Origin of the sequence: Dactylosporangium sp. NPDC000244, assembly GCF_040300725.1 — a bacterium.
Classification (GTDB): domain Bacteria; phylum Actinomycetota; class Actinomycetes; order Mycobacteriales; family Micromonosporaceae; genus Dactylosporangium.
The window spans coordinates 3330-230576 of record NZ_JBEPEH010000015.1; the positions used below are offsets into that span (position 1 = coordinate 3330).

At 73.3% G+C, this 227247-nt stretch carries 204 protein-coding genes and 4 pseudogenes (1 of these 208 cut by a window edge); 126 read left to right on the forward strand and 82 right to left on the reverse strand.

Features of this window, described 5'->3' with window-relative positions:
- Nucleotides 1–235 precede the first annotated feature (235 nt).
- Complete coding sequence (locus ABT369_RS21870) at nucleotides 236–697, reverse strand: peroxiredoxin (protein ID WP_350614384.1); 462 nt, start codon at nucleotides 695–697, stop codon at nucleotides 236–238.
- A gap of 91 nt (nucleotides 698–788) precedes the next feature.
- Here ABT369_RS21870 and ABT369_RS21875 point away from each other — a divergent pair, with 91 nt between their 5' ends.
- Both ABT369_RS21875 and ABT369_RS21880 read left to right on the forward strand, forming a co-directional pair.
- On the forward strand, nucleotides 789–1709 hold the full coding sequence (locus ABT369_RS21875) for a phosphotransferase family protein (RefSeq protein WP_350614386.1): 921 nt from the start codon (nucleotides 789–791) through the stop codon (nucleotides 1707–1709).
- A gap of 783 nt (nucleotides 1710–2492) precedes the next feature.
- Entirely contained in the window at nucleotides 2493–2702 is a 210-nt protein-coding gene (locus ABT369_RS21880) for a hypothetical protein (RefSeq protein ID WP_350614388.1), read from the forward strand.
- Between the two features lie 241 nt (nucleotides 2703–2943).
- Here the strand turns inward: ABT369_RS21880 and ABT369_RS21885 are convergent, their stop codons facing one another.
- Nucleotides 2944–3762 (reverse strand): hypothetical protein, encoded by an 819-nt coding sequence (locus ABT369_RS21885; protein ID WP_350614389.1) that lies wholly within the window; start codon nucleotides 3760–3762, stop codon nucleotides 2944–2946.
- A gap of 5 nt (nucleotides 3763–3767) precedes the next feature.
- Nucleotides 3768–4253 (reverse strand): sigma-70 family RNA polymerase sigma factor, encoded by a 486-nt coding sequence (locus ABT369_RS21890; RefSeq protein WP_350614390.1) that lies wholly within the window; start codon nucleotides 4251–4253, stop codon nucleotides 3768–3770.
- A 328-nt stretch (nucleotides 4254–4581) separates the two neighbouring features.
- Here ABT369_RS21890 and ABT369_RS21895 point away from each other — a divergent pair, with 328 nt between their 5' ends.
- Complete coding sequence (locus tag ABT369_RS21895; protein WP_350614392.1) at nucleotides 4582–4827, forward strand: hypothetical protein; 246 nt, start codon at nucleotides 4582–4584, stop codon at nucleotides 4825–4827.
- Between the two features lie 13 nt (nucleotides 4828–4840).
- On the opposite strand, the gene ABT369_RS21900 is transcribed toward ABT369_RS21895, so the two are convergent.
- Both ABT369_RS21900 and ABT369_RS21905 read right to left on the reverse strand, forming a co-directional pair.
- On the reverse strand, nucleotides 4841–6253 hold the full coding sequence (locus ABT369_RS21900; protein ID WP_350614393.1) for a class I adenylate-forming enzyme family protein: 1413 nt from the start codon (nucleotides 6251–6253) through the stop codon (nucleotides 4841–4843).
- A complete protein-coding gene (locus ABT369_RS21905; RefSeq protein WP_350614394.1) occupies nucleotides 6250–7341 on the reverse strand; it encodes a zinc-dependent alcohol dehydrogenase in 1092 nt (363 codons plus the stop codon). Before ABT369_RS21905 ends, ABT369_RS21900 begins: the two co-directional genes overlap by 4 nt.
- A 288-nt stretch (nucleotides 7342–7629) precedes the next feature.
- On the opposite strand from ABT369_RS21905, the gene ABT369_RS21910 reads away from it, so the two are divergent.
- The 9 genes from ABT369_RS21910 to ABT369_RS21950 all read left to right on the forward strand — a co-directional run bounded on the left by ABT369_RS21910 (nucleotide 7630) and on the right by ABT369_RS21950 (nucleotide 17491).
- Nucleotides 7630–8181 (forward strand): 2-oxoacid:acceptor oxidoreductase family protein, encoded by a 552-nt coding sequence (locus ABT369_RS21910; protein WP_350614395.1) that lies wholly within the window; start codon nucleotides 7630–7632, stop codon nucleotides 8179–8181.
- Nucleotides 8178–9239, forward strand: a complete 1062-nt coding sequence (locus ABT369_RS21915; protein ID WP_350614397.1) for a hypothetical protein — start codon at nucleotides 8178–8180, stop codon at nucleotides 9237–9239. Before ABT369_RS21910 ends, ABT369_RS21915 begins: the two co-directional genes overlap by 4 nt.
- The gene (locus tag ABT369_RS21920) at nucleotides 9236–10006 is read left to right on the forward strand and encodes a thiamine pyrophosphate-dependent enzyme (protein WP_350614398.1); all 771 of its coding nucleotides are present in this window, start codon (nucleotides 9236–9238) and stop codon (nucleotides 10004–10006) included. The genes ABT369_RS21915 and ABT369_RS21920 overlap by 4 nt, the downstream gene beginning before the upstream one ends.
- Entirely contained in the window at nucleotides 10003–10722 is a 720-nt protein-coding gene (locus ABT369_RS21925) for a GntR family transcriptional regulator (RefSeq protein ID WP_350614399.1), read from the forward strand. Before ABT369_RS21920 ends, ABT369_RS21925 begins: the two co-directional genes overlap by 4 nt.
- Entirely contained in the window at nucleotides 10719–10943 is a 225-nt protein-coding gene (locus ABT369_RS21930) for a 4Fe-4S dicluster domain-containing protein (RefSeq protein WP_350614400.1), read from the forward strand. Before ABT369_RS21925 ends, ABT369_RS21930 begins: the two co-directional genes overlap by 4 nt.
- Nucleotides 10944–11010: 67 nt before the next feature.
- On the forward strand, nucleotides 11011–13836 hold the full coding sequence (locus tag ABT369_RS21935; RefSeq protein WP_350614402.1) for an FAD-binding and (Fe-S)-binding domain-containing protein: 2826 nt from the start codon (nucleotides 11011–11013) through the stop codon (nucleotides 13834–13836).
- 32 nt (nucleotides 13837–13868) lie between these two features.
- Nucleotides 13869–14243, forward strand: a complete 375-nt coding sequence (locus tag ABT369_RS21940) for a GntR family transcriptional regulator (RefSeq protein WP_350614404.1) — start codon at nucleotides 13869–13871, stop codon at nucleotides 14241–14243.
- Entirely contained in the window at nucleotides 14230–15564 is a 1335-nt protein-coding gene (locus ABT369_RS21945) for an ATP-binding cassette domain-containing protein (protein ID WP_350614406.1), read from the forward strand. Before ABT369_RS21940 ends, ABT369_RS21945 begins: the two co-directional genes overlap by 14 nt.
- Nucleotides 15565–15628: 64 nt before the next feature.
- Nucleotides 15629–17491, forward strand: a complete 1863-nt coding sequence (locus tag ABT369_RS21950) for an Hsp70 family protein (RefSeq protein ID WP_350614408.1) — start codon at nucleotides 15629–15631, stop codon at nucleotides 17489–17491.
- A gap of 107 nt (nucleotides 17492–17598) precedes the next feature.
- On the opposite strand, the gene ABT369_RS21955 is transcribed toward ABT369_RS21950, so the two are convergent.
- Genes ABT369_RS21955 through ABT369_RS21970 form a run of 4 tightly spaced genes read right to left on the reverse strand, consistent with a single transcriptional unit; the run spans nucleotide 17599 to nucleotide 21689 of the window.
- Nucleotides 17599–18414: a carbohydrate ABC transporter permease gene (locus ABT369_RS21955; RefSeq protein WP_350614409.1), complete on the reverse strand. Its 816-nt coding sequence runs from the start codon at nucleotides 18412–18414 to the stop codon at nucleotides 17599–17601.
- Complete coding sequence (locus ABT369_RS21960) at nucleotides 18414–19463, reverse strand: carbohydrate ABC transporter permease (protein ID WP_350614410.1); 1050 nt, start codon at nucleotides 19461–19463, stop codon at nucleotides 18414–18416. Before ABT369_RS21960 ends, ABT369_RS21955 begins: the two co-directional genes overlap by 1 nt.
- Nucleotides 19463–20683, reverse strand: coding sequence for a sugar ABC transporter substrate-binding protein (locus ABT369_RS21965; protein WP_350614411.1), 1221 nt, complete (start codon nucleotides 20681–20683; stop codon nucleotides 19463–19465). The genes ABT369_RS21960 and ABT369_RS21965 overlap by 1 nt, the downstream gene beginning before the upstream one ends.
- Nucleotides 20684–20702: 19 nt before the next feature.
- Entirely contained in the window at nucleotides 20703–21689 is a 987-nt protein-coding gene (locus ABT369_RS21970; RefSeq protein WP_350614412.1) for a LacI family DNA-binding transcriptional regulator, read from the reverse strand.
- A gap of 129 nt (nucleotides 21690–21818) precedes the next feature.
- Between ABT369_RS21970 and ABT369_RS21975 the strand changes: the two genes are divergently transcribed.
- Entirely contained in the window at nucleotides 21819–23774 is a 1956-nt protein-coding gene (locus ABT369_RS21975; protein ID WP_350614413.1) for a glycogen debranching N-terminal domain-containing protein, read from the forward strand.
- On the opposite strand, the gene ABT369_RS21980 is transcribed toward ABT369_RS21975, so the two are convergent.
- Nucleotides 23738–24502 carry an alpha/beta fold hydrolase gene (locus ABT369_RS21980; protein WP_350614415.1) on the reverse strand — a complete coding sequence of 255 codons (765 nt, stop codon included), beginning with the start codon at nucleotides 24500–24502 and terminating at the stop codon, nucleotides 23738–23740. The two genes, ABT369_RS21975 and ABT369_RS21980, sit on opposite strands and share 37 nt — an antisense overlap.
- Nucleotides 24503–24577: 75 nt before the next feature.
- Between ABT369_RS21980 and ABT369_RS21985 the strand changes: the two genes are divergently transcribed.
- From ABT369_RS21985 to ABT369_RS22025, 9 genes are all read left to right on the forward strand, one after another.
- Nucleotides 24578–26077: a long-chain-fatty-acid--CoA ligase gene (locus ABT369_RS21985; protein ID WP_350614416.1), complete on the forward strand. Its 1500-nt coding sequence runs from the start codon at nucleotides 24578–24580 to the stop codon at nucleotides 26075–26077.
- A gap of 9 nt (nucleotides 26078–26086) precedes the next feature.
- Nucleotides 26087–26617, forward strand: coding sequence for a peptide deformylase (gene def / locus ABT369_RS21990; protein WP_350614417.1), 531 nt, complete (start codon nucleotides 26087–26089; stop codon nucleotides 26615–26617).
- A gap of 62 nt (nucleotides 26618–26679) precedes the next feature.
- Complete coding sequence (locus ABT369_RS21995) at nucleotides 26680–26994, forward strand: hypothetical protein (RefSeq protein WP_350614418.1); 315 nt, start codon at nucleotides 26680–26682, stop codon at nucleotides 26992–26994.
- Nucleotides 26995–27015: 21 nt separating this feature from the next.
- On the forward strand, nucleotides 27016–27405 hold the full coding sequence (locus ABT369_RS22000; protein ID WP_350614419.1) for an MmcQ/YjbR family DNA-binding protein: 390 nt from the start codon (nucleotides 27016–27018) through the stop codon (nucleotides 27403–27405).
- Between the two features lie 51 nt (nucleotides 27406–27456).
- Nucleotides 27457–27963, forward strand: a complete 507-nt coding sequence (locus tag ABT369_RS22005) for a DUF1360 domain-containing protein (protein WP_350614421.1) — start codon at nucleotides 27457–27459, stop codon at nucleotides 27961–27963.
- A gap of 107 nt (nucleotides 27964–28070) precedes the next feature.
- The gene (locus tag ABT369_RS22010) at nucleotides 28071–28199 is read left to right on the forward strand and encodes a hypothetical protein (protein WP_350614422.1); all 129 of its coding nucleotides are present in this window, start codon (nucleotides 28071–28073) and stop codon (nucleotides 28197–28199) included.
- A gap of 9 nt (nucleotides 28200–28208) precedes the next feature.
- Nucleotides 28209–28565, forward strand: a complete 357-nt coding sequence (locus ABT369_RS22015) for a VOC family protein (protein ID WP_350614423.1) — start codon at nucleotides 28209–28211, stop codon at nucleotides 28563–28565.
- Nucleotides 28566–28634: 69 nt separating this feature from the next.
- Nucleotides 28635–30191 (forward strand): discoidin domain-containing protein, encoded by a 1557-nt coding sequence (locus ABT369_RS22020; RefSeq protein ID WP_350614425.1) that lies wholly within the window; start codon nucleotides 28635–28637, stop codon nucleotides 30189–30191.
- Between the two features lie 47 nt (nucleotides 30192–30238).
- Nucleotides 30239–31081 (forward strand): hypothetical protein, encoded by an 843-nt coding sequence (locus tag ABT369_RS22025; RefSeq protein WP_350614427.1) that lies wholly within the window; start codon nucleotides 30239–30241, stop codon nucleotides 31079–31081.
- Between the two features lie 8 nt (nucleotides 31082–31089).
- On the opposite strand, the gene ABT369_RS22030 is transcribed toward ABT369_RS22025, so the two are convergent.
- Complete coding sequence (locus ABT369_RS22030; RefSeq protein ID WP_350614428.1) at nucleotides 31090–32481, reverse strand: serine hydrolase; 1392 nt, start codon at nucleotides 32479–32481, stop codon at nucleotides 31090–31092.
- A 158-nt stretch (nucleotides 32482–32639) separates the two neighbouring features.
- On the opposite strand from ABT369_RS22030, the gene ABT369_RS22035 reads away from it, so the two are divergent.
- On the forward strand, nucleotides 32640–33569 hold the full coding sequence (locus ABT369_RS22035; RefSeq protein WP_350614430.1) for a GbsR/MarR family transcriptional regulator: 930 nt from the start codon (nucleotides 32640–32642) through the stop codon (nucleotides 33567–33569).
- A 15-nt stretch (nucleotides 33570–33584) separates the two neighbouring features.
- Here ABT369_RS22035 and ABT369_RS22040 read toward each other — a convergent pair whose 3' ends face one another.
- Nucleotides 33585–34529: a helix-turn-helix transcriptional regulator gene (locus ABT369_RS22040; RefSeq protein WP_350614432.1), complete on the reverse strand. Its 945-nt coding sequence runs from the start codon at nucleotides 34527–34529 to the stop codon at nucleotides 33585–33587.
- Nucleotides 34530–34531: 2 nt separating this feature from the next.
- Nucleotides 34532–35476, reverse strand: a complete 945-nt coding sequence (locus ABT369_RS22045; RefSeq protein ID WP_350614434.1) for an AraC family transcriptional regulator — start codon at nucleotides 35474–35476, stop codon at nucleotides 34532–34534.
- Nucleotides 35477–35819: 343 nt separating this feature from the next.
- On the opposite strand from ABT369_RS22045, the gene ABT369_RS22050 reads away from it, so the two are divergent.
- A complete protein-coding gene (locus ABT369_RS22050; RefSeq protein ID WP_350614435.1) occupies nucleotides 35820–36179 on the forward strand; it encodes an STAS domain-containing protein in 360 nt (119 codons plus the stop codon).
- 114 nt (nucleotides 36180–36293) lie between these two features.
- Nucleotides 36294–37508: an MFS transporter gene (locus ABT369_RS22055; protein ID WP_350614437.1), complete on the forward strand. Its 1215-nt coding sequence runs from the start codon at nucleotides 36294–36296 to the stop codon at nucleotides 37506–37508.
- Nucleotides 37509–37640: 132 nt separating this feature from the next.
- Here the strand turns inward: ABT369_RS22055 and ABT369_RS22060 are convergent, their stop codons facing one another.
- Nucleotides 37641–38357 (reverse strand): VOC family protein, encoded by a 717-nt coding sequence (locus ABT369_RS22060; protein WP_350614438.1) that lies wholly within the window; start codon nucleotides 38355–38357, stop codon nucleotides 37641–37643.
- Between the two features lie 102 nt (nucleotides 38358–38459).
- On the opposite strand from ABT369_RS22060, the gene ABT369_RS58000 reads away from it, so the two are divergent.
- The 6 genes from ABT369_RS58000 to crcB all read left to right on the forward strand — a co-directional run bounded on the left by ABT369_RS58000 (nucleotide 38460) and on the right by crcB (nucleotide 43540).
- Nucleotides 38460–40025 (forward strand): magnesium transporter CorA family protein, encoded by a 1566-nt coding sequence (locus ABT369_RS58000; RefSeq protein ID WP_502891803.1) that lies wholly within the window; start codon nucleotides 38460–38462, stop codon nucleotides 40023–40025.
- An 11-nt stretch (nucleotides 40026–40036) separates the two neighbouring features.
- The gene (locus tag ABT369_RS22075; protein ID WP_350614439.1) at nucleotides 40037–40333 is read left to right on the forward strand and encodes a DUF6403 family protein; all 297 of its coding nucleotides are present in this window, start codon (nucleotides 40037–40039) and stop codon (nucleotides 40331–40333) included.
- Nucleotides 40326–41690 carry a hypothetical protein gene (locus tag ABT369_RS22080; RefSeq protein ID WP_350614440.1) on the forward strand — a complete coding sequence of 455 codons (1365 nt, stop codon included), beginning with the start codon at nucleotides 40326–40328 and terminating at the stop codon, nucleotides 41688–41690. Before ABT369_RS22075 ends, ABT369_RS22080 begins: the two co-directional genes overlap by 8 nt.
- An 8-nt stretch (nucleotides 41691–41698) precedes the next feature.
- Nucleotides 41699–42568 (forward strand): hypothetical protein, encoded by an 870-nt coding sequence (locus tag ABT369_RS22085; protein ID WP_350614441.1) that lies wholly within the window; start codon nucleotides 41699–41701, stop codon nucleotides 42566–42568.
- A gap of 151 nt (nucleotides 42569–42719) precedes the next feature.
- The gene (locus tag ABT369_RS22090) at nucleotides 42720–43184 is read left to right on the forward strand and encodes a fluoride efflux transporter FluC (RefSeq protein WP_350614443.1); all 465 of its coding nucleotides are present in this window, start codon (nucleotides 42720–42722) and stop codon (nucleotides 43182–43184) included.
- A complete protein-coding gene (gene crcB, locus ABT369_RS22095) occupies nucleotides 43181–43540 on the forward strand; it encodes a fluoride efflux transporter CrcB (RefSeq protein WP_350614445.1) in 360 nt (119 codons plus the stop codon). The genes ABT369_RS22090 and crcB overlap by 4 nt, the downstream gene beginning before the upstream one ends.
- On the opposite strand, the gene ABT369_RS22100 is transcribed toward crcB, so the two are convergent.
- A complete protein-coding gene (locus ABT369_RS22100) occupies nucleotides 43533–43982 on the reverse strand; it encodes a GNAT family N-acetyltransferase (RefSeq protein WP_350614447.1) in 450 nt (149 codons plus the stop codon). The two genes, crcB and ABT369_RS22100, sit on opposite strands and share 8 nt — an antisense overlap.
- Nucleotides 43983–44082: 100 nt before the next feature.
- Here ABT369_RS22100 and ABT369_RS22105 point away from each other — a divergent pair, with 100 nt between their 5' ends.
- From ABT369_RS22105 to ABT369_RS22115, 3 genes are all read left to right on the forward strand, one after another.
- A complete protein-coding gene (locus ABT369_RS22105; protein WP_350614448.1) occupies nucleotides 44083–44427 on the forward strand; it encodes a PadR family transcriptional regulator in 345 nt (114 codons plus the stop codon).
- Nucleotides 44424–45311 carry a hypothetical protein gene (locus ABT369_RS22110; protein WP_350614450.1) on the forward strand — a complete coding sequence of 296 codons (888 nt, stop codon included), beginning with the start codon at nucleotides 44424–44426 and terminating at the stop codon, nucleotides 45309–45311. The genes ABT369_RS22105 and ABT369_RS22110 overlap by 4 nt, the downstream gene beginning before the upstream one ends.
- 69 nt (nucleotides 45312–45380) lie before the next feature.
- Nucleotides 45381–46352: a glycoside hydrolase family 113 protein gene (locus ABT369_RS22115; protein ID WP_350614452.1), complete on the forward strand. Its 972-nt coding sequence runs from the start codon at nucleotides 45381–45383 to the stop codon at nucleotides 46350–46352.
- Nucleotides 46353–46388: 36 nt separating this feature from the next.
- Here the strand turns inward: ABT369_RS22115 and ABT369_RS22120 are convergent, their stop codons facing one another.
- The gene (locus tag ABT369_RS22120; protein WP_350614454.1) at nucleotides 46389–46949 is read right to left on the reverse strand and encodes a hypothetical protein; all 561 of its coding nucleotides are present in this window, start codon (nucleotides 46947–46949) and stop codon (nucleotides 46389–46391) included.
- Nucleotides 46950–47120: 171 nt separating this feature from the next.
- Between ABT369_RS22120 and gltX the strand changes: the two genes are divergently transcribed.
- From gltX to ABT369_RS22145, 5 genes are all read left to right on the forward strand, one after another.
- Entirely contained in the window at nucleotides 47121–48569 is a 1449-nt protein-coding gene (gltX, locus tag ABT369_RS22125; RefSeq protein ID WP_350614455.1) for a glutamate--tRNA ligase, read from the forward strand.
- A 31-nt stretch (nucleotides 48570–48600) separates the two neighbouring features.
- On the forward strand, nucleotides 48601–49842 hold the full coding sequence (locus tag ABT369_RS22130; protein WP_502891804.1) for a cupin domain-containing protein: 1242 nt from the start codon (nucleotides 48601–48603) through the stop codon (nucleotides 49840–49842).
- Between the two features lie 242 nt (nucleotides 49843–50084).
- Nucleotides 50085–50879 (forward strand): MEDS domain-containing protein, encoded by a 795-nt coding sequence (locus ABT369_RS22135; RefSeq protein WP_350614458.1) that lies wholly within the window; start codon nucleotides 50085–50087, stop codon nucleotides 50877–50879.
- Nucleotides 50876–51796, forward strand: a complete 921-nt coding sequence (locus tag ABT369_RS22140) for an anti-sigma factor RsbA family regulatory protein (protein ID WP_350614459.1) — start codon at nucleotides 50876–50878, stop codon at nucleotides 51794–51796. The genes ABT369_RS22135 and ABT369_RS22140 overlap by 4 nt, the downstream gene beginning before the upstream one ends.
- Complete coding sequence (locus tag ABT369_RS22145) at nucleotides 51793–51942, forward strand: hypothetical protein (protein ID WP_350614461.1); 150 nt, start codon at nucleotides 51793–51795, stop codon at nucleotides 51940–51942. The genes ABT369_RS22140 and ABT369_RS22145 overlap by 4 nt, the downstream gene beginning before the upstream one ends.
- A 4-nt stretch (nucleotides 51943–51946) precedes the next feature.
- On the opposite strand, the gene ABT369_RS22150 is transcribed toward ABT369_RS22145, so the two are convergent.
- Nucleotides 51947–52909 carry an aldo/keto reductase gene (locus ABT369_RS22150; RefSeq protein ID WP_350614463.1) on the reverse strand — a complete coding sequence of 321 codons (963 nt, stop codon included), beginning with the start codon at nucleotides 52907–52909 and terminating at the stop codon, nucleotides 51947–51949.
- Between the two features lie 94 nt (nucleotides 52910–53003).
- On the opposite strand from ABT369_RS22150, the gene ABT369_RS22155 reads away from it, so the two are divergent.
- Nucleotides 53004–53591 (forward strand): TetR family transcriptional regulator, encoded by a 588-nt coding sequence (locus tag ABT369_RS22155; protein ID WP_350614464.1) that lies wholly within the window; start codon nucleotides 53004–53006, stop codon nucleotides 53589–53591.
- Here the strand turns inward: ABT369_RS22155 and ABT369_RS22160 are convergent.
- Together ABT369_RS22160 and ABT369_RS22165 are read right to left on the reverse strand one after the other, a co-directional pair.
- Nucleotides 53550–53921, reverse strand: coding sequence for a glycosyltransferase (locus ABT369_RS22160; RefSeq protein ID WP_350614465.1), 372 nt, complete (start codon nucleotides 53919–53921; stop codon nucleotides 53550–53552). The two genes, ABT369_RS22155 and ABT369_RS22160, sit on opposite strands and share 42 nt — an antisense overlap.
- A gap of 33 nt (nucleotides 53922–53954) precedes the next feature.
- Nucleotides 53955–54545 carry a YdcF family protein gene (locus ABT369_RS22165; RefSeq protein ID WP_350614467.1) on the reverse strand — a complete coding sequence of 197 codons (591 nt, stop codon included), beginning with the start codon at nucleotides 54543–54545 and terminating at the stop codon, nucleotides 53955–53957.
- 35 nt (nucleotides 54546–54580) lie between these two features.
- Here ABT369_RS22165 and ABT369_RS22170 point away from each other — a divergent pair, with 35 nt between their 5' ends.
- The 5 genes from ABT369_RS22170 to ABT369_RS22190 all read left to right on the forward strand — a co-directional run bounded on the left by ABT369_RS22170 (nucleotide 54581) and on the right by ABT369_RS22190 (nucleotide 60028).
- The gene (locus ABT369_RS22170; protein WP_350614469.1) at nucleotides 54581–55387 is read left to right on the forward strand and encodes an endonuclease/exonuclease/phosphatase family protein; all 807 of its coding nucleotides are present in this window, start codon (nucleotides 54581–54583) and stop codon (nucleotides 55385–55387) included.
- Nucleotides 55388–55451: 64 nt separating this feature from the next.
- Nucleotides 55452–56687 carry an SLC13 family permease gene (locus ABT369_RS22175; protein WP_502891805.1) on the forward strand — a complete coding sequence of 412 codons (1236 nt, stop codon included), beginning with the start codon at nucleotides 55452–55454 and terminating at the stop codon, nucleotides 56685–56687.
- A 266-nt stretch (nucleotides 56688–56953) separates the two neighbouring features.
- Nucleotides 56954–57505, forward strand: coding sequence for a universal stress protein (locus ABT369_RS22180; protein ID WP_350614471.1), 552 nt, complete (start codon nucleotides 56954–56956; stop codon nucleotides 57503–57505).
- Nucleotides 57506–58085: 580 nt separating this feature from the next.
- On the forward strand, nucleotides 58086–59186 hold the full coding sequence (locus ABT369_RS22185) for a winged helix DNA-binding domain-containing protein (RefSeq protein WP_350614473.1): 1101 nt from the start codon (nucleotides 58086–58088) through the stop codon (nucleotides 59184–59186).
- Entirely contained in the window at nucleotides 59183–60028 is an 846-nt protein-coding gene (locus ABT369_RS22190) for a hypothetical protein (RefSeq protein WP_350614475.1), read from the forward strand. The genes ABT369_RS22185 and ABT369_RS22190 overlap by 4 nt, the downstream gene beginning before the upstream one ends.
- 4 nt (nucleotides 60029–60032) lie before the next feature.
- On the opposite strand, the gene ABT369_RS22195 is transcribed toward ABT369_RS22190, so the two are convergent.
- Entirely contained in the window at nucleotides 60033–60434 is a 402-nt protein-coding gene (locus ABT369_RS22195; RefSeq protein ID WP_350614477.1) for a GNAT family N-acetyltransferase, read from the reverse strand.
- Between the two features lie 14 nt (nucleotides 60435–60448).
- Entirely contained in the window at nucleotides 60449–60988 is a 540-nt protein-coding gene (locus tag ABT369_RS22200) for a TetR/AcrR family transcriptional regulator (RefSeq protein ID WP_350614479.1), read from the reverse strand.
- A gap of 59 nt (nucleotides 60989–61047) precedes the next feature.
- On the opposite strand from ABT369_RS22200, the gene ABT369_RS22205 reads away from it, so the two are divergent.
- A complete protein-coding gene (locus ABT369_RS22205; protein ID WP_350614481.1) occupies nucleotides 61048–61401 on the forward strand; it encodes a hypothetical protein in 354 nt (117 codons plus the stop codon).
- Here ABT369_RS22205 and ABT369_RS22210 read toward each other — a convergent pair.
- Both ABT369_RS22210 and ABT369_RS22215 read right to left on the reverse strand, forming a co-directional pair.
- Entirely contained in the window at nucleotides 61373–63181 is a 1809-nt protein-coding gene (locus tag ABT369_RS22210) for an ABC transporter ATP-binding protein (RefSeq protein ID WP_350614482.1), read from the reverse strand. The two genes, ABT369_RS22205 and ABT369_RS22210, sit on opposite strands and share 29 nt — an antisense overlap.
- A 254-nt stretch (nucleotides 63182–63435) precedes the next feature.
- Entirely contained in the window at nucleotides 63436–66372 is a 2937-nt protein-coding gene (locus ABT369_RS22215; protein ID WP_350614483.1) for a glycosyl hydrolase, read from the reverse strand.
- A gap of 221 nt (nucleotides 66373–66593) precedes the next feature.
- On the opposite strand from ABT369_RS22215, the gene ABT369_RS22220 reads away from it, so the two are divergent.
- Genes ABT369_RS22220 through ABT369_RS22230 form a run of 3 tightly spaced genes read left to right on the forward strand, consistent with a single transcriptional unit; the run spans nucleotide 66594 to nucleotide 69298 of the window.
- Complete coding sequence (locus ABT369_RS22220) at nucleotides 66594–67226, forward strand: fasciclin domain-containing protein (RefSeq protein WP_350614485.1); 633 nt, start codon at nucleotides 66594–66596, stop codon at nucleotides 67224–67226.
- Nucleotides 67226–68722, forward strand: a complete 1497-nt coding sequence (locus tag ABT369_RS22225) for a molybdopterin-dependent oxidoreductase (protein WP_350614487.1) — start codon at nucleotides 67226–67228, stop codon at nucleotides 68720–68722. Before ABT369_RS22220 ends, ABT369_RS22225 begins: the two co-directional genes overlap by 1 nt.
- A gap of 24 nt (nucleotides 68723–68746) precedes the next feature.
- Entirely contained in the window at nucleotides 68747–69298 is a 552-nt protein-coding gene (locus tag ABT369_RS22230; protein ID WP_350614489.1) for a GNAT family N-acetyltransferase, read from the forward strand.
- Here the strand turns inward: ABT369_RS22230 and ABT369_RS22235 are convergent.
- A complete protein-coding gene (locus tag ABT369_RS22235) occupies nucleotides 69260–71356 on the reverse strand; it encodes an MMPL family transporter (RefSeq protein WP_350614490.1) in 2097 nt (698 codons plus the stop codon). The genes ABT369_RS22230 and ABT369_RS22235 overlap by 39 nt on opposite strands.
- 110 nt (nucleotides 71357–71466) lie before the next feature.
- Entirely contained in the window at nucleotides 71467–72099 is a 633-nt protein-coding gene (locus tag ABT369_RS22240; protein ID WP_350614492.1) for a DJ-1/PfpI family protein, read from the reverse strand.
- Between the two features lie 82 nt (nucleotides 72100–72181).
- On the opposite strand from ABT369_RS22240, the gene ABT369_RS22245 reads away from it, so the two are divergent.
- From ABT369_RS22245 to ABT369_RS22285, 9 genes are all read left to right on the forward strand, one after another.
- Nucleotides 72182–73096 (forward strand): GlxA family transcriptional regulator, encoded by a 915-nt coding sequence (locus tag ABT369_RS22245; RefSeq protein WP_350614494.1) that lies wholly within the window; start codon nucleotides 72182–72184, stop codon nucleotides 73094–73096.
- Nucleotides 73097–73191: 95 nt separating this feature from the next.
- Nucleotides 73192–73953 (forward strand): ribonuclease H family protein, encoded by a 762-nt coding sequence (locus ABT369_RS22250; protein ID WP_350614496.1) that lies wholly within the window; start codon nucleotides 73192–73194, stop codon nucleotides 73951–73953.
- The gene (locus ABT369_RS22255; protein ID WP_350614497.1) at nucleotides 73953–74495 is read left to right on the forward strand and encodes a DUF6886 family protein; all 543 of its coding nucleotides are present in this window, start codon (nucleotides 73953–73955) and stop codon (nucleotides 74493–74495) included. The genes ABT369_RS22250 and ABT369_RS22255 overlap by 1 nt, the downstream gene beginning before the upstream one ends.
- A 381-nt stretch (nucleotides 74496–74876) precedes the next feature.
- On the forward strand, nucleotides 74877–75839 hold the full coding sequence (locus ABT369_RS22260; RefSeq protein WP_350614499.1) for a PhzF family phenazine biosynthesis protein: 963 nt from the start codon (nucleotides 74877–74879) through the stop codon (nucleotides 75837–75839).
- A 160-nt stretch (nucleotides 75840–75999) separates the two neighbouring features.
- Entirely contained in the window at nucleotides 76000–77781 is a 1782-nt protein-coding gene (locus ABT369_RS22265) for a right-handed parallel beta-helix repeat-containing protein (RefSeq protein WP_350614500.1), read from the forward strand.
- 61 nt (nucleotides 77782–77842) lie between these two features.
- Nucleotides 77843–79516, forward strand: a complete 1674-nt coding sequence (locus tag ABT369_RS22270) for an alpha-keto acid decarboxylase family protein (RefSeq protein ID WP_350614502.1) — start codon at nucleotides 77843–77845, stop codon at nucleotides 79514–79516.
- Nucleotides 79517–79573: 57 nt separating this feature from the next.
- A complete protein-coding gene (locus tag ABT369_RS22275; RefSeq protein ID WP_350614504.1) occupies nucleotides 79574–80830 on the forward strand; it encodes an Nramp family divalent metal transporter in 1257 nt (418 codons plus the stop codon).
- Between the two features lie 7 nt (nucleotides 80831–80837).
- Complete coding sequence (locus ABT369_RS22280; protein ID WP_350614505.1) at nucleotides 80838–81050, forward strand: hypothetical protein; 213 nt, start codon at nucleotides 80838–80840, stop codon at nucleotides 81048–81050.
- The gene (locus ABT369_RS22285; protein WP_350614506.1) at nucleotides 81047–82186 is read left to right on the forward strand and encodes an oxalate decarboxylase family bicupin; all 1140 of its coding nucleotides are present in this window, start codon (nucleotides 81047–81049) and stop codon (nucleotides 82184–82186) included. The genes ABT369_RS22280 and ABT369_RS22285 overlap by 4 nt, the downstream gene beginning before the upstream one ends.
- A gap of 5 nt (nucleotides 82187–82191) precedes the next feature.
- Here the strand turns inward: ABT369_RS22285 and ABT369_RS22290 are convergent, their stop codons facing one another.
- Both ABT369_RS22290 and ABT369_RS22295 read right to left on the reverse strand, forming a co-directional pair.
- Nucleotides 82192–82719: a hypothetical protein gene (locus tag ABT369_RS22290; protein ID WP_350614507.1), complete on the reverse strand. Its 528-nt coding sequence runs from the start codon at nucleotides 82717–82719 to the stop codon at nucleotides 82192–82194.
- A gap of 163 nt (nucleotides 82720–82882) precedes the next feature.
- Nucleotides 82883–83725, reverse strand: coding sequence for a LysR family transcriptional regulator (locus ABT369_RS22295; RefSeq protein WP_350614509.1), 843 nt, complete (start codon nucleotides 83723–83725; stop codon nucleotides 82883–82885).
- An 80-nt stretch (nucleotides 83726–83805) separates the two neighbouring features.
- Here ABT369_RS22295 and ABT369_RS22300 point away from each other — a divergent pair, with 80 nt between their 5' ends.
- Nucleotides 83806–84771, forward strand: a complete 966-nt coding sequence (locus tag ABT369_RS22300) for an ABC transporter substrate-binding protein (protein WP_350614511.1) — start codon at nucleotides 83806–83808, stop codon at nucleotides 84769–84771.
- Nucleotides 84772–84778: 7 nt separating this feature from the next.
- Here ABT369_RS22300 and ABT369_RS22305 read toward each other — a convergent pair whose 3' ends face one another.
- Genes ABT369_RS22305 through ABT369_RS22320 form a run of 4 tightly spaced genes read right to left on the reverse strand, consistent with a single transcriptional unit; the run spans nucleotide 84779 to nucleotide 88928 of the window.
- A complete protein-coding gene (locus ABT369_RS22305; RefSeq protein WP_350614512.1) occupies nucleotides 84779–86056 on the reverse strand; it encodes a lipopolysaccharide biosynthesis protein in 1278 nt (425 codons plus the stop codon).
- A gap of 35 nt (nucleotides 86057–86091) precedes the next feature.
- Complete coding sequence (locus ABT369_RS22310; RefSeq protein WP_350614514.1) at nucleotides 86092–86883, reverse strand: FadR/GntR family transcriptional regulator; 792 nt, start codon at nucleotides 86881–86883, stop codon at nucleotides 86092–86094.
- Between the two features lie 10 nt (nucleotides 86884–86893).
- Complete coding sequence (locus ABT369_RS22315) at nucleotides 86894–88144, reverse strand: amidohydrolase family protein (RefSeq protein ID WP_350614515.1); 1251 nt, start codon at nucleotides 88142–88144, stop codon at nucleotides 86894–86896.
- 10 nt (nucleotides 88145–88154) lie between these two features.
- A complete protein-coding gene (locus tag ABT369_RS22320; protein ID WP_350614517.1) occupies nucleotides 88155–88928 on the reverse strand; it encodes a class II aldolase/adducin family protein in 774 nt (257 codons plus the stop codon).
- A gap of 177 nt (nucleotides 88929–89105) precedes the next feature.
- Between ABT369_RS22320 and ABT369_RS22325 the strand changes: the two genes are divergently transcribed.
- Nucleotides 89106–89453 carry a DoxX family protein gene (locus ABT369_RS22325; protein ID WP_350614519.1) on the forward strand — a complete coding sequence of 116 codons (348 nt, stop codon included), beginning with the start codon at nucleotides 89106–89108 and terminating at the stop codon, nucleotides 89451–89453.
- A 62-nt stretch (nucleotides 89454–89515) separates the two neighbouring features.
- Here the strand turns inward: ABT369_RS22325 and ABT369_RS22330 are convergent, their stop codons facing one another.
- Genes ABT369_RS22330 through ABT369_RS22345 form a run of 4 tightly spaced genes read right to left on the reverse strand, consistent with a single transcriptional unit; the run spans nucleotide 89516 to nucleotide 91988 of the window.
- On the reverse strand, nucleotides 89516–90520 hold the full coding sequence (locus ABT369_RS22330; protein ID WP_350614764.1) for a sporulation protein: 1005 nt from the start codon (nucleotides 90518–90520) through the stop codon (nucleotides 89516–89518).
- Between the two features lie 11 nt (nucleotides 90521–90531).
- Nucleotides 90532–90804 (reverse strand): hypothetical protein, encoded by a 273-nt coding sequence (locus ABT369_RS22335; protein WP_350614520.1) that lies wholly within the window; start codon nucleotides 90802–90804, stop codon nucleotides 90532–90534.
- Nucleotides 90791–91510 carry a histidine phosphatase family protein gene (locus ABT369_RS22340; protein WP_350614522.1) on the reverse strand — a complete coding sequence of 240 codons (720 nt, stop codon included), beginning with the start codon at nucleotides 91508–91510 and terminating at the stop codon, nucleotides 90791–90793. The genes ABT369_RS22335 and ABT369_RS22340 overlap by 14 nt, the downstream gene beginning before the upstream one ends.
- 25 nt (nucleotides 91511–91535) lie before the next feature.
- Nucleotides 91536–91988, reverse strand: coding sequence for a hypothetical protein (locus ABT369_RS22345; RefSeq protein WP_350614524.1), 453 nt, complete (start codon nucleotides 91986–91988; stop codon nucleotides 91536–91538).
- Here ABT369_RS22345 and ABT369_RS22350 point away from each other — a divergent pair.
- The 4 genes and pseudogenes from ABT369_RS22350 to ABT369_RS22365 all read left to right on the forward strand — a co-directional run bounded on the left by ABT369_RS22350 (nucleotide 91987) and on the right by ABT369_RS22365 (nucleotide 97483).
- Nucleotides 91987–92763 carry a protein kinase family protein gene (locus ABT369_RS22350; RefSeq protein ID WP_350614525.1) on the forward strand — a complete coding sequence of 259 codons (777 nt, stop codon included), beginning with the start codon at nucleotides 91987–91989 and terminating at the stop codon, nucleotides 92761–92763. The two genes, ABT369_RS22345 and ABT369_RS22350, sit on opposite strands and share 2 nt — an antisense overlap.
- Before the next feature lie 39 nt (nucleotides 92764–92802).
- A complete protein-coding gene (locus ABT369_RS22355; protein WP_350614527.1) occupies nucleotides 92803–95064 on the forward strand; it encodes a putative bifunctional diguanylate cyclase/phosphodiesterase in 2262 nt (753 codons plus the stop codon).
- Between the two features lie 135 nt (nucleotides 95065–95199).
- Nucleotides 95200–96585 carry a glycosyl hydrolase gene (locus ABT369_RS22360; RefSeq protein ID WP_350614529.1) on the forward strand — a complete coding sequence of 462 codons (1386 nt, stop codon included), beginning with the start codon at nucleotides 95200–95202 and terminating at the stop codon, nucleotides 96583–96585.
- Between the two features lie 172 nt (nucleotides 96586–96757).
- Nucleotides 96758–97483, forward strand: a pseudogene (locus tag ABT369_RS22365) (SDR family NAD(P)-dependent oxidoreductase).
- On the opposite strand, the gene ABT369_RS22370 reads toward ABT369_RS22365, so the two are convergent.
- The 6 genes from ABT369_RS22370 to ABT369_RS22395 form a co-directional block, all read right to left on the reverse strand.
- Nucleotides 97455–98501 carry a LacI family DNA-binding transcriptional regulator gene (locus ABT369_RS22370; protein WP_350614531.1) on the reverse strand — a complete coding sequence of 349 codons (1047 nt, stop codon included), beginning with the start codon at nucleotides 98499–98501 and terminating at the stop codon, nucleotides 97455–97457. The pseudogene ABT369_RS22365 and the gene ABT369_RS22370 overlap by 29 nt on opposite strands.
- 19 nt (nucleotides 98502–98520) lie before the next feature.
- Nucleotides 98521–99546: a LacI family DNA-binding transcriptional regulator gene (locus tag ABT369_RS22375; RefSeq protein ID WP_350614533.1), complete on the reverse strand. Its 1026-nt coding sequence runs from the start codon at nucleotides 99544–99546 to the stop codon at nucleotides 98521–98523.
- A gap of 16 nt (nucleotides 99547–99562) precedes the next feature.
- Nucleotides 99563–100378, reverse strand: coding sequence for a carbohydrate ABC transporter permease (locus ABT369_RS22380; RefSeq protein WP_350614535.1), 816 nt, complete (start codon nucleotides 100376–100378; stop codon nucleotides 99563–99565).
- Entirely contained in the window at nucleotides 100375–101232 is an 858-nt protein-coding gene (locus tag ABT369_RS22385; RefSeq protein WP_350614536.1) for a carbohydrate ABC transporter permease, read from the reverse strand. Before ABT369_RS22385 ends, ABT369_RS22380 begins: the two co-directional genes overlap by 4 nt.
- A gap of 53 nt (nucleotides 101233–101285) precedes the next feature.
- A complete protein-coding gene (locus ABT369_RS22390) occupies nucleotides 101286–102599 on the reverse strand; it encodes an ABC transporter substrate-binding protein (protein WP_350614538.1) in 1314 nt (437 codons plus the stop codon).
- Nucleotides 102600–102860: 261 nt separating this feature from the next.
- The gene (locus ABT369_RS22395) at nucleotides 102861–103883 is read right to left on the reverse strand and encodes a LacI family DNA-binding transcriptional regulator (RefSeq protein WP_350614539.1); all 1023 of its coding nucleotides are present in this window, start codon (nucleotides 103881–103883) and stop codon (nucleotides 102861–102863) included.
- 171 nt (nucleotides 103884–104054) lie between these two features.
- Between ABT369_RS22395 and ABT369_RS22400 the strand changes: the two genes are divergently transcribed.
- From ABT369_RS22400 to ABT369_RS22410, 3 genes are all read left to right on the forward strand, one after another.
- On the forward strand, nucleotides 104055–106448 hold the full coding sequence (locus ABT369_RS22400; protein WP_350614540.1) for a glycoside hydrolase family 2 protein: 2394 nt from the start codon (nucleotides 104055–104057) through the stop codon (nucleotides 106446–106448).
- Nucleotides 106449–106603: 155 nt separating this feature from the next.
- Complete coding sequence (locus tag ABT369_RS22405; protein ID WP_350614541.1) at nucleotides 106604–107527, forward strand: ROK family protein; 924 nt, start codon at nucleotides 106604–106606, stop codon at nucleotides 107525–107527.
- A gap of 21 nt (nucleotides 107528–107548) precedes the next feature.
- Entirely contained in the window at nucleotides 107549–108976 is a 1428-nt protein-coding gene (locus ABT369_RS22410) for a glycosyl hydrolase (protein WP_350614542.1), read from the forward strand.
- A gap of 58 nt (nucleotides 108977–109034) precedes the next feature.
- On the opposite strand, the gene ABT369_RS22415 is transcribed toward ABT369_RS22410, so the two are convergent.
- Together ABT369_RS22415 and ABT369_RS22420 are read right to left on the reverse strand one after the other, a co-directional pair.
- Nucleotides 109035–110315 carry a pectate lyase family protein gene (locus ABT369_RS22415; protein ID WP_350614543.1) on the reverse strand — a complete coding sequence of 427 codons (1281 nt, stop codon included), beginning with the start codon at nucleotides 110313–110315 and terminating at the stop codon, nucleotides 109035–109037.
- Between the two features lie 108 nt (nucleotides 110316–110423).
- Nucleotides 110424–111344 (reverse strand): NHL repeat-containing protein, encoded by a 921-nt coding sequence (locus ABT369_RS22420; RefSeq protein WP_350614544.1) that lies wholly within the window; start codon nucleotides 111342–111344, stop codon nucleotides 110424–110426.
- Nucleotides 111345–111586: 242 nt separating this feature from the next.
- On the opposite strand from ABT369_RS22420, the pseudogene ABT369_RS22425 reads away from it, so the two are divergent.
- Nucleotides 111587–111931, forward strand: a pseudogene (locus tag ABT369_RS22425) (sensor histidine kinase); the annotation flags it as partial.
- Nucleotides 111932–112057: 126 nt separating this feature from the next.
- Nucleotides 112058–114016 (forward strand): putative bifunctional diguanylate cyclase/phosphodiesterase, encoded by a 1959-nt coding sequence (locus tag ABT369_RS22430; protein WP_350614545.1) that lies wholly within the window; start codon nucleotides 112058–112060, stop codon nucleotides 114014–114016.
- Here ABT369_RS22430 and ABT369_RS22435 read toward each other — a convergent pair.
- Nucleotides 114013–115320 carry a hypothetical protein gene (locus ABT369_RS22435; protein WP_350614546.1) on the reverse strand — a complete coding sequence of 436 codons (1308 nt, stop codon included), beginning with the start codon at nucleotides 115318–115320 and terminating at the stop codon, nucleotides 114013–114015. The genes ABT369_RS22430 and ABT369_RS22435 overlap by 4 nt on opposite strands.
- A 28-nt stretch (nucleotides 115321–115348) precedes the next feature.
- Between ABT369_RS22435 and ABT369_RS22440 the strand changes: the two genes are divergently transcribed.
- From ABT369_RS22440 to ABT369_RS22455, 4 genes are all read left to right on the forward strand, one after another.
- On the forward strand, nucleotides 115349–115561 hold the full coding sequence (locus ABT369_RS22440; protein WP_350614778.1) for a hypothetical protein: 213 nt from the start codon (nucleotides 115349–115351) through the stop codon (nucleotides 115559–115561).
- Complete coding sequence (locus ABT369_RS22445) at nucleotides 115458–116159, forward strand: phosphotransferase (protein ID WP_350614547.1); 702 nt, start codon at nucleotides 115458–115460, stop codon at nucleotides 116157–116159. Before ABT369_RS22440 ends, ABT369_RS22445 begins: the two co-directional genes overlap by 104 nt.
- Before the next feature lie 10 nt (nucleotides 116160–116169).
- Nucleotides 116170–117003, forward strand: coding sequence for a TIGR03619 family F420-dependent LLM class oxidoreductase (locus tag ABT369_RS22450; RefSeq protein WP_350614549.1), 834 nt, complete (start codon nucleotides 116170–116172; stop codon nucleotides 117001–117003).
- Nucleotides 117004–117082: 79 nt separating this feature from the next.
- Nucleotides 117083–117505 carry a TIGR03668 family PPOX class F420-dependent oxidoreductase gene (locus ABT369_RS22455; protein ID WP_350614551.1) on the forward strand — a complete coding sequence of 141 codons (423 nt, stop codon included), beginning with the start codon at nucleotides 117083–117085 and terminating at the stop codon, nucleotides 117503–117505.
- Here the strand turns inward: ABT369_RS22455 and ABT369_RS22460 are convergent.
- Nucleotides 117465–117980, reverse strand: a complete 516-nt coding sequence (locus tag ABT369_RS22460) for an ATP-binding protein (RefSeq protein WP_350614553.1) — start codon at nucleotides 117978–117980, stop codon at nucleotides 117465–117467. The genes ABT369_RS22455 and ABT369_RS22460 overlap by 41 nt on opposite strands.
- A 245-nt stretch (nucleotides 117981–118225) precedes the next feature.
- On the opposite strand from ABT369_RS22460, the gene ABT369_RS22465 reads away from it, so the two are divergent.
- The 3 genes from ABT369_RS22465 to ABT369_RS22475 are packed head-to-tail and all read left to right on the forward strand — an operon-like array spanning nucleotide 118226 to nucleotide 120201.
- Nucleotides 118226–118498 (forward strand): hypothetical protein, encoded by a 273-nt coding sequence (locus tag ABT369_RS22465; RefSeq protein WP_350614554.1) that lies wholly within the window; start codon nucleotides 118226–118228, stop codon nucleotides 118496–118498.
- A gap of 10 nt (nucleotides 118499–118508) precedes the next feature.
- Complete coding sequence (locus ABT369_RS22470) at nucleotides 118509–119276, forward strand: dienelactone hydrolase family protein (protein ID WP_350614556.1); 768 nt, start codon at nucleotides 118509–118511, stop codon at nucleotides 119274–119276.
- Complete coding sequence (locus ABT369_RS22475) at nucleotides 119266–120201, forward strand: cation diffusion facilitator family transporter (protein WP_350614557.1); 936 nt, start codon at nucleotides 119266–119268, stop codon at nucleotides 120199–120201. Before ABT369_RS22470 ends, ABT369_RS22475 begins: the two co-directional genes overlap by 11 nt.
- Here ABT369_RS22475 and ABT369_RS22480 read toward each other — a convergent pair.
- The gene (locus tag ABT369_RS22480; RefSeq protein WP_350614559.1) at nucleotides 120198–121454 is read right to left on the reverse strand and encodes a PKD domain containing protein; all 1257 of its coding nucleotides are present in this window, start codon (nucleotides 121452–121454) and stop codon (nucleotides 120198–120200) included. The two genes, ABT369_RS22475 and ABT369_RS22480, sit on opposite strands and share 4 nt — an antisense overlap.
- A gap of 252 nt (nucleotides 121455–121706) precedes the next feature.
- On the opposite strand from ABT369_RS22480, the gene ABT369_RS22485 reads away from it, so the two are divergent.
- Entirely contained in the window at nucleotides 121707–123155 is a 1449-nt protein-coding gene (locus ABT369_RS22485) for an MFS transporter (RefSeq protein ID WP_350614560.1), read from the forward strand.
- 32 nt (nucleotides 123156–123187) lie between these two features.
- Here the strand turns inward: ABT369_RS22485 and ABT369_RS22490 are convergent, their stop codons facing one another.
- From ABT369_RS22490 to ABT369_RS22500, 3 genes are all read right to left on the reverse strand, one after another.
- A complete protein-coding gene (locus ABT369_RS22490; RefSeq protein ID WP_350614561.1) occupies nucleotides 123188–123859 on the reverse strand; it encodes a hypothetical protein in 672 nt (223 codons plus the stop codon).
- A 50-nt stretch (nucleotides 123860–123909) separates the two neighbouring features.
- Nucleotides 123910–125217, reverse strand: a complete 1308-nt coding sequence (locus ABT369_RS22495) for a condensation domain-containing protein (protein WP_350614562.1) — start codon at nucleotides 125215–125217, stop codon at nucleotides 123910–123912.
- Between the two features lie 186 nt (nucleotides 125218–125403).
- A complete protein-coding gene (locus tag ABT369_RS22500; RefSeq protein ID WP_350614564.1) occupies nucleotides 125404–126411 on the reverse strand; it encodes a polysaccharide deacetylase family protein in 1008 nt (335 codons plus the stop codon).
- A gap of 64 nt (nucleotides 126412–126475) precedes the next feature.
- Here ABT369_RS22500 and ABT369_RS22505 point away from each other — a divergent pair, with 64 nt between their 5' ends.
- Both ABT369_RS22505 and ABT369_RS22510 read left to right on the forward strand, forming a co-directional pair.
- Complete coding sequence (locus ABT369_RS22505) at nucleotides 126476–126643, forward strand: hypothetical protein (RefSeq protein WP_350614566.1); 168 nt, start codon at nucleotides 126476–126478, stop codon at nucleotides 126641–126643.
- 11 nt (nucleotides 126644–126654) lie between these two features.
- Nucleotides 126655–127680, forward strand: coding sequence for a LacI family DNA-binding transcriptional regulator (locus ABT369_RS22510; protein WP_350614567.1), 1026 nt, complete (start codon nucleotides 126655–126657; stop codon nucleotides 127678–127680).
- Between the two features lie 85 nt (nucleotides 127681–127765).
- On the opposite strand, the gene ABT369_RS22515 is transcribed toward ABT369_RS22510, so the two are convergent.
- The 3 genes from ABT369_RS22515 to ABT369_RS22525 form a co-directional block, all read right to left on the reverse strand.
- Entirely contained in the window at nucleotides 127766–130246 is a 2481-nt protein-coding gene (locus ABT369_RS22515; RefSeq protein WP_350614568.1) for an FtsX-like permease family protein, read from the reverse strand.
- Between the two features lie 2 nt (nucleotides 130247–130248).
- Nucleotides 130249–131013 carry an ABC transporter ATP-binding protein gene (locus ABT369_RS22520; protein WP_350614570.1) on the reverse strand — a complete coding sequence of 255 codons (765 nt, stop codon included), beginning with the start codon at nucleotides 131011–131013 and terminating at the stop codon, nucleotides 130249–130251.
- A gap of 147 nt (nucleotides 131014–131160) precedes the next feature.
- Complete coding sequence (locus ABT369_RS22525; RefSeq protein ID WP_350614571.1) at nucleotides 131161–131979, reverse strand: GH25 family lysozyme; 819 nt, start codon at nucleotides 131977–131979, stop codon at nucleotides 131161–131163.
- 321 nt (nucleotides 131980–132300) lie between these two features.
- Here ABT369_RS22525 and ABT369_RS22530 point away from each other — a divergent pair, with 321 nt between their 5' ends.
- From ABT369_RS22530 to ABT369_RS22545, 4 genes are all read left to right on the forward strand, one after another.
- Nucleotides 132301–134439: a sigma-70 family RNA polymerase sigma factor gene (locus tag ABT369_RS22530; RefSeq protein WP_350614573.1), complete on the forward strand. Its 2139-nt coding sequence runs from the start codon at nucleotides 132301–132303 to the stop codon at nucleotides 134437–134439.
- 123 nt (nucleotides 134440–134562) lie between these two features.
- On the forward strand, nucleotides 134563–136044 hold the full coding sequence (locus tag ABT369_RS22535) for a pectinesterase family protein (RefSeq protein WP_350614574.1): 1482 nt from the start codon (nucleotides 134563–134565) through the stop codon (nucleotides 136042–136044).
- Nucleotides 136041–137519 (forward strand): RICIN domain-containing protein, encoded by a 1479-nt coding sequence (locus ABT369_RS22540; RefSeq protein ID WP_350614576.1) that lies wholly within the window; start codon nucleotides 136041–136043, stop codon nucleotides 137517–137519. The genes ABT369_RS22535 and ABT369_RS22540 overlap by 4 nt, the downstream gene beginning before the upstream one ends.
- 10 nt (nucleotides 137520–137529) lie before the next feature.
- Complete coding sequence (locus ABT369_RS22545) at nucleotides 137530–139857, forward strand: rhamnogalacturonan lyase family protein (RefSeq protein ID WP_350614765.1); 2328 nt, start codon at nucleotides 137530–137532, stop codon at nucleotides 139855–139857.
- Between the two features lies 1 nt (nucleotide 139858).
- Here the strand turns inward: ABT369_RS22545 and ABT369_RS22550 are convergent, their stop codons facing one another.
- Nucleotides 139859–140509, reverse strand: a complete 651-nt coding sequence (locus ABT369_RS22550) for a LysR family transcriptional regulator substrate-binding protein (protein ID WP_350614577.1) — start codon at nucleotides 140507–140509, stop codon at nucleotides 139859–139861.
- A gap of 23 nt (nucleotides 140510–140532) precedes the next feature.
- Here ABT369_RS22550 and ABT369_RS22555 point away from each other — a divergent pair, with 23 nt between their 5' ends.
- Nucleotides 140533–140898 carry a DUF5997 family protein gene (locus ABT369_RS22555; protein WP_350614578.1) on the forward strand — a complete coding sequence of 122 codons (366 nt, stop codon included), beginning with the start codon at nucleotides 140533–140535 and terminating at the stop codon, nucleotides 140896–140898.
- A gap of 64 nt (nucleotides 140899–140962) precedes the next feature.
- On the opposite strand, the gene ABT369_RS22560 is transcribed toward ABT369_RS22555, so the two are convergent.
- Nucleotides 140963–144583, reverse strand: coding sequence for a LamG domain-containing protein (locus ABT369_RS22560; RefSeq protein WP_350614580.1), 3621 nt, complete (start codon nucleotides 144581–144583; stop codon nucleotides 140963–140965).
- Nucleotides 144584–144912: 329 nt separating this feature from the next.
- Here ABT369_RS22560 and ABT369_RS22565 point away from each other — a divergent pair, with 329 nt between their 5' ends.
- A complete protein-coding gene (locus ABT369_RS22565; RefSeq protein ID WP_350614582.1) occupies nucleotides 144913–151173 on the forward strand; it encodes an RHS repeat-associated core domain-containing protein in 6261 nt (2086 codons plus the stop codon).
- Between the two features lie 6 nt (nucleotides 151174–151179).
- Nucleotides 151180–151674, forward strand: coding sequence for a hypothetical protein (locus tag ABT369_RS22570; protein ID WP_350614584.1), 495 nt, complete (start codon nucleotides 151180–151182; stop codon nucleotides 151672–151674).
- Between the two features lie 19 nt (nucleotides 151675–151693).
- Here ABT369_RS22570 and ABT369_RS22575 read toward each other — a convergent pair whose 3' ends face one another.
- Nucleotides 151694–152119: an SRPBCC family protein gene (locus ABT369_RS22575; protein WP_350614586.1), complete on the reverse strand. Its 426-nt coding sequence runs from the start codon at nucleotides 152117–152119 to the stop codon at nucleotides 151694–151696.
- A 51-nt stretch (nucleotides 152120–152170) separates the two neighbouring features.
- Here ABT369_RS22575 and ABT369_RS22580 point away from each other — a divergent pair, with 51 nt between their 5' ends.
- From ABT369_RS22580 to ABT369_RS22590, 3 genes are all read left to right on the forward strand, one after another.
- Nucleotides 152171–152665, forward strand: coding sequence for a MarR family winged helix-turn-helix transcriptional regulator (locus ABT369_RS22580; protein WP_350614588.1), 495 nt, complete (start codon nucleotides 152171–152173; stop codon nucleotides 152663–152665).
- A gap of 78 nt (nucleotides 152666–152743) precedes the next feature.
- Nucleotides 152744–152923 (forward strand): hypothetical protein, encoded by a 180-nt coding sequence (locus tag ABT369_RS22585; protein ID WP_350614590.1) that lies wholly within the window; start codon nucleotides 152744–152746, stop codon nucleotides 152921–152923.
- A gap of 75 nt (nucleotides 152924–152998) precedes the next feature.
- Nucleotides 152999–153430 carry a GNAT family N-acetyltransferase gene (locus ABT369_RS22590; protein WP_350614592.1) on the forward strand — a complete coding sequence of 144 codons (432 nt, stop codon included), beginning with the start codon at nucleotides 152999–153001 and terminating at the stop codon, nucleotides 153428–153430.
- Here the strand turns inward: ABT369_RS22590 and ABT369_RS22595 are convergent.
- Nucleotides 153403–154404 (reverse strand): LacI family DNA-binding transcriptional regulator, encoded by a 1002-nt coding sequence (locus ABT369_RS22595; protein ID WP_350614766.1) that lies wholly within the window; start codon nucleotides 154402–154404, stop codon nucleotides 153403–153405. The two genes, ABT369_RS22590 and ABT369_RS22595, sit on opposite strands and share 28 nt — an antisense overlap.
- Before the next feature lie 212 nt (nucleotides 154405–154616).
- On the opposite strand from ABT369_RS22595, the gene ABT369_RS22600 reads away from it, so the two are divergent.
- The 6 genes from ABT369_RS22600 (at nucleotide 154617) to ABT369_RS22625 (ending at nucleotide 160571) form a co-directional block, all read left to right on the forward strand.
- Nucleotides 154617–155483: a carbohydrate ABC transporter permease gene (locus tag ABT369_RS22600; protein ID WP_350614594.1), complete on the forward strand. Its 867-nt coding sequence runs from the start codon at nucleotides 154617–154619 to the stop codon at nucleotides 155481–155483.
- A complete protein-coding gene (locus ABT369_RS22605) occupies nucleotides 155483–156328 on the forward strand; it encodes a carbohydrate ABC transporter permease (RefSeq protein WP_350614596.1) in 846 nt (281 codons plus the stop codon). The genes ABT369_RS22600 and ABT369_RS22605 overlap by 1 nt, the downstream gene beginning before the upstream one ends.
- Nucleotides 156329–156357: 29 nt before the next feature.
- Nucleotides 156358–157677: an ABC transporter substrate-binding protein gene (locus tag ABT369_RS22610; RefSeq protein WP_350614598.1), complete on the forward strand. Its 1320-nt coding sequence runs from the start codon at nucleotides 156358–156360 to the stop codon at nucleotides 157675–157677.
- A 12-nt stretch (nucleotides 157678–157689) separates the two neighbouring features.
- On the forward strand, nucleotides 157690–159690 hold the full coding sequence (locus ABT369_RS22615; RefSeq protein ID WP_350614600.1) for a beta-galactosidase: 2001 nt from the start codon (nucleotides 157690–157692) through the stop codon (nucleotides 159688–159690).
- Between the two features lie 67 nt (nucleotides 159691–159757).
- On the forward strand, nucleotides 159758–160084 hold the full coding sequence (locus ABT369_RS22620) for a hypothetical protein (protein WP_350614602.1): 327 nt from the start codon (nucleotides 159758–159760) through the stop codon (nucleotides 160082–160084).
- 16 nt (nucleotides 160085–160100) lie between these two features.
- The gene (locus ABT369_RS22625) at nucleotides 160101–160571 is read left to right on the forward strand and encodes a hypothetical protein (RefSeq protein WP_350614603.1); all 471 of its coding nucleotides are present in this window, start codon (nucleotides 160101–160103) and stop codon (nucleotides 160569–160571) included.
- A gap of 10 nt (nucleotides 160572–160581) precedes the next feature.
- Here ABT369_RS22625 and ABT369_RS22630 read toward each other — a convergent pair whose 3' ends face one another.
- The gene (locus tag ABT369_RS22630; protein ID WP_350614604.1) at nucleotides 160582–162756 is read right to left on the reverse strand and encodes a DEAD/DEAH box helicase; all 2175 of its coding nucleotides are present in this window, start codon (nucleotides 162754–162756) and stop codon (nucleotides 160582–160584) included.
- A gap of 62 nt (nucleotides 162757–162818) precedes the next feature.
- Nucleotides 162819–163826, reverse strand: coding sequence for an EamA family transporter (locus ABT369_RS22635; RefSeq protein WP_350614606.1), 1008 nt, complete (start codon nucleotides 163824–163826; stop codon nucleotides 162819–162821).
- A 39-nt stretch (nucleotides 163827–163865) separates the two neighbouring features.
- On the opposite strand from ABT369_RS22635, the gene ABT369_RS22640 reads away from it, so the two are divergent.
- A complete protein-coding gene (locus tag ABT369_RS22640) occupies nucleotides 163866–164408 on the forward strand; it encodes a CGNR zinc finger domain-containing protein (protein ID WP_350614768.1) in 543 nt (180 codons plus the stop codon).
- A gap of 62 nt (nucleotides 164409–164470) precedes the next feature.
- Here the strand turns inward: ABT369_RS22640 and ABT369_RS22645 are convergent, their stop codons facing one another.
- Nucleotides 164471–168109 (reverse strand): golvesin C-terminal-like domain-containing protein, encoded by a 3639-nt coding sequence (locus ABT369_RS22645; RefSeq protein ID WP_350614608.1) that lies wholly within the window; start codon nucleotides 168107–168109, stop codon nucleotides 164471–164473.
- A gap of 94 nt (nucleotides 168110–168203) precedes the next feature.
- On the opposite strand from ABT369_RS22645, the gene ABT369_RS22650 reads away from it, so the two are divergent.
- Nucleotides 168204–169151: a LacI family DNA-binding transcriptional regulator gene (locus tag ABT369_RS22650; protein WP_350614610.1), complete on the forward strand. Its 948-nt coding sequence runs from the start codon at nucleotides 168204–168206 to the stop codon at nucleotides 169149–169151.
- On the opposite strand, the gene ABT369_RS22655 is transcribed toward ABT369_RS22650, so the two are convergent.
- Nucleotides 169137–169700 carry a TetR/AcrR family transcriptional regulator gene (locus tag ABT369_RS22655; protein ID WP_350614612.1) on the reverse strand — a complete coding sequence of 188 codons (564 nt, stop codon included), beginning with the start codon at nucleotides 169698–169700 and terminating at the stop codon, nucleotides 169137–169139. The two genes, ABT369_RS22650 and ABT369_RS22655, sit on opposite strands and share 15 nt — an antisense overlap.
- A gap of 98 nt (nucleotides 169701–169798) precedes the next feature.
- On the opposite strand from ABT369_RS22655, the gene ABT369_RS22660 reads away from it, so the two are divergent.
- From ABT369_RS22660 to ABT369_RS22670, 3 genes are all read left to right on the forward strand, one after another.
- The gene (locus tag ABT369_RS22660; RefSeq protein ID WP_350614614.1) at nucleotides 169799–170614 is read left to right on the forward strand and encodes an alpha/beta hydrolase family protein; all 816 of its coding nucleotides are present in this window, start codon (nucleotides 169799–169801) and stop codon (nucleotides 170612–170614) included.
- 156 nt (nucleotides 170615–170770) lie between these two features.
- A complete protein-coding gene (locus ABT369_RS22665) occupies nucleotides 170771–171307 on the forward strand; it encodes a SigE family RNA polymerase sigma factor (RefSeq protein WP_350614616.1) in 537 nt (178 codons plus the stop codon).
- Nucleotides 171304–172476 carry a hypothetical protein gene (locus ABT369_RS22670; RefSeq protein WP_350614618.1) on the forward strand — a complete coding sequence of 391 codons (1173 nt, stop codon included), beginning with the start codon at nucleotides 171304–171306 and terminating at the stop codon, nucleotides 172474–172476. The genes ABT369_RS22665 and ABT369_RS22670 overlap by 4 nt, the downstream gene beginning before the upstream one ends.
- Nucleotides 172477–172546: 70 nt before the next feature.
- On the opposite strand, the gene ABT369_RS22675 is transcribed toward ABT369_RS22670, so the two are convergent.
- Genes ABT369_RS22675 through ABT369_RS22685 form a run of 3 tightly spaced genes read right to left on the reverse strand, consistent with a single transcriptional unit; the run spans nucleotide 172547 to nucleotide 175715 of the window.
- Complete coding sequence (locus ABT369_RS22675; protein WP_350614620.1) at nucleotides 172547–173602, reverse strand: CapA family protein; 1056 nt, start codon at nucleotides 173600–173602, stop codon at nucleotides 172547–172549.
- Nucleotides 173599–175008: a HAMP domain-containing sensor histidine kinase gene (locus ABT369_RS22680; RefSeq protein WP_350614622.1), complete on the reverse strand. Its 1410-nt coding sequence runs from the start codon at nucleotides 175006–175008 to the stop codon at nucleotides 173599–173601. Before ABT369_RS22680 ends, ABT369_RS22675 begins: the two co-directional genes overlap by 4 nt.
- Nucleotides 175005–175715: a response regulator transcription factor gene (locus ABT369_RS22685; RefSeq protein ID WP_502891806.1), complete on the reverse strand. Its 711-nt coding sequence runs from the start codon at nucleotides 175713–175715 to the stop codon at nucleotides 175005–175007. The genes ABT369_RS22680 and ABT369_RS22685 overlap by 4 nt, the downstream gene beginning before the upstream one ends.
- A 388-nt stretch (nucleotides 175716–176103) precedes the next feature.
- On the opposite strand from ABT369_RS22685, the gene ABT369_RS22690 reads away from it, so the two are divergent.
- Nucleotides 176104–176484 (forward strand): hypothetical protein, encoded by a 381-nt coding sequence (locus tag ABT369_RS22690; RefSeq protein WP_350614626.1) that lies wholly within the window; start codon nucleotides 176104–176106, stop codon nucleotides 176482–176484.
- A 1304-nt stretch (nucleotides 176485–177788) separates the two neighbouring features.
- Here ABT369_RS22690 and ABT369_RS22695 read toward each other — a convergent pair.
- Genes ABT369_RS22695 through ABT369_RS22710 form a run of 4 tightly spaced genes read right to left on the reverse strand, consistent with a single transcriptional unit; the run spans nucleotide 177789 to nucleotide 182764 of the window.
- The gene (locus ABT369_RS22695) at nucleotides 177789–179888 is read right to left on the reverse strand and encodes a fibronectin type III domain-containing protein (RefSeq protein WP_350614628.1); all 2100 of its coding nucleotides are present in this window, start codon (nucleotides 179886–179888) and stop codon (nucleotides 177789–177791) included.
- Nucleotides 179889–179902: 14 nt separating this feature from the next.
- Nucleotides 179903–180391: a hypothetical protein gene (locus tag ABT369_RS22700; RefSeq protein ID WP_350614630.1), complete on the reverse strand. Its 489-nt coding sequence runs from the start codon at nucleotides 180389–180391 to the stop codon at nucleotides 179903–179905.
- Between the two features lie 49 nt (nucleotides 180392–180440).
- Nucleotides 180441–182111 carry a sensor histidine kinase gene (locus ABT369_RS22705; protein ID WP_350614770.1) on the reverse strand — a complete coding sequence of 557 codons (1671 nt, stop codon included), beginning with the start codon at nucleotides 182109–182111 and terminating at the stop codon, nucleotides 180441–180443.
- A gap of 14 nt (nucleotides 182112–182125) precedes the next feature.
- Nucleotides 182126–182764: a response regulator gene (locus ABT369_RS22710; protein ID WP_350614632.1), complete on the reverse strand. Its 639-nt coding sequence runs from the start codon at nucleotides 182762–182764 to the stop codon at nucleotides 182126–182128.
- Between the two features lie 84 nt (nucleotides 182765–182848).
- Between ABT369_RS22710 and ABT369_RS22715 the strand changes: the two genes are divergently transcribed.
- The 11 genes from ABT369_RS22715 to ABT369_RS22765 all read left to right on the forward strand — a co-directional run bounded on the left by ABT369_RS22715 (nucleotide 182849) and on the right by ABT369_RS22765 (nucleotide 197346).
- The gene (locus tag ABT369_RS22715; protein WP_350614634.1) at nucleotides 182849–183571 is read left to right on the forward strand and encodes a sigma 54 modulation/S30EA ribosomal C-terminal domain-containing protein; all 723 of its coding nucleotides are present in this window, start codon (nucleotides 182849–182851) and stop codon (nucleotides 183569–183571) included.
- Nucleotides 183572–183616: 45 nt separating this feature from the next.
- Nucleotides 183617–185011 (forward strand): cytochrome ubiquinol oxidase subunit I, encoded by a 1395-nt coding sequence (locus tag ABT369_RS22720; RefSeq protein ID WP_350614636.1) that lies wholly within the window; start codon nucleotides 183617–183619, stop codon nucleotides 185009–185011.
- Nucleotides 185012–185032: 21 nt separating this feature from the next.
- Nucleotides 185033–186037, forward strand: coding sequence for a cytochrome d ubiquinol oxidase subunit II (cydB, locus tag ABT369_RS22725; RefSeq protein WP_350614638.1), 1005 nt, complete (start codon nucleotides 185033–185035; stop codon nucleotides 186035–186037).
- Entirely contained in the window at nucleotides 186037–187671 is a 1635-nt protein-coding gene (gene cydD / locus ABT369_RS22730; protein WP_350614640.1) for a thiol reductant ABC exporter subunit CydD, read from the forward strand. The genes cydB and cydD overlap by 1 nt, the downstream gene beginning before the upstream one ends.
- A complete protein-coding gene (cydC, locus tag ABT369_RS22735; protein WP_350614642.1) occupies nucleotides 187668–189395 on the forward strand; it encodes a thiol reductant ABC exporter subunit CydC in 1728 nt (575 codons plus the stop codon). The genes cydD and cydC overlap by 4 nt, the downstream gene beginning before the upstream one ends.
- Nucleotides 189396–189481: 86 nt before the next feature.
- Nucleotides 189482–189904, forward strand: coding sequence for a pyridoxamine 5'-phosphate oxidase family protein (locus ABT369_RS22740; RefSeq protein WP_350614644.1), 423 nt, complete (start codon nucleotides 189482–189484; stop codon nucleotides 189902–189904).
- Nucleotides 189905–190020: 116 nt separating this feature from the next.
- Nucleotides 190021–191199: a nitroreductase family protein gene (locus ABT369_RS22745; protein WP_350614646.1), complete on the forward strand. Its 1179-nt coding sequence runs from the start codon at nucleotides 190021–190023 to the stop codon at nucleotides 191197–191199.
- A 360-nt stretch (nucleotides 191200–191559) separates the two neighbouring features.
- A complete protein-coding gene (locus ABT369_RS22750) occupies nucleotides 191560–192042 on the forward strand; it encodes a hypothetical protein (protein WP_350614648.1) in 483 nt (160 codons plus the stop codon).
- Nucleotides 192043–192332: 290 nt separating this feature from the next.
- Nucleotides 192333–193094 (forward strand): hypothetical protein, encoded by a 762-nt coding sequence (locus ABT369_RS22755; RefSeq protein ID WP_350614650.1) that lies wholly within the window; start codon nucleotides 192333–192335, stop codon nucleotides 193092–193094.
- 241 nt (nucleotides 193095–193335) lie between these two features.
- The gene (locus ABT369_RS22760; protein ID WP_350614652.1) at nucleotides 193336–194685 is read left to right on the forward strand and encodes a sensor histidine kinase; all 1350 of its coding nucleotides are present in this window, start codon (nucleotides 193336–193338) and stop codon (nucleotides 194683–194685) included.
- 39 nt (nucleotides 194686–194724) lie between these two features.
- Nucleotides 194725–197346 (forward strand): ATP-binding protein, encoded by a 2622-nt coding sequence (locus ABT369_RS22765; RefSeq protein ID WP_350614654.1) that lies wholly within the window; start codon nucleotides 194725–194727, stop codon nucleotides 197344–197346.
- Here the strand turns inward: ABT369_RS22765 and ABT369_RS22770 are convergent.
- The gene (locus ABT369_RS22770) at nucleotides 197343–198020 is read right to left on the reverse strand and encodes a DUF6518 family protein (RefSeq protein WP_350614657.1); all 678 of its coding nucleotides are present in this window, start codon (nucleotides 198018–198020) and stop codon (nucleotides 197343–197345) included. The genes ABT369_RS22765 and ABT369_RS22770 overlap by 4 nt on opposite strands.
- 166 nt (nucleotides 198021–198186) lie before the next feature.
- Between ABT369_RS22770 and ABT369_RS22775 the strand changes: the two genes are divergently transcribed.
- The 6 genes from ABT369_RS22775 (at nucleotide 198187) to ABT369_RS22800 (ending at nucleotide 207317) form a co-directional block, all read left to right on the forward strand.
- Complete coding sequence (locus tag ABT369_RS22775) at nucleotides 198187–199425, forward strand: MFS transporter (protein ID WP_350614659.1); 1239 nt, start codon at nucleotides 198187–198189, stop codon at nucleotides 199423–199425.
- An 88-nt stretch (nucleotides 199426–199513) separates the two neighbouring features.
- Nucleotides 199514–203179, forward strand: coding sequence for a nitrate reductase subunit alpha (locus tag ABT369_RS22780; protein WP_502891807.1), 3666 nt, complete (start codon nucleotides 199514–199516; stop codon nucleotides 203177–203179).
- Between the two features lies 1 nt (nucleotide 203180).
- Complete coding sequence (gene narH, locus ABT369_RS22785; protein ID WP_350614661.1) at nucleotides 203181–204836, forward strand: nitrate reductase subunit beta; 1656 nt, start codon at nucleotides 203181–203183, stop codon at nucleotides 204834–204836.
- Entirely contained in the window at nucleotides 204833–205420 is a 588-nt protein-coding gene (gene narJ, locus ABT369_RS22790) for a nitrate reductase molybdenum cofactor assembly chaperone (RefSeq protein ID WP_350614663.1), read from the forward strand. Before narH ends, narJ begins: the two co-directional genes overlap by 4 nt.
- Entirely contained in the window at nucleotides 205417–206136 is a 720-nt protein-coding gene (narI, locus tag ABT369_RS22795) for a respiratory nitrate reductase subunit gamma (protein ID WP_350614665.1), read from the forward strand. Before narJ ends, narI begins: the two co-directional genes overlap by 4 nt.
- Nucleotides 206133–207317, forward strand: coding sequence for a molybdopterin molybdotransferase MoeA (locus ABT369_RS22800; RefSeq protein ID WP_350614667.1), 1185 nt, complete (start codon nucleotides 206133–206135; stop codon nucleotides 207315–207317). The genes narI and ABT369_RS22800 overlap by 4 nt, the downstream gene beginning before the upstream one ends.
- An 83-nt stretch (nucleotides 207318–207400) precedes the next feature.
- On the opposite strand, the pseudogene ABT369_RS22805 reads toward ABT369_RS22800, so the two are convergent.
- Nucleotides 207401–208009 (reverse strand): annotated as a pseudogene (locus tag ABT369_RS22805) (Lrp/AsnC family transcriptional regulator); the annotation flags it as partial.
- Between the two features lie 51 nt (nucleotides 208010–208060).
- Between ABT369_RS22805 and ABT369_RS22810 the strand changes: the two are divergent.
- Nucleotides 208061–208888 (forward strand): SDR family oxidoreductase, encoded by an 828-nt coding sequence (locus ABT369_RS22810; protein WP_350614669.1) that lies wholly within the window; start codon nucleotides 208061–208063, stop codon nucleotides 208886–208888.
- Nucleotides 208889–208901: 13 nt separating this feature from the next.
- On the opposite strand, the gene ABT369_RS22815 is transcribed toward ABT369_RS22810, so the two are convergent.
- Entirely contained in the window at nucleotides 208902–209474 is a 573-nt protein-coding gene (locus ABT369_RS22815) for a hypothetical protein (RefSeq protein WP_350614671.1), read from the reverse strand.
- A 20-nt stretch (nucleotides 209475–209494) separates the two neighbouring features.
- On the reverse strand, nucleotides 209495–210268 hold the full coding sequence (locus ABT369_RS22820; RefSeq protein WP_350614673.1) for a class I SAM-dependent methyltransferase: 774 nt from the start codon (nucleotides 210266–210268) through the stop codon (nucleotides 209495–209497).
- A gap of 53 nt (nucleotides 210269–210321) precedes the next feature.
- Between ABT369_RS22820 and ABT369_RS22825 the strand changes: the two genes are divergently transcribed.
- Entirely contained in the window at nucleotides 210322–211272 is a 951-nt protein-coding gene (locus ABT369_RS22825) for a hypothetical protein (protein WP_350614675.1), read from the forward strand.
- Nucleotides 211273–211275: 3 nt separating this feature from the next.
- Here the strand turns inward: ABT369_RS22825 and ABT369_RS22830 are convergent, their stop codons facing one another.
- Nucleotides 211276–212178, reverse strand: coding sequence for an EamA family transporter (locus ABT369_RS22830; RefSeq protein ID WP_350614677.1), 903 nt, complete (start codon nucleotides 212176–212178; stop codon nucleotides 211276–211278).
- 70 nt (nucleotides 212179–212248) lie between these two features.
- Between ABT369_RS22830 and ABT369_RS22835 the strand changes: the two genes are divergently transcribed.
- From ABT369_RS22835 to ABT369_RS22845, 3 genes are all read left to right on the forward strand, one after another.
- Nucleotides 212249–213103: a LysR family transcriptional regulator gene (locus tag ABT369_RS22835; RefSeq protein ID WP_350614679.1), complete on the forward strand. Its 855-nt coding sequence runs from the start codon at nucleotides 212249–212251 to the stop codon at nucleotides 213101–213103.
- A 30-nt stretch (nucleotides 213104–213133) separates the two neighbouring features.
- Nucleotides 213134–213736, forward strand: a complete 603-nt coding sequence (locus tag ABT369_RS22840) for an FhaA domain-containing protein (protein ID WP_350614681.1) — start codon at nucleotides 213134–213136, stop codon at nucleotides 213734–213736.
- 82 nt (nucleotides 213737–213818) lie between these two features.
- Nucleotides 213819–216866: an NACHT domain-containing protein gene (locus tag ABT369_RS22845; RefSeq protein ID WP_350614684.1), complete on the forward strand. Its 3048-nt coding sequence runs from the start codon at nucleotides 213819–213821 to the stop codon at nucleotides 216864–216866.
- On the opposite strand, the gene ABT369_RS22850 is transcribed toward ABT369_RS22845, so the two are convergent.
- Genes ABT369_RS22850 through ABT369_RS22870 form a run of 5 tightly spaced genes read right to left on the reverse strand, consistent with a single transcriptional unit; the run spans nucleotide 216840 to nucleotide 220923 of the window.
- The gene (locus tag ABT369_RS22850) at nucleotides 216840–217796 is read right to left on the reverse strand and encodes a quinone oxidoreductase family protein (RefSeq protein WP_350614686.1); all 957 of its coding nucleotides are present in this window, start codon (nucleotides 217794–217796) and stop codon (nucleotides 216840–216842) included. The two genes, ABT369_RS22845 and ABT369_RS22850, sit on opposite strands and share 27 nt — an antisense overlap.
- A gap of 1 nt (nucleotide 217797) precedes the next feature.
- Complete coding sequence (locus ABT369_RS22855) at nucleotides 217798–218160, reverse strand: hypothetical protein (protein WP_350614688.1); 363 nt, start codon at nucleotides 218158–218160, stop codon at nucleotides 217798–217800.
- Nucleotides 218157–219020: a DODA-type extradiol aromatic ring-opening family dioxygenase gene (locus tag ABT369_RS22860; protein WP_350614690.1), complete on the reverse strand. Its 864-nt coding sequence runs from the start codon at nucleotides 219018–219020 to the stop codon at nucleotides 218157–218159. The genes ABT369_RS22855 and ABT369_RS22860 overlap by 4 nt, the downstream gene beginning before the upstream one ends.
- A 14-nt stretch (nucleotides 219021–219034) precedes the next feature.
- Nucleotides 219035–219817: a citryl-CoA lyase gene (locus ABT369_RS22865; protein WP_350614692.1), complete on the reverse strand. Its 783-nt coding sequence runs from the start codon at nucleotides 219815–219817 to the stop codon at nucleotides 219035–219037.
- Nucleotides 219802–220923: a CaiB/BaiF CoA transferase family protein gene (locus tag ABT369_RS22870; protein ID WP_350614694.1), complete on the reverse strand. Its 1122-nt coding sequence runs from the start codon at nucleotides 220921–220923 to the stop codon at nucleotides 219802–219804. Before ABT369_RS22870 ends, ABT369_RS22865 begins: the two co-directional genes overlap by 16 nt.
- A gap of 127 nt (nucleotides 220924–221050) precedes the next feature.
- Here ABT369_RS22870 and ABT369_RS22875 point away from each other — a divergent pair, with 127 nt between their 5' ends.
- A complete protein-coding gene (locus tag ABT369_RS22875; protein ID WP_350614696.1) occupies nucleotides 221051–222475 on the forward strand; it encodes an amidohydrolase family protein in 1425 nt (474 codons plus the stop codon).
- A 12-nt stretch (nucleotides 222476–222487) separates the two neighbouring features.
- Nucleotides 222488–223291, forward strand: coding sequence for an IclR family transcriptional regulator domain-containing protein (locus tag ABT369_RS22880; protein WP_350614698.1), 804 nt, complete (start codon nucleotides 222488–222490; stop codon nucleotides 223289–223291).
- Here ABT369_RS22880 and ABT369_RS22885 read toward each other — a convergent pair.
- From ABT369_RS22885 to ABT369_RS22900, 4 genes and pseudogenes are all read right to left on the reverse strand, one after another.
- Nucleotides 223275–224099 carry a ribokinase gene (locus ABT369_RS22885; RefSeq protein ID WP_350614700.1) on the reverse strand — a complete coding sequence of 275 codons (825 nt, stop codon included), beginning with the start codon at nucleotides 224097–224099 and terminating at the stop codon, nucleotides 223275–223277. The two genes, ABT369_RS22880 and ABT369_RS22885, sit on opposite strands and share 17 nt — an antisense overlap.
- Before the next feature lie 148 nt (nucleotides 224100–224247).
- Nucleotides 224248–224502: pseudogene (locus tag ABT369_RS22890) on the reverse strand (inositol monophosphatase family protein); the annotation flags it as partial.
- Between the two features lie 40 nt (nucleotides 224503–224542).
- Complete coding sequence (locus ABT369_RS22895) at nucleotides 224543–224980, reverse strand: VOC family protein (protein WP_350614773.1); 438 nt, start codon at nucleotides 224978–224980, stop codon at nucleotides 224543–224545.
- 81 nt (nucleotides 224981–225061) lie between these two features.
- Nucleotides 225062–226435, reverse strand: a complete 1374-nt coding sequence (locus ABT369_RS22900) for a dihydrolipoyl dehydrogenase family protein (protein WP_350614702.1) — start codon at nucleotides 226433–226435, stop codon at nucleotides 225062–225064.
- A gap of 113 nt (nucleotides 226436–226548) precedes the next feature.
- Here ABT369_RS22900 and ABT369_RS22905 point away from each other — a divergent pair, with 113 nt between their 5' ends.
- On the forward strand, nucleotides 226549–226881 hold the full coding sequence (locus ABT369_RS22905) for a GlsB/YeaQ/YmgE family stress response membrane protein (RefSeq protein ID WP_350614704.1): 333 nt from the start codon (nucleotides 226549–226551) through the stop codon (nucleotides 226879–226881).
- 2 nt (nucleotides 226882–226883) lie between these two features.
- Here ABT369_RS22905 and ABT369_RS22910 read toward each other — a convergent pair whose 3' ends face one another.
- A protein-coding gene (locus ABT369_RS22910) for a methyl-accepting chemotaxis protein (RefSeq protein WP_350614706.1) crosses the window boundary here: on the reverse strand, nucleotides 226884–227247 show its final stretch. It continues 1163 nt past the right edge of the window; 364 of the gene's 1527 nt are visible here — the last part of the coding sequence; its start codon lies beyond the right edge, outside the window; its stop codon occupies nucleotides 226884–226886.

The window sequence follows — 227247 nt, forward strand, 5'->3', positions numbered from 1 at the left end:
GAAGGTGGCCAAGGCGCAGCTACGCGCCCGCCTCCGCGGACCGCAACCGGCCGCGTAGCGTCGCGGCTCCGGCGGGAAGGTGGCCAAGGCGCAGCTGCGCGCCCGCCTCCGCGGACCGCAACCGGCCGCGTAGCGTCAGCCGCCGTGACCGACGGCGGAGGGTGAGGCCACGGGAGTAACGGTCCGCACCACGACGGACATCGCGGTAGCTCGCTGCTGCTGTTGCTTTTTGCTGTTACTGCGAGCGGGCCTGGAGCGCCTCGAGGGCCTTGTCGGCGTGGACGTCCATGCGAATCTCGCTCTTGACGACGGCGAGCACGCGGCGGTCGGTGTCGATGACGAACGTCGCGCGCTTCGTCGGGATGAGGCCGCCGCCCAGCCCGCGCTTCACGCCGAACTGCTCGCGGACGGTGCCCACGGGGTCGGACAGCAGCGGGTAGCCGAGGCTGTGCTTGGTCGCGAACTCGGCCTGCTTCGCGACCTCGTCGCCGCTGATGCCGACCGGCTGCCCGCCGGCCTCACGCAGCTCGCCGGCCATGTCGCGGAAGTGGCAGGCCTCGCGGGTGCAGCCGGCGGTGAGCGCGGCAGGGTAGAAGAACAGGACGACCGGGCCACCCTCCAGCAGCGTGCTGAGCCTGCGCGGGGTGCCGGTCTCATCGGGCAGTTCGAAGTCCTCGACCACGTCGCCGACCTGCATTGGGGCTCCTTCCCGGGAACGTCTCGCGGTCAATCCTGCCCCGCGACCCGGCGCCGGCGATGAGCGGGGTGACGGCGCCTAGGATGACGCGGTGACGATCGGACTCGATGCGGTGCGCGCGGCGCTGCTGGAGGCCTGCCCGGGCCTCGGAGTCGGCGACATCCGGCCGCTGGACGCCGGCTACACCAGCCGCCAGTGGGTCGCCGACACCGACGAGGGCCCGCTGCTGGCCAAGACCCCGATCCGCAACCCCGACCCCGCACACCTGCGCCGCCTCATCGCCGCGACCCGCCGCGCCGCCGACGGGGGTGTGCCGGTGGTACGTTTCCGGGCCCTGCTGCCACACTCGGCGGACGTGGGCGGCCCGCTGCTCGTGCAGGAGTACCAGGACGGCACCCCCGCCGACGGCGCCTGGTCCACCATGGACGCCGCCGCCCGCCTCGCGTTCGCCACCGACCTCGGCACCGTGGTAGGCCAAATCCACGCCTGCACCGGCCCCTGGTTCGGCGACGTGCTCGGCCGCTCCCAACGCCCGGACGCGCGCACGTTCCTGCACACTCGGGTCGGCGAGCAGCTGTCCAGGGCCCCGGGCGTACTGTCGCCGGAGCTGATCGACCGCGCGGGCGCGGCGCTGCACCGGGCCATCGACGACGTACCACCCGACGCCCCGCCGTCCCTGGTCCACGGCGACCTGTGGCGCCCGAACCTGCTCCTGCGCGCCGGTCGCATCACGTGCGTCCTGGACTTCGAGCACGGGCGCTGGGCCGACCGGTTCCTCGACTTCGGCAAGCTGGACGAGCACATCTTCGCGACCTGGCCGGAGGGCCGCGAAGCGTTCCTGACCGCGTACGACGCGGTGCTCCCGCTCCCGGACGACTGGCAAACTCGGGTCCGGCTGGGCAACGCCATCCACGCCTTGTCGACGGCGGTATATTTCGCGCGCTGGAACCCGGAGTTCGTGCCGGAGTACGTTGCGTCATTGTCCGCGTGGCTGGACGGCGAGGAATCGTAGTTCGCCGGGTCCGTGCCGTGGCTTGCCGGGACGTTCGCAGTGAACCCGGTCGTCGTCGCGCTCGCCGACATCACCGCCGGGGCTTGGACGAGTCGGGTCCGCGGCGGCCGGGAACCGTGCCACTTCGGCGGGCGGCGCCGTTGCCGGCCGGCGCCGGGCAGCGCGTCACACTCCCACACCCGTGACTTCGCCAGCGACGTGACGCAGCTTCGAGTCGCCTCCGCGGAAACGCACTCACAGATTCGCCCGTCACCAGCAAGGCGTATTCTTCCCTGGGATTGTTCAGCTTCGGGCGAAAGCGGCGCGCCGGATTTGGCGCCAACGCGGGCATCGCTTTTCTTTGCGGGCTGATTGGTTAGGCTGGACGGTGGCTCTGTCGGGGTGATTGCCGGCGGCGTAGGCGCTGGTGATTCGAGGTCGAAGCCGGCACTCCCGTCCTCGTGCTCAAGGACAGCGGGGTGGGGGTCGCCGCCGTCGGCGATGCCGACACCGGGCGCTGGCTCTGCTGGCCCGTGGATGCGGCGCAGCTTCTCCGCATGCCGCCTCGTCAAACCCCAGTCACGCCGCCGCTGCTGTTCCTTCCGGAATTCGTCCTTCCCTGGCCACCAATTCCTCGCCTTCGTCCGATCCTGCATGGCAGCCAATTCCCGCGAGCTGAACAACCGCATCTGCCCCACGCAATGAATTATTCCAGCATTCGACCGCAACTGCGATTCTCGACCCCGCAGTAGCGCACATGGTGAACATTCCGCTGCAGGCGCCGAGGGAGGGGTCCTTCTCAAGGTGCACCTACGCCGAGAACGCGACCCGAAGCTCAAGGTCAGGAAGCTCGAAGACGCGAAGCGGCGGGGCATCGCGTTGATTTGCGAGGCATGCGGCTTCGGCTTCCACGCGACCTGCGGAGCCCGTGGCCTCGACTACATCGAATGCCACGACCGGGCACCGCTGGGTATCGACGGCAAGACCCGTGCACGCCTGGTCGATCTGGCCTGATCTGCTCCAGCTGCCACCGTATGATCCATCGCACGCCCGATTGGATGACGGTAGAGCCGCTATCGTCGCTCGTTGAGAGCAATCGTGCGGCGACCGGCGCACCTGCGCCCCTCCCGCCGGCACGCCGGTACAGCTTCGGCGAGCGCATTCGCGCTCCGAAGCCCGCTGCCCTTTCACCCCCGGTGCTGCCCACGCGGCTCCGGGTGGCGGTTGGCGCTGCGGCGCCGTGCGTGGCGGCAGGTCAGCGGGTTGCGGCGGCCTGGCGGACGGCGTCGAGGGGCAGGGCGCGGAAGCCGTACTGGGCCGAGCGCGCGAATGAGTTGGATCCTGGGACTTCGGCCAGTGGTCCGGTGAATGGGCGTGTTTCGACGCCGTCGATGAGCCAGCACCCGGCGCTGGTGAGGATGACCTGCTGATCGACGACCGGTGCGATGCGCAGGTACGGTCCGAGCTTCGAGGCGTGGGGCAGGGTGGGCCAGTACACGCCGATGAGCGCGCCGTCGGGGGCCCACAGGGATCCTGTGGCATTCGACGGGATGGGAATCCCGGACGGTCCGACGTCGGTCGGCACCCATCCGGTCGCGTGTTCCGCGACGACCGGCCCGGCGAGGGTCTCAACATGGTCGATGGTCATCTCGGCCAGTCCTGCCGGGCCTGTCGGGTCGTCGCCGCGGCGACCGGTCAGGGTGCCGTGCGCCAGGATCAGCGAGGCGCCCGCGGTGCGAACCTGGTGTATCAGCGCCGGGAGCGTCAAGCTGACGCAGGCGCTCGCGGCGTAGACCGTGTCCGAGGTGGTGGCGGTCGGGTTTGGCACTGCCGTCGCGCCGGTCCGGCCCGCATCGGACGCGGCCGGTGCCGCGCGGGTGTCATCGGCCGGATCCTGGTCGACAGACCATGCCACGGCGGCGACCCCCACGGCGACGGCCACGCAGACTGCCGTGCCGGCCAGTAGGAACCGTCGCCGACGTCGTGCGTGACGCTTGGTGGTCATGCGGTTCTGGACAGCTTCCGGGTCGGGTGTGTGGCGCAGCAGTTCGTCGCGCAGCTCGTCGAGGTCCATGGTCATCAGCTCCGTTCGGCGGGTGCGGTCATCCGCAATGTCGCCCTGGCGCGGGAGAGGTGGGATCGGACCGTGCCGGTTGAGCAGCGCAGCGTCTGGGCGATCTCGTCGTCGGTCTGGTCCAGCAGATACCGCAGGACGACGGCTGCCCGCTGCTGGGCCGGGAGTGCGGTCAGAAGCTGGGCGACGAAGTCACGCCGGGCGACGACGTCGCTGACGTCGGGTTCGGCCCGGTCGAGCAGTGACGGGTCGCCGACCGGCTGGGTGCGCCGCCGTGCCGCCCGGCGTCGATCGGAGAGGAATGTGGTCACCACGACCCGGCGTACGTACGCGAGTGGCCGTTGCGTGCCGGAGATCCGTGCCCATTTTGCGGAGACGGTCAGCAGCGCGTCGGCGAGGATGTCCTCGCCGAGGTCCCGGTCGCCGGTCAGCGCACCGGCGAAGCGGGTCAGGCCCGGCAGCTCCGCCACCAGGAACTCTTCGAATGTCAACCGTGTGCCTCTCCGTGGTCGGGCCTACCTGTCCAACGTCACGAGGCTCGCGAAATGTTGAAGGCCGGCGGCGGACTCGCTTCGTCCGCCACCGGCCGCGGGGTTGCTCAGGTGACCAGGGTTGCTCCCGGCGTCGCGTTGATGATGGTCCGCATGGCGGTGAACAGGATGTAGGAGCTGCATAGGCCCCCGACGGCATGGGAACCGCAGTCACGCAAGAAGGGGCTCGGTCTCGCCCGCCAATCCGTACCAGAACGGCTATCCGGGCCTGCGCACCGAGTGCGCGGGCGGCGAGGTCGAGGGCAGGCTCCTGCCCGATATCTACACCGTGGGCGCCGTCGCCGGCAGCGGCACGCAGATCCCGAACGGCCGGGTCAGCGTGACCATGGTGTTCGACCTGTACGAAAGCGACCACTGCTTCAACGATGACCTGGACGGCCGGGTCTACGGCGGGTACAACTGGGTCCGCCCCGGCCAGCCGCAGAGCGGCACCGTCTACGTCCCGATGCAGTACGAGAGCGGCGACGACAGCGTGACGTTCGCCTACCTCATCGAGGTGACCAAGGTCGGCTGAAACCGCCGCTGCGTCAGTCGCCCTCGACCAGCTTGCGCAGGCGGGTGCGCTGGATCTGGCCGGTCGCCGGGGTGCGGGGGATGGCGTCCACGACGTGGACCCGGCGCGGCTGCTTGAACGACGCCAGGCGGCCGGCGACATGGGCGCGGACCTCGGCGACCGTGGGCGGCTCGGCGCCGGGCGGCACGACGAGCACCGCGCAGACCACCTCGCCCCAGCGCGGGTCTGGAACGCCGACGACGGCCAGGTCCAGTGTGCCCGGCAGGTCGCGCAGCGCGTGCTCGACCTCGGCCGGGCCGACCGACTCGCCGCCGGTGCGGATCACCTCGCGGGTGCGGCCGGTCAGATAGAGGTACCCGTCGGCGTCGAGGCGGCCGACGTCGCCGGAGCGGTACACGCCGCCGTCGAGAGGGTCGGCGCCGAGGTAGCCGTTCATGAGCGCCGGGCCGCTCGTGCACACCTCGGCGTCCGCGTCCAGCCACAGGGCGTTCGGGGTCGCGGGGCGTCCGACGCTGCCGGGGTGGGTCGCGAGCTCCCAGTCGTGCAGGGCGGCCATGCGGCCGGCCTCCGTCGAACCGTACAGGATCGTGGTCGTCGTGCCCGGCAGCCGCGACTTGATGCGCTCGACGAGGTCGGCGGCGACGGCGGACGTGCCGGTGTCGGCGTGCAGCAGGGAGCGCAGGTCGGCGCGCCGGTGCTCGGGGTCGAGGAGACGCTCCCACACGGCCGGGATGCAGTACAGCGCGGAGGGCCGGCGGCGCTCCACGACGTCGATCATGTCGGCGGCGTCGGCCCGGCGGACCAGGTGCACGGCGGTGCGGTGCTGCCACGCCTCCATGACGTAGTGCCAGCCGCCGTAGTGGTACAGCGGGAAGGTGCACACTACGCCGCCGTCGCCGCGCAGGCCGCTGGTGAACGTGCCGCCGCCCGGGGCCGCGCGCAGCCAGCTCGCCCGGTGGCTGACCAGGGCGCCCTTCGGGGTGCCGGTGCTGCCGCTGGTGAGGTACAGGATGTGCGGCTCGCGATCGTCGACGGGCACCCGCGCGAATCCGGGGGCGCCGCCGTCCAGGGTGGACGGTGGGAGTACCGATGCGGAGAAGTCCACATCGGACAGGACGACCTTCGGGTCCACATAGGAGCGGATGCGGTCGCGCTCCTCGCCGGGCAGGGCGGGGTTCACGGGTGCGAACAGCGCGCCGAGCCGGGCGCACGCGACGAACACCTCGACCGAGCGCAGCGTCGGCGTCACGCACCACAGCACCGTGTCGCCGCGGCCCACGCCCAGCCCGGCCAGCGCGTTCGCGGTGCGGTCGGCCCGCGCGTCGAGCTCGCGGAACGTCAGCTGCTGGGGCCCGAGGGTGGCGGCGAGCCGGTCCGGCACGGTCAGCGCCGCCGAGGTCACGATGTCGCCGATGAGCAGGCTCACGCGCGGGTCTCCCAGTCGAAGAGGTCCACCTGGGCCGGGCCGAGCGCGGCGTGCTTCGACTTGTACCGCGTGATCTCCAACGCCTCCGGCAACGCCTCGACCCCGTGCAGCCGATGGCTGATCAACCCTTGCACGTCCACGTCGCCGCGGTGCACCAGGCGCAGCGCGTGCTCGAAGACGCTGCTGCCGGGCGCGTAGCCGCCGGCCCCGGAGCGCGGGTGCAGCACCGACACCGACCGCTCGCGCAGCAGGGCGAGCGGGGCGGGGGCGTGGCTGGGCAGTACCGACACCATGACGATTGTGCCGCCGCGCCGGACGCACCGGGCCGCCTGCTCGAATTCGCCCGCGCACTCGAAGACGACGTCGGCGCCGATGCCCTCGGTGGCCTCCAGGACCCGGGCGACCACGTCCTCGCGGGTGGCGTCGATGACCAGGCCGGCCCCGGAGCGCTCGGCGAGCGCGCGCTTGGCCTCGCTGCGGCCGGTCGCGATGACCAGCCCCGCGTTGCCGCGCCGCGCGACCTGGGTGTGCAGCACGCCCATGACGCCGGCGCCGATCGCGAGCACGGTGTCGCCGGGCCGTACGGCGGCGATCGCGTGCCCGTGGATCGCGCCCGCCAGGGGCTGCACGGCCGCGGCGTGGGCCGCGGGGACTCCGTCGGGAACGCGTACGACCGTCCGGGCCGGGACGAGCACCCGCTCGGCGAACGCGCCCGGCCCCGTGAAGCCGAGCACGCTGGGGGAGGGGCACGCGTCCGGCCGGTTGCGGCGGCACGCGGCGCACCGGCCGCAGGTGGCGGTCTCCACGGCGGTGACCCGATCGCCGATGGCCAGGTCCCCCGGCGCGCCGGGGCCGACGGCGCTGATCACGCCGGCGAACTCGTGGCCGCCGAAGCGGGTCGGGCCGGCCGCCAGGCGCTCGGCGAGGACGGTGTGCATGGCGATCGGCTCCCCGGCCAGCAGCATGCATTCGGTGACGCTCGGCTGGACGCAGGCCACGTCGATGACGACCTCGCCCGGGCCGGGCACGGGGTCGGGGACTTCCTCGACGGCCACGTCGCCGAAGCCGCGCATTACCAGTGCCCGCATTTCGCGACCTCCCTTGACGCTCGAATCAGATTTTGTATTCAATATTCAAACCGCGTCAAGGCCCGGCGAGCCGGGTCGGGGCTCGGAGGACGGGGTCAGGGCTCGGAGGACCGGGTGAAGGCCCGGCGAGCCGGGTCGGGGCTCGGAGGACGGGGTCAAGGCCCGGCGAACCGCGTCAAGGCCCTGCGAACCGAAAAAAGGCTCAGAGCGCCGCAAAGAGGCTCGGAGCACCGTAAAGACGCCCGTAGAACCGCGAAGAGGTCCGGGGAGACAGTGAAGGAGGCGCGCGTGGAGCGTGAGGTGCTCGTCACCGGCACCGGCGGCCAGGGCATCCAGCTGCTGGCCAAGACCCTGGCCCTCGCCGCCACCCACGAGGGCCGGTACGCGATGCTGGCCGCCGACTACGGCGGCGAGATGCGCGGCGGCCCGTCGAAGGCCGGCGTGGTCATCGGCGACGCCCCGCTCAAGGCGCTGCCCATCCTGCCGTCGGCCTGGTCGGCGATCTTCGCCCACCATCGTCACAGCGAGGGCGTCGAGGAGCGGCTGCGCGCCGGCGCCCTGGTCCTGGCGAACACCCCGCTGGTCGACCCGGAGGCGTTCCGCGACGACCTGCGGGTGTTCGCGGTCGACGCCGGGGCCGTCGCCAAGAGCGTCGAGGCGCCGAGCGCGTCCGGGTTCGTGCTGCTGGGCGCGTACAACGCCCTGACCGGCATGGTCGGCGCCGGGGCGCTCGTCTCGGCGATGGAGGAGCTGTTGCCCCCGTACCGCCGACAGCATGCCGCCGCCAACGCCCGCGCGCTCGAAGCGGGCGCCCAAGCCCTGGAGGGGGCTGCCGTATGACGCTCGAACTGCTGGAGGGCTCCGCGGCCATCGCCGAGGCCGCCATCGCCGCCGGGTGCCGGTTCTTCGCCGGCTACCCCATGTCGCCCTTCACCGGACTGCTGGAGCAGATGTCCCGGCGCCTGCCCGCGGCCGGGGGCGTGTGCCTCAACGCCGAGAGCGAGATCGAGGGCGTCAACATGACCCTCGGCGCCGCCGCGGCCGGGGCCCGGGCCGCCACCGGCTCCTGCGGGCAGGGCATCGCGCTCATGCAGGAGGCGATCGCCGAGGCCGCGCTCAACGAGACCCCGTTCGTCGTGTTCAACATGGCGCGCAACCAGCAGGATTACTTCCAGGCCACCCGGGGCGGCGGCTGGGGCGACTATCGTACGATCACCCTGGCCCCCAAGGACATCCCCGAGGCCGTCGAGCACACCCAGCTGCTGTTCCACCTGGCCGACAAGCATCGGGCGCCGGTCGTACTGTACGGAGACCCCCTCATCGCCCAGACGCGCGTCGGCGTCGAGGTCGGGCGCCGGGACTTCGGCGAGCTGCCCCCCAAGGACTGGGCGCTGGACGGCACCGGCGGCGGCACCGGGCAGAGCCGGCAGGTGTGGACGTGGGCGATGGGCAAGGCGACCGCGCCCGGGCTCGGCCCCGACGGGCACTGGCGGGCCATCGCCGAGAAGTTCGACCGCATCAACGAGCTCGAGGCGCGCCATGAGCAGGCGGACTGCGACGGCGCCGAGACCGTCGTGGTCGCGTTCGGCTCGGCCGCCAAGTTCGTCGAGCACGTCGTGGGGGAGCTGCGCTCGGAGGGGTACGACATCGGGTGGTTCCGCCCGATCACGCTGTGGCCCTTCCCCGGCGACGCGCTCGCCGCGGCGACCCGGACCGCGAAGAACGTCCTCGTGTTCGAGCTCAACGGCGGGCAGATGGTCGACGACGTGCGCATCCACGCCCACGACCGCCGGGCCGTGCGGTTCATCGGGGGCGTGAGCATCGCCGAGTCGGGGCTGTCGTACGGCCCGCTGCTCGACGCTCCCGTGCTCAAGCGCCGCATCCTGGAGGCACTGTGACCATCGACACCACCCAGCCGCCCAGCCGCGGCGCCAAGCAGGTCGCCGACTTCAAGCCCAGCCTCATCCTCGGCGAGCACTCGCTGTGCCCCGGCTGCGGCGAGCCCGTCGCCCTGCGCATCCTGCTCGAGGTGCTGCAGGAGCTCGACATCGTGCAGAAGACCATCGGCGTCGTCGGCCACGGCTGCTACGGCAGCTTCGTGCGGATCATGGACGTCGACGTGCTGCAGTGCCTGCACGGCCGCGCTCCCGCCTGCGCCACCGGCATCAAGCGCGTGCGCCCCGGCGTCGCGGTGTTCACGCTGCAGGGCGACGGCGACATGGCCAACGAGGGCCTGCAGGAGGTCCTGCACGCGGCCGCCCGCGGCGAGAACATCACCTGCGTCATGCTCAACAACGGCGTGTTCGGCGACACGGGCGGCCAGCAGACCGCCACCACGGTGCTCGGCCAGCGCACGAAGACCAGCATCGACGGCCGCGACCCGGAGACCCACGGCTACCCGATCCCGGTCGCGGATCTCGTCGCGGGGCTGCGCGGCGTCGGCTACGTGGCCCGGGGTGCGGTCTCCACGGCCGGAGCGGTACTGCAGACGAAGCGCATGATCAAGCGAGCCTTCGAGACCCAGCTGGCCGGCGGCGGCTTCTCGCTCGTGGAGATCCTCACCATGTGCCCGACCGGCTGGTTCGTGCCCACCGCCGAGGGGCCCACGTATCAGCAGGACACGATGGAGCAGACCTATCCGCTCGGTGAAATCATCAAGCCGTGAAACTCGAACGGGCCAACACCAGCGAGGCCGTCGCCGCCTACGTGCTCGGCCGCCTCTTCGCCGGCGAGCTCACCAGCGGCCAGCGGCTCGACCTCGACGCCATCGCCGAGGAGCTGGGCGTGAGCCGCGTGCCGGTCCGGGAGGGGCTCATCCAGCTCGAGCGCGACGGGCTCGTCGAGCGCGCCCACTACAAGCGCGCGTTCGTCGCCGAGTTCGACGACTCGACGGTCCGGGAGGCCTTCGAGCTGTACGGCATGCTGAGCGCCCTGACCAACCGGAGGGTGGCTCGCCGGGGTGACCCGGGCGTGCTGGAGGAGCTCGCGAAGCTCGACGAGGCCCTGGCCGGCTGCGACGACCCGGACACGTTCGAGGCCCTCGCCCGCGAGTTCCGCCGCGTCGTCAACGTCGCCGGCGCCGGCAACCACCTGCGGGCGCTGCTGCGCTCGTTCTCCGGGCTCGTGCCGGTCGCGGCCCGCTTCGCCATCGACGACGCCCTCGCCGACGAGCGGGCCGCCCTGCACGCCGAGTTCGTGGCGCTGCGCAGCGGCCGCCCGGCCGCGGCGGGGGAGGCGGCCCTGGCCCATATCCGGCTCACCGCCGCCAACGCGATCGCCGCCCTGCGCCGCCGCGGTGTGTTCGGCGCGGCCGGCACGTCAGACATGTCAGAAGAGGGCTGGGACGACGTCACCAGCGTGGTCGAAGGGAGCCAAGCGTGAGCCGGACCACTCGCGGCACGCTCGTCATCGCCGCCGACAAGTGCAAGGGCTGCGAGCTGTGCGTGGCCGCCTGCCCCCCGCAGGTGCTCGCCATGTCGGCCGAAGTCAACGAGCTGGGGTACCGTTTCCCTGTCCTGCACGATGGGTGCACCGGCTGCACGGCCTGTCAGGTCGTGTGCCCGGATTACGTGTTCTCGGTCTACCGGTACACGAGCCCTTGATCGACCGGGCCGCCGTCTACCATGTCGGGGACCGAGTCCGAGCAGGTGTACGAGCGGCAAGAGGGACATGAGCGACGAACTGATCGACCGTCTCGCCCGGGCGGGTGTGGTGGATGTGCTCACCGACGACGCCCACCGCTCCGCGTACGCCAGCGACGCCTCGCTGTACCGGGTCGTCCCGCGCGCGGTCGTGCGGCCCCGCGGCGACGAGGACGTCGCGGCGACGCTCGACGTGTGCCGGGCGCTCGGCGTGCCGATCACCGCTCGCGGCGCGGGCACCTCCGTGGCCGGCAACGCGATCGGCCGCGGCGTCGTGCTCGACTTCAGCCGCCACATGGACAAGGTCCTGGAGGTGGACCCGGGCACCCGCACCGCCCGGGTGCAGGCGGGTGCGGTGCACGCCACCCTGCAGGCCGCGGCCCGGCCGCACGCCCTGCGCTTCGGCCCGGATCCCTCGACGCACACGCGGTGCACGATCGGCGGGATGATCGGGAACAACTCGTGCGGGTCGCGCACCCTCGGGTACGGCCGGACCTCGGACAACGTCGTCGGGCTGGACGCGCTCACGATCGACGGCGAGCGGTTCTCCACCGGGCGCGACGAGCGCGGGCGGCCCACCCTGGAGGGGGCCAAGGCGATCGCGGACACCCTCCAGGCCGTCGTGGGCGGCCACCTCGCCGTCGCCCGCACCGAGTTCGCGACGTTCCCCCGGCAGGTCTCGGGCTACGCCGTCGAGCACCTGCTGCCCGAGCGCGGCCTCGACCTGACCGGCCTGCTCGTCGGCAGCGAGGGCACCCTGGCGGTGGTGACCGAGGCGACGGTACGGCTGGTGGTCGACCCGAAGCACCGCCTGCTGGTCGTGCTCGGGTATCCCGACTTCGGCACCGCCGGCGACGTGGTGCCCACGATCCTCGGCTTCGACCCGACCGCCTGCGAGGGCATCGACTCGCGCATCGTCGAGGTCGTGCGCAGCCGCCGCGGCCCCGACGCCGTGCCGCCGCTGCCGGGCGGCACCGCGTGGCTGTTCGTCGAGATCGCCGGCGACGACCTCGACGAGTGCCGCGAGCGGGCCGGGCGCCTCGCCGCGCAGGCCGGGGCCGTCGACACGCTCGTGGTCGAGGACACCGCGAAGGCCGCCCCGCTCTGGCGCATCCGCGAGGACGGTGCCGGCCTGGCCGGGCGGGCGCCGTCCGGGCTGCCCGCGCACGCCGGCTGGGAGGACGCGGCCGTCCCGCCCGCCCGCATCGGCGACTACCTGCGCGACTTCGACGCGCTCGTCGAGCGGCACGGGCTCAGCGCGATGCCGTACGGCCACCTCGGCGACGGCTGCGTCCACGTCCGGCTCGACTACCCGCTCGACCGGCCGGGCGGCACCGCGAAGTTCCGCGCGTTCCTCGAGGACGCGGCCGACCTCGTGGTCAGCTACGGCGGCTCGCTGTCCGGCGAGCACGGCGACGGCCGGGCCCGCAGCGAGCTGCTGCCGCGCATGTACTCCGCCGAGGCGATGGACCTCTTCCGCGCCGTCAAGCAGGCCTTCGACCCCGGCAACCTGCTCAACCCGGGCGTGCTCGTCGACCCCGACCCGGTCGACGCCGACGTGCGGGTGGCCTCGGGCCGCCCGGTCAAGCAGCCGCTCGCGTTCGGCTACCACGCCGATCACGGCGACTTCAACCAGGCCGTGCACCGCTGCACCGGCGTGGGCAAGTGCCGCGCCGACACCACCGTGCTCGGCGGCGTCATGTGCCCGTCGTTCCTGGCCACCCGCAACGAGAAGGACTCGACCCGCGGCCGGGCCCGGGTGCTGCAGGAGATGCTCGACGGCGACCTCGCCCCCGACTGGCGCGCGCCCGCCCTGCACGACGCCCTCGACCTGTGCCTGTCCTGCAAGGGCTGCGCGTCGGACTGCCCGACCGGTATCGACATGGCCGCCTACAAGGCCGAGGTCCTGCACCAGGGCTACAAGGGCCGGGTCCGCCCGCGCTCGCACTACTCGCTGGGCCGGCTGCCGATGTGGTCGCGGCTGGCGTCCCGGCTGCCCCGCCTGGCCAACGCGATGACCTCGGCGCCCGGCCTGCGCAACCTCGCGCTCTTCGCCGCGGGCGTCGACTCCCGCCGCTCGATCCCGAAGTTCGCCCCCAAGACGTTCCGCCGCTGGTTCCGGGGCCGCGCGGTCGCCCCGGGAACACCCGTCCTGCTGTTCGTGGACAGCTTCACCGACCACTTCGCCCCCGGCATCGCCCAGGCCGCCGTCGAGGTGCTCACCGCGGCCGGCTACGCGCCCGAGCTGACCAGCGAGTCCGCCTGCTGCGGCCTGACCTGGATCACCACCGGCCAGCTGGACGCGGCCAAGCGCATCCTCGGCTCGACGGTGGAGAAGCTCACCGACGCCGTCGAGCGCGGCGTGCCGATCGTCGGCCTCGAGCCCTCCTGCACCGGCGTGCTGCGCAGCGACCTGGTCGAACTGCTCGACACCGACGCCGCCCGCAAGGTCAGCGCCGCCACGGTCACCGTCGCCGAGCTGCTGGCCCGCACGCCGGGCTGGACCCCGCCGTCGCTGGAGGGGGTCACGGTCGTGGCCCAGCCGCACTGCCACCACCACGCGGTCATGGGCTGGGAGGCCGACGCCAAGCTGCTCAAGCAGACCGGCGCGACGGTGCGGCGGCTCGGCGGCTGCTGCGGCCTGGCCGGCAACTTCGGCGTCGAGCGCGGCCACTACGAGGTGTCCGTCGCCGTCGCCGAGCAGCAGCTCCTGCCCGCGCTCGAGCAGGCCGGGCCCGACGACGTCTTCCTCGCCGACGGGTTCTCCTGCCGCACCCAGGCCGCCGACCTTGCCGACCGGCCGGGCCAGCACCTGGTGGAGCTGCTCGCCGACGCGCTGCGCCGGAAGGCTTGACACCCCTCCAAGTCCACTAGTTCACTAGTGCAATGGTGGTTTTGACGCTCTTCCGCGTCGACCGGCGCTCCGGCACGGCCGTCTACGTCCAGCTCGTGCAGCAGGTCCGCCAGGCCGTGCGGCTGGGCCGGCTCGCCCCCGGCGACCGGCTGCCCACGGCCCGCGAGGTCTCCGAAGGCCTGGGCATCAACCCCAACACGGTGCTCAAGGCCTACCGGGAGCTCGAGCAGGCCGGGGTCGTCGAGGCGCGGCAGGGGTCGGGGACGTACGTGCGCGACCAGCCCCCGCCCCTGGACGTGGACGACCTGCGGCGCGAGCTCGCCGACTGGGTCGCCCGCGCGAGCGCCGCCGGGCTGGACCGGGCCGAGATGCACGCGCTGCTGGACGACGCCGGTGTCACCGTCTGAGCCCGCCCTGATCGCCGACGCGGTCACCCACGCCTTCGGCGGCCGGCCCGCGCTGGCGGACTGCTCGTTCGCCGTCCCCGCCGGCTCGGTGACCGCCCTGGTCGGCCGCAACGGCGCCGGTAAGACGACCCTGCTGCGCGCGGCGGCCGGCCTGCTGCACCCGGACCGCGGCACCATCACCGCCCGCGCCGGCGCCCGGATCGGGTTTCTCGCGCAGGACGCGCCGCTGTACCGGCAGCTGACCGTCGCCGAAACCCTGCGCCTCGGGGCGCGGCTCAACCCGTCGTGGGACGCGCCGTTCGCCGAGTCGGTCGCGGCCGGCATTCCGGTCTCCGCGCGCGTCGGCCGCCTGGCCCCGGGGCTTCGGGCCCGGCTCGGGCTCGCCATGGCGCTCGGCCGGCGCCCGGACCTGCTGCTGCTCGACGAGCCGCTGGCCGCCCTCGACCCCGTCGCCCGGGCCGAGGCCATCGCGGTGCTGGCACACACCCACCCTGGAGGACCTGGTGCTCGGCTGCCTGCGAGCGTCGGCGTGACGTGGCTGGCCTGGCGGACCTCGCGCCCGTACGTGCTGATCGGCGCCGGCGTCGTCGCACTGTCCACTGTGGTCCTGGTCCTCGCCGCGGCCACGGTGCAGGCCCAGCTGAACACGGACGGCCGGCCGGACTGCGTCAACCCCAACCACTGCTACCCGCACGGCGACGCCCTCGACGCCGTCCTCGCGATGCAGCTCGTCGCCGCGTTCGTGCCCACGCTGCTCGGCCTGCTGCTGGGCGTCCCCCTGTTCGCGCCGGAGCGGGCGGACGACACCGTGGCGTTCGCCCTGACCCAGTCGGTTTCGCGCGGGCGCTGGGCCCTGACGAAGTTCGCGGTCGCGGTGTCCGCCGGGGCACTCGGCACGCTCATCATCGGCCTCGTGTTCCGGCTGCAGTCGGCGCGGTACACCCTGCTGGCCAACGACACCTACGAGCTGCTGGAGCTGCTGCACCTCAACCATCCCGGGTTCATGGTGATGCGCGCGGTCCTCACCCTCGCGGTCGCCGCGCTGCTGGGCCTGACGACGGGCAGCACCCTGCGCACGGCGGTGCTGTCGGTGGTCCTGTGGCCGTTTGGGCTGATCGCGAGCTACGGCGGGCCGGCCCTGCTGCCGTTCGCGCGGGGCGGCGGCCCGGGCCCGGACCTCTCCCCGGACGACGACCGCTACTGGCTGCGCGACATCGGCTTCGCCGACCCCTTCGCGTGGACATCGGCCGCGATGACCGTCGTGTACGTGGTGCTGCTGATGCTCCTGGCCCGCACCGCGATCCGCCGGGTGCTCCACTGAACGCCACGCCGATCCACCGGATCGGCGGGTGATCGGCCCGGGCGGCGATCACTACAGTGCTCCCATGCGCTTGGCGGCCGTCCGGTTCGTGCTCGCCGCGGGGCTCGGCGTGCTGGCCGTGCTCGCGGTGCCCGGCGCCGCGCTCGGCAGCCCCCAGATCGGACCCGACCGGCTCGCGGGCGGCCAGCGCGACGTCGTGCTCACCATCGACGTGGACGACGCGGGCAACAGCAGCGGCACGACCAGGGTGACCGTGAAGGTGCCCCGGGACCTCGCGACCGTCGACACCGTCAACTACGTGGACTCGCCGTCGGCGTACTGGAACTTCAACCGCGATCCCGCGCTCAACGCCTTCTTCTTCAAGGGGCCGGCCACGACCGGGCCGATGCGGTTCAAGGTGCGCCTGGGCACCGTGCCGGCCGGCGGCGGCCGGTTCGTGCTCGCCGTGACGCAGAACGCCGCCGACGGCGGGATCATCAACTTCTCGGCGGACCCGGACCGGATGGAGTCGGCCGGCGTGCTGGAACGGCCGGCGCCCGTGCTGGTCGTGACGCCGGGCGCCGCCCCGGTGACGAGCGCGGCCGCGAGCCCGACACCGGTGATCACCGTATCTCAGCCGGTCGGGCCGGCCCGGTCCGGCGATGCGCCGGCCGGGGGTTCGCCGGCCGGGGGCGCGACGACGGCCGTGGCGGTGGCGCTCGTCGCGGCGTGCGTGGCCGGAGCCGCGGTCTGGCTCGTGATGCGCCGGCGCCGCCCGTCCGAGCCCGCCGACCCGTCCGAGCCCGCCGACCCTTCCGAGCCCGCCGACCCTTCCGAGGCCGCCGGTCCGCCGGAGCCCGTGGCGGCTTCCGCGGCCCGGCCGACCCTCGCCGTGGACTACGGGACGTCGAACACCGTCGCGCTGCTGCGCCGTCCGGACGGGCGGGTGCAGCCGCTGCTGTTCGACTCCTCGCCCCTGCTCTCCTCCGCCGTCCAGGGCACCGACGGCGGGCTGCTCACCGGCCGCGACGCGGTCAACGCCGGACGGCTCGACCCGGGCCGGCACGAGCCGAGCCCGAAGCGGCGCATCGACGACGGCAACGTGCTGCTCGGGGACCGGGAACACCCGGTCGCCGACCTGATCGCCGCGACGCTGCGCCGGGTGCTGGACGAGGCGCGGCGGGTCTGCGGCGACGACGGGATCGGCGCCACGGTGCTGACCCATCCCGCGGCCTGGGGCGCGATCCGCCGGTCGGTGCTGCTCGACGCCGCGGCGCGGGCCGGGCTCGGTCCGGTGCACCTGGTGCCGGAGCCGGTCGCCGCGGCCACCTACTTCGTGACCGTCCTCGGTCACGAGCTGGAGCCGGGCCGCGACCTCGTGGTCTACGACCTGGGCGCCGGGACGTTCGACGCGAGCGTGGTCCGCCGGGGCTCTGAGGGCTCTGAGGGGCTGGAGGTGCTCGCCGCGGACGGGCTCGGCGACGTCGGGGGGCTGGACCTCGACGCGGTCGTCGTCGGCCTCGCCGGGGCCGGTCACGACGGCGAGGCCTGGCGGCGGCTGCTCGACCCGCGCTCGAGCGCCGACCGGCGCCTCGCCCTGCTGCTGTGGGACGACGCCCGCGCGGCCAAGGAGACGCTGTCGCGGCAGCCCATGGCGAGCCTGACGCTGCCCAGCATCGGCGTCGACACGCACGTCACCCGCGAGGAGTTCGAGGGCGCGGCCCGGCCGCTGATCGAGCGGACCGTGCGCGCCACGACCGCCGTGCTGCGCGCGGCCGGCGTCACGGCCGCCGGGGCCGCCGGCATCTTCCTCGTCGGAGGGTCGACGCGGGTGCCGCTCGTGGCCACCCTCCTGCTGCGCGAGACCGGCATCCGGCCGGTCGTGCTCGAGCAGCCCGAGACCGTCGTGGCCGAGGGCGCGCTGCTGGTGGGGCTGCCGAAGCCCTGACCGCGCCACCGCGTCGGCGACCTGCGAGGATCGGGGCATGGCGAACGTCTGGTGCGGTACTACGGCTGACCGGCGGCGCGCGTCGAGGGCGCGCCGCCGGCCGGCCGTCAGCCCTTGACGCCCGAGGCGGCCACGCCCCGCACGAAGAAGCGCTGGAACACGATGAACACGACGGCGACCGGGACGATGGTCAGGATCGAGCCGGCCATCATCACCGGGTAGTCGAAGCTCTGCCCGCCCGCCCCGCCGCGGCCCAGCGTCGACAGGCCGAACGGCAGCGTCCACAGCGACGGGCTCGCCCGCACCACGATCAGCGGCAGCAGGAACTCGTTCCACACGCCCTGGAACGACAGGATCGTCAGGGTCAGCAGCGCCGGGCGGGCCAGCGGCAGCACGATGTGCCAGTAGGCGCCGAAGATCGAGGCACCGTCGATGCGGGCCGCCTCCTCCAGCTCGCGCGGCAGCTCGACGAAGAACTGGCGCATGAGGAAGATGCCCATGGCGTCCACGGCCAGGGGCAGGATCAGCCCGGTGTACGAGTTGAGCAGCGTCAGCTCCTTGAGCACCAGGAACCGGGGCACGGTGAGCACGATCGGCGGCACCGCGAGGACCGCCACGACGCCGGCGAAGACGATCCCGCGCCCGCGCCACTCCAGCCGGGCGAGCGCGTAGCCGGCCAGCGAGTCCAGGAACACGCGCAGGAGTGTGGCCACGACCGTGACGAGCAGCGAGTTGAACGTCCACAGGGGAAAGTCGCTGTGCACGAGCACGTCGGTCCAGGCCCGCAGGTCCGGGCTGGCCGGCCAGGGGGTGACGGGGTGGGCCGCGACCTCGGGGCGGGACTTGAACGAGGTCGCCAGCGACAGCACGAACGGGTAGATGAAGATGACCGCGAACAGGGTCAGCAGGGCTCGGCGGATCATCAGCGCTCCCGGCGCAGGACCAGCCGCTGCAGGCCGGTGAAGACGAGGATGATGACGAACACGATGAAGGCGATCGCGGCCGCCCGGCCCATCGCGGAGTTCTGGAAGCCCTCGCGGTAGACGAGGTACGCCGGCGTCAGGGTGGTCTTCTGGGGGCCGCCGGAGGTCATGGCGTACACCTGGTCGAACACCTGCCACGTGCCGATCAGCCCCAGCGTGACCACGAGGAAGAGCGTGGGCTTGAGCATCGGCAGCGTCACGCGCCAGAACAGCTGGAACCGGGAGGCGCCGTCGACCTCGGCGGCCTCCTCGACCTCGACCGGGACGTTCTGCAGCCCGGCCAGGAACATGAGCATGAAGGTACCGGTCGTCGTCCACGTCGCCAGGATCATGATGGAGCTCAGCGCCACGCTCGGGCCGGACAACCAGTCCCACCACGACAGGTCGAGGAACTCGTGCCGCAGCGGGCCGGGCGGCGAGCCGACGCCGACGGCGCGCAGCAGCAGGTGGATGAGCCCGTCGGAGTCGTCGAGCCAGACCAGCCCGATCTTGCCTGGCAGCAGCGCGGACAGCACCGTGTTGACCACGCCGTTGGGGCTGAACAGGAACACGAAGATGAACGCGACCGCGATCGAGCTGGTGACCGACGGGAAGTAGAACGCGGCCCGGAAGAAGGTGCGGCCCTTGAGCAGCTTGGCGTTGACGATGACGGCCAGCACCAGCGCCAGGAGCGTCTGCGCGGGCACGACGCCGAGCACGTAGTACACGTTGTTGCGCAGGCTCTTGGCGAAGTCGCCGCGCACGACGCCCGTGTGGGTGAGCAGGTCCTGGTAGTTGTCGGTCCCGGCCGGGGCCGAGGCGGACAGCGGGGCCAGGCCGCTCCAGTCGCGGAAGCTCACCCACAGGGCCAGCAGGATCGGCGCGACCATGAACACGCCGAGCAGGAGGAGCGCGGGCGACACGAACAGCCAGCCGGCCAGCCCCTGCCGCCCGCGGAGCCCGCCCCGGCCGCGCTCGCGCGCGACCGGGGCGGCGGGTTCCACACTCATTAGCCCAGCACCGATCCGCCGGCCTTCTGGGTGCTGGAGACCACGTCGTCGACGGACTTGTTGCCCTTCGCCAGGCCCTGAATGCCGTCGTTGAAGGTGTCGATGACGGTGCTGAAGCCGGGCACGAACACCGACTTCTTCGCGTAGTCGCCGCCGGCGACGAACGCCTTGAGCTCGGGCTTGTCCGTCAGCCACTTGTCGGCCAGGGACTTGCGCGACGGCATCACCGGGAACTCCTTGGTGATGGTGAGCTGCTCGTCGGGCGAGGTCAGGAACTTCACGAGGTCGACCGCGGCGGCCTTGCTCTTGGACGCCTTGGCCACGCCGTAGCAGACCGAGAACGACATGGTGCCCTTGCCCTTGGGACCCGCGGGGAGCTCGGCGACGCCGTACTTGACGCTCGGGAAGTCGTTCTTCATCGCCCCGACGATCCAGTTGCCCTCGATGGTCATCGAGGTCAGGCCCTTGCCGAAGGCCTCGCCGCCCCAGCCGGCGCCGACCGCCGCCGGGGTGCCGAACGAGCCGGCCTTGTGGTTGTCGGTGAGGTACTGCAGCGCCTGGCGCATCGGCTGGGTGTCCATCGTCATCTTCGTGATGCCGTCGTCGGTCGGCCACGCCCCGGCCTGGGCGAAGAACGCGCCCCACCGGTAGAACTCGGGCGCGAGGACCAGGCCCGGGTGCCCGGGCTTGGTGAGCGCCTTCGCGGTCGTGGCGAGCTCCTCCCACGTCGTGGGCGGCTTGAGCCCCGCGGCCTCGAAGTCGGCGGTGTTGTAGACCAGCTGCAGCGTCGAGAAGTCCTTGGGCGCGCAGTAGTACGTCCCCTGGTAGGTGAACGACTGCTTCAGCGTGTCGTAGAAGTCGCCGGGGTTGTCGACCTGGTCGCCGGTGGGCTCCAGGGCGCCGCTCTTGCCGAGGTCCGGCAGCTTGTTGTCGTTGAGGTAGAACACGTCCGGCGGCTGTCCGCCGGCCAGGGCGGTCGTGAGCGCGGTGTCGTACTCGGGCAGCACCTTCAGGTCGACGGTGTTGCGGCCCTGCTTGTTGTAGTCGTCGATGGCCTTGCGCAGCACGGCGTCCTCGGCCGGCGAGGACGAGAACGCGAACATGGTGAGCTTCGCGCCGGTGGTGTCGCCCTGTTTGCCGCTGCCGTCGTCGCCGCACGCGGCGGTGGCCGACAGCACGCCGGCGAGCACTAAGGCGAGGGCGGGTCTCATGATTCTCATCGGTTGCTCCTTGGGGGTGTCAGGGCGAGGTGCTGGACCCCCGGACGATCAGCTCGGGGGGCAGCAGGCGGGCGGGTGTCGGGTCTCCCGCCGCCGGGGGCTTGAGCAGGGCGGCGATCATCGCGTGGCCGGCCGCCTCGATCGGCTGCCGGACGCTGGACAGGTCGAGGGCGGAGGCGGTGGGGGTGTCGTCGAAGCCGACGACGGCGAGCCGGGCGCCGCGGCCGTGCACGGTGCGCAGCACTCCGGCGGCGAGGGTGTCGGTGGCCGTGACGACCGCGGTGGGCGGGTCGGGGTCGTCGAGGAGCCGGGCCGCGAGCGCGGCGCCGACCGCGAGGGAGTCCTCGCCGCGCAGGTCCGGCCCGGGCGGCAGGCCGAGCTCGGCGCAGGTGTCCCGCCAGCCCTCGGCGCGCCGGTCGCCGACGCCGCCGTCGGGCGGCCACCCGGCGAAGGCGATCCGCCGGTGCCCGGCCTCGGCGAGGTGGCGGGTCGCGGCCGCGGTGCCGGCGGCGTTGTCGACGTCGACCCACGGGTGGCCCCCGTCGTCGCCGGTGCGGCCGAACGCCGCGAACGGCACCCGGCCCGCGCGCAGCGCCGCCGGGCGCGGGTCGCCCACGTGCAGGCCGTAGAGGACAAGGGCGTCGATCGCGCCGGCCTTGTGCAGGGCGACGGCCCCGGCGACCTCGCCCTCGGCGTCGTCGGCGGTGTAGAGCAGCAGGTGGTGGTCCTCGGCGCGGCCGGCGTCGGCGAGGGCGTGCAGGAAGCGGTCGTGGATGCTGCCGAGGGCGTGCGGGTGCACGGGCTCCAGGCGGTACCCGATCATCCGCGACGACGAGGCGCGCAGGCCCTGGGCGAGGCGGTTCGGGCGGTACCCGAGCTGGTCGATGGCGGCCTCCACCCGCTCGCGGGTCTCCGGCCGGACCCGCTCGGGCGCGTTGAGCACGTTGGACACGGTCTGCCGGGAAACCCCGGCGGCCTTCGCCACGTCCTCAACAGTGGGCTGCACAATCGCTCCCGGATGTCGTATGGTGCGTCGTGTTGAACGTTCAAAACGGCAATCGAGGAGCGTTTGAACGTTCAACACCGGATGCCGGGACATTTCCACTCGCTCGTCGGCTTGTCAAGAGGTACCGATATGCGCCAGCCCTACCTGCACGAGCACGTCACCTGCGTGGCCGCGCCCGCGACCTGGCTCTCCGGCCCGTCCGGCGACCTGCGCGCCGACCCCGACGGCCTGTTCGTCGAGGACCGCCGCGTCCTCGCCCGGCTCGCCGTCACCGTGGCCGGGCACGACCCCGTGCCCATCGGCGCCCGGCGGATCGGCGCGGCCGCGGCCGAGTTCGTCGCCGTGGTGCGTGAGCTCGGCGACGACGGCGCCGACCCGACCGTCACGCTGACCCGCCGCCGCGAGGCCGGGCCGCGCGGCGGCACCGAGACCCTGGTGCTCGCGAACGCGTCCCACGCGACGCTGCGCGCGACCGTCGAGGTGTCGGCGGCCACCGACTTCGCCACCATGGGCGTGGTCAAGGACGGCCTGACGTCGGATTTGTCCACTGTGGACTTCGCGGAGTCGGCCTCCGCGCCGGACGGCATGACCGTGACGGTCGCCGCCGAGCCGGCCCCGTCCGGCCCGGGGCTGCGCTGGGACGTGACCCTGCCGCCCGGGCGGTCGTGGACCGCGCGCCTGACGTTCACGCGCGGCGATGTGGAGCCGTCGGCCGCGGCCGGCGACCCGCCCCCGCTCGCGGTCGCGGCCGACGACCGGCGGCTCGACGCGCTCGTGCGCACCGGGATCGAGGACCTCCAGGCGCTGCGCCGCGCCGACGGGCCCGACGTGTACTACACCGCGGGCAGCCCCTGGTACCTGACGCTCTTCGGCCGCGACTCGCTGTGGGCCGCGCGCCTCGCGCTGCCGCTGGGCACCGAGGTCGCGGCCGGCACCCTGCGCGCCCTCGCGCGCCGCCAGGGCACGCGGCACGACCCGGACACCGACGAGGAGCCGGGCAAGATCCTGCACGAGGTCCGGCCGGCCGACGCGTCGTACCATCTCCCGCCCGTCTACTACGGCACCGTCGACGCGACCGCGCTGTGGATCAGCACCCTCGCCGACGCGTGGCGCTGGGGCCTGCCGCCCGCCGAGGTCGAAGCGCTGCTGCCGAACGTCGAGCGCGCCCTGGCCTGGCTGGGCGGGCACGACGGCTTCATCGCGTACCGGGCGAACGGCAAGGGCCTGGTGAACCACGGCTGGAAGGACTCGGGCGACGGCGTCCAGCACGCGGACGGCCGCATCGCCGAGGGGCCCCTGGCGCTGAGTGAGGTCCAGGCGTACGCCTTCCGGGCCGCCCTCGACGGTGCCGCCCTGCTCGACGCGTTCGCCCGCCCCGGCGCCGAGACCTGGCGCGCGTGGGCCGCGGACCTCGCCGAGCGCTTCCGCAAGGCGTTCTGGTGCCCCGGCGGCTATCCGGCGATCGCCCTGGACGGCTCCGGCGAACAGGTCGACAGCATCGCGTCGAACATGGGCCACCTGCTCGGCACCGGGCTGCTCAACGCCGACGAGAGCCGCGCGGTCGCCGGCCACGTCGCGGCCCTCGCCTCGCCGTTCGGGCTCCGCACGGTGTCGCCGGCCTCGGCGGGGTACAACATCCTGTCCTATCATCTCGGCTCCGTCTGGCCGCACGACACCGCGATCACCCTGCTGGGCCTGGCCCGCGACGGCCACCACACGCAGGCCGCGGCGCTGGTGCGGGCGCTGCTGGCGGCCGGGGAGCGCTTCGGGTTCCGGCTGCCGGAGTTGTACGGCGGGGACGACGCCGCCACCGCGTACCCGGCGTCCTGCCGCCCGCAGGCCTGGTCGGCGGCCGCGGGCCCGGCGCTGCTGACGGCGCTGCTCGGCCTCGACCCGGACGTCCCGGCGGGCCGGGTCACGATCAGTCCCCTGGCCCCGTCCCCGGCCGGCGCCTTCCGCGTGCGGGGCCTGCGCGTCGCGGGGGCGCACCTCGACGTCTCCGTCGCGGCCGACGGCACCCCGACGGTCCACAGTGGACCGCCCGGCCTTCAGGTGGCGAGGAAGTCCAGCAGCGCCGGGATGTAGGCGGGGGAGCGCAGGGCCGTCAGGTGGTCGCCGCTCACCACGCGCCAGCGCGCGCCCGGGATCGCGGCGGCCAGGTCCTGCGGGCGGGTCGCGAGCGGGTCCTCGGCGCCGGCGAGGACCAGCGTCGGGGCGGTGATCCGCCCCAGCGCGATCGGGGTCCGGTTCGCGGCGTTGACCTGCGCCGCGAGGGCCACCCGGTCCGCGCCCACCGCGTCGGCGAGAGCGCGGAAGCCGGCCGCGGGCGAGGCCTCCACCGCCGTGCGCGACTCCGTGAGCAGGACGGCGGCCACCTCCGACGGCGGCATCGCGCGGGTGTCGAGGCCGCCGAGCTCGGCGAGGGCCGCGCCCACGCCCGACAGGACCAGGCGGCGCACGCGGCGGTCCCGCGCCGCGAGGATGGCCGCGACGACGGCGCCCATCGAGTAGCCGAGCAGATCGGCCTCCCCGACGCCGAGGTGGGTCAGGAGCTGGGCGAGGTCGCGGGCCATGCGCTCCTCGCCGTACGCGGCGGTGCCGTGCGGCTTGCCCGAGGCGCCGTGGCCGCGCGCGTCCGGGGCGATCACGTGGCGGCCCGCGGCGACCAGGGCCGCGACCACGCCCGGGGCCTCGAAGTTCGTCGCCGCGTCGACGATGAACCCGTGGTGCAGCACGACGGGCGGGCGCTCGCCGGGGGAGCCCCAGCGGCGGTACGCGATGCTGATCCCATCCGTGGTCCGGAACCGCTCCATGCCGACGGAGATTAATGCAGTACCCGTGCAAATTGAAGCTGGCGGCGAAAAACTTCCAGCGTTAGTTTGGAGCGCATGAGCGCGACCCTGTCCCTCGCCGCCGTGCTGGCCGAGTCGGCCCGCAAGTATCCGCAGCACATCGCCGTCGTGGACGGGGAGCAGCGGGTCACGTACGAAACCCTCTGGCGGGAGGCGCTGTCCTGCGCCGCCGCGCTGCGCGATCTCGGCGTGGGCCCGGGCGACCGGGTCGCGTTGCAGATCCCGAACGTGGTGGACTTCCCCCGGGTGTACTTCGGGGCGCTCGCCCTGGGCGCGGTCGTCGTCCCCGTGCACCTGCTGCTGACGGCGCAGGAGGCCGCGTACACGCTGAAGGACAGCGGCGCCCGCCTGCTCGTGTGCCACCCGGGCCTGGCCGCGATGGGCTCGGATGCGGCCGCGGCGGCCGGCGTCCCCCTCGTCGCGCCCGCGGACCTGCTCGGCGCCGCGCCGCTGCGGTCCTACGTCTCGCGGGCGCCCGAGGACCCGGCCGTCGTGCTCTACACCAGCGGCACCACCGGCGAGCCCAAGGGCGCGGTGCTCACCCACCTCAACCTGGTCATGAACGCGATGGTCAACGTGTTCGACGCCAACGACGCCCGCCCGTCCGACGTGGTGCTCGGCTGCCTGCCGCTGTTCCACACCTTCGGCCAGACCGTGGGCATGAACGGCACCTTCCGCCTCGGCGCCACCCTCGTGATGCTGGCCCGCTTCACCGGCGAGGCGGCGCTGGAGCTCATGGTGCGCGAGAACGTGACCGTCTTCCACGGGGTGCCGACCATGTACGTCGCGCTGCTCGCCGCGGCCGAGGGCCGCCCGGATCTGCCGCAGTTGCGCCTGTGCGTCTCCGGCGGGGCGCCGCTGCCGGTCGCCGTGCTCGAGAAGTTCGGCGAGACCTTCTCGACGGGCATCTTCGAGGGGTACGGCCTGTCGGAGACCTCCCCGACCGCGACGACGAACCAGCCGCACTTCGGCACCCGCGCCGGCACCGTGGGCCACGCGATCTGGGGCGTGGAGGTGGAGATCGCCCGCCCCGAGATCGAGGAGCGCGTCGAGCTGCTGCCGACCGGCTCGCTCGGCGAGATCGTGGTCCGCGGCCACAACATCTTCGCCGGCTACCTGAACCGCCCCGCCGACACCGCCGCCGCGATCGTGGACGGGTGGTTCCGCACGGGCGATCTCGGCACGAAGGACGAGTCCGGCTTCGTGACCATCGTGGACCGCAAGAAGGACCTCGTGATCCGGGGCGGGTTCAACGTGTACCCGCGCGAGGTCGAGGAGGTCCTGGCCCGGCACCCGGCGGTCATGCAGGTGGCCGTGATCGGCGTGCCGCACGAGGTGCACGGCGAGGAGATCTGCGCGGTCGTCGTGCGGGATCCGGCGGTGCCGGTCACGGCCCCGGAGCTGGTGGACTGGGCGCGGGAACGGCTGGGGCGGCACAAGTACCCGCGCGAGATCCGCTTCGTGGAGACCCTGCCACTGGGCCCGAGCCACAAGGTCCTCAAGCGCGAGCTCCGGCGCACGTTCGACCTGCTGTAACTTGGGGCGATGGCAAAGGGCAAGGCGAGGGCGATCGCGCTCTACGGCGAGCCGGTGCTGCACGCCCCGTGCGCGCCGGTGACCGACTTCGACCGCGACCTGGCCCGGCTCGTGGCCGACATGGTCGCCTCGATGAAGGCCGCCGACGGGGTGGGCCTGGCGGCGAACCAGATCGGCGTGCCGCTGCGCGTCTTCGTCTACGACTGCCCGGACGCCGGCGGCACCCGCCAGGCCGGGCACGTCGTGAATCCCGTGCTGTCGCCGTTCTCGCGGCGGGAGGCCACGACGAGGGACACCGAGGGCTGCCTGTCGGTGCCGGGCCCGCACACGGAACTGCGGCGCGCGGCGGTGGCGACGGTGACCGGCGTGGACCTGGAGGGCCGACCGGTGACGGTGACGGGCAGCGGCTACCTGGCGCGCTGCCTGCAACACGAGTGCGATCACCTCGACGGCACCGTGTACGTCGACCTGCTCTCGTCGCGCCGCCGCCGGAAGATCCTGACCGAGGCCGGCCTGGACGGGCTGCCGGGACGGGATTGACCCGCATTCGCATCACCCGGTTACCGTCATCGATCGGCACACCGCGGCGGACTGGAGCAGCGATGCGGGTTGTAGAGGGTTTGTCGTACCTGGCGTTGGCGAGCGTCGGCGCCGGGCTGCACGGGCACGCCGTGGTGTCGGTCGGGTTGCTGCGCCGGCCGACGACGCAACGGATGTGGGGCACGCTCGGCGCGCTGCCGAGGGCTCGGTTCGTGGCGTACTTCGGAGGGCTCGGCCTCGCGTGGTTCATCGCAGTGTGGCTGGTGTGGTTCTGGCGGGGCGAGCCGTACACGGTGCCGATCGCCGCTGCTCTCGCCGCGGTCGCGCTCGTGCTCGCCGCCGGGTGGGCCGTCGCGGTTCTGCGGAGGGCTCGCTGACGGGTGGGTTACGTTGGGGACATGGTGACCCTGGACGAGGTGGCGGCGCTGGCGATGCGCCTGCCCGAGGTGGTTGAGGGTGTGCGGTACGGCAACCGCAGCTGGGGCGTCGGCGGCAAGGTGTTCGCGTGGGAGCGGCCGTTCAGCAAGGCCGACATCAAGCGGTTCGGCCGCGAGGAGCCGCCGGCCGGGCCGATCGTCGCGATCAGTGTCGGCGATCTCGGGGAGAAGGAGGCCGTGCTCGCCGAGGGCCGGCCGGGGTTCTTCACGATTCCGCATTTCGACGGGTACTCCGCGGTGCTGGTCGCGTTGCCGGCGGTACAGCTGCCGCACGTCGAGGAGTCGCTTGTGGACGGTTGGCTCTCGTGCGCGCCGCGCGGGCTCGTCGAGGACTACCTGGCCGGGCGCTGACGGTCCGGGAAAGAGCGTTTCCGCACGCGCCGGGCGGGTAGCGGGACGGGTATGGCGGATGTCGATTCCCGGGCCGGTCGTGAGTACGCGCGCAAGGCACCCGATGAGCGGCCGCTGCGGGGGTACGCCGCGGTGCTCGGGGTCTTCGCGGCGGCCGCCGGTGCCGTGGCCGGCGCGGCCCGGCTCACCGGGCGGGAGCTGCCCGAGCGGCCCGCGGCCGGGGACATCGCCCTGCTCGCCGTGGCCACGCACAAGCTCTCGCGGCTCATCACCAAGGACGCGATCACCAGCCCGATCCGGGCGCCGTTCACCGCGTTCGAGGAGCCCGCGGGGGAGGCGGAGCTCAACGAGAGCCCGCGCGGGCACGGTGCCCGGCACGCCGTCGGCGAGCTGCTGACGTGCCCGTTCTGCACCGGGGTCTGGGTGGCCGGGGGACTGGCGGCGGGGCTCGTGTTCGCGCCGCGGCTGACCCGGTTCGGGATGAGCGTGGCCGCCGCCGTCGCCGGGTCGGACTTCCTGCACCTGGCCTACGACGCGGCGAAGCGGAAGGCCGCTTGACGGACACCACTCGACGAAGGTGATGGTCGCGCTCCTGTGGCCGGACACCGGGCGGGCCGTCGCCTACCTCTCCGCGCGTCGAGCGCGATCCGGAGGTCGTGCGGGCGGTGGACGTACCGTGGCGGGAGCTCGCGCGGGACGGCGGGGTGGCGCTGCTGGCGGTCCTGGCCACGACCGGCGCCGGCCTGATCTTCCTGCGCCGCAGCACCGACCTGTCGGAGCTGCGCACCACATAGGGTCCGGTGATGCGACTGCGCCATGTCACCGTCGACTGTTCGGATCCGTACACTCTCGCGACCTTCTGGAGCCGCCTGACCGGCTGGCCCGTCTCGGCGATCGACGCGCCCGGCGACGACGAGGTGCTCGTCGAGGCCCCGCCGCCGGTCCCGGGCCTGCTGTTCGTCCGCGTCGCCGAGCCGCGCGCCGGGAAGAACCGCGTCCACCTCGACTGGGTGCCGGCCGAGCGCACCCGTGACGAGGAGGTCGAGCGGGCGCTGGCGCTCGGCGCCACCGTGCACGAGGACCACCGCGGGCCCGAGGGCCGCGGCTGGGTGACGATGCGCGATCCGGAGGGCAACGAGTTCTGCATCGAGCGGGGTTGACAGACGTGCGAGAGTGACGATACCGACGAGAGAGCGCTCTCTCGCAAGATCGATCCGGGAGTCACCGCCATGACGTCTCGCCTGCGCCTGCTCTGGGGCGCCCTCGTACTCGTGCTCGTCGCCGCCCTCGCCTGGGTGCTTGTCCCGCCGGCCCACGCCGCGGAGGTCGTGCTCTCGCAGAACAAGCCCGTCACCGCCTCCTCGCAGGAGAGCGCCGGCACCCCGGCCACCGCCGCCGTCGACGGCAACACCGGCACCCGCTGGTCCAGCGCGTTCGCCGCCAGCCAGTGGTTCCAGGTCGACCTCGGCGCGGCCGCGTCCGTCAGCCGCATCGACATCACGTGGGAGAACGCGTACGCGAAGGCGTTCGCGATCCAGTTCTCGTCCGACGGCAGCGCGTACACCCAGGCCTACTCGACCACGACGGGCCCCGGCGGCAAGCAGAGCATCGCGGCCACCGGCACCGCGCGGTACGTGCGCATCAACCTGACCACGCGGGCGCTGGCGGCCTACGGCTACTCGTTCTGGGAGTTCCAGGTCTTCGGTACCGCGACCGGCAACCCCGCCACCACACGCGCGATCAACGGCCTGTCCCTGGTCAACGACGTGTCCCGCAAGCCGATCCTCGGCCTGAGCCCGCTGGTCGACAACGCGGTCGTGGACCTGACCCGCCTGGCCAACCGCAACCTCAGCCTGCGCGCCGACATCGCCGCCGGGGTGAGCCCGGGCAGCGTCACGTTCACCATGACCGGTGCCAAGGGCAGCAGCTACACCCGTACCGAGTCGCAGGCGCCCTACTTCCTGTGCAACGACTACGTCGACTGCCCGCTGCTGTCCACGCCGGACACGTACACCCTGACCGTGCAGGCGCTGTCGTCGTCGGGCGCGGCCCTCGGCTCCGCGTACACGATCCACTTCACCGCGACGTCGACGGCCACGGCCGCGGCCGCGCCGGACGTGCTGTTCGTGGGCAACAGCCTGCTCGGCACCGCGACCGGGGCCTCGGGCGAGGACACCCCCGCCCTGGTCAAGCACCTGGCGTCGGCGGCCGGGCGCACGGTGAACGTCACCGAGGTCATCCACTTCGGCAACACCCTCCAGCAGACCTGGGACGGCGGCGAGGTCGCGACCGCCCTGAGCGGGGCGAAGCAATACGACTACATCGTGCTGCAGGAGTACTCCACGCTGGTCGCGACGAACCCCGCCCAGGCGACGAACACGCTGCTCAACACCTACGCGCCCACGTTCGCGCGCTCGCTCAAGCCGGGCGGGCGGATCGTGCTGTTCAAGAACTGGGCGCTGGTCGACCCGGCCCCGTTCGCGACCCGGGCGGCGGAGACGGCGGCGATCGACACGAACTACGCGGCCCTGTCGGCGTCGCTGGGCACCCCGAACCTGGTCGCCCCGATCAGCGACGAGTTCGAGACGATCATCGCGGCCAACGGCACGTCGTACCTCATCGTCGCCGACGGCAAGCACCCCAACGACACCGCGATCTACCTGGACGCCGCGACCCTCTACGGCATCCTGTTGCGCGAGTCGCCGCGCACACTGTCCAACCAGTACCTGACGGCGGCGGTGGCGGCGAACATGCGCAACGTCGCCGCGGCGGCGATCGGCTACTGACTCCGTCCGTTCCGCCGAGGCGTTCTGCTTGCCGGGCTGCAGCTATCTTGACCGTGCGTGCTGCTGGTTTTGCCACGGTCCTGGTCGCTGTGCTGCTCGCGGGTGCGTGCGGCTCCTCCGGCTCGTCCGAGCCCCAGGGCGCGCCGCCGCCCCCGACCACGGTCCCGGCCGGGCCGCCGCCCACCACGGCGGCGGCCGGGCCGGGGGCCGCGTCCGCGGCCGGCCTGGGCGAGCAGGTGCTCAAGACGGTCACGGTGAGCGAGCCGAATCCGTACGGCAACTTCGAGTACGGCGACAACTCGCCCGACTACCAGCCCGGCAACGCCGGCAACGGGGTCCGGTTCAAGTACTGGGACTGCCAGAAGGCGCCCGCGGACGTGTTCAACAACGTCGTCTTCCGCATCGAGGTCGGCACGAACGGCGACAACGGCTACCTCGACGGGCACGACCAGAGCGACCGCAACCCGGTCGAGGGGACCACGCCCACCGGCCAGGGGCTCATCCACATCTGGGGCACCGGGCCGGAGGGCAGGAACCACTACCCGATCGACGTCGTCAGCGAGGGCCGCTGCAAGTTCCAGCTCGACTTCGTGACGCAGGGCGCCGGCGGGGCGAACGCGCGGCAGCCGATCTGGAAGCAGGACGGCCACGGCAACGACAACCTCGACACCCCGGCGCTGAAGACCCCGTGGCAGCTCGCGTGGGCGTACACCTGCCCGGCGCCGCAGCGCTTCGAGATCGCCGACGACAAGCTCGGCGGCCGTGACATCGTGTCGAAGTCCGGCACCGGCGAGAGCGGCGTCTTCGAGCAGGGCGGCAGCGCCGGTGCGCGCACGCTCATGGTCGTCACCCCGGACGAGTGCACCTGGAGCCTGGCGATCTACCAGTAGCCGACGCTCTACCAGGATCGTGGGTGCACGCGGCAGTTGGTGTGCAGGTACCGGGCGGGGCCGTCGGTGAAGTCGTAGATCGCGACCGTCTGGGTCTCCTCCGACGGGTCCGCCGGTGCCATGAGGAAATGCGTCTCGCTCACCGGGAGCAGCTCGTATCGGAGGTGGTGAGGCTTGCGCAGGAAGTCCGCGTGCATGGGATTGAGGGCCAGGGTCAGGGTCAGCCTTCCGTCCTCGGCGGACACCTCGAACCGGGTGCCGGGTCGCTCGTAGACGCCCGCGTACCTGGACAGGTCGAGGTGCGGCGCCGGGTCCGGCGCGGGCAGGTCCGGGACGGTGACCGTGCCGAGGCCGGTCAGGATCTCGTTGAACACCTTGCGGTACAGGCTTTCCCGGGGTGCGCCGTTCGTCAGCATCGCGATGGCGGTGTTCGAGCCGGGCAGGACCCGCAGCCGGGCGTTCTGGCCGATCGTGCTGCCGTCGGTGGCGTAGACGGTCTCGCCCTGCCAGTCGCACACGATGAGGCCGAGCGCCCAGGCCGGCCCGAACATGTACGGGTCCGGCACCGGCACCCGCGAGCGCATCATCTCGCGGATACTCTCGGCCGAGGCGACGCGCCGCCCGTTCGGTGCCGTGCCGTCGTGGAGCAGGACGTGCGCCAGGGCGAGCACTTCCCGGATCGTCGAGGTGATGTTGCCGCCGGGGCCGAAGGCGCGCGGCAGGTAGTCGATCGGTGTGACGATCGGGCCCTCCTCCAGGGTGCGGAGCAGGTGCCCGGTCGCGGCCCGGGCCGCGTCGACCTGCTCGTGCCGGCTGGCCGTGCTGGTCAGGCCCATGGGATCGAAGAGGCGATCGCGCATGACGTCGTCCCAGCCCTTGCCGTCGAGCACCTCCAGGATTCGCGCGAGGATCGCGTATCCCAGGGCCGCGCTGTACCCGTGGGTCCGGCCCAGCGGGAAGACCTGGGGCGCGTCCGCGATGTTCTCGACCATGCGCTCGTAGACGTCGTCGTCCTCGCCGGGGTCGCCGTAGAGCTCTTCGGTGCCGCCGGTGTGGTACAGCAGGTGCCGTGCGGTGACCTTGGCGCTCGTCTCGGGATCGGCCACCCGGAAGCCGGGCAGGTAGGTCCGCACCGGCTCGTCCAGGTCCACCTTTCCCTCGTCGACGAGTTGCATGAAGGCCAGCGCGGTCCACGTCTTGGTCATGGAGCCGCATTGGTAGACGGTGTCGGTCGTCGCGGCCTCCCCGGTCTCCACGTGCTTGACCCCGACCGCGAACTCGGCGGTCTGCCCGCCGTGGAGCACACCGACCGCGGCGCTCGGGATGCCGTACTCCGCCAGGAGCTCACCGACTCGGGTTCGGATACGCGGCACGTCGATCGGCATCGGTCCATTCAGCATGCGGGAAAGCTACGTTGCATTTCAGGAACCGTCAATGGAATGGATAGCAAATGGCGAGCTAAAGGCCAATAATTGCAACAGCAGTGTGCGTGAATGCAATTGCCTCGGCGGTGTCGTTGCAATGTAGTGTGCGTGAACGCAAGGGGGAGGAGGCGTCGATGCCGGGAGCCAGGCTGACCCATGAGGACCGCGGGCGGATCGCGGCCTGGCTGGCCGACGGGCTCGGCTACGCGGAGATCGGCCGCCGGCTCGGCCGGCCGACCTCCACGATCAGCCGCGAGGTCGCACGCAACGGCGCGCCGGGCGCCTACCGGCCCGACCAGGCCCAGCGGGCCGCCGGCCACCGTGCGCGCCGGCGCGGGCCCCGGCCGACCGAGGCGGCGGCCGACGGGCAGCCGACCGAGGCGGTGCGGGGCTTCGTGGACGAGTTCGCGACCCTGCTGGCCGCCGCCGGCCTGCCCAGAATGACCGCGCGGGTGTTCGTCTGCCTGCTCACCACCGACGCCGGTGGCCTCACGGCGGCCGAGCTGGTGCGCCGGTTGCGGGTCAGCCCGGCGTCCGTGTCCAAATCCATCGGCTACCTCGAAGCCATGGAGCTCGTGACGCGCCGAATGGACGCCGGTGGGCGCCGGCAGCGGTACCTCATCGACGACGACGTCTGGATGCGGGCGTGGCGGGCCGACACCGGCGCACACGGCGAGATCGCGGTGGCCGCGCAGCGGGGCATCGAGATCTTCGGCGCCGGATCGACCGCCGGGGCCCGGCTGGACCGGATGGGCCACTTCTTCGGCCGGCTCAGCCGGCAGATGAGCGACAGCACCCTCGCCGAGCCCGCCGTGGACGACGCGCTGACCGTGCTCGCCGCGCTCGTGCACGCCGGCCGGCCGCTCGCCCCGGGTGCACTGGCCGATGCCCTCGGCTGGACTCGGGACCGGGTCGCCGCCGCCCTGGACGCGATCCGGCTGCACCCTGCCATCGCGGACCCGCTCGTCCTGCGGGCCATCGAGCCGGAGACCTACACCGTCGCGATCCGGCCGGACCGCCTCGGCGGGGCGCAACGCCAGGCCCTCGAAGCCATCGCCCGCTAGACGCGGTGGCCGCGGCTACCGATGGCGCAGCGTGTCCGACGGCAGCTGGCCGTAGACCTCGTGGTAATGGGCGGTGAACCGGCTGTGGCTGGCGAACCCCCAGCGGGCCGCGACCGCCCCGACGGTCGTCGTGGCCGGGTCCGCGTCGAGTAGGTCGCGGTGGGCGTGCTCGAGGCGGACCCGCCGCAGGTAGGCGCCCGGCGTGGTGTCCAGGTGGCGGCGGAACGCGAGCTGCAGCGTGCGGATCGTGACGTGCGCGGCCGTGGCCACGTCGGCCGGGCTGATGTCGCGGTGCGCGTTGGCGTCGATGAACGCGACGGCGCGGCGCAGCGTGACCGGGTGGGCGTCGCGGCGGTCCTCGATCGTCGGCTCGTGGCTGACGTTGCTCGGGAAGGTGGCCAGCGCGGTCGCGAGCAGCAGCCGGGCGGCGTTGCCGGCCAGCAGCGGCTCCAGCGCGGCGGGGGTGTCGGCGACGTTGTCGCGCACGAAGTCGAAGGTGGTGCCCCACAGCCGCGCAGTCTGGGCCGAGATCGGGTGGTAGCCGGTGAACCGGAACGGCTCCGCGCCGCGGCCCCGGTCGGTGTCGGCGACCTGGGCCAGCAGCGCCGGGTCGATGACCGCGAACTCCAGGTCCACGTCGATGTTGATCGACTGGTAGGGCGTGTCCGGGTGGGCGAGCATGAAGATGTCGCCGGGCTCGTTGTCGCACTGCTCGGCGCCGCAGCGGTAGGAGAAGGAGCCCCCGAGCACGCGTCCCATCGTCACCCGGCGGAACGGGTCGGCGTCGACCTGGAAGTGCATCGTGAACGTGTTGTGGTGCAGCTCGATCGGCCCCACCACGTGCCGGGCCACCCGCGCCCGGCGCCGCTCGCCGGTGCAGCTGAAGCGCATCGCGCCGTAGATCGACACGAGCATCTGGTGCGCGGCCTCGGCATCCGTCGTCTCGAACAGCGTCACCACGGCTATACCCGCAGGGTCCGGCTGGGCGGCTGGCCGTAGACGGCCCGGTACTCAGCGGCGAAGCGGCCCGGGTTGGCGAAGCCCCAGCGCCGTGCGGTCTCGCGCACCGTGACGCCGTCGCCGGGCCCGGCCGCCCGCAGCTCGCGGTGGACGCGCTCGAGGCGGACGCGGCGCAGATACTCCATCGGCGTGATCCCGAGGTGCCGCCGGAACGCGACCTGCAGCCCCCGCGCGCCGACCCCGGCCGCGGCGGCGACCTCGGCGACGGTGAGCGGGCGCTCCGGGTTCTCCTCCATGAACGCCTTCGCGCGGCGGACCACGGCCGGGGCCACGCGGCCGTCGGCGGGGGTGCGCGCGGCGGTCATCGTCGTGTTCGGGAACACGCTGAGCATCGTGACCGCGCCGAGGCGCCGCAGGTGCTCGGCGAGCAGCGGCGGGAGATCCAGGCCGGGCGTGGTGAGCTGGCGGGACAGGTAGGCGGCGGTGCCGGCCCAATATCGCCGCATCGCCTCCGACACCGGTAACGCCCCCTCGAATCGCAGGTCGGCCGCGGGCAGCCCGGTCTCGGCCTCGGCCAGATCCGCCGCATACGGCAGCGGGAGGCTCACCGCGCCCATCGCCGACCGTCCGTACTCGCCGACGAACGGATGGCTCACCGGGAACAGCATGCCGTCCTCGGGGCCCAGCTGGATATCCCGTCCCCGGACACGGACCGTGATTTCACCACTTTCGACGATGCCCGCCAGGAGGTACCCGACCGGCTCCGACGCCGCCGAATACCCCACGCCGCCGAGCCGCACCCGCAGCCCTCCGAGCTCGCCGTCCTCGCGCGAGCGCATCGACAGGTCAACCTCGGCCGGATCCGTGAACGTGATCCGGGCGCGGTGCGTGACAATGCGGTTCAGCGCATCCGCGATCACGTCCCGGTCCCGGGTGCGGATCTCCACCAGACCAGACTGACCTGCGGTCGACTTCACGAACCACCTCCAGTTTCCGGCACGTTACCCGCTCAGTGACGTTCCTGTCCGGATAACGCACCTTCGCTTTTGAGCTAACCACACGGTGATCGTTCGCTTTTCGCGGTAGTGACCACCCTTTGCCCACCGTCACGCTGGGCACACTCGCAGTGGGCGCCGCGGCCCTCGCCGGCGCGGCATGCGTCCGCGTAGTCATGCCCGGGCCCCGCCGGCGTGGCCCGCGCCGGGCGTCCGCCGCCGGCCGGCGCGCCGGTGCCCACGACGCCGACGACGCCGGTGTCCTGCACGAGCGCACGACGAGACGGGAGCGACGATGGCCACGGGCGACGACCGAGCCGGCTGGATCACCACGCGGAACCGCCCGGAGTCGCGCACCGTCCTCGTCGTGGCCGGCGGTCGCCTCGAGCGCCTGAACCGCCCCCGGCTGGCCGCCGTCCTGCGCGCCGCCATCACGAGCGGCATCAACGCCGTCGAGGTCGACATCGACCGGGCCACCCTGATCGACCCGGCCATCCTGCGCGCCCTGCTCGACGCCCGCGACCTGGCCGCCGAACACGGCTGCGGCTTCCGCGTCCTGGACCCGACCGGCCTGCCCGCGAGAATCCTGGAGGCGACGGGCACCCGCGCGGCGCTGTGCGACCCGTCCCCGTTCCCGTCCCGCCTGCGCCGCTGAGACGGACATGAAGGCGACCGCCGAGCGCGAGCCAGGCAACCTGCGCGAGGCCGCCGTGGTGTCGCGACCGGTTCGGGCGATGGCGCGCCGCGCGACGGCCGCTTGAATGGGACGGTGACCGCCCCGCCGCCCCGCTCGCTCATCTTCCTGTTCGCCGTCGCCGGCGGTGCCGCGGTCGGCAACCTGTACTGGGCGCAGCCCCTGCTCGACCTCATCGCCGACGACCTGCACGCCTCCAAGGCCGCCGCCGGCTGGCTCATCACCGCGACCCAGCTCGGCTACGCCGCGGGCATCCTGCTGATCGTCCCGCTCGGCGACGTACTGAACCGCCGCCGTCTGATCCCGATCATGCTCCTGTGCTCGGCCGCCGCCCTCGGCCTGTGCGCGATCGCCCCGTCGATCGGCTCGCTGCTCCCGGCCATCACCGCGCTGGGCGTGACCACGGTGGCCGGCCAGATCCTGGCCCCCCTCGCCGGCGACCTGGCCCCCGAGGAGCAGCGCGGCCGGGTGGTCGGCACCGTCGCGTCGGGCATCCTGACCGGCATCCTGGCCTCGCGCACCATCAGCGGGCTCCTCGCGGGCGTGGCGGGCTGGCGGGCCGTCTACGCCGCCGCCGCGCTGGTGATGGTCGTCCTGGCCGCGGTCCTGGGGCGGGCCATCCCGGCGCTGCCGCCGAAGGACCGCCTGCGTTACCCGGCCCTGATCGCCTCGATCGCCACGATCGCCCTGCGCGAGCGGGCGGTCCGCTGGACGCTGGTCCTGGCGGCGACGGGCTTCGCCGCCTTCACCCTGTTCTGGACCGCCCTGACGTTCCTGCTCAGCGGGCCGCCGTTCGGCTACCCGGCGCCGATCATCGGCCTCTTCGGCCTGGCCGGCCTGGCCGGCGCCGTGGCCGCCCAGCGCGCCGGCCGCCTGCACGACCGCGGCTGGTCCCTCCCGGCAACCGGCGCCGCGTGGGCCGCGATCCTCGTGTCGTTCGCCGTCGCCGCCTTCGCCCGGCACTCGGTCGTCCTGGTGATCCTGGCGATCGTCATCCTGGACGTCGCCATGCAGACCCAGGCCATCCTGAACCAGTCCCGCGTCTTCGCCGTCTCTCACCAGGCCCGCAGCCGCCTGAACACCGCGTATGTCACGGGCATCTTCGCCGGCGGCGCGCTGGGCTCGGCCGCGGCGGCCGTGTTGTGGTCGGCGGGCGGCTGGACGGCGATCACGACCGCCGGCCTGGTCCTGAGCGCGTTCGCCCTGCTGGTCTGGGCGCTGGGCCGGCGCGGCCCGCTGATTCCCGCCGGTCCGGCCCCCGCCGCCGACGAGACCACAGTGCCCCGATAGCAGCCAGCGCTCGGCTGCCGCACCGCACCTGCGCGCGGCCCGCTGATCCCTGCCGGCCCGGCGCCGTCGCCGACGGTGCCCCGATGGCCCCGGTGACCGCGAACGATCACGCGGCCGCCCGAGCCGGGCTCGTCAGGAGGGCTGCACGGTCAGGCAGAAGGGCTTGCCCGCCGGATCGGTGAAGACCCGGAAGAACCGACCCTCGCCCGGCTGCCGCACCGCGCCCAGCGCCAGCACCGCCGCCTCCCCGGTGTCGAGGTCGTCCACCTCGATGTCGAGGTGGACCTGCTGCGGGTGGGCCGGGTCCGGCCACCGCGGCGCGCTGTAGCCGGCGACCTGCTGGAACAGGATCGGCTGGGCGCCGTCCTCGCCGATCATCGCGACCCCGTCCGCCTCGTAGGTCAGCGGCTTGCCGAGCACGGCGGAGTAGAAGCGGGCCAGCCGGTTGGCGTCGGGGCAGTCCAGCATCACGCCCATCAGGGCCACGCCGGTCACGTCCGCGGACAGGCACAGGTCGAAGGGGTGCCCGGCCGGGTCGGCCAGGGTGTGCCAGCCCTCGTTGCGCTGCTGGAGCGTCGCGCCCAGCGACACCGCGCGGGTCGAGCCGGCCTCGAGGTCGGGCACGCGCAGGTCGAGGTGGGCCTGCTGGGGTTGCGACTGGCCGGGCCACTGCGGCGCGCGGTGGTCGGGGGCCAGTTGGAAGGCGACCTGCCAGCCGTCGGGCGTGCCCAGCGTGATCCAGTCGTCCTCGACGCTGACCTCGGACCAGCCCGCCAGCGCCTGGTAGAACGCGGACAGCCCGGTGATGTCGGCCGCGTCGAGCACGACCATCTCCAGCTTGCCGATCATCTTGCCCCCACTCTGCGAAGTCACCGACATTGTGCCCGGGGGGTACGACAAAAAATCGGCGAGCGCGGCATCGCGGCGCCGGAGCTGGGGAAACTGAACTGCATGGCCCGTGACACCACCACCGATCAGCAGTACGAGCTCTCGGCCCTCGACGAGCTCATGGCCGAGCCCGTCGAGGCGCCCGGCGACCCGCAGACGCCCGGACCGTCGGCGCCGAGCGTGAGCCTGGCCGTACCGCCGCGGTGCCCGACGCGCACCAGGCTGTACCGCGACGGCGAGCTGCTCGACGAGGGCTTCCCGGCCGAGCAGCTCTCCGACCGCCTGGCCGCCGACGAGCGGGCCGTGGTGTGGCTGGACCTGTACGACCCGGACCAGCGGGACCTGCAGATCGTTGTCGACGAGTTCGGCCTGCACCCCCTCGCCGTCGAGGACGCCATCACCTCGCACCAGCGCGCGAAGGTGGACCGCTACCGCAGTCATCTGTTCGCCAACATGTACGCCGTGAGCGTCGACGACACCGCGGTCACGCTCACCGCCGGCGAGATCGCGGTGTTCATCACGCCGCGGGCGCTGGTCACGGTGCGCAAGGACGACTTCGACATCGACACGCTCATCGCGCGCTGGGATCTCAACGCCGATCTCGTGGACGCCGGAAACCAGGTCAGCGCGCTGGTGTACGGCCTGATCGACGTCGTCGTCGACGGGCACTACCACGCCGTGGAGCAGCTCGACGACGCCGTCGACGAGCTGCAGACGCACCTGTTCCAGGCCCAGACCGACGTGGACGTGCGCCGCCGCGCCTACGAGCTCGGCGCCAGCCTGGCCGCGCTACGCCGCGTCGTGGCCCCGGTGCAGGAGGTGGTGAGCCGGCTCTCCCGCGCCGACAGCCACCTGCGCGACGAGGTCCTGACGCCGTACTACCAGGACGTCTACGACCACGCCCTGCGCACGGTGGAGTCCGTCGACGCCGCCCGCGAGCGGGTCGACCGGATCGCCGACACCCAGCTCAACGAGCAGGCGGCCGAGCTCAACGAGATCACCAAGCGGCTGGCCGCCTGGGCCGCGATCATCGCCGTGCCGACCGCCGTGACCGGCTTCTACGGCCAGAACGTCCCCTACCCGGGCTTCGGCAAGATCGGCGGCTTCGTGGCCAGCTGCGCGATCATGCTCGCTGGGCTCGCTGCTGTACTGGTACCTGCGCCGCAACCGCTGGCTGTGACGGCCTGGGATGATCCCCGCCATGGACGATGTGGCACGGCTGCTCGACGAGTTCCGGACCGCCCCCGAGAACATCTACCTGGAGGATCATCTTGGGGATCCGCGCCTGTACCCGTTCCTCGTCGAGCTGGCCGCCGACGGGTCCGCCTACGACCTGGCGCGCATCGAGGCGATGAATGTGCTGCGGCTCTGGCCGCCCGCCGACCGCGGCGCCGCCGGCCGGGCGCTCGTGGTGGCGCTGCGCGACGAGGACGAGCTGGTGCGGCAGTACGCGGCCATGGCGCTCGGCTCCTACACGGCCGACGCGCACGTGGCGGCGGCGCTGACCGCGGCGGCCCGCGACGACGAGGACGAGAACGTCCGGGGCAACGCGCGGGCCGCCCTGCGGGAGAACCCCACGGTTTGCGGCCCTTGACCCCCTCCTGGATCATGGAGGCCGGAAACGGCTGACGGGAGCGGGTGTGGGCTGGCTGATCGGGGCGATCGTGCTCGTGGTCGCCGGGTTCGCCGCCGCCTACGTCCCGCGGGTGCGCACCACCGCCCGGCAGCGCGCGGCCGCCTGGGCCGACGCCCGGGCCGCGATCGCCGTCGCCGGGGTGAGCCGGGACGCCGCCCGCGAGCGGGTCGCCGCGGCCGAGGAGCTGCTGGGCCGGGCCGAGTCCATCGCCGCCGGGCAGGGCGGGGCCGGTGCCGCCCGGGAGGCCGCCCGGTGCGCCCGCGCCGCCGATCGGCTCTGGCAGGACACCGGCCGTGCTTGAGGCGATCCGGGACCGCGTCCGCCGGCACTCGGGCGTCGTGCGCTGGACCCTGCTGGGCATCGCCGCGCTCAGCGTCACCGCGTTCCTCGTCGCGCAGCGGCAGAGCGCCGACGTCACCTACGGCCAGTCGCCGCCCACCGCCACGATCACCGAGGGCTCGGCCGGCGAGCTCTCCGACGCCACCCTGCCCTCCGTCGAGGACATGCGGGCCCGGGTCGACGCCGACCCCGTGGTCCGGCTGCCGGGGTCGATCGCCACCTGGGACGAGCAGGCCGTGCGCGCCGCGATGGGGGCCAAGGAGGTGCGCATCATCGTCGCGCCGCCCGGGCTCAGCAAGGACCAGCAGAAGCAGGTGCGCGAGGTCGACAACGCCACCATCCGGGTCATGGGGACCGAGGTCACCGGCGGGCTGTACCAGTCCAGCAGCAGCCTGCTCACCGAGTGGCGGGCCCAGTTCGCCCGCAACGACGTCACCGCCCAGCTCATCGGGCTCATCAACGGGCTGAACAAGACCGAGGTCGCGGCCCCGCCCGCCGACGGGCTGTGGCGCGAGCCGACCGCCGCCGAGCTGGGCACGGTCACGGATGCCCTGCGCGCCGGCGGGCAGTACACCGACCCCGCCGTCGGCCTGCCCGCGGTCTCGCCGAAGCGGCTCACCGAGGCGTTCGGCACCGCCGACGCGCTCGTCGTCGCGCTGCCCGCCCAGCCCCGCGACACGCCCGCCCCCGACTACGGCCCGGCCCTGGCGAAAGCGTTCCCGGACAAGCCGCTGGTGCTCATGGTGGGCGACTGGATCGAGTACCACGGCCCGCACGAGGCCGACTTCGCCGACGTCGCCGCGTCCGGGTTCTACGCCCGCTTCGACGAGCGGCTCAGCACCTACGCCTACCCGGCCGAGAACGTCCTCGGGGCCTACCTGGGCTGGGTCGCCGACGTGCGCTACTCGGGCCTGTTCGACCGGCCGCTGCCGTACCGCCCCGCCGACCCCCTCCGCGTGGCGCTGCCGGTGCTGCCGTGGCTCTTCGCGGCCTGCGTCGTGGGCTTCCTGCTGCTGTCGGCGGCGAGCGCCGGCCCGGCCCGCGGCCGCGCCACCGCCCCCGGCCTGTCCGCCCGGCTGGCCGCGCTGAGCTCGCTCGCCGTCGAGGTCTCCGGCCTCACCGGCGCCGCGACGGACCCGGACCTGACCCGCGCCATCACGCGGCTCGGCGCCGCCCGCGCGGCCATCGGCAACGGGCTGCCCGACGCGCAGATCCGCGGCCTGCTCGACGACGCCGAGCGGGACCTGGACCGGGTCGGCCGCGCGGTGGGCGTACGCGGCTACCGCCCGGCCGACTACCTGCGCGGGCCGCTCGCGTGAGGGCGGCCGTGCGGCGCTGGATCGCCACCCCGTTCGGGCTGGCCGTGCTCGCCTGTCTCGCGCTCGCGGGCTGGGCCGCGTGGAGCGGCGGCGCCCTCGACGGGCCGATCGCCCGGCAGGTGCGGACCCAGTCGGTCTACGCGGACCCGGGCACCGGCCTCGACGTCGCCGCGGCCGAGCGGGTCATCGGCAACCGGCGCCTCGTCGTCATCCTGCTGCGCCCGGGCGCGGACCTGCGCGACGCGTGCCACGCGGTGGAGCACGCCGCCGACGGCACGCTCGTGCTCGTGATCAGCCGCAAGACCGACGGCTACGACCGGTACGGCTGCTCGCAGCTGCCCGGCAGCGGCGACGAGCACTTCGGCGACGCGTTCGTGGCCGAGTCGGTCATCGGCGAGGGCATCGGCCCGTTCGCCGACCGGCCCCTCGACGCGGTCAAGGTGATCGCGGTCAACTACGACAAGCTCGCCAAGGCCGACGTGGTGCCGGCCGACGCGCGGACCATCAGCCCGTCGCTGCCGCGCTACCTCGTGGCGGCGGCCGCCGTCGGGTCGGTGCTGGCCGGGTCGGCGGTGTTGTACTTCGGGGCCCGCCGCGCCGGCCGCCTCGCCGCCGCCCGCCGGGAGCGCCGCGAGCGGGCGACGGACGGCCGGACGGTGCTCAGCGCCGCGATGGCGGCCGTGGCCCAGCAGATCGTCGATCTCGACGGCGCACCCAAGCAGACCAAGACCGCCCGCAAGCGCTTCCGCGCGGCCGCGGCCGACTACAGCGAGCTCCTCGAGGACGTCGCCGCCGCCGACCGCCGCGGCGACGAGGACTTCACCCGCTTCACCGAGCGCGCCGAAGGCATCGGCGGGCGTCTCAAGACGCTGGCGTAGCCCCGCTGCCCGGCGCGGGCCCGGACGGCTGAGCTACAGTGGGCCGACGGCGGTGGGGCCCGCCGACTCCGGCACGATCCGGGGTGAACCGCGACGACGCCAACGGTCCCTGCCAGTGGAGCTGTGTCATGCCCTGGTAGGGAGGAGCATCGTGACCGAGATCGACCCCGATATCGATGTCCACGTTCCCGCGCAGCGCCTCGAGCTGCGGCCGAGTCCGTGGCCGGTGCTGGGCGCGATCTCGGCCGGCGGGGTGTGCGGCGCCCTCGCGCGCTTCGGCCTGGCCCAGGCCTGGCCGCACGCCCGCGGCGGCTTCCCGTGGTCGACGCTGGTCGTCAACGTCACCGGGTGCCTGCTGATCGGCGCGCTGATGGTCATCGTCACCGAGGTGGCCACCGAGCGGCGCCTGCTCCGGCCGTTCGCCGGTGTCGGGGTGCTCGGGGGGTACACCACCTTCTCCACCTATGCCGTGGAGATCCACCAGACCGCCTCGGCCGGCTCGCCCTGGGCGGCGCTGACGTATCTGGCCGTGACCGTCGTCGGCGCGCTCATCGCGGTGTGGACCGGCAGCGCGGCCACCCATGCGCTCGTGCGGCGCCTCGGGAGGAATCCATGACCGTCCTGCTGGTCGCGCTCGGCGCCGCGATCGGGGCGCCGATGCGCTATCTCACCGACCGTTTCGTGCAGTCCAGGCACGACTCGGTGTTCCCGTGGGGCACGCTCACCGTCAACGTCTTCGGGTCGATGCTGCTCGGCCTGCTCGCCGGCCTGCCCGCGAACGCGACCGTCACGGCGGTGCTGGGCACCGGCTTCTGCGGCGCGCTCACCACGTATTCGACGTTCAGCTACGAGACGCTGCGCCTGGCCCAGAACGGCGCCCGCTTCTACGCGGCGATGAACGTGCTCGCCTCGGTCGTGGCCGGCCTGGGCGCGGCCGCCGTCGGCCTGCTGCTCGCCCAGGCGTTCAGCTGATCTCGCGCCGCATGACGTATTCGACGACCGAGGGGTCCGGCGGGTAGGGCTGCGACTCGCCGGTCGGGCGGAACCCGTGCCGCTCGTAGAGCCGCCGGGCGGCCGCGTTCTCGCCGACGACCCAGAGGTCCACGGCCTTGAGATCCTGCTCGCCGGCCCACCGCAGCGCCTCGGCCACCAGCAGGTCCCCGATCCCTGACCCCCGCCACGCCGGGTGCACCCACATGCTGAACAGCTCGCCCGCGCCGTCGCGTTCCTCGGGCACCCAGACTCCCACGATCCCGGCGCCGCCGTCGGACTCGCGGGCCATGGCCTTGAGCCCCCTCGCGGGCTCCAGCCCCGCGCGCCAGCGGTCCTCGTCGAAGGCCTGCTCCCGCTCCAGCGTCGAGGCGAACGCCCGCGGCGAGTCGGCGAGCGCGGCAAGGCGGACATCGCGCCACAATTGCCAATCTTCGGGCCCAAGCCGTCGCACATCCACGCGCTCATCCTCGCAGCGCGGGCAACCTGGTTTTTGCTGTGTGCCACATGGTACTGTGTGGCGCATGGTAAGCGCGGACGTCTACGAGAAGCTCGAACAGGAGCTGCGCCGGGGTGTCGTCGTGCTCGCCGTGCTCTCCCAGCTCCGCTCGCTGCGCTACGGCTACGAGCTGCGGCAGGCCCTCGTCGAGCGGGGCCTGCCGATCGAGGAGGGCACGCTCTACCCGCTCCTGCGCCGGCTCGAGGCCCAGGGCGTGCTGAGCAGCGAGTGGCAGACCGCGGAGGGCAAGCCGCGGCGGTATTACCGGCTCAGCGCCGAGGGACTGCGGCTCTACGAGCGGCTGACGTCCACCTGGCGCGGGCTCAACGAGGCGATGGAACCACTGCTGGAGAGCGGAGCGGCGCCATGAACACCGAGGACCTGATCGCACGCTATGTGGCCGACGTCGTCGTGCTCCTGCCGCGCCGGCAGCGCCACGACGTCGCCCTGGAACTGCGCGCCCTGCTGAGCGAGGAGGCGCTCGACGCGGACGACGTGCCGGAGCTGCTGCGGCGCTTCGGTCACCCGGCGGAGGTGGCGGCCCGATACGGCACGCCGGCCGCGCTGATCGACCCCGCGGACACCCGCCGCTTCCTGACGCTGGCCGCGGGCGGCACGGTCATCATCCAGTTCGGCGCGTTCCTGGGCGAGCTCATCGAGCCGGTGCGCGACTTCCGCGCCGCGTCGGACGCCGCCTGGCCGGTCGTCTTCGCGTGGCTGGGCCTGCTCTTCGCGGGCTTCGCGGCCGCGGCCTGGCTGCGTCGCCGCCGCCCGGCGCGCTGGCGCCCGCGCCCGCTGCCGACCGACCGCGTGAGCCGCCCGGCCCGCATCCTCACCGTGGCCCTCGCCGTCCTCGGCACCGCGATCCTGCTGGACCCGCCGGCGGCCCTGCGGCTGGTCACGGGCGGGCGCGCGGCCCCGGCGGCCTATGACGCGCTCGCCTATGACGGGGCGTTCGTGCGGTACCGCGGCCCGATCGTCCTGGCTCTGCTGGTCCTCGCCATCGCGACGCAGGCGGTGCTCGCGGTGCTGGGCCGCTGGCGTTCCGGGCTGTGGACCGTGGACCTGGTCCACAGCCTGGTGCTGTGCGCGGTGATGACGTGGGTGATCGGCGCGGGGCCGGTCTTCGCCACCGGCCCGGCGGACGAGACGGCGAAGTCCTTCGGCGCGCTCATCATCCTGGTGACGCTGATCGACGTGGCGGTGCGGATTCGCCGCCGGAGCGTGGCCCAGGCCCTGAACACCGGCGCCTGAACCCTCTCGACCGAGCCCCGTGTGTCAACCGACGTTGACGGATCACCGCCTGTCAACTACGGTTGACGCATGGGGATTCGGGGTGTCAACTACGACGTGGGGACGGTCACCGGGCCGTTCCACTCGCGGCCCGCGTTCGACGACGGGGAGGCTCGGCGCGATCTGACGGTCATCCGCGACGAGCTGCACTGCGACGCGGTCCGCGTGTCCGGGACCGATCGGGAGCGGCTGCTCGCGGCGACCGGGATCGCGCTCGAACTCGGGCTCGAGGTCTGGCTCTCGCCGCACCTGCACGACGCCGGCGCCGCCGAGACCCTCGCCAACGCGCGGGAGCTGGCGGCGGCGGCGCAGCGGCTCGGGCCGGAGCGGATCGTCCTGCTCGCCGGGTGCGAGCTCACCATGTTCATGCGCGGCATCCTCAAGGGCGACACGCTCGCCGAACGCCTCCGGCCGGGGCAGATGGCGCGCATGCGGCTGCTCGGGTCGCACAACAAGCCGCTCAACGCGTTCCTCGCCGAGCTTTCGGGCGCGGTCCGCGCGGTGTTTCAAGGGCGGGTGTCGTACGCCTCCGCGCCCATCGAACGCGTCGACTGGACGCCGTTCGACCTCGTGTGCGTCGACACCTACCGGGGGCGGCGCAACCGCGACGACTTCGGCGAGCGGTTCCGGCGGCATCTCGCGCACGGCAAGCCGGTCGTCGCGACCGAGGTGGGCTGCTGCGCGTACCGCGGCGCCGAGCAGAAGGGCGGGATGGCCTGGGCGATCGTCGACCGCGACGACCGCGACCGGCTCGCCGGGGACTTCGTGCGCGACGAGGAGCTGCAGGCCGCCGAGGTCATGGACCTGCTGCGCATCCTCGACGCGGAGGGCGCCGCGGGCGCGTTCGTGTTCACGTTCGCCGCGCCCGCACTGCCGCACCGCGCGGACCCCGCGCGCGACCTCGACATGGCCTCGTACGCCATCGTCCGCTCCTACGACGACGGGCACTGGGAGCCCAAGCGCCTCTTCCACGCCCTGGCCGCGCGCAACGCCCCGGCGTGAGAGCCGATGCTCGCGTTCGCCGTGGCCTGTGCGCGCTCAGCCGGCCGGCTGCAGGGCCGGGTCGACCATGCCGTCGGGGTTCCAGGTGGCGTCCTCGTCGCCGGCGCCCGCGGCGGCCAGGAACGCGGTCTCGACCGGGCGCAGGTGCTCGAGCAGGGCCGAGAGCCGGTACCGGTCGGTGAAGCGCGCCCCGTCGGGGCCGGTGAGCAGGACGGCGATGGGCTCGTCGCCGCCGAGGGGCAGGTCGGGGTACACGTTGCCGCCCCAGAACATGACCGCCGACTCGGCCTCGGCGCGCCGCCCGGCCGCGGCGAGCAGGAGCAGCTCGGACTGGGCGACGCCGGGGCTGTAGTAGTAGTCGTACAGGTACAGCTCCAGCACCCCGTCGCGGTGGCGGGCCAGGGCGAAACCGGCGGCGCCGCGGATGGCCAGGCGCTCGCGGGCGGTCTCGGACGCGTACGCCGGCGTCCACTCGTCCCAGACCGCGCCGGGGTTGGCGATGGCCTCGACGCCGGGCGCGGGCTCGTCCAGCCAGGCCTCGAACGCCTCGCGTGACATCGGCATCCGGGCCGCCAGCATGTAGGAACGTCCGCTCATGCGGCGATCGTAGCCGGGCCCCGCCCCCGTCCGGCCTCGTCGTCCACAGTGGACCGGACCGCGGCCCGCCCGCCCCCTTCGCGCCGCCCGGTCGCCGCCGCCGGCGGCATCATCCCGCCGAGAACCGGAGCTGCGGTCAGGCCGGCGGCCCGCGTAGGCTAAATTCGGTCGGTGAGCACTTCCGAGGCCCCCGTACGCACCCGTATCGCCCCGTCGCCGACCGGCGACCCGCACGTCGGGACCGCGTATGCCGCCCTGTTCAACCTGGCGTTCGCGCGCAAGAACGGCGGTGAGTTCATCCTCCGCATCGAGGACACCGACCGCACGCGCTACGTGGAGGGCAGCGAGCAGCAGGTCTTCGACACCCTGCACTGGCTCGGCTTCAGCTGGGACCAGGGGCCGGACGTGGGCGGGCCCGCGGAGCCCTACCGGCAGTCCGAGCGGCTGCCCGTCTACCGTGAGGTCGCCGAGCGCCTGCTCGCCGACGGGCACGCCTACCAGTGCTGGTGCTCGTCCGAGCGGCTCACCCAGATGCGCACCCGCCAGCAGCAGCTGAAGATCCCCACCGGCTACGACCGGATGTGCTACGGCAAGACCCGCGAGGAGCGCGCCGAGCTGCCCGGGTTCACCGACGTGCCGGTGATCCGGATGCTGGTGCCCACCGACGCCAAGATCTCGTTCACGGACCTGATCCGCGGCAAGATCACCCCGCCGGAGCCGGACGACCAGGTCATCCTGAAGGCGGACGGGTTCCCGACCTACCACCTCGCCGTCGTCGTGGACGACAACGCGATGGGCGTCACGCACGTCATCCGCGGCGAGGAGTGGATCAGCTCGACCGCCAAGCACATCCTGCTCTACGGCTGGCTCGGCTGGACCGCGCCGACCTACGCGCACATGCCGCTGCTGCGCAACGCCGACCGCTCGAAGATCAGCAAGCGCAAGAACCCGGCCGCGCGGCTCAAGTGGTTCCAGGAGGAGGGGTACCTCCCCGAGGCCCTCGTCAACTTCCTCGCGCTCATGGGCTACTCGATGCCCGACGGCCAGGAGATCTTCACGTTCGACGAGATGGTGGCGTCGTTCGACTTCGCCCGCGTCAACCCCGTCGGCCCGGTCTTCGACATCGACAAGCTGAACTGGCTCAACGGCCACTACCTGCGCACCCTGGACGACGAGGCGTTCCTGCGCGCGGCCGAGCCGTTCCTGCCCGAGGGCCTGACCGCGCAGGACGTGCGCTCGCTCGTGGTACCGCTGCGGGAGCGCACCAAGAAGCTCGCCGAGATCCCCGAGCAGCTCGACTGGCTCGCCGCCGCCACCGTGACGGTCCAGCCCGCCGACCTGGCCAAGCACGGCCTGCCCGCGGCCGACGCGCGCGCGATCCTCGAGGCGTTCGCGAAGAACCTCGAGCAGCTCGACCCGTTCGGCAAGGAGCAGATCACCGCCACCCTCGACCGGGTCGTCGCCGAGGCCGGCACCAACCGCCGCCGCTCGTTCATGACCGCCCGGCTGGCCCTGGTCGGCAAGCCGGTCTCGCCGCCGCTGGACGACACCATGGTCGCCCTCGGCGCCGAGCGCACCGCCGCCCGCCTGCGCGAGGCCGCCGCCGCGATCGAGGGCTGAACGAGCCGGTTCCCGATTGGGACGATCGGACATGGGTAACCCCGAGGTCACCCCGTCCGATTCGTCCCAAGGAGACAGCGTGGCGCTGCGTCGGTGCGTCTCGGTTGCGAAGGCGGAGTTCGCCGAGCGGTACTGGGACCGCACCCCGCTGCTCTCGCCCTCCCTGGGCAACTACCGGGACCTGCTCACCGTCGACGGCGTCGACGACCTCCTCGGCGCCCGGGCGCTGCGGACCCCGTTCGTGCGCATGGCCAAGGACGGCCACGTCATCCCGGCCGCCCGCTACACCGGCGGCGGCGGGGCCGGGGCCGAGATCGGCGACCAGGTGCACGACGAGAAGGTCCTCGCACTGCTCGCCGACGGGGCCACCCTCGTGCTGCAGGGCCTGCACCGCATGTGGCCGCCGCTCGTGGCGTTCGCGGCCACCCTGCGCCAGGAGCTCGGCACGCCCGTGCAGATCAACGCGTACCTCACCCCGCCGTCGAGCCGCGGCTTCGACCCGCACTACGACACCCACGGCGTGTTCGTCCTGCAGGTCAGCGGGTGCAAGCGGTGGCGCGTCCACCCGCCCGTGGTGGAGGCGCCGGTGCCGCGGCCGCCGTGGGGCGGCGTGGCCGGCGAGGTCGCCGCGGCGGCCGGCGCCGATCCCGCGATCGACACGGTGCTGCGGGCCGGCGACGCGCTCTACCTGCCCCGCGGCTGGGTGCACGCGGCCACGGCCGAGGGCGAGTGGTCGCTGCACCTCACGATCGGCCTGCACGCGCCGACCCGGCTCACCGTCCTCGACGCGCTCGCCCGGCTGGCCGTGTCCGAGCCGACGCTGCGCGCCGGGCTGCCGATGGGCCTCGACCCCGCCGACGGCGACTCGGTCGCGCCCGCGCTCGCCGACACGGTCGCGGCCCTGCACGCCTGGCTCGACACCATCACGCCCGAAGACCTCGCGTCCCAGCTGCGCGGGCCGGCGTGGACGTCGGGCCGCCCGGCCCCGCTGCGGGCCGTCGCCCAGGCCGCCGCGCTGCCCGGCATCGGCCCCGACGATCACGTCGCGGCTCGGCCCGGGCTGCCGTTCCGGCTCGACGCGCCCTCGGGCGGGCGGGTCGCCGTACACCTGCCGGACCGCACCCTGGCGATGCCCGACGCCTGCGCCGCGGCCCTGCGCACCGCCTTCGACGGCCGCCCGCACCGCATCGGCGACCTGCCCGGCCTCGACGACGCCGACCGGCTGGTCCTGGCCCGGCGCCTGCTGCGCGAGGCGGCCCTGGTCCTGACGTAGATCACTGGTGCTGACGAGATTGCCGGTCCTGATGTAGATCACAGCGCCCGGCCTCAGGCCCGGCCCGGGGCCGCCGATCTGCAGCTGGTGAAGCGTCCCGCCGTGCTCGCCGGCATCCTGCTGGTCGCCGCGGCGGAGGCCGGCCTGCACGCGGGCGGCGCCACGATGATCCGAGTTCGCCCGGCCCGAACCGGCGCTGCTCCGTTCCCGCCTGGGCGTCTGAGGACCGTATTCTGGGCCGCATGAAGGCGCACGCCGCCACCGCTGCTGACCTGGCCCCGGGCGACCACGTGTGCTGGCGGTTCGGCGACGACGACAGCCATCGCGAGGCGCTGGCCGGCTTCATCGACGGCGGGCGGCGGGACAACTACAAGATCGTGCACTACCGGGCCGACCTCGATGAGCCCGATGTGCCCGGGTTCGGCCGGTTCGTCTCCACGCCCGTCGACGTCACGCGCCCGTTCGACGCCGACGCGTGGATCGCGATGCTGGTCGAGGTGGTCGAGCAGGCCCGGGCCGAGGGCTTCGCGGGCGTGCGGTTCGCGGGCGAGATGGCCTGGTCGCGCGGCCACCTGGCGGACGAGCGGCTGATCGCCTACGAGCGGCAGATCAACGCCTTCTACGCGCAGACGGGGGCGATCGGGTTGTGCCTGTACGACACCCGCCGCTTCGAGCCCGGCGTGCTCGCCGAGATCGGGCGCGTGCACCCCGACACGGCCACCGCGGACGGCGACGGCGACGCGCCCCTGGCCCGGCTGGCCGTCACCGGGGCGCCGCTCGGCGTGCGGCTCACCGGCGAGTTCGACGCGTCCAACGGCGGCTGCCTCGAGCCCGTGCTGGCGGACCTCGTCCCGCACGCCAACGGCCACCCGCTCGTCGTCGACGTGGCCGCCCTGCGCTTCGCGGACCTGACCGCGGTGACCGCCCTGCTGCGGGCCGCGCGGACGGTCCCCGGCGGCCTGCGGATCCTCGGTGCCGAGCCGACCCTCGAGCGGATCGTGCGCCTGTGCGGGCCGGCCCCGGTGGTGTTCGCATGACCGGCTCCGTCTTCACGCACACGGCGCTGCTGTACGCCACCGCGGCCGAGTACCTCGACGCGACCGTCACCTACGTGCGGGCGGCGCGCGAGGAGGACCGGCCGGTGCTCGTGGCCGTGCCCGGGGCCGACCTCGAGCGCATCCGGGCCGGCGTGGGCGGCGGCGATGACGACGGCGTGACCTGGTGGGATGCCGAGGCCACCTCGCGCAACCCGGGCCGGATCATCCCGGCGCTGCTCGACTACTGCGCTCGGCACGCCGGGCGCCGCCCCGCGCTGCTCGGCCAGCCGATGTGGGTGGGGCGCACCGGCGCCGAGCGCGCCGCCGTCGCCGTGCACGAGGCCCTGGTCAACCGTGCCTTCGTCGGGGTTGACGCGACGGCGTTGTGTCCGTACGACACCGCCGGCCTGCACTCCTCCGACGTGGCCGCGGCCCGGCGCACCCACCCGAGCCTGGCCGGGATCGCGGGCCTCGCGGCGAGCGCCGACTACGCCCCGGACTCGGCCCTCGCCGAGCGCAACGCGCCGCTGGTCGCCCCGGCGGCGGCCACGGCGATGCCGTACGACGCGATCGGCGCCCTGCGGTGGCTGCGCCGCGCGGTGGGGGAGCGGGCCGTGGCCATGGGCCTGTCCGAGGACCGCGCGGCCGACCTCGAGTTCGTCGTCACCGAGCTGGCCACGAACACGCTGCGGCACAGCGGCGGCAGCGGGGTGCTGCACCTGTGGGCCGACGGCGACGCGCTGGTGTGCCAGGTCAGCGACGGCGGGTTCCTGCACGACCCCCTGACCGGGCGCATCCCGGTCGAGCCGACCGCCGAGCGCGGGCGGGGCCTGCTGCTGACCCACCAGATGTGTGACCTGGTGGAGGTGTTCACCGGCCCCGCCGGCACCGTGATCAGGGTTCGCATGGGTCGTTGATTTCCAGGGCGCGTACGGCCTCGCCGCCGACGGCATCGCCGGCCGCAGACGTTCGCGTCGACGGCCGCCCGTCGCGGTTCTGGTCGGCCCCGAACTGCGGCGTGGCGATCCTGACCGGCGGCCTCGACCCGCTCGGCGACGACTGAGCCGTCAGACCCAGGTGGGTGTGCGACCGCCGGCGTAGCGCGCGCCGAAGCCGCCCGTGGGGAGGACCTCGCCGATCGTCTCGAGGTCCTCCGGGCTCAGCGTCAGGTCCGCGGCGGCCACGTTCTCCTCGACCCGGGCGACGCTGCGGGTGCCCGGGATCGGCACGACCTGCTCGCCCCGGGTCAGCAGCCAGGCCAGGGCCAGCTGGGAGAGCGTCGCGCACTTGGCCTTCGCCAGCTCCCCGAGGCGCTCGGCGGCCGCGAGGTTCCGCTCGTAGTTGCCGGGCTGCCAGCGCGGGTCGGTCCGGCGCATGTCGGTCGGGTCGTACTCGTCCGCCGGCTTCGCGGTGCCGGTGAGGAACCCGCGGCCGAGCGGGGAGTAGGCCACGAAGCCGATGCCCAGCTCGTCCAGGGTCGCGAACAGCTCCTCGACGTCGCGCTCGAAGAGGGAGTACTCCGTCTGCAGCACCGACACCGGCTGCACCGCGTGCGCGCGGCGGATCGTCTGCGCGCCGGCCTCGCTCAGCCCGAAGTACTGCACCTTGCCCGCGTCGATGAGCTCCTTGACCGTGCCGGCCACGTCCTCGATCGGCACGGCCGGATCGACCCGGTGCTGGTACAGCACGTCGATCCGGTCCACGCCGAGGTTGCGCAGGCTGTTGTCGACGACCTCGCGTATGTGGCCGGGCCGGCTGTCGAACCCGAAGTCGCGGGTGAATCCGAACTTGGTCGCGATGACGATCTCGTCGCGGAAGTCCCTGACCGCGCGGCCGACGGTCTTCTCGTTCTCGCCCCAGCCGTAGAGCTCCGCGGTGTCGAAGAACGTGACCCCGAGCTCGTGGGCGCGCCGGATGGTGGCGATGCCCTCCTGCTCGTCCCCGGGGCCGTAGGCGAGGTGGATGCCCATCGCGCCGTAGCCGATCTCGGAGACGGTGAGACCCTGCCGCCCGAGTGTGCGCTGTCGCATGTTCCGTACCCCTCTGCAGTCCGTGCCTGTTGCTGTCAGCCTACGACGAACTTGTCAGGGGCTGACAAGTTTGGCGGCGGGTTACCCTGATCACGTGGGATTGCGGGAACAGACCCGGGAGGCGGTGCGCGCGGCGATCGCCGAGCGCGCCCTCCAGCTGTTCGACGAGCGCGGCTTCGACGCGACGAGCGTGGAGGACGTGGCCGCCGCGGCCGGCATCTCGGGGCGCAGCTTCCACCGGTACTTCCCGGCCAAGGAGGACGCCGTCATCGGCGACGCGACGGCGGCCGGGCACCTGGTCGCCGAGACCCTCGCGGCCCGGCCGGCGGGGGAGTCCCCGTGGCGGGCGATGCGCGCGGCCCTGGAGCCGATCGCCGCGCTGTCCGACGCGAACGCCGAGCGCACGCTGCGGGTGATGCGGGTTGTGAACGGCTCCGCCTCGCTGCGCGCCCGGCACCTGGAGAAGCACCTGCTGTGGTCGCGCATCCTGACCCCGATCATGCGCGAGCGCCTCGGCGAGCGCCCCGGCGGCGACGTGCCCGCCCAGGCGATCGTCTTCGCCGCGCTGTCCTGCCTCGACGTCGCCTACGCGGGCTGGATCGCCGCCGGGGGCGCGGGGCGCTTCGCGCAGGTGCTGGACCTAGCCTTCGCGAGCGTCGGCGCCGAAGAGCCCGGCCAGTAGCGGGCGGTACACGCGCGCCGAGTCCCCGAGCGGGCTGAAGTGCGACGCGGCGTTGTCGTCGAGCGGGCCGTCGGCGTCGGCGCACACCACGCCGCGACCGGGCCACGCCTCGGCGATGTGGGCGAGGCCGGTGCGCACGGCGGCGCCCTTGCCGCGGTTGACCGGGTGGCGCAGCACGGTCGCGCCGAGCGCCCGCGCCGCGTCCAGCACCGCGGCCGCCCCGGGGCCGCCGCCGTCGTCGACCACCACCGCCGGTGCGTCGTTCCCGAGCGCGGTGAGCAGCTGGGGGAGGTGGAAGCTGGGGCGGTACACCGGCAGCAGCGCGATCATCCAAGGTCGATACCCCGCCGGGGGCGAGATCACTCAGCGGCCGGCGCGACGGGCCAGGGCCACCGCGAGGCGCTCGCGGCGGCGCAGGGCCGCCGGGCTGGACGCGCCCAGGAAGCACAGCCGGGAGCCCAGGCGCAGCAGCCGCTCGGGCTGCCACGGCCCTGCGGCCGGGATGTCGAGCAGCGCGGCGCCCCGCAGCCGGAGGATCTTGCCGGCCAGGTAGCGTACCCGCGGCAGGTGCCAGGCGTGGGAGACCAGCCCGAGCGGCTCGGCGGGGCTGTACGGGCCGCCGACGAGCCCGTCCTCGACCAGGTTGAGCAGGTTCTCGACGGTGCTGCGCGAGCGCGTCTCGGCGAGGAGGCGGCTCGCCCGGCCCAGGCCCGCCTCCCGCGCGGCGCGCAGCATCAGGTCGCCCTCGCGGTGGCCTGGGGGCGGCTCCGGCGCGCCCAGCGAGGCGCCGGCCCAGCCGCCGGTGAAGACGATCCGCGCGGGTGCGCCGGCCCGCTCGACGTGCTCGGCGGCGGCGCGGACGCGGGCCAGGCTGTCGTCGGTGAGCGCCCAGCCGGCCTCGTCGTTCATCACGCCGCGGCCGAAGACCAGCAGCGTGGCGGCGTTCGGGGGCATGACGCGACCGTAACCCGGTCGATATGCTGCCCGGCATGAGGGGGCGCGGGGCGCGGCGCATCGCGGCGGTGCTCGCCTGTGTCGCGGCCGCCGTGCTCGGGGCCACGCCCGCGCCCGGCGAGGCGGCCCGCCCGCCGCTGCGCGTGCTGCAGCTCAACCTGTGCGACAGCGGCTTCGCGAGCTGCTTCACGGGCCGGGCGGTCCCCGTGGCCGCGGGTGAGCTGCGCGCGCACCGGCCTGACGTGGTCACGCTCAACGAGATCTGCGCCGGGGACGTCGAGGCCCTCGGCGCGGTGCTCGCGTGGGTGTTCCCGGGCGACACGATCGTCCGCGCGTTCGAGCCGGCCGGGGACCGCCGCAGCGGGGGGCCGTTCGCGTGCGTGAACGGGGAGGAGTACGGCATCGGGCTCCTGGCCCGCGTCACCGGCCCGCGCCGCGCGACCGTGATCGACGGCGGGCTCTACCCGGACCAGGACGTCAACGACCCCGAGGAGCGCGCCTGGGTCTGCGTGCACGCGCGCGGGGCGTACCAGGCGTGCACGACGCACCTGGCCAACACCGTGCCGGCGGTGGCGTTCGCGCAGTGCCGGTACCTCTTCGGCACCGCGATCCCGGGGCTGCACGCGCGCGCCGGGTACGAGCCGACCGTGGCCGCAGGCGACTTCAACCTCGCCGACCACGCGCAGGGGTGCGTGCCCGGCGACGGGTACGTGCGCGCCGACGACGGGTCGGTGCAGTACGTGATCGCCACCGCCGACCACGCGCTCACGGGCACGGACGCGCTGGACCTGCGGCAGGCGACGGATCACCCCGGGCTGCTGGTGTCGCTCGCCCGGCGCTGAGCCGGGTCCCTCGGCCCTGGCGACCCGCGGTGCGGCGCCCCGATCCTGCCCGTAGGCTGCCGCCGTGCTGGTCGTCGCCGTGCTGCTGCTGGTCGCCGTCCTCGGGTTCGCCGTGGCGCGACCGTTCGGGCTGCCCGAGGCCGTGGCCGCGGTCCCGGCGGCGGTCCTGGCGGTGCTGTTCGGCCTCGTCACGTGGCCCGAGGCCGGGGCCGAGGTGCGCGAGCTCGGCCCCACCGTGGGCTTCCTCGCGGCCGTGCTGCTGCTGTCGTACCTCGCGGAGGCGCACGGCGTCTTCGCGTACATCGGCGACCTGGCCGCCCGCCACTCCCAGGGCCGCCCGAAGCGCCTGCTGGGGGCGGTCTTCGCCGCGGCCGCCGTGGTCACCGCGGTCCTCAGCCTCGACGCGACGGTGGTGCTGCTGACCCCGGTGGTCTTCGCCGCCGCCCTGCGCATCCGCGCCCGCCCGGAGCCGCACGTCTACGCCTGCACCCACCTGGCGAACTCGGCCTCCCTGCTGCTGCCCGTCTCCAACCTCACCAACCTGCTCGCGTTCGCCGCGAGCGGCCTGAGCTTCGCCGCCTTCGCCGGCCTGATGGCCGCCCCATGGCTGGCGGTGGTCGCGGTCGAGTACGTCATCCTGCGCCGCTTCTTCGCCTCCGACCTGGCCTTGGCGTCCACCGCACCCGCCGCCGAGCCGGCGAAGCCCCCGCGCTACGCCCTGGTCGTCCTCGTCCTCACCCTGGCCGGCTTCGCCGCGGGCCAGCCCGTGGGCATCCACCCCGCCTTCGCGGCCGCGGCCGGCGCCCTGGCCCTGGCCGTCCCGCTGGTCCGAGCCCGAAAACTGGGACTCCGGGCCGCGATCAAGGCCGCGAACCCGGCCTTCTGCGCCTTCGTCCTGGGCCTGGGCGTCGTGGTCCTGGCCGTGCGCGAACACGGCCTGGGCCGGCTGGTGGACACCCTCACCCCGGGCGACGCGTCCTTCCTGGGCCTGCTGGCGACGGCGGCCCTCGCGGCGCTGCTGGCGAACCTGCTGAACAACCTCCCGGCGACCCTCGTCCTGGTGCCGGCGGTGCAGCACTCGCCGGGCCTGCTGCTGGCGGTGCTCATCGGGGTGAACGTGGGCCCGAACCTCACGTACGTCGGCTCCCTCGCCACGCTCCTGTGGCGCCAGATCCTCCACGCGCGCGACGCTGCTCCATCGGCCGGGCGGTTCCTGCGCCTGGGCGCCTTGACGGTGCCGGCGGCGCTGCTGGCGGCGGTGGCGGCGCTGTGGGCCGGTCTGTGGGTCGCCGGGGTGTGAGGGACTGCGATATCCGGGCGACTTTGCTGCGCCTGGCACTCTGAGGACGCCGGCGGCGTTGTGGGTCGCTGGGGTGTGAGGGGCGGCGATGTCGGACGCCCCTGCTGACGGCGGTGGCGGCGTTCTGGACCGGTCTGCGGGTGAGGGGCGACGATATATCGGGCGCTTCGCGCCGCGATATATCGGACTTATGCCCCGTCAGGGGATTGGCCCCGATTCGGCGCCAGCGGTGGCGACATGCGTGGATCATCTGCGAACCTCGGTACATGCATGTGCTCGTCTGGCTAGCCGAGGGCACCTGGGCCGCCGCCGCCGAGGCCGCCGCGCACCACGCGCCTTCCGATGCGCGCATCACCCTCCTGCACGTCGTGGACCCGGCCACGGCCGGCGAGGTGAGCGGCGCTTGGAGCGGACTGCTCGGTCGTGGGCATCGCGACCCGGGCCCGGCCATGGCCGCGGCAGCCGAGGCCGCCGAACGGGACCTTCTGGCCGCGGCCGCCGCGTCGCTGGACCGGCCCTCCGAGACGGCCGTACGCCGTGGCCGCACCGAGCACGAGGTCATCGCTGCGTGTAACGATCTGGGTGCAGACTTGCTGGTGGTGGCGCGGGACGGGGACCGGACGCGGGTGGGGCCGCGGAGTCTGGGTCGCTTCACGCGCTTCGTCGTGGACCATGCGCCTTGCCCGGTGCTGCTCGTATGGCCGGAGCAGCCTCTGGTCACGACGCCGCCGCCCCCACCGCCGCCAGGTGCCGAGCCGCCTCCGCCGCCACATCACCATGGCCCGCCGCCGCACGGGACCCCGCCTCCGCGCCCCTAGAACTCGCCGGGGCCGCCGCGGGGCGCCGATCCGCCTCCGCGTCGTTAGAGTCCATGCGGTGTCTGATTCGCCATGTGCCGGCGCGGCGGTGGAATTGCACGGCGCTGGCCGTTGAATCGTCGCGTCGGGCTCGGGGCAGGCGCGTTTTTCCTCGGCGGGCAGATGCGGGTCGGGCGACGATTGTGCCGGGGTATTTTCCACGGAGCCATGGATGCGGCGCAGCTTCTCCGCATGCCGTCTCACCAAGCCCCAATCACGCCGCCGCTGTGCTTCACGGCGGAACTCGTCCTTCCCTGGCCACCAATTCCGAGCCTTCGTCCGATCCCGCATAGCAGCCAATTCCCGAGAATTGAACAACTGCATCTGCCCCATGCCAAAATTATCCCAAAATACGATCGGAACCACGGTCCCGGACCACGCCGAGCCGCAAATGGCGAACATTTTGGAACCGGAAACTAGGCGTATTCAAAGCGGCCGAGCGCAGCAATGATACGGCTTATCGCCGGTCAGGGTATAAATCCGACATGTCGTGGCGCGGAGCGCCCGACATGTCGTGGGGCAACATGATCCAATGCGCCACGTGGACGATGACGAACGCCGAGCCCGCCTCGGCGTGCGTCAAGCGCTCGCGATCAAGCAAGCATCGCCCGAGGCCGTCGCCGAGGCCGTCGTCGGGCTGCACGCGACCGAGCCGGCGTCCGTGTACCTCGCCGCGTGGGCCCGGGCCGAGCGGCTTCAGGTCGAGGACGTCGACCGGGCGCTGTACCGCGACCGAACGCTCGTCAAGCAGCTCGCCATGCGCCGCACGCTCTTCGTGTTTCCCCGCTCGCGTCTCGGGGCGGTGTGGGGCAGCGCGTCCGCCCGGGTCGCCGCCAACGAGCGGGCGCGGATGGCCCGGGAGGTCGTCGCGGCCGGGATCGACGGCGACGGGCAGGGCTGGCTCGAGCGGGCACGCGCGGCGATTCTCGCGGTGCTCGACGCGCATCCCGAGGGGCTGACGGCGGCCGAGATCCGGGTGGCGGTACCGATGATCGACGTCCGGGTCACCGTCACGCCCACCGATCCGTGGTCCTCGTCGCGGCTGCTCACGTGGCTCGGGGCCGCCGCCGAGATCGTGCGCGGGGAGAATACCGCCGCGCGGCAACGCTGGACGCTCACCCGCAACTGGGTGCCGGAGGAGCCGCGGGAGGGTGGCTACCGGGAGCTTGTCGAGGCCTGGCTCCGCGCCTTCGGGCCCGGCACCGAGGACGACATCGTGTGGTGGCTCGGCGCGACGAAGACCGTGGTGCGCAAGGCCCTCGCCGAGCTCGACGCCGTCCAGGTCAGCCTCGACAACGACGACACCGGCGAAGTCGGCGATCCCGGGCCGTGGGTGGCGCTGCTGCCCGTGCTCGATCCGACCGTCATGGGCTGGCGGGACCGCGACTTCTACCTCGGCCCGCACCAGGCGCAGATCGTGGACGGGCGCGGCAACGCCGGCACCACGGCCTGGGCCGACGGGCGGGTCGTGGGCTGCTGGACGCAGGACGACGCCGGGGTCGTGCGCGTGCACCTGCTGCGCGACGTCCCGCGCAAGCGGCTCGACGAGGAGGCCGAGCGGCTTACGGCCTGGTCGGCGGGGTTTCGTGTCCCCACGGCCTACCGCTCGCCGGCCATGCGGGCGGGTAGATTCCCAGCGTGAAGACTCCCTGGTACGCGCTGCGCCGCGCCGACCTCGACGGTGGGACGATGCCGGTGCCGCCGGAGTGTGCCGAAGCCGAGACCGTCGTGCTCGACCACCGCGCCCACGGGGTCACCCCCGGCCGGCTGGTCTTCGACGCCGTGGCCGAGCCGGGCGAGGACGGCCTGCGGATCGGGGTCGCGTGGCCGCCCGACGCGCATGTCGGCGTGCTCGTGGGGCTGACCTGGCAGCCGGGCCGCCGTCAGGTGCAGCTGCGCACGAAGCCGCTCGGCGAGCCGCTGAAGGTCGACGGGATCGCGTACTTCCATGAGTACGACCCCTTGATCGTGACCCACGAGTTCCGTCCCGCCAACTCCAACCGGGGGAAGGTGCTGGACGCGGTGCGGCGCCACGGGCGGGTGTTCGAGGACGGCAGCGCGGTGTTCCCCGAGGCCGACCTCGTCAAGCGCGCCGGGCTCGGGCGCGGGACCCGCGGGACCTTCCTGCTGCGCAACGCGATCGATCAGCTCATCCGCGAGGGGTACGTCACCCGCGTGGCCGGCAGCCTCGACGCCGAGGGCCGGCCGTCGTTCCCGCCCGCCGACGGGGCCGAGGGGGTGCCGATGCTGTTCTACGCGCCGCTGCTCGAGCCGGCCGTGCGGCCCGACGAGCCCGTCGAGACCGACCCCTCCAACCGGCACGAGCACTGGGTCGCCGGCTTCATCCGCAAGCTGCAGCCCGGCACCCGCCCGTCCCCGCGGGCCCTCGCGCTGCACCGTCAGGCGATCGACAGCGGCCAGTTCCCCGACGAGCCGCTGGAGCCCGGGTACACGTTCGTGAAGAAGCACCACCGCAACGGCTGAGGCCTCACAGCGGCTTGGTGCAGAGCACGTCGGGCGCCGGCAGATACCCGAGCGCCTGCCAGAACCGCAGCCCCGACGCGTTCTGCGGCAGCACGAGCAGGTTGACGCGCGGGCAGCCGAGCGCCTTCAGGCGCTCCTCCAGCTCGGCGACGAGCCGGGTCGCGATGCCTTGGCGCCGCCGGGACGCGGCGACGGCGAGCCGGAGGATGAAGCCGCGCCGCCCGTCGTAGGTGCCCAGCACCACGCCCGCCAGCGCGCCGTCGCCGGCCTCGGCGACCAGGAACAGCTCCGGGTCCCGGGTCAGCTTCGCCTCCAGCTCGGCCCGCGGCAGGACGTCGTTGCCCGCGGCCTCCCACAGCGCCACCGCGCCCTCGTAGTCGGCCCAGCGGAACGTGCGGATGTGCACAGCGGCTCCCTCGGTCAGGCGGCGAAGGCGTCGAGGAGGTACGCCACCAGGCGCCCGGAGTCCGTGACGCCGCAGTTGGCCTGCAGGATGAGCAGCAGGTCGCCGGGTTCGAAGTCGGCGCGCAACCGGCCGGCGGCCTGGGCGCGGGCGACGAGCCCGGCGAACGCCTCCACGCCCCGGGCGCGCTCGTGCTCGAGGTCGATCAGGTGCGGGAACGCGGCGAGCACCGCGGCGCTGAACCCCCGGTCGGTGGCCTGCATCGCGCAGACCCGCTCGACCACGGTGCGGAAGCCGCGCCACGGGTCCGGGTCCTCGAGCGCGTCGTAGAGCACCGCGGAGCACGCGGCGAACTGCTCGGCGAACACCTCGGCGACGAGCGCCTCGCGGGTCGGGAAGCGGCGGTACAGCGTGGCCACCCCGACCCCGGCGTGCCGTGCGACCGCGGCCATCGGCACGTCGATCCCGCGCTCGGCGAACAGCTCGGCGGCGACCTCGAGGATGCGATCGCGGTTCTGCCGGGCGTCGGCGCGCAATCGAGAGGCCGCGGTGCGCATGCTTCTCACTTTACCGGCAACTGGACGGGGGTCTCCAGTTAGCCGGTACCGTGATCGTCGTGGAACTGCCCAAGGGAACCGTGCGCCGCGTCAACGCCTGTGTGCTGCGGCTGCGCGACTCGCCGCGCCTCGGCCGCGTGGTGCGCCGCCGCCTGACCGTCGTCACCTACACCGGCCGCCGCTCGGGGAAGACCTTCAGCACCCCGGTCGCTTACCGCCGCTCCGGCGACACCGTCACCATCGGCGTGCAGCTTCCCGACGCCAAGGCGTGGTGGCGCAACTTCCTCGGCGCGGGCGGCCCGATCCTGCTGCACCTCGACGGCGAGGACCGGCCCGGCCACGCCGTGTCCCGCCGCGACGACAAGGGCCGCGTCACGGTCACCGTCACCCTGGAACATCCGCCGGCGCGCTGACCATGTCGGCCGAGAAGCCGGCCGAGTAGCAGGCCGCCTGCAGCTCGAACAGCCGCGCGTACGCGCCGCCGGCGGCCATGAGCGCCGCGTGCGTGCCCTGCTCCACGATCCGGCCCTCGGCGAGCACCACGATGAGGTCGGCGGTGCGGACCGCGCCGAGCCGGTGCGAGATCAGCAGGTTCGTGCGCCCGGCCCGATGCCGGTGCAGGTCGCGGTGCAGGTCGTGCTCGGCCTCGGCGTCCAGCCCGGCGCTGGGCTCGTCGAGGATCGCCAGGTCGCGGTCGTCGCGCAGGTAGGCCCGGGCGAGCGCGACCCGCTGCCACTGCCCGCCGGACAGCAGCACCCCGGCCTCCGGGTCGTCGCCGTCGGCGGCGTCGAAGAAGGTGCGGCTGAGCATGGTGTCGTAGCCGCGCGGCAGCCCCGACAGCGTCCCGTCGATCCCGGCGAGGGTCGCGGCCGCCCGCAGCCGGTCCCGGTCGTCGAGCGCGCCGAGGTCGCCCAGCCCGACGTTCTCCGCGGCGGTGAGGTCGAAGGCGACGTAGTCCTGGAACACCGCGGCGAGCCGCCGGCGCAGGCTCGCCGGGTCGAACGTGCGGATGTCGGCGCCGTCCCACAGCACGGCGCCGCGCTGCGGGTCGTAGAACCGGCACAGCAGCTTCACGAGCGTCGACTTGCCGGAGCCGTTCAGCCCCACGAGGGCGACGGCCTGCCCGCGCGGCAGGAACAGGTCGACGCCGCGCAGCACCCACGGGTGGGTGTCGTCGTAGCGGAACCACACGTCCCGCAGTTCGATGCCGTCGCGCAGCGCGGGCACGGGCGGGGCGGCGGGCGCCACGGGCAGGTCCGGCCCCGCGCGCACCACCGCGCGGTAGTGGCCGAAGTGCAGCAGGGCCTCGTACGCGCCGCCGAGCTGGCCGACGAGCCCGATCAGTCCACTTTGGACACCGGCGACCGCGGCGACGAACACGGCGATGTCGCCGACGGAGAGCCGGCCGCCGGCCGCGTCCGCGACCACCCAGACGAGCCCGGCGCCGGCCGCGATGCCGCCGAGCGCGCTGAGCCCGGCCTGCACGAGCACCTCGCGCCGGTCCAGGGCCTGCTCGCCGTCGTTGGCCGCGCCGACCTCGCGCAGCAGCCGCCCGAGCAGGAAGCCGCCGAGGCCGAACAGCCGCACCTCCTTGGCCGCGCGCAGGTCGGTGAGCAGGTCGGCGTAGAACAGCTGACGGCGGGCCCGCGGGCTCATCCGCCAGGCCATCGCCGCCCGCGCCCGGCCCAGCAGCACCTCGGCCGCGACCGCCGGGGCGGCGGCGAGCAGCACCACGGCGGTCATGACCGGGCTGAGCACCGACAGGGTGGCGACGAACCCGCCGACGGTGACCAGCATCCGGGCCGCGTCGATGCCGGGCTGCACGATCTGGCTGGCCGCGGCCTGCCCGGCCTGCTCGGCCATGCGCAGCCGGTCGTGGAAGCGGGGCTGCTCGAAGCGGCGCAGCCCGACGAACCGGTTGACGGCCGCGAACAGCTCGGCGCGGGCCAGCAGGTCGATGCGGCGGCGCAGCTGCGCGTCGAGGTACCGCTGCAGGTGCGGCACGGTCGCGCTGAGCACCCCGACGACGGCGAGCCCGGCGGCGAGCGCGATGAGGGTGCCGAGCGCCGGCCCGGGCCGCCCGATCCGGTCGATGACGAGCTTGGTCAGCCAGGCCCCGGCGACCGGCCAGGCCCCGGCGAGCAGGGCGAGGGCGGCCGAGCCGAGCAACGCGCCCTTCCCGGCCCGCCACACGAGCGCGACGGCCGCCCCCGCCCGCGCTGCCAGCCCGCCCGCCTCCGGTCCCGGAGATGTCGCCGAGCCGTGGCGGCCGGGCCGGGCGGCGCCGCACCAGCAGCCGGTCGCCGTGCGCGAGGGTGGGCTCCATGCTCGGCCCGCTGACGGTGACGACGACGAATCGGCGGCGCAGGAACACGAAGGCGCCGGCGCCTCCGAGGAGGACGCCGGCGCCGATCAGGAGGGGCCTCATGGGCCCGAAGGGTATCGGGTCAGGAGACGGTGTAGGGGATCGTGAGGGTGGACTGGTTGCCGTTGGCGGCGGTCGCGTCCACGCGCACGGTGGTGTTCGCGTTGCCGATGGCGTTCCACAGCTCCAGCTTCACGCAGCCGCGGTTCATCGCCGACAGGGTGCCGGACGAGGACGCGAGGCCCGCGGACTGGGTGTACTGCTCGGTGCCCGCGACCGGGTCGGTGGCGAAGTAGCGGTACGTCTCGACCCGGCCGTAGGTGCCGCCGCCGGTGAAGTCGTAGGAGACCCGGGCCTGGATGCCCTGCCCGACCGCGGTGCCGGCGTCGACGTGGAACGCGAACTGGGTCGCCGCGCCGTTGGTCGAGCCGGTGATGCCGCACGCCGTGTAGGTCACCGGGTTGTGCGGGGTGCCGTCGTAGTTGCCGTTGGCCGCGGTGATCGTCTGCGTGCCCGCCCCGCCGCCGGCCGCGGTGTTCAGCGCCGGACCGCTGCGCAGGTAGAACTTGTTGGACCCGACCGGCGGCTGCGATGCGGACGGCGAGGGCGACGCCGAGCGCGACGGCGACGGGGACGTGGAGGTGGGCGGCGGCGACGACGGCGGGTTGCTGGTCCCGTTGCCGCCGCTCCAGGTGAAGGCCCCGTTGGTCGCGGTCTTCCCGGCCCCGACGCTCAGCGTGTGCCCGTCGGAGAACGTGACCGTGAGCGCCGTCGAGCCGAGGTTCGTCGCGGCGTACGTGCGCTGGCCGTTCTTCGTGAACACCGCGTACAGCGGCGTGTTCGCGGTCACCGAGGCGTCCACGGTGCCCAGCGCGGCGAGGTTGCGGATCCAGTGGAAGGTGTGCGCCTTGCTCTCGCCTTCCTCCGGGGTGTACCCGGAATTCGCCCGCAGGTTCGCGAGCGCCTGGTCGCCGTTGCCCAGCGCCTGGAACGACCACAGCACGTCCTGCCACACCGTGGGCGGGCCGCCGTTGTTGGTCGTCATCTCGTTGTAGTTGGTGGCGATGTACGAGGGCTTGTACCCCATGTAGAAGGAGCCGCCGGTCACCGGGAGCATGTTGATGCCCTGGATCATCTCCGGCTCGGCGCTGAACCAGGTGGCGTAGGCCCCGCCGTCGCCCCAGACCATGCCGACCGTGTTGTGCGCGAACGTGGACGGGAAGTTCTGGTTGGACGAGTCGAACCAGTACTCCTGGATCGCCTGCGCCTGCGTGGAGTAGATGTACAGCCCGGCGTCGCGGACCGCGGTGTTGCCGGTCGCGATGCCCCACTGGATGAGCGCGTTGGCGAAGTTCATGCCCTCCGACGAGGACTCCTGGTTGTTGCCGGCCCCGAACGACCCGTGCCCGGACGCCCAGTCGTGCCCGGCGTAGATGTCGAAGTCGCGCAGGAACGGGAACATGGTGTCGTTGCGGTCCGGGTTGTTGGCGTCCCGGATGAGCAGGTTGACCATCCCGCCGTACGCGCTCGTGGCCGCCCACGCCTTGTCGAACTTGGCGAGGGTCGCGGCCGCGGCGATGTAGTACCCGTAGTGGAAGTGGTGGTCGTTGAGCTCCTGGTCGGAGCCGTACGAGGCCGGGTAGCCGATGAGCGTGCCCCACGCCTGGTTGTAGACGAACAGGCGCTCCGACTCGCCCGAGCCCGCGGTGAACCAGTCGGTCAGGCGGGTGCGGATGGCGCCCAGCAGCGCGTCGCGCTGGGCGGTGCGGCCGAGCTGGTCGGCGAGCTCGGCGGCCCGGGCGGCGCGGCCGAGGCCCTTGCCGGTCCAGTAGGTGTCGTTGCCGAACGCGGCCAGCGGGTCGCCGGTGGCCACCTGGTCGAGGTAGCCGCCGACCGTGGTCAGGTCGGCGCCGGCGGAGTCGGCGACCGCGGGGATCTCCGGCAGCACGCCCTGGTAGCGCGTGGCCGTCGTGAACGCGCCGGTGCCCGTGAGTACCTTCATCGTCCCGCGCGGGGAGACGTAGGTCTGCGCGATCGGGGTGCTGCCCGAGAGGCTCTTCCACTGGTGCGGGTAGAGCGCGAGCACGGTGCCGGAGCCGGTGCCCTCGCGGGCGGTGGTGGTCACGGTGTAGGTGGCGTTGACGTTGCTCGCCGACTGGTCGTAGCTCCACGCGACGCGGGTGCCGGTGACGTGGTTGTGGGCGTACGTGCCGTACGTGTTCGAAAGCGCCGTGCGGTCCGCGGCCGAGGTCGACGTGGTGGTCGGCAGCAGCGCGACGGAGAAGTAGTCCTTGCCGGCCAGCGTCGAGGTGATGGTCGAGCCGCTGACCGTCCACGTCGCCCCGGTGGGCGCGTAGGCCATGTAGTCGTGGCCGCGCACAGTGAACCCGACGCGGGCGCCGCTGTTGGACCACACGGTGGGCGCGCCGCCGAAGGTCAGCTGCGCGTTGCCGCCGGAGGTGCGGGCGTACACGAACGGGATCCCGTGGCCGATGGTCGTCTTCAGCGTGCGGGCGCCGTCGGACCACGAGGGCGTGACGGTCCAGTCGGTCCAGCCGTCCACCAGGGTGTTCGGCGCGTTCAGGCCGGCCACGCCGAGGGTGAACTCGGTGGTGTACGGGAAGTGGTACTCCCCGACGCCGGTCGCGGTGCCGGAGATGGCGGCCTCGGTGGTGTACGAGACCCCGAGGCCGTTGGCGGCCGGCTTGAAGGCCATCGGGTGGGCCTCGAGCGGCAGGGAGTAGTTGCAGTCGGTCCGCTTGAACAGCAGCGACGACCACCAGTCGTTCGTGGGCACGGCTCCGGCGGGGGCGTTCGCGGTGACGTACTGCCGCGGGTTGGTCGCGATGCTGCCACAGCCGGTCGGGCCGGTGGCGCCGGTCGGCGTGGTGGTCGCGTAGCTGCCGGAGCCGAGCGTGGCGGCCTCGGCACTGGGGAGGGCGAAGAAGGTCAGCGCGGTGGCGACCACGGCGACGGCGATCGCACCGGCCGCGAGGGGCCGGCCTTTTCTCAGGCGCATGGGGTGGACTCCGTGTGTTCGAAGTGGCGGGCTTCCGGGGTCCTTGCGAATTCTGCGCACCAAATGCGACCAGTGTCAATGACCGGTTTTCGGAGAGCGCTCTCTATCTTCGCCGTGAGCTGCTCATATGTGTTGAGAGCGCTCTCGCCCAAAGCCGGACCCATCCGGCGCGATCCCGGCTGCGAATCATCGGTGAACGTACCGATTGAAGGGGATTGCTCATGGTTCGCACCAAGTTCGCCGCCGCGGCCGCCGCCACCGCCCTCGCCCTGTCCCTCGCCGCGTGCGGGGGCTCCTCGGACGACACAGCCGCACCGTCGGCGCCGATGACGACCGCCGCCGCCCCTTCCAGCGCCGCGCCGATGGCGGGCACGGGGACGCAGTTCGGTCCGGGCTGTGCGGCGGTGCCGACGGACCCGGCCAACCCGGGTAGCTTCGACGCGATGGCCAAGGTCCCGGTCGCCTCCGCGGCCGCCGGCAACCCGCTGCTGTCCACATTGGTCGGTGCGGTGAAGCAGGCCAACCTGGTCGACTCGCTCAACAACACCAAGGACGTCACCGTCTTCGCGCCGACGAACGACGCGTTCGGGAAGATCCCGAAGGCCGACCTGGACAAGGTGCTGGCCGACCCGAAGGCCCTCGCCGCCGTGCTGACCTACCACGTGGTGTCCGGCAAGCTGAGCCCGTCGGAGCTGGCCGGCACGCACAAGACCCAGCAGGGCTCCGACCTCATGGTGACCGGCTCCGGCACCAGCTTCACCGTCAACGGCAACGCCATGGTCGTGTGCGGCAACGTGCAGACGGCCAACGCGACCGTCTACATCGTCGACACCGTCCTCATGCCCAAGAGCTGATGTCCACTGTGGAGAGCCGTCGCCGGGCGGGCCTGTCGGGCCTTGCGGGCCTGCTGACGGCGGCGGCCGGGATCGCCGTGGCCGAACTGCTCGCGGCGCTCACCGACCCGGCGGCCGGCCCGGCCGTCGCGGTCGGCGGGGTGCTCGTCGACGCGGCCCCGACGCCCGTGAAGGAGTTCGCGGTGCGCACCTTCGGCACCGCGGACAAGCCGGTCCTGCTCGGCGGCATCGCCGTCGCGCTCGCGGCCGTCGCCGTGCTCGTCGGCCTGCTCGCGGCCCGCCGGCGCTGGTTCGGCCCGGGCGGCGCGGCGCTCTTCGCGATCGCCGGCGCGGCCGCGGCCATGAGCCGGCCGGCCGCCGGGCCGGCCGCGGCGCTGCCGTCGCTGCTCGGCGGGGCCGTCACCGGGATCGTGCTGTGGACGCTGCACCGGCCGGCGCCGCGGCCCGAGGGCTTCGACCGGCGCGCGTTCCTGCGGGCCGCCGCCCTCGTGGCGGTCGCGGGCGGGGCCGCGGTCGTGACCCGGCGGGTGCGCGGCGGCGCCGCGACCCGGGACCGCGAGGCGGTGCGGCTGCCCGCGCCCGCGGACCCGGCCCCGCCCCTGCCGGCCGGACAGGACCCCGGGTTCGTGACCGCGAACCGGGACTTCTACCGGGTCGACACCGCGCTGACGGTGCCCCGGGTCGACCTCGGGGCGTGGCGGCTGCGCATCCACGGCCGGGTCGAGCGGCCGCGCACGTTCACCTTCGCCGAGCTGCTCCGGCGGCCCCTGGTCGAGCGGCACATCACGCTCAACTGCGTGTCGAACGAGGTCGGCGGCCCGTACATCGGCACCGCGCGCTGGCTCGGGGTGCCGCTCGCCCCGCTGCTGCGCGAGGCCGGGATCGACCCGGGCGCCGACCAGGTGCTCGCGCGCTCGGTCGACGGGATGAGCATCGGCACCCCGCTCGGCACCGTGCTCGACACCCCGGACGTGCTGCTGTGCGTCGGCATGAACGGGGAGCCGCTGCCGCTCGAGCACGGGTTCCCGGTGCGGATGCTGACGCCGGGCGTGTACGGCTACGCGGGCGCGTGCAAGTGGCTCACCGAGCTCGAGCTGACCACGTTCGGCGCCGTCGACGCGTACTGGGTCGCGCGCGGCTGGGCGCCCCGCGGCCCGGTCAAGACGGCGTCGCGCATCGACCGGCCCGGCGCGTTCGGGCGTGTGCGGGCCGGCTCGGTGCCGGTCGCCGGGGTCGCCTGGGCCCAGGGCCGGGGGATCGCCGCGGTCGAGGTGCAGGTCGACGCGGAGCCGTGGCGGCGGGCCGAGCTGCTGCCGGTGCCCTCGGACGTCACCTGGGTGCAGTGGCGGCTGACGTGGGCCGCGACGCCCGGCCCGCACACGCTGCGCGTCCGGGCCGCCGACGGGACCGGCGCGGTCCAGCCGGAGCGGCGGGCCACCCCGTTCCCCGACGGCGCCACCGGCTGGCACACCGTGACGGTCACCGTCGACGGCTGATGCGCGCCCGCGTACGGTGTGATCATGTTCAGCGTATCCCTCGGGGGCGGGGCCGAGCTGCGCCCGCTGGAGCCGTGGCAGGCCGCGGAGTTCCTCGCACACATGGACCGGGCCCGGGAGACCGTCGACCCCTGGATCCCGTGGGCGTCGGTCAGCACCGACCTCGACTCGGCCCGGGCGACCCTGCAGCGCTACGCCGACCTGCAGGCCCGCGACGCCGGGCGGTTGTTCGGCATCTGGCTGGACGGCACCCTCGTCGGCGGGACCATGTTCGTGCACTTCAGCGCCGAGGCCGGGGCCTGCGAGCTGGGCGTCTGGCTCGAGCCCGCCGGGCAGGGCCGCGGCCTGGTGACCGCGGCGGCGCGGGCGCTCATCGACTGGGCCATCAACACCCGGGGCCTGCACCGGGTCGAGTGGAAGTGCAGGCCCGACAACGCCGCGAGCTCCGCCGTGGCGCGCCGGCTCGGGATGCGCCTCGACGGCGTCCTTCGGGAGTCGTACCCGTACCACGGCGTCCGGCACGACACGGAGATCTGGTCAATCCTGGCCGGCGACCCCTTCGAGGTGGCGGGCTGACGGCTCGGGCGCCTCGTGCCGGCCCTTGATGGAGGCCGGCCACCAGAACCGCTCGCCCAGCAGCAGGGCCAGGGCCGGCACGACGATCGTGCGCACGATGAGGGTGTCGACGACCACGCCGATGCCCACGATGACGCCGATCTGGGTCAGCACGATCACCGGGAGCACGCCGAGCACCGCGAACACCGCGGCGAGCAGGATGCCGGCCGAGGTGATCACGCCGCCGGTCGTGGCCAGGGCCCGGACCATGCCCGCGCGGGTGCCCAGGTGCGGGGCCTCCTCGCGGGCCCGGGTGGCCAGGAAGATGTTGTAGTCGACGCCGAGCGCCACCAGGAACAGGAACGCCAGCAGCGGCACGGCGGTGCCCAGCGCCGGGATGTCCAGCACGTGGCGCAGCACGAGACTCGCGGCGCCGAGGCTGGCCGCGAAGCTCACGACGACCGTGAGCAGCAACAGCAGGGGCGCGACCAGCGAGCGCAGCAAGAGCACGAGGACGAGCAGGACGACGGCGAGCACCAGCGGTACGACCACGTAATCGTCGCGAAGGTTGGCGTCGCGCTCGTCGAGGTCCGCCGCGGGGTCCCCGCCCACGAGCGCGCCCGCGCCCGGGATCCCGGCCAGGGCAGCGCGCAGGTCCTGGACCGTGCGGTCCGCCGCGGCCGTGCCGGAGCCGCTGGTCAGGTCCACGGTGAAGGTGACGAGCGCGCCGTCGTCGGAGCGCTCGGGCTCGCCGACCTCGGCGACGCCCGCGACCCCGTTCGCGGCGGCCCTGGCCCCCTCGGCTGCGGGCGCGTTCACGATGACCGTGACCGGCTGGGCGGCGCCGGCCGGGTAGTGCCGCGCGAGGGCCTCGGCGCCGGTGACCGACTCGACCTCGGTGCGGAACTGCTCGGTCTGCGACAGCCCGATCTTTGTGCCGATGAGCCCCGCGGTCAGGGCCGCGAGGAGCACGACGGCGGCGGCGAGCACGATGCGGGGGCGGCGCTGGACCCCGGCGGCGACGCGTGACCAGAAGCCGGCGTGGGCCGGGTCCTCGGAGCCGACCCGCGGCACGAACGGCCAGAACACGCCGCGGGGCAGGCACACGAGCGCGGCCGGGAGCACGACGAGGCCGAAGACGAGCGCGACGATCACGCCGAGCGCGGCGGCCGCGCCCAGGGTGCGGTTGGTGGTCAGCACCGCGAAGAGCAGCGTGAGCAGGGCGAGGACCACGGTGGTGGCGCTGGCGATGACGGCCGGCGCGGCCCCGCGCAGGGCGGCGGCCATGGCCTCGCGGCGGTTTTCGGTGTGGCGGAGCTCCTCGCGGTACCGCGCGATGAGCAGCAGCGCATAGTCCGTCCCGGCCCCGAAGACCAGCACGGACACGATGCCGCTGACCTGGCCCTGCGTGGGCTGGCCGGCCACCTTCGCGACCCAGGGCAGCAGCTTCGCGACCACCTGGTCGGCGGTGCCGATGACGGCGAGCGGGACGAGCCACAGGATCGGGCTGCGGTACGTCACCAGCAGCAGCACCGCCACGACGATCGCGGTCGCGGCCAGCAGCGTGAAGTCGGCGCCCTCGAACGCGGCCGAGATGTCCCGGGCGAACGCGGGGCCGCCGGTGACGAGCACCCGCAGCCCGTCAGGCGGCTGGACCCCCGCCACCGCGGCGCGCAGCTGCTCCACCTCGCCGGCCACCTGCTCGGTCCCGCCGGCCCGCAGCGGCACCGCGACGAGCATCGCCTGCAAGTCGTCGGACGGCGCCGCGGGCGCGACCCGGCCGCCGAGCGCGATGGGCCCGGCGGCGGCCCGGGCCCGGTCGACCGCCTGCCGGTCGGCCTCGGTCAGCGGCCCGCCCGCCCGCTCGAAGATCACCAGCGCGGTCTGCGTGCGGCCGCTCGGGAAGCGGTCCTGCAGCTCGGTGACCCGCGTCGACTGCTTGCCGGCGGGGAGCCCGTCGGTGGCCTGGGCGGCCGGCTGCTCCGGCGAGGTGACGAACGCCAGCGCCGTCAGCCCGATCGCGACCAGGAGGACGACGATCGCCCCAAGCCGTCCGGTGATCGCCGTCGCAATCCGCATCGCATACCCTTCGGGGGAGATCTTTCGATGATGGAAAGGTTTCCCCGAGTGATACCCCGCAAACTCGGCCGACGCAAGAATCGACGCAACACCCGTTGTGTCACCCTGGGTCACCCCACCGGTTCGGCCCCCGCGTCGCGCCAGGCGGTCCCGCGCCGCTCGTACTCGAACAGCTCCTGCACCGCCAGGGCGACCCGCGGCCCGTACTCGCGCTCGACCAGGTGCAGCCCCAGGTCCAGCCCGGAGGTGACCCCGCCCGCGGTGACCAGGTCGCCGTCGTCGACCACGCGGGCGCGCACCGGCCGCGCACCGGTCGCCGCGAGCGCGTCCATCCCCAGCCCGTGCGTGACCGCGGGCCGCCCCCGGAGCAGCCCGGCCAGCGCGAGCGCGAGCGAGCCGCCGCAGACGGTCGCGACCGTGACGCCGGGCGCGTCCAGGGCCGCGCGGACCTGCGGTATCAGGGCCGACTGGGCGACCCGGCCGAGGATCGCCGGGATCTCCCCGACCGCCCCGCCGGCCCCCGGGACGATCACGTAGCCCGGCGCCGCGGGGTCCAGGGCGGCCGTCGCGCGCAGGCTCAGCCCGCGGGCGGCCCCGGTGACCTCGCGCGGGCCGTCCGCGGCCACGAGCCGCACCTCGTCCTGCGGCCGCCCGGCGAGGTCGGCCCCGGCGGCGAGGACCTCGAACGGGGCGATGACGTCGAGCGGGTCGAACCCGTCGAACAGCACGATCTGGATCAGCATGCCCTCGATGCTCGCCGTGGGCCGGCCGGGCGCCCAGTGGCAAGATTGCCGTTGTCCGGCTGTTTCGTGCCAAGGGGGTCGTGTGCACACCGTGGTCGTCCTCGCCCTGCCCGACACGATCGCGTTCGACCTCGCGACGCCGATCGAGACGCTCGGGCGGATGCCCGGGTACCGCGTCGAGGTCTGCGCCGCGACCGATGCCGTCGACGCCGGCCCGATGCGCCTCGCGGTGCGGCACGGGCTCGAGGCGCTCGCGACGGCCGACACGATCGTCGTGCCCGGCCGCAGTGTCGACGCCCCGGCCGACCCCGGGACGCTCGACGCGCTGCGGGCGGCCGCGGCGGCCGGCATCCGCATCGCGTCCATCTGCGTCGGCGCGTTCACGCTCGCCGAGGCCGGGCTCCTCGACGGGCGGCGCGCCACCACGCACTGGGCCGCGGCGGAGGAGTTCCGGCGGCGGTACCCCCGCGTCGACCTGGACCCGGACGTGCTCTACGTCGACAGCGGGCAGTTCGTCACCTCGGCCGGGGCCACCGCCGGCGTGGACATGTGCCTGCACCTGGTCCGCCGCGACCAGGGCGCCGCGGCGGCCGCGCACGCGTCGCGGCTCGCGGTCGCGCCGCTGCACCGGGACGGGGGACAGGCGCAGTACATCGCCCGCCCCGCCGCCCCGCCCGACGACGCCGGACTCGGGCCGGTGCTCGCCTGGCTGGAGGAGCACGCGCACCGGGACCTGAGCCTGGCCGGGATCGCCGCGCACGCGGGGCTGAGCGTGCGCACCCTGAACCGCCGCTTCCACGAGGAGACCGGCAGCAGCCCGATGCGGTGGCTGGCCGCGGCGCGGGTTCGGCGGGCGCAGGAGCTGCTGGAGACGACCGGGCACGGGGTCGAGCGGATCGCGCACCTGGCCGGATTCGTGTCGCCGACAAACTTCCGGGCGCAGTTCAAGCGCGCGACCGGGGTGACGCCACAGGCGTACCGCACCACGTTCCGGTGAGACGGTCCACGGGGGCCGCTGCCGTCGCGACGGCCCGGGGGTGACGGCCGGGCGGCCCCGGTTCGGTCCACGGCGGCGGGTGCGAAGATTGGTCTGTGGTCGATCAAACACCCAAGCAGGCCTTTGTCCACGCGGCCGGGGCCGGCGGGGCCTGGGCGGCGGTCCTGACGTACGGGCGGCACCGCCGCGAGGTCCACGGCACCGAGCCGGGCGCGCCCGCCGACCGGATGGCGCTGACCGCGGTCGTCGCGGGCCTGGAGTGCCTGACCCGGCCGACGGCGGTCGAGGTGCGGGTGCACAGCGACTACGTGCGCGGGGGCGGCGAGGGCGGGCTGTGGGAGCGGCTGCGGGCCGCGACCCGGACGCACAAGGTCACCTGGGCCTGGTCGGGCGACTACCCGGAGCTGGCGCAGGCCCAGGAGATGGTCGGCTCGGCGGCCGGTGCTGTTCTTGCTACGGCCGACCCGCTTGATGTGGCCGACACTCTTGATGCGGCTTCCACTGCTGCAGAGATGGCCGACGACGCTTCCGAGACGGCCGATGCTGCTCTTGAGACGGCCGACGACGCTTCCGGGAGCGGTGCGGCGCTGGAGGAGTTCGCCGAGGCGCTCGGGGAGCACGTCGCCAACGACCCCGACGGCCCCGACCCGGCCGAGCTCGTCGAGCTCGCGGACACGATGATCGAGGACGAGCACCGGGCCATCGTCGCCGTCGGCCCGCGCGCGATCACGTTCGAGGAGATCGGGGCGGTCGCGGTGCCGCCGGAGATCGCCGCGCAGGCGCGGGTGGGCTGGCGGATCCTGCTCTCCGCCGCACACGTCGAGGGTAACTGGTATCTGCTCGACGTCGCCGGCTGATGCGGCCCGGGCCCGGCCAGGTGCTGCACTTCTCCGAGGACCCGGCGATCGAGCGGTTCGCCCCGCACGTCGCCGCGACCGCACAGCAGCCCGACGCCTACGTCTGGGCCGTCGACGCCGCCCGCGCGCCCGACTACTGGTTCCCGCGCCAGTGCCCGCGCGCGATGGCATGGGCGGTCCCGGCGACGACGGACGCCGACCGCGACCGCATAGCCGGCGCCGGCTGCGGCCCGCGGGTACACGCCATCGAGTTCGCCTGGCTGGACGCGATGCGCACGACACGCCTGTACGCGTATCGATTCGCGGCCGCCCCCTTCCGCCCGTTCGGCGACGACGGTCACGCCCAGGTGGCGGAGGAGCCCGTGGTCCCGCTCGGCCCCGCGGAGGCGGTCGGCAACCTGCTGGACCTGCATGCCGAGGAAGGGATTCAGCTGCGCGTGCTCGACAATCTCTGGCCCTTCTGGGACGCGGTGATTGCGAGCACCATGGCGTTCAGCGGCATCCGGCTGCGCAACGCCCAACCACGCCGCCGCACGCCCTGAGCACGCTCTGCCGCACGCCTTGAACCCGCGCCGCGCACGCGCTGAACCCGCGCCGCCGTGCGCGCTGGGCACGCGTTGAATACGTGCCGCCGGATGCGCCGCGCACGCCTTGAACCCGCGCCGCCGTCTGCGCTGGCACGCGCCGCGAACGCGTTGTGCACGTGCCGCCTCTCGCGCTGAGTGCACGCGCCGCGCACGCATTGGGCGCGCGCCGCCGGATGCGCCGCGCACGCGCCGCGAACGTGCCGCCGGACGCGCTGGGCACGTGTCGCCCTCCGCGGCGCCGGACGTGTTGAGCACGTGTCGGCGTAGGTGTTGAGTGCGCGGAGCTGCTCGTTCGAGTAGTGGGCGGTGTCCCGGCCGACACCTACCGTCGGGATCGTGTACGACTACGTTATCGCGGACGTTTTCACCGATACCGCGCTCGAAGGTAACCCGCTCGCCGTCGTCCCCGACGCGGCCGGGCTCTCCGCCGAGTGTATGCAGCGCATCGCGCGCGAGATGAACCTCTCCGAGACCACGTTCGTGTTCCCGCCGGTCGGGGGCGGGGACGTGCGCGTGCGGATCTTCACGCCCGTCGGTGAGCTGCCGTTCGCCGGGCATCCGACGTTCGGCACCGCGGTGGTCCTCGCCGCGACCGGGCATCCCAGTGTGCGCGACGGCGGGCTGCGCATGGAGACCGGCATGGGCGTCGTGCCGTTCCGCTTCACCGGCTGCGAACCCAACAACGACGGCGGGCTGCGCGAACGCGCACGGTGCAGCGATGGAATGAGCGCGTCTAGGTGCGACGACGGCATGGAGACCGGCACCGGGCGGGAGCCCCGCGCCCAGCGGGCCATCGCCGCGCGCATGCGGCAGCCGATCCCGGTGTGGGAGCCGTACGCGCGCGCCGGAGAGCTGCTCGCGGCGCTCGGGGTGCGGGAGTCCACGCTGCCGGTCGAGGTGTACCGCAACGGCCCCCGGCACGCGTTCGTCGGCCTGGACAGCGTCGAAGCACTCTCGGCGCTGCGCGTCGACCTGCGGGCCCTCGCCGCCCACGAGGATCTCGCGGCGAACTGCTTCGCGCCCACCGACGACCCGCTCGTGTGGCGGGCGCGGATGTTCTCGCCGGCCTACGGGGTGACCGAGGACGCCGGGACCGGCTCGGCCGCCGGCCCCCTCGCGCTGCACCTCGGCCGGCACGGGCTGGTGCCGCTCGGTGGGGCGATCACCGTCCGGCAGGGCGTGGAGATGGGCCGCCCGTCCACGATCCGCGCGCAGGTCTCGATGCTCGGCGACCGGGTCGAGCGGGTCGAGATCGCGGGCAGCGCGGTGGTCGTTGCGGACGGCCGCCTGCACATCTGAGCGGCGCAGCAAAAAAGCTGCCGAAAGCTGCAGAAAGCTGCCGAAGGCTGCAACGAGAAAGCTGCAACAAACCTGCAAACACTTCGCCTTGCGACCTAGGAAAACGCTTTCCTAACATTGGGAGCCGTCGATCCCGCACCCCGCCCTCTCGGAGGTCGCCTTGATTCCACACAAGCGCCGGTGGCTGGCCGCCGCCACCGCGGTCGCCGGTGTCCTGTTCGCCACCCAGGTCGCGTTCGCCGACACCGCGTTCAGCGCGACCTTCGAGGACGGCTCGACCAGCGGCTGGTCGAAGTCGGGCGGCACCTGGAGCGTCGTCACCGACGGCAGCAAGGTGCTGCAGCAGTCCAGCACCGGCAGCGAGAACGCCCGCGAGTTCGCCGGGGACAGCGGCTGGACGAACTACACCGTGCAGGCCGCCGTGAAGCCGCTCGCGCTGGGCTCGGGCGGGTTCGCCGCGCTGCTGGCCCGCTCCACCAGCGCCACCACGTTCTACCGGCTCGCGCTGCTGCCCGGCAACTCGGTGCAGTTGCAGGCCGTGAACAGCGGCTCGGTCACCGTGCTGGGCAGCGCGTCGCGGACCGTGTCCAGCGGCACGTGGTACACCCTGGCCATCACCGTCAACGGGAGCGCCATCAGCGCGTCCGTCGACGGCACCACGATCGCGAACGTGAGCGACACCGCGATCGCCAAGGGCCGGATCGGTCTGCAGACCGCCTACTCCAGCGCGAACTTCGACAACGTCACGGTGACGACGGGCGGCACGAGCCCGACGCCGTCGCCGACCACGAAGTCCCCCACCGCGAGCCCAAGCGCGAGCGCGAGCGCGAGTCCGAGCACGAGCCAGCCGCCGTCGTCGGCGCTGTACGTCGCCCCGACCGGCGCCGCGGGCAACCCCGGCACGCAGGCCAGCCCGACGACGCTCGCCTCGGCGATCACCCGGGTGACGGCCGGCGGGACGATCTACGTGCGCGGCGGCACCTACAGCCTCTCCTCGACCGTCGCGATCGCGCCCGGCAACAACGGCAGCGCGAGCGCCCTGAAGAACATCACGGCGTACCCCGGCGAAACCCCGGTGCTGAACTTCTCCGCGATGCCCGAGGCCGACGCCAACCGGGGCCTGGCCGTGAACGGCAACTATTGGCACATCACCGGCATCATCGTCGAACGCGCGGGCGACAACGGCATCTTCGTGGGCGGCAGCAACAACATCATCGAGCGCGTCGTGACCCGGTTCAACCACGACAGCGGCCTGCAGATCTCGCGCATCGCCTCCGACACGCCCAAGGCCAACTGGCCGGCCGGCAATCTCATCCTCAGCAGCGAGTCCCACGACAACGCCGACTCCGACGGTGAGGACGCCGACGGCTTCGCGGCCAAGCTGACCATCGGCACCGGCAACGTCTTCCGCTACGACGTGTCGCACAACAACATCGACGACGGCTGGGACCTGTACACGAAGACCGACACGGGCGCGATCGGCCCGGTCACCATCCAGGACTCGCTGTCGTACAACAACGGCACCCTGAGCAACGGCCAGGTCAACGCCAACGGCGACCGCAACGGCTACAAGCTCGGCGGCGACGACATCGCCGTGAACCACGTCGTGCAGCGCAGCATCGCCTACAAGAACGGTCACCACGGGTTCACCTACAACAGCAACCCGGGCTCGATGACCATCTCCAACAACCTCTCCATCGACAACGCCGAGCGCAACTACTCGTTCGACGCGGGCACCTCGACGTTCCGCGGCAACACGTCGTGCCGGTTCGCCAGTGGCGGCTCGAACGACAAGACGATCGGCAACGCCGACAGCTCCAACCAGTTCTGGACGGGCACCAACGGCTCCCGCTGCACCACCTACAGCGGCACGCTCGCCTGGTCCTTCGCCTCCGACGGTCACCTCGTGGTCACCCTCGGCGGCCGGGCCGTCAGCCTCTGACCCCCGAACGCGTCCCGCCCCGCCTCACATAAGCGCCCGTGAGGCGGGGTAGTGCCGGGCGATGACGGATTGCACGATCGGTGAGTACCTCCTCCTGCGCCTGCGGGAGACCGGCGTCCGGCACGTGTTCGGCGTGCCCGGCGACTATCAGCTCGAGTTCCTCGACCAGATCGAGGCGGCCGACGGCATCGAGTGGGTCGGCAACTGCAACGAGCTCAACGCGGCCTACGCCGCCGACGGCTACGCCCGGCTCAACGGCATCGGCGCGGTCGTCACCACCTTCAGCGTCGGCGAGCTCAGCGCGCTCAACGGCATCGGCGGCGCCTTCGCCGAGCGCGTCCCGGTGGTGTCGATCGTGGGCACGCCGGCCACCTTCGTGATGCGGGAGCGGCAGCTCGTGCACCACACCGCCGGCGACGGCGACTTCACCCGGGCCGCGAAGTGCGCCGCGCAATACACGGCCGGCCAGGCGCTGCTCGGCCGCGACAACGCCGCCGAGGAGATCGACCGGCTGCTGCGCCTGTGCTGGCTGGAGAAGCGGCCGGTGTACCTCATGCTGCCCGCGGATGTCGCCGGCCAGCGCATCGCCGCCCCGAAGGCCCCGCTCGCCCTGCCGGAGCCGTCCAGCGACCCGGCGATGCTGGCCCGGTTCGCCGCCGACGTGCGCGAGCGCCTCCGCGCCGCGACCTCGGTCGCGATCCTCGCCGGGCCCGAGGTGGACCGCTACCGGCTCGGCCCGCAGCTGCTGACCCTGGCCGAGGCGCTCGGCTGCCCGGTCGCGACGCTGAGCAGTGCCAAGGGCGTCTTCCCGGAGACCCACGACCAGTTCGCCGGCGGCTACGCGGGCGCGCTCGGGCCGCCGGAGGCGCGGGCGGCCGTGGAGGACGCCGAGTGCCTGCTCGCGGTCGGGTGCCAGTTCACCGACGCGGTCACCGGCGGCTTCACCCAGCGCATCGAGCCGGCCCGCATGGTCGAGCTGCACCCGTCGGCGGCCTCGGTGGGCGGCACGCCGTACGCCCACGTCGCCCTGAAGGACGCCCTGACCGCGCTCGCGGAGCCCCCCGAGCCGGCGACCGGCCGCGAGCCCGCCACGCACCGGCGCATCCCGTCCAGCCCCGAGCCGAGGCCGGGCGCGCCCCTGCTCCAGGAGCGCTTCTGGCCGCTGATCGCGGGGTTCCTGCGCCCCGGGGACGTCGTCGTGGCCGAGCAGGGCACGTCGTACTTCGGCAGCGCCGCCCAGCCCCTGCCGCGCGACTGCGCCTTCGTCGGGCAGCCGCTGTGGGGCTCGATCGGTTACACGCTCCCGGCGCTGCTCGGCACCATGCTCGCCGCGCCCGATCGCCGCCACGTGCTGTGCATCGGCGACGGCTCGTTCCAGCTCACCGCGCAGGAGCTCGCCACGGTGCTGCGGCTCGGGCTCAATCCGGTCATCGTGCTCGTGAACAACGACGGGTACACCGTGGAGCGCTGCATCCTCGGCGAGTACGCCGCCTACAACACGATCGGGGCGTGGCGGTACGACCGGCTGGTCCAGGCCTTCGATCCGCACGACCGGGCCGTCACCGCCGCGGTGGCCACCGAGGACCAGCTCGCCGCGGCGCTGGACAAGGCGGCGGCGACCCGCGACCGGCCGGTCTTCATCGAGGCGCGGATGGGCCGGCTGGACGCGCCCGAGTCCGTCGTGCGCATCGGCAAGGCGTTCGCCGGCGCCGACTACCATCACGCACCGGTGTAGGCCCGGTAGCCACCGCAGGTGAGGCATCCGGCGGCGCGGCGATCCACCGTTGAGTCCATGGAGCAGGTCGCCGTCGCGGATCCGCCGGTACCACACCGAAAACCCCGCCTCACGCCGCTCGTCGGGCCGGCCGTCGTCGCCGCCGTCGCGTACGTCGACCCCGGCAACGTGGCCACGAACCTGACCGCGGGGGCCACGAGCGGGTACCTGCTCGTCTGGGTCGTCGTCGCGGCGAGCCTCGTCGCGCTGCTCGTGCAGTTCCAGGCCGCGAAGCTCGGCGTGGCGACCGGCCGGAGCCTGCCGGAGCTGTGCCGGGAGCGGCTGCCCCGCTGGGCGAGCCGGCTGCTGTGGGCCCAGGCCGAGCTCGTGGTGCTCGCGACCGACCTGGCCGAGTTCGTCGGGGCGGCGATCGGGCTGCGGCTGCTGTTCGGCCTGCCCGTCGCCCCGGCCGCGCTCGTCACGGCGGTGGTCTCGCTGATCCTGCTGGAGCTGCGCCGCCGCGGCCGCCGCCGGTTCGAGCTGTTCACGGCCGCGGCCCTGCTGCTTGTCGGGGCCGGCATCCTCTACGACGTCGTCGCCGTCGGGCACCAGTCCGTCGCCGGGCTCGCGGGCGGTCTCGTGCCCCGGCTCGACGGCCCGCGCAGCGCCCTGCTCGCCATGGGCATCGTCGGCGCGACCGTCATGCCGCACGCGATCTACCTGCACTCGGCCCTCGCGGTGCGGCCCGAGTTCCGCGTCGCCGAGGCGATCGGCGGCCGGACCCCGGGCGTGGTGCGCCGGGCCCTACGGCTGGACTGCGGGATCGCGCTGGGCGGCGCGGCCGTGGTCAACGTCGCGATGATCGCGCTCGGGGCCGGCCTCGGGGCGCTCACCGCCGGCGGCTGGACGGGCGACATCATCGCCGCGCACGAGCAGATCGCGGCGCGGGCCGGCGGGGCGGCGGCGCTGGCGTTCGCCGTCGCGCTGCTCGCCTCCGGGGTCTCCTCGTCCGGGATCGGCACGCTCGCCGGGGACTTCGTGATGGGCGGGTTCCTCGGATGGCGGATCCCGAGCCTGCTCCGCCGCGTGCTGACGATGCTGCCGGCGGTCGCCGCGCTGCTGCTGGGGGCGCCACTGACCGGGCTGCTGGTGCTCAGTCAGGTCGTGATCTCACTGGGTGTACCGGTGGCGCTGTTTTTGCTGGTGCACTTCTGCCGGGACCGGTCGCTCATGGGCGGGCTCGTGAACGCCGCGGTCACGACCCGGGTGGCCGCGGGTGCCGGCTTCGTGGTCGCCGCCGCGGGCCTGTCCTTGCCGGTCCTGCTCGTCGTCTGAGGGCCGGATGCCGACGCTCCCGCGGCTGCGGTCGCGCATGCTGGCCTTCGCCGCTGCCGCCGCGCTCGCCCTCGTCCTCGGGGCCGGCCCGATCGCCGTGCTGGCCCTCGTCTTCTGCGCCGTGGCGATCCCCGCCGCCGTGCTGATGTCCGGAGGTGTACCGCAGGTGCGCGCGCTGTGCCGCCCGCGGTCCGCCGAATCCCCGAAGGAGCGCGCATGAGTCCCGAAAACATTCCCCAGCCCGAGCGCGGGCTCGAGGGCGGCCCCGACACCGGGCCGCGCAACGTGGAGCTGGACCGGCAGAACCCCGATCTCCTCGCGCCGCCGGAGACCGACGCCGGCACGCTGCCGAACCTGAAGTTCTCGATGTCGATGGCCCACACGCGCATCGAGGACGGCGGCTGGACCCGCGAGGTGACCCAGCGCGAGCTCCCGATCGCCACCGAGCTCGCCGGCGTCGACATGAAGCTCGACCCGGGCGCCTACCGGGAGCTGCACTGGCACAAGCAGTCCGAGTGGGCGTACGTGCTCGAGGGCAGCTGCCGCATCGGCGCCGTGGACCAGGAGGGCCGCAACTTCCTCGAGGACGTGTCGAAGGGCGACCTCTGGTTCTTCCCGCACGGGGTGCCGCACCACATCCAGGCCCTCGACGACGGCGTGGAGTTCCTGCTGGTCTTCGACGACGGCGAGTTCTCGGAGAACTCGACGTTCATGATCAGCGACTTCTTCGCCCACACCCCGAAGAGCGTCATCGCCAAGAACTTCGGCTGGTCGCCCGAGCACCTGGACCGGCTGCCGGAGCGCGAGAAGTACATCTTCGCCGGCCAGGTCCCCCCGCCGCTGGAGCGCGACCAGGTGGTGAGCCCGACCGGCGACGTGCCCCGCAGCTTCAAGCACCGCCTGCTGGCCCAGGAGCCCGAGTACTTCAACGGCGGCCGGGCCCGGGTCGCCGACTCGACCAACTTCGCCGCCTCGGACACCATCAGCGCGGCCCTGGTCGAGATCGAGCCGGGCGGCCTGCGCGAGCTGCACTGGCACCCGACGGACGACGAGTGGCAGTACTACATCTCCGGCCGCGGCCGCATGGGCGTCTTCGCGAGCTCGGGGCAGAACCGCACCTTCGACTACCAGGCGGGCGACGTCGGGTACGTGCCGTTCGCCTTCGGCCACTACGTCGAGAACACCGGCAGCGAGCCGCTGGTGTTCCTGGAGATGTTCCGCAACCCGAAGTTCGAGGACATCTCGCTGAGCCAGTGGATGGCGAACACGCCGCCGCAGGTGGCCGCCGACACGCTCAACCTTCCGCGCCGGGTCGTCGAGTCCATCCCGAAGACGAAGACCCGCATCACGGCCTGAGCCCGTCAGCCGCGCCCGGCGTAGAGGTAGACGGTGACGGCGTCCGGCGCGTCGAGGTTGAACAGCACCGACCGGTACGTGCCGTCCGCCGTCGGCTGCTCCTCCTTGATGCCGGCGACGGACACCGCGGTGCCGGGGTCCCAGAGGTTGCCCCCGCCGACGTTCTGCTCCGCCGTGACGGCCCGCAGCCCCGGCGTCGGCGGGGCGGTGAACTTCCCGGCGGCGACGAACGCGTCGAGCGCGGTGCGCGGGATGCGGAACTTCGCCGACAGATGGGTCTCCAGGCCGTTGCTGTAGGCGGCGGCGAGCAGCACCGTCCCGGGCGGAAGGGTCACGTGCGCCACCGCCTCGACCTGGGCCGCGTCCGCCTCCACCGGCTTGGACTGCACCGGCAGCAGGTCGATGCCGGCGGTGCTCGCGACGAGACCCGTCACGCCGCACGAGATCAAGGAGAGCACCAGGCTGACGCTCGCGAGGACGAGCGCGGTCTTGCCCTGGCGGACGCGAGGCGCGGGGGCGGGGGCGTCGATCACCGTCGTACTGTAGCCACCCCGCTCCACGCCCGTCCGGCCTCAACTGCGGAGCAACCAGCCACAGCCAGCCAGCCAGCCGCCCAGCCCAGCCCGGCCCCAGCCCAGACTCCAGAGAAGACCAGACGCGCGGCGGCTGCCGGGCTCGCGGGGCCGGTCACCGCCGTCAGGCCCGCGCCGCGATCCGGACGAACGAGCGCGCCAGCGGCGTCAGGCGGGCCGGTCGCCAGGCCAGCACCAGGCGGCTCGGCGGGCGGTCGTCGACGGCCACCGTGACCAGGCCCGGCGGCAGCGGCTGGCCAAGCGGCGCGAGCGCCGAGGTGCCGTTCCAGAGCACGGACTGCAGGCACTCCTGGATCGTGCGCATGACCGGCGCGTCCGGGGCGGCGGGGCCGGTCCAGTAGGCGGCCCAGAGCGGGTCGGTGCCGTCCGGCAGCCGGATCCAGCGGCGGGCGGCGAGGCCGGCGACGGACACCGGCCCGGCGCCGGCCAGCGAGTCGTCGGCGCGGACCACGACGCCGACCGGGTCGGTGCTCAGGACGCGGGTGCGCAGGCCCGTGCCCTCGAACGGCGTGCGGGTGAGCGCGACGTCGACGAGCCCGGCCCGAAGCCCCGCGGTCGGGTCGCCGAGGCCGGACTCGTGCACGGTGACGGAGGCGTGCGGGTGCTCGCGGCGGAAGTCGGCGACGAGCCGGCCGCTCACCCATCCGGCGGTGTCGGCGAGCGTGCCGATGGTCAGCGTCTCGGAGCCGGCCTCGGCGCGCACCCGGGCCCGGAGCCGGTCGGCCTGATCGAGCAGCGTCGTCGCCTCCTCGTACAGGGCCTCGCCCGCGGGGGTCGGGGTCACGCCGTGCGGGGTGCGCTCCAGCAGGGTCGCGCCGAGGTCGGCCTCGAGCTGCCGCAGCGCCCGGCTCAGCGGCGGCTGGGTGATGTGCAGCCGCGCGGCCGCCCGCCCGACGTGCCGCTCCTCGGCCACGGCGACGAAGTACCGCAGCAACCGCAGGTCCACGTGCGCACCATACCCAGCGGGTATGCGGCGGACACGGAAGGTCTTGGACGCGAGCGCCGCGGCGGGGCAACGCTGAAGGCATGGAGAACCTGCGCGTGGCCATCGGCCGCAACGACACCACGGAGGAGCTGTTCGAGCGCGACACCGTGCGGACGGCACCGACGCTGGTGGACGTCTTCCGGCTCCTCGTCGACGGCGAGGCCGACGTGGCCGAGTTCGGCCTCACGTTCTACCTGCGCTCGCTGGACAACGGGGCGCCGTTCCTCGCCGTCCCGGCGTTCCCCACGCGGGTGTTCCGGCACTCGTGCGTCTTCGTGCACGCGGACAGCGGCATCACGCGCCCGGAGGACCTCACCGGCCGGACCATCGGGGAGTTCGGGGTGTACGGCCAGGACTCCGGCGTGTGGGCGAAGGGCGTGCTGATGGACGAGTACGGCTTCCGGCCCGAGCACAACCGCTGGGTGATCGGCGGCCTCGACCGCCCGATGCCGCCGTTCGGCTTCACGACGCACCCGCATCCGGCCGGCGTCGAGGTGGCCGCGGCGCCGGAGGGGGCGACGCTCAGCGGGATGCCCGAGCGCGGCGAGATCGACGCCCTCTTCACCGCGAACGTCCCGCAGCCGGTGCTCGACGGCTCGCCCGCGATCCGGCGGCTGTTCGGCGACTACGAGACGGTCGAGCGGGACTGGTACCGCCGGACCGGCATCTTCCCGATCATGCACACGATCGCGGCGCCCCGCGGGCTGCTCGCGTCCCGCCCGGGTCTGGCGCGCGAGATCTACGACGCCTTCCTGGCCGCGAAGGAGACCGCCGCCGACCGGTACCGGGCGCGGCGCCGCCTGTTCCAGGCGCCGACGATGCTGCCGTGGGCGAACGCGCTGTACGAGCGCAACGAGGCGCTGTTCGGGCCCGACTGGTGGCCCTACGGCATCGCCGCGAACCGGACTGCGCTGGACACGTTTCTGCGGTACCACCACGAGCAGGGGCTGTCGAGCCGCCGCTGGAACGTCGAGGAGATCTTCAGCCCCGAGCTCCTGGACACCTAGTCCGGCGTCATCCGGCCCGGGAGCCGGCCCCGCGGGGTTCGGCCGCGGGGGGCGCCGTCACGGGCGGTTCGAGCGGCGCCGGGCGCCGGGGTTCGCCGCGCCGGCCCAGACCGGCGAGGATGATCGCGAGGGCCGCGGCCTCGGCGACGGCCGTCGCGCCCGCGGTGCCGAGCGGGCCCCAGAGCGGCACGCCCACGGCCACCGAGACCGTGAGCACGGCGGCGACGATGGTCATCGCCTTCGTGGCCCGGCCGTAGTGCCCGTCGCCGATCCAGTTGAACAGCAGCGCCCGCGTCACCGCCAGGCACGGCAGCGCGAGCATGAACACGGCGAGCCAGGTGGCCGCGTCGGGGTGCGGCAGGGACAGCACCGTGCGCGTGAGGAACGGGGCCAGGACGGCGACGATCGCCGCCCCGGGGATCGCGCAGGCGAGGGCCACGCCGATCGAGAAGCCGGCCGGGTGCGCCGAGTGCTCGATGCCGAGCCGGCTGCGCGCCCGCGCCACCATCGGCACCTGCAGCGCGGACTGCACCACGCCGCCGATGGCCTGGTACGCGGTCACGATCGCGCCGAAGCTGCCCATCACCGCCGGGGTCGCGACCAGGGACAGCACGAGCGTGCCGAAGCGGGCGACGTACAGGTCGGCGAGGGAGAAGCCGAAGAGGTGGCGGCTGGAGCGGTACCCCTGGATCGCCTTGCGCACCGAGAGCCCGTGCAGCAGGTTCGCCCGCAGCGACCCGTGCTTGCCCAGCACCAGCTCGCCGGCGAGCAGCTGGGCCAGGCCGGCGCTGGCCAGGGCGACAGTGAGCGGGACGCCGAGCACGACCATCACCAGCGAGGCCGCCTTGCTGGTGCACATGAGCACGGCGCTGGCCAGGAAGCGCATCCGGCGGCTGAAGTCGGACATCTGCAGCGTGGCGAGCCCGTTGCCGAGCGCGACCACGCCCGCGGCGGCGAGGGCGGCCAGGCCGTACCCCTTCGTGGCGTAGAACGCGCCGACCGCCACGGTGCCCAGCAGCAGGCCGGGCACCACGACGAGCATCCACTGGCTGCGCACGAGGGCGCGCTGCTCCTCGGTGCCGTTGAGGTACAGCAGCGTCGAGCCACCGCTGAGGAAGATGAGCACGAACGCGAGCGCGGACGTCATGACCGTGTAGGCGCCGATCTCGGCGGTCTGCCCCAGTTTCGCGCACAGGGCGAGGATCACCGCGCTCAGCAGGCCGTTGGCGACGACCGCGCCCGCCGCGATGGCCGAGTTGCGCGCGAGCGCGCGAACCTCAGCCATGTGCCCCACTCATGCGCCGAACGTAGCAGGCGCCCTCAGTACGCCTCGCCTGCCTCGCCCGGCGGCAGCATCAGCTCACGCAGGAGGGTGAGGTCGATCGCGAGCGAGCCGACCGGCTGCGGGTTGCGCTGCGCCGAGGCGAGGTGGGCCGCGACGAGCTGGTGCACCGCCTCGGACTCGCCGGCCTCGATCAGTTCCAGAATCCTCCCGTGTACCGCTCCGGACTCCTCGCGCTGGCTGAGCGGTACCCCTCGCGGCTCCGTGCGGCTCGCCCAGCCCTCCTCGTGGCTGGACCAGAGCGCCTCCAGCGCCCCGGCCAGCACGATCAGCGGCGGGTTCCCGCACAGGCTCACCAGCGCCTCGTGGAAGCGCCGGGACACGCCCACCACGGTGGGCAGGTCGCCGATGCTCGCCAGGTACTCCTCGTGCAGCTCGCGCAGGCGCGGTACCACCGTGTGTGCCCGGTCGCCGCGGGCCGCGCAGAGCGCCGCGCACGCCGGCTCGACGTGACGCAGGGCGGCCGCCACGTCACCGATGCCGGAGCGCTGGGCGGCGAGCACGAGACCGAGGTTGTACCCGAGGTTGGCCGGGGACGGCCGGTGCACGACGGCACCGCCCAGCCGTCCCCGGCGCACCGTGATGAGGCCCTCCGCCTCCAGGATGCGCATCGCCTCGCGCAGGGTCGGCGCGCTGACCTGATAGCGCCGGATCAGCTCGTCGGCCTTGGGCAGGGGGTCGCCGTCGGCCAGCTCGCCGCTGATGATCTGCGCCCGGATGCGGTCGGCGACCTGCTCGGCGAGCCGATGGACGCGTACCCGGGGCTCCACGGCCGTGAGCTTAGTAGGCGTCCGGGTCCAGCTGCACGGCCTCCGGAACCGGGTGCCGGTACAGCCTGGACGCGTTCTCCCACGTCATCTTGCGCACGTCGGCCTCGGGCAGGCCGCCGATCTCCTCCTCGATCGTGCGCTGGGTGTGCGGCCAGGTCGAGTCGCAGTGCGGGTAGTCCTGCTCCAGCAGGATGTGGTCGACGCCGATGACGTCGCGCAGCGGGAACGTCGACGGGTCCTCGACCGCGCAGAAGTAGAAGTTGCGCAGCAGCACCTCGGCCGGGGTGAGCTCGATGCCCTTCCAGGTGCCGTACATCTCGTGGTAGCTCAGCATGTGGTTGAGCCGGTCGACCAGGCCCGGCACCCAGCCGATCCCGCCCTCGGAGAGCACGATCTTGATGTCGGGGAAGCGGACCGGGATGCGGGAGTACAGCCAGTCGACGGCCGAGAACATGGAGTACCCGAAGAACAGCACGCCGACCACGTCCGGCGGGGCGTCCTCGGCGGTCGACGGCGAGCTGCTCGACGAGCCGATGTGCAGGTTCACCACCGTGCCGGTCTCGGCGCAGGCGCGCATGATCGGGTCCCAGTGGCCGGTGTGCAGCGACGGCATCCCGAGCATGTGCGGGGCCTCGGTGAACGTCACCGCCTTGAAGCCGCGCTCGGCGTTGCGGTAGATCTCCTTCGCGCCGACCTCGGGGTCGAGGAAGTACGGCAGCTGGCACGGGATCATGCGGTCCGGGTACGCGCCCGACCACGCCTCGATGTTCCAGTCGTTCCACGCCCGGGTGGCCGCGAGCGCGAGCTCGGGGTCCTGGGTCGACAGCTGCAGGCGCTGGCCCGCGAAGCCGGGCAGGAACGACGGGAAGCACAGCGAGGCGTACACGCCCGACAGGTCCATGTCCTTGATGCGCTCGTGGATGTCCCAGGAGCCGCGGCGCATGTCGTCGAAGCGGCTCGGCTCCATGCTGTACTCGTCGACGGGCCGGCCGACGACGGCGTTGAACCCGACGTTGGGGAACTCCTTGCCGTCGTACATCCAGACGTGGCTGCCGCCCTTGTCGACGACGCGCGGGGTCTGCTCGGCGTACTTGGCCGGCATCCGGCCCTCGAAGGCGTCCGGCGGCTCGACGATGTGGTCGTCGACGGAGATGAAGGTGTACTTGCGCGGCTGCCGCGGCGGGTCGGGCAGGAACGTCACCTTGTCGCGGGCGGCGGTGGTGAAGCTCGTGTTGGTCAGGAGCTCGTCGATCGAAGCCATGGGGTGTCTCCTAATCGAGGACGTCGGGTTCGTGGCGGAGGAGCTTGCGGACCGCGCCGGCCCAGAAGTAGTCGGATCCCCGCTCCAGCAGGGACTTCTTCATGCCGTGGCGCAGCCCGGGGGCGATGGCGAGGGGATCGCGGCCCAGGAGCATGACGTCGTAGGCGAGCTTGCAGGCGCGGTCGATGCTCGCGGAGCGGTACGTGGCCTCCTGGATCGTCGGCGCGGTGACGATGATCCCGTGGCTGGCCAGGATGACGACGGACTTGTCGCCGATGCGCCGGGCGAGATCGGCCCCGAGCTCGGCGTCGTCGACCTCGCCGGTGTACTCGTGCACGAACGCCAGATCGCCGTCGAACATCGATCCCGTCTGGTGCACGATCTCGGGCAGCACGCCGATCGCGGCCAGCACGGTCACGTAGTACGGGTGGTTGTGCACCACGACGCGGGCGTCGGGCCGCGCGCGGTGCAGCTCGGTGTGGATGTGGAACGCCGGGGTGACGTCCCACTTGCCGTCCTTGACGGCGCCGTCACGGTCGACGACACACAGGTCCGAGGCGGAGACCTCGTCCCACCACAACCCCCACGGGTTGATCCACATGTCGCCGTCGTCGTTCTTGACCATGGTGATGTGCCCGGCGATGTTCTCGCTGAAGCCGGCGTTCGCCAGGATGCGGAACGCGCAGGCCAGGGCCTGTGCGTCGGTGAGGTCGACACCGATGGGCGGGGTGATTTTCGGAGCCCAGACGGCGGTCCCGCCGGGCTTCTCGGTCACGGTTGTCACTGACCACCTCCGTGTAAATCTTTTAAAAGATTTAGCAATCGGAGGGGCTGGAGTCAAGCAATCGCTTGGTTGGGCTGGTTCGCCGCGGCCTTTGCGGCGTTTTGCGGGCGCCGAGCTTTCGTGTCGCCGGGCTTGGCCGCACCATGGATGCATCGACCACGAGCTACGGAAGGCGACATGTTCATCGGGTATCTCGTCGCAAGTGTCCTGCTGGCCCTGATCCTGATCGGCTCGGCGATCGGCAAGCTGCGCCGCGCCGATGCCGTCGTGCAGAACCTGGACCGTGCCGCCGTCCCGCACGGCTGGTACCCGTGGCTGGCCACGGCCGAACTGGCGGGCGCCCTGGGCCTGCTCGCCGGCCTGGCGTACCGGCCCCTGGGAACCGCCGCCGCGGCCGGCCTGACCCTGTACTTCATCGGCGCCGTGGCCGCGCACCTCAAGGCGGGCGACCGCAACGGCCTCGGCCCGGCCTCGTTCCTGCTGTTCCTGTCCATCGCCGCCGGCGTGCTCTCGGTCCTGTCGTAGAGCAATCCGGCCCCCGCCCGCGGAGGGCTCCTGACCTGAGCCCTCCGCGCGCGGTCGCCCGGCTACTCGAAGTCGCCGAAGTCCTCGCCGCCGCCGTCGTCCTCGAACACCTCGTCGATGATCTCGCCGGCGACCAGGCCGCCGACGATGCCCGCGGCGCCCGCGGCCACGACGGTGCCCATGCCCATCCCGCGGCGGCCGTGGCCCTGCTGGCCCGGGTGGCCGTAACCGCCGTGGCCGCCCTGGCCGTAGCCGCCGTGGCCGTAGCCTTGGGCGGACTGCATCGCCGTGAAGTGGCGGTCGGTGGCCTGACGCACCCAGCTGTCCACCAGCGCGGTCCAGTTGGTGCCGTCGACGCCGTCGTGGCCGATGCTGAAGCGGCTGACCATGTCCTGCGACGGCCGGAACATCCCGCCGCGCTTGTCGAACTCCAGGATGACCTCCACGCCGCCGGGGTTGGTCGCGAAGGTCAGCTCGACCTCGTTGACGCGACCCGCGTACTGCTGCGGCGGCCAGAACTCGATCTCCTGATAGATCGGCAGCTGCTGCGGCACGCCGTGGAGGCGGCCGTGCTCGACGTCGGCGTGCTTGAAGCGGAAGCCGAGCTCGGCGAACGCGTCCAGCACGGCCTGGTGGGCGGGGAGCGGCGTGATCGACACCGGGTCGAGGTCGCCCTTGTCGCGGCCGCCCGTGATCTCGAGCTCGGTGCGCACGCCCATCACCATGCCGCGCAGGTGCTGGCCGTACACGTTCGTGATCGGCGCCTCCCACGGCACCGCCAGGCGGAACGGGATCGACTCCGTGGTGCCGGCGCGCACGGTGAAGTGGTCGGCGACCGAGGTGCGGGTCAGCTCGAGGCCGGCCTCGCGGTCGAAGCCGGCGCGCTCCACCTCGACGCGCGTGACGAGCGAGAGCGCGACGTGCTCGATGCGGGCGTCGCGATCGCCGCCCTGGACGTGGACGTGGCCGTCGATGAAGCCGCCCGGCTGGACGGCGGGGGTGTCGAGCACCGTGTCGACGCTCGGTCCGCCAACCCCGAAGGCGGCGAGCATCTTCTTGAACACCATGGCAATCGACACTAGCACGTGGCACTGTACGGTCTCCGCAAACAGCGATCCGCGTGCGAGTGAGGGACGGTCGACAGGGCCGCGGCCGTGCTGCCGGTCACCGCCAGCTGCAGCCGCCCGGCGCCGGCCCGCAGCGCGGCCACGCCGGCCAGCAGCACGCCGCCGGGGGTCGTGCGCGAGCCGCCGATGACGAGCACGGTTCCGCGGTCGTGCTTGTCGCCGCCGGGCTCGGGCAGCGGCCAGTCGCGCAGCACGCGGGGCGTGATCACCTCAGTCGTCGGCACCGACGAACTCCTGGGTCGTCGTCGTGGCCGTGCGCAAGTGGCCGACCTCGTTGAACAGCTCGGGGCGCAGCGCTCCGCCCGCGTTGACCCAGCTGCTCACCGAGCAGTTGGCCATGGCCGTCGAGCGGGACAGGGCCATGAGCGTCTCCTCGTCGAGGCCTTCCACGAGGTACCGCACCAGCATCACGATCGCCTCGTGCCCCACGAGCAGGACGCGCCCGCCGGGATGGTCGGCGCGCACGTCGCGCATCAGGCTGCGCAGGCGCAACAGCACGTCGGACCAGGACTCGCCGCCCGGCGGCCGGTAGTACATCTTGCCGAGCCGCTGCCGCCGCGCCGCCTCCTGCGGATGGCGCGCGGCCACGCCCCGGTTCGTGAGCAGGTCGAGCACGCCGAGCTCGCGGTCGCGCAGGCGCTCGTCGTACCGCATCGCAATCCCGGTCCCGCCCAGCGCGATCGCCGCCGTCTCCCGCGTGCGCAGGTAGGGCGAGACGACGGCGAACTCGGGCGTCTCGCCCGCGGGCAGCCCGCGGACCCACTGCCCGACGGCGGCGGCCTGCTCGCGGCCCAGCCCGGTCAGCGGCACGTCGGCGTCGCGCTCGGCGAGGTCGATGACCTCGAGCCCGCCGCGCTCGGCCGCCTCGGCCCGCACGTTGCCGACGCTCTGCCCGTGCCGCACCACGCCCAGCCAGCTCAGTTCCGCCATGCGTGTCGGCGTACCCAGCGCCGGGCTACTTGAAGCCGTCCCGGGTCAGGTAAAGATCGCGGCCCTGCTCGCGGGCGGCCGCCACCCACTGCGGCAGCTTCTCGCCGACGAGCCACGCGGCCTCCTCGACGTCGTCGTCGCCGTCGGGCAGGTGCTGGTACTCCTCGTAGATCCGCCCGGTGTCGAAGGCCTCGAGCTCGGCGGCGAGGCCGTCCAGCGCGCCGGCCGGGGCGTGCATCGGGAACGGCCACGGGTCGTTGCCGACCAGGTGCTCGGCCCACGGCGCCTGGTACGGGTGCTTCCATAGTGCGGCGACGCCCGGCAGCCCCCAGTGGCGCAGCGCCTTGGCGAGCTTGTGCCAGCCGCGGCCGGGCAGGATGGCCCGGCCGATCTCGTGCAGCTCGGGCGGGTTGCCGGCGGTGGCGGCGGCGAGGTCGGCGGGGTCGATCGCGAACGCGGACACGTACTGTTCGGCCATGGGGACAGTATCGTGGTCCGCGCTGCCGGAGCCGGTGCGCGGTGGCGTGCGGGAGCGCCTGGGAAGCCCGGTCGCCGGCGCCGTCGACCTTGCGGGCGGGCACTCGGAGGGGGCGGCGGCCCGGCTGCGGCTCGCCGACGGGCGGGCCGTGTTCGTGAAGGCGGCCGCCGACCCGGCGGTGCGCGACTTCCACCGGCGCGAGGCGGTCGTCGCGGCCGGGCTTCCGGCATCGGTACCGTCGCCGAAGCTGCTCTTCGCCTTCGACGACGGCCCGTGGGCGGTGCTCGGGTTCGAGTTCGTCGCGGCCTCGATGCCGGGCCCGGCGGACCTGCCGCGCGTCCTGGACGCCGTGACGGCCATGGCGGGCGCGCTGACGCCGGCCCCCATCCGCCCGCCGACCCGGCCGCGCCTGGCCGGGCTCGAGTCGCTGGACCTGGCCGGCGACACGCTCCTGCACGGGGACCTCTACCTGTTCAACGCGCTGGTGTCGCCGGAGCGCGTCTCCATCGTCGACTGGGCGCACGCGTGGGTCGGCCCGGCGTACTGCGACGCGCTCATGCTCATGGCCGGTTCGCCCGACGCGGAGGCGTTGTGCGCCGCGAACCCGCTCACCCGCGACCTCCCGCCGCGCGTGATCGACGCGTTCCTGGCCGCGCACGCGGGCTTCCTGCTGGACCTGGCGGCGCGTGCCGCGGATCATCCCCGGCTGGCGAGCACGGCCGCGGCCCTCGGCGGGGCGTCGCGGGACTGGCTGGCCCGGAGAGCAACCGGCTGAGCACCGGGGCTGCACCCGGCGGCGGGAACAGTTGAGGGCATGCGGGCATGGATGTGGTACCTCGTCGGCGGGCTGCCCGTCGCCCTGGCTGCTCCGCTGCTGCCCGTGTTCGAGCGCCAGCTCGTCTACGCCCTCGGCGGCGCCGTCGCCATCGCCGTCATCGTCCGCCGCCTGCGCGCGGGCCGGGTCGCCCGCCGGCGGGCCTGGTGGATCATGGTCGCCGCGATGGGCTGCGCCGTGACCGCGAACCTGTGCTGGGCGGCCGACCTCGGCCTCGGCGGCACCGGCGGCGACCTGCCGCTCGTCGACGGCATCTACTTCGCCATGTACCCGTTGATCGGCGCGGCGATGCTCGGGCAGCCGGCGGTGCACCGGTACGGCTCCGCGCTCGCCGGGTTCACCGAGGCCGGGGTCGCGCTCTGCACGGCCGTCGTGGTGACCTGGGTGGCGCTGTACGACCCGTTCGTGCGCGACCGGCCCGAGCACTCGGTCAGCCTCAGCGTCGCCCTGTTCCCGGCGCTCGACCTGCTCATCCTCGCCACCGCGGTGCGGATGGTGGTCGCCGCCGGGGCGCTGCGGGCCACCCACCTGCTGCTGCTCGGCGGGGCCGCGTGCCTGCTCACGTCCGACATCCTGTACTTCGTCTCGGTTGCCGGCGGCGGCGGCTGGGCCGGCTCGGGGATCACGTCCGCCGGCTGGGCCGCGACCTACCTGTTCCTCGGCGCGTCCGTGCTGCACCCGACGGCCGCGATGCCCCCGGCGCCGGCCCGGCCGTCCTCGGCCACGTGGGGCACCGTGGTGGTCGCCGTCGTCGTGCTCGTCGGGCCGGCGGCCACGGCCTGGTCGCTGCTGCGCGAGCTGCGCGAGCCCAGCCTCGACGTGCCCGACGTCGTGGTACCGCTCGTGCCGACCGCCGTCACCGCCCTGCTGCTGGTGATCCGGCTCGGGCACGCCGGGCGGGTCGAGCGGCGCCGGGCCCTCGACCTGCAGGACGCCCTGCGGCAGCAGTCGCAGATGCAGGCCCTGCTGCGCCACCACGCGCTGCACGACGCGCTCACCGGCCTGCCGAACCGGCGGCTGCTCGACGACCGGCTCACCGAGCTGCTCGCGGCCGGCGGCCGGGGCGGGCTGATCCTGTTCGACCTCGACGGGTTCAAGGACGTCAACGACCGCTTCGGGCACCCGACCGGCGACGCGCTGCTCGTCGAGGTGGCCCGCCGGCTCGAGGCGCTGCTGACCCCCGGCGACACCCTGGCCCGGCTCGGCGGGGACGAGTTCGCGCTGCTGTGCCCGGGCGTGGGGGAGGCGGACCTGCTGGAGCGGGGCGAGCGGCTGCTCGCGGCGCTGCGCCGGCCCGTCGACGTGAACGGCTCCGAGCTGTTCGTCTCCGGCACGGCGGGGGCGCGCGGGTTCAGCGCCGGGTACAGCGCGACGATCGTGCTCGCGGACGCCGACGTGGCCCTGTACGCGGCGAAGGCGGCCGGCAAGGACCGCGTCGTCGCCTTCGACGAGCAGCTGCGCGACCGGCAGCTGCAGCGCAGCCAGACCGCGCAGCGGCTGCGGGCGGCCCTCGCGGCCGACGAGCTCGCCGTGCACTACCAGCCGATCGTCGCGCTCGGCGGGGACCGCACCGTCGGCTTCGAGGCGCTCGTGCGCTGGTGCCCGCCGGCCGCGGCGCCGATCGGGCCGGACCGGTTCATCCCGGCCGCGGAGGCGAGCGGGCTCATCGTGGCGCTCGGCGACTGGGTGCTCAACCGCGCCTGCCGGGATGCCGCGCCGTGGCACGCGGCCACCGGGGCGGGCGTGAGCGTGAACGTCTCGCCGCGGCAGCTGGCCGAGCCGGACTTCGTGGCCCGGGTGCACGCGGCCCTGTCCGCCTCGGGGCTGCCGGGTCACGCGCTCACCCTGGAGATCACCGAGGGGGTGCTCGTCGGCGCCGGGCCGCAGGCGGAGCAGACCATCGCGCACCTCACGGCGCTGCGCGCGATCGGCGTGAAGGTCGCCATCGACGACTTCGGCACCGGGTACTCGTCCCTGGCCTACCTGCGGGACCTGCCGATCGACATCCTCAAGATCGACCGCTCGTTCCTGCCGCACAGCCGCGACGACGTGGCCGGGCAGACCGCGCTGGTGCGGGCGATCGTGGACCTGGCGCGCAGTCTCGGGCTGGTGACGGTCGCGGAGGGCGTGGAGACCGAGGAGCACTACGACCTGCTGTGCGGCCTCGGCTGCGACCGGGTGCAGGGGTATCTGCTCGGCCACCCGGTCCCCGCGGACGCGGTCCTCGAACCCGTCGGCTGACGGCCTTCCTCGCTTTTTGCTCGTATTGACAGCCGTGACCCTCCGGTTCTACTGTCGGGGCGCTTACTCGGTTCAGTAAAGGTACTGAACCGATGGGTCCGGGCGCCGCCTCGCCCGGTCCCGGAAGGAGTCCTCGTGCGCAAGGCTCTCGCCGCGGCGGCGATCCTGCTCGCCGCGCTCATCGCCAACCCCGCGCCCGCCCAGGCGTTCCCCGCATCGACGCGGACGGCGCTGGTCAACTACCTGTCGGGCATTTCCGGGCAGTACACGATCACCGGGCAGCACAACCGCGAACCCAACTCGGACCCGACCAAGTGGACGCGGGTCGCCCAGGGCATCACCGGTCAGACGCCCGGCCTGTGGGGCGGCGACTTCCTGTTCGCCTCCTCCGACGTCAACGCGCGCCAGACGATGGTCAGCGAGGCCGTCCGGCAGTGGCAGGGCGGCTCGCTCGTCGCGCTGACCTGGCACATGTGCCCGCCCACGGTCGGCTCCACGTGCGGCTGGGACTCGGCCGGCGTGCTCAGCCACCTCTCCGACAGCCAGTGGAGCCAGCTCGTCACCGACGGCAGCGCGCTCAACACGGCGTTCAAGAACCGGCTCAACGAGGCCGTGCCCTACATGCGGCAGCTGCAGAACGCGGGCGTGCCGGTGCTGTTCCGCCCGGTCCACGAGATGAACGAGGGCTGGTCGTGGTGGGGCGGGCGCCCCGGCGCCAACGGCAGCCGCAAGCTGTTCCAGATCGTGCACGACTACTACGTGGGCCAGGGCCTGTCCAACCTCGTGTGGGTGTGGAACGTCAAGGACACCAACATGGGCTCGATCGGCGACTACTGGCCGGGAGCGTCCTATGTGGACGTCGCCACGCTCGACATGTGGGTGAAGCTCGCCCCGAGCACGTCCGACTACCAGGCGATGCTGAACGTGGCCGGCGGCAAGCCGATCGCCCTGGCCGAGGTCGGGCAGGTGCCGAGCGTGGCCCTGCTCAACGCCCAGCCGCGCTGGACCTACTTCATGGTGTGGGCGGAGTACCTGCAGGACCCGGCGTACAACACCAACGCGAACGTGCAGAACACCTACTTCAACAGCCGGGTCCTGGTGCGCGGCGAGTTCACGGTCCCCGGCGGCTCCTCCTCGCCGGGCGGCGGACCGGTCACGGGACTGGCGGGCAAGTGCCTCGACGTGGCCGCGTCGGGGACGGCGAACGGGACGAAGATCCAGCTGTACACCTGTAACGGCACCGGCGCGCAGACCTGGACGGTGGGCTCGGACAGCACACTGCGCGCGCTCGGCAAGTGCCTCGACGTGGCCGGCGGGGTGAACGCGGACGGCACGAAGGTGCAGCTGTGGGACTGCAACGGCAACACGCACCAGCAGTGGGCGCGCAACGGCCAGACGCTGCGCAACCCCGAGACCGGCAAGTGCCTCGACGTGACCGGGCAGAGCAGCGCCGACGGCACGCAGATCCAGATCTGGACCTGCAACGGGCAGGCGAACCAGAACTGGAACATTCCCGCATAGGCGAATCCCTGCTCGGGTCCGCGCCACCTGCGGACCGTCGCTCCCGCCAGAGACCGCGCCGGGGCCCAGCATCCGCTGGCCCTGGCGCGGCGACGTCCGCGGTGGCAAGACCTACGCTGACGCTGTGACCACCGACTTCCCCAGTTTCGAGATCCCCGGCCGGATCGCCCTCGTGACCGGGGCCGCCCGCGGCCTCGGCCGGGCCATCGCGCTCACCCTCGCCAACGCGGGCGCCGACGTGGCCCTGGGCCTGCGCGACGTGAACGCCGACGCCGGCCTGGCCGCGCAGATCGAGGCCCTGGGCCGCCGGGTGCTCCCGCTGCCGACGGACGTCACCGACCCGGGCCAGGTCCGCGCGGCCGTCGACGCCACGGTGGAGCACTTCGGCCGGCTCGACATCCTCGTGAACAACGCCGGCATCGCCCCCGAGAACCGGGCCGAGGACGTGACCGAGGCCGACTTCGACGCCACCCTCGCGGTCAACCTCAAGGGCACCTTCTTCGCGAGCCAGGCCGCCGGCCGGGTGATGATCCGCCAGGGCTACGGCCGGATCGTGAACGTCGGCTCCCAGGCCGGCGCGGTGGCCCTGCCGGGCGAGTCGGTCTGCTGCATGACGAAGGCGGCGATCGCCCACCTGACCCGGTGCCTGGCCGTGGAATAGGGCCCGCACGGCGTCACGGTCAACGCGGTCGCCCCGACCTTCGTGCACACGCCGGGCACCGCGGACTACCTCGCCGACCCGGCCCACCGCGCCGACGTAGTCGAGCGGATCGCGGCCCTGCACCGCATCGGCGAGCCGATGGAGGTCGCCGGGGCGGTGCTGTTCCTGGTCTCCCCGGCCGCGTCGCTCATCACCGGCGAGGTGATGCTCATCGACGGTGGCTGGACCGCTCGGTAGGGGCCGGGCCGGTGGAGTCGCGGACGACCAGGACGGCGTTGCCGTAGCGCACGCTGCGCGGCGGGCCGCCGTCCAGCAGCTCGAACAGCAGCCGGGCGGTGCGCATCCCGTAGTCGGTGACGTTGCGCTGCAACACCGTGAGCGCCGGGTGCACGAGCTGGCACAGCGGGGAGTCCTCCCACGCCAGGATCGACACCTCGGCCGGGACGGACACGTGCATCTCGGCGGCCACGCCGAGCCCGGCGAGGGCCATGAGGTCGTTGTCGTAGACGATCGCCGTCGGACGGTCGCGGCCGCTGAGCAGGCGCCGCGTCGCCGTCGCCGCCGCCTCCCCGGTGTAGTCCGCGGCCGTCGTCGGGATCGGGCCGAACGGCGCCCCCGCGTCGAGCACCGCGTCGAGGGCCGCCGTGCGGGCCGCGGTGTGCGCCAGGTCCGCCGGGCCGCTCACCCGGGCCACGCGCCGGTGCCCCAGGGCCGCCAGCAGCCCCGCGACCTTCGCCGCGCCCGCGTGCTCGTCGGTCGACAGGTTCGCCATGCCCGTCAGCTCACCCGAGCCGCCGGCGACGACCGCCGGCAGGCCCAGCTCCCGCACGGCCGGCAGCCGGGGGTCGTCCACCCGCAGGTCGCACAGGATCACGCCGTCGACCCGGCGCTCGGCGTGCCAGCGGCGGTAGACGGCGATCTCCTCGCCGACGTCCTCGACGAACTGCAGGGCGAGGCCGAAGCCGCGCGCGGACAGCTCCATCTGCAGCCCGGCGATGAACTGCCGCCGGAACACCTCGCTGCGCAGGGCCGCGGACGTGCGGCGCAGGACCAGCCCCACCACGTCGGCGGCCGCGCCGTGCAGCGCGACGGCGGCCCGGTGCGCGGTGAAGCCCAGCTCCTCGGCCACCTCGCGGACCCGCTCGCGCAGATCCTCGGAGACGCCGGGGCGGCCGTTGAGCGCATAGGACACGGCGACCCGGGACACGCCGACGCGCCGGGCGATGTCGCTCATCGTCGGTCGCCGTCCCGCCATGGGACGAAGCCTAACCGCCTCAGCGCGGCGGCGGCGCGATGCTGTCCCGCAGGAGCAGGCGGGGCGTGGCGTCCTGGTAGTCCGACGGGGGACCGCCGGCCAGGAACGCCAGCAGCACACGGGCGGCGTTGGCGCCGTAGGCGTGCACGTCCCGGGCCAGGGCGCTCAGGGCCGGGAAGGCCATCTCGCACAGCTGGGAGTCGTCGCCGGCCACGATCGAGAGCCGCCCCGGCACGTCGAGGCCCAGCTTGCGGGCCACGTGCAGGCCCGCGGTCGCCATGATGTCGTTGTCGAACATGATGGCCGTCGGCGGCTCGGCCGCGGTCAGCAGCCGCTCGGTCGCCCAGGCGCCCGCCTCCCAGGTGTAGTCGGTGTCGACCACCTCGGCGGCGACGAGCTCGTGGCGGCGCGCCGCGGCCCGGAACGCGGCGGTGCGGAGCCGGGTGTGTGAAAGCGACACGAGGCCGCCGACCCGGGCGATGCGCCGGTGCCCGATGCCGGCCAGGTAGCCGACCGCCTCGGTGAGCGCGGCCGCGTCGTCGCTCCACACCGCCGGGGTGCCGGAGCCGGGCGGGCGGACCGACGGGTGGCCGACGAGGATGCCCGGCAGGCCGAGCCGGTCCAGGGCCGCGACCCGCTCGTCGTTCACCCACAGGTCCGTGAGGATCGTCGCGTCGATGCGCCGCGCCGCCCACAGCCCGCGCAGCGCCTCGATCGCCTTCTCGTGGTCGCCGACCACCTGCAGCACCAGGGCCGTGCCGGTCGCTGACAGCTCCGTCTCCAGCCCGGCGATGAACTTCATGTAGAACGGCTCCACCCCCAGCGTCGCCGCGTCGCGGGCGATCACGAGCCCGATCGCCTCGGCCCGGGCCGCGGACAGGTTGCGCGCGGCGGCGCTGGGCTGCCAGCCCATCTCGGCCGCGATGGCCCGGATGCGCTCGCGGGTCTGCGCGGAGACGCCGGGCCGGTCGTTGAGCGCGAACGACACGGCGCCGATCGAGACGCCGGCGGCCTCGGCGATGTCGCTGATGGTGGGGCGTCTCACGGCGTTCCCTGGATCGTCACTTGGTGGCCCCGGACGTGAAGCCGTTGTAGATGAACCGTTGCAGCAGCAGGAACAGGATAAGGGTCGGCAGGATGACCAGGACCGCCCCGGCCGAGATCGTCTCCCAGTGGGCGCCGAACGGGCCCTTGAAGCGGAACAGCGACGTGGAGATGGTGCCGAGCTCCTCCGAGGGCATGTAGAGGAACGGGATGTAGAAGTCGTTGTAGACGAAGATGCCCTTGATGATGACGACCGTGGCGATCGCGGGCTTGAGCAGCGGCAGGATGACCGACCGGTAGATCTTGAACGTCGAGGCCCCGTCGAGCCGGGCCGCCTCGTCCAGCGAGACCGGAATCCCGCGCATGAACTGCATGAAGATGTAGATGGCGACGATGTCGGTCCCCATGTAGAGCAGGATCGGCGCCCACCGCGAGTCGAACAGCCCCAGCGTGTCGATCACCCGGAACGTCGCCACCTGCGTGGTGACCCCGGGCACCAGGGTGGCGACGAGGAACGCCCCGACGACCAGTCGCTTGAACCGGAACTGGAAGCGGTCGAGCGCGTAGGCGGCCAGGGTGCCGGCCAGCACGGTGCCCAGCACCGAGACCAGCAGGATGATGCCGGTGTTCAGGAAGCCGGTCAGCATGTGGCCGGAGCTGAACGCGGTGGCGTAGTTGCTGAAGTTCAGCCAGTCGTGCGGCAGGGCGAGGGTGTCGCCCGTGGCCATCTCCTCCGGCGTCTTCAGCGACGTCAGGAACACGGTCACCAGCGGCAGGAGCACAACGACAGAAGCCAGGACCAGCATGGTGTACCGCATGAGGTTCGCTCTCACGTCAGGTCGGTCCTCTCGTCGGGGACGAGGCGCCGCTGGAGCCAGGTGACCAGCAGCACGATGAGCAGCAGCACGACGGCCGCGGCCGAGGCGAGCCCCGTCTTGTTGAACTGGAAGGCGAGCTTGATGGTCTGGATCACGAACGTCTTGGACTCGCCCGCGCCGCCGGTCATCACGAACGGGATCTCGAACACCGACAGCGACCCGGACACGGCGAGGATGACGCTCAGGCTGATGATGGGGCGGATGCCGGGCGCGACGATGTGCCGGAAGATCTGCCAGCGGCTCGCCCCGTCGAGCTCGGCGGCCTCGTACAGCTCGCCCGGGATCGCCTGGATCGCGCCGAGGAACAGCACGAAGGTGAGCCCGGTGAACCGCCACACCGAGACGCCCGACAGCGACACGTTCACGAGGTCCGGGTCGCCGAGCCAGAGCTTGTCCGGGTGGGCGCCGAACAGCGCCAGCACCGAGTCGAGGGTGCCGTGGGGGCGGAAGAAGTACAGGAAGACGAACGACACCGCGACGCCGTTGATGAGGTACGGGAAGAACAGGACGCCCTTGAACAGGTTCCGTAGCCGCAGCTTGAAGCTGAGGATGAACGCGAAGTAGAGGGCGAGCGCGATCTGGACCCCGGAGGCGGCCACGTAGTAGAGGCTGACGAAGAACACCTGGAACAGTTCCGGCCGGGTGAACAGCTCCACGTAGTTCCCGGCCCCGACGAACGCCGGGTCGTCGCCCAGGCCGTCCCAGTCCGTGAAGCTGTACCCCACCATGCTGCCGACGGGGATGTACGTGAACACGACCAGCAGCGCCAGCGCCGGTAGCAGGTAGATCCAGGGGGTGAACCGTTTCACGGGCTTCCTTTCGCCGAGAGAGGCGGGCCGGCGAGACCGGCCCGCCTCCCGGATCAGCCGACGGTCTTGGCCGCTTCCGTCCAGCGCTTGGACAGGTCGGTGAAGATGCCCTTGAGATCGCCGGGCGCCGCGCCGCGGGCGGTGTCGACGATCTTCTGGCGGTAGTCGGGCTTGCTGATGCCGACCTCGGAGGCGTTGTCGATCTTCGTGAGCTTCGCCGACTCGGCCTGCGACAGCTCGATGAACTGCACGCCCGCCGCGGTGAACGGCTGCAGCGCCGGCGGCATCGGGGCGCCCTTGACCGCGGAGACGGCCTGGTTCACCGCGGCCGAGTCGGACTTGTCGATGAACCAGTCGAACCAGGCGCGGGCGGCCGCCTTGTGCTTCGAGTGGCTGTTGATGGCGTACTGGTAGTCCGGCGCCACGACCGAGCAGAACTTCCCGCCGACCTGCTTCGGGAAGGGCATGTAGCCGATGCTGTTCGGGTCCTTGCCGGCCTTCTTCGCCGCGTCCTGCATCTGCACGATGGCCCACGACCCGAGCCACATCGTCGCGATCTTGCCGGTGGCGATCGCGCCCTTCGAGTCCTCCCAGTTGGTGGCGGTCGGGTCGGCCTCGGAGAGCTTGTTCTTCACGATGTCGTAGAGCAGCGTGTCGCCGGTGCTCAGATCGGCGCCGGGCGCCCACGGGTCGGTGGTGGGCAGCTTGTCGTTCGCCTTCGGGTCGCAGCTGACCGAGCCGACGACGCTGGACCAGGAGCTCAGCGGCCAGCCGTCGTGGTAGTTGGTGTAGTACGGCGTGGCGCTCGTCTTCGACTTGATCGCCTGCAGGTCGGCCACGAACTCCTCGGGCGTGGTGGGCCACGCCGTGACGCCCGCCTGGCTCCAGACGTCCTTGTTGTAGACGAAGCCGTTGACGTACGCGAAGCCGGCCACCCCGTACACCTTGTCGCCGACCTTCGCCTTGTCGGTGAAGCTGTACTTGCTCTGCAAATCGGCCGCGCCGCCGAGCGAGGCGAAGTACTTCGGATAGTCCTCTGTGGACACCGTGTTCGGGATCAGCAGGACGTCACCGTAGTTCTCGGTGTTCATCCGGATCTTGACTTCGCCCTCGTAGTCGGTGACGCCCTCGAACTTGACGTTCACCTTCGGGTAGAGCTGCTTGAACTGGTCGGCGTACTTCTGCATCGTGCCGTCGGTCACCAGGTCGGTGCGGTTGGTCAGCACGGTGATGTCGCCGGACACGGCGCCGGCGTCGGTGGGGGACAGGGCCTCGTCCGAGGTGCCGGACTTGCCGCTCGAGCCGCCGCAGGCGGCCGCCGTGAGGGCGGTGGCGGCGAGTATGGCGACGAACGCTCGTCTGAACATGGGGTGCGCTCCGTTCGGGCCTAAAGCGTTTTAGTAGAGCGGACGCAATATGGCACCGCGCCGCGACCGCGGTAAAGCCCCCTTGACCGATTCGTTATAACCCGGCAAATGGTGCGTTTCGGACATGCGAAAGGACCCGCAGGGCTGCGGGTTCTCCAGGGCGTGTTGGGTCGAGACGGCGGGTGTGGGGTCAGCCAGGGGTGTGGGGTCAGGCGGGGTGCGGGGTCAGTCAGGGGTGCGGGGTCAGGCGGGGGTGCGGGGTCAGGCGGGGTGGGTCAGGCGGGCGGTGCTGCCTCGGGGGCTCAGGTGGGCGGGGGCGCCGTGGGTGCTGGTCACCGGGTCGCCGTCGATCGCGGCCAGGAGCAGATGGGCAGCCCGGACGCCGTAGGCCCCGATGTCGCGGGTGAGGGCGGTCAGGGGCGGGTGCAGCAGGCGGCAGACGGGGGAGTCGTCCCAGGCGATGATGGACAGCTGCGACGGCACGGCGACGCCCATCTCGTGGGCGACCGTCAGGCCCGCCACCGCCATGATGTCGTTGTCGTAGATGATCGCGGTCGGGCGGTCCTGGGCGCTGAGCAGCCGCCGGGTCGCCCGGGCGCCCGACTCGCCGGTGTAGTCGGCCGCGACCGTCACGGCGTCGGGCAGGCCCAGCCGCGCGCAGACCGCGGTGAACGCGTCGGTGCGGATCGCGGTGTGCGCGAACTCGGCGATGCCCCCGACGCGGGCGACGCGGCGGTGGCCGAGCGCGGCGAGATACTCCACCGCCTCCACCATCGACTGCGCGTCGTCCGACCACACGCTCGGCAGCGACCCGCTCGCGTCCGGCGGGCCGATGACGATCGCGGGCAGGCCGAGCTCCTCCAGCGCCGGGACGCGGGGGTCGCCGGTGCGCACGTCGCAGACGAGGACGCCGTCGACGCGGCCCTCGCTGTGCCAGCGGCGGTAGAACGCGAGCTCCTCGTCGCGCCCGGCCGCCATCTGCAGCAGCAGGGCGTAGGAGCGGCGGGAGAGCTCCAGCTCCAGGCCGCTGATCAGCTCCATGAAGAACGGCTCGACGCCCAGCGTGCTCGGCGGCCGCTGCAGGGTCAGGCCCACGACCCGGGCCTTGGCCCCGGCCAGCGCGCGGGCGTTGCTGTCGGCGTGGAAGTTCAGCCGGCCGGCCACCTCGAGGATGCGCTCCCGGGTGGCGGGGGAGACGCCCGGGCGGCCGTTGAGCGCGTAGGACACCGCGCCCTTCGACACCCCGGCCTCGCGGGCGATGTCGGCGATGGTCGGTCGCTTCACCTCGGCTCCCTCGGCGTCTTTCTCGGTTCAGGCGATGCTAGCTCCACAACGCACTCCTGTCGCTACCCGAGCCATTGACACCCCGCGTGGCCCTGGCTACGTTGAGCGCGCTTACTCGGTTCAGAACCAGGTTTCGGGCCGAGGCTACACCACACGACACAGGGGCCGCGCATGTACCGCTCGCTGCACGAAGGCTGGACCGTCACCGCCATCGGCACCGCCGCCGGCACCGAGGAGGACCCGCGCTGGAGACGCCCCGCGAACCTGGCGGGCGTCCCGGCCACGGTGCCGGGCAGCGTGCACACGGACCTGCTCGCCGCCGGGCTCATCGACGACCCGTACCGCGACGACAATGAGCTCGCGCTCGGCTGGATCGGGCGGACGCACTGGCGGTACACGACGGAATTCCAGTGGCGGCCCGAGGGCTTCGACCGCGTCGACCTGGTCTGCGACGGCCTCGACACGATCGCCGCGATCACCGTGAACGGGCACCCGGCCGGCGAGACACGCAACATGCACCGCCGCTACCGCTTCGACGTCACCGACCTGCTGCGCGAGGGGGCGAACGACCTCGAGATCGCGTTCACCGCGCCGTACGAGTACGCGCTGGCGCAGGCGGCGCGGCTCGGGGCGAGGCCGGGCCCGTACGACGAGCCGTACGCGTTCATCCGCAAGATGGCCTGCAACTTCGGCTGGGACTGGGGCCCCACGCTGGTCACCGCCGGCATCTGGCGCTCGATCGGCCTCGACTCCTGGTCCGGCGCCCGGATCGCGCAGACCCGCACGAGCCCGCGCCCGGACGGCGTCGACGTCACCGTGGCCGTCGAGCGGGCCACAGAGGCCGCGGTCGGGGCCGCGGTGGAGGTGTCGGCCACGGTCGGTGGGGTGCGGGCCGAGGGCACGCTCGCGCCCGGCCAGGAGGAGCTCACGCTGCGCGTGGACATCCCCGAGCCGCGGCTGTGGTGGCCGCGCGGTCATGGGGAGCAGCACCTGTACGACCTCGTCGTCACCGCCGCCGGGGACACCCGCACGAGCCGGGTCGGGCTGCGCGGCGTCGAGCTGGACCCGGACGCCTTCCGGCTCGTCGTCAACGGCGAGCCCGTGTTCGTGCGCGGCTTCAACTGGATCCCCGACGACCCCTTCCCGGCCCGCACCGGCCCGGCCGAGCTCGCCGAGCGCTTCGGCCAGGCGATCGACGCGGGCGCCAACGCGCTGCGGGTCTGGGGCGGCGGCGTCTACGAGTCCGACGACTTCTACGCGCTCGCCGACGAGCTCGGGCTCATGATCTGGCAGGACTTCCCGTTCGCGTGCGCCGCCTACCCGGAGGAGGAGCCGTTCGCCGCCGAGGTCGAGGCGGAGGCGCGGGACAACATCGCGCGGCTCATGGGCCATCCGAGCCTGATGCTGTGGTGCGGCAACAACGAGAACATCGAGGGCCACCAGCACTGGGGCTGGCCCGACGGGCTGGGCGGGCTCAGCTGGGGCGGCGGGTACTACTTCGACCTGCTGCCGCGCCTGGTCGCCGAGCTCGACCCGGCCCGCCCGTACTGGCCCGGCACCCCGTATTCGGGCGCCCCCGACCGCGACGTGCGCGACCCCGCCACCGGCACCATCCACATCTGGACGGTGTGGGGCTCGAAGGACTGGACGCACTACGCCGCCTACACGCCGCGGTTCGTCGCCGAGTTCGGCTTCCAGGGCCCGCCCGCCTACGCCACCCTGCGCGCCGCGGTCACCGACGACCCGCTCGGCCCCGACTCGCCCGGCGTGCGCCACCACCAGAAGGCGATCGACGGCAACGCGAAGCTGCTGTCCGGCCTCGGCGAGCACCTGCCGCGCCCGGAGACGTTCGACGACTGGCACTACTGGACGCAGCTCAACCAGGCCCGCGCGATGGCGTTCGGCGTCCGGCGGTTCCGGGCCCTGATGCCCTACTGCATGGGCACCGTCGTCTGGCAGCTCAACGACTGCTGGCCGGTGACCTCCTGGGCCGCGGTCGACGGCGGGCGGCGCCGCAAGCCGCTCTGGTACACGCTGCGCCGCGCCTACGCCCCGCGCCTGCTCACCTTCCACGAGGACGGGGTCGCGATCGTCAACGACACCGCCGAGCCGTGGACGGGCACCCTGACGCTGACCCTGCGCGCGCTGGACGGCGCGGTGCTCGCCGCCGAGTCCGTCGCGGTCACGGCGGGTCCGCGCTCGGTCGCCCACGTCCCGGCCCCGGCCGGCGACAAGGACCAGGTGCTCGAGGCGGCCTTCGACGGGCGGCGCGACCTGCGCTTCTTCGCCGAGGACCCGCACGTGCCGTTCCCGCCGGCCGCGTTCGACGCGCGGGTGGACGCGATCCCGGGCGGCTACGCCGTGCGGATCGCCGCGCGCACGATCCTGCGGGACCTGGCGCTGTTCCCGGACCGCCTGCACCCCGACGCCACCGTGGACGATCAGCTGGTCACCCTGCTGCCCGGGGAGTCCGTCCGGTTCACCGTCGCATGCCCGGCCGAGCTGGACGCGCGAGCGCTCGTGGCGCATCCCGTGCTGCGGTGCGTGAACGAGGCCCGGCCGTGACCCGCGTGCTCGCCGTCGGCGTGGGCGGGACGAAGTTCGAGGCCCGGCCGTGACCCGCGTGCTCGCCGTCGGCGTGGGCGGGACGAAGTTCGAGGCCCGGCCGTGACCCGCGTGCTCGCCGTCGGCGTGGGCGGGACGAAGTTCGAGGCCCGGCCGTGACCCGCGTGCTCGCCGTCGACGTCGGCGGGACGAAGTTCGCGGCCGCGGTCATCGACGCCGACGGCGAGGTCCACGCCCGCGCCGAGGAGCCGATCGCGGGCGCCGACCCGGTCGCGGTGCTGCGCCGCGTCATCGCCGCGACCGGGCCGCGGCACGTCGACGCCGCCGCGATCGGCTCGGCGGGGCCGCTGGACCGGGAGCGCGGGACCGTCAGCCCCGTGAACATCCCGGCGTGGCGGGATTTCCCGCTGACGGCGACGGTGGCCGCGTGGCTGCCGGCCGTACCGCTGAGCCTGGCCGGCGACGCCCAGTGCATGGCCCTGGGGGAGTGGTGGCGCGGCGGCCGGCCGGGTTCGCTGCTCGGCGTCGTGGTGTCCACCGGCATCGGCGGCGGCCTCGTGCTCGACGGCCGCCCGCACCTGGGGCCGACCGGCAACGCGGGGCACATCGGCCACATCACCGTCGACCCGCGCGGGGAGGCGTGCCCGTGCGGCGCGGTCGGCTGCGTGGAGACCTTCGCCAGCGGCCCGGCGATGGTCCGCTGGGCGCGCGGGCAGGGCTGGTCCGGCCCGGACGCGCGGGCCCTGGCCGCCGCGGCGGGCGCGGGGGATCCCGTGGCGCGCCAGGCGTTCGACCGGGGCGCCGAGGCGCTCGCGACCGGGCTGCTCACGACGGCCGCCCTGTGCGACGTGGACCGGGTCGTCGTCGGCGGCGGCGTGGCCGAGGCCGGGGACGTGCTCTTCGGCCCGCTCCGGCGGGCGCTTGAGGCGCGGCGCGGCATGGCGTTCCTGCGCCGCCTGCGGGTCGAGCCGGCGGCCCTGGGCCGCGACGCGGGCCTGTTCGGGGCGGCCGCGCTGGCCCTTCAGGCATCGGTTGACTTAACTGCCTTTAGCTGCCTTACTCGGTTCAGTACCGGTTAAGCAGACGAAAGGACCTGGCTCATGCCATCACCCCGCCGAGCGGGCGCGGCCCTCGCCGCCGTCACCCTCGCCGTCTCGGCCGCGCTCGCCGCCGCCGCGCCCGCCAGTGCGGCCCCGACCCCGAGCGGCACCGCCACCGCCGCCGACGTCGTGAACTACCTGCAGAGCATCACCGGCCGCTCGATCATCTCCGGCCAGCAGGACGGCCCCAGCTCCGCCCCGAACACCTGGCAGCAGAAGGTCCACGACATCACCGGCGTGTACCCGGGCGAGTGGGCCGGCGACTTCGCGTTCGAGCAGACCGACATCAACGCCCGCCCGGCCGTCATCGCGCAGGCGAAGTCGGTGTGGGCGGCCGGCACCATCCCCGCGCTCGTGTGGCACATGTGCCCGCCGACCGTCGGCTCGGCCTGCCACTGGGACTACGGCACCGGCGCCATCGAGAGCAAGCTGACCGACGCCCAGTGGAACGAGCTCGTCACCGACGGCACCGGGCTGAACACCGCGTTCAAGCGCCGCCTCGACGAGGCCGTGCCCTATTTGCAGGACCTGAAGAACAGCGGCATCCCGGTGCTCTTCCGGCCCCAGCACGAGATGAACGAGGGCTGGTCGTGGTGGGGCGGGCGCCCCGGCGCGAACGGCAGCCGCAAGCTCTTCCAGATCACCCACGACTACCTGGCCGGCGCCAAGGGCCTGAGCAACCTGGTGTGGGTGTGGAACCTCAAGGACGTAGCCGGCGGCGAGAGCCACGTCGCCGACTACTGGCCGGGCGCGTCCTATGTGGACGTCGCCACGCTGGACGCCTGGGTGAACAAGCAGCCGACGCAGGCCTGGTACAACGCCATGCTCGGCATCGCCGGCGGCAAGCCGATCGGGCTGTCCGAGGTGGGCACGGTGCCGACGCCGGAGACGATCACGGCCCAGCCGCGGTGGACGTTCTTCAGCGTGTGGATCAGCTGGCTCACCGACCCGGCGTGGAACACCGACGACGGGATCAAGCGCACCTACTACGACCCGCGCGTGCTGCACCGCGGCGACATCCACTTCGGCGGCGGCACCACGAACCCGGGCGGCACCGGGCCGATCAAGGGCCTGGCCGGCAAGTGCCTCGACGTGGCCGCGGGCGGCACCGCGAACGGGACGAAGATCCAGCTGTACACCTGCAACGGCACCGGCGCCCAGAACTGGACGGTGGGGACCGACGGCACGCTGCGGGCCCTGGGCAAGTGCGCCGACGTGGCCGGGGGCGTGAACGCCAACGGCACCAAGGTCCAGCTGTGGGACTGCAACGGCAACACGCACCAGCAGTGGACGCGCTCGGGCCAGACGCTGGTGAACCCGGAGACGGGCAGGTGCCTGGACGCGACGGGGCAGAGCAGCGCCGACGGCACGCAGATCCAGATCTGGGCCTGCAACGGGCAGACCAACCAGAACTGGGTGCTGCCATAGCCCGGTGGTGCCCCGGCGGCTCCCTCGCCGGGGCACCATTTCTTCCCGAGGAGGAGCGTCAGAGGCCGAGCCGCCCGGTGCCGGCGCCCGCGGACACGATGGACTTCACCGCGCTCGCGGCGTCCATGGTGTACGCGTACGGGATCGCCTTCACCGAGCCCTTCGTCATCGGCGTGCCGGAGCCGGTGAAGTAGTTGTCGCGCTGCACCAGGTTCCCGTCCGGCGAGGTGCCCTGGGCGAGGGTCGTCGGGTGCGCGACGTGGTCGAAGTAGTTGCCCTCGACGAGCACTCCGGCCTCCATCGTGGACGCGACGCCGTAGGCGCCGTTGTTCGAGTACAGGTTGTTGTAGACGTGCACCGGGTTGCCGAACCGGACCCGGGGGTGGCGCTGGTTCGTGCCGTCGAACCAGTTGTGGTGGTAGGTGACGCGCAGGTGCCCGCGGTCGCCGGTGTCGGTGTCGGCGGAGCCGAGCAGCATCGTCTTGTCGTGGTCGCGGGTGATGTTCCACGACACCGTCACGTAGTCCGAGCCGAGCCGGATGTCGACGAGCCCGTCGTAGGCGTCGGACAGCGTGTTGTGGTCGATCCACACGTGGTGCGAGCCGTTCTGCACGTTGACGGCGTCGTCGCCGGACCCGGTGATGTTCAGGTTCTGGATGATGACGTTGCTGACGTTGTCCAGGGTGAGGCCGCCGCCGCGCAGGCCGGAGCCGGACCCGACGCCCTGGATCGTCTTGTTCGACGACACCTTGTGCATGCCGGTCAGCGCGATCATGCCGGACACCTTCACGATCCGGGCCCCGCTCGCCTGCAGCGCCGAGTCGAGCTGCGCGGCGGTGGTGACGGTGACCGTGGCGCCGCCCGCGCCGCCGGTCGTGGTGCCGTTCTGGGCCGCCCAGCCGACGAGCCCGGCCGGCGCCGGGGTGCCGCCGCCGACCTTGGTGAACGTCCACAGGCGGTTGGCGTCGCCGGTGCAGGCGTCGAGGGCGGGGGTCGCCCCGGACCTGGCGCACCAGCCCGACTGGCCGTTCTTGAGCTGGTAGGCGCCGGACTTGGCGACGAAGCTCCACTGCTGGTCGGCCGCCGTCGTGTCGCAGGCGGCCGGGGCCAGGGCGACGCCCGTGGCACCGCCGGGCGCGGCGAGGCACTGCCCGGCGGTGTCGACGAGCGCGAAGCGGCCGCCGGAGCGGGTGTCGACGCGCCACTGGCGGCTCGTGGCGCCGTCGTTGGACGCGACGGTGTAGGTGTTCCCGGCCGCCGGCGCCTCGGCGGCCGCCGCCGGGAGCATGGACACGGCGAGGCCGGCGATGACGGTCGCCAGCCCCGCCCCGCAGAGCACGGCCCTGCGTCCGGGCCATCTGAAGTGCGATCTGAAGGTAGCCACGACCGCGTAGATGACATCGGCAGCCGTCGAATAACAGGAAACGCCGCGGCGGTCCCTCGGCGGTCAGGTGGCGCGGCGGTGGTGCGCGAAAGTTCCAACGGCGGCGGCGAGCAGCGCGACCCCCACGAGCAGCGCGGCCGCGACGCCGGCCCCGGGTCCGTCGCCGGACTTCGGGACGGGCGCGGCGGCGATCCGGGCGGTGCTCGGGGACGGGACGGCGCTCGGGGCGGGCTCGGCGGCCGGGCCGATGCGACCGATCTGGCCGGTCTTCGCGTCGGCGTAGTACAGGACCCCGTCGGCGGCGGCCAGGGCGGCGGCGCACACGGCGGGCGGCGGCCCGGCCGGGAGGCGGCGCACCGCGCACCCGTCGCTCGCGTAGAGCGTCCCGTCCGCGTCCACCGCGAGGGCCTGCGTCCGGCCCGTCGCGATCGGCGCGCGGGTCCCGGCCGCGGTGATCTCGAGGACCTGGGTGGCGGTCGCGACGAACACGTTGCCCGCCCCGTCGGCGGCGAGGGCGGCCGGGCGCGGCGCCTGCGCGAACCGGGCCGCGTGCCCGTCCGGCGTCGCCTTCCACACGGTGTTCGACTCGGCCCAGTAGACGTTGCCGGCGGGGTCGATCGCCACCGCCAGCACGGCGCCCTTGCCCACGGCGAAGATCGTGCGGGCCCCGTCCGGCGTGAACCGCAGGATCCGGCCGTAGCTCGTGCCGACGTAGACGTTGTCGTGCCCGTCGACGGCGAGGCCCGCCGGGTCGGCGATCTGCTCGGCGAACACCGTCGTCGCGCCGTCGCGGACCGCCAGGATCCGGTGCCGGGCCGGGTCGGTGACGTAGACGGTCCCGTGGTGGTCCGGGCTGATGTCGTGCACGCCGGGGACGGTCGCGACCGAGGTGACGACGTCCGCGGCGGCGGCCGGGGACGGGACGGGGGCCGTCGCGAGCAGGCCCAGCCCGGCGCCGAGCAGTGCCGCCCGGAGTCTGTTCATCGTCGTCGCTCCCTGTCCGAGTCCGAGTCCGTTCCTCGGCCTAACGACTGAACGAAAATTCGGACATGTCGTAAATTCGCGACCCGACCGAGAAAGGGTTGAGATCATGAGGGCGATGGAATCCGACGGGGAGGCGGCGCGGCTCGCCGCGCTGTACGCGACCGCGGTCCTCGACACCCCGCCCGAGGCGGACTTCGACGACATCGCGGCGCTCGCGTCCGGCATCTGCCGACGCCCACCGCCCCGGCCAGGCGCTGAGCCGGCTGCTGTTCAACGCGCTGAAGTTCACCCCGCCCGGCGGCACCGTCACCGTCGGCGTCGCCGCGGACCCGCAGCCGGCGCTCACCGTGGCCGACACCGGCGTCGGCATCCCGGCCGCGGATCTGCCGCACGTCTTCGAGCGCTTCCACCGCTCGGCGACCGCCGACGACCTCGCCTCCCAGGGCGCCGGGGTCGGCCTGACCATCGTCAAGGCGATCGTCGACGCGCACGGCGGCACCATCGCGGTCGCCAGCAGCACCGGTGAGGACTCCGGAAGCGCGGTGAGCGTGATGCTTCCGTCCCTGGCCGCGACCGCCGCGGCCTGACGGGTCAACTCGGCGCCGGCCCTGCCGATGTGCGGACGGTTTCGTCGCCACACAGGACAGGCGGCGCCACACAGGACAGGTCGCCAGACAGGACAGGTTGCCACACAGGACAGGGAGGGAGGCCGGATGCACGCGTCATCGCGCCCGCACCGGATGCGGCGGGCGACCGCGACCGGTCTCACCCTCGTCGTGATCGCCCTCGCCGTGCTCAGCGTCGCCGGCGTCATGCGGACCCGCCGCGCCGCCGACACCGTGACCCGGGCCACCGCGCTCGCCGCCGCCTACGAGCGCGCCCACGACGCCGTCGCCGAGGAGAAGCTCGCCGAGCAGCACTACCGCCTTGAGCCCGGGCCGGACGTGCGCGCCGGGCACGCCGCGGCCGCCGCCGCCCTCGCCGCCGCGCTGCGCGACGTCGACCGCCTCGGCGGCGCGACCGACCGGGCGCTCACCGCGCGGGTCCGGGCGCTGCAGGACGAGTACCTGGCCTCGATGAACAGCCTCTTCGCCGCGGTCGACGCCGGGGACGCCGCGCTCGTGAAGCGCATCGACCAGAACCTGACCGACCCGGTGTTCGACCAGCTCACCGGCGACGTGCGGGCCGCGAACATCGCCCACGCCACCGAGGCCGCCGACGCCGTCACCGACCTGCGCCACACCGAGTCGATCGTGTTCACCACCACGACGCTGGGCTTCGCGGCCGGGCTCGTGCTCATCACCGGCTTCGCGCTCGCCGCCGCCGGCTACCAGCGCCGGCTGCTGCGCCAGGCCGCCGCGAACGAGCACCAGGCGCTGCACGACGCCCTCACCGGGCTGCCGAACCGCATCCTGTTCAACCGGCGGGCCGACGCCGCGCTCGCCGACCCGGACGCGCCCGTCGCCGTGCTCATGCTCGACCTGGACCGGTTCAAGGAGGTCAACGACACGCTCGGCCACCAGTACGGCGACGACCTCCTGCGCCAGGTCGCCGCCCGCTGTACCGCCGCGCTGCGCCCCGGCGACCTGGTCGCGCGCCTGTCGGGCGACGAGTTCGCGGTCCTGCTGCCCGGCACCCGCACCGCCGAGGCGGCCGGGCTCGCCGCGGCCCTGCAGCAGCAGTTGCACCGCAGCTTCGTGCTCGGCGACGTGACCGTCGACGTCGAGGCGAGCATCGGCGTGGCCGGCGCTCCCGACGACGGGCACTCCGCCGACGCCCTGCTGCGCTGCGCCGACATCGCGATGTACGCCGCGAAGGAGGCCAAGAACGGCGTCGCCGTCTACCGGTCCAGCATGCACACCGACGACAGCAGCCGCCTGCTGCTGCTCGGCGACCTGCGCCGTGCTCTGGAGGCCGGCGACCAGCTGACCCTGCACTACCAGCCGAAGGTGCGCCTCGACGACCACGGGCTCAGCGGCGTGGAGGCCCTGGTGCGCTGGCAGCACCCGACCCGCGGCGCGATCCCGCCGGCGGAGTTCATCCCCGTGGCCGAGACGACCGGATTGATCAACCGCCTGACGCTGTACGTCCTGAGGCTCGCCCTGACCCAGGAGCGCGCCTGGCTCGACGCCGGCCTGTCCATCCCCGTCGCCGTGAACCTCTCGCCCCGCTGCCTGCTCGACGCCGAGCTGGTGCGGCACGTGACCGGCCTGCTCGACGAGTTCGGCGTGCCGGCCCGGCTGCTGCGGCTGGAGGTCACCGAGTCGGCCGTCATGGCCAACCCCGTCCAGGCCACCGCGACCCTCACCGAGCTGCACGACCTCGGCATCCACCTGTCGATCGACGACTACGGCACCGGCTACTCCTCGATGGCCTACCTCAAGCAGCTGCCCGTCGACGAGCTCAAGGTCGACCGCACCTTCGTGCAGCACATGGACATCGACCAGGACGACGCCATCCTGGTCCGGGGCGCGATCGAGCTCGGCCACAACCTGGGCATGACCGTCGTCGCCGAGGGCGTCGAGGGCACCGCGCACGCGGCCGCGCTGCTCGAGCTCGGCTGCGACATCGCCCAGGGCTACCACTACGCCCGCCCGATGCCCGGCGCCGACGTGGCCGCCTGGCTGCGCACCCACACGGCCACGACCGCGATGCGCGAGGCCGCCTTCTAGAAGAGCTCCGCCTCGAGGTCGGCCGGGCACTGCCACAGCGCCTGCGGCAGCCGCACGTTGCTCGCCGACCAGATCATGCTCAGCCGCGCCGTGCCGTCGCGCAGGTCGAGGCCCACCATGGGCTTGGACTGCTGGTTCATGCCCTTGAGCCCGAAGAGCGCGATCGGCTCGCCCGTCGGCCGGCGCACCGCCCGGCGCTCGTCCTGGTGCACCTCGTACGCGGCCGCGAGCCGCCACGGCGCGCAGCGCTGCAGCTGCTCGAAGAGCCGCTTCACCCAGGTCTCGGTGTGCCGGGCGAAGCCGTAGGTGATCGGATAGCCGGACAGCAGCGCCGTCAGCTCCTCGTCCAGCTCGACCCCGCACCGGGCCAGGGCCTCGGCGGGCGCGTGCCGGTCGAGCAGGCTCACGACGGGGCGGGCGCTTCCGGCGTCGGGCAGCTGCCACCGTACCGCCGCCGGAGCGTCGGCGTGCGTCGCGCTCCACAGCCACGGGAGCCGGTCCCAGCGGTGGTCCTGGTTCGCGCCGATGAGCCCCTCGACCCCGACGGCGAGCGCGTCCCCGTCGGCCCGCACGGCGAGCCAGGGCGCCCGTCTGCTCAGCACGGAGCCGTCGCCGGCGAGGGCGACGACGGCGCTGCGGACGTACTTGCCGCTGCGGTCCCGCGGGAAGTTGAACGCGAGCCGGGCGTCGTCGAGCCCGGCCAGGTGCTCCGCGAGCGCCGCCGGCACCTCGCCGGCGGCGGGCCGGCGCACCCTCGGCGCCGCGGCGGCGGTCCGGCGCGCGGCGGCCGTCCGCGCGCGCATGGCCCGGCGGCGCTCCGGGGCCGGCTTCGGCGGGGTGGCGCGGAGCATGTCGCGGTACCCGTGCCAGAGCCGCACCGCGTCGACCACGGCCTCCTCGTCGCGCACGAGCTGCCGCGGCGCCCAGACCGACTCCGTCCCCGGCGCGTCCCCGAACCCGTCGAGCAGCGTCACCTCGAACACCACGTCGTCCGAGGCCGCGAGATCGTGCTCGATGTCGACGTCCCGCGTCCACATGTGCCCGTCGGCGGAGAGCCCGCCCTCACCCGGCGGCACGAGCCGCCGCGCGGCCACGACGGTGACCTGCATCCGGCCCGTGTTGTGCGGCTCGCCGACGACGAGGCCGGTCAGGTTCGCGGGCACCCGCCCGTAGAAGTCGTAGGTCGGGGTGAGCGGGCCGAACGCGGGCTCGATGCCGACCTCGCGCAACCGGGCCGCCACCCCCGCGAGCTCCGCGCGGCGGCGCTGTTCGTGCCGGTCGGGGGCCTCTGCCACGCGCGTCATCCTGCCACAGTCCCGATAGTGTGTCGTGGTGGGTGATCTCGGCGGGTGGCTGGCCGCGGCGCTGGGCGGGGAGCGGGTCGTGGCCCGGCGGGAGCTCACTGGAGGCTGCAGCGGCGCGGCGCCCTCGTCCACGAGCCGTGACAGCAGCGCCGCAGCGTCGGCGTGGGCCGCGACCACCTCCGCGACGGGCACCACCCCGGCGAGCGCGGCGTCCTTCGCGCACGCGTCGACGCCCTCGTAACGCCGCAGCACGTGTCGCCGCCCGCGCGCCGCTGGACGGGTTCGCGGCGGGGGAGACCCTCGCCCGCATCGGGTCCGTGCGCTTCCCGGCGCCCGGGTTCTTCGCGGACGCCGCGCTCGAGCCGGCCGGGCCCGAACCCACGAGCGGCCTGGACGCGTGGGTCGAGCGGTGCCTGCGCGAGGGCAACGCGGCCGGGCACCTGAGCGCGGACGAGCGTGGGCGGCTGCTGCGCTACGCCGAGCGCGTCACCCCCGACCTGACCGCCCTCGCGGGCGCGCGTCACCTGGTGCACGGCGACTACAACCCGAAGAACCTCGTCGCCGGCCCGGGCGGCGGGGTGGCGGCGGTGCTCGACTGGGAGTTCGCCTTCAGCAGCACCCCGCTCTTCGACGTCGCCAACATGCTGCGCGAGCCGCGCCCGCCGGGCTTCGCCGACGCGTTCGTGACGGGCTTCACAGCGGGCGGCGGCGAGCTGCCCGGGGACTGGCGCCACCTGTGCCGGGCCCTGGACCTCTTCTCCCTCGCCGACCTGCTCACCCGCCCGCCCGGGCACCGCTACTTCGCCAAGGCGATCCGGCACGTCAAGCGTCTGCTGTAGCAATGGTGGTATGGACTTCGGAGTCGGCTACTTCCCCACGCACAACGCCATGGCGCCCGGGGCGCTCGCCCGGCTGGTCGAGGAGCGCGGGCACTCGGCGCTGTTCTTCGCCGAGCACACCCACATCCCGGCCGCCCGCGAGACGCCCGCCCAGGACGGGCAGGAGCTGCCGCAGCGGTACTGGCACACCTACGACCTCTTCGTCGCGCTGACCGCCGCCGCGGCCGCCACCAGCCGGCTGCGGGTCGGCAGCGGCATCTGCCTCGTGATCGAGCGCGACCCCATCATCACCGCGAAGGAGGTCGCGTCGGTCGACCAGCTCTCCGGGGGCCGCTTCGAGTTCGGCGTCGGCGCCGGGTGGAACCGCGAGGAGATGCGCAACCACGGCACCGACCCGCGGGTGCGGATGGGCGTGCTGCGCGAGCGGGTCGAGGCGATGCAGGCCATCTGGCGCGAGGACGAGGCGACGTACCACGGCAAGTACGTGAACTTCGACCGCATCTGGTCCTACCCGAAGCCCGTCCAGCGGCCCCACCCGCCGGTCCTCGTCGGCGGCACCGGCCCGGGCGTGCTGGACCGGGTCCTCGCCTTCGGCGACGCGTGGTTCCCGAACTACGAGGAGGGCATCTTCGAGCGCATCGCCGAGCTGCGCTCGCGAGCGGAGCGGCCGATCGGCGTGCAGGTGCTCTCGGCGCCGAACGACCCGGCCGTGCTGCAACGGCTCCACGAGGCCGGCGTGCAGCGCGCGAGCCGCTGGATCCCCTCGGGGCCGCGGTCCACGGTGGAGCGTGCCCTGGACGAGTGGGAGCACGCCATCGCGGTGTTCGCCGGTGAGGGCGCATGACCGGTCCGGAGCGAAGCGGAGGGGCCGGTCATCATGGGCTCAGTTCTGGGTCGTGCGGCCGGAGCGAAGCGGAGGGCGCATGACCGAGCTCGCGGCGACGGAGGCGCGCCGGAGGTTCGCCGAGGCCAGGGTCGCGCACCTGGCGACCGCGTCGCCGGACGGTCACCCGCACGTGGTGCCGATCGTCTTCGCCCTGGACGCCGACACCATCTACCACGGCGTGGACGCCAAGCCCAAGCGGCACCTGCGGCTGCGCCGCCTGGCGAACCTGGCCGCGAACCCGCGGGCCGCGGTGCTGGCCGACCACTACGAGGACGACTGGTCCGCGCTGTGGTGGGTGCGCGCCGACGGCTCGGCCCGCGACGTCGACCCGGACGGCGCCGAGGGCCGGATGGCCCTGGACCGCCTCGGCGCCCGCTATCCGCACTTCGAGCTGCGCGGCGGGCTGGTGGCGGTGGACGTCACCCGCTGGACGGGCTGGGCCGCGTCGGAGTCCGCGTGACCGGGTAGGCGCACCACGAAGCGGGTCCCCTCGGGCTGCGGCACCAGGCGGATCGTGCCGCGGTGCCGGTCGATGACGGCCTGGCCCGGCTCAGGGCCGGGCCCAGCCCGGCGCCGCGGATGCCGCGGTCGCGGGTCCGCGTCGAGCGGTAGAAGCGGGTGAAGACCCGGTCGCGCTCGTCCTCGGGGATGCCGAGCCCGGCGTCGGCGACGGTCAGCTCGACGCTCGCCGCGGCCGGGGACGTGAGCGACTCGGACAGCACCCGCAGCAGCTCGGGCCCGGCCTCGGCCGCGCTCTGCGCGCCCGCCAGCACCCCGGCGACGCCGAGCTCGGCCTCGCGGAAGCGCTCGGCCCGGCGGCGCTCGGTGACGTCGTGCACGGCGATGACGGCACCGGTGCGGGTGCCGTCGTCGCCGGCGGTGATCGGCTCGGCGTCGGCGGACAGGACGCAGGCCCGCTCGCCGGGGCGGGACACGGTCAGCTCCAGGCCGCGCAGCCGCTCGCCGGAAAGCGCCCGGCGCAGGGGGCCGGTGGCCGGTGGCCGCGAGGCCGTCGGCGCCGCACCCGCCGCAGAGGCGGCGAAGGGCCTCGTTCGTGAACACCAGCCGCCCGTCGGCGTCGCAGGCCGCGACCCCGGTGCGCAGGCTCTTCAGGAGGGCGTCGAGGACGCGGTGCCGGCGGTCGGCGTCCTCGCGGGCCCGGCGCTCGGAGACGAAGGACATGCACGCCGCCTACGGCTTCCCGATCCGCGACCCCGGCGGCGACGCGGTCGGCGTGTGCGCCGTGCTGGACCGCCGGCCCCGCCCGTGGACGGCCGCCGAGCTGCCCGCCGCGCGGATCGGGGCGTCCGGCGGGACCCGGTGGTCGAGCTCCGCGTCGGTGACGGCGCGTGCTCCTGCATGCGGCCTCCTCGCGCTCACGATATCCGGAAAGCGGCAGGTCAACGCCCGGATTGCGCACGCCTGCCAGAAGCGGTTCACACGGCGTCGGTAGAGTGCCGATCATGACCGACTTCTCCGGGGACCACCGGCGGCTCATCGACACCGTTGCGGCGCCCGACGGCGCCCGGCTCGAGGGGGCGGCGGTGACGTACGACCACGACGGCCGGCCCATGGAGGGCTACGCGGTGCACGACGCCGCCGTCGCCGGCCCGAAGCCCGCGGTGCTGATCGTGCACGACTGGACCGGCCTGCGCGAATACCCCAAGGCCCGCGCCCACATGCTCGCCCGGCTCGGCTACTTCGCGTTCTGCGCCGACGTCTACGGCACCGGGCGCCGGTTCGAGGGCCACGAGGAGGCCGGCGCCGAGGCCGGCAAGTACTACGGCGACCTGCCGCTGCTGCGCGCCCGGGTCCGGGCCGCCTACGACGTGCTCGCCGCGGACCCGAACGTCGACCCCGACCGGATCGCCGTCATCGGCTACTGCTTCGGCGGCTCCGCGGCCCTGGAGTTCGCCCGCACCGGCGCGCCGGTGCGCGGCACGGTGTCGTTCCACGGCGCCCTCATCGCCCACGAGCCCGCCGACGTCGCCGCGATCGCCGGCCCGCTGCTGGTGCTCACCGGCGGCGCCGATGCCGTCGTGCCGGACGCGGCGGTGGCGAAGTTCCAGGACGAGCTGCGCACCCGCGGCGACCTCGACTGGCAGGTGACCACCTACGCCGGCGCCGAGCACGGGTTCACGCTGCCCGGCGAGGCGTACCACGCGGCCGCGGACCGCCGCAGCTGGCGCGAGCTCGAGGCGTTCCTCGGCGAGGTGCTCGATGGCGGCTGAGGGCGGCAGTACGCGCGCCGTCGTCACGGCCCTCGCCGCGAACCTCGGCATCGCGGTGGCCAAGGGCGTCGGCGCGCTCATCACCGGCTCGTCGTCGATGCTGGCCGAGGCCGTGCACTCCCTCGCCGACACGACCAACCAGGCGCTGCTGCTCGTCGGGGGCCGCCGCTCGCGCCGGGCCGCGGACGAGCAGCACCCGTTCGGGTACGCGCGGGAGCGGTACATCTACGCCTTCATAGTGTCCATCGTGCTGTTCACGCTCGGCGGGCTGTTCGCGCTGTACGAGGGCTACCACAAGATCCTGCACCCGAAGGACCTCGAGTCCCCGCTCGTCGCCGTGATCATCCTCGTGATCGCGATCGGGCTGGAGGGCTACGCCCTGATCACCGCGGCGAAGGCGGCGAACGAGAGCCGCGGCAGCCGCACCTGGTGGCAGTTCATCCGCCACGCCAAGGCCCCGGAGCTGCCCACGATCCTGCTGGAGGACGCCGGGGCGGTCACCGGCCTGGTGGTGGCGCTGCTCGGCGTCGGGCTGTCGGTGCTGACCGGCAACGCGGTCTTCGACGGCATCGGCACGCTCGTCATCGGCCTGCTGCTCGTGGCGATCGCGTGGATCCTGGCCATGGAGACCAAGAGCCTGCTCGTCGGCGAGGCCGCGTCGAAGGCTCACATCGCGAAGATCCGTGAGTCGCTGCTCGGCGAGCCGCTCTTCGACCGGGTGGTGCACCTGCGCACCATGCACCTCGGCCCGGACGAGCTGCTCGTCGCGGTGAAGGTGACGGTCCCCGAGGGTACCGTCGCCGAGGAGATCAGCCAGGCGACGAACAGCGCCGAGGCCCGCATCCGGGCGGCCGTGCCGATCGCCACCCTGATCTTCGTCGAGCCCGACATCTACCGGCCGAGCCAGCCGATCGAGCCGAGCTAGAGCATCGGGAGCAGGCCGATGCGGCCGTGGTACTCCCCGCCGATCCGGTCCGTGTCCGAGCCGACCAGCAGCCCGGCCGGGCACGTGACCAGGACGCCGACGCCGACGCCGCGGCTGTGCGAGGGGTTCCACGGCAGCGCGGCCCCGGTCGCGGGGTCCAGCGCGGCGATCCCGGAGCGCTCGACCGCGCCGGGCCCCTTGGACTTGTGCCCCTTCGGGTTGTCCATCCACTGCATGTGCCCGCCGACGTAGACGGCCGCGTCGGTCACGGCCACCGACCACAGCGTGTTCCCGCCGGTCCGGTTCACCCACACCGGCTGGTGGTTGCCGCTGCCGGCGACGTCGAAGCGGGCCGCGCTGTCGCACATCCGGGTCGGGCCGGACATGCCCCCGGTCGCGCTCACCACGATCCAGGTGCCGTCGGGCGCGAAGTCGACGCCGCGCAGATAGGAGTCGTACAGCGTGTTGCACCGCCCCGTGTAGGCGTCCGTCGACCAGCCGGAGACGGCCGGCGCGGCCCCGGCGTCGGCGACGACGAGCTGGGTGCGCTTCTGCCCGGCCGCGGAGTCGAACGCGCCCACCGCCGCCACCCGGGCGCCGTCGGCGCTGACCGCGACCTCCTCGACCTTCACCAGGCCCCGGTCGCGGCGGGCCAGCCGCAGGTCGAACGCGGCGTCGGTGGTCCCGGTCGCGGCGTCCACGCGGGCGAGCGCGACCCGGGGCAGGCCGCCGAGCTGGGTGAAACTGCCGCCGATGTACAGCCATGACCCCGCCGTCGCCAGGGTGCGGATCTGGCCCTTGCCGGCGGTCGCGGCGAACCCGGGCACCGTCGCGCCGGTGACCGCGTTCACCTCGGCCAGCCCGGTGCGCGGCTGCCCGTTGACCTTCGCGAACCGCCCCGCGACGAACACGCCGACGCCGTCGGGGGCCGGGGCGAGCGCGGTGACCGGCCCGTCCACCGTGGCGCTCGCATCGAGGATGCGTCCGGTGCCCAGCTCGAAGGCGAACAGATACCGCCGCTTGTACTTCACGCCGCTCGCCGAGTCCGCGACCTGCGTGAAGTCGCCCCCGACCACGACGGTGCCCCCGACCACGGCCATGGCGCTGACGGTGCCGTCGAGCACGTTCGGCGTCCACGCGACCGGCTTCTCGCTCACCACCCCGTGCTGGGCGACGCCCGCGGTCGCGGACCCGGCACCGGCCAGGACGAGCAGCAGGACGGCTACGGCGAACAGGCGGCGCTTGGTGGACACGGACCTTCAACGACCCGCCGCGGAACTCGGTCACGGCGGCATGCAACCGTGCGGGGTCGGTCGTTCATCTCAGGCTGTCGGACGGACGTCGGCGCGCGGCTCACGCTCCCCTCGACGACAGCGCGGCCCGATCGGCGCGCTTGTGACCGCGGTCTCAGTCCACGCGGCGGTCACCTCGTGGCAACACGCTCGTGGCAGGCTCTGCCTCCTGGCCGATCGGGCCACATTCCCCGTGCTTGGAGCCCCACCCCCATGACCCAGATCCAGGAGTCCGCCGTCGAGGCGCCGCCCGCGCAGGTCCGCGCCGCGTGGACCCGGCGGCAGCTCGTCGTCGTGCTCGTCATCGGCACCGCGGCGCTCATGGTGTCGCTGACCCAGTCGCTGCTGGTCCCGGTCCTGTCGGAGCTCGCCGTCGACCTGCGGGCGGGCGGGGACGGGGTGGCCTGGCTGCTCACCTCGACCCTGCTCGTCGGTGCGGTCGCGGTGCCCGCCTTCGGCCGCCTCGGCGACCTGTTCGGCACCCGCCGGATGCTCCTGGTGACCATCGGGGCCCTGGTCGTGGGCTCGCTGATCTGCGCCCTGGCGAACAATCTCACCGTCATGATCATCGGACGGTCGGTCGTGGGCCTCGCCGTTGCCGCCGTACCGCTGAGCATCAGCCTCATCGGCGTCACCCTGCCCCGGGAGCACGCGCCCGCGGGCATCGCGCTGATCAGCGCCATGCTCGGCGTCGGCGGCGCGCTCGGCCTGCCGCTGGCCGGGCTCATCGCCCAGTACGCCGACTACCACGTGCTGTTCTGGATCTGCGTCGCCGGCGGCATCCTGACCGTGCCGGGCATCGTCCTGCTCGTCCGTGAGCCGGCCCGGGTCGCCAAGGGCCGCATGGACCTGGTCGGCACCGCCCTGCTCGGCGCCGCGATGCTCGCCCTGCTGCTGCCGCTGGCCCAGGGCTCGTCGTGGGGCTGGACGAGCCCGTGGACCATCGGCCTGCTCGCCGCCGCCGTGGTACTGCTGGCGGTCTTCATCGCCGTGGAGCTGCGCCGCGCGTCCCCGCTCGTCGACGTGCGCACCACCGCCCGCCCGTCGCTGCTGCTGACCAACATCGCCTCGCTGTGCGTCGGCTTCGCCCTGTTCGCCACGCTGATCGGCACCGCCTCCTACGTGCAGGCCCCGGCGGCGACCGGCTACGGCTTCGGCCAGTCCGTCCTGGCCGGCGGGCTGTGCATGCTGCCGGGCGGCATCGCGATGCTGCTGCTGTCGCCGTTCTCGGCCCGCCTGCGCCCGCGCACCGCCCTCATCATCGGCTCGCTCATCATCGCCGCGGGCTTCGCGACCCGCATGGTCCTGGTCGACTCCCTGTGGCAGGTCGTGCTGGGCGCCACCATCTCGGGCGCGGGCACCGGCATCGCCTACGCGGCGATGCCGGGCCTCATCATCCACGCCGCCCCGCGCTCGGAGCTGGCCGCCGCGAACGGCCTGAACGCCCTCTTCCGCAGCGTCGGCAGCTCCCTGGCGAGCGCCATCGGCGGGGCGATCCTGGCGGCGCAGACGATCACGCTGGCCGGCCACGCCCTGCCGTCGCTGGCGGGCTACCGGACCCTGTTCGCCATCTGCGCGGGCGCCGCGGTGCTGGCCGCCCTGCTGGCGGTGTTCATCCCGAGGCACGCGGCCACCGCGGACGCGGCCCTGCCCGAGGACTGAGCCGTCACGCCCCGGCCGTCACGCCCCGCAGCCTAGAACGGGATCGCGGTCAGCCAGTCGCCGGCGCGCAGGGGGCGGTAGCCGAGCGGGGCCAGGGTGCGCATGACGGCGGGCATGTGCGCGGCGCCGTACACCACGGCGACCTCGATGTCCTCGGCCGCGCGGCGCTCGTGGATGCCGGCCAGGTCCGCGGTCAGGAGCCGGTCGCGCTCGACGAGTATGGCGCGGTTGAACAGCGGCACCCGCACCTCGGAGTCGTCGCTCACCTCGAGGTTGCGGGCCAGCAGCCAGGCACGGCCGCCGACGGCCATGCTGACGGTCAGGGCCGGCACCAGCAGGGCCAGGTCGAGCCAGCCCAGCAGCGGCACGCGGTCGCGGCGCCCGCGCAGGAGCAAGCCGTCCGGCCAGACGACCGGCACCCCGAGCGCGGCGTAGTCGATGTTCTGGTGCACGAGCCCGCGGGCCTGGCACTGGCGGGTCAGGCGCATCGCGGTGACGTACGCCAGGCCGGTGGAGCTGGGCCCGTCGTACGTCTCCGCGACGATGAGCTGGGACCGCGCGATCCGCTCGGTGATGCGCCGGTAGTACTCCGGCCGTCCCATGTGGATGGTCGGGACGAGCACGAACCGCAGGGGCGTGTGCCGGTGCCGCAGCACCACGACCGCCGACCGTACGCCCAGCACGCTCACCTCGGTGATCTGCATGAGCGCCTCCCCGTGACGTGACCCCAGGGTAGGAAGGCGGCGCCGGGGTGTCAGGCCTCGACGGCAAACCTTTCCGCTTCCTTGAGCAGGCGGCGCGCGTCGGGCAGGGCGAGGTACCGCGTGTCGACCTCCATGATCAGGCTGACCGCGTCCGGGGAGTCCTCGACGTGGAACATGAGCTTCGGGCCCAGGAACGCGGCCGGCTCCTCGCGCAGCTGCGTGCGGGCCAGGGCCGCCCGCGGGTCCTCGGCGCCGGGCGGCGGGGCGGCGCTCGTGCGGCGGTCGTTGTAGAGCACCCGCAGGTCGACGCGGGCGCCGCGGGCGCGGCCGACGCGCTCCTCCAGGGCCTCGCGGTCGGCCGGGTCGTAGTAGGCGTACTTCGAGGCGCTCATCGACGCCGTCCGGGCCCGTGCGATCGCCTCCTCCGCGCTCGCCCCGGTGACGTCGAGCACGCACAGGCCGTCCTGGGTCAGCGGGCTCACCACCTCGCGCAGGGAGGGCCGGAACCGGTTGCCGATGATGCCGAGCGCCACGAACGGGCTGCGGCCGACGCGGTGCAGGCCGGTCGCGAGCGCGGCCAGCAGGACCCAGGCCGGGTCGGCGCCGAGGCGGGCGGCGAGCCGGGCCGAGGCCAGGTGCAGCGCGGGGGAGCGCCAGTGCAGGCGGCAGAACGTCGGGTCGCCGTTGTCGGCGGCGTCCCCCAGCACGCTGAGCGGGACGGCGCGCAGGTGGTTCTCCCAGTACCGCATCGCCGCCGCCGTGTGCCGGCGCATCCCCGCCTCCCGTTGCGCCCGGGCCAGGTCCAGCGGCGACGGGGCGGTGTGCGGGCCGGGGTCGGCGGCGGCCAGGTCGCGCATCATGACCTCGACGCCGCCGAGGTCCGCGGCGATGTGACACATGAGGGCGACCACGTGCGTGACGACGCCCCGGTGCCGGACCACGCCCATGCGCAGCGGCCACTCGGAGTCGTAGTCGAACTTGCGCTCCCGCCACCGCGCCGCGAGCGCCTCGGCGACCGCGGCCGGATCCTCGCCGGGGTCCTCGCCCTCGTGGATCTCCAGCGCCGTCTCGCCCTCGGCGAAGATCTCCTGGGTGACGGTACCGTCGCCGCCGAACCGCAGCAGCGTGCGCATCGACGGGTAGCGGCACATGTGGAAGCGCAGCTCGTGCACGAAGTCCTCGACGGTGCGCCCGTCGGTGACCGCGACGACGCCGCCCATCGGCAGCGACGAGCCGATGTCGACCATCGCCTCCCAGACCTGCTGCTGCCCCCACGCCAACGGCCCGGTCCCGGCTCCGCGCCCCTCGAACGGCACGACGATGCGTTCCACCAGCACGGTGCGCTCCTGTCTGTTCACCCCCCGTTCCGACATCCGTCGCCCTGAATGCTGACACCACGCGATTCCCTTGCACGATCAGCCGTTCGGCTTAGTTCGTCACTTGAAATATCTCCCGATCCCCGGATATGGGTCCTTCCGGACAGACCCGCTCGGCCCGGAGGTGCGGTGGCGCGGCGGGGTGATGCCGCGCCACCGCCCCGGGCGCTAGGTGCTACACGAGACCGTCGGCCAGGTCCAGTTGCCGTTGGTCATGATGGTCACGCCGAACGTGTTGCCGGCGCCGTTCGGTCTGCCCACCATCACCTGAGAGCTGGTCCAGGTCGCGTTCACGTTCCACGTCGCGCTGATCTTCGCGGGGCTCGGCACAGTCATGGTCACCGTCCACGCGTTGGTGCCCGAGACCGTCACGTTGAGGTTGTACCGGTCGCTCCACTGCTGGCCGGCCGAGAGGGTCGCCGTACAGCTGCCGCCCTGTGGAGGTGGCGTCGTGCCCCCGCCGCCGGGCGGAGTGCCGCCGCCGTCCGGGGCCACCGCGCGGCCCGTCTGCGGGGAGATCATGCCCGCGCACAGGTTCCGGCTCGCCAGGCCCTGCGCGATGCGCGGGATCGCGGCCAGGGTGTTGCCCGGCCACTCGTGCATGAGGATGATCTGGCCGTTGGTGAGGCGGGCGTTCGCGGCGACGATGGCGTCGACGCTCGCGCCGTTCCAGTCCTGCGAGTCGACGTCCCAGATGATCTGGGTCAGCCCGTACTTCGCCTCGACCGCCTGCAGCGTCCCGTTCGTCTCGCCGTAGGGCGGGCGGAACAGCCGCGGGGTGCCGCCGCCCGCGTTCGCGATCGCCTGCTGGGTGCGGGAGATCTCCGAGTCGATCTGGGCCTGGCTCTGCTGGATCAGGTGCGGATGGGTGTAGCTGTGGTTGCCGACCCACATGCCCGCGGTGACCTGGGCGCGGACCTGGGCCGGGTACGCGGCGGCGTACTGGCCCTCGTTGAACATCGTGGCCCGCAGCCCGTTCTGGCGCAGGGCGTTGAGGATCGCGGGCGTGTGGTCGTTGGACGGGCCGTCGTCGAAGGTCAGCCCGACGTACCCGTTGCAGGTGGCGGCCCTCGCCGGGGCGGCCCCGACGACGCCGGTGGCGAACGTGGCGGCCGCGGCGAGCGCGAGGGCGCCGATCAGGAGACGGCGGGTGCCGTTGTTGGTGCGTCTGTTCATGTGCGCGCTTTCCTCCTCAACAGGGCAGCGAGCCGTGACCCGGTGGGGCGGCCGGGTTTGACGGATGTCGATGGCGCAAGTATTGGGCGGCCCGTTCGGCGGTGTCAACGATTTCCGGAAGCGCCTGAGCCGGTTCAGCTGCCGTGACGTGCTGCTCCCCGCCTCCGGGCACCTGAAAGTTCCGGAATTGGTTCCGAAAACGGCGGCGTGCGAAAATATCGAAAACCGTTGAAGGGGATGCGCGTGTCAGTCGAGGACGCAGGCCGGGTCACCATCACCGCGATCGCGCGCGAGGCCGGCGTGTCGGTGCCCACGGTGTCCCGGGTGCTCAACGGGCGCTCCGACGTGTCGCCCCAGACGCGCGAGCGGGTCGAGGCGATCCTGCGCGAGCACGGGTACCGTCGCCGGACCGCTCGCAACAAGCCCGCCGCGAACCTCATCGACCTCGTCTTCAACGACCTCGACAGCCCCTGGGCGGTCGAGATCATCCGCGGCGTCGAGGAAGTCGCCCACGCCACCGGCATCGGCACCGTGGTCTCGGCGATCCACGACAAGCCAGCCTCGGCCCGGCAGTGGCTGCAGAACCTGCGCGCCCGCGCGACGGACGGCGTCATCTTCGTGACGTCGGACGTGACCCCGCCGCTGCACGCGGAGCTGCGCCGCCTCGACATCCCGCTGGCCGTCATCGACCCGGCGGGCGTGCCGACCATCGACGTGCCGACCGTGGGCGCGACGAACTGGGCCGGCGGCCTGCGTGCGACCGAGCACCTGCTGTCCCTGGGCCACCGGCGCATCGGCTTCATCGCGGGCCCGAAGCGCCTGCTGTGCAGCCGCGCCCGGCTGGACGGCTACGGCGCCGCCCTGGCCGCGGCCGGCCTCGACACCGACCCGGCCCTGATCCAGCAGGGCGACTTCTACCACGAGTCGGGCTGCTCGGGCGCCGAGGCCCTGCTGTCGCTGCCGGAGCCGCCGACGGCGATCTTTGCCTCGAGCGACCAGATGGCCTTCGGCGCGTACGAGGCCGTGCGGCGCCGCGGCCTGCGCGTGCCGGACGACGTGTCGGTGGTGGGCTTCGACGACCTGCCGGAGAGCCGCTGGACGTCGCCGCCGCTGACGACGGTGCGGCAGCCCCTGGCCGAGATGGGTCTGCTGGCCGCGCGTACGGTGCTGCGCATGGCCCACGGCGAGACGATCGAGACCCCGCGGGTGGAGCTGGCGACGGAACTGGTCGTCCGCGACAGCTCAGCCCCACCCCGGCCGGTAGCGTGATGGTGCAATTACGTTCCGTTATTCGATTTCTATCGATGTGTTAGGGTGAATCAATCAGAACAGGCACCCTCTGGACCCACGTGGCCTACTCGCGCTGACCAATGTTCTCCATCAGTGGCGCTCGCAGCAGCCGGCCGATCGGCACGATGGTGGTGACAAGCGCCAGCACGGCGGTGCCGCCCAGCACCAGCGCCCACCCCAGCGGAGGCACATACGGCAGCAGGCTCCCCGTGAGCGCCTTGACCACGGCGATCAGCGTCACCGCGGCGATCGCGACTCCGAGCAGGAGCGCGGTGCCCAGCAGCCCGACCTGCTCGGCCCGCACCATCCGCGCCGCCTGCCGGCGGGTCACCCCGACCAGCCGCAGCAGCGCGAGCTCCCGCCGCCGGGACAGCGCCGCCATGACCATCACGTTCGCCGCCGCCAGCGCCGCGTAGCCGACCATCACCCCGATCAGCAGCCGGTTCAGCCACGCGCTGACGGCGAGGTCGTTGCCGACGCGGGCGGTGAGCTCCGAGGCGGCGGTGACCCGGCCGCCCGGGTAGCGGGCCGCGATCCGCGCGAGCGCGGCGTCGACGTCCGCACTCGCGGGGGCCGGGGCGCCCGAAACCCCGGGATCGGTGCGGACCAGGATCGCCTCGTCGGTCGCCGCCGCCGTGTGGCCCGCCACCGTCGCGCGGGACAGGGTGAAGTCGCCGAAGCCCAGGCCGCGGTCGTACACCGCCGCCACCGTCAGCGTCACCGGCGTCCCGTCGCCGAGGCGGATCTCCGCGCGCGAGCCCGCGTGCCAGCCGTGCGTGCCCGCGCGCATCGACGACACCGCCATCGTGTCCGCGGCCAGGGCGTCCAGGCGGCCCTCCGTCACGTGCAGGTCCACGGTCCCGGCCAGGCCCGCCGGGTCGACGACCTGCGCCGGCGCCGTGTCCAGCTCGCCCATCAGGGTCACGAGAACGTTCGTGTGCGAAAGACCCGTCGCCGCCCGCACGCCCGGAAGCCGGCGGACCTCGTCGGCCGCGGACGCCGGCAGGCCGCCGGGCGCCACCAGGGCGCGATCCGCGCGCAGGCCCGCCGCCGACTGCGACACCGTCCCGCGTTCCAGATTGTCCTGGACGAACCAGACGGACCCGCCGAAACCGACCGCCAGCACCAGCGCCGTCACGACCGCCGCCGAGCCGCGGGCGTTCGCGCGCAGGTTCGCCACCGCCAGGCGGCCCGGGGCCGTGCGGAACACGTGCGACCACACGCGCGCGGCGAACGTGTTGATCCACGGCGCCAGCAGGGCCACGGCCGCGGTGAACAGGTAGAGCATGCCCGTCGCCGCCGCCAGCGCCGTCTGGCCGCTCGCGGCCACGGTGAAGGAGCTCGACGTCGCCGCGCCGGCCAGGACCACCACGCCCGAGACCAGCCGCGCCCGGCCGCCGCGCGCCGGCTCCACCGCCGCCTCGCCCAGGGCCTCCGTCGGGCGCACCCGCGTGATGCGGCGGCCGGCCAGCAGCGCGGCCAGCACCGCCGACACCACCGTCAGCAGCGCCACCGCGCCCGCCGCGACCAGCCCCGGCGACATCGGGAACGACGCCGGGACGAAGCCGCGCGACACCAGCGAACCGTGCACCCACCGCGCCGCCAGCAGACCCGCCGGAATGCCCAGCACCGCGGCCCCCGCGCTCACCCACGCCGCCTCGGCCACCAGCAGGCGGCGGGCCTGGCCCGGCGTCGCGGCGATCGCGCGCAACAGGGCCAGCTCGCGGCGGCGGTGGCGCACCGACAGCCCGACGGTGCCGGCGACCACGAAGACCACCAGCAGCACGACATAGCCGCCGAAGCTGGCGCCGGCCAGGATCAGCAGGTCGCGGGCCGCCCCGTCCGCCGACCGCAGCGCGCGGCCGCGGTCCTCGCCCGCGTACACCCGCAGGTCCGGGCCGGCCAGCTTCGCGACCGCGGCCAGGGACGGGGTGCCGAACACGGCGATCGCGCCCGGCCGCGGCGACAGGGCGGACGCCCGCGCGTCGGTCAGGAACACCGCCGGGGCCGGGCCCGTGGCCACGCCGCTCACCCGGAACCGGAGCGGGTCGCCGCCCACCACGACGTCCACAGTGGACCCCGGGGTCAGGCCGAGCCGGGCGTCGGCCACGATCTCGTCGTCGCTCCCCGGTGGATTTCCTTGTTGCAAGGTGTACGGCGAGAGCCCCGCACTTTCCCACCCGTGCCCCTCGACGAATCCGCCCGCGACGAACACCGGCACGGTCACGTCGACGACGACGCGATCGACCGAGGGCAGCGTGCGGATCCGCTCGGCCAGCGAGACCGGCACCGTCCCGCCCTCCGGCAGGGCGATCGTGCTGGTCTGCGGGGAGCCGTCGAGGTCGCGGGACGAGACGGTCACGTCGGGCCGGGCGACGATGATGTCGGCCGCGGCGTACCGGCCCGCCGGGGGCACATAGCGCACGCCCGACTCGACCAGGACACCCATCGCCGTCAGGATCATCGCCCCGGCCACGAGCGCGAGCAGGGTCGCGACCGCCGAGCCGGGGCGGTGGCGCAGCATGCGGAAGGCCAACCGGCGCATGGCTAGGACCCCCGCACCATCGAGCGGCGGTCCAGGGACGCCAGCAGCGACGCGATCTGCGTGACGCCCGGCTGGGGCTGGTCCCGCACGATGCGGCCGTCGGCGAGGACGAGCACGCGGTCGGCATAGGAGGCGGCGACCGGGTCGTGGGTCACCATCACCACGGTCTGGCCGTGCTCGTCGACGATGCCGCGCAGCAGCGCCAGCACGTCGGCGGCGGTGTTCGTGTCCAGTGCGCCGGTCGGCTCGTCGCAGAAGACCACGTCGGGGCGGCTCGCCAGGGCGCGGGCGATCGCCACCCGCTGCTGCTGGCCGCCGGAGAGCTGGGCCGGGCGGTGACCGAGCCGCTCGCCGAGGCCGACCCGGGCCACCACGTGCGCGAGCCACGCCGGGTCGGGCCGGGTGCCGGCCATGCGCAGCGGGAGCTCGATGTTCTCGGCCACGCTCAGCGCGGCGATGAGGTTGAAGGCCTGGAAGACGAAGCCGATCCGGCCCCGCCGCAGCTCGGTCAGCCGCGTCTCGGACAGCCGCGACAGCTCGGTGTCGCCGATGAAGACCCGGCCCGACGTCGGCCGGTCCAGCCCCGCGGCGGTCTGCAGCAGGGTGCTCTTGCCCGAGCCCGAGGGGCCCATGACCGCGGTGAACGTGCCGCGGGCGAACGTGGCGTCGACGCCGGCCAGCGCGTGCACGGCCTGCGCGCCGGAGCCGTACGTGCGGGTCAGCGCCTCCACGCGCACCGCCGCCGCGGCTGCTGTCGTGACGGACATCGTCTCGTGTCCCTTCGTGTCGTCGAACAGGAAGTGCGCGCACCGAAAACGGTATGGCGCGGTTCGACGACGGGCGATGCAGCACGCTGGCCGGTCGTGGTACAGCAGGCGCTACCGACACCCCGTGCGAGTGACTGGTGCGAGAGACTAGGGCCAGGCGAGGGCGCGAAGGCCGGCCGGGCCGCCGTTGACCACGTCCCGGTCATGGCTGTGCGCCTGATCCGGGTTCCCCGGCGCGTACTGCCACAGCGCGAACGTCGTCCACCCGGCAGGCAGCTTCGGCGGCCCCTTGGTGTAGTTGGCGATGTCCAGCGGGTAGTCGCCGTAGGAGGTGTCGTTGCCCGTGCAGGGGTTCCACCAGTACGTGTTCGTGTAGATCATCGGCTTGCGGCCGATCTCGCGCTCGATGCGGCCGATGAACGCGGCGATCCAGGCCCGCATCTGCTCCGGGCTCAGGTCGTAGCAGGGGCCTGCCTTGACCCCCGCGTAGGGCCACTCGAGGTCCACGAACGGCACCAGGGTGCGGGCGTCGCGGGTGAACCGGGCGTGGCGCAGGAAGTGCTCGGCCTGCCCGACCGGGTCGCCCTTGTCCGGCCGCGCGTACACGTAGGCGCCCACGTACCGGCCCGCGGCCCGGGCGGCGACGTAGTCGGCGGCGAAGTGCGGGTTGACGTACGACAGGCCCTCGGTCGCCTTCACGTAGACGAACTGGCTGCCGGCCGCCACCTCGGTCGGCCAGTGCACCGTGAACTTCCGGTGGTCGTGGCTGGAGATGTCGATGCCGCCGATCGGGTAGCCGGCCGGGCGGCCCTGCTCGATCGCGGCCACGGCCGTCGGCGACGGCGGCTCCGGCGGCGGGCCGGGCACCGCCGGACCGGGCGGCGCGGAGCCCACGCCCCAGACGAACCCGGTGAGCACGAGGAGCGCGAACGCGACCGAGCGCCGCTCGTGCGGGGTTCGGGCCATACGGCGCAGACGGAGGCGTGTGACTCGCCAGGTCACTCTCCACCGCACCGCCACGAGATCCAGTGTGCCCCGAGTCCGCCGGCACGGCATGCGCACGACGGCCGTGCGGCCGGCGGCGGTCACCCTGCGTGGTCGGGGCAGTCCCCGCACCATGTAGATGCCGCGGCGATGAGAGCGATAACACGTTTTCCAGCAGCAATCTCGTTCAATGTTTCCGGCGCTTTACACGCCTGATGGGGTGTGCCAACATACGGCTCGGCCGGGGGTGCCGCGGTGGTGTGACCGCCGGCGCCGGTGGTCGCGGGCCGGAAGGGATCAGCGGTGACGCAGGGTGAGACCGTGCCGGTGCACGATTCGACCTCGCTCGTGCGGTCCGCGCAGGCCGGAGACGAGCGCGCCCTCGACGCGCTCATCGCCGGGCACCTGCCGCTCGTCTACAACGTGATCGGCCGGGCGCTGAACCGGCACGCCGACGTCGACGACCTCGTCCAGGAGACGATGATCCAGGTCGTGCGCGGGCTGCCGGGGCTGCGCGAGCCGGACCGGTTCCGCTCCTGGGTCGTGGCGATCGCCTACCGGCAGATCCAGATGCACCGCCGCGGCGCGACCCGGCGCCACCCGCCGGCGCGGGAGGTGCCGGAGGAACTCGCGGACCCGGGCGGCGACTTCGAGGAGCGCAGCCTCACCGGGCTCATGCTCGCCGGGCAGCGCCGCGAGCTGGCCGAGGCGACGCAGTGGCTCGACGACGACGATCGGCATCTGCTGGCCCTGTGGTGGCAGGAGGCGGCGGGGGAGCTGACCCGGACCGAGCTCGCGGCCGCGATGGGGGTGCGGCCCAACCACGCGGCCGTGCGGGTGCAGCGGATGCGGGCCCAGCTCGACGCCGCCCGCGGGCTCGTGCGGGCCCTGCACGCCACCCCCCGCTGCCCCGACCTGGCCGAGGTGCTCAAGCCGTGGGACAGCAGCACCGACGCGCTGTGGCGCAAGCGGCTCACCCGGCACGTGCGCGGCTGCCGGCGCTGCTCCGAGCTCGCCGCCGACCTGCTGGCGCCGGAGAAGCTGCTGCCGGGCATCGCCGCGCTGCCCCTGCCCGTCTTCGCGTTCGAGGGGTTCAAGGCCGCGGGGACGGCCGGCACCGGGGTGTTCGCGCACCTGCAGCACATCGTGCAGACCAAGGCCGCCGCCGTCGCCGCGGTCGTGGTGGTGGCCGGCGGCGGGCTCGCCTTCGCCGTCTACGAGACGCCGCTGTCCGGCGAGGACCGCCCGGGCGAGGTCGCCGCGCCGCCCGCGACCGGGGGAGCGGTCGCCCCCGACCCGCCGGGCTCGACCGCCTCCGCAGCGCCGGCCCCGCCCGGCCCGGCGAGCACCGCCGGCCTGGTCCGCGCCGAGTACTTCGTCGCCCCCGACGGCGACGACGGCGGCGACGGCGGCATCGAGCACCCGTTCGCCACGCTGACCAAGGCGGCATCCGTGGTCCGGCCCGGCCAGACGATCGCGCTGCGCGGCGGGACCTACCGGCCCACCTCGCCCATCGTGCTGGACACCAGCGGCGACGAGACGCATCGGATCACGCTCAGCTCGTACGGCGACGAGCACCCCGTCATCGACGCGAGCCGGATCCCGAAGGACAAGTGGGCGATCACCCAGCACGGCAGCTTCTGGACCGTGCAGGGGCTGGAGGTCAAGAACTCGGCCAGCCACGCCTACGTGTGCCTGTCGTGCAAGCAGAACCTGTTCGTGCGCCTGTCGTTGCACGACAACGTCGAGTCGGGGCTGACCCTGCGCGGCGAGGGCACGACGGGCAACCAGGTGCTCGACAGCGACTTCTTCAACAACCACGACCCGGCCGACCAGGGCCAGTCCGGCATCGGCATGGCCATCAAGTTCGGCTCCGGCGAGGACAACATCGTGCGCGGCAACCGCGCCTTCAACAACGCCGACGACGGCTTCGACTTCGGCGACTTCGCCAGCCCGATCGACATCCAGCACAACTGGGCCTACGGCAACGGCGTGAACCGCTGGGGCGTGGCCGGCTGGAAGAGCAACGGCAACGGGTTCACCTTCGGCGGCGGCAACCCGCCGGTCGCGGCGAGCCACAGCGTGCGCCACAACGCCGCCTGGGGCAACGTGCACAACGGCTTCGCCGACGGCGGGAACCCGGCGGAGCTGCGGCTGTCCAACAACACCGCCTACCGCAACGGCGCCACCGGCTTCGGCATGCCGACGACCCCGGCGACGCTGCGCTCCAACGTGTCGATCGGCAACGACGACTCCGTGTCGATGGGCTCGGGCGTGCACACGAGCCGCAACACCTGGGACGAGGGCACGTGGACCGCCGCGATGTTCCGCTCCACCGACGCGACCGCCGCGCAGGGCACCCGCCGCGCGGACGGCACCCTGCCGGCCACGGACTTCCTGACCACGGGCAACGGCATGGGCGCCTCCATGTCCGAGTCGTGAAACTTTCACCGTTGCATCAGCACTTTTGATATTTGTACCGGATTCGCGTTATCGACGGCTGGTCCCGCCATCTACGGGAGTGCGCCCCGCGCCTCAGTCCCACCCCCGTAGGAGAGGACGACCATGTCGCCACAACCCGTCGCCGGTGCCCGCCGGCGGCCAAGACCCCGAACCATCGCCGCGGTCGCCGTCACGGCCGCGGTCCCCGCCGCCGTCCTGGCCGCGACCGTCTGGCCGTCGGAGGCGGCCACCACGCCGGTCGCCGGTGGCGTCTACACGCTGGCCTCCGGGGCCAGCGGCAAGTGCGTCGACGTCGCGGGCGCCTCGACGGCGAGCAGCGCCCTGCTGGTCCAGCTGGCGTGCAACACCGCGGCGGCGGACATGCAGTGGAAGGCCGTCGCGCAGAACTCGGGCCAGTTCCAGCTCGTCAACGGCAACAGCGCCAAGTGCGTCGACGTGCCGAGCGCGAGCACCACGTCGGGCACGCAGCTGCAGCAGTACAGCTGCGGCGACAACACGAAGACGAACCAGCTGTGGACGTTCGCCGCCTCGAGCGCCGCGGCCGGGAAGTTCATCGTGAAGTCGGTCGCGACGGGGCTGTGCCTCAGCGACAAGGACGGCTCGACGGCGGGGAACAACCCGATCGTCGAGGAGACCTGCTCGGACATCGCCCGGATGCAGTGGTCGTTCAACTACGTCACCGGCGCGACCTCGGGCCCGACCACCGGCACGGGGACCAAGCCGACGGTGGCCGCCGACGGCTCGGGGACGTACAAGACGGTGCAGGCGGCGATCGACGCGGTGCCCGCGAACAACACCACGCGGCGGGTCATCACCATCAAGGCCGGCACGTACCGCGAGATCGTGACGATCCCCGAGAACAAGCCGTTCATCACGCTGCAGGGCCTCGGGTCCGGGCCGTCGAACACGGTCATCGTGAACAACCACAGCTCGGCCGGCGGCTACGGCACCTCGGGCAGCGCGACCGTGTTCATCAACGGCCACGACTTCAAGGCGACCAACCTGACGATGTCCAACGACTACGGCGAGGGCAGCCAGGCGGTCGCCGCGAGCCTGAACGCCGACCGGGCCGTCTACGACAACGTGCGGTTCCTCGGCAACCAGGACACGATGCTGGTCTACCACTACCGCTCGTACCTCGTGAACTCCTACGTCGAGGGCACCGTCGACTTCATCTTCGGCGGCGGCACCGCGGTGTTCAACAAGAGCACCATCTACGAGCGGCGCAGCACCGGCGGCCCGGTCACGGCCGCGAACACCGACGCCGGGCAGACCTACGGCCTGCTGTTCTACCAGTGCACCATCACCGGCGCGACCGCGAACGTCACGCAGCTCGGCCGGCCGTGGGGAGCCGCCGGGCAGGTGCTGTACCGCGAGTCGAGCCTCAGCAACACCATCAAGACCGCGCAGCCGTGGACCGACATGTCCGGCAACTCGTGGAAGAACGCGCGGTTCTTCGAGTACAGGAACACCGGCGCCGGAGCCGGGACCAACAGCAACCGCCCGCAGCTGAGTGACGCGCAGGCGGCGAACTACACCCCGCAGAAGTACCTCGCCGGAACGGACGGATGGAACCCGCTGTGAAGACAAGCAGGAAGCTCGCGATCGCCCTCGCGGCCGCCACGGTCCCGGTGACCGTGCTGACCGTCGCCGTCTGGCCCTCGCAGGCCGCGACCGCCCCGGTCGGCGGCGGCGTCTACACCCTCGCCGCCGGCGCCTCGGGCAAGTGCATCGACGTGACCGGCGCCTCCATGGACAACAGCGCGCCGCTGGTGCAGGTGGCGTGCAACACCGCCGCGGCGGACCAGCAGTGGAAGGCCGTCGCGCAGGCGAACGGCCAGTTCAACCTGAGCAACGTCGGCAGCGGCCGGTGCATCGACGTGCCGTCGTCGAGCACCACGTCGGGGACGCAGCTGCAGCAGTACGGCTGCGGCGACGGCACCAAGACCAACCAGCTGTGGACGTTCACCGCGTCCACCGCCGCGGCCGGGAAGTACCTCGTGAAGTCGGTCGCCACCGGGCTGTGCGTCAGCGACAAGGACGGCTCGACGGCCGGGAACAACCCGATCGTGGAGGAGACCTGCTCCGACATCGCGCGGATGCAGTGGAGCTTCAACTCCGTGACCGGGTCGACCTCCGCGCCGACGACCGGCTCCGGCGGCCGCACCTGGTCCGACACCGCGGACGGCTTCGCGAGCACCAACGGCGGGACGACGGGCGGCGCGGCCGGGAGCACGGTCACCGTCACCACCTACGCGGACCTGCTCAAGTACGCGACGTCCAGCTCGGCGTACACCGTGCGCGTGAACGCGACGATCACGGTGCCGCAGTACGGGTACGAGATCCCGGTGACGTCGAACAAGACCATCATCGGCGTCGGGAAGAACGGCCGGATCAAGAACGGCGGGTTCTTCCTCGGGGCCGGGGTCCACAACGTGATCATTCGGAACCTGACGATCGGGGACACGGCGGTGGCGTCGGACGACCCGGACGACAAGGACTTCGACTACGACGGCATCCAGATGGACACCGCCGACCACGTGTGGATCGACCACAACACGTTCACGAACATCAACGACGGGTACATCGACTCGCGCAAGGACACGTCGTTCGTGACCGTGTCGTGGAACCAGCTCGGCAACCACAACAAGGTCTTCGGCATCGGCTGGACCGACAACGTGACCGCCCGCATGACGATCCACCACAACTGGCTGCACGACAACAACCAGCGCAACCCCAGCGCCGACAACCTGGCCTACGCGCACCTCTACAACAACTACCTGGCCAACATCACCAGCTACGGCAACTACTCGCGCGGCTCGACGAAGATGGTGCTGGAGAACAGCTACTTCGACCACGTCAACAACCCGTACTACCCGGACAGCACCGCGCAGCTGAAGCAGTCCGGGTCCATCGTGGTCAACAGCACCGGGCGCAAGGACACGTCCGGCTCGGCGTTCGACCCGCACAGCTTCTACTCGTACACGCTGGACCCGGCGGCCGACGTGCCGACGCTGGTCAAGACGTACTCCGGCCCGCAGTCGAACATCGGGGTGTGACGTGAACCGGATGAGAGCGGCGGGGATCGCCGCCGCCGTGGCGGTGCCCGGCGTCGTGCTCGCGGTGTCGATCTGGCCGTCCGAGGCGGCCACGACGCCGGTGGGCAACGGGGTGTACACCCTGGCGTCCGGCGCGTCCGGCAAGTGCGTCGACGTCGTCGGGTCCTCGATGGACAACAGCGCGCTGCTGGTGCAGGTCGCCTGCGACGCCACCGCGACGCACATGCAGTGGAAGGCGGTCAGCCAGTCCTCGGGCTTCAACCTGGCCAACGGCAACAGCGGCCGGTGCATCGACGTGCCGTCGTCGAGCACCACGTCGGGGACGCAGCTGCAGCAGTACGGCTGCGGCGACGGCACCAAGACCAACCAGCTGTGGACGTTCACGGCCTCGTCGGCCGCGGCGGGCAAGTATCTGGTGAAGTCCGTGGCCACCGGGCTGTGCGTCAGCGACAAGGACGGCTCGACGGCGGGGAACAACCCGATCGTCGAGGAGACCTGCTCGGACATCGCCCGGATGCAGTGGTCGTTCAACTACGTGGCCGGCCCCACGACCGGCACGACCACCAGTCCGCCGCCGGCCGGATCGGGTCGGCAGGCCGAGAAGCTCAACCGCGGCCTCGTCAGCGTGCGCTCCGGCAGCGGCAACTACGTGTCCTGGCGGCTGCTGGGCACCGACCCGGCCGGGGTGGCGTTCAACCTGTACCGCGCCGGAACCAAGGTGAACGCGAGCCCGATCACGAACTCCACCAACTACTTCGACTCGGGCGCGGCCTCCGGCGCCGCGTACACCGTCCGGCCCGTGGTCGGCGGCGCCGAGCAGGGTGACTCCGAGGCGGCGTTCCAGGTGGGCGCCAACGGGTACTTCGACATCCCCATCTCGCCCCCGTCCGGCGGCACCACGCCCGACGGTGTGGCGTACACGTACACGGCCAACGACGCGTCCGTCGGCGACCTCGACGGCGACGGGCAGTACGAGGTCGTCCTCAAGTGGGACCCGACGAACTCGAAGGACAACTCGCAGTCCGGCTACACCGGCAACGTCTTCGTCGACGCCTACCGGCTCACCGGGCAGCGGCTGTGGCGCATCGACCTGGGCCGCAACATCCGGGCCGGCGCGCACTACACGCAGTTCCAGGTGTACGACTACGACGGCGACGGCAAGGCCGAGATCGCGATGAAGACGGCCGACGGCACCAAGGACGGGGCCGGCACGGTCATCGGCAGCTCCTCCGCCGACTACCGCAACTCGTCCGGCTACATCCTGTCCGGCCCCGAGTACCTCACGATGTTCAACGGCCAGACCGGCGCCGCGATGGCCACCGTCAACTACGACGTGCCGCGCGGGACGGTGTCGAGCTGGGGCGACTCGTACGGCAACCGCGTCGACCGGTTCCTGGCCGGCACCGCGTACCTCGACGGACAGCGGCCCAGCCTGATCGAGTCGCGCGGGTACTACACCCGCACCGTCATCACCGCGTGGGACTGGCGCGGCGGCAAGCTGACCGAGCGCTGGAAGTTCGACTCCAACAGCGCCGGCAGCCAGTACACCGACCAGGGCAACCACCAGCTGGCCATCGCCGACGTGGACGCCGACGGCAAGGACGAGATCGTCTTCGGCGCGATGGCGATCAACGACAACGGCTCCCCGCTGTGGAACACGGGCCAGGGCCACGGCGACGCCATGGACGTCGGCGACCTCGACCCGAGCCACGCGGGCCTCGAGGTGTTCAAGGTCGACGAGAACACCGGGTCGAAGGCCGGCTGGATGGCCGACGCGAAGACCGGCTCGCTGCTGTGGTCCTGGGCGAGCTGCGGCTGCGACAACGGCCGCGGCCGCTCCGACGACGTGTACGCCGGCAGCCCCGGCGCCGAGTCGTGGAGCACGTCGACGACGGGCATCTACAACACCAAGGGCGCCCAGATCAACACCCGGCGGCCGGGCGCGGTCAACTTCGTCGTCTGGTGGGACGCCGACCCGGTGCGGGAGCTGCTCGACGCCACGCACATCGACAAGTACACGCCGAGCGGCGACACCCGCCTGCTGACCGCGAGCGGCGTGCACTCCAACAACAGCACCAAGTCCACCCCGTCGCTGACCGCCGACCTGTTCGGCGACTGGCGCGAGGAGGTCATCTGGCCCACGTCCGACGACAAGGCGCTGCGCGTCTACGTGAGCACCGCGGTCACCGACCGGCGGCTGGTCACGCTGATGCACGACATCCAGTACCGCGAGGGCGTGGCGTGGCAGAACACGGCGTACAACCAGCCGCCGCACCCGAGCTTCTTCCTGGGCGACGGCATGAGCACGCCGGCCGCGCCGAAGATCTACACCCCGTGATTCACCGGGGCCGGCGAGCAGGCCTGCTCGCCGGCCCCTTCTTCTTCTGCGCTTTCTCGGCCGGCGCCTGCCCGCGCGAGCTGTTGGCGGTCCGCCCTCGCACGATGCCGATCATCTCTTCGACCAGCTCCGAATGCCCGTCGATCGGCCACGCCAGCGCGACGGAGGAGACCGGAGCATCCACGACCGGTTTGTACTTCACGTCTTTGCGGTGATACAGCCGCGCGAGCGACTGCGGCACGACCATCAGCCCCGCCTCGGCCGCGACCCACTCGACCGCCGTCTCCGTCGACTCGGGCCGCTCCACGCCCAGCGAGGGCGGCTCCCACGCCAGCACGTCGTCGAGCGGGTGCAGCAGCGGCTCGCCGAGCTCGGTCAGCTCGGCCACGCTCAGTTCGTCCGCGGCGTGCAGCACGTGGTCGCGGTGGGCCAGCACGACGCTCTGCTCCTGGTACAGCGGAATCGCATGCAGCACGTCCCGGTCCACGGGCAGTCGCAGCAGCGCGGCGTGCCCGGACTCGACCAGCCGCGCCGCGGCGTCGGCGGCCGCGACCGGCACGAGCTCGAGCGGCGTCTCCGGCCGGCGCTCCGCCCAGGTGTGCCGCCAGCGGTCGATGACGACGCCGGGGACCACGAGCAGGCGGAAGGTCATTGGCGTCACGCTACCCTTGCTCGGTGAGCAAGCCGAAGCAGACCCAGACGATGAAGCCCGCGACCGCCGCGCAGAAGCTCGACGTGTACCTGCCGGCGACCCCGCAGGAGTTCCAGGACCGCCTGGTGTCCCGCGACGAACTCGACGAGCTGCAGCGCAACCCGCCCGAGTGGCTGGTCGAGCTGCGCCGCGACGGGCCGCACCCGCGCAACGTGGTCGCGGCCCGGCTGCGGGTGTCCAACAGCGGCCTGGCCCGCGGCGGTGTGACCGAGGCGCTGACCACCGCCGAGATCGCCGAGCTCAACGCGAACCCGCCGGAGTGGCTGGTCCGCGAGCGCGAGTCGTACGCCGAGGTCAAGCGCGAGCAGCGCCGCCTCTCCGAGCGCTAGGACACCGCGCGCGGGCCCGCCACCTGGTCGTGGCGGGCCCGCGTCTGTGGGGGCGGAAGGCCGGTCAGCCCGTGTAGAGGGCCGCGATCTCCCGGTTGTTCAGCACGCCCTGGTAGACGTGGACCGCGTCGATCGTGCCGCCGAAGTAGGCGCTGGTGCCGGATCGATTGCCGATCACCAGGCTGCCGGTCGAGGGGGCGCCGACGGCGCCGTGGCCGACGGAGGCCTGCTTGACGCCGTTGACGTAGAGGCTCACGTCGCCGGTCGACGCATTGAAGACGCCGGCCAGGTGGACCCATTGGCCGGTGACCGCCGCGCTGGCCGAGTAGGACTCGACGTTGACGTAGCCGCCGGAGCCGTTGGGCTGGCGGACGGTGGCGCCCCACTTGCCTTCCCAGCCGCGGAAGAACAGGGAGAACGGGCCCTGGCTGAGGACCACCTGGTCGACGGTCGTGACCTGGTCCAGCTTGACCCAGGCCGCGAACGTGATGGACTGGTCGGTGCGCAGCACGGGGCGTTCGGTGCCGTTGTTCGTGGTGAGGTAGCCGGAGCTGCCGTTGAGCTGGACGCCGCCGTTGCCGTCGTGGGAGTCGGCGGTGAGCCAGGCCGGTGAGGTGGCCGGGTCGCCGGTCCAGGTCGGCATGAGCGTTGCGGTGCGGGCGAAGTAGGAGCCGTCGGGGGTGTCCGTGCAGTAGCACTCGCTGTCGGCGAACTGGTAGGCGGCCACCTCCATCGGGCGGGTCAGGCCGATCTGGGCCGGGACGCCCGTCGCCGCGTTGGCATCGGTGCCGTTGATGTCGTCGGTGACCAGGGCGCGGTTCCAGACCCGGGCGTCGGCGATCTCGGCGTGGACGAAGCCGCTGGACCAGTTGTCCCAGCGGTAGCGGCCCAGGACGACGGGGCCGGTCGCCTTCGGGGCGGCGTCGTGGGTCGCGATCCACGCCGGCCAGAGGTTGGTGGTGCCGACCAGGTTGCCGTCCATCCACATGTTGATCTTGTTTTCCGCGTCGTCGTACGCCCCGACCAGCAGCGTCCACTTGCCGGGCACGGCGGCGTTGGTGGGGGTCGAGACGTTGGCGTAGTTCGGTACCCCGACGTTCTGGTCGGCGACCTGGAAGCGGTACATCTTGGCCGCGCAGTCGAAGTTCAGGGTGAACGCGCTGACGTGGTTGTCGGCCGCCACGTTGCTGTAGTCCATCGACATGATGGTGTAGTTGTCGGACGTGCACCACAGCGGCGACTGCAGCTGGACCCACACCGCCACGCTGAACGACTTCGAGGTGTCCAGCGCCGGTACCAGCTGGGTGGCCGAGCTGTTCGTGCCGGTGAACGTGGCCGCGTCGGCGCCGACCCAGCGCGCGTTCGGCGTCCAGTTCACGCCGGTGGTGGTGAGCGACGAGCCGGAGACGCGGTCGGTGAAGCCGTGGCCGTCGATGTTGTCCAGCGGCCAGTGGGCCGCCGCGGCCGACGGCGCGCTGACCAGGATGAAGTAGCTCGTCGTCGGGCTCTGGTGGTCGTGGGCGTCGAGGCTGTACACCGTCAGCTTGTTGATGCCGTAGTGCGGCGGGGTCAGCATGATGGTCGGCGTCGCCGCCCCGGCCGCCACGCTCACGTAGTTCGTCGGCGCGTCCCAGCCGTACACGTACTTGACGACGTCCTGGCCGGCGGGCCCGGCCGGCTCGCTGAACACGAAGCCGCCCGCGATGCCGGGGCCGCCCCGGGCCGTGCAGGCGCCGATGGTGCCGGGGTCGCAGCCGGTGTACACGGGGGCCGTGCCCGAGGCCGTCGGGGTCACCACCGGCGCGGTCGGCGCCGTGGTGTCGACCGTGAAGACGCACCACGGCGACCACGGCGAGGCGTCGTGACCGTCGTTGGTCTGGACCCTGAACTGGTACTGCTTGCCTTCGGAGTTCGCGCCGAGGCTGACCGTGACGGCGCCGTTGTTGTTGGCCGGCTTGCTCGGTCCGGCGAGGGTGGTGACGGTGCCGGACGGCAGCTGCTGCCACTGGAACGTCGAGGACAGCGTGTCGGAGCCGTCGCCGTCGACGTACTGGGCCTGCAGCGCGGGCGTGGTGGTGCCGACGAAGCCGCCGCAGTTGATCTGTCCCTGGTGGGGCGAGAGGTTCGCGGGGGTGCCCGGGACGGTGTTGTAGGTGATGCTCATCGTCGTGTGGTAGTCGATCGTGAACTTCTTCCAGCGGTCGCCGGTCGACTCGTTGCCGCCGTTGGAGTCGCAGGCGCACAGGCCGACGGTGTAGGTGTCCCAGTTGCCGTTGGCGGCGCCCTGGACGTCGGCGCGCATGGTCTCGTTGCCGGGCCCGCCGAAGGTCATGATCATGTCGGGCTGGATCGTGCTGCAGCCGCCGGCCTTGTTCGCGTGGCCGTACGCGGTGGCGAGGAAGGGGACGCCGGAGCCGAGCGGGCGGGAGTTCCAGGCCATCCGGCCGCTGTTGCCGACGCTGATGCCACCGGCGCGGTAGAGGTTGGTCGCCGTGTCGTTGCAGGAGTAGGAGTGGTTCAGGTTGATGGAGAACGAGGCCTCGAGGACGTGCTTGCCCTTGTAGGTCTGCCCGCCGTAGGTGGTCGGGAACTCGATGAACCCGCGGTACAGCCGGCCGTCACCGCCGTACGCGGGCGGGTTGTAGCCGACCCGCATCTTGTCGTTCGGGCCGTAGTCGGCGTCGAGCGAGCGGCTGTACGCCCAGCGGGTGTCGACCGGGCCGATCTGCGGGTCGATGAAGAGCGGGAACGCCGCGGTGGAGCTGTGCAGCAGGGCCGGGTCGGGCCGCAGCACCATGCCGTGGCCGTCCGCCTCCGCGCTGAGCGCGATCGGCGCGGTGCGGGCCGTCTGGCCGGGGCCGTGCTCGGTGGAGATCAGCTCGTCCGGCGGCGCCTGTTTGAGCGCCCGGATCGACGCCGTGCTGGCCTGGGCCTCGCCGGCCGCGCCCGGGTTCACTGTGGAGTCCCACATGCTCGCCTCGGATGTGACCGCGATGGTGCGGCCCGCCTTGTCGGCGAAGGCCACCTTGCCGCCGGCGCCGGTGCGGGCCACGGCGTCGCCGCCGACCGCGAGCCGGATGCTCGCCAGGGCCGGGTTGGCCGCGGCCGCCGGGGTCTTCACGATCAGCACGTGGGTGAAGCCGGTGGCGGTGGCCGTGGCGCGCAGGTCGACGTCGGGCAGCACGTTGCGGTAGACCGCCGAGGCGCCGTCCACGACCGGCGTCGGCAGGACCACCGGCAGCGACAGTTGCAGTGTGGATCCCTTGCTGCGGTAGGTGACGAAGGTGCCGGTGCCGCCTGCGGCGAACACGACGTCGGTCAGCGTGGCGACCGGGGCCAGGGTTCCGTCGGCGCGCGCCCGCAGGCTCGGGTCGACCGCCGCCCACGACCCGTCCGCGCGGTGCACCCGCGCCGGCGCGGCGCTCGAGGTGAACGTCGAGGTGCCGTCGGGGTTGGCGAAGACCTGGGTGTACTCGCTGCGCCCGGCGAGGATCTCGACCTTGCCGCCGCAGGCCTTCGCCTGCGCGGCGGCGGCCCGCTCGTCGGACTGCCCGGACCCGCACGGCGGCGGCGCGGCCGCGGCCGGGGAAACGGGCGAACCGGCCGCGACCAGCAGTCCGGCCATCAACGCCAGGAGTGCGAATAAGCTCGTGCGGGTGTTGTGCCCGAGTTTGGACATGGTCATCTAGAGCCCCCGTTCGCTGAATGAAAACACGCCGAGCGTAGGGCAGGAAATCGGCGAGCAGCAATACCCGAACACGGCGGCAAATCGCACATGCGCGCGTTGGTGGCATTGGCGGCCACCTCCGTCCAATTCGGACATACGCGGCGTGAATCGCTTTCATTCAGCCGGATATGCGTGTCGGACGGCAAGTTCAGTGGGACTTCACGACGCTGTTGCGCCCAGCCGGAAAGGGCCTTACCGTGTGACGCGTGTCGATTCAGTGAAGATTTCCGAACGACACCTGCCGTCCATCCAAACTGCATATCGAAGCCACTTTACGGGGAGTGTGCATGTCTGGTCAGCGTGGCCGGGTGAGGGCGATCGCCCTGACCTCGGCCTTGTTCGTCATAGCCAGTCTTCAGGTCGTGGGAGCCGCGTCCGCCGCGCCGCCCGGACCGGAGACCCTCTCGGGTCAGCACGTGACCCCGATCCACGGTCAGCGGGTGGTCCCGCTGTCCCGTCCGAAGGACCTCAGCCAGGGCGCCGGCACGGCGAAGACCGCCTCGGTGGCGTGGCCGACCGGCGCGGGTGAGGCCGCGGTCCCGGCCCCGGCAAGGGCCCTGGAGTTGCAGACGTCGAAGACGGTCAGCCGCAACCGCGCGGGCGCGCTTCCCGTCTGGGTCGCCGCCCCGGCCACGGCCAAGTCGCCCCACGCCACCCGGGTCAAAGTGGCCATGCGTGACCGTGCGGCGGTCCCCGCGGCCCTGCGCGACGGCCTCGTCTTCGACGTGGCCCGCTCCGACGGCCAGTCGGCGCCCGGCGCCGCCGCGATCGCGGTGGACTACAGCGGCTTCGCGAAGGCCTACGGCGGCGACTGGGCCTCGCGGCTGCGCCTGGTCGAGCTGCCGGCCTGCGCCCTGACCACGCCCGGCGAGGCCGCCTGCGCGCCGGTGCCGGTCGCCTCCCGCAACGATCCGGCCCAGCAGCAGGTCACCGCCGACCTGACCGTGCGCGGCACGTCGACGCTGATGGCGCTGACGGCCGGCGCCTCGGGCAGCACGGGCGACTTCACCGAGACGTCGCTGCAGGCCTCGTCGACCTGGACCGGAGGCGGCAACTCGGGCGCGTTCTCCTGGAACTACCCCATCGCGGTCCCGCCCTCGCTGGGCGGCCCGGCGCCGCAGGTGTCGCTGGCCTACTCTTCGGCGATGGTCGACGGGCGCAGCGAGACGTCGAACAACCAGCCGTCGTGGGTCGGCGAGGGCTTCGACTGGTGGCCCGGGTTCATCGAGCGGCAGTACAAGCCGTGCTCGAACGACAAGGGCGGCCCCGGCGCCAACAACGCCACCGACACCGGTGACCAGTGCTGGGGCACCGACAACGCCACCCTCTCGCTGAACAACACGTCAGGCGAGCTCATCAAGGACGACGCCTCGGGGGTCTGGCACCTCCAGGACGACGACAACACCACCGTGCAGCGCCTGACCGACACGGTCAACGGCGACAACGACAACGAGTACTGGAAGGTCACCACCGCCGACGGCACGCAGTACTTCTACGGCCTGAACCGGCTGCCCGGATACACGGGCACCGCGCCGGCGAACAAGACCACCAGCTCGACGTGGACGGTGCCGGTCGCCGGCAACAACAACGACGAGCCGTGCCACGCCGCCTCGTACACCGCCTCGTTCTGCAACCAGGCCTGGCGCTGGAACCTCGACTACGTCGTGGACCTGCACGGCAACACGATGTCGCTGTTCTACGGCACCGAGACCAACCGCTACGGCCGCAACAACTCCGCCTCCGACGCGCAGGCGTACGTGCGCGGCGGGTGGCTGGACCACATCGACTACGGCACTGATCGGCGCTCCGGCACGGACACGGAGAACACGGCCACGGCCGCACCCATGCGGGTCGCGTTCAGCGCCCAGGACCGCTGCCTGTCCGCATGCGGCACCCACGACGCCGCGCACTGGCCGGACACGCCCTGGGACCAGGACTGCGCCGCGGCACCGTGCACGGACAAGCTTTCGCCGACCTTCTGGACCACCAAGCGGCTCGCGTCGGTGACGACGCAGGTGTGGAACGGCACGGCGTACAAGGACGTCGACCTGTGGACGCTGACGCACAACTTCCCCGACCCCGGTGACGGGACCCGGGCGGGGCTGTGGCTCGAGTCGGTGGTGCGCACCGGCAAGGCGACCGGTCCCGCCGTCATCGGCGCGGCGGTCACGCTGCCCGAGGTGAACTTCGACTGGGTGCAGATGCCCAACCGGGTCGACACCGTCACCGACGGCAAGCTTCCGATGAACTGGATGCGGATGTCGACCATCTGGACCGACACCGGCGGCAAGATCGACGTCCGCTACACCGGCCCGGACTGCGTCGCCGGCAGCCACATGCCCGCCTCGCCGCAGGCCAACACGCTGCGCTGCTACCCGGTCCTCGAGCAGTGGAACACCACGACCAAGACGGAGTACTTCCACAAGTACCTCGTCAGCTCCGTCACCACCGCCGACCGGACCGGCAGCGGCCCCGACGTCGTGACCTCGTACGAGTACGTGGGCTCCCCGGCGTGGCGGCACACCGACGACGACGGCATCACCAAGGCCAACCTGCGCACGTGGTCGGACTACCGCGGCTACTCGCAGGTCAACACCCGCGTCGGCGACCCGGGCTCCGGCAGCGAGACGCTCACCGAGGAGACGTACTTCCGCGGGATGCACGGTGACCTGAACGGCGCCGGCGGCACCCGCACCGTCACCCTCGCCGCGGTCGACGGCAACGGCGACGGGGACACGGCCGACACCGCCGACGCCCCGGCCGTCAACGACGAGAACGCCTACGCCGGTACGACGCGCACGTCGACGGTGTTCAACGGCATCGAGTCGGCGCCGGTGTCGCGGACCGTCGACGAGCCGTGGCAGTCGGCGCCGACCGCGACCCGCAACATGGGCGACACCACCGTCTACGCCCGCCACACCGGCACGAAGACGAGCTGGGGCGGCACCAAGCTGGCCGCCGGCGGCTGGCGGGTCACCCGGACGGACACCACCTTCGACGCCTACGGCATGGCGTCCCAGGCCGACGACCAGGGCGACGTCGCGGTCACCGGCGACGAGGCGTGCGAGCGGACCACCTACAACCGCAACACGGGCGTCAACCTGCTGAACCCGGTCGGCCGGATCGAGACCTACGCGCTGCGGTGCTCGGCCGGCCCGGCGAGTGCCGCCGACGTCATCTCCGACAGCCGGACCAGCTTCGACGGGCTCGCCTACGGGGCCACGCCCACCAAGGGCGACGCCACCGCGGCCGAGTCGGCCAAGGACTGGGCCGCGCCCGGCGGCTCGGTGTGGCAGACCCAGTCGACCAGCGTGTACGACGACTACGGCCGGGTCAAGGACGCCGTCGACATCCGCGGCACCCATACGCTCACCGCATACACCCCGGCCGCCGGCGGGCCGGTCACGAAGATCGAGACCACGACGCCGTTCGGGCTGAAGACGGCCGTCATCGAGCCGGCGTGGGGCCGGCAGACCGCGGTCGTCGACGAGAACAGCAAGCGGAGCGAGGCGACGTACGACGCGCTCGGCCGCACCCGGGAGGTGTGGCGGGCCAACCGGCCGAAGGCCTCGAACCCGGGCTCGCCCAGCGTCACCTACACCTACACCCTGCGCAGCACCGGGGGCGTCAACGCGGTCACCACGGCCTCGCTCAATGCGGGCACGGGTACCGACCCGCACTACACCACCACCTACGCGCTGTACGACGGCCTGCTGCGAGCCCGGCAGACCCAGGTCATGTCTATGGCCAACGGCACCGTCGGGACGGTGTTCACCGAGACGAAGTACGACGACAAGGGCCAGAAGGCCAGCGAGTCGAAGCACTACGACAACGCCGTCCAGCCCGGCACGGACCTGTACACGATCGCCGACTGGGCGCCGAAGCAGCAGACCGTGAGCGTCTACGACCGGGCCGGCCGCGTGACCGCGTCCGTGGCCAGATCCAGCGGCACGGAGCTGTACCGCACCACGACCACCTACGGCGGCGACCGCACCAGCGTCGTCCCGCCGGCGGGCGGTACCGCCACCACGACCGTGACCGACGGGCTCGGGCGGACGGTGGAGCTGCGGCAGTACCACAACCCGGCCGACGTCGGCTCCAACACCCGCAGCACCTACGACCTGACGCAGTACCACTTCGACCGCAAGAGCCACCAGGACTCCGTCACGGACAACGCCGGCAACGCCTGGACCTTCGCCTTCGACCTGCTGGGCCGGCAGACCGGCAGTCACGACCCGGACAAGGGCGACAGCACGACGACCTTCAACACCTACGGCGACCCGGTCACCAGCACGGACGCCCGCGGAACCGTCGCCTACGAATACGACACCCTCGGCCGTAAGACCGGCCAGTACACCGGGTCGGTCGCCCCGGCCAACAAGCTCGCCACGTGGGCCTACGACGCGCCCGGGTTCAAGGGCTACCTCACCTCGTCCAGCCGCTGGCTCAGCACGGGCGAGGAGTACAAGGTCAAGGTCCGCTCGTACACGCCGCTGTACCAGTCCACCGGTGAGGACTATGTGGTCCCGCCGTCGCTGACCGGCCAGCCCACCGACACGACGTACACCGTGAGCCGCACGTTCAGGGCCGACGGCTCCCCGGCCACCGTCACCTACCCCGCGGGCGGCGGCCTCGGCGGTGAGACCATCACCACCACCTACGACGCCACCACCGGCCTGCCCGAGCAGCTGCAGACCAACAACGGTCAGGGCACGTACGTCACGAACACCGACTTCACCGAGTACGGCGAGGCGTCCTTCGTGGAGTACAAGCAGACCGCCGGCAACTTCGTGCAGCGCTCCTTCACCTACTACGACGAGACTCGCCGGCTCAAGGACGCCGTCACCATCCGGCAGATCACCCCGCAGGCCGTCGACAGCACCCACTACGACTACGACAAGGTCGGCGGCATCACCGGGATCACCTCCGGCGCCGACAAGCAGTGCTTCGAGTACGACTACGCCCAGCGCCTGACCGAGGCGTGGACGCCGTCGAGCGGGGACTGCCAGCAGACCCGGTCGGCCACGGCGCTCGCCGGCCCCGCGCCGTACTGGCAGTCGTGGACGTTCGACAGCGCCGGCGACCGTAAGAAGGAGACGGTGCACACCGCTGCCGCGACGACGAACACCGACTACACCTACCCGGCCGCCGGCGGGGCCCGGCCGCACGCGGTCAGCACGGTCACGACCGGGTCGGTCACGCAGAACTACCAGTACGACGCCACCGGCAACGCCACCTGCCGCCCGGCCGGCACCGGCGCCAGCACCTGCGGCGGCACCGGCAGCCAGGCGCTGACCTGGGACGCCGAGGGCCACCTCGCCACCGCGACCGACAGCTCCGGCGTGAGCCGGTACGTCTACGGGGCCGACGGGACCCGTCTCGTCGCGGAGGACCCGGCGAACGTGACGCTCTACCTGCCCGGCATGGAGCTCAAGCGGGCCAAGTCGAACGGCACGGTCACCGCCACCCGGTACTACTCCTGGGCCGGTCAGGTCGTGGCCATGATGACCACCGGGGGCGCCGTCACCTGGCTGATCGGCGACCATCAGAACACGCAGAACATCGCCGTCGCCGCCGGCAGCCAGGCGATCAGCATCCGGCGGCAGAACCCCTACGGCGCGCCCCGCGGCGGCTCGCCCGCCTGGCCGACCGCCAAGGGTTTCGTCGGCGGCGACCGCGACGCCACCGGCCTGACCCACGTCGGCGCCCGTGAGTACGATCCCGCGATCGGCCGGTTCCTCTCGGTCGACCCGGTCTTCGCCCCGGCCGACCCGGCGAGCACGAACGGTTACGCCTACGCCAACAACTCGCCGGTCACCATGTCCGACCCGTCCGGTCAGCGGCCGGACTGCGACGGCGACTGCCTCCAAGAGTGGGCGGCGGTGCAGACGGAGGAGGGCCGCAAGCGCAAGGACGAAGAGGACCGGATCGACAACGACATCACCGCGCACTGCGACGCCGCCTGCGCCAAGCGCCGCTTGAAGAAGGCCCGGGCCCAGGCCAACGCCCACCTCGGCCCGCCACCGCTGCAGGAGAAAATCCTCGCGACCGGCGGCGAGCAGCAGTTCGCCCTCGACGATGTCCCGCTGTCGATGGTGTTCGGTGACCCCTACGTCGCCAAGGACTACGACACGAAGACGACTGTCTCCGTGACCAACGAGTGGGCCGAGGGGATGGGCGGCGTGCAAGTGGTGTCCGCCGAGGGAGAGGTCACCGACGGGGTGGCCACGGCCAAGGTCGGGACCAGCTACGAAGCCTCCTGGGACTATACCTTCACCGTGTCGAAGACCATCCAGACCGAGGTCGGCGAGTCGTTCCACACCAACCCGGGCGAGCGGTACGTCGTCGTGCCGATCGTCTCGGTGAAGTGGGAAAGGGTCGAGTACTCCGGCCATCGGTCCGACGGCAGTACCGTCGACTACACCGCGATACGAATGAAGGTGACGTACCTTGGCTCCGAGATGCGGCCCGTCTCGATGGGCACGATCCCCTCGGGCGGCAAGAGCGCAGCCGATGTCGGAAAGTCCGTCCTCGGCCACATCAAGTAGGACGTCATGCCGCGGTCGTTGGTGACAACGGCGCTGGTAGGTCTGGTGGCGCTCGTCGGGACGGTGGCTTGCACCGGCCCGGCGAGCCCCGCCGCCCCGGCGCCCGGACCGGCGTCGGCGCCGGCCACCACCACCGCGCCCGACCTGTCGACCAGCTTTCCCTACGCCGGTCGGCCGGTGGGCCGGTGGAGCTCGGCGGAGCACACCGCGGCCCACGCCGAGGTCGCCATTCCCGGCGACCGGTACATCAAGGTCCGGGCCCGCTGCTCGGGCTCCGGCCGGCTCACCCTGCACATCCGCGGCAAGTCCTTCGACCATGTGGGCGCGGTCGACTGCGACGGCGGCTGGCAGTACATGCCGATGGTGTTCCCGCCCGCCCAGGAGCCGATCGATCCCGGCCCCTTCCCCATGCTCATCGACCGGGCGGACACCATCACGTCGTGGGACGTGGAGGCGCTCGCGCTGAACATCTCCAACCCGGTCACGCCGCGCGCGTCGTGACGCGTCGCCGGTAGCGCCGCTACCGGGCGGTCAGCACGGTCCGGAGCCGGTCCGCGTCGCCGGCGAGGTTGCGGCGCAGCAGCGGCGCGGCCAGGCGCTGCAGGCCGTGCAGGGTCACGTGCAGCTCCAGGCGCACGGTCGCGCCGGCGCCGGCCGGGGTCACCGTGCGGGAGCCGTGGGCGTCGGCGCCCTGCGTCGTGCGCCAGGCGAAGTGCCGGCCGGGGTCGACCGCGGTCACCACGCCGAGGTTGTGGTAGCCGCTGCCGGCCAGGCGCATCAGCTCGTCGGTGACCGTCCCCTCGCGGGCCGGCCCCGGTGGCGTCGGCACCATCCGGGTGACGCCGCGGCGCCAGGCGGGGTCGTTGGCGTAGTCGGCCACGTACGCCCACACGTCTTCGGCGGGCCGCTCGATGTATGTCTGCGCGCTCAGCGCGTAAGTAGTCATGCCTCGAATAATAAGGCGTCGAACTATCTTGCCTCGAATAGTATTGTCGGCATGACGACGCCGCCGGACGACGTGGACCGGATCATCGAGCAGTGGCGCCGCGAGCGGCCGGACCTGGACCTGGACGCCATGGCCACCTTCGGGCGCCTCGGCCGGCTGTTCGGGCGGCTGGGCCGGGCTGTGGACGCCACGTTCGCCGCGCACGGGCTGCAGCGGGGCGAGTACGACGTGCTGGCGGCGCTGCGCCGGGCCGGGGAGCCGTACGAGCTGATCCCCTCGGCGCTGGCCGACACCCTGATGCTGTCGCGCGCCGGGATGACCAACCGCCTCGACCGGCTCGAGGAGGCCGGGCTGGTCGAGCGCCGGGCCAACCGCGACGACCGCCGCAGCCTGCGGGTCGCCCTGACCCCGGAGGGCCTGCGCCTGGTCGACGCGGTGACCACGGAGCACGTGGCGAACGAGTCGCGGCTGCTGTCGGCCCTGAGCGCGGGGGAGCGCGCCGCGCTCGACGCCATCGCCCGCAAGCTCCTGCGGAGCCTGGACTGAGCCTGCTCCGCGGCCTGGATTACGCTCGGGGCAGCGGCCGGGACTGGCGAGGGTGGGGCACCACCGGGGACCGGGCGCGTGAGCCTCGCCTCGGACGGCGCCCTGCCCTTCGCCGACAACATCACGGAAGCGGCCCGCTACGGCGTGACGGCGATCGCCGAGCCGGGCGGCGCCGCCCGTTCCGCGGAGATCGCGGAGTTCGCCGCCCGCCACGGCATCACCCTGACCCACACCGGCCTGCGCCTCTTCCGCCACTAGGCTCGTGTCCGTCGGCGGGGACCGCGGGCGGGCGGTGGCGACGGCGCGGCGGTGGTTCCGGGAGGGTGGCGTGGCGTGAGGATTCGCCGGTTCGAGGAAGTCGATGCGGTCGTCGTGGCGGGGATCATCGGGCGTTGTCTGCGTGAGACGAACAGCCGCGACTACCCGGCCGAGGTCATCGAGCGGATGTGTGCACATTTCACGCCCGGGCGGCTGGTCGAGCTGGCGGGGTTGCGGGAGATGCGGGTGGCCCCGCACGGCACGGTGTCGCGGGACGGCAACAAGGTCTACACGATGTTCGTCGACCCCCGGGCGGCCGGGAAGGGGATCGGGCGGGCGCTGATGGCGCACATCGAGGGCCTCGCCAAGGCCGAGGGGCACGCGTTCATGGAGACCGGGGCGAGCATCACCGGGCACGGGTTCTACCGGCGGCTCGGGTACGTCGACGTGCGCGAGAGCGAGACCGAGTTCGGGCTGAACTACATCCTGCGCAGGCCGCTCGGGTAGGGGGCGGTGCTCGCGCGCGTGATGAGGCGGGTCGGGACCAGGTCGGTGCCGGGGTGGGCCGGGGAGTCGCTGATCTGGGCCAGCAGGGCCTGCACGCAGCGGCGCCCCACCTCGGCGAAGTCCTGGTGGACCGTGGTCAGCGGCGGCAGGTAGGAGGCGGCGTCCGGGATGTCGTCGAAGCCGACCACGCTCACCTCGGCCGGGACCGGGCGGCCGGACTCGTGGCAGGCTCGCAGCACGCCCAGGGCCATCTGGTCGTTCGCGGCGAAGACGGCCGTGCACGACGGGTCGGCGGCCAGGGCGAGACCGGCCTCGTAGCCCGAGCGGGCCGACCAGTCGCCGCGCCGCAGGTCCGGGATCGGGCGGCCGGCCGACGACAGCACCGAGCGCCAGGCGTCGGCGCGGCGCGAGGCGGCGTACGACTCCTCCGGGCCGGCCACGTGGTGGACCGTCGGGTGGCCCAGGTCGAGCAGGTGGCGGACGGCCTGGCGGGCGCCGTCGGCCTGGTCGGTGTCGACGACCGGGTAGCGGTCGCCGGCGTCGGAGTCGACGACGACCACGTGGGCGCCGGGCGGTAAGGCGACCGTGCCGGCGTCGAGGAGGTGGACCTCCATGATGACCACGACGCCGTCGACCGCCAGCTCGTCCATGCGCGTGAACGCGCCGAGGACGTTGTCCTGGGTCGGTACGCCCACCGGAATGAGGGTGATGGCGTACCCGGCGGCGGCGGCGTGGGTCGCGATCGCCTCCACGGTGCGGCTGTTGCCCGTCGAGGACAGGCCGAACAGGATCACGCCGATGGTGTTGAACTGCCCGTAGCGCAGGGCCCGCGCCGCGCTGTTCGGGCGGTAGCCGAGCTCGCGCATCGCCGCGAGGACCTGCTGCCGCGTGGACTCCACGACCGCCGAGTGACCGTTGGACACGCGCGAGACGGTCTGGGCCGAGACGCCGGCCCGGGCGGCCACGTCGGCCATCGACACCCGTTGCTTGCGCCGGCCGCCGGGCACGCCGGCGCCGCCGCGATCCGCGGTGCGGGCCTGCTGGTCCATGCGCGCTCCAGGCGTGTCTTGACGGTTCATGTTGAGGGGTGCCACCATACCGCAACCAATGTTTGCGTAAACATCCACACGGATGCGCAGAAAGCGTCAGTCGATGTTTACGTAAACACGGCGGAGGGAGCGGCACCGTGCGGCGACGATCCTGGGCGGGCTGGCGGTTCGTGGCGCCGTTCATGGCGGTGTTCGCGCTCGTCTTCCTGGCCCCGATCGGCTACGCGATCTACCTGAGCCTCTTCCGCACCCGCCTGATCGGCGGCACCACCTTCGTCGGCCTCGGCAACTACACCAAGGCCGTCGGCGACCCGCAGTTCTGGTCGGCGTTCGGGCGGGTCGCGCTGTTCCTGGTCGTCCAGGTGCCGATCATGCTGCTGCTCGCGCTGCTGCTGGCCCTGGCCATCGACAGCGGGCGGCTGCACGGCGCCGCGTTCTTCCGCATCGCCGTCTTCCTGCCCTACGCCGTGCCCGCCGTGGTCGCCACCCTGCTGTGGGGCTTCATGTACGGCACCCAGTTCGGCCTGGTCGCGAACCTCGGCGACGCGCTCGGCGTCGACCTGCCCGACCCGCTGTCGCCCAGATACGTCCTGGCCTCCATCGGCAACGTCGTGACCTGGGAGTTCGTCGGCTACAACATGCTGATCCTGTACTCCGCGCTGCGAGTCGTGAACCCGGCGCTCTACGAGGCCGCCGCGCTCGACGGCGCCGGGCAGCTGCGCGTCATCCGCGCCATCAAGCTCCCGGCGCTGCGCGGCCCGCTGCTCATCGCGACCATCTTCTCCATCATCGGCAGCTTCCAGCTCTTCGCCGAGCCGAGCATCCTGCGCATCCTCGCGCCGAACACGATCCCGACCTACTTCACGCCCAACCTGTACGCGTACTACCTCAGCTTCGGCGGCCAGCAGTACAACTACGCGGCCACCGTGGCCATCGTCATGGGCGTGCTGACGATGGCCGTCGCCTACGCCGTGCAGCTGCGCGGGCTGCGGCGGGCCGCCTGATGCGACCCCGCCGCAGCGTCACCCTCACCGTGCTGTCGGGCGTCATGCTGGTCTACGCCCTGCTGCCCCTGGCGTGGCTGCTCGTCAACGCCACCAAGACGCAGCCCGACCTGCTGAGCAGGTTCGGGCTGTGGTTCGGCCACGGCTTCGCGCTCTTCGACAACATCGCCGACACGTTCACGTACGACGGCGGCATCTTCACCCGGTGGCTGCTCAACACCCTGCTCTACGTGGTCGCCGGGGCCGGGGGCGCCACCCTGCTCGCCGCGCTGGCCGGCTACGGGCTGGCGAAGTTCGACTTCCCCGGCCGGCGGGGCGTGTTCGCGGTCGTCATCGGGGCGGTCGCGGTGCCGGGCACGGCGCTGGCGGTGCCGACGTTCCTGATGTTCTCGAACCTGGGCCTCACCGACACCCCGTGGTCGATCGTCATCCCGTCGCTCGTCTCGCCGTTCGGCCTCTATCTCATGTGGACGTTCGCGGCCGACGCGGTCCCCGACGAGCTGCTCGAGTCCGCGCGGGTCGACGGCGCGGGCGAGTTCCGCACGTTCTTCCGCATCGCCGCGCCGCTGCTGGCCCCCGGCACCGTCACCGTCCTGCTGTTCAACGTCGTCGCGACCTGGAACAACTACTTCCTGCCGCTGGTCATGCTCAAGGACCGGGACTGGTACCCGCTGACGCTGGGCCTGTCCGCCTGGAACCGGCAGGCCGTCACCGCCGGCGGCGACGTCGTGTTCAACCTCGTCATCACCGGCTCCCTGCTCACCATCGTGCCGCTGATCGCCGCGTTCCTGCTGCTGCAGCGGTACTGGCAGTCCGGCCTGAGCGCCGGAAGCGTCAAGGAATAAGCCCTCGTACACCCCGCGAAGGGAACATCATGACGTCCATCAGCCGTAGAAGCCTGCTCTTCGCAGCCGCGTCCGCCTTGCTGGTTGCCGGCTGCGGATCCCAGGAGGAGGACAAGCCCACCGGTGCGTCCGACAAGGACCTGCAGGCCGCGCTCGACGCCGGCGGCACCCTCACCGTGTGGGCGTGGGAGCCGACCCTCAAGCAGGTCGTCGCCGACTTCCAGACCAAGTACCCGAAGGTGAAGGTCGACCTGCGCAACGTCGGCACCGGCGACAAGCAGTACACCGCGCTGCAGAACGCGATGAAGGCCGGCAGCGGCGTGCCCGACGTGGCCCAGGTCGAGTACTACGCGCTGCCCCAGTTCGCGCTGGGCAAGCAGCTCGACGACCTCGGCGGCTACGGCTCCGGGCTCGACGGGACCTTCACCCCCGGCCCGTGGGGCGCCGTGCACTCGGGCGGCACGCTGTTCGGGCTGCCGATGGACTCCGGCCCGATGGCGCTGTTCTACAACAAGGAGGTCTTCGACTCCCACGGCGTCGCGGTCCCCGCGACCTGGGACCAGTACTACGAGGCGGCCCAGAAGCTGCACGCCGCCGACCCGAAGGTCTACATCACCAGCGACACCGGCGACGCCGGGTTCACGACCAGCATGATCTGGCAGGCCGGCGGGCGACCATACACAGTGGACGGCACCAGCGTCGGCGTCGACTTCACCGACGCCGGCACGAAGCAGTTCACCGCCCTGTGGCAGAAGCTCATCGACGGCAAGCTGCTCGCGCCGATCAACGGGTGGAGCGACGGCTGGTACAAGGGCCTCGGCGACGGCACGATCGCCACGCTCGTCATCGGCGCCTGGATGCCCGCGAACCTCGAGTCCGGCGTGAAGGCCGCGGACGGCAAGTGGCGGGTCGCGCCGATGCCGCAGTGGACGGCGGGCGGCAAGGTCGTGGCCGAGAACGGTGGCTCGTCGCTGGCCCTGCCGAAACTCGGCAAGAACAAGCAGCTGGCGTACGCGTTCACGAGGTACGCCACCGTCGGCGCGGGCGCGCAGAGCCGGGCCGACAACGGCGCCTTCCCCGCGACCACCGAGCAGCTGAGCTCGCCGGCGTTCCGGGACAAGGAGTTCCCGTACTTCGGCGGCCAGAAGGTCAACCAGGTGCTCTCCGACGCCGCCGGGCAGGTCGCGAGCGGCTGGTCGTACCTGCCGTTCCAGGTGTACGCCAACAGCATCTACAACGACACCGCCGGCAAGGCCTACATCGGCGGGGCGACCCTGCAGGACGGGCTCAAGGCGTGGCAGGACGCGTCCGTGAAGTACGGGCGGGAGCAGGGCTTCACCGTCAAGTAAGGGAGTTCGTCCGTGCCGCAGCACCCCCGTCACCGATGGCTGCGCTGGCCGTCGGAGCCCGGCCGGCCGCGCCTCGCGTTCGGCGCCGACTACAACCCGGAGCAGTGGCCGCGCGAGGTCTGGCGCGAGGACATGCGGGCGATGAAGACGGCCGGGGTCAACATCGTGTCCCTGGCCATCTTCTCGTGGGCCCGCATCCAGCCCCGCGCCGCCGCCTGGGACTTCGCGTGGCTCGACGAGGTGATGGACCTGCTGCACGGCCACGGCATCGCGGCCGACCTGGCCACGGCGACGGCGTCCCCGCCGCCGTGGCTCACCGCGGCCCACCCCGAGATCCTGCCCGTCGACCGCGACGGGCGCACCGTGTGGCCGGGCGCGCGGCAGCACTGGCGGCCGACGTCGCCGGTGTTCCGCGCGCACGCCCTCGAGCTCGTCGCCGCGCTCGCCGAGCGCTACGGCACCCACCCGGCCCTGGCCGCCTGGCACGTGAACAACGAGCTCGGCTGCCACAACGTCTACGACTACTCCGACGACGCCGCCCGGGCGTTCCGGCTGTGGCTGCGGCGGCGGTACGGCACGATCGGCGCGCTCAACCACGCGTGGGCGACGACGTTCTGGTCCCAGACCTACGGCGACTGGGAGCAGGTCCTCCCGCCGCGGCGGCCCGCGCCCGGGTCCTACCCGAATCCGACGCAGCAGCTGGACTTCAAGCGCTTCTCGTCCGACGCCCTGCGCGAGCATCTGCGGGCCGAGCGTGACCTGCTGCGGCAGTACACCCCGGACATCCCGGTGACGACGAACTTCCTGCTCATGGGCGACACCCGCGGCATGCACTACGCCGAATGGGCGGCCGAGCTCGACTTCGTCGCCAACGACCACTACGTGATCCCGGGGCCACAGGGCCTGGACGAGCTCTCGTTCTCCGCGAACCTGGTCGGCAATCTCGCCGGTGGGCGTCCGTGGTACCTCATGGAGCACTCCACCAGCGCGGTCAACTGGCAGCCGGTGAACAAGGCCAAGGCCCCGGGCGAGCTGGCCCGCGACTCGCTGACGCACGTGGCCCACGGCGCGGACGCGGTCTGCTTCTTCCAGTGGCGCCAGTCGGCCGGCGGGGCCGAGAAGTACCACTCGGCGATGATCCCGCACGCCGGCGAGGACAGCGACGTGTTCCGGGCCGTCACCGAGCTCGGCGCCACGCTGCGCGACCTGGCCCCCGTCGCCGGGACGCCCCGCGAGCCGGCCCGGGCCGCGATCCTGTTCGACTGGGAGTCCTGGTGGGCGTCCGAGCAGGACTCGCACCCCAGCGACCGGGTGCGCTACCGGCGCGAGGCCCTGGACTGGTACACGGCCTTCCTGAACCTCGGCATCCGCGCCGACGTCGTGCCCGCGCACGGCGCCTGGGAGCGCTACGAGCTCGTCGTCGCGCCGATCCTGTACATGGTGCCGCGGCCGCTGGCCGACCGGCTGGAGGCCTTCGTGGACGCCGGCGGGCACCTGGTCACCACCTACTTCTCCGGCATCGTGGACGAGCACGAGCACGTGTGGCTGGGCGGCTACCCGGGCGCGCTGCGCGACCTGCTCGGCCTGCGCATCGAGGAGTTCGGCCCGCTGCTGGACGACGAGCGCGTGGCGCTGGACGACGGCTCGACCGGCACGCTGTGGACCGACCGCATCGACGTGGTGGACCCGGCGACGGAGGTGCTCGTGCGGTACACCACCGGCGAGCAGGCGGGAAGACCGGCCGTGACCCGCCGGGCGCTCGGCCCCGGCTCGGCCGCGTACGTCTCCACGCGCCTCGGCCCGGCCGGCCTGACCCCGCTGCTGGCGACCCTGGCCGCGCGGGCCGGCGTGCCGAGCGAGCTGCCCGCGGCCCTGCGCGGCGCCGTCGAGCTGGCCGTGCGGGGCGCGCACCGCTTCCTCATCAACCGCACCGACCGCCCGCTGGACGTGTCCGCCCTCGCCGGCCCGGGCCGCGTCCTGGCCCCACGGGCCGTCATGGTGGTGACGTCCTGAGGCGCCACCCGGGCCGCGCACACCTGCGAGCTGCTGCGTCGCCGAACATCGCCTAAGATCGGGCGCGATGTCGCCTCGTATCCTCCAGTCCGCCCTCGGCGTCGCGATCGCCATCGTCGGCAACCTCCTGGCCGACGTGGCCGCGATCGTCGTCATGCGCGCGCACGGGGGCGACGGGCTCGGCTGCGGCTCGTCGCTGGACCCCAGCGGGCGGTTCAACCTGCTGACCGCGCTGATCCTGACGTACGGCGGCGCCCAGCTCGTCCTCGGCGGGCTCGCGTTCGGCGTGTCCCTGCTGCTCAAGCCGCCGGTCCCCTTCTGGGCGGCGCTGCGCGCGGGCTGGGCGGTCCTGGCCCTGCTCTCCGTGCTGTCCATGTTCTACCCGGGGTGCTGAGCCTTACAGTAGTTCGATGGCGGTTGATGCGCCGTTGCGGCAGCTCGCCCACCGGACGGGCTCCGGGGAGTCGGCGGGCGGATCCTGGAACACCTACGCCCTCTACCCCGTCGCGGCGCCCCGCCCGGCGACCGGCCGTTCCCGGGCCGAGCTGACCTGCCCCGAGTGCGGCGGGACCGTGGCGTTCACGATCGCCAGCCCCGGCATCGCCCGGCGCCGCCGCGGCTGGTGGCGCGCGGTGGCGGCCGGGCCGGTCGCGCTGGCGCCGGTGCTGTTCCTGCCGGCCGCGGCGGCGGCCACGACCTCGCAGGCGGTGACGCTCGCGGTCCTCGGGGTGGCGCTGCTGCCGGTGCTGGGCGCGGGTGCGTACGTCGCGTGGCGGCGCGCCCGCGAGGAGGACGGGCTGCGGCTGCGGCGCGCGGACGGCACCCACTCCCTGCGCCCCGCCGGCGCCACGTCCGACTTCAGCGCCGCGTTGGAGCCCTGACCCGCGGTGCTCACGGCGTCGGGGCCGGCTGCGGCGCGCCCGAGAGCCGCTGCTGCTCCTGGGCCACGATCAGGCGCGCCAGCTGTACCTCCGACATGTCCACCGCACCCGGAGTGGCCTGCGCGATCGTGCTGTGCCGGACGTACGCGTCGAACAGCTGCGCCTTCGAGCCGAGCAGCTCGATCATCCGCTCGTCCACCGAGTCGGCGATGAGCAGGCGGTGGACCTGCACCGTGCGCACCTGGCCCATCCGGTGCGCGCGGGCGATGGCCTGGGCCTCGATCGACGGCTTCACCTGCGGCTCGCACAGGATCACCACCGAGGCGGCCTGGATGTTCACGCCGACGCCGGCGGCCTCGATCTGGCAGACGAGCACGGCCGGCTTCGCGGCGGCGGTGAACCGGTCCACGATCCGCTGGCGCTCGGCGACCGGGGTCGAGCCGGTGATCGGCCCGCACGCGGCGGCCCCGAGCGCGGCGCCGACGGTGGCGAGGACGTCGCGGAAGTACGAGAAGACCACGACCTTGCGACCGTTGGCCATGGCCTCCCGGGCCAGCTCGAGCAGGCGGGTCAGCTTGGCCGAGTCCTGCGGGCGGCGCACGGCGAACGCGGCCCGGCGCATGGCCATGAAGTTGCCGTCGCGCACCGCGTCGCGGTAGGCGGCCCCGTCCTCGGCGCCGAACTCCTCCCACTCGTCGACCTGCACCAGCTCCGGCAGCTCGGTGAGCACGTCGGACTGGTTGCGGCGCAGGTAGACCGGGGCGGCCGCGCGGCGGAACGCCTCGACGCTGATCGCCGCGTGCTCGGGCCCCATGCCGGCCGCGATCTCCGGCCGCAGGTGCTCGATGAGGGCGCGGAACTCGTCGATGCGGTTCTCCATCGGCGTGCCGGTGAGGAACAGCACCCGCTCGGACTCGGCCGCGACCCGGTTGACCGCCTGGGACCGCTTCGCGCCCGGGTTCTTCACGTAGTGGGCCTCGTCGACGACCATCAGCGCGGGCCGGGGCGGCGGCAGCTGGAGCGCGCCGAGCGAGCCGAACGTGACGACGCCGGCGCCGCCCTGGGCCCGCCACCGGGCGACCGCCCGCGCCCGGCCGCTGCCGTGCAGGCTGACGACCGGGATCGACGAGTGCCGGGCGATCTCGCGGGACCAGTTGATCAGGACGCTGGCCGGGCAGACGACGAGGAAGTGGGTGGAGCCCCGCGCGGCCAGGTGGGCCATCGCGGCGATGGCCTGGACCGTCTTGCCCAGCCCCATCTCGTCGCCGAGCACGACCCGCCGCTGCACGAGCGCGAACCGGGCCCCGAACGACTGGTAGCCGCGCAGCCGGAGCCGGTCGTTGAGCCGGGACGTGTCCAGCTGCTGCGCGCCGACCCGCTCGACGATGTCGGCCGGCAGGAAGCCCTCGCTCGCGGCGACGTCGCCGCCGAGGCCGACGACCTGGGCGAGCAGGCCGTAGTAGTCGGCCGAGTGCTGTTCGAAGTCGCGCCAGACCTGCTTGTCCCGGGGCGTGCGGACTTTGCGCACCGCCGCGGCGGCCGCGGGCAGGCCGCTCGCCTCGGCCGCGTCCACCAGCGCCCGGACCCGGCCGGCGGCCTCGTCGGCGACCGCCTTGTCCCCGGCCCGCATGAACAGCCGCCGCAGCGGCCCGGCCTCGGCGGGCCCGGCGATCGGCCGCTGCTCGGCCAGGTCCGCCGCGAGCCGCTTCGCCTCGGCCTCGTGGGAGCCGGCCGTGGTCCACACCGCGCCCCAGGTGTAGAGCGCCCGCACGAGGCGGGTCATGTCCGGGTTCTTCGGGTCGAAGTCGATGCGGAACTGCAGCGCATCGCGGGCGGCCAGTTTGAGCTGCTCGGCGGCGTGGATGGTCTTGCGGGCCGTGCCCTCGCCGATGCCGGGCACCCGGGTCAGCCGCTGCGGCCCGGCGCGCAGCACGTCGGCGACCGAGTTGATGCCGTGGGCGGGCAGCTCGTCGAGCCGGGCCCGTCCGTCCACGGTGTCCTTGACCGTCTCGATCGACATCTGTTCGATCGCGGTCCACACCTGCGGCTCGCTCGCGACCGCGTAGGCCTCGAGGACCTCGGTCCGGGCCGCGCCCACGGCGTGCGCGATCGCCTCGGCGTCGGCGTGCGTCCCGGCGGCCCGGGCCAGCAGCGCGCGCGTCTCGCGGCGGGTCGGGGCCGTCATGCCGTCGAACGTACCGGAACGGCCGGCATTCCTCAGGGCGAGCCGCGGCGCGGATCGATCGGTTACCCGCCGTGCGGGCCGGGCGCCAGGGCCGGCTCCGCGGCCGCGGTGACCGGCGGGAGCGTTTCCGCCGCGGCGGCCTCGCCGTCGTCGTCCGCCCGGACCAGGGCGATCCCGGCGAGCACCACGATGCCGCCGGCCAGCTGCCAGCCGCCCGGGCGCTGGCCCAGGGCGAGCCACGCGAACAGCACGGCGAAGAGCACCTCGAGCAGGCCGACGAAGGAGGCCACCTTCGCGCCGAGCAGGCGGGTCGCGGCGATGCTGGTGGCGTAGGCGAGGGCCGCGGCGATGATGGCCAGCCCGGCGATCGGCACCGGCCAGGGCATCGCCCGGTCCAGCAGCGTGACGTCGGCGGTGCTCGTGCGGAACGGCAGCAGGCCGGTGACGTCGAAGACCGCGAGGCCGAGCGCGCCGACGACCATGCCCGCCCACGCCAGCGCGATCGGGGGCAGGGCGCCCTCGCCGCGGGAGGCCATCACGAAGTACACGGCCAGGCCGGTGCCGGCCAGGATGCCCCACAGCACGCCGATCGGGTCGAGGCCGCCCCCGGCCGGGTTGAGCACCAGCAGGAGCCCGGCCAGCGCCGCGACGCTCCCGGCGACGGTGAGCCGCCGCGGCCGCTGCCCGTGCCGCAGCCAGGCCCACGCCACCACGAGCAGGATGCCGCCGTACTCCAGCAGCAGCGCGACGCCCACGTCGAGGCGCTGGACCGCGTTGAAGAAGAACAGCTGGCACCCGGCGACCGCGACCGCCCCGAACGCGAGCACCTCGCCGAGCGCCGAGCGCAGCAGCCCGAACCGGCCCCGCAGCGACCACAGCGCGAACGGGGTGAGCACCAGCGCGGCGATCGCGATCCGGTAGGTGACCAGGGCGCCCGGCGTCCAGCCGGTGGCCATCAGCGCGTCGGCGAACACCCCGGAGGTGCCGAACATCGCCGAGCCCAGCACCGCGAGGCCCAGCCCGGCCGCGCCGCGCCCCCGGGCGTCATGGCCAAACCGCGTTATGCTCATGACAGCAACGTAGGCCCGCGCCAGTAAGGAGTCAAGAAGATTTTCACTCATGACACCGAACTCACGCTCACCGCGACCGCGGCCCTCGTCAACACCGACTCGGCCGGCGACGGCGAGCTGCTGCCCGACATCGCCGCGCTCGACGCGTTCGTGCTCCGGCAGCGGTACACCGGCTCCCACCGCCACGACGAGGCCGAGCTCGAGGCCGTCCGCGCGCTGCGGCCCCGGCTGCGGGCGCTGTGGAACGCCGGCGAGGACGAGGCCGTCGAGCTCGTCAACGCCATGCTGCGCGAGGGCCGCGCCCTGCCCCAGCTCGTCCGGCACGACGAGTTTGACTACCACCTGCACGCGACCGCCGCCGAGCAGCCGCTCGACGTGCGGCTCATGGTCGAGTTCGCGATGGCGATGGTCGACGTCATCCGGGCCGGCGCCCTCGACCGCCTCCGCGTGTGCGCCGCCGACGACTGCCAGGACGTCGTCGTCGACCTGTCGAAGAACCGCTCCCGCCGCTTCTGCGAGTCCGGCTGCGGCAATCGGCAGAACGTCGCCGCATACCGCGCCCGCAAGGCCTCCGGCGGGTAGGTGCCCGCCCGGGGACGCCGGGGACCCCGCTCGCGCGGAGCCCCCGGCGTCCCCGGTGCCCGCTACGGCAGCCGCTCGCCCGTGCCCATCGACACCCGGTCGACCGTGAGGTCGGCCCGGGTGGCCGGCTCCGAGCCGATCTTCACGATGTTGGTGCCGCTGCCCTTGCTCGCCGCCCCGGACCAGCGCAGCACGCCGTCGACGTAGAGGTCGTACGCGTACGACGCGTGCACCACCACCCGGTACGTGTGCTCCGCCGTCGTGTCGAGCGTGAACGACTTCGCCGCGCTGCCGTAGCCGTCCGTGGCCGAGCCCGCGGTGCCGTGGTTGAGCACGACCCGGATGTAGTACGAGCCCGAGCGGACCGCCACCTCGGCGCTGCCGGCCGCGTTCGTGTGCGCCACGAACTCGTAGGTGAAGGCCCCCGTCGGCGGGGTGGTGCCGGCGCGCGCGATCGCGTAGTAGTCCGTGGTGCTGGAGTCGACGACCCGCGCCGCCGAGCCCGTCCACGTCGTCGCCCCGCCGCCGCCCACGCCGGTCCACGACGCCGGGGTGTCCATCCCGTCGTCGAACACGTCCCAGCCGGCCGCGCTCGCCACCGTCACGGGCAGGTCGGTCGCGCGCTGGTTGCCGGCGTTGTCGTCCCAGGTGAGGTACGCGTCCCACGCCCCGGCGCTCGGCAGCGCGGGGGAGTAGGTGATGGTCGCGGCCGCCCCCGGATCGGCGTAGAGCACGTCCCCGCCGACCGATGCCGGCTTCGCGGCGCTCGTCCACGCGCCGGTGCGCGCCGCCTGGTCCTCGTCGACCGTGACGGTGCTGCCCCCGCGGCGGAACTGCACCGCGTCGGCGACGACCCGCCCGTTGGCCGCGTTGCTCAGCCGCACCGAGCAGGAGGTGCCACCGCCGCAGGTGTACGTGCCGAGGTACTGCCACGTCGCCCCGTGCCCCGGCGCCCGGCTCTCGTCGACCTTCAGCGTCGTCGCCCCGCCCGTCACCCGCTGGAACGCGACCCCGTCGGCCACCAGCGCGGGCGCGGTCCCGCCGGGCACCAGCTCGAGGAAGTTCGCGGCCTGGCCCGCGCTCATCCGATACGGCCCGCCGGGCACCTTCACCCACCCGGCCGCGGCGGTGTCGACCATCGCGGAGCTCTGCACCAGCCCGCCGTCGTCGCGCACCACGTTCACCTTCTGGGTGCCGGACAGCCCGCCCGGCACGTGCATCCAGATGTCGTACTGCCCGGAGGTGCCCAGATACGGCGTGAACCGGGCCAGGTCGCCGGCCTGCGGGGCGGTCTTCGCCGCGGCGTCGAGCCCGTACGTGCCGGTATAGGCGGTCGAGCGCGTCAGCCCGCTGGTGGCCGTGCCCGCCTCGCCGTTGTCGAGCACCACGACGTCGCCGCCGGGCACGGACTGGGTCGGCGGGGGCGGCGGGACGGCCCCGCCGAAGGCCAGGGTCTCGTCGAAGCGCACCGTGCCGGACTTGGCAGCGGTCAGGCGCAGCAGCACGTTCTGGGTCGCGGTCGTACCGGTGTCGACCGTGACGCTCGCCGAGCCGCCCAGCGGCACGCTCTGCACGCTCGAGCCGGAGCGGATGACCGCGCCGGAGTCCGCGTCGACGAGGCTCCAGCCGACCGTCACGGCGGTCGAGCGGTCCCGCAGGTCGCTGTTGAAGACGAAGAAGGTGCGGCCGGTGCTGTACGGCGTGCTGAGCCCCGGCCCCGTCATGGCGGCGTCGACCCAGGCCTTGTCGAACACCGCGACGGGCGCGTAGGTGTCCTGCCACAGCTCCTGGGCGTCCCGCATCGCGGTCGTCGTCGGCGGGCTCGTGTACGGGTTCATGATGCTGTGCCACAGGTACTTCGCGTGGTACCCGGGCCCGGCGACGTCGGCGGCGCTCCACGGCACCGCGTAGGTGTCCGGCGGCAGCGAGAAGACCTTCTGGAAGTTGTAGAAGGCGAGCATGACCTTGGCGTCGTAGCCGAGGCTCATGCGCTGCTGGCGGAAGATGCGCATCGAGTCGATCACCGAGGCGCGGCGGGCGGCGTCGCCCAGCTTGAGGTACGACGCGTTCTCCTCGTAGGTGAACCACGTCTTCGGCGTCGGGTTGTTCAGATAGCCGCCGAGGTAACCGTCCGACTTCACCTCGGCCGTCTCGGCGTCGGCGGAGACGAGCTGGATGTCGGGGTTCACCGCGTCCTCGCCGCCGTAGCCGGTCTTCATGCCGGCGGTCAGCTCGGTGTTGTACGCCGGGTTCTCGTTCGAGATCGACCACATCACGATCGACGGGTGGTTGCGGTAGTGCCTGGCGATGCCGAGCACCGCCTCGAGGCCGGTCTCGCGCTGCGCGGCCGCGAGCGGGACCTCCCAGCTCGGGTGCGTGACCGGGTTCTCGGCGATGAGCATCATGCCCTTCTCGTCGGCGACGTCGACGATGTCGCGGTTGAGCGCCCAGCCGCGGTGGATGCGCAGGACGTTGATGTTCATCGCCTTGGCGACGTCGATGACCTGGCTGAAGTACGAGCGGGTCAGGGCCCAGTTGCCGTTGAACGTGAGCCCGTCGGCCTCGATCCCGGCGACGCCGGCGCCGTGCAGGTTGGTCTCGATGGACTCGCCGAACAGCGCGGTCCTGACCCCGTTGACGTAGACGCCCCGCACGTCCGGGTCGCCGTCGCTGACCGCCTTCACGTCGCGCACGCCGAACCGTTCCGTGTGCTGGATGCGGTCGGCTCCCACCTTGAGCGTGGTGACGAGGTTGTACAGCACCGGGTCGTCCGGCCACCACAGCTGGAACGTGGTCCAGGGCTGCGTGACGCTGACCTTCACGCTCTGCCCGGCCGGCACCGTGCGGGCCGCGCTGTCGGCGAACGTGAGCGCGGCGGCGCCGTCGGACCAGCGGTCGACCTGGTTGGCCACGACGACGCTCTGCGCGGTCGCGGTCGCGTTGTGCACGGTCACCTCGGCGGTGATCGTCCCGGCGGCGGGGTTGGGCCGCACGAAGACGTCCTCGACGGAGACGTCCGGCTCCCCGACCAGCTCCACGTCCTTGAACAGGCCGGACTTGGCCTCGTGGTAGAGCCGCGGGGCGGCGCCGTTGCTCTGGGGCCAGTACTCGCCGCGCACGCCCATCGGGTACTTCACGACGCTGTACTCGTTCGGCGCGGGCCCGATGAAGTTCGCGGTGATGTCCTGCACCACGATGTCGAGCGTGTTGTTCGTGGACCCCGGCGTGACGAGGTCGGTGATGTCCACGTCGAACGGGGTGAGTGCGAACTCGTGCGTGCCGGCGAGGGTGCCGTTGACCGTGATCGAGGTCTGCCAGTTGACGCCCTCGAAGTGCAGCTTGACCCGCCGGCCGGCGAACGAGGCCGGGACGGTGAACGTGCGCTTGTACTCGCCCTTGTGGATGTAGTGCCAGTAGCTCGGGAAGTCGAACTCCCCGACGCTGTTCCACGCCATCGGCACCCGCACGTCGTGCCAGGTGCTCCACTCGGTGGCCGGCACCGCGTCGATCGCGTCGCGGATGTAGGCCTGGGTCTCCCAGCCGAAGTACGGCATCTTGACGGCTTTGAACTGCCACTGGTCCCCGTTGAGGGACACCCTCGCGGCGGTGTCCGGCGTCGCCGCTCGGGCGGGTGTCGGGTGCAGGAGCGTCAGGAGCGTGGTGACGAGCGCCCAGATCGTCACGTGGCGGCGTGCGGTCATGGCGGCGAGTCTCGATCCGCCGAACGGACCCCGTCAAGAGACTAATACGTATTAGTTCCTTGACTTGCCCGGCTCGGTTCCGCACGCTGATGTCGTGCCCAGACGGGTGACCCAGCGGGACATCGCCCGCATGACGGGCGTGAGCCAGACCCTGGTCTCGTTCGTGCTCAACGGCCGCGACGACCCGCGGCTGAAGATCGCCCCGGAGACCCGCGAGCGCGTCCGGCTGGCCATCGAGGCGACGGGCTACGTGGCCGACCCGGTCGCCCGGCGCCTGGCCGAGGGGCGCAACCGGATCCTGGGCGTCTTCACCTACGAGCCGGTCTTCCCCAGCTCCGCCCGCGACTTCTACCACCCGTTCCTGGTCGGCATCGAGCGCCGCGCGGAGGAGCTGGACATCGACTTACTGCTGCTGACGAGCGGCCGGCGCCAGATCCTGCAGCGCCTGCGCCTGGCCGACGGCTGCATCCTCCTGGGTCGCGAGCTGGACCGCGCCGAGCTGACCACCCTGGTCCGCTCCGGCCCGCCGTTCGTCTCGATAGGCCGCCGCGACGACGCCGGCGGTCCGGTGCCGTACGTCGGCGCGGACTACGTGACCGCCACGGCCGATGTCGTCCGCCGCGCCGTCGCGCTGGGCCACACGCGCCTGGCGTACCTGGGCGCGGGGGAGGGCGCCGAGGCCTGGACCGACCGGTGGCGCGGCTTCGAGCTGGGCATCTGCGGCAGCGGCGCCACGGCCCGGCGCCTGCCGGCTCTGGAGGCGGTCCGGTCCACGACCGCGACGGCGGTGGTGTGCGAGGAGGCCGCGGACGGCCCGGCGGTCCACGCGCTGCGCCCGGACCTGTCGATCATCACCCTGGGCGAGCCGACGCGGGCGGTGCCGCCGTCGAAGCTGGCGTTCACGGGCATCGAGATCCCGCGCGAGGCGATGGGCGAGCAGGCCGTGGACGTGCTGACCGCCCTGCTCGAGGGTCGGCAGGTGCGGTCGCAGCGCCTCCTGCCGTGCTCGTTCGCGGAGGGTGAGACCCTACGGCCGGCGTAGGCCGTCGACGACGAGGTGCACCATGCGGCGGGCGTCGTAGCCGGGGGTGGACGCGCCGATGCACAGGTTGCCGACGCCGTGCATGAGCACCAGCGCGTCCATGCCGGGCGCGATCTCGCCCGCGTCGGCGGCCGCCTCGAGGAGCCGGGCGCAGACGGGGACGAGGCGTTGCAGGAAGTACGAGTGCAGGGTCTGAAATCCGGAGTCGTCGGAGCGCATCGCCTCGGCGAGCCCGTGCTTGGTCACGAGGAAGTCCACGAACAGGTCGATCCAGGCGGCGAGGGCCGCGTGCGGGGACGGGCTCGACGCGAGCAGCGCCGGTCCCGCCTCGGCGCAGGCCTCGACCTGGTGGCGGTACACGGCCACGATGAGATCGGCCCGGGTCGGGAAGTGGCGGTAGATCGTGCCGACGCCGACCCCGGCCCGGGCCGCGATGTCGCGCACCGGGGCGTCGACGCCCGACGCGACGAACGCCGCGGCGGCCGCCTCGAGCAGCGCCTCCTCGTTGCGCCGCGAGTCCGAGCGGCGCTTGCGCGGCGTGTCGGCCACCGTAACCCCCGTCACATCCCCTGGTAGCGGAACCAGGTTCCGGATAACTTTTAGCGGAACCGTGTTCCGCATCAACAGCGTACCCCTGGGAGCTTGCCATGCCGACGCCCGTGGTCTCCGTCCACCCGATCACCCTGCCCGGCCTGACGGCGCGCGTCTGCGCGCCGGTGACCGGCACCGCCCTGCCCGTGATCGTGTTCTCGCACGGCTTCGGCCAGTCCGCGCGCAGCTACGAGCCGCTGGCCGGGCACTGGGCCGCGCACGGCTTCGTCGTCGTGCAGCCCACCCACCCCGACTCGCGGACCCTGAACCGCCCGCTGGACCCGGACACCTGGCGCACCCGGATCACCGAGCTCTCCCGCGCGATCGACGAGCTCGACGCGCTGGCGGCGGCCGTGCCCGGCCTGTCCGGACGCGTGGACCGCACGCGGGTGGCCGTGGCCGGGCACTCCTGGGGCGCCCAGACCGCGAGCACTCTGCTCGGCGCGCGCACCCCGAGCGGCGAGGACTTCACCGATCCCCGAGTCTCGGGCGGCGTGCTGCTGGCGATCACCGGCCGCGGCGGCGACGACCTGAGCCCGTTCGCGGCCGAGCACTTCCCGTTCATGAGCCCGGACTTCGAGGGCATGAAGACGCCGGCCCTGATCGTGGCGGGCGACCACGACCAGTCGGCCCTGTCGACGCGGGGCCCGGACTGGTTCACGGACGCGTACCACCTGAGCCCCGGCGCCAAGACGCTGCTGACGCTGTTCGGCGCGGAGCACTCCCTGGGCGGCATCTCGGGCTACGAGTCGGCCGAGACCACGGACGAGAACCCGGCGCGCGTGGCCCTGATCCAGCGCGTGACCACGTCCTACCTCCACGGCGAACCCCTCGACCTCGACGAGACCCTGGGCTCCCTGACGTCCAAGTAGCCCGCGCGTGCTCTGGCGCACCGCGTTCGACTACCAGGTCCGGCTGACCCTCGTCGCTCGCCACGCCGACGCCGAACTCGTCATCGAGACCCCGATTTTGAACCTCCGGCACCGTCGCCCGCATCGGTCGGGTGGAAGCCATGAGGGAGGCGGCGGTTGCGCACAGCGTTCGAGAGTGAATACGTGGAGTACGTCCAGTCCCGGTTGCCGGCGCTGCGGCGCACCGCGTACCTAGTGCTCGGAGATGGTCACCGGGCCGACGATGCGGTCCAGGACGCGCTCACGGTGCTGTACCGGCGGTGGGGGCGCCTCGGGGACGTGGCGAACCTGGACGCGTACGTGCACACGATGGTGGTCCGGGCCTGCCTGGCGTACAGGCGGCGCGGCTGGTCGCGGGTCCTGCTCCGGGGCGACCCGCCCGACTCGGTGGTCGACTCCGACAGCGGCCGCGTCGACGAGCGGCTCATGGTCCGGGAGGCCCTGAACCGGCTGCCGGTCCGCCAGCGCGTCGTGGTGATGCTGCGCTTCCTGTGCGACCTGCCGGTCGCCGACGTCGCGCAGGTGCTCGGGTGCTCCGAGGGCACCGTCAAGAGCCGGACCCATCACGGGCTGCGAGCACTGCGCGCCGCGCTCGGCGACGGCGCGCTCTCGTCACTTTCCGTCACGACGGCACACCAGAGGAGGCAGGCATGATCGAGGACACCTTGCACCGGTACGCGCAGCAGGACCCGCCGCCCTCGCCCCTGCGGGCCGCCGATGTGCTGGTCGAGGCGCGGCGCCGGACCCGGCGCCGGGGCGCGGTGGCGACCGTGGCCGCGTCGGCGGTGACCGCCCTGGCCGCGTTCGGCCTGGTGCCGGTGTTGCGCGCGGCGGGCCCGGCGCCGGTCGTCCCCGCCGGGCCCGGCTGCGTCGTCGACGTGCTCGACCTGCCGAGCGGCACCGCCGGCGGCGTGACCGCCGTCGGGATCGACCCGTCCGGCCGCTACGTGATCGGGCTGACCGGGCAGCGCGACGCGCCCCGGGCGGTGCTCTGGATCGATGACGTGGCGGCGGTACTGCCCGAGCCGTTCACCCCCCAGGCCGTCAACGCGTCCGGGCTGGTCGTCGGCTTCACCGGCCCGGATCGGCACGGCTCCGAGGCCCAGCAGCGCCCCGTCGCCTACGACGGCAAGCGGCTGCTCCAGCTGCCGCTGCCCGACGGCGCGAGCGGCGGCGCGGCGTACGCGGTCAACACCCACGGTGACGTGCTCGGCACCGTGGGTCGCGCGGACGGCACCTGGCTCGCGGTGCGGTGGCGCACCACCGGCGGTACCGCCATCGTCACGACCGTCGCGAGCGCCTCCGGACTCGGGCTCACCGACGACGGCATCGCGGTCGGCTTCGACCAGGGCGCCCGGCACGCGCTGCGGTGGGCCGCCGACGGGGCGACGACGACGCTGCCACTGCCGCGCGGGGCCGAGTCCGCCACCGCGGCCACCGCCGCCGGAGAGTGGGCCGCCGGCGACGTGACGTCGACTGCGACCGACAGTAAGGGCGACGACACGCACACGGCGGCTCGGTGGAACCTGCGCACCGGCGCCGTCGAGGTGATCACGGGCATCAGCGGCCGCCGGGTCAGCGCCACCGGCGTCGTCGCGGGCACCACCGGCTCGGGCGCGCCGGCGCTCTGGCGGGACGGCAAGGTCAGCACGCTGCCGCTGCCCGCCGGCGCGGCACCGGCCGGCACCACTCTGGCGGGCATCACCGCCGACGGGCGGGTGCTGGTCGGCGGGGTGGAGACGGGGCCGAATGCCTCCAGCGGGGCGGTCGGCGATCCGGTGGTCAGCGGCCGGACCGCGCCGGTCGTCTGGCGCGGCTGCTGAGCGGCCACGCCCGCGGCCGTCACCCGGGCGCGGGCACCGCTGGTTTTCCGGCGCGGCTGCTGAGCGGTCGCTACCCGGCGGCGGGCGCCAGGCCGGTGCAGCGGCGCAGGTCCGCGAAGCGCTTGGCCGCGGCAGTCGCGGCGGCCCCGGTCACCGGCCGGGGCTGGCCGGTGCCCGAGACCACGGCGGGCACGAAGTCCGCCCGGGTCGCGGCGCGGCCGTGGACCGTGACGCGCAGGACGCCGGTGTCGGCCGAGCCCACGTACCACACGAAGTTGCCCAGCCCGTAGGCCACGTAGGTCCGGCCGAGCCAGCCGTCGCCCTGCAGCACGTGGGCGTGCGCGCCGATGATGAGGTCGGCGCCCGCGTCGGCCAGGGCGGCGGCGAACGACTTCTGGTCCGCGTTCGGGCACGACACGGTCTCGGTGCCCCAGTGGTTGAACACGACCACGACGTCCGCCTGCGCGCGGGCGGACCGCACCGCGGCCACGGCGCGGGGCACGTCCCACGCCATCGCGATGCCCGGGGTCGACGGGCCCGCCTTCCAGCTCTCGGCGAGGGTGTGGATCTGGCTGAAGCCGAGCAGCGCCACCCGGACGCCCCGGACGGTGAGGACCAGCGGCGCGTACGCCTCGTCGATCGTCCGGCCCCCGCCGAACACCGGCAGCCCCCTCGCGGCCGCGGCGTCGAGGGTGTCGCCGAAGCCGGTGCGGCCGTAGTCGAGCGCGTGGTTGTTCGCGATCGTGACGGCGTCGATGCCGGCCGCCTTCAGCGCGTCGTACGCCACCGCCGGCGCCCGGAAGTGGAACTCCTTCGGCTCCGGCGTGCCCCGTTCGGTCACCGCGCTCTCGAGGTTCACGACCGCCAGGTCGGCCTCGGCCAGGACCGGCGCCATCGGCCCGATCGCGGTCGCCGGGTCCCGCAGCAGGCTCGCGGTGCGCCCGGTGAAGTGCACGTCGCCGGCGAAGGCGAGCGTGAGGCCGACGGGGGCGGGGGAGGGCGAGGCTGACGGCGACGGCGGCGGCGACGCGGGACGTGACGCGGACGGCGACGGAGGCGCGGAGGCGACCGGCGCCGTGGAGCACCCGGCCACCAGGACGACCGTCACCAGCGCGAGCCGCCTCACGACAGGACCGGCAGCCGGATCGTCATGACCGTCCCCTGTGGATCGTTCGGGGCGACGGACACCGTCCCGCCGTGGTGCGCGGCGGTCTGCGCGACGATCGCCAGGCCCAGCCCGGAGCCGGGCATGCCCCGCGCGGCCACCGCGCGGTAGAAGCGGTCGAACACGAAGGGCCGGTCGGCCTCGTCGATGCCGGGCCCCCGGTCGCGGACCGTCAGGCGGCCCCCGGATTCCAGGACCACGTCGACGGTACCGCCCGCCGGGCTCCACTTCGCCGCGTTGTCGAGCACGTTGACCACCATCCGCTCCAGCTCGCCCGGGCGGCCGTGCACGGTCACCGGGGCCAGCTCGACCGCGAACGTGAGGCCCGGCGCCCGAATCCGCACCCGCTCCACGGCCGCCGCGACGATGTCGGCGAGGTCGACCGGCTCCGGCTCCTCCCGGGTCGTCTCCTCCCGGGCCAGCTCGACGAGCTCGGTGGTGAGCGTGGCCAGCTCGCCGACCTGCGCCTCGAGGTCGGCCAGCAGCCGGGCGCGCTCCTCGGGCGGCAGCCGGTGCGCGAGCTCGGGCCGCCGCTCGACCGCCAGCAGCAGCTCGATGTTGGTGCGGATGCTCGTCAGCGGCGTGCGCAGCTCGTGGCTCGCGTCCTCGACCAGGGTGCGCTGGGCGCGGCGGGACGCGTCGATGGCGCCGAGCATCGTGTTCACCGAGCGGCCGAGCCGGGCGATCTCGTCGACGCCGTGCACGGGCACGGGCCGGGTCAGGTCCATGGTCACGGCGACGTCCTCGACCGCCTCCGCCAGCCGGGAGACGGGCACCAGACCGGCCCGGGCGACGGCCCGCCCGAGCAAGGCCGCGCCCGCGATGCCGAGCGCGGAGCCGGCCGCGAGCAGCAGGCCGAGCTGGCCCAGGGTGCGTCCGGCCGGGTCCTGGTTGATGGCGACCTGCACCACGCCGCCGCCCGTGGCCGGGAGGGTCAGCATCTGGTACCGGTCCCCGTCCAGCATCACCGTCTCCTGCGCGGAGCTGCGCCGGCCCGCGAGGACCTGCTTCACCCCGGCGGTGATCGGCAGCGAGGCGGAGTCGCTGACGGCCGCCCCGTCGGCGCCGATGATCTGCCAGCGGGTGCCCAGGTCGCGGGGCCGGTGCCAGGGCGGCCCCTTGCCGTCGGGCGGGCCGAACTTCGGCCCGGTGTCGGGCAGCTGCGCGGTGCCGGCCCGCCACTGGTCGGGCTGGGCCGCGATCGCCTGCGCGTCCGTGGTCAGCTGGGACTGCAGCTGCCGGTGCTGGATCTCGAACACGGCCGCGAAGGCCACCGCGGCGACCACGAGCACCGCGACCGCGACGGCCCCGGAGACCAGCAGGGAGAGCCGGTCGCGCAGCGTCCGGCGGTGCCACCAGGCGATCACAGCGGCTCCTCCCGCAGCACGAACCCGACCCCGCGCACGGTGTGCAGCAACCGCGGCTCGCCCTCGGCCTCGAGCTTGCGGCGCAGGTACCCGAGGTACACGTGAATGCTGTTGCTCGTCTCCCCGAAGTCGTAGCCCCACACGTGCTCGAAGAGCACCTCGCGGGTCAGCACCTGCCGCGGGTGGCGCAGGAACACCTCCAGGATGCTGAACTCGGTGCGGGTCAGCCGCAGCAGCCGATCGCCCCGCCACACCTCGCGGGTCTGCGGGTCGAGCCGCAGGTCGGCGAAGCGCAGCTCGCCGTCGGCCGCCGCGGCCGCGGCCGGGCGCTGGGCCCGCCGCAGCAGTGCCCGCAGCCGCGCCAGGAGCTCCTGCAGCGCGAACGGCTTGATCAGGTAGTCGTCGGCCCCGGCGTCGAGCCCGGCGACCCGGTCGCCGACGCTGTCGCGGGCGGTGAGCATGAGCACCGGCACGAGCACCCCGCCGGCGCGCAGCTCCCGGCACGCCTCGAGCCCGTCCAGCACGGGCATGCTCACGTCGAGCACCACGGCGTCGGGCTCCTCGCCGCGGACGGCCCGGATCGCCTGGGCGCCGTCGGCGACGGTCTCCACCTGGTACCCCTCGAAGCGCAGCGTCCGCGCGAGCGAGTCCCGCACGGCCGCGTCGTCGTCGACCACCAGAATGCGCAAGCCCGCTCCCTCGTACATGAGACCCGAGTCTTGCGCCGGCGCGTGAGAGCACCGGCGCGGCGGGCCTAAGAATTGCCTAAGATCTCGACTCTCTCACGCAATTCTTAGGCTCGCCGCCGCGCTGTCCTTAGGCGGGGGATCGATGCTTGGTTTTATGAGCGAAGACCCCTCGAAGCAACCCCCGCCCCCGCCTCCTGCGGCGGAACCGATCGAACCCGAGCCCCCGGCCGTGCACGAGCCTCCGTCCCCGGCCGCGCACGAGCCACTGGCCGCGCACGAGCCACTGGCCGCGCACGAGCCTCCGCCCGCGCACGAGCCTCCGCCCGCGGCGGCGGCCGAGCCTCCGCCCCCGGCGGCCGCACCCACTCCGCCTCCGCCCCCGCCTCCGCCGCCCCCGGGACGTCCGGTGTGGGGTGGATGGCAGGGCGGCTGGCGCGGCGGACGGGGCCGGCGCAAGGGCATCCTGATCGCGATCGTGGCCCTGGTCGTCGGCTGCTGCCTCGGCGCGGGCGTGACCGCGGTCGGCGCCCTGGTCGTCGGCCATCATCGCGGCCCGGACCGCGTCGGACCGGGCTGGGACCGCAACGGCCATGACCGCGGGGGCGACCCGCGCGACGGTCGCGGTCCCGGGAACGGCTATGGTCCCGGGAACGGCTACGGTCCCGGCAACGGCCGCTTCGGCGACCGCGGCCGGCAGCCCGGCCCGGCCCCGAAGACCGCCGCCCCGACGCAGCCCGCCCCGACGCAGCCCGCCCCGACGTCGGCCGCTCCGACGCCGACGGCCTGATCACGATAAGTCGGGCGCTCCGCGCCACGACTTATCTGACTTATACCCCAACGGGGTGTAAGTCCGATTCTGGGACTTCGGCACTGGAACGGCCACGGGGACATCGCGCTGGTGATCGTCGTGATGTCCCCGTGGCCGGGCATCATTTCAAAATGTTCGGTATGTGCGCAGGGGCGTGGTCGGGGATCGTGGTTTCGGGCGTATTCTGGGATAATTCTTGGTATGGGGCAGATGCAGTTGTTCAGTTCGCGGGAATTGGCTGCTCTGCGGGATCGGACGAAGGCCCGGAATTGGTGGCCGGGGAAGGAAGCGCAGCGGCGGCGTGAGTGGGGCTTGGTGAGGCGGCACGCGGAGAAGCTGCGTCGCATCCACGACGCCGTGGCGCCCGCGCCCGGATCGTCTGCGCCGTCTGCGCCCGGATCGTCTGGGTCGATGCCGTGTGTGTCCGCGCTGTCTGCGCCCGGATCGTCTGGGTCGATGCCGTGTGTGTCCGCGCTGTCTGCGCCCGGATCGTCTGGGTCGATGCCGTGTGTGTCCGCGCCGTCTGCGCCCGGATCGTCTGCGTCGACGCCGTCTGTGTCGGCGGTCGATCGCCGCGGTCCGGGCGGCACTGTGGCCGCATTGCTTTCCGGCCGGCGCACCGCAGAAACGGCCCCGGCGCAGCCATCATTCTACCAATCCAGACAACCGGGCGATGCGGCGATCCCGCCGGTCAGGAATTCGCAACTCAGCCGCCGCGACGCCATTTTGCCAATCCCGCCACAAGACACAATCCGAAAGCCGTCGGATCCGGCTCGAAGCGATTGCACCGTTCCAATTGACGGTCGCTGTCCTACGTTTTCTGCCGGGCCGGAACACGTCCCATCCGCGAAAGATCGCGGGCCCCGGCCCGGGCGGGTGCGTGCCGCGCCCGGAAGGAGGACCGGGCCTGCGCGCGAGGCGGCGGCGGACCTGACATCGCCGGTACGGCGCCGCTGCCGCGCTGCCCCGCCGATGAGTGCGAGGAGCCCTGAGCGAGGCCGCGCGTTTGGCCGGCTCGTTGGCGATTCGGCCGGTCCGTGCGGGACGGGGTCGAGGTCGCCGCGGGCGTGTGTTCCGCGCCCGGCAGCGATGTCTTGCCGGTCAGCGCGAGCCGACTCGGGAGCGCCGTGTGCGTGGCCGGGTCGTCGGCGATCGGCCGGTCCGCGCAGGCCCGCGCTGTCCGCGCAGGCCCGCGCCGGTCCACGCAGGCCCGCGCCGGTCCGCGCAGGGTGGGGCCGAGGTAGTGCCGGGCGTGCGTGGCCGCACCGGCCGGTGCCGAGTGGTCAGAAGTTGTGGGCCGCGCCGGTCGGCAGGAGCCGGCTGTGGCGGCCCGGGCGGGTGCGTGCCGCGCCCAGCAGCAGTGCCGCCCCGCCGACCAGTGCGAGCAAGCCCGAGAGCGCCGTGCGGGCGACCGGGTCGCCGGTGACCGGCAGCGCCGCCGAGGACGAGGGTGGCGCGACGGTCACCGTGAGCTTCATCGCCCGCGCCGTCCCGTCGGGCGCGACGCCCTGCGCGAGGACCGTGTGCGCCCCCGCGGTCAGGTCGGCCGGCACGGTGACGGTCTTGGTGAAGTTCCCGCTCGCGTCGGTGACGGCGGTACCGAGCGACTGCGGCGCCGAGTACAGCGTGACCTCGACGGTCGAGTAGGCCGCGAAGCCGGTGCCGATGACCGTCAGCTGGGCGCCGGGCCGGGTGCTGGAGATGTCGCCCTGGTCCGTGGTGAGCGTGAGCGGCGTGTCCGGCACGGTCGCGGGCGCGGCCGGGGCGAGCGCGGTCACCGGCGCCGACGGCCCGGCGGGGGACGACGGGCCGGCGTCCGAGTTCGCCACGACCGTGACCGCGTAGGTGGTGCCGGCGGTCGCCCCGAGCACGCACGTGAGCGCGCCGGTCGTGGTGCACGTGGCCGGGCCGGGCGAGGCGGTCGCGGTGTACCCGGTCACCTCGGCGTTCGAGCCGGGCGCGGGCGCCGTCCAGCTGACGGTGATCGAGGAGACGCCGGCGGTGGCGGTGACGGTGCCGGGCGCGTCCGGCACCGTGGGCTCCGCGGGCGCGGCCGGGGTGACCTGGCTGCCCGCGCTCGGGTCGCCGTTGCCGACCGCGTTCACCGCGCGGACCCGCACGGTGTAGGCCTGCCCATTGGTGAGCCCGTTGATGGTGCCGGTGCGCGCCGCGCCCGAGCCGGTGGCCGTCGTCGTGAACTCGTGCCAGGTCGTGCCGTCGGCGGTGTACTCGTACTGCAGCACCGTGGATCCGCCGTCGGAGCCCGGCGTGAACGTGACCTCGGCCCCCTGGTTGCGCGCGGTCACCGACGTGATCGTGGGCGCGGCCGGCACCCGCGGCGCGGGGTTGAGCTGGATGACGCGGTGCTGCGGCGGGACGGAGACGAAGAGGGTCCCGGAGGCGTCGAAGGCCATGCCGTACGGCACGTTGATCGGCGAGTTCATGGCCGGCCCGGGCACGAGCCCGCCGGGCTCCCCGCTGCCCGCGAAGGTGCCGATCGAGCCGGTGTCCGGATCCACGACGCTGACCGCGCCGGCGCTCTCGGTCAGGTACAGCTCGCCCGCGTGGAAGCGCAGCCCGAGCGGCACGGCCAGGGCGCTCTTCGCGACCGACAGCGTGCCGCCCGGCGTGATCTTCACGATCTGCCCGTCCATGACGGCGGTGGTGACGTAGAGGTTTCCGGACGCGTCCATCGCCGCGCCGACCGGGTGGTCCAGCGGCGAGCTGGTGGCCGGCCCCGGGACCGGCGGGCCCCCGTTCGTGCCGGTGCCCGCGATGACCGTCAGCTGGCCGGAGGCGAGGTCGATGCGGCCGACCTGGCCCCATTCGCGCTCGGGGACGTAGAGGGCGCCGTCGGAGTACACCAGCTGCCCGGGCGAGTCCAGGCGGCTGCTCGTGGCCGGGCCGGTCGTCATGGCGCCCGGGGTGCCGGTGCCGGCGATGACGGAGAGCTGGCCGCCGGTCGACACCTTGTAGAGGCGCCCGGTGTCGGTCTCGCCGAAGTACAGGCTGCCGTCGGCCATGGGCAGGACGCTGCCGGGCGTGCCGATCGCGGTGCTCGCCGCGGGGCCCGAGGTCGCGCCGGGCGTGCAGGTGCCGGTGCCGGCGACGACGGACAGGGTGCCGCCGGGCGTGATCTTGTCGATCTGGCAGCTGCCGGAGGCGGTGACGTAGAGGTTGCCGGAGGCGTCGAACGTCACGTCGAGCGGGGCGGCGATCGCGGACTGGCTCGCCGGGCCGGGCGTCGCGGCGCCGGGGCTGCCGGTGCCGTACGCGTAGGCCAGCGTGTAGTCGCCCGTGTCGGCGTGGGCGGGCGCCGGGATCGCGGCGGTGAGCAGAGGGAGTGCTCCGGCGGCCAGCAGCCGGGCAACGCGTGACGTCATGTCACGCATGGTAATCAAATAAACACGTGGTGTTCGTTCGATTCGGGGCTAATGGAAGATTCGGGGCTGATGGAACCCGCGAGGTCCGGGACGTGCCGGTCCAGGGCGTCGTGGACCGGCGGCACCGTGGCCAGCGCGGCGCCCGCGACCGGGTCCGTCGCGCGCAACCAGGCCAGGTGCCGGGCCGCGTGCGTGGCGACCGCGTCCGGGCAGACGTGCGGCGGGCTCGGCACCCGCGGGTCGGGGGAGCGGGCGATGCCGTGCTCGGGCAGCACCCGGGCGCCGGGACCGGGCCGGCCGTCGAGGACCGCGGCGTACGTGAGCACCACCTGGCCGCCCGTGTACCGCCACGACGTCGAGTGCAGCAGCGTGAGCGGGTCGCCGGCGAGCGCCGCCGCGACCTCGTCCGGGGAGCGGGTGGCGACGTCGGCGCACCGTGAGTCGTAGTGCAGGCCGCCGTCGTCGGCGCCGAACACGAGCACTTCCACGCTGACCGGCGGCACCGCTGCAATCTATCGGCTGTTGCCAAGCATGTGCAACAAGCCGCACCGGTCAGACCGGGACCTTCCAGGAGACGCGCGTGCCGCGGCCCTCCAGCGGCTCCACCGAGCACTCGCCGCCGAGGTCGGCGGCCCGGGCGCGCATGTTGGGCAGCCCGTGCCCGACCGATGATCCAGGGGATGACCCGGCCGGCAGGCCGACGCCGTCGTCCTCCACCGTCAGGTTCAGCGCGCCGCCGCCCACGACGACGAAGACCCGCGCGGACGCGGCCCGGGCGTGCTTGGCGATGTTGCTCAGCGACTCGCGCAGCACCGCCAGCACCGCCGTGCGCTGGGCGTCGGGCACCGCGGTGTCGACCGGCCCGTCGATGCGCAGCACCGGGCGGAAGCCGAGCGACTCCTCGGCCTCGTCGACCAGGTCCCGCAGGGCCTTGCGCAGGCTGTTGCCGGCCGCCCCGCGCAGCTCGAAGATGGCCCCGCGGATCTCCCGGATCGTCGTGTCCAGGTCGTCGGTGACGCGGCCGATGCGCTCGCGGACCTCGTCCTGGGAGCTGCGGTACGCCGCCCCCTGCAACTGCATCCCGGCCGCGAACAGCCGCTGGATGACCACGTCGTGCAGGTCGCGGGCGATGCGCTCCCGGTCGCCGACGACGGCGAGCATCTCCCGCTCGTCCTGCGCCCGGGCGCGTTCGAGGGCGAGGGCGGCCTGCCCGGCGAACGTCTCGACCATCGCCAGCTCCAGGCCCTCGGTGATCGGCGCGCTCTCCCGGCCGAACGCGACCACCAGCGCCCCGAGCGCCACCCCGCCGACCGCCAGGGGCACGAGCAGCGCCGTGCCCGTCGGCAGCAGGATCGGCCAGTTCGCCGCGGCCCCGAGGTCGGTGACGACGGCCACGTGCCGGTGCTCGAGCACCTCCGCGAAGTCGCTGCCGGCGACCGGGATCGACCACCCGGCCGCGCCCGCCGGGCCGCCGACCGCCACCTCCACCACGAGACGGTCCTCGGCGGCCAGGAGCACCATCGCCAGCTCGGCCCCGGCGACCTCGCGGGCCCGGGTGGCGACGAGCTCGAGGGCCTCGGTGCGGCGCACCTCGCCCAGCAGGACCCCGGTGATCTCCGCCGCGGCGCCGAGCCAGCGCTGCCGCCGCTCCGCCTGGGCGTAGAGGCGGGCGTTGTCGATCGCGGCCCCGGCGGCCACCGACAGCGCCGCGACCAGGTCCTCGTCGTCCTGCGTGAACTGCTCACCGCCGTGCTTCTCGGCCAGGTACAAGTTGCCGAACACCTGGTCGCGGATGCGCACGGGCAGGCCCAGGAAGCTGTGCATCGGCGGATGGTTGGGCGGGAACCCGTAGGCGCGCGGGTGCTCGGTGATGTCCTTGAGCCGGATCGGGCGCGGCTCGTCGATGAGCAGGCCCAGCACGCCGTGGCCGCGGGGCAGCTCGCCGATCTCGGCCCGCTGCTCGGGGGAGATGCCGTGGTTGATGAACTCCACCAGCATCCGGTCCGAGCCGATCACGCCCAGCGCGCCGTACCGCGCCCCGGCCAGGGTGCACGCCGCCGCCACGATGCGCTGCAGCGTGCTGTGCAGGTCGAGGTCGGAGCCGATCGCGACCACCGCGTCGAGCAGCGCGCGCAGCCGCTCCCGGCTGGTCTGCACCTCCCCGACGCGGGTGAGTAGCTCCTGCAGCAGCGCGTCGAGGTCGACGCGGGACAGTTCCGGCAGTGGCAGCGGCGAGTTCACGGCTTCTTTTGTAGCAACCGCGACGCGAGCACCGCCGCCTGCGTCCGCCGTTCCAGCCCCAGCTTCGCCAGCAGGCTGGAGACGTAGTTCTTCACGGTCTTCTCGGCCAGGAACATCCGCTCGGCGATCTCGCGGTTCGTCAGGCCCTCGGCCACGTGCAGCAGGATCTTGCGCTCCTGCTCGGTGAGGTGCTTGAACTCGTCGGGCTGCTCGGGGCCGTTGCGGATGCGCTCGAGCACGCGCGCGGTCACCGCGGGGTCGAGCAGGGACTGCCCGGCCGCGACCCGGCGCACCGCGTCGACGAGGTCGGTGCCGTGGATCTGCTTGAGCACGTAGCCCGACGCGCCCGCCATGATCGCCGCGAACAGGGCCTCGTCGTCGTCGTACGACGTCAGGATCAGCGCGTTGATGGACGAGTCGATGGAGCGTACGTCGCGGCACACGTCGATGCCGCTGCCGTCGGGCAGCCGCCCGTCGAGCACGGCGACGTCCGGCCGCAGCGCCGGGATGCGATGCGTGGCCTCGACGGCCGAGCCGGACTCGCCGACCACCTCGATGTCGCCCTCGCGCTCGAGCAACTCCCGCAGGCCGAAACGTACGACCTCGTGGTCGTCGAGCAGGTACACCCGGATCATGCCTCCTTCATACCCAATCCGGGGGCCGGAAAGAAAGGACCTTCGGCACTGTCCTCCCCACGGGCGGCGTGGCCTTGTTGGAGCATGGACATCACCGCGCGCGGGCTGCGCCCGCACGAGCGTACCGCCGCCGAGGCGCTGTTCGGCGCGCTCGCCACCCGTCACCGCGTCGACGGGGACCTGCGGCTGCGGCTCACCGGGGCCGCCGCGGCGGGCGGGCCGATGCTCGTCCAGGCCAACCTGCGGCTCTTCGGCGCGCCCGCGCGCATCCAGGTCGCCGGCCGGGACCCCGCCGAGGCCATCGCGACCGGGGCCACGCGCCTGGACCGGCAGGTGCGCCGCCTGTCCACACGGTGGGAGCCGTGGCCCTGGCCCGACCCGGAGCGCCGCCCGCTCGCCGTGCCCGGGCGGCCCGCGATCACCAGGATCAAGAGCCCGCGGTTGTACCGCCAGAGCTTCTGCCAGGCCGCCGCGCACCTGGCGGCCATGGACTACGACGCGTACCTCTTCGTCGACGCCGCCACGGGCGAGGACGCGCTGGTGCACCGGGCCGGCCCCACCGGGCTGCAGCTGACCCGGCAGCGCAGCATGCACCCGGCCGAGGGGCCCGGAACCCCGGCGCCGACGGTGAACCCGCGCCGGCCGCCGGTGCTGAGCCCGGACGCGGCGGCCGCGCGCATGGCCGAGGGCTGGCTGCCGTTCCTGTTCTTCACGGATTCCGGGACAGGGCGCGGCAGTCTGGTGTACCGCCGCTACGACGGCGGCACCGGCCTGGTGCGGCCCGGAAAAGTCCCGCCGCGAATATGACCTTCGGCCCTGCGCGGGTCCCCGGTCAGGAAACAGAATCGCGTCATGGACAAGCTCGACCTGGCGCGGTGGCAGTTCGCGATCACCACCGTGTACCACTTCATCTTCGTGCCGATCACCATCGGCCTTTCGGCGCTCGTCGCCGGGTTGCAGACCGCGTGGGTGCGCACCGGCAAGGACCAGTACCTGCGCGCCACGAAGTTCTGGGGCAAGCTGTTCTTGATCAACTTCGCGATGGGCGTGGTCACCGGCATCGTGCAGGAGTTCCAGTTCGGCATGAACTGGAGCGCGTACTCGCGGTTCGTCGGCGACATCTTCGGCGCGCCGCTGGCCATCGAGGGCCTGCTCGCGTTCTTCCTGGAGTCGACGTTCCTCGGGCTGTGGATCTTCGGCTGGGACCGGCTGCCGAAGCGGGTGCACCTCGCCACCATCTGGCTCGCCTCGATCGGCACCATGCTCTCGGCGTACTTCATCCTCGCCGCGAACTCGTGGATGCAGCATCCGGTGGGGTACACGATGAACACCGCACGCGGGCGCGCCGAGCTGACGGACATCTGGGCCGTGCTGAGCAACAGCACCGCCCTGGTGACCTTCCCGCACACCCTCGCCGCGTGCTTCCTGACCGCCGGCGCGCTGCTGCTGGCGGTCAGCGCCTGGCACCTGCGCCGGCGCAACCAGACCGAGGTGTTCCGGCCCGGCCTGAAGCTCGGGGCCTGGGTCGTGCTCGTCTCCGGCGTCGCGGTGCTCATCACCGGCGACCTGCAGGCCCGGATCATGACCGAGCAGCAGCCGATGAAGATGGCGGCCGCCGAGGCGCTCTACGAGACCAGCAAGCCCGCGTCGTTCTCGATCTTCACGATCGGCTCCCTGGACGGGCGCTCGGAGGTGTACAGCGTGCGCATCCCGTCGCTGCTGTCCTTCATGGCCACCGCCGACCCGCAGGGCGAGGTCGAGGGCATCAACGACCTCCAGCAGCAGTACGCCGACAAGTACGGCGAGGGCGACTACGTGCCCTACGTGCCGATCACGTACTGGTCGTTCCGGCTCATGATCGGCTTCGGGGTGCTCGCGATGGCCGTCGCACTGCTCGCGCTCTGGAGCACCCGCAAGGGGCGGTTGCCCGGCGGGCGCTGGCTGTGGCCCGCCGCGGTGTCCACGGTCGCGATGCCGCTGCTGGCCAACTCCTTCGGCTGGATCTTCACCGAGGTCGGCCGGCAGCCCTGGACGGTGTTCGGGCTGTTCAAGACCGCCGACAGCGTGTCGCCGTCGGTGGCCACGAGCCAGGCCGCGTTCTCGGTCATCCTGCTGACCCTGTTGTACGGCGGGCTGGCGGTCATCGAGCTCGTCCTCATGCTGCGGTACGCCAAACAGGGGGCGCCCGAAATTGTCGTACCCGACGGCGAAGATGACCCCGACCGCCCGCTCGCGTTCGCGTACTGATCGAAGGGAGGAGGCACTCTCATGGAGCTCACCACCGTCTGGTTCATCCTCATCGCCGTGCTCTGGGCCGGATACTTCCTGCTCGAGGGCTTCGACTTCGGCGTCGGCATGCTGCTGCCCGTGCTCGGCCGCGACGACCGCGAGCGCCGGCTGCTCATCAACACCATCGGGCCCGTCTGGGACGGCAACGAGGTGTGGCTCATCGTCGCCGGCGGGGCCACGTTCGCCGCGTTCCCGGAGTGGTATGCGACGCTCTTCTCCGGCTTCTACCTGCCGCTGCTGCTGATCCTCGTCGCGCTCATCCTGCGGGGGCTCGCGTTCGAGTATCGCGGCAAGTCCGGCAGTCCACAGTGGAAGCGCTGGTGGGACGTCGCCATCATCGGCGGCAGCCTCGTGCCCGCGGTGCTGTGGGGTGTCGCGTTCGGCAACATCGTGCGCGGGGTGCCGATCAGCGCCGAGCACGAATACGTCGGCGGCTTCTTCAACCTGCTCAACCCCTACGCGCTGCTCGGCGGGCTCACCACCCTGACGCTGTTCCTGCTGCACGGGGCCGTGTTCCTGGCGCTGAAGACCGACGGGGAGATGCGCGAGCGGGCCGGCGGGCTCGCCGTGCGGATCGCGGCGCCGGCGGTCGTCATCGCCGCCGCCTTCCTGCTGTGGACCCAGCTGACCCACTCCGACGCGTGGGGCTGGGCGCTGTCCGGCGCGGCCGCGGTGGCGCTGATCGGGGGCGTGCTCGCGGCCCGGGCGCGCCGCGAGGGCTGGGCGTTCATCGCCACCGGGGCGACCATCGTGCTCGCCGTCGCCGCCCTGTTCGTGACGCTCTTCCCCGACGTGATGCCGACGACGCTCGTAGGCGGCGACTCGCTCACGACGACCAACGCGGCCTCGACGCCCTACACGCTGAAGGTCATGACCTGGGTCGCGGTGTGCTTCACCCCGATCGTGCTGGTCTACCAGGCGTGGACCTACTGGGTGTTCCGGCGGCGGCTGACCGTCGAGCACATCCCGGCCGGCGGGCACTGATGCGGCCCCTGGACCCGCGGCTGCTGCGCTACGCCCGGGCGACGCGCACCTTCATGGTGCTGTCGGTCGCCCTGGGCGTGGCCCTGGCCGGGCTCGTCGTCGCCCAGGCGACCCTCCTCGCCGAGGCGATCACGCGGGTGTACCTGCACGGTGCCGACGTCCGCGCGATCGGGCCCGTGCTGGGCTGGCTCGCCGCGGTGGTCGCGCTGCGCGCGGCGGTCGCCTGGGCCCAGCAGGCGGCCGCGACCCGGGCCGCGGCCGCGGTCAAGCGGGAGCTGCGGGCCCGGCTGCTGGCCCACGCGGCCGCGCTCGGGCCGGCCGCGGCTCCGCCCAGCGGGCGCCTCGCGACCCTGGCCACGCGGGGGCTCGACGCGCTGGACGCGTACTTCGCGAAGTACCTGCCGCAGCTCGTCCTCGGCGTGCTGGTGCCGGTCATCGTGCTGGCCCGGCTGGCCCCGGCCGACCTGGTCGCGGCCGGCACCGTGGCGCTCACGCTGCCGCTGATCCCGGTCTTCATGGCCCTCGTCGGCCTGCACACGGAGGCGGCCAACCGGCGCCAGTTCCGGCTGCTGACCCGCCTGTCGCATCACTTCCTCGACGTCGTGGCCGGCCTGCCGACCCTGCGCGTCTTCGGCCGGGCCAAGCGCCAGGCCGCCGTCATCGCGCGGATCAGCGCCGAGCAGCGCCGCGTCACCATGCGCACGCTGCGGGTGGCGCTGCTGTCGTCGCTGGTGCTGGAGCTGCTCTCGACGCTGTCGGTCGCGCTGGTCGCGGTCGGCATCGGCCTGCGCCTGGTCGACGGCGACCTCGGCCTCGCCACGGCGCTGCTGGTGCTGATCCTGGCCCCGGAGGCCTACCTGCCCCTGCGCCAGGTGGGGGCCAACTACCACGCGAGCGCGGAGGGCCTGGCCGCGGCCACGGAGGCGTTCGCGATCCTGGAGACGCCCCTTCCCGCGGCCGGGACCTCGGTTCCTCCGGCCGCGCCGGTGGTGTTCGACCGGGTCGTGGTCACCTACCCGGGCCGGCCGGCGCTGCCACCGTTCTCGGCGACGGTCGAGCCCGGGGAGTTGGTGGCGCTGACCGGCCCGAGCGGGTGCGGCAAGTCGACGCTGCTGTCGGTGCTGATGGGGTTCGCGACGCCGTCCGGCGGCACCGTGACCGTCGGCGGCACCGAGCTGGCCGCCGCCGACCTGGACGCCTGGCGGCGCCGGGTGGCCTGGCTGCCGCAGCGGCCCTGGCTCGGCGCGGGCACCATCGCCGACAACATCCGCCTCGGCGCCGGGGACGTGCCGCTCGCCGCGTTGCGCGCCGCCGCCGCCGAGGCCGGCGCGCTCGGGTTCATCGAGGCACTGCCGGACGGGTTCGACACGCCGCTGGGCGACGACGGGGCCGGGCTGTCGGCCGGCCAGCGCCAGCGCATCGCCCTGGCCCGGGTGTTCCTGCGCGATGCGCCGCTCGTGCTGCTGGACGAGCCGACGGCGGGCCTGGACCCGGCGACCGAGGCCGAGCTCCTCGCCGCGATCCGTGCGCACGCCGCCGGCCGCACCGTCGTCATGGCCGCGCACCGCCCGGCGCTGGTCGCCATCGCCGACCGGGCGATCGCGCTCCCGGCCGATGCGGAGGTGGCCCGGTGAACCGGCTGGCGCTGCTGCGCCCGGCGGCGGGGCGGCTGTTCGTGGCGCTCGTGGCCGGGGTCGCGGCCGCGGCCTGTGCGGTCGGGCTCATGGCGACGTCGGCGTGGCTTATCTCCCGCGCGGCCCTGCACCCGCCGGTGCTGCACCTCATGGTGGCGATCGTCGCCGTGCGGGCGTTCGGGATCGGGCGGGGCGTGTTGCGGTACGTGGAGCGTGTCACCGGGCACGACGGCGCGCTGCGGGTGCTGGGGGAGCTGCGGGTGCGGGTCTTCCGCCGCCTCGAGCGGCTCGCGCCGGCCGGGCTGGCCGGGTTCCGCCGCGGCGACCTCGCGGCCCGGCTCGTCGACGACGTCGAGTCGATCGTCGACCTGGTCGTGCGCGTCGCGCTGCCGATCGCCGTGGCCGCCGTCACCGGACTCGCCTCCGTGCTGCTCGTCTGGTCGCTGCTGCCCGCGGCCGGCCTGGCCCTGGCGGCGGGCGTGCTGGTGGTCGGCGTGGGGGTGCCGCTGCTGCAGGCCGCCCTCGTCCGCCGGGCCGACGCTCGCCTGGCCCCGCTGCGCGGCACGCTGGCGGCCGGCACCGTGGACCTCGTGCAGGGGCTGCCGGACCTGATCGCCGCCGGGGCCGTCGACGACGCCCTGGCCGCCCTGGACCGCACCGACCGCGAGCTGCTGACGGCCACCCGCCGCTCGAGCGCCGCGACGGGTGTGTCGGCGGCGGTGACCGCCCTGTGCACGGGCCTGGCCGTGCTGGCGGCCCTCGTCGCGGGCGCCCTGGCCGTGCGCGGCGGCACGCTGCACGGCGAGTTCCTGGCCGTGGTCGTGCTGACCCCGCTGGCCGTCTTCGAGATCGTCGGCGCGGTTCCGCCGGCCGCCCAGCACTTCGCCGCGGCCCGCACGGCCCTGCGCCGCCTCGCCGAGGTGGCCGCGACGCCGGACCCCGCACCCGACCCGGTGACGCCGGTCGCGCTGCGGCCCGGCGCGGCGGTTCCGGCCGCGGCGCCGGTCGTGCGGGTCGAGGGGGTGGCGGCGCAGTGGGTGCCGGGGCGGCCGGTCGTGCGGGACGTCTCGTTCGTGCTCGAGCCCGGGGCGCGGGTCGCGCTCACCGGGCCCAGCGGTTCCGGGAAGTCCACGATCGCCTCGCTGCTCGTGCGGTGGCTCGACCCCTGCGCGGGACGGATCACGCTCGGCGGGGTCGATCTGCGCGACGCGCGGGGGGACGACGTGCGGCACATCGTCGGATACCTCGGCGACGACGCCTACCTCTTCGACAGCACGATCGAGGCGAACCTCCGCATCGGCAAGCCCGACGCCACCGAGGCCGAGCTCGCGTCGGCGCTGCGGCGGGCGCGGCTCACGGAGTGGGTGCGGGGGCTGCCCGACGGCCTCGCGACGAGCGTGGGCGAGCACGGCGTCGCGGTGTCGGGCGGCCAGCGGCGGCGGATCGCGCTCGCGCGGGCCCTGCTCGCGGACTTCCCGGTGCTCGTGCTCGACGAGCCCACCGAGCACCTCGACGAGGAGAACGCGGTCGCGCTGCTGCGGGACCTGATGGCCGCGACCCGGGGCCGGACCGTGCTGCTGATCACGCACCGCACGGACGCCCGCGACTACGTGGACTCGGTCATCGCCCTGCACCCGGCCGCCGGGTCGTTCGGATCGGTCGCGGGTTTGAAGGGCGGTGACAGCGATGGTGCTTGCGTGTTCGCGGCGGCGGTCGCGGGTTGAGCCGGTCGTGACCTCGGCTCGCGGATTCGTCGCGTGCGGCGCCGGGGCGCATGCGTTGACAGTGGCTTCGGAGGGAGGCGATGGCGATGGGGTCGATGCGAGCGCTGGGGCGGCGGCGGTGTCTTGAACTGCTCGGCTCGGTGGCCGTGGGGCGCGTGGTGTTCACCGACCGGGCGCTGCCCGCGATCCGGCCGGTCAACCACCTGCTCGACGGGGAGACGATCGTGATCCGCAGCAGCCTCGGCGGCGGGCTGGCGTCGGCCGCGACGGCGCACGGGTCGCTCGTCGTCGCGTACGAGGCCGACGAGATCGACGCCGGCACGCACACCGGCTGGAGCGTCGTGGTGACCGGGACCGCGCGGCTGGTCATGGACGAGGAGCGGCTGCGGCGCTACGAGGAGGCGCTGCGACCCTGGGTCGACGAGCCGATGAACTGCGTGATCGGCATCGAGTGCGACCTGGTCAACGGCTTCCAGCTGGCCGGGACGAACCCCGCGGGAGGGGGATGAATCGGGCATTCGCGTGGGAGATCCCGGGGAATCAGTGACTTCCGGCCCTGCCCGGCGGCGCGGGTCCGGGCGACCGTTGGATGAACACCGGAAGCGCCCCGCCTGAGGAGACCGCTATGAACCGCAACCTTCGCGCCGAGCTCGATCTCGTGGCCGAGGCGTCCGTCGCGGCGCTGCGGGCCCCCTCGATCCTCAACAGCCAGCCCTGGCGGTGGCGGCTGGCCGGGGACCACGCCGAGCTGTGGGCCGACCGGTCGCGGCAGCTCACCGGGCTGGACCCCGACGGGCGGCTGCTCATGCTGAGCTGCGGCGCCGCGCTGCACCACGCGGTCGTGACGCTGCACGCGGCCGGGTACGAGGCGGCCGTCGACCGGCTGCCCGACACCGACCGGCCGGATCTCGTCGCGCGGTTCGGTCGCGGCCCGGCCCGCCCCGGCCACGTCTCGGAGGCGAACGCGAGCACCGGCGATCGCGGCCGCGGCGAGGCTCCGGGGCCGGCCGCTGCACACCCGGGCCGCGACGGTGACCCGGCCGCGGTGGGTGTGCGTGGTGGCGATCTGGTTCGTGACGGTGAATCGGCGGCGGCGGGTGTGGGCGGTGGCGATCCGGGTCCTGACGGTGAGCTGGCCGCGGTGGGTGTGCGTGGTGGCGATCGGGGTCTTGACGGTGAGCTGGCCGCGGCGATCGAGTGGCGGCACACGGACCGGCGGCCGTTCGGCGACGAGCGGCCCGCCGACGCGGTGCTGGACGAGCTGCGGGCGGCGGCGGGGCGGCACGGGGTGCACCTGCAGATCGTGCGGGACGATCAGGTCACGGCGTTCGCGGGCGCGGTCGCCCACGCCGGGGAGGTCGAGCGGGAGGATCCGCGGTTCCGGGCCGACCTGCGGGCCTGGACCAACCGGGCCCACGGGGACGGCGTCACGACCCAGAGTGTCGTGGCGACCACCCGGCGCACGGTCGCGCCGCGGGACTTCGCGCTCAAGGCGGGACTGGCGGCCGGGCCGGGGAGCGACCGGGGCACCGTGTACGCACTCTTCGTCACCGACGGTGATGAGGCCCGGGACTGGCTGGCGGCCGGGGAGGCGCTCTCCGACGTGTGGCTCACGCTCACCGCGCGGGGGCTGGCCGCGTCGCCGATCAGCGAGGTCGTCGAGGTGGCGGGCGTGCGCAACGCGCTGCGGGGGCTGCTCGGCGGGGTCGGTAACCCAGCCGTCGCGATGCGTATCGGCGTCCCGGTACAGGAGGACGCGCCGCCGGCCACCCCTCGCCGCTCGCCGTCCGCCGTGCTCAGCTGACCGGTCCCGCAGCAGTCACCGAGAGCCGGGTGCGCAGAGGCAACCAAGCACAGAGGCAGAGCGCAGAGACAAATGCGCTTCGTCCGTGACAACGGGACCCGGTTTTCGGTGAGCTTGGGTCCCACCAGCCGTCGTCCGGTTCTTGTGTTCGTGAGTTCGGAACCCATCCATGTAGACGGACCGGGATGCGGCAAGCCCAACGCGGGTCGAGGCACCCAGCGCGGCGCTTGATTCAAGAGGCACCGCCGACTACGGCCCGTGATGGGGGCGGCTGGCGCAGTCCGCGCAAGGCCGCGGATCGCGGCTACTTGTCGGATGGCCTGTGGTGCCGCTGCACCGAGCAGGTCGGATGATGTGAAGGTGTCGACAGACGAGTACGACGGCTACGAGTCGATCGGTCTGCGGGAGCACTTGACTCGCCTGCTTGCCGGGTACGACCTCGATGAAGAGGATCTCGAGGGCAGCGTTCGCATGCGCACGCTGCCCTCGGGTGTCGCCCACGCCGGCGAGATCGCATATCTCGTGCATCGGTCGGTCCTTCGCCCGCACGGCGCGTTTCCCTGTGCCGGTGACGATGAAGCTCGCGAGTTCTGTGAGGACGTAGCCGACAAGATGATGCACGCCTTCGGCATCTCCCGGACCGAGGCGGTAGCCCGTATCAATCGGCACTGGTCTGAGCCGGGGAGTCCGGACGGTGATGTTCCTCGTGTATGGATCGTCGGTAACAGCCTTGCCTACCACGACGAACCTGCTGATTGGGCTACGGGGATCTATTACGGATTCAATGGCCGCTGGTGGGACCCGGGTGGCGATCGGCAGCCTTTACCACCGCCGGCCTCATGATCCGCCGGCCTTGAGATTGATGCCGCGAACATCATCCGCATCCGGAGCGCGGGCGGTACGGAGCGTGAGGGCCGTCCTGGCCGCCGCGCACGAACCGCGGCACGTCAGTCGTTCGGCGGTTGTCGAAGTCTGGCTCAGATGCGATATCGACCGAAGACGATCAATCGCCCATATGGTCGATCGCCGCTCGAGCGTCAGTCACCGACTCGGCCGACCATTCCGGATCTTGTTGTGGGTGCGCCGATTCTTCTGCGGCAACACGGATTGTCGGGCGAAGACGTTCGCCGAACGTGCGGGAAGACGCGTCACCTGTGGCCGCGGCCCCCTTCGGCTATCCTGCTCCGATGATCCTTCCTGGTTACGCGGACGCGTTCCCGGACGATGTGGACGTCGCGGCGCTCGCCGTCGACGGGTGGCACCTCGCCGAGCGGCCCGGCTTCTGGGCGGCGCACTGGCGGGAGCAGTTCATCGACGATGATGACTTGCTGTCGCGGGCATGGGGCGTGCCGGAAGCGGTTGTGACCGAACGAATGAACGATCTTTACGCCCCCCGAGCGTGGCCGGTGTTCCGGATCGAGCTTCGCGGCGATGCCGAGCTCGCGGTGGTGTTCCGTAACTTCGCCGACGACGGCGGGGTGGACTACCTCGTCCTGCCCGGATCCGGCCGGAAGGTCATCGAGATCGCCGGTCTGGAAGGGCACCAGCGCGGACCTGGGCTGTCCTGGCCGGAGCTGGTCGCCGTCGCCGACCGGCAGCCCGACCGGGTCCGGCGAGCGCAGACCTTGCTACTGCTCGCGCCGGCGTTCGGTGACGAGGCGGCCGACACGCCGGACGCGGTGTCGGCGCTCTCGGATGCGATGCGGACGCTGGGAGCCACGGGCGACACCGCGAAGCTGGCCGCGCTGGCCGTCTCCGACGAGGTTGTGTTCTGGGGACACGTGCCGTGGGTAGCAGGCGTGCCCGACATGGACTACGCACCGCGCAACCCGGCCAGCCCGTTCGCGCTCTCAGCGACCGAGCGGCAGCTGGTTACAGAGTTGCTGGCGTCCTGAGCACTCGGCCTCAAACGGTGCGGCGAGCAGACCTCACCCGACATTCCTCAAGCCCGCTTGACCGTCCAGGCTTCACGGAAAGCGCGCCAGAACCCCGTTCACACGAACGGAGCCAGACAAACAAGCACTGCGACAAAGCGCGGCGGTAAAGAGGCAGACGAGCGCGGAGACAAGCACGCCGAGTGGCGCGGGCGGAGGCCGATGCGCGGATCCGTGCCGGGCTCGGGGTACCGTCGGGCCCGTGGCGGGGCTCGCGGGGCGGATTCGGCAGCGGCTCGGGGTGCGCATGCGCTCCGCGCTCGCGGCCGCCGCCGTCGTCGCCGTCGCGTCCGTGCTCACCGGTGTCGCGTTCGTGATCGCCGCGCGGCTCATTCTCACCGGCAACGTCGACCAGGATACGAGCGACCGGGCCGCCCAGGTGGCCGGCGCGCTCGACGACGACGCCGCGCTCGCCGCCGTCATGCGGCCCTCGCTGCGGGACCGCACCGTCGTGCAGGTGCTCGGCGCCGACGGCCGGGTGCTGCGCGCCTCCGTGCTCATCGCCGGGGCCCAGCCGATCTCGTCGCTGCGCCCGGAGCCGGGGCAGACCAGGCGGGAGCAGCGCCGGCTGGCGGTGGCGCACGACGAGTACTTCCGGATCACCGCGCTCGGCGTGGACTCGGACGCGGGGCCGCGCACGGTGCTCGTGGGGCAGTCCATCGACGAGATCGACGACGGCACCGAGGCCGCGATCGGGGCCCTGGCCGTCGGGCTGCCGCTGCTGACCGTGATCGTGGGCATCGCGACGTTCCTGTTCGTGGGGCGCTCCCTGCGGCCGGTCGACGCGATGCGCCGGCAGGCGGAGACGATCACCGGGCGGAACCTGCACACGCGGCTGCCCCTGCCGCCGACCGGTGACGAGATCGCCGCGCTGGCCGCGACCATGAACGGGATGCTCGACCGCATCGAGTCCGCCACGGCGGCGCAGCGCCGGTTCGTGGCCGACGCCTCGCACGAGCTGCGCAGCCCGCTGTCCACCGTGCTCGCGGGGCTGGACCTGCTCGGGGACGGGCCGCACGTGGTGCGGATGCGGCGGGAGAGCGACCGGATGGCCCGGCTCATCTCCGACCTGCTCCTGCTGGCGCGGGTGGACGAGAAGGGGCTGCAGCTGCGGCGGGAGGACGTCGACCTCGACGATCTCGTCTACCTCGAGCGGGAGCGGCTCATCGCCGAGCGGCCCGGGCTCCGGGTCACCGCGCGCTCGGCCCCCGTGCGGGTGAGCGGCGACCCGCACCACCTCCAGCGCGTGCTGCGCAACCTGCTCGACAACGCGGCCCGGCACGCGCGGGAGGCGGTGGAGGTGACGGTGGAGGCTCACGACGGTACCGCCGAAATCACGGTGTCCGACGACGGGCCGGGCATCGCCCCCGCGGACCGGGACCGGGTCTTCGACCGGTTCGTCCGCCTCGACGAGGATCGCTCGCGCACTGGCGGCGGGACGGGGCTCGGGCTGCCCATCGCCCGCGACATCGTGACCGCGCACGGGGGCACCCTGACGGTCGAGGAGTCTCCGGCCGGCGGGGCGCTGCTGCGCCTGAAACTGCCCCGATAAAACAAAACTCGCGCCGTATCCGGGCGATGAGCCGAGTGGATGAGACCTCGGACCGGCGGATGGACGGTGGCGCGCCTGCTCGCCGCCGGGTACCTGCTGGCCATCGGCGGGCTGCTGGTCGTCGGCGCGGCCGCGTACGTGCGCATCGGCACGCTGCTCGACGCCCGGGCCGCGGTCGAGGCCGGCCACGCGGTCATCGACGACATCGACGCGCTGCGCGAGGAGCTGCAGAACGCCGAGCGCGGCCAGCGCGGCTACGTGATCACGGGCAACGAGCGCTACCTGGAGCCGTACACGACCGCGGTCGCCGCCATCCCGGGCACGCTGGACCGGCTGGCGGCCCGGACCGCGGGCGACGCGACTCTCGCGCAGGTGCGCGGCCGGGTCGAGGACAAGCTGAGCGAGCTCGCCGACACGATCGACCTGCGGCGCACCGAGGGCTTCGCGGCCGCGCAGCGGGTCGTCGACACCGACCGTGGCGCCGCCGACATGGCCGCCATCGAGAGCGGGCTGAGCCGGATGCGCACCGCCCAGCAGGTCCGGCTCGCCGCCGACCAGCGCGAGACGGCGGCCGCGGCGATCGCGACCCGCCGCTCCATCCTCGGCGGCGCCCTGCTCACCGCCGTGCTGGCCGCGCTGGGCGCCTGGTGGGTGACCCGGCAGGTGTCCCGCCCGATCGCCGCCGTGACCGCCGCCGCCCGCCGGGTCGCCACCGGCGAGGTGGTCGCGCCCGTGGCGGGCGGGGAGGCCGTGCGCGGGCCGGCGGAGCTCGCGGAGATGGCCGACGCGGTCGACGAGGCGACCCGGGTCGTGCTGCACGCGCGCGACGAGGCGATGGCCGCCACCCAGGCCAAGTCCGCGTTCCTGGCCACCATGAGCCACGAGATCCGCACCCCGATGAACGCCGTCATCGGCATGACCGGGCTGCTGCTGGACACCGACCTGAGCGCGGAGCAGCGCGAGCTCGCCGCGACCGTGCGCGACAGCGGCGAGGCGCTGCTGGCGATCATCAACGACATCCTCGACTTCTCCAAGATCGAGGCGGGGCAGCTGGAGCTCGAGGACGCCGTGTTCGACCTGCGGGAGTGCGTCGACAGCGCGCTCGCGCTGGTGGCGGTGCCCGCGGCCGGCAAGGGTCTCGAACTCGTCGCCGACGTGGCCGAGAGCCCGCCGCTGTGCGGTGACGTGACCCGGCTGCGGCAGGTGCTGGTGAACCTGCTCTCCAACGCGGTGAAGTTCACCTCCAGCGGCGAGATCGTCGTGACCGGGTCGTTCGCGCTCGCCGGGGACCGCGTCCGGGTGGCACTGGCGGTCGCGGACACCGGGATCGGCATCCCGCCGGAGCGCATGGACCGGCTCTTCCGCTCGTTCAGCCAGGTGGACGCGTCGACGACGCGGACGTACGGCGGAACCGGCCTCGGCCTCGCGATCAGCCGCCGGCTCGCCCGGGCCATGGGCGGCGACCTCACGGTGGTGAGCCGGCCCGGCGAGGGCTCCACGTTCACGCTCACCGCGCTGCTGAGGATCTCGGCGACCGCGCCGCCGGCGGTGGCCGCTGACCTCGGCGGGCGCCGCGCGCTCGTGCTGTCCGGCAACGCCACGCTGCGCCGGGTGCTGTGCGCCCAGCTCACGCAGTGGGGCATGGACTGCGTGCCGGACGCGTCGGCCGCCGACGTCGTGCTGACCGATGGCCGGTCCGCGGCGTTCGGCGGGCCGAGCATCCTGCTCAGCACCGTCGACGCGCCCCGGCCGCCCGGCTTCGCGGCGGTGCTCACCAAGCCCGTGCGCGCGGCGGCACTGCAGGCCGCGCTGGACCGCGTCCTCAACGGGCCGACGGAGTCCTCCGCGGCCGAGGATCCGGCGGCGGTACCGCCGGTGCACCCCCTGCGCATCCTGGTCGCCGAGGACAACCAGGTGAACCAGACCGTCGCCACGATGATGCTGGCCAAGCTCGGCCACCGCGCCGACGTGGCCGCCAACGGCGCGGAGGCGCTCGACGCGGTGCGCCGGGTGCGCTACGACGTCGTGCTCATGGACGTGCAGATGCCGGTGCTCGACGGCCTCGACGCCACCCGGCGCATCCGCTCCGAGCTGCCGCCCGCCGCGCGGCCGCACATCATCGCGCTGACCGCGAGCGCGCTCATCGAGGACCGGGCCGCGTGCGAGGCGGCCGGGATGGACGACTTCCTCACCAAGCCGATGCGCCCGACCGACCTGGCCGCGGTGCTGTCCGCGTTCACCAGCACGCAGACCGTCGCGGGGCCCGCCCCGGCGGCGGAGCCGGACGGGCTCGAGGACGGCATCCGGGCCCGGATTCGCGAGCTCACCGACGACGATCCCTCGCCGCAGGAACTGGAGCTGGTCGGGCGGGTGCTCGGCTCCTTCTGCGCCAAGGCCCCGGACACCCTCGTCCGGCTCGCCGACGCCGTCGGCCACGGCGACTCGGCCGCCGCCGTCGGCGCCGCGCACACCCTCACCGGCGCCGCGGGCAACGTCGGCGCGGCCGTGCTGGCCCGGCTCAGCGGCGAGTTCGAGACCCGGGCCCGCGGCGGGCTTCCGGACGACGCGACGCGGGCGCTGGACGAGCTGCGGCACGAGCTGGATCGCGTGGTGGCCGCGGTGACCACCGTCCGCGAGGGGCTCGCCGAGGACAGGGCTTAGAAGCCCATCACGGGCACGGCCTCCACGGCGCTCCAGGCCAGGGCGCCCGCCGTGCACGCGGCGAGCGCGGCGATCCCGTAGACCGGCCAGGCCCGCGGCCCCCGGCGGCGGGCGAAGGACCAGGTGGCCACCGTGATGCCCGCCGCGGCCTGCAGCGCGCCCTCGGCGGTCCCGCCGCGGAGCGGGTCGCCGGTGAACAGCGGCGTGACGGCGATCGCGATCCCGGCCCCGGCGAGCAGCCCGCACGCGATGCCGGCGGCGATCGCGGCGCGGCGGGCCCCGTCGGCGCGCACGGCGTGGGCGAGCGCGCCGAGCGGGGCGCCGCCGGCGACGGACAGCAGCATCCAGTAGCCGAAGGCCCGCAGCAGCGGCCCGAACTCCCCTCCTGGGCGCAGGCCGCCGGGTAGGTTGAGCCAGTAGTAGCAGCCGGTCGCGGTGCACAGCACGATGACCGCGGCGGCCGCCGCCCCGCGCCGCGTGCGGGCCGGGAAAGCGGCCACGAACGCGGCGCAGCCCCAGGCGAAGCCGGTGCTGGCCACGAACTGCAGCACCGTGCGCAGGGTGCCGTCGACGAGATCGGCGCAGAAGGCGGCGATGCCGAGCGCCACGCCCGCGGTCAGGGGCCAGCCGATGCCGATCCGCTGCCGGGAGGCCGCCCCAGAGGACTCCACCATGAGGCCATGATGCGGCCCTTCGCGGGGCGGCGGGCCCTTCTTGCCAAACCCGCCGTGCCGGCGCCCAGGACGTCCCGGCCGGATCGGGACCGACGTCCCTGTTCAGGCGCGCGGCGTCGGGGAACCCTGACTGGTGAACGAAACCGATCCGCACGGGGGGCCGACGATGAGCACAACCAGGACGCCGACAGTCACCGGACGGCAGCGAGCGCTCATGCTCACGCTGGCGACGGCGGGTTTCGCGGTCAACTTCTGGGCCTGGGCGCTGCTGAGCCCGCTCGCGCCCAAGTTCAAGGACGCGCTGCACCTCAGCTCGCTGCAGCAGGCCCTGCTGGTCGCGGTGCCGGTGGTCGTCGGCTCGCTCGGGCGGATTCCGGTGGGGGCGCTCACGGACAAGTACGGCGGACGAATCATGTTCCCGCTGGTCTCCCTGACCACCATCGTCCCGGTGCTCTACCTGGGCCTCGCCGGCCACGGCTCGCTGGCCGGCCTGCTGATCGGCGGCTTCTTCCTCGGCATCGGCGGCACCGCGTTCGCGGTGGGCGTGCCGTTCGTGAACAACTGGTTCCCGCCGCAGCGGCGAGGCCTGGCCGTGGGTGTGTTCGGCGCGGGCATGGGCGGCACCGCGATCAGCGCCCTGACCACCGTCAAGCTGGTCAACGCGGGCGACACCGCGACCCCCTTCGTCGTCAGCGCGATCGGGCTGGCCCTCTACGCCGTCGTGTCCTGGCTGCTGCTGCGCGACGCCCCCGGCCGGGTCGTGCCCGCCGAGCCGCTCGGCAAGCGCCTGGCCGCCACCGTGAAGCTGCGCATCACCGGGCAGGCGGCCGTGCTCTACGCCGTCGCGTTCGGCGGGTACGTCGCCTTCTCCGTCTACCTGCCCGCGTACCTCAAGACCGCGTACGGGCTGACCCAGGCCGACGCCGCCAACCGGATGGCCGGCTTCGTGGTGCTCGCCGTCGTGATGCGCCCGGTCGGCGGCTGGCTCTCCGACCGCATCGCCGCCACCCGCGTGCTCGCCGTGTCGCTGGGCGTCGTCACCGTCGGCGCGGTCGTACAGTCCTTCACCCCGGGCCTTGCCCCCGTCGGCACCATCGCGTTCCTGGCCATGGCCGCCGCGCTCGGCGCCGGCAGCGGTGCCACCTTCGCCCTGGTCGCCCAGCGAGCCCCGCAGAAGATGGTCGGCTCGGTCACCGGCGTGGTCGGCGCGGCCGGCGGCCTCGGCGGGTTCGTCCCGCCGCTGCTGATGGGCGTGGTCTACGAGCGCTACGGCACCTACGCCGCGGGCCTGGTCGCCCTGGCGGTGGTCGCGCTCGGCGCGCTGCTGCTGACCGTGACCGCCGTCGCCCACGCCGGCGCCCCGAAGTCGGCCGCTCGCCGCAACCGGACCACGGCCCATGTGTGAGCGATAGCCGGCGGGCTAGCCGGGTTCGCAGTGTTCGTACCCATTCGGGATTAATGTGAGATTCAGTCGAACGAGAGGAGCCGAGACGGTGGCCGGCCTGGACGACGGACTCACCGACGCACTGGTGTCGACGAGGCGCTTCTTCACCCGGGGCGAGGTCTCGAAAGACCTGCGCACCCTGCGCCAGGTCGGTGGCCGCCAGGCCGACGTGTTCTATCGGGACCGATGGGCGCACGACAAGGTGGTGCGCTCCACGCACGGCGTGAACTGCACGGGCTCGTGCTCCTGGAAGGTGTACGTCAAGGACGGCATCATCACCTGGGAGTCCCAGCAGACCGACTACCCGAGCGTCGGACCCGACCGCCCCGAGTACGAGCCGCGCGGCTGCCCCCGCGGCGCGGCGTTCTCCTGGTACACCTACTCGCCGACCCGCGTGCGCTACCCGTACGTGCGCGGCGTCCTGCTCGAGCTCTACCGCGAGGCCAAGGCCGCCCACGGCGGCGACCCGGTCGCGGCCTGGGCCGACATCGTCTCCGACCCGCAGAAGGCGCGCCGCTACAAGTCCGCCCGGGGCAAGGGCGGCCTCGTGCGGGCCACCTGGGACGAGGCCGTCGAACTCGTCGCGGCCGCGCACGTGCACACCATCGCCGAGTTCGGCCCCGACCGCCTGGCCGGCTTCTCGCCCATCCCCGCGATGTCGATGGTCTCGCACGCGGCCGGGGCCAGGTTCTACAACCTCATCGGCGGGGCGATGCTGTCGTTCTACGACTGGTACGCGGACCTGCCCGTCGCCTCGCCCCAGATGTTCGGCGACCAGACCGACGTGCCCGAGTCCGGCGACTGGTGGGACGCCGGATACCTGATCATGTGGGGCTCCAACCTGCCGGTCACCCGCACCCCGGACGCGCACTGGATGGCCGAGGCCCGCTACCGCGGCCAGAAGGTCATCGCCGTCGCCCCCGACTACGCCGACAACGTCAAGTTCGCCGACGAGTGGCTGCCCGCCCAGCCCGGCACCGACGGCGCCCTCGCCATGGCGATGGGGCACGTGGTGCTGAAGGAGTGCTTCGTCGACCGCCAGGTGCCGTACTTCACCGACTACGTGCGCCGCTACACCGACCTGCCGTTCCTCGTCGCGCTCGAGGACGCCGGCGACGGCACCTTCCGGCCCGGCAAGATGCTCACCGCCGCCGACCTGCCCGGCGCCCTGGCCGGGACCGAGCACGCCGCGTTCAAGACCGTGCTGCTCGACGACGACGGCATGCCGGTCGTCCCCAACGGCTCGCTCGGCTTCCGCTACGGCGAGACCGGCGCCGGGAAGTGGAACCTCGACCTCGGCGACGTGCGTCCGCGGCTGTCGTGCGAGGGCGGCGACGCGGTCGAGGTGAGCCTGCCCCGGTTCGACACGCCCACCGGCGCGGCCGAGCCCGTGCGCCGCGGGGTGCCCGCCCGGCGCATCGGCGAGCACCTCGTCACCACCGTCTACGACCTGCTGCTGGCCCAGTACGGGGTGGCCCGCGACGGGTTGCCGGGGCAGTGGCCGAGCGGCTTCGACGACGCCGGCTCGCTGTACACCCCGGCCTGGCAGGAGACGATCACCGGCGTGCCCGCGGCCGCCGCGGCCCGTGTCGCCCGCGAGTTCGCCGCCAACGCGGAGGAGTCGAAGGGCCGCTCGATGATCATCATGGGGGCGGGCACCAACCACTGGTTCCACTCCGACACCATCTACCGCTCGTTCCTGACCCTCACGACGCTGACCGGCTGCCAGGGCGTCAACGGCGGCGGCTGGGCCCACTACGTCGGCCAGGAGAAGGTGCGCCCGATCACCGGCTACAGCGTCCTGGGTACCGCCGCCGACTGGTCGCGCCCGGGCCGCCAGATGATTCAGACGGCGTACTGGTACCTGCACACGGACCAGTACCGCTACGACCCGTTCTCCGCCGCGACGCTGACGGGCTCGAGCTCCAAGGGGCTCTTCGCGGGCAAGACCACCGCCGACCTCATCGCCGCCTCCGCGCGCATGGGCTGGATGCCGTCGTTCCCGCAGTTCGACCGCAACCCGCTCGACCTCGCCGGCGAGGCGGCCGCGGCCGGGGTCCCGGTGGCCGAGCACATCGTCGCCGAGCTCAAGGCCGGCCGGCTCCGCTTCGCCTGCGAGGACCCGGACGCGCCGGAGAACTTCCCCCGCGTGCTGACCGTCTGGCGGGCGAACCTGCTCGGCTCCTCGGCCAAGGGCAACGAGTACTTCCTGCGCCACCTGCTCGGCACCGACCACGCCGTGCGCGCCACCGAGGCCCCGCCGGGCGCCCGCCCGCGCGATGTCGTGTGGCGGGAGCAGGCCCCGGCCGGGAAGCTGGACCTGCTGCTGTCGCTGGACTTCCGCATGACGTCGACGACGGTGTACTCCGACGTGGTGCTGCCCGCCGCGACGTGGTACGAGAAGCACGACCTCAACACCACCGACATGCACCCCTTCGTGCACTCGTTCAACCCGGCCATCGCCCCGCCCTGGCAGACCCGCACCGACTGGGACGCGTTCATGGCCATCGCCCGCGCGTTCAGCACCCTGGCCGCCGACCGGCTCGGCACCCGCACCGACGTCGTCGCCGCCCCGCTGCTGCACGACACCCCGGACGAGCTGGCCTACCCGCACGGCCGGGCCGTGGACTGGAAGGCGGGCGAGTGCGAGCCGATCCCGGGCCGCACCATGCCGAAGCTGATCCCGGTGGAGCGGGACTACGCGGCGATCGCCGACAAGATGGCGTCCCTCGGGCCGCTGCTGGACACGCTCGGCGCGACGACGAAGGGCGTCACGTTCCGGGTCGAGCGCGAGCTGGAGTACCTCCGGCACAAGAACGGCGTCGCGCCCAACGGGCGGCCCTCGATCGCCCGGGACGTCCAGGCGTGCGAGGCGATCCTGGCCCTGTCCGGCACCACCAACGGCCACCTCGCGACCCAGGGCTTCCGCCAGCTGGAGCGGCAGACCGGCATGCGGCTGGCGGACCTCTCGGCCGAGCACGAGGGCAAGCAGATCACGTTCGCGGACACCCAGTCCCGCCCGACGCCGGTCATCACGTCCCCGGAGTGGTCCGGCTCGGAGTCGGGCGGGCGGCGGTACTCCCCGTTCGTCATCAACGTCGAGCGCCTCAAGCCGTGGCACACGCTCACCGGGCGGCAGCACTTCTACCTCGACCACGACTGGGTGGCCGAGCTCGGGGAGTGGATGCCGACGTACCGCCCGCCGCTGAACATGCACGCCCTGTTCGGCGAGCCCTCCGTCGGCGAGCGGGGCGAGCTCGGCATCGCGGTGCGGTACCTCACCCCGCACAACAAGTGGTCGATCCACTCCGAGTACCAGGACAACCTCTTCATGCTCTCGCTGTCCCGGGGCGGGCAGAGCATCTGGATGTCCAAAGAGGACGCGGCGAAGATCGGCGTGCGCGACAACGACTGGATCGAGGCGGTGAACCGCAACGGCGTCGTGGTCGCCCGCGCGATCGTGTCGCACCGGATGCCCGAGGGCACCGTCTACATGCACCACGCCCAGGACCGGCTCATCGACGTGCCCCGCACCGAGACCAACGGCCGCCGCGGCGGCATCCACAACTCGCTGACCCGGCTGCTCATCAAGCCCACGCACCTCGCGGGCGGCTACGCGCAGCTGTCGTTCGCCTTCAACTACCTCGGGCCGACCGGCAACCAGCGCGACGAGGTGACGGTCATCCGCCGCCGCTCGCAGGATGTGGAGTACTGACATGCGCGTGATGGCGCAGATGGCGATGGTGATGAACCTCGACAAGTGCATCGGCTGCCATACCTGCTCGGTCACGTGCAAGCAGGCGTGGACCAACCGCAGCGGCACCGAGTACGTCTGGTTCAACAACGTCGAGACGCGGCCCGGGCAGGGCTATCCGCGGCGGTACGAGGACCAGGAGACGTGGAAGGGCGGCTGGACGCTCAACCGGCGCGGCCGGCTGGCACTCAAGGGCGGCGGCCGGTTCAAGAAGCTGCTCACCATCTTCTCCAACCCGAAGATGCCCGCGATCGACGACTACTACGAGCCCTGGACCTACGACTACGAGACGCTCACGAACGCGCCGCTGCAGGAGCACACCCCGGTCGCCCGGCCCAGGTCGCTGCTCTCCGGCCAGGACATGAAGATCTCCTGGTCGGCCAACTGGGACGACAACCTGGCCGGGGCACCCGACCACGGCGACAAGGACGTGATGCTCAAGGGCATCGCCGACAAGGTGAAGTTCGAGTTCGAGCAGACCTTCATGTTCTACCTGCCCCGCATCTGCGAGCACTGCCTCAACCCGAGTTGCGCCGCCTCCTGCCCGTCCGGGGCGATCTACAAGCGCGAGGAGGACGGCATCGTCCTCGTCGACCAGGACCGCTGCCGGGGCTGGCGGATGTGCGTGTCCGGGTGCCCGTACAAGAAGGTGTACTTCAACCACCGCACCGGCAAGGCCGAGAAGTGCACGTTCTGCTTCCCCCGCATCGAGGTCGGCATCCCCACGGTGTGCTCGGAGACGTGCGTCGGCCGGCTGCGCTACATCGGCCTCATGCTCTACGACGCCGACGCGGTCCTCGAGGCCGCGTCCGTGGCGGACGAGCACGACCTCTACGAGGCCCAGCGCAAGGTCTTCCTGGACCCGAACGACCCGCAGGTCGCGGCCGCCGCCGAGCGGGCCGGCATCCCGCACGACTGGATCGAGGCGGCCCGGCGCTCGCCCGTGTACGCGCTCATCAACCGGTTCAAGGTGGCGCTGCCGCTGCACCCGGAGTACCGCACCATGCCGATGGTCTGGTACATCCCGCCGCTGTCGCCGGTCGTCGACGTGGTCCGCGACACCGGCCACGACGCCGAGGACCGCGGCAACCTCTTCGCCGCGATCGAGGCCCTGCGCATCCCGGTCGAGTACCTGGCCCAGCTGTTCACCGCGGGCGACCCGGCCCCGGTCGACGCGGCCCTGCGCCGCCTCGCCGCGATGCGCTCGTACATGCGCGACATCAACCTCGGCCGTGACGCGGACGAGTCGATCGCCTCGGCGGTGGGGATGACCGGCGAGCAGATCTACGGCATGTACCGGCTGCTGGCCCTGGCGAAGTACGACGAACGCTATGTGATCCCGCCCGCCCACGCGGAGCAGGCACACGCGCTGGAGGAGCTGGCGACCGAGTGCTCGCTGGACTACGAGGGCAGCCCGGGGATGGGCGGTTCCGGCCCGTTCGGCGAGTCCTCCGGCGGCCCGGCCCCGATCGCGGTCGAGAACTTCGTGATGCTGCGCGACAGGCAGACCAGCGACACCATCGTCGACCCGGCCGACAAGGCGCGGCGGGTCAACCTGCTCAACTGGGACGGCAAGGGCCGCCCCGCGGGCCTCTTCCCGGATCGGAGCGAGCGGTGAACCCCGCCTGGCAGGCCCAGTCCCTGCTGCTGGACTACCCCGACGAACGGCTCGCCGACCGGCTGGGGCTGCTGCGCAAGGTCGCCGGCGCGCTCGAGGGGCCCGTCGGGGCGCCGCTGCTGCGGTTCCTCGACCACGTGGAGCGCACGCCGCTGCCGCAGCTGGCCGTCGACTACGTGGCCACCTTCGACCATCGCAAGCGCTGCTGCCTGTTCCTCACCTACTACGCGCACGGCGACACCCGCAACCGCGGCATGGCGCTGCTGCGGCTCAAGCAGGCCTACGCCGAGGCCGGGCTGCGCCTCACCGACGAGGAACTGCCCGACCACCTCGCGGTCGTGCTCGAGTACGCCGCCGCCGAGCCCGACGCCGGCGCCGTCCTGCTCGGTGAGCACCGGGCCGGCCTCGAGCTGCTGCGCGCGGCGCTGCACGACGCCCGCTCGCCGTGGGCCGACGTGCTCGACTCCGTCTCGGCGACGCTGCCCCCGCTGCACGGCGATCACCACGTCGCCGTCGCGCGGCTCGCCGCCCAGGGTCCGCCGGCCGAACAGGTCGGCCTCGCCGCTTATGGAGTGTCGCGATGAACGTGCTGCTCTTCGTCGTCGTGCCGTACGTGGCCATCACCGTGTTCGTGGTCGGGCACGTCTGGCGCTACCGCTACGACAAGTTCGGCTGGACCACCCGGTCCTCCCAGCTCTACGAGCGCCGGCTCCTGCGCCTGGGCAGCCCGCTGTTCCACTTCGGCATCCTGCTCGTCGCGCTCGGCCACGTCGGCGGCCTGATCATCCCGGAGTCGTGGACGGAGGCGGCGGGCGTGAGCGAGACCGCCTACCACGCCGTCGCGGTCGGGCTCGGCACCGTCGCCGGGATCATGACGCTCGCCGGCGCCGCGATCCTCGTGTACCGCCGCCGGACGGTCGGCCCGGTGTTCTCGGCCACGACCGTGAACGACAAGATCATGTACGTGCTGCTGATCGGCACCATCGTGCTCGGCCTCGGCACCACGGTGCTGGGCAACCTGACCGGGCACCCGCACGACTACCGGCAGACCGTCTCGCCCTGGTTCCGGTCCATCTTCTACCTGCACCCGGACCCGGAGCTGATGGCGAAGGCGCCGATCGGGTTCCGGCTGCACGGCCTGGCCGCCTTCACGCTGTTCGCGTTCTGGCCCTTCAGCCGGCTCGTGCACGTGTTCTCCGCGCCGCTGGGCTACCTGACCCGGCCCTACATCGTGTACCGCAGCCGCGACCGCCAGCTCGGCACCCGGCCCGTGCGGCGCGGCTGGGAGCGGGTCCAGTGACCACGCACGCGATCCGGGCCGGCGCCGACCGCGTCGCCGACCTGTCGTGGCGCGACGCCTTCGCCACCGCCCGCCGCCTGCCCACCAGGCTGGAGCCGCAGCGCGTCCCGCTCGGCGAGGCCGCGGGCCGGGTGCTGGCCGAGCCGGTCCTCGCGCGGGCGGCGCAGCCCGGCTGCGACACCGCCGCGATGGACGGCTACGCGGTCCGCGGGCCCGGGCCGTGGGCCGTGGCCGGCCGCAGCCTGGCCGGCGCGTCCCCCGGCAGCACGCTCGCCCCGGGCACGGCGGTCGAGATCGCCACCGGGGCGCCGGTGCCGGACAGGGCCGACGCGGTCCTGCCCTACGAGCGGTGCTTCCGCGACGGCGAGCGCCTCGCCGGCCCCTGCCGCCCGGGCCAGCACATCCGGCGCGCGGGCGAGGACGCGGTGCCGGGCGACCTCGTCGTGCCGGCCGGCCGCCGGGTCACCGCGGCGGTCCTCGGGGCGGCGGCGCAGGCCGGGGCCGATGTCCTCACGGTGTACCGCCACCCGCGCGTCCGGCTCGTCGTGACCGGCGACGAGATCGTGCGCCGCGGGGTGCCCGGCCCCGGATTCGTGCGCGACGCGTTCGGCCCCTCGATCGCCGCGCTCGTCGCCGACGCCGGGGGAGTGCTCGCCGGCAGCGTCCTCGTGCCCGACGACCGCGCCGCCCTGCGGGACGCGATCGCCGCCGCGGCCGGGGACGACGTGCTCGTCGTGACCGGCTCCTCCTCCGTGGGCGCCGCCGATCACCTGCACCGGGTGCTGGCCGGGCTCGGCGCGGCCTGGCACGTCGACGGGGTTCGCTGCCGCCCCGGCCACCCGCAGCTGCTCGCCCGCATCCCGGAGGGGCCGTGGGTCGTCGGGCTGCCCGGCAACCCGTTCGCCGGGCTCGTCGCCGCGCTCACGCTCCTGCGGCCGCTGCTGGAGACGATGACCGGCACCGCCGGGGCACCCCTCGTGCGGCTCCCGGTGCGCGGCGCCGCCCGCGTGCCGTCCGACGGCGTCCGGCTCGCGCCGGTGAGCCTGGAGGGCGCGCACGCGCTGCTGGTCAACGACGCGCGCCCGGCCAGTCTGCGCGCCGCGGCCGGCGCCGACGCCCTGGCCGTGATCGAGCCCGGCTGGACCAGCGGCGCGCCGGCGGACCTGCTCACAGGCTTTTGAGGGTCTGGATCACCGGGGCCGTGGTCGAAGTACAGCGCGCCGCACTCCCGCAGTTCGTGCACCCTCCGGCGCAGGGTGGTGTGCGGCCGGCCGGTGGCCGCGGCCAGCTCGGTGAACCCCATCCGCCCGTCGGCCGCGAGCAGTTCCAGCAGCCTGCGGTCATCGCCGGAGAGCTCGACCCGCGCGCCGGGCGGCGGCTCCGGCATCCGCAGCGCCGCGACCTGCTGCGGGCTGAGGACGTCGATGAGGCTCTGCGGGCCGCCGAAGTACACGTGCAGCAGGCAGTTCGCGGTGACCCCGGTGACGTTGGGCGTCTTCGGCAGCTGCTCGAGCAGCAGCGCCCCCGAGTCGCGCTCGGACGCCGCGCGGACCACGCCCACGATCTCGGTGCCGCCCGAGGTCAGCTTCACCCACGACGTGTCCGGCCGCCGCGCGAGCGCCCGCCCGACGGTGACCGCCACGCTCGGCACGCACTGGATGCGCACGAACCACGACACCTCGCCGACCCGCTCGGGGTCGGTCCGCCCGGTGACGCGCACGCGCCCCTCGGCCCGCATCCGCGCGAACCGCCGCGCGACGGTCTGGTCGGAGACCCCGAGCACCTCGCCGAGGCGCGTGAACGACGCCCGCCCGTCCAGCTGCAGCGCGTGGAGAATGAGCAGATCGAGCTCGTCAAGGTCGGATCTCGCCATTCGAACCCCAGTGACGTGGTGCTGAGCCGTCGCCGCGCCACGATCGTACCCATGACGACCTTGGTGATCGGCGCCCGGGGCTCCATCGGCCGCCACGTGCTCGACCAGCTCCGCACCGCCGGCGATCCCGTCCGCGCCACCGTGCGCGACCTGTCCACGGCCGGCGACATTCCGGCCGGTGTACCGGTCGTGCGGGCCGACCTCACCCGCCCCGAGACGCTGGGGCCCGCGCTGGACGGAGTGCGCCGCGTCTTCGTCTACGCCCTGCCCGCGGACCCGGCCCCCTTCGCCGCCGCGGTGGCCGCGGCCGGCGTCGAACACGTGGTCCTGCTCTCCTCGGGCAGCGTGCTGCTGCCCTGGACCGCGGCCAACGCCATCGCGCGGGAGCACCGCGAGGTCGAGGCGGCCCTGCCCGGCTGCGTCCCGATCCGCCCGCTGGTGCTCGCGAACAACGCCCTGGCCTGGGCGCGCTCGATCCGCGCGGAGGGCGTCGTGCGCGTGGCGCACCCGGCCGCGGCGACGGCCCCGATCCACGAGCGCGACATCGCCGCGGTCGCCGTCGCGGCCCTGCGCGACCCGTCCACGCCCGGCGTGAGCGACCTGCTCACCGGCCCGGACGCGCTGACCCAGCACGAGCAGGTCCGCGCGATCGCCGCCGCCGTCGGCCGCCCGATCCGCCTCGAGGAGCTGACCCCGGCCGCGGCGCAGGAGGCGTTCGCGACGTTCACGGACGCCGCGACGGCCGCGGCGATCCTCGAATTCGTGGAGCACGCCCTGGAGCCGGGCGGCTCGCCGGTGACCGGCACCTTCACGCGCGTGACCGGGCGCCGCCCGGTGTCGTTCGCCCAGTGGGCGCGGGACCACACGGCGGACTTCTAAGAGTCTTCAAGCCTCACAGCTGCACGGTCTCCAGCGCCCGCACCGACTCGACGGCGAGCCGTTCGAAGTCGCCGAGGCCCGGCACGACGTGCAGGGCGGGGGCGAGGTCGGCCAGCAGCCGCGCCGCGTCCAGCGCCAGGTGCGCCGCCTCGGTCGGGTCGTCGTCGCCGAGGCGGGCCTTGATCTCGCCGCCGAGGCTGGACAGCGTGGACTCGTCGGTCTCGGGCGGGAGGCGCTCGGCGAGCGCCGGCGGGTCCGGGGTGTGGACGCGGCGCTGGCGGAGGGCGGCGACGAGCGGGCGGCAGTCGCCGTAGCGGTCCAGCAGCCCCACGAGCTCGAGCGCCCGGGTCACGAGCCGGGGCCGGCCGGGGAACTGGTCGAGCCACGCGAGCAGCGCCTCGTCGCCGCCGACGTGCTCCATGATGTGCCGCAGGCCGGAGGCGACGGGCGTGCACGGCGGCTCGAACTGTCCGACGAGGTACGCCACCTGCCCGGCCAGCTTCGCCTCGCCGTCGGCGTCCAGGTGCCCGGCCCTGAACCTTCCGGCGGCCGTCAGGTCGAGACCGCCCACGGGAAAGATCGTCACGGACGGTGCGCTACCCGCCCTCAGAGCGGCGAAACCGTGCGGCCGAGGACCGTCCACGCCATCGCGGTGACCTCGATCGGGCCGGTCGCGGGCAGCAGCGCGGCGCAGCGCTCGCGCAGGGCGTCGCGGCGCGGCTCGTCCAGCGTGCGCACGTAGTCGCCGGCCGGCCCTACACCCAGCGTGAACGGCTCCCACCACTCGGCGAAGCCGGCGAAGGTCGTGCGCACCGTCAGCTCGGCCGGCTCGAGGTCTCGCAGGCCGGCCGCGGTGAAGAGCTCGGCCAGGTGGCCCTCGCGCGCGCCGGCGAGGCCGGACTCGTCGCGGGCGGCCGGGTCGAGCTCCAGCGCGGCGCGCCAGAACACGGCCAGCGGGCCGGCGCCGCCCGCGTGGTCCCACACGCACGCGGCCACGAGGCCACCGGGCCGGGCGACCCTGGCCATCTCGCGCAGCCCGGCGACGGGGTCGGCCATGAAGTGCACGACGAGCTGGGCGAGCGCGAGGTCGAAGGTCCCGTCGGCGAAGGGCAGCCGCTCCGCCGCCCCGCCGCGCACATCGGCGTCGGGGAAGCGCTCGCGCGCCGTGGCCACGAACGACTCGGACGGATCGACGGCGGACACGGACGCGGCCCCGAGCCGTTGCACGAGCTCGGCCGTGAGCGCCCCGGTGCCGCAGCCGACATCGAGCGCGCGCTGACCCGGCGAGACGCCCACGAGATCGGCGAAACGCGTCGCGAGGGGAACCGAATACCGCCCCATGAACCGCCCGTAGGCGTCCGCCTGCACCTCAAAGCTCACCCCGGCGATGCTAGACCTGCATTCCAAGGGCTCGCAGTGGGCAAGATGGAGGTATGCCCCTGCCGCGTTTGTCGCAAGTCGTCGACCTGGCCGTGTCCGCCGCGGGCACCGCCGCGGGAACCGCCGCGGCCGTCGTCGCGCTGCCCGGGCGGGTGGTGCGCCTGGTCGGCGGCGCCGAGCTGCTCCTGGCCCGCGCCACCGCGACGCTCGACGCGGCCGACGAGGCGATCGGCCAGATTCGGGCGCTGACCGCCTCGGCCGCGGGCCTGATCGACCAGTCGGGCCGGATCGTGGCGCAGGCCTCCCAGACGGCCACGAGCGCCGACGCGCTCGTGGTGCGGGCCGGTGAGACGGCCGCGAGCGCGGATGCGGTCATTGGCCAGGCGCGGCAGATCGCTTCGGGCGCCGACGCACTTGTGGTGCGGGCCGGTGAGACGGCCGCGACTGCGGATGCGGTCATCGGCCAGGCGCGGCAGATCGCTTCGGGCGCCGACGCGCTCGTCGCCCAGGCCGCGCAGACGGCCACGAGCGCCGATGCCCTCGTCAAGCAGGCCGGCGAGACGGCCACGAGCGCCGACGCGATCGTCGCGCAGGCGGAGCAGACGGCCACGAACGCGGACGCCGTCGTCGCGCAGGCCGCGCGCGCGGCGGGCACCGCGGAGGAGCTGCTCGGCGCGTACGAGCCGGCGCTGCGCCGGTTCATCGAGAACCTCTCGCCCGACGAGGTCGACGCGGCGATCCGCATGGTGGACGACCTGCCGCGGCTCGCCCACCACCTCAACACCGACATCCTGCCGATCCTCGCCACCCTGGACCGGGTCGGCCCCGACATCCACGAGCTGCTGAACGTCACCCGTGACCTGCGCCAGGCGATCGTCGGCATCCCCGGCTTCGCCCTGTTCCGCCGGCGGGGCGAGCGGCACGAGCACGAGATCGAGGAGCACCACGACCACGGGCGCGAGGCCGGGGACGGGGCCGGGGACGGGGACGGGGACGGGCGCTGAGGGCTACAGGGCGATCCCCGGCTCGGGAAGGGCGACGGCGGTCGCGCGCGCCGATGCCGCGCGGGCGCCGGCGACCGCCACGGCCGCCATGTTCGTGCCCACCACGATCACGATGCCGGCCCAGACGTGCGCGGCGGGGACCTGGCCCAGGATCGTCGCGCCCGCGAGCGCCGCGAACACCGGGTGCACGCTCTGCAGCAGCCCGAAGAAGCGCGGCGGCACGCGGCGCAGGGCGATGACGTCCGCGGCGTACGGCACGACCGAGCACAGCACGCCGGCGCCGAGCGCGTAGAGCAGCCCGGCCGCGGTGAAGCGGCCCTGCACGGTCAGGACGACGGCGACCGGCAGGTAGAGCACCGCCGCGGCCGTCGTGCCCACCGCGGGGCCCTGCAGGCCGGGCAGGCGCGCGCCGACGAGCCGGTTGAGCAGGATGTACGCGGCCCAGCACGCCCCGGCGAGCAGGCCCAGGCCGAGCCCGGCGATGTCGGTGCTCGGGCCGGGCAGGACGAGCACGTAGACGCCGATCCCCGCGACGATCGCGCACAGCAGGTCGATCGGCGTGCGCGAGCCGCACAGCGCGACCGCGAGCGGGCCCAGGAACTCGAGGGTGACCGCGAGCCCGAGGCCGATGCGGTCGACCGCGGTGTACAGGCTGATGTTCATCGTCGCGAAGACCAGCCCGAGCAGCAGCGCCGGCCACCACTGCGACCAGGTCAGGCGCCGCAGGTTGGGCCGGGCCACGGGCAGGAGCACCGCGGCCGCCACGAGCTGACGGACCGCGACGACGCCCGCGGGCCCGATCGCGGGGAAGGCGCGCGCGCCGAGGGCGGCGCCCGCCTGGTTGCCGGCCGCGCTGGCGAACATGGTCGCGAGGGCGCCGCCGGTGCCGAGGTTCAGCCTGCTCACGACCACGATTCTGGGCCGGGGGAGCGGGCCCGCGGAAATGCGTGCGATGTGCCATTCATACGCTGTACGCATGGATCTGGAGCTGCGGCAGCTACGCGCGTTCGTCGCCGTCGTCGAGACCGGCACCTTCACCGACGCGGCCGGGGCGCTCGGGCTGTCGCAGGCGGCGGTGTCGCGGTCCGTGGCCGCGCTCGAGGCGGCGCTCGGCGCGCGGCTGCTGCACCGCACGACCCGGCACGTGCGCCTGACCGCGACGGGCACCCAGGTGCTGACCCGCGCCCGGGCGGTGCTGGACGAGGTCGCGCACCTGCGGCGGGTCGTCGAGCGCTCGCGCACCGAGCTGCGGGTGGGCTACGCCTGGGCGGCGATGGGCCGGCACACGCGCCGCATCCAGCGGGCCTGGTCCGGGCTGCATCCGGGTGTCCCGCTGGTGTTCGTCCAGCACAACAGCCTCGCCGCCGGGCTGACCGACGGTACCGCCGACGTCGCCGTGGTCCGCCGGGCGCTGGAGGATCCGCGGTTCGCGACGGCCGGGGTCGGATTCGAGCACCGCTGCGCGGCCGTGGCCACCGAGCACACCCTGGCGCGCAAGCGGACGGTGCGGCTGGCCGACCTCACGCGGTACACGATGGCGATCGACGATCGAACGGGCACGACGAGTCTCGGCCTGTGGCCGGAGGGTGCGGGGCCGGCGTCGGTGCGCCCGACGCGGGGCACGGACGAGTGGCTCACGCTCATCGCGGCGAACCAGGCCGTCGGCGTGACCTCGGAGGCGACGGCGCACCAGAACCCGCGCCCCGGCGTGGCGTACCGCCGGATGAGCGACGCGCCGCCGATCGAGGTCCGGCTCGCCTGGTGGCGCGACGACCCGCCCGCTCACCTCGACGACCTGATCGCGCTGACCCGTGACGCCTACGGAACGTGAGCATTTGCGGGCTCGGGTACGCTGCCCCGCATGAGTCTGCCGCAGCGGACGGCGATCCTGGAGGCGATGCACCGCGAGGCGGAGGTCGGCGAGCAGACGCTGGCGCCCAACAGCTACCTCGTGCTCGTCGCGCCCGGCGACCACGCGCAGGTGGCGCAGTTCGCGGGGCCGCTGGCCCGCGCGCAGGCCGAGTTCCTGGCCGAGCAGCGCTGGGGCATCGCCGACGAGGTGGTCGTGGAGCTGCAGCCCGACGACACCGTCCCGCCGGGCTCGTTCAAGATCATCGCTGACGTGCGCAAGGCCCGGACCCGCCGCGAGGACGAGGCCGGGCGCGGGGTCATGCTGCTCATCGACGACGGCCGGCGGTACACGGTCCAGGCCGGCGAGACCGTCATCGGCCGCGGCCGCCAGGTCGACCTGCGCGTGCGCGACGAGGGCGTGTCGCGGCGGCACGCGGCGCTGCGGTACGACGGCCGGATGGTGGTGCTGACGGACCTCGGCTCGACGAACGGCACGCGGCTCAACGACCGCCCGGTGACCGAGCCGGTGGCCGTGAACCCCGGCGACGTGATCACCCTGGGCGGCGTGACCCTGACCGTCCAGGGCGTGCGCGCTGACCCACCGCCCAATTAGGTCCACAGTGGACGTCATGGGCCGGCGATTTCAACCGGCAGGCCCATGGAGTCCGGCTCCCGGACGGCTAGGATCGAGCGGCATGACCCGCTCCGCGGACACCCTGGGCGATGCGCGCGAGATCCTGCTGGGTAAGCGTTCGGCGACGATCAAGATACTCGACAAGCTGCTCGGCGCCGGGGTCCTCGCCGCGGGACCGATCGGCGTGGCCACGGGCCAGCCGTGGCTGCTCGCGGCGTGGGGCTGGGTCGACCAGAAGAACGAGCTCGTCGTCCGGCTCGACGAGCTGGTGCAGAAGGGCCGCGCGAAGCTGCGCAAGTCGTCGGGCCGGCAGCGGCACGAGCTGCTCGCGGCCACACACGCGGCCCTGACGGTCGGCGCGTTCTTCGCCGCCCTGCGCGATGTGCTCGGCCCGATGTACGACGAGCTGGAGCTGACCGAGGCCGACATCGAGCGCCTGAGCGCGAACTCGACCCATCACGGGCTGCTGCGGCGCGCTGTCGACGGGGTGTTGTGGACGCCCATCGACCTGCCGTGGTCCGGTCGTGGCTTCGAGGCGAACCTGGAAGCCGGGATCAGGCCGTACTACGTGGACCTGGCCGGCCGGTGCCGCACCTTCTTCGCCGGACTCAGGGCGTTCTCCCCGGGAAGCGGTTCCACCGTCACAGGGGACGTCGTCGAACTTGCGGTTCGGCGGTACCGCGCCGACTACCTCGGCCTCGCCGCGGAGGTTCCGGAGTTCCGGATCTGGGCGGAGTTCGGCGAGCACCTCGCCGAGCAGAACGCGCTCGGGCGGATCGAGGAGCTGACCCGGTTCCTCGCCGCCCCGGCCAAGGCCGCCCGCCCGGCGCTGCGCGGCCTCCATCGCGCCGTCCTCGCCGCTCCCATCGTCGATCTCGAGGAGGCGACCGGCGATGTCACGGCCGTGCGGGTGCCGAGCGTCGAGCGCGGGTACATCGAGCCGGAGTTCCGCTGGGCGGTCATGGGCCCGGCGTCGCTGCCCGCCCACGAGGACTGGTGGGGCCGGCAGCCCCTGGGGTCCGACCTCGCCGGGTTCGTCGCGGCCCACGTCGTGTCGCCCGCCGCGGCCGAGCGGCCGATGGTCGTGCTCGGCCACCCGGGCAGCGGCAAGAGCCTGTTCACGAAGGTCTGCGCCGCGCGGCTCGACGCGTTCGTCACCGTCCGGGTGCCGCTGCGCGACGTTCCCGACCCGACGGCCGGCGTGTACCGCCAGATCGACGACGTCCTGCGCGAAACCACCCACGACCAGGTCGAGTGGCGCACGCTGTGCGAGTCGAGCGGCCCCGCGGTCCGGGTCGTGCTGATCGACGGCCTCGACGAGCTGATGCAGGCCACCGGGGCCACCGAGTCGCGCTACCTGCGCAACGTGATGGACTTCCAGAGGACCGAGGCGGCCGTCGACGGCCCGGTCGCCGTCATCGTCACCTCCCGGACGCTCGTCGCCGACCTGGCCGCGATCCCCGAGGGCTGTCTCGTGGTGCGGCTGGAGGAGTTCACCGACGAGCAGATCGACGCCTGGGCCGAGCGCTGGGCCGAGGCGAACGAGCCCGGCGTCGCGGCCGGTCACGTGCGCCCGGTCGCGGCCGGCGCGCTGCGGGGCTACGGCGACCTGGCCCGGCAGCCGCTGCTCCTGCTGCTCCTGGCGATCGTGGCCGCGGAGCGGGAGCTGCCCGCCGACGGTACGTCCGCCGGGCTCTACCGCATGCTCCTCGACGACTACATCCGCCGCGAGCTGGCCCGGCCCGACAACCAGGGGTCCGGCCTCGCCGAGGACGAGCGACGCGAGGCGGAGCTGTGGAAGCTCGGCCTGGTCGCCTTCGGCATGCTCAACCGCGGCCGCCAGCACCTCTCCGAGCGCGACCTCGAGGCCGACCTGCTGGCCCTCCCGGGCCCGATCCCGGTCACCGAGGCCCGGCCGCGCGACCTGGCCCGCCCCCTCGACCCGGCGCGCCGCATCATCGGCCGCTTCTTCTTCGTCGCCGCGGCCGAGGCCGAGGGCGGCATCGGCGGCCGCAGCTACGAGTTCCTGCACGCCATGTTCGCCGACTATCTGGTCGCCTTCCACACCGTGGAGCTGCTGCGGGACGCGGCCGCCGCCCGAGCCGTGCGCACGGCGTCGCAGTCCTGGGACGACGACCTGCTGTTCGCGCTGCTGTCCCAGCGGCTGCTGGCGGGGTACGGCTCCCGCGCCCTCGACCTCTTCGCCGAGCAGGCCCGCGGCGACGCGGCCGTCGCCGGGGTGCTGGAGCACATCGCGACCATCGTGCAGGACCGCTGGGGCCCGGGCCGCCACGCCGCCTATGCCCCGTCGAGCCGGGTGGCCGTCCAGCGCATCGCGACCTACGCGGCCAACATCGTGTCCCTGCGGCTGGCCATGGCCGACGAGCCGGTGGAGGTCGCCCGCCTGTGCCCGCCGCACGCCGACGTCCGCTTGTCGTGGGCCAACCAGGTCCGCCTGTGGGACGCCGTGCTGAAGCCCTCCGCCGGATGGGGCGCGTTCATCAGCGCCCTGCAGGTGGTGGACGGCGACCGGCCGACGGCGGCGTGGCGCCCGTCCGCCGGCTACTGGGAGGACATGGTGGAGATCGCCGCTCTGGCCGAGGCCCGGGCGATGCAGCTCGCCGTGGGGCGCACCGTGCTGTTCGACAGCACGAGTCCCATGGACCAGCCCGGCCCGGCGATGGCCCGCGCTCTGACGGAGATGCTGCTGCGCGGTTACGCCTCCCCGGAAAGCCTCGCGATCCTCACCGACGTGAGCCGCATTCCCGGCACGCTGCACGGCCTCGCGCTGAGTGCGGCGGCCCGGCACGGCGCGAGTCTCGACGCCGCGACGGCCAACGATGTGCTGAACCTTCGCGGCAAGCGCTTGGACGAGGCCGTCGCGATGCTGGCGATGCGGCACGCGATCCAGGTCAAGCGGATCTTCTCGGACGAGTTCTGGGATGTCATGGTCCGCCTGGAGGCCGTGCTCGACGGAGGGTACGCGGGCAAGATCCGCGAAACCCCCGAGGGCCGGGCGATGCGCGCGCTGCCGCCGGAGCTTGCCCGCAAGCTCATTCCGGAGCTCGCGGCCTCGCTGCTGTCAGCGCAGGAGCAGGACCAGGCGTGAGGTGGCCGAGCCCGTGGACTGGGTCTGCCAGGCGGCCGACACGTCGGACAACGGGACGGCCTCGTACGAGACGGTCAGGCGGCCCGCCGCGGCGTGGGCCGCGATCGTGCGCATCGTCTCCGCCCGCTCCGGCTTCGTCAGGGAGTTGTTCGTGTAGCCCAGAATCCGCAGCGAGCCGCTGCGCAGCGTGGCCGAGTCGAAGGGGGCCGTCGGGGCGGCCGAGCCGCCCAGGTTGACCAGGCGGCCGCCCGGGCGCAGCACCTGCAACGCCGCCGCGGCCGGGACGCCGAACAGCGGGTCCAGCACCAGGTCCAGCGGGCCGTCCAGCGCCGGGCGCAGCCGCGCGGCCAGGTCGGGCACGGTGTCGTCGTCGAGCAGGGGCACCACGGCGTCCGCGCCCAGGGCGGCGGCGCGGGACCGGGCCCGTGAGGAGCGGCAGGCCGCCACCACGCGGCGGGCGCCGAGCAGCCGGGCGATCTGGATCGCCGCCTGCCCGACGATGCCGCCGCCGCCCAGGACCAGCACCTGCTCGCCGGTGCGCAGGTCGCCGCACGAGGTGAGGGACTGCCACGCCGCCACGGCGGACAGGCCCAGCGCGGCGACCAGCGCGGGGTCGGCGTCCGGCGGCAGTTCGACGATGTCCGCCGGGGGCACGTGGCAGTACTCCGCCATGCTCCCGTCGCCGGGGCGCATGCCGGCGTCGGTGGCGAACCACACCGGCGTGCCGTCGGGCAGCGCCCCGACGCCCTGGACTCCGGGGACGTACGGGACCGGCGGGGCGCCGAAGTACGACGTCCCGCTCGCGCACAGCACGTCCAGCGGCGTGATCGGCGCGGCGGTCACGGCCACCCGGACGCCGCCGGACGGCGGGGGCTCGTGCGCGGCCACGACCGGCAGCTGTCCACATTGGAGGATCAGGGCGGCCCTCATGTCAGGTCGCGATGTCCGGGTACGGCAGGTCGAAGTGCGCCAGCCGCAGCGCGTACTCCTTCTGGAACCCCAGCGGCTCGGGGTGGTCGCGCTCGAACATCGCGATGAACAACGTCAGCGTCAGGAACGGGTGCGCGCCGAGCTCGAACAGCGTCACATAGTCGTGGCCGGCCAGCGCGGCGCGCTCCTGCGGCGAGAAGGCCTGCCACGTCGAGGCCTCGCCGGTGTGGCAGTTCAGCAGCGTGTTGGCCATGGTGGACTCCCACCACGCGACCGTCTCGGCGGGCTCGGTCCGGTAGCGCTCGACCAGCGCCGGGTCGCGGTCCACGGTGAAGAGGAACTTGTCCAGCAGGTACTTGCTCATGCCGACACCCCCGACGGGTACCAGGTGAAGTACGCCTCCATGGTGTGGAACAGATCGTAGGTGTCGACGTAGTCCGCCTTCCGGCCGGCCCCGGCGACGCCCATCATGAGCATGAAGTCCATGAACCCGTGCGTCGCGTTGCCCGGCGCGTGCAGGCTGTCGAGCGTCACCTCCGACAGGCACCCCTCGAGGTCGCCGTTGGCGATCCACTCCACGGCGCGGGCGTCGAACTCGGGGTCCGGGCCGTGCGGGCCGAACTGGCGCGGGCCACCCAGCTCCAGCGAAAGGTGCCCGGTGCCGATGACGGCCACGCGCAGGTCGCTCGGCCATGACTCGACGAGCTCGCGGATCGTCTGGCCGAGCTGGACGAAGCGCTTCGGCTGGGGCAGCGGCGGGGCGAAGATGTTCGTGTAGACCGGCACGATCGGCAGGTCGGCCTCGGGCCGCAGGGTGATGATCGGGCAGGTGATGCTGTGGTCGATGCGCAGCTCGTTGCTGAACGCGAGGTCGAAGCCCGCGTCGAGGCCCTCCCGCAGCATGTACGCCGAGAGGTCCTCCTGCCCCTTGAGCCGCATCCGCGGCAGGCCGAACTCACGCTCCTCGTTGTACCAGTTGGCGTCGTAGAACGGCGCCTTGCCGATGAGGAACTGCGGCATGTTGTCCAGCCACAGCTGGTGGAAGTGGTCCGAGCCGACCATCACCAGCACGTCCGGGCGGGCCTTGGTGAGCGTCTCCCGGAAGCGCAGGATCTTCGCCACCCATTCGTCGGCGAACGGCGGCCGGTCCTCGCCGGTGGCCGTGCTGGCCTTGTAGTAGAAGGGGTGGTGCGTCGAGGCGATCACCGCGACGATCTGGGCCACGGCGACTCCTTCCTTTAGGGGGTGTACCGCGCGTTGCGGTCGACGGTCTTGTAGATCTCGAGCCCGAGGTTCGTGCGCCGCTCCTCGGCCAGGTGCCCGAGCAGGCCGGCCGCGCGGGCCAGCAGCGCGAACCCGCGCAGCATCTCCACCGGCAGGCCGAGGTCCGCGAGCGCGGCACCGCAGACGCCGGCGCCGTTGAGCGGCAGGGTGCGGCCGAGGACCGCGGGGTGGACGCGGCCGATGGCCTCGAAGAGGCGCAGGTGGGGGCCGCGCAGGCCCTCGGCGTCGGCGATGCCGATGAGCACCGGGGTGCGCGGGTCCTGGACCTTGTGCACGGGGTGGCCGAGGCCGGGCACGAACTTTCCGGCGGCGCGCTGGTCCCGGACCGCCCGCTCGGCGAGTGCGTCCCAGTCCGCGTCGGTCCCGGGGAGGTCGCCCTGCGCGTGCAGTACATCGGAAAGGAACCGACCGGAGTCCTCGGTGACGCCCAGGAACCGGGAACCGCCGCCCAGCAGGCCCGCGGCCAAGGCGCCCTGGAGGGCCTCGGGGGCGCTGGCGTAGGTGACGCGCGCGGCGATCGCGGTGGGCGTGAACCCGTGGTCGGCCAGGGCGACGAGCACCGCCTCGAACACCCGCGTCTCACCCGGCGCGGGGCGGCGGCCGGCCACCAGCCAGAAGGCCAGCTCGCCGAAGCCGACCTTGCCCATCAGGTCGGCCGCGAGGTCCTGGCCCAGCAGCCGGATCCGGTCGGCGTCGGACGTGCCGATGCCGGTGGGGAAGCTCAGCTCTTCAGCCATTGGCGGATCTCCTCGCCGTGCTCGTCCAGGGAAGGGGGTGGCAGCTCGTAGCGCGGCGGTGTCGCCGAGAACGTGATCGGGTTGCGCACGCCGGGGATGCCGCCGGTGACCACCACGGGGTCGAGCCCGAGATGCTCAGCGTAGGCGACGCCGCCGTCGATCGTGTTGATCGGCGCACACGGCACCCCGGCCGCGGTCAGCAGCGTGAACCACTCGTCCTTGCCCTTGGTGGCGAGCACCTCCACGAGCAGCGGGCGCAGGGCCTCGCGGTTGGCGGTGCGGTCCTGGTTGTGCGCGAACCGCGGGTCGTCGAGCAGGTGCTCGAGCCCGAGGACGCCGCACAGCTTGCGGAACTGCGGGTCGTTGCCCGCGATCACGATGAGCTCGCCGTCGGCGGTGGGCAGCGGCTCGTACGGGAACAGGCTCGGATGCGCGTTGCCCATCCGGAACGGCACCGTGCCGCCGGCGACGAAGCCGCTGCTGTGGTTCACGAGGCCGGACAGCGCCGAGGAGAGCAGGTTGACCTCGACGTGCTGGCCGCGCCCGCTGCCGGCCCGGTGGTGCAGCGCGGCGAGGATGCCCAGGCCCGCGTGCATCCCGGCCATCACGTCGAACACGGAGATGCCGGCCCGGAACGGCGGCCCGTCGGCGTCGCCGGTCAGGCTCATGAGGCCCGAGATGGCCTGGACCATGAGGTCGTACCCCGGCAGCGACGCCCCGGCCGCCGTGCCGAAGCCGGAGATGGACGCGTAGACGAGCTTTTCGTTGCGTTCGGCGAGGGTCTCGTAGTCCAGCCCGAAACGCTTGAGGCCGCCGGGCCTGAAGTTCTCGATGAGCACGTCGGCGCGCGCGGCGAGGGCCTGCGCGGCCGCGAGGTCGTCCGGATCGCGGAAGTCCAGCGCAATCGACCGCTTGTTGCGGTTGATGCCGAGATAGTAGGTGGAGAGGCCGTCGCGGATCGGGGGCATCCACGTGCGGGTGTCATCCCCGCCCGGCCCCTCCACCTTGATGACGTCGGCGCCGAGGTCGGCCAGCAGCATCGTCGCGTAGGGCCCCGCGAGGATCCGCGAGAAGTCCGCGACGAGCAGCCCGTCCAGTGGTCCCACGCTGCCTCCGTCCGCTCTGCGGACAACCGTCCGCAACTCGTTGACACGGTACATCACCGGGAACAGAATGTCGCTACCAAACCAATCTGCCCGCCAGGCGGACGGACGTCCGAGATTGGAGCCCGCGATGGGCGCAGTCATCTTCCGCAACGCACTGGTCCTCACCATGGACGACACCCACACCGTGCTCCCCGGCACCGATGTCCTGATCGTCGACGAGCGCATCGCCGAGATCGGCGTCGGGCTCACCGCCCCGCCCGGCGCGCAGGAGATCGACGCGTCCGGCGGCATCCTCATGCCGGGCATGGTCGACACGCACCGCCACATGTGGCAGACCGCGATGCGCGGCTACGGCGCGGACTGGACCCTGACCCAGTATTTCGTCTGGTACTACCTGGAGTCCGGCAAGCACTTCCGCCCCCAGGACATCTACGCCGGCAACGTGCTCGCGGCCTGGGAGGCCCTCGACGCCGGCGTCACCACGACCGTCGACTGGTCGCACGGCCTGCAGACCACCCAGCACGCGGACGCGGCCGTCGACGCCCTGGAGTCGGTGCCGGGCCGGTTCGTGCTCGCGTACGGCAACATCCAGCAGGGCCCGTGGGAGTGGTCGGCCGCGCCGGAGTTCCGCGACTTCGTCAGCCGCCGCATCACCGGCTCGGACCTGCTCGGCTTCCAGATGGCCTTCGACGTCACCGGCGACCCGGCGTTCCCGGAGAAGGCCGCGTTCGAGGTGGCCCGCGACCTCGGCGTGCCCGTCACCACCCACGCGGGCGTGTGGGGCGCGACCAACGACGACGGCATCCGGCTCATGCACGAGCACGGGTTCATGACGCCGGAAACGGTCTACGTGCACGCGGCGACGCTCACGCACGACTCGTACCACCGCATCGCCGCGACCGGGGGCAGCGTCTCGGTGTCGACCGAGAGCGAGCAGAGCGCCGGGCAGGGCTACCCGCCCACCTGGACCCTGCGCGACCACGACATCCCGGTCTCGCTGTCGATGGACACCAGCGTGTGGTGGAGCGGCGACCTGTTCTCCGCCATGCGCACCACCCTCGGCGCCGACCGGTCCCGCGAGCACCTCGTGGCCCACGATCGCGCCGAGACCGTCACCCACGTGCACCTGCGCGCCGAGCAGGTCGTGGACTGGGCGACCCGGGGCGGCAGCCGGGCCCTCGGCCTCGACGACAAGATCGGCAGCATCCAGACGGGCAAGAAGGCGGATGTCGTACTGCTCAAGAACGACGCCAGCCCCGTGATGTTCCCGATCCTCAACCCGTACGGCCACGTCGCCTTCCAGGCCCAGCGCGGCGACGTGCACACCGTCGTGGTCGACGGCCGCGTGGTGAAGCACGAGCACCGCCTCGTCGGGGCCGACCTCGCCAAGGCCCGCGCCGACGTCGAGGCGACCGTCGAGCACCTCATCGCCACCATGGGCCGGGATGCGTGGGAGAAGGGCATGAACCCCGACGTCCCGGAAACCAAGGTGATGGACAATCCATACACGTACACCGACTACGACGCCGGCTCGGCGCAGTGGAAGCAATAGGGAAGGGTCTTCATGCCACGCGAAGCGGGACCGGACTTCATCGAGGCTCTCGCGCGCGGTCTGGACGTGGTGCGCTGCTTCCGGCCGGGCCGGCCGGTGATGACCCTCAGCGAGGTCGCCACCGCCACCGGCCTGGCCCGCCCCACGGTCCGGCGGATCCTGCTCACCCTGGAGGAGCTCGGCTACGTCCGCTCGGCGGGTGAGCGCGGTTTCGCGCTCACCCCCCGGGTGCTGGAGCTCGGCATGGCCTACGTCAACGCCCTGTCCGTCTGGGACGTGGCCCGCCCGCACATGGAGCGCCTCGTCGCCGCCACGGGCGAGTCGACGTCCCTGGCCCAGCTCGACGGGTCCGACATCGTGTATGTGGCGCGGGTGGCGGTACCGAAGATCGTCACCCTCGCGGTCAACATCGGCACCCGCTTCCCCGCCCCGGCGACCTCGATGGGCAAGGTCCTCCTGTCCGCCCTCACCCCCGACGAGCTCACCGCCCGGCTCGCCGAGCCGACCCGCTCGGGCATCACCGCGCGCTGGCTCCCGCCGCGCGAGGAGCTCGACGCGGCCCTGCGCGAGGTCCGCACGAAGGGCTGGGCCCTCGCGGACCAGGACCTCGCGCCCGGCATCCGCTCGGTCGCCACCGCCCTGCGCAACGGCGAGGGCCGCGTGATCGCCGCCATGAACGTGACCGTCCACGCCGCCGAGACGACCGTCGAGCACCTGCTGGAGCACCATCTGCCGCTGCTGTTGCGCGCCGCGGCCGACATCAGCCACGACTGGTCCCTGCTCGACACCGTCCCGCTCGCTACCGGAGCGCGCTGAGCTCCGCGGCGGTGGGGAGGGCGGCTCGCGCGCCCACAGCCGTCGTGGCCAGGGCGCCCGCGGCGCAGGCCAGGCGGGCGGCCTCGTCGAGGTCGTGGCCCGCGTCCAGGGCCCACGCCAGCGCCCCGCAGAAGGCGTCGCCCGCGCCCGTGGTGTCGACCGTGGCCACGCGGTGGCCGGGGATGTCGACGGTGCCGGACGGGCGGTGGATGCGGCACCCGGCCGCGCCGAGCGTGACGACCACGGCCTTCGCGCCCGCGGCCAGCAGGTCCTCCGGCGCGCCGAGCACGGCCAGCTCGTGCTCGTTCGGCACCAGCACGTCCACGAGGGACAGCAGTTCAGGCGGCAACGGTACGGCCGGTGCCGGATTGAGCACGAACGTCCATCCGCACCGGGCCGCCGCCAGCACCGCGTCCAGCGGCACCTCGAGGCTGGCCAGCAGCACCCCCTCGCCGCTGAGGGCGGGAACATCGGCGGGGGAGAGGTTCGCGTTCGCGCCCGGGACGACCGTGATGGCGTTCTCGCCGGTGTCGTCGACCAGCACGACCGCGAGGCCCGTCGGGGCGATGTCGTGCACAACATAGGACAGGTCCACAGAGGACAGTGAGGCGGCGTCGAAATCCGGTCCTACGCGGGCGATCAGGCGGCATGCACCACCCAGGCGGGCGACCGCCGAGGCCTGGTTGCCGCCCTTGCCGCCGTGGCCGGTCGCGGAGCCGGTGGCGATGACGGTCGAGCCGGGCGGGGCGATCCGGGGCACGCGCACGACGAGGTCGGCATTGACCGCCCCGATCACCACGACGCTCACAAACGGGATCGTACGGGAGCGGGACCTAGTCGTGCGTGAGGGCGAGCAGCGCCGCGTGGGTCTCGGCGTCCGCGGCCGCGATCAGGCCGCCCGGGCCGGGCCTCACGGGGCGGCCGTGCAGGTCGGTCACGACGCAACCCGCGGCCTCGCAGAGCGGGTCCACGAGCCAGGTCCGGCCGGTGGACCCGGGTCCGCTGTGGCCGCTCTCCTCGCCGAGGACCGCGTCGCCGGGGCGGGCGGCGCGCAGGACGGCGAGGATCGCGGCCTCGGCCTCCAGGTCCGCCGCGGTCGCGAAGTCCCCGTCGCCCTTGTCGACGCGGGCCAGGTCGTCGCCGAAGCGGGAGCGCACCACGGCGCCCCCCGCCTCGGCCGCGGTCACCGCGAGCTCATGATCGCTCAGCATCCGGCGAGTGTACGGTCGCGGGGGCCGGTGTCGAACCGGATCAGCGGCCCGGCGCCCGGACCCTGACCTCCTGCAGGAACCAGCCGTTGCCGTCCGGGTCGCTGAACGCGGCGAACGAGCCGTAGTCGCCGCGGGCCGGATGCGGCCCGGGCACGCGGCCCTCGGTGCCGGCGTGATGGAAGACCCCGCCGGCGTCGTGGAACGGCTCGCTGACGTCCACGCCGCGCTCGGCGAGCTCGGCCCGGGCCTTCTCGATGTCCTTCACGACGAGGTGCAGCCCCTGCGCGGAGCCGGGCGCGGCGGTGGTGAGCCGGTCCCCGAAGATGACCGAGGCCTCCGACCCGGGCGGCGTCAGCTGGACCACCCGCAGCCCGTCGGGCGCCGGGAAGTCGGCATCGAGCCGCCATCCCAGCCCCGTGTAGAACGCCTTGGCGCGGTCGACGTCGGCGACCGGGATCACCACTACCTCGAGTTTCATGTCCACGCGGCCACGATCCCGCGCCGGGGGTGCCCGCGCCGCGTGGACGGTCGCGGGCTCGCCCCGCAACTCCCCCCGAGGCTAGAGGCCGAGCTCGTTGAACAGGTACAGCCAGATCTCGCTGCGCGTCGGGAACGCGGGGATGGCGTGGCGCAGGCGGCCGAGCGGCACCTCGCCCACCACCGCGATCGTCGCCGCGTGCAGGAAGTCCGCGACCTCCGAGCCGGTGATCGTGGCCCCGACGATGACCTGGCGCTCCTCGTCGATCACGAACCGGCTCGTGCCGCGGGCGCCGTTGCCGTAGTAGGAGCCGCCCGCGTTGCCCGACGTCGGCAGGTCGACCACGCGCACGGTGATGCCGGCGGCCCGGGCCGACTCGGTGGTGTGCCCGACCGCGGCCACCTGCGGGTCGGTGAAGATGACGCGCGGGGCGCCGCTGCCGTCGGCCAGGTGGGTCGCGGCCATCGGCCGGCCGAGGATGTGCCCGGACGCCAGTGCGGCCTGGTACTTCGCCATGTGTGTGAACAGCGCCCGGCCGTTGAGGTCGCCGACGACGTACAGCCAGTCGTGGCCCGGCACCCGGGTGTGCTCGTCGACGGTGACGTACCCGTTCTCGGCGAGCCCCACCGAGGAGAGCCCGAGCCCGCTCGTCTCCGGCACCCGCCCGGTCGCCACGAGCAGCTCGTCACCGGTCGCGGTGCCGCCGTCGCCGAGGGTCACCACGACCGTCTCGCCGTCACGGCGCACCGCGGTCGCCTTCTGCGCGGTGCGGATGTCCACGCCCTGTTCGCGCAGCGACGCCGTGACCTGCTCGCACGCGAACTCCTCCTCGCGGGGCAGCAGCCGCCGCTCGCCCTCGATGAGCGTCACCTTCGAACCCAGGGAGACGTACGCCTGCGAGAGCTCCGCCCCGACCACCCCGCCGCCGAGCACCACCAGCCGCCCCGGCAGCGTCTTCGCGGTCGTGGCCTCCCGGTTGGTCCACGGTCGCGCCTCGGCGAGCCCCTCGATCGGCGGCAGCGCCGGCGCGGTCCCGCCCGCGAGGATCACCGCCCGGCGCGCGACGAGTGCGGTGTCGCCGACGACCACCCGCCGCTCCCCGTCGAGGCGCCCCCGCCCGCGGAACAGGGTGATGCCCCGCTCCTGCAGCCACGGCAGCTGCCCGGCGTCGTCGAGGTTGCCGATGAGCTCGTCGCGGCGGCGCAGCACCGCGGATGCGTCCAGCGGCCCGGTGACCGCCTCCCGCACGCCCGGCACGCGGCGCACCTCGGCCAGCAGCTCACCCGGGCGCAGCAGGGCCTTCGACGGGATGCAGGCCCAGTACGAGCACTCCCCGCCGACCTTGCGGTCCTCGACGATCGCCACGTCGAGCCCGGCCTCGGCCAGCCGCCCGGCCGCGACCTCGCCGCCGGGTCCCGCTCCCACGACCACGACGTCGAAGCTGTGTTCCTGCATCACGGTTCCCCTTCGCGTTCGCCCCCTCGGTATCTCGAAAGTACGCGCCGGGGTTGCGGGGTTGCGCCGGGGCGGAACAATGCGGGTGTCGGTTCTTACAGGGGAGGCACCCGGTGCAAGTTCAGGACTATCTGTCCGCCATCGTCTTCGGCGCCGTCATCGGCATCGTGGCGCGCATCATCCTGCCCGGCCGCCAGTCCATCGGCATCATCCTGACCACCCTGATCGGCATGGGCGCCGCGGTGGCCGGCACGTGGGCCGCGGACCGGTGGGACCTGCACAGCGACAAGCACTTCACGGTCGCCGGGCACAACTACGACTGGCTGGTCGTCGGTGTCCAGGTCGGCATCGCCGTCGTCGGTGTCGGCGTCGCCGCCGCCCTGACCAGCGTCTTCCGCTCGGACGACCGGCACCACCACCACGACCGCTACGACTACGACCGGTAGCCTCAGCGCTCGTTGAGCAGTCGCGCCAGGTGGGCCTGGTCCTCCAGGATCGCCGTGATGCGCGTCTGGACCGCGTCCATCTGGCCGATCGTGTCGCTCGTGGTGTGGATGCCGGCCGAGACCGAGCGGGCGCTGTCCTGAATCCCGGCGATCTGCTCGGCCACCTTCTGCGTCGCCGCCGCGGTCTCGCGGGCCAGGTCCTTCACCTCGCCCGCGACGACCGCGAAGCCCTTGCCGACGTCGCCGGCCCGGGCCGCCTCGATCGTGGCGTTCAGGGCGAGCAGGTTGGTCTGGTCCGCGATCGAAGAGATGATCTTGATGACGTCGCCGATCGCCGCCGACGCCCGCCCGAGCGCGTCGACCTCG

What these genes read in the sequence shown, in the direction of transcription:
- ABT369_RS21870 (WP_350614384.1), bottom strand. Translation starts at nt 697, where the DNA reads ATGCAGGTCGGCGACGTGGTCGAGGACTTCGAACTGCCCGATGAGACC.
- ABT369_RS21885 (WP_350614389.1), bottom strand. Translation starts at nt 3,762, where the DNA reads ATGGACCTCGACGAGCTGCGCGACGAACTGCTGCGCCACACACCCGAC.
- ABT369_RS21905 (WP_350614394.1), bottom strand. Translation starts at nt 7,341, where the DNA reads ATGCGGGCACTGGTAATGCGCGGCTTCGGCGACGTGGCCGTCGAGGAA.
- ABT369_RS21915 (WP_350614397.1), top strand. Translation starts at nt 8,178, where the DNA reads ATGACGCTCGAACTGCTGGAGGGCTCCGCGGCCATCGCCGAGGCCGCC.
- ABT369_RS21935 (WP_350614402.1), top strand. Translation starts at nt 11,011, where the DNA reads ATGAGCGACGAACTGATCGACCGTCTCGCCCGGGCGGGTGTGGTGGAT.
- ABT369_RS21940 (WP_350614404.1), top strand. Translation starts at nt 13,869, where the DNA reads ATGGTGGTTTTGACGCTCTTCCGCGTCGACCGGCGCTCCGGCACGGCC.
- ABT369_RS21950 (WP_350614408.1), top strand. Translation starts at nt 15,629, where the DNA reads ATGCGCTTGGCGGCCGTCCGGTTCGTGCTCGCCGCGGGGCTCGGCGTG.
- ABT369_RS21955 (WP_350614409.1), bottom strand. Translation starts at nt 18,414, where the DNA reads ATGATCCGCCGAGCCCTGCTGACCCTGTTCGCGGTCATCTTCATCTAC.
- ABT369_RS21960 (WP_350614410.1), bottom strand. Translation starts at nt 19,463, where the DNA reads ATGAGTGTGGAACCCGCCGCCCCGGTCGCGCGCGAGCGCGGCCGGGGC.
- ABT369_RS21965 (WP_350614411.1), bottom strand. Translation starts at nt 20,683, where the DNA reads ATGAGAATCATGAGACCCGCCCTCGCCTTAGTGCTCGCCGGCGTGCTG.
- ABT369_RS21975 (WP_350614413.1), top strand. Translation starts at nt 21,819, where the DNA reads ATGCGCCAGCCCTACCTGCACGAGCACGTCACCTGCGTGGCCGCGCCC.
- ABT369_RS21980 (WP_350614415.1), bottom strand. Translation starts at nt 24,502, where the DNA reads ATGGAGCGGTTCCGGACCACGGATGGGATCAGCATCGCGTACCGCCGC.
- ABT369_RS21985 (WP_350614416.1), top strand. Translation starts at nt 24,578, where the DNA reads ATGAGCGCGACCCTGTCCCTCGCCGCCGTGCTGGCCGAGTCGGCCCGC.
- def (WP_350614417.1), top strand. Translation starts at nt 26,087, where the DNA reads ATGGCAAAGGGCAAGGCGAGGGCGATCGCGCTCTACGGCGAGCCGGTG.
- ABT369_RS21995 (WP_350614418.1), top strand. Translation starts at nt 26,680, where the DNA reads ATGCGGGTTGTAGAGGGTTTGTCGTACCTGGCGTTGGCGAGCGTCGGC.
- ABT369_RS22000 (WP_350614419.1), top strand. Translation starts at nt 27,016, where the DNA reads ATGGTGACCCTGGACGAGGTGGCGGCGCTGGCGATGCGCCTGCCCGAG.
- ABT369_RS22005 (WP_350614421.1), top strand. Translation starts at nt 27,457, where the DNA reads ATGGCGGATGTCGATTCCCGGGCCGGTCGTGAGTACGCGCGCAAGGCA.
- ABT369_RS22015 (WP_350614423.1), top strand. Translation starts at nt 28,209, where the DNA reads ATGCGACTGCGCCATGTCACCGTCGACTGTTCGGATCCGTACACTCTC.
- ABT369_RS22020 (WP_350614425.1), top strand. Translation starts at nt 28,635, where the DNA reads ATGACGTCTCGCCTGCGCCTGCTCTGGGGCGCCCTCGTACTCGTGCTC.
- ABT369_RS22030 (WP_350614428.1), bottom strand. Translation starts at nt 32,481, where the DNA reads ATGCTGAATGGACCGATGCCGATCGACGTGCCGCGTATCCGAACCCGA.
- ABT369_RS22035 (WP_350614430.1), top strand. Translation starts at nt 32,640, where the DNA reads ATGCCGGGAGCCAGGCTGACCCATGAGGACCGCGGGCGGATCGCGGCC.
- ABT369_RS22050 (WP_350614435.1), top strand. Translation starts at nt 35,820, where the DNA reads ATGGCCACGGGCGACGACCGAGCCGGCTGGATCACCACGCGGAACCGC.
- ABT369_RS22060 (WP_350614438.1), bottom strand. Translation starts at nt 38,357, where the DNA reads ATGATCGGCAAGCTGGAGATGGTCGTGCTCGACGCGGCCGACATCACC.
- ABT369_RS58000 (WP_502891803.1), top strand. Translation starts at nt 38,460, where the DNA reads ATGGCCCGTGACACCACCACCGATCAGCAGTACGAGCTCTCGGCCCTC.
- crcB (WP_350614445.1), top strand. Translation starts at nt 43,181, where the DNA reads ATGACCGTCCTGCTGGTCGCGCTCGGCGCCGCGATCGGGGCGCCGATG.
- ABT369_RS22105 (WP_350614448.1), top strand. Translation starts at nt 44,083, where the DNA reads ATGGTAAGCGCGGACGTCTACGAGAAGCTCGAACAGGAGCTGCGCCGG.
- ABT369_RS22110 (WP_350614450.1), top strand. Translation starts at nt 44,424, where the DNA reads ATGAACACCGAGGACCTGATCGCACGCTATGTGGCCGACGTCGTCGTG.
- ABT369_RS22115 (WP_350614452.1), top strand. Translation starts at nt 45,381, where the DNA reads ATGGGGATTCGGGGTGTCAACTACGACGTGGGGACGGTCACCGGGCCG.
- ABT369_RS22120 (WP_350614454.1), bottom strand. Translation starts at nt 46,949, where the DNA reads ATGAGCGGACGTTCCTACATGCTGGCGGCCCGGATGCCGATGTCACGC.
- ABT369_RS22130 (WP_502891804.1), top strand. Translation starts at nt 48,601, where the DNA reads ATGGGTAACCCCGAGGTCACCCCGTCCGATTCGTCCCAAGGAGACAGC.
- ABT369_RS22135 (WP_350614458.1), top strand. Translation starts at nt 50,085, where the DNA reads ATGAAGGCGCACGCCGCCACCGCTGCTGACCTGGCCCCGGGCGACCAC.
- ABT369_RS22140 (WP_350614459.1), top strand. Translation starts at nt 50,876, where the DNA reads ATGACCGGCTCCGTCTTCACGCACACGGCGCTGCTGTACGCCACCGCG.
- ABT369_RS22150 (WP_350614463.1), bottom strand. Translation starts at nt 52,909, where the DNA reads ATGCGACAGCGCACACTCGGGCGGCAGGGTCTCACCGTCTCCGAGATC.
- ABT369_RS22160 (WP_350614465.1), bottom strand. Translation starts at nt 53,921, where the DNA reads ATGATCGCGCTGCTGCCGGTGTACCGCCCCAGCTTCCACCTCCCCCAG.
- ABT369_RS22165 (WP_350614467.1), bottom strand. Translation starts at nt 54,545, where the DNA reads ATGCCCCCGAACGCCGCCACGCTGCTGGTCTTCGGCCGCGGCGTGATG.
- ABT369_RS22170 (WP_350614469.1), top strand. Translation starts at nt 54,581, where the DNA reads ATGAGGGGGCGCGGGGCGCGGCGCATCGCGGCGGTGCTCGCCTGTGTC.
- ABT369_RS22180 (WP_350614471.1), top strand. Translation starts at nt 56,954, where the DNA reads ATGCATGTGCTCGTCTGGCTAGCCGAGGGCACCTGGGCCGCCGCCGCC.
- ABT369_RS22200 (WP_350614479.1), bottom strand. Translation starts at nt 60,988, where the DNA reads ATGCGCACCGCGGCCTCTCGATTGCGCGCCGACGCCCGGCAGAACCGC.
- ABT369_RS22215 (WP_350614483.1), bottom strand. Translation starts at nt 66,372, where the DNA reads ATGCGCCTGAGAAAAGGCCGGCCCCTCGCGGCCGGTGCGATCGCCGTC.
- ABT369_RS22220 (WP_350614485.1), top strand. Translation starts at nt 66,594, where the DNA reads ATGGTTCGCACCAAGTTCGCCGCCGCGGCCGCCGCCACCGCCCTCGCC.
- ABT369_RS22225 (WP_350614487.1), top strand. Translation starts at nt 67,226, where the DNA reads ATGTCCACTGTGGAGAGCCGTCGCCGGGCGGGCCTGTCGGGCCTTGCG.
- ABT369_RS22230 (WP_350614489.1), top strand. Translation starts at nt 68,747, where the DNA reads ATGTTCAGCGTATCCCTCGGGGGCGGGGCCGAGCTGCGCCCGCTGGAG.
- ABT369_RS22235 (WP_350614490.1), bottom strand. Translation starts at nt 71,356, where the DNA reads ATGCGGATTGCGACGGCGATCACCGGACGGCTTGGGGCGATCGTCGTC.
- ABT369_RS22240 (WP_350614492.1), bottom strand. Translation starts at nt 72,099, where the DNA reads ATGCTGATCCAGATCGTGCTGTTCGACGGGTTCGACCCGCTCGACGTC.
- ABT369_RS22255 (WP_350614497.1), top strand. Translation starts at nt 73,953, where the DNA reads ATGCGGCCCGGGCCCGGCCAGGTGCTGCACTTCTCCGAGGACCCGGCG.
- ABT369_RS22270 (WP_350614502.1), top strand. Translation starts at nt 77,843, where the DNA reads ATGACGGATTGCACGATCGGTGAGTACCTCCTCCTGCGCCTGCGGGAG.
- ABT369_RS22275 (WP_350614504.1), top strand. Translation starts at nt 79,574, where the DNA reads ATGGAGCAGGTCGCCGTCGCGGATCCGCCGGTACCACACCGAAAACCC.
- ABT369_RS22280 (WP_350614505.1), top strand. Translation starts at nt 80,838, where the DNA reads ATGCCGACGCTCCCGCGGCTGCGGTCGCGCATGCTGGCCTTCGCCGCT.
- ABT369_RS22285 (WP_350614506.1), top strand. Translation starts at nt 81,047, where the DNA reads ATGAGTCCCGAAAACATTCCCCAGCCCGAGCGCGGGCTCGAGGGCGGC.
- ABT369_RS22300 (WP_350614511.1), top strand. Translation starts at nt 83,806, where the DNA reads ATGGAGAACCTGCGCGTGGCCATCGGCCGCAACGACACCACGGAGGAG.
- ABT369_RS22305 (WP_350614512.1), bottom strand. Translation starts at nt 86,056, where the DNA reads ATGGCTGAGGTTCGCGCGCTCGCGCGCAACTCGGCCATCGCGGCGGGC.
- ABT369_RS22315 (WP_350614515.1), bottom strand. Translation starts at nt 88,144, where the DNA reads ATGGCTTCGATCGACGAGCTCCTGACCAACACGAGCTTCACCACCGCC.
- ABT369_RS22325 (WP_350614519.1), top strand. Translation starts at nt 89,106, where the DNA reads ATGTTCATCGGGTATCTCGTCGCAAGTGTCCTGCTGGCCCTGATCCTG.
- ABT369_RS22330 (WP_350614764.1), bottom strand. Translation starts at nt 90,520, where the DNA reads ATGGTGTTCAAGAAGATGCTCGCCGCCTTCGGGGTTGGCGGACCGAGC.
- ABT369_RS22340 (WP_350614522.1), bottom strand. Translation starts at nt 91,510, where the DNA reads ATGGCGGAACTGAGCTGGCTGGGCGTGGTGCGGCACGGGCAGAGCGTC.
- ABT369_RS22350 (WP_350614525.1), top strand. Translation starts at nt 91,987, where the DNA reads ATGGGGACAGTATCGTGGTCCGCGCTGCCGGAGCCGGTGCGCGGTGGC.
- ABT369_RS22345 (WP_350614524.1), bottom strand. Translation starts at nt 91,988, where the DNA reads ATGGCCGAACAGTACGTGTCCGCGTTCGCGATCGACCCCGCCGACCTC.
- ABT369_RS22355 (WP_350614527.1), top strand. Translation starts at nt 92,803, where the DNA reads ATGCGGGCATGGATGTGGTACCTCGTCGGCGGGCTGCCCGTCGCCCTG.
- ABT369_RS22370 (WP_350614531.1), bottom strand. Translation starts at nt 98,501, where the DNA reads ATGGCGGGACGGCGACCGACGATGAGCGACATCGCCCGGCGCGTCGGC.
- ABT369_RS22390 (WP_350614538.1), bottom strand. Translation starts at nt 102,599, where the DNA reads ATGTTCAGACGAGCGTTCGTCGCCATACTCGCCGCCACCGCCCTCACG.
- ABT369_RS22400 (WP_350614540.1), top strand. Translation starts at nt 104,055, where the DNA reads ATGTACCGCTCGCTGCACGAAGGCTGGACCGTCACCGCCATCGGCACC.
- ABT369_RS22410 (WP_350614542.1), top strand. Translation starts at nt 107,549, where the DNA reads ATGCCATCACCCCGCCGAGCGGGCGCGGCCCTCGCCGCCGTCACCCTC.
- ABT369_RS22420 (WP_350614544.1), bottom strand. Translation starts at nt 111,344, where the DNA reads ATGAACAGACTCCGGGCGGCACTGCTCGGCGCCGGGCTGGGCCTGCTC.
- ABT369_RS22430 (WP_350614545.1), top strand. Translation starts at nt 112,058, where the DNA reads ATGCACGCGTCATCGCGCCCGCACCGGATGCGGCGGGCGACCGCGACC.
- ABT369_RS22435 (WP_350614546.1), bottom strand. Translation starts at nt 115,320, where the DNA reads ATGACGCGCGTGGCAGAGGCCCCCGACCGGCACGAACAGCGCCGCCGC.
- ABT369_RS22450 (WP_350614549.1), top strand. Translation starts at nt 116,170, where the DNA reads ATGGACTTCGGAGTCGGCTACTTCCCCACGCACAACGCCATGGCGCCC.
- ABT369_RS22455 (WP_350614551.1), top strand. Translation starts at nt 117,083, where the DNA reads ATGACCGAGCTCGCGGCGACGGAGGCGCGCCGGAGGTTCGCCGAGGCC.
- ABT369_RS22465 (WP_350614554.1), top strand. Translation starts at nt 118,226, where the DNA reads ATGCACGCCGCCTACGGCTTCCCGATCCGCGACCCCGGCGGCGACGCG.
- ABT369_RS22470 (WP_350614556.1), top strand. Translation starts at nt 118,509, where the DNA reads ATGACCGACTTCTCCGGGGACCACCGGCGGCTCATCGACACCGTTGCG.
- ABT369_RS22475 (WP_350614557.1), top strand. Translation starts at nt 119,266, where the DNA reads ATGGCGGCTGAGGGCGGCAGTACGCGCGCCGTCGTCACGGCCCTCGCC.
- ABT369_RS22485 (WP_350614560.1), top strand. Translation starts at nt 121,707, where the DNA reads ATGACCCAGATCCAGGAGTCCGCCGTCGAGGCGCCGCCCGCGCAGGTC.
- ABT369_RS22490 (WP_350614561.1), bottom strand. Translation starts at nt 123,859, where the DNA reads ATGCAGATCACCGAGGTGAGCGTGCTGGGCGTACGGTCGGCGGTCGTG.
- ABT369_RS22500 (WP_350614564.1), bottom strand. Translation starts at nt 126,411, where the DNA reads ATGAACAGACGCACCAACAACGGCACCCGCCGTCTCCTGATCGGCGCC.
- ABT369_RS22505 (WP_350614566.1), top strand. Translation starts at nt 126,476, where the DNA reads ATGTCGATGGCGCAAGTATTGGGCGGCCCGTTCGGCGGTGTCAACGAT.
- ABT369_RS22515 (WP_350614568.1), bottom strand. Translation starts at nt 130,246, where the DNA reads ATGCGCCGGTTGGCCTTCCGCATGCTGCGCCACCGCCCCGGCTCGGCG.
- ABT369_RS22520 (WP_350614570.1), bottom strand. Translation starts at nt 131,013, where the DNA reads ATGTCCGTCACGACAGCAGCCGCGGCGGCGGTGCGCGTGGAGGCGCTG.
- ABT369_RS22525 (WP_350614571.1), bottom strand. Translation starts at nt 131,979, where the DNA reads ATGGCCCGAACCCCGCACGAGCGGCGCTCGGTCGCGTTCGCGCTCCTC.
- ABT369_RS22535 (WP_350614574.1), top strand. Translation starts at nt 134,563, where the DNA reads ATGTCGCCACAACCCGTCGCCGGTGCCCGCCGGCGGCCAAGACCCCGA.
- ABT369_RS22545 (WP_350614765.1), top strand. Translation starts at nt 137,530, where the DNA reads ATGAGAGCGGCGGGGATCGCCGCCGCCGTGGCGGTGCCCGGCGTCGTG.
- ABT369_RS22550 (WP_350614577.1), bottom strand. Translation starts at nt 140,509, where the DNA reads ATGACCTTCCGCCTGCTCGTGGTCCCCGGCGTCGTCATCGACCGCTGG.
- ABT369_RS22560 (WP_350614580.1), bottom strand. Translation starts at nt 144,583, where the DNA reads ATGACCATGTCCAAACTCGGGCACAACACCCGCACGAGCTTATTCGCA.
- ABT369_RS22565 (WP_350614582.1), top strand. Translation starts at nt 144,913, where the DNA reads ATGTCTGGTCAGCGTGGCCGGGTGAGGGCGATCGCCCTGACCTCGGCC.
- ABT369_RS22570 (WP_350614584.1), top strand. Translation starts at nt 151,180, where the DNA reads ATGCCGCGGTCGTTGGTGACAACGGCGCTGGTAGGTCTGGTGGCGCTC.
- ABT369_RS22575 (WP_350614586.1), bottom strand. Translation starts at nt 152,119, where the DNA reads ATGACTACTTACGCGCTGAGCGCGCAGACATACATCGAGCGGCCCGCC.
- ABT369_RS22580 (WP_350614588.1), top strand. Translation starts at nt 152,171, where the DNA reads ATGACGACGCCGCCGGACGACGTGGACCGGATCATCGAGCAGTGGCGC.
- ABT369_RS22595 (WP_350614766.1), bottom strand. Translation starts at nt 154,404, where the DNA reads ATGGCCGACGTGGCCGCCCGGGCCGGCGTCTCGGCCCAGACCGTCTCG.
- ABT369_RS22605 (WP_350614596.1), top strand. Translation starts at nt 155,483, where the DNA reads ATGCGACCCCGCCGCAGCGTCACCCTCACCGTGCTGTCGGGCGTCATG.
- ABT369_RS22610 (WP_350614598.1), top strand. Translation starts at nt 156,358, where the DNA reads ATGACGTCCATCAGCCGTAGAAGCCTGCTCTTCGCAGCCGCGTCCGCC.
- ABT369_RS22620 (WP_350614602.1), top strand. Translation starts at nt 159,758, where the DNA reads ATGTCGCCTCGTATCCTCCAGTCCGCCCTCGGCGTCGCGATCGCCATC.
- ABT369_RS22625 (WP_350614603.1), top strand. Translation starts at nt 160,101, where the DNA reads ATGGCGGTTGATGCGCCGTTGCGGCAGCTCGCCCACCGGACGGGCTCC.
- ABT369_RS22630 (WP_350614604.1), bottom strand. Translation starts at nt 162,756, where the DNA reads ATGACGGCCCCGACCCGCCGCGAGACGCGCGCGCTGCTGGCCCGGGCC.
- ABT369_RS22635 (WP_350614606.1), bottom strand. Translation starts at nt 163,826, where the DNA reads ATGAGCATAACGCGGTTTGGCCATGACGCCCGGGGGCGCGGCGCGGCC.
- ABT369_RS22645 (WP_350614608.1), bottom strand. Translation starts at nt 168,109, where the DNA reads ATGACCGCACGCCGCCACGTGACGATCTGGGCGCTCGTCACCACGCTC.
- ABT369_RS22660 (WP_350614614.1), top strand. Translation starts at nt 169,799, where the DNA reads ATGCCGACGCCCGTGGTCTCCGTCCACCCGATCACCCTGCCCGGCCTG.
- ABT369_RS22670 (WP_350614618.1), top strand. Translation starts at nt 171,304, where the DNA reads ATGATCGAGGACACCTTGCACCGGTACGCGCAGCAGGACCCGCCGCCC.
- ABT369_RS22685 (WP_502891806.1), bottom strand. Translation starts at nt 175,715, where the DNA reads ATGTACGAGGGAGCGGGCTTGCGCATTCTGGTGGTCGACGACGACGCG.
- ABT369_RS22695 (WP_350614628.1), bottom strand. Translation starts at nt 179,888, where the DNA reads ATGACGTCACGCGTTGCCCGGCTGCTGGCCGCCGGAGCACTCCCTCTG.
- ABT369_RS22710 (WP_350614632.1), bottom strand. Translation starts at nt 182,764, where the DNA reads ATGATCCGGGTGTACCTGCTCGACGACCACGAGGTCGTACGTTTCGGC.
- ABT369_RS22715 (WP_350614634.1), top strand. Translation starts at nt 182,849, where the DNA reads ATGGACATCACCGCGCGCGGGCTGCGCCCGCACGAGCGTACCGCCGCC.
- ABT369_RS22720 (WP_350614636.1), top strand. Translation starts at nt 183,617, where the DNA reads ATGGACAAGCTCGACCTGGCGCGGTGGCAGTTCGCGATCACCACCGTG.
- cydB (WP_350614638.1), top strand. Translation starts at nt 185,033, where the DNA reads ATGGAGCTCACCACCGTCTGGTTCATCCTCATCGCCGTGCTCTGGGCC.
- cydD (WP_350614640.1), top strand. Translation starts at nt 186,037, where the DNA reads ATGCGGCCCCTGGACCCGCGGCTGCTGCGCTACGCCCGGGCGACGCGC.
- ABT369_RS22740 (WP_350614644.1), top strand. Translation starts at nt 189,482, where the DNA reads ATGGGGTCGATGCGAGCGCTGGGGCGGCGGCGGTGTCTTGAACTGCTC.
- ABT369_RS22745 (WP_350614646.1), top strand. Translation starts at nt 190,021, where the DNA reads ATGAACCGCAACCTTCGCGCCGAGCTCGATCTCGTGGCCGAGGCGTCC.
- ABT369_RS22765 (WP_350614654.1), top strand. Translation starts at nt 194,725, where the DNA reads ATGAGACCTCGGACCGGCGGATGGACGGTGGCGCGCCTGCTCGCCGCC.
- ABT369_RS22770 (WP_350614657.1), bottom strand. Translation starts at nt 198,020, where the DNA reads ATGGTGGAGTCCTCTGGGGCGGCCTCCCGGCAGCGGATCGGCATCGGC.
- ABT369_RS22775 (WP_350614659.1), top strand. Translation starts at nt 198,187, where the DNA reads ATGAGCACAACCAGGACGCCGACAGTCACCGGACGGCAGCGAGCGCTC.
- narH (WP_350614661.1), top strand. Translation starts at nt 203,181, where the DNA reads ATGCGCGTGATGGCGCAGATGGCGATGGTGATGAACCTCGACAAGTGC.
- narI (WP_350614665.1), top strand. Translation starts at nt 205,417, where the DNA reads ATGAACGTGCTGCTCTTCGTCGTCGTGCCGTACGTGGCCATCACCGTG.
- ABT369_RS22810 (WP_350614669.1), top strand. Translation starts at nt 208,061, where the DNA reads ATGACGACCTTGGTGATCGGCGCCCGGGGCTCCATCGGCCGCCACGTG.
- ABT369_RS22825 (WP_350614675.1), top strand. Translation starts at nt 210,322, where the DNA reads ATGCCCCTGCCGCGTTTGTCGCAAGTCGTCGACCTGGCCGTGTCCGCC.
- ABT369_RS22835 (WP_350614679.1), top strand. Translation starts at nt 212,249, where the DNA reads ATGGATCTGGAGCTGCGGCAGCTACGCGCGTTCGTCGCCGTCGTCGAG.
- ABT369_RS22840 (WP_350614681.1), top strand. Translation starts at nt 213,134, where the DNA reads ATGAGTCTGCCGCAGCGGACGGCGATCCTGGAGGCGATGCACCGCGAG.
- ABT369_RS22845 (WP_350614684.1), top strand. Translation starts at nt 213,819, where the DNA reads ATGACCCGCTCCGCGGACACCCTGGGCGATGCGCGCGAGATCCTGCTG.
- ABT369_RS22850 (WP_350614686.1), bottom strand. Translation starts at nt 217,796, where the DNA reads ATGAGGGCCGCCCTGATCCTCCAATGTGGACAGCTGCCGGTCGTGGCC.
- ABT369_RS22855 (WP_350614688.1), bottom strand. Translation starts at nt 218,160, where the DNA reads ATGAGCAAGTACCTGCTGGACAAGTTCCTCTTCACCGTGGACCGCGAC.
- ABT369_RS22865 (WP_350614692.1), bottom strand. Translation starts at nt 219,817, where the DNA reads ATGGCTGAAGAGCTGAGCTTCCCCACCGGCATCGGCACGTCCGACGCC.
- ABT369_RS22875 (WP_350614696.1), top strand. Translation starts at nt 221,051, where the DNA reads ATGGGCGCAGTCATCTTCCGCAACGCACTGGTCCTCACCATGGACGAC.
- ABT369_RS22880 (WP_350614698.1), top strand. Translation starts at nt 222,488, where the DNA reads ATGCCACGCGAAGCGGGACCGGACTTCATCGAGGCTCTCGCGCGCGGT.
- ABT369_RS22895 (WP_350614773.1), bottom strand. Translation starts at nt 224,980, where the DNA reads ATGAAACTCGAGGTAGTGGTGATCCCGGTCGCCGACGTCGACCGCGCC.
- ABT369_RS22900 (WP_350614702.1), bottom strand. Translation starts at nt 226,435, where the DNA reads ATGCAGGAACACAGCTTCGACGTCGTGGTCGTGGGAGCGGGACCCGGC.